The sequence below is a fragment of the Enterobacter sp. 302C9 genome, from assembly GCF_034106085.1.
Taxonomy (GTDB): Bacteria; Pseudomonadota; Gammaproteobacteria; order Enterobacterales; family Enterobacteriaceae; genus Enterobacter; species Enterobacter asburiae_B.
The window spans coordinates 173,015-347,141 of the sequence record NZ_JAWNBW010000005.1 but is presented as its reverse complement, the minus strand read 5'-3'; the positions used below and the strand labels follow the sequence as shown (position 1 = coordinate 347,141).

The window sequence follows — 174,127 nt, the reverse complement described above, 5'->3', positions numbered from 1 at the left end:
ACGTATGTTCACTCAGAGACTTGGTATTCATTTATTGTCCGAAGACATTAAGAATCCATGTCACTTTGAGTGCCCACACAGATTGTCTGATAAATTGTTAAAGAGCAGTGCAACGCGGCTTTCGCTCACCGTTGCGAGGTGGCGTATATTACGCTTTCCTCTTTCAGAGTCAACCCGTTATTTCAGAATTTTTCTCTTCAACCGAACCGGCTGTTGTGTGAAGTGATTCACATCCGCCGTGTCGATGGAGGCGCATTATAGGGGGCCGCCGAGGAATGACAAGCGGAAAAATGCATTTTTATTTCAACCGCTCATCTTTTCACCAAAAAGGCTATTTTTGGTGCTTTTTAATCTCTTTTGGCAGATCGGCCAGACTATTAATCACCCAATCCGCTGCATTTTCTGCTTCTGGCGTCACTGGCTTACCGGTGCGAACTAATATTTTGGTTCCTACACCCGCTGCGGCGGCTGCCTGCATATCTTCCAGTTTATCGCCCACCATATAAGAAGCAGACATATCAATGTGCAGGAACTCCTGTGCAGAGATGAACATCCCGGGATGCGGCTTACGGCAGTCACAGGTCTGACGATACGCTTCAACGGTTCCCTGCGGGTGGTGCGGACAATAGTAGATGCCGTCGAGATCCACACCGCGGTCGGCTAGCGACCAGTCCATCCATTCCGTCAGCGTCTCGAACTGCGCCTCGGTGAATTTACCGCGTGCAATACCGGACTGGTTCGTCACAACCACCAGCGCATAACCCATCTCTTTCAGCTGGCGCATGGCATCTATTACGCCCTCGATAAACTCGAACTCATCAATCTCATGAACATAACCGTGATCCACATTAATAGTGCCGTCACGATCGAGAAAAATTGCGGGTACTGATTTTGCCACCGGTTTGCTCCTGAAAAAGGCATGTTCGACTAGTATCTCATGAATCGCAGCGCAATAAAGTGCTCATCGTACAGAGTTGGATTGATTTAGACGTCTGGATGCCTTAACATCCGTTTTGTTTACGGTCATCACCCGTATCTGGCAGAAGAAAATGCCACGGCTAACTTACATACGATAAAAATAATCTAATGATTAAACTTTCCAATATCACCAAAGTGTTCCAGCAGGGGAACCGAACCATTCAGGCGCTGAACAACGTCAGCCTGCATGTTCCTGCTGGTCAAATTTATGGCGTCATTGGCGCATCGGGTGCAGGTAAAAGCACGCTGATTCGTTGTGTTAACTTGCTTGAGCGCCCAACCCAGGGCAGCGTAGAAGTTGGCGGCCAGGAACTTACCGCCCTCTCAGAGAAAGAACTCACCAAAGCGCGTCGTCAGATTGGCATGATCTTCCAGCACTTTAACCTGCTGGCTTCCCGCACCGTGTTCGGCAACGTTGCCCTGCCGCTTGAGCTTGATAACACGCCAAAAGAAGAAGTGAAGCGTCGCGTCACCGAACTGCTCGACCTCGTGGGTCTGGGCGACAAGCATGATAGCTACCCGACAAATCTGTCCGGTGGGCAAAAGCAGCGTGTGGCCATTGCCCGCGCGCTGGCAAGCAATCCTAAGGTTCTGCTGTGTGATGAAGCCACCAGCGCACTGGATCCGGCAACCACGCGTTCGATTCTGGAACTGCTGAAAGACATTAACCGTCGCCTGGGCCTGACGATCCTCCTTATTACACATGAGATGGATGTGGTGAAACGCATCTGCGACTGCGTGGCGGTCATCAGCAACGGTGAACTGATCGAGCAGGACACGGTAAGTGAAGTCTTCTCGCATCCGAAGACGCCGCTGGCACAGCAGTTCATCCAGTCCACGCTGCATCTGGATATTCCGGAAGATTATCTGGAGCGTTTGAAAACCGAACCCGCAGCAGACAGCGTCCCGATGCTGCGCATGGAGTTCACCGGTCAGTCCGTTGACGCTCCCCTGCTTTCCGAAACCGCGCGTCGCTTTAACGTAAACAACAACATCATCAGCGCGCAGATGGATTACGCCGGTGGCGTGAAGTTCGGCATCATGCTGACAGAAATGCACGGCACACAAGAAGAAACCCAGGCCGCGATTGCCTGGCTGCAAGAACACCACGTAAAAGTAGAGGTACTGGGTTATGTCTGAGCCGATGATGTGGCTGCTGGTTCGCGGCGTTTGGGAAACGCTGGCAATGACCTTTGTCTCTGGCTTCTTTGGTTTTGTGATTGGCCTGCCGGTCGGCGTACTGCTGTACGTGACGCGTCCGGGTCAAATCATTGAGAACGCGAAACTGTACCGTACGCTCTCTGCGCTGGTGAACATCTTCCGTTCTATTCCCTTCATTATTCTGCTGGTGTGGATGATTCCGTTTACCCGCGTGATCGTCGGAACGTCTATCGGTCTGCAGGCGGCCATTGTTCCGCTAACCGTGGGGGCTGCGCCGTTTATCGCCCGTATGGTGGAAAACGCCCTGCTGGAGATCCCAACCGGTTTGATCGAAGCCTCACGCGCGATGGGCGCAACGCCGATGCAGATCGTCCGCAAAGTCCTGCTCCCGGAAGCACTGCCAGGCCTGGTGAACGCGGCAACCATCACGCTCATCACGCTGGTCGGTTATTCCGCAATGGGTGGCGCAGTTGGCGCTGGCGGTTTAGGCCAGATTGGTTACCAGTACGGCTATATTGGATATAACGCTACCGTGATGAATACCGTTCTGGTATTGCTGGTTGTTCTGGTTTATTTAATCCAGTTCTCCGGCGATCGCATCGTCCGGACCGTTACTCACAAATAACGTTACACACAACACAAACTCTACGAGTTAAGGATAAAACATGGCGTTTAAATTAAAGACCTTTGCAGCAGTAGGCGCGCTGATCGGCTCTCTGGCACTGGTGGGTTGCGGTCAGGACGAAAAAGATCCAAACCACATTAAAGTGGGCGTTATCGTGGGTGCAGAACAACAGGTTGCTGAAGTTGCTCAGAAAGTGGCGAAAGAGAAGTATGGCCTGGACGTTGAGCTGGTGACCTTCAACGATTACGTTCTGCCGAACGAAGCGCTGAGCAAAGGCGATATCGACGCTAACGCCTTCCAGCATAAGCCATACCTGGATCAGCAGATCAAAGATCGTGGCTATAAACTGGTGGGTGTTGGTAACACCTTCGTTTATCCAATTGCCGGTTACTCTAAGAAAATTAAATCGCTGGACGAGCTGCAGCCGGGCTCTCAGGTTGCCGTGCCTAACGACCCAACCAACCTTGGCCGTTCCCTGCTGCTGCTGCAGAAAGTGGGCCTGATTAAACTGAAAGACGGTGTTGGCCTGCTGCCAACCGTTCTGGATGTCACCGAGAACCCGAAAAATCTGAAAATTGTTGAACTGGAAGCACCGCAGCTGCCACGTTCTTTGGACGATGCGCAGATTGCCCTGGCCGTGATCAACACCACCTATGCCAGCCAGATTGGCCTGACGCCAGCTAAAGACGGTATCTTCGTTGAAGATAAAGACTCCCCGTACGTTAACCTGATCGTGACTCGCGAAGACAACAAGGACGCGGAAAACGTGAAGAAATTCGTTCAGGCTTATCAGTCTGATGAAGTTTACCAGGAAGCCAACAAAGTGTTTAACGGCGGCGCTGTTAAAGGCTGGTAATCTCACCTCAGTGTAATATCATCAGGACGGGCTTATGCCCGTCTTGTCATTTGTGCAGTCAACTGATTCAATATCTGACGTTTTGATTATCCATTGAGGAACTATTATGCGTGCTTTACCGATCTGTCTTTTAGCACTCATGCTGAGCGGCTGTTCTATGCTAAGCAGATCTCCCGTTGAACCTGTTCAAAGCACGGCAACCCCGCCAAAAACCGAGCCTGCAAAACCGAAAGTGGTTCGCCCTGCGCCGGTTCGCATTATCACGAAAGCAGACGAACTCGTCGGTAAACCGTTCCGTGAACTGGGCGAAGTGAGCGGCGAATCCTGTCAGGCGACCAATCAGGACTCACCACCAAATATTCCGACAGCGCGTAAACGTATGCAGATTAATGCCGCAAAAATGAAAGCCAACGCGGTTCTGCTGCACAGCTGCGAAGTCACCAGCGGCACGCCGGGCTGCTACCGTCAGGCGGTTTGCATCGGTTCTGCGCTGAACATCACGGCGAAATGAGTGCATTTCAGTTCGAGCAGATAGGCGTTATCCACTCTCCTTATAAAGAGAAGTTCGCCGTCCCCCGCCAGCCCGGTCTGGTCACCAGCGGAAGCGGTGAGCTTCACCTGATTGCGCCTTACAATCAGGCCGATGCGGTACGCGGGCTCGAGGCTTTCAGCCATTTATGGGTGGTGTTCGTGTTTCACCAGACGATGGAAGGCGGCTGGCGTCCTACCGTGCGCCCTCCTCGTCTTGGCGGAAATGCGAGAATGGGCGTGTTTGCAACTCGCTCGACCTTCCGCCCAAACCCGGTTGGAATGTCGCTGGTTGAACTGAAAGGCATACGCTGCCAGAAAGATCGGGTGATACTGGAGTTAGGTAGCCTGGACCTGGTGGACGGCACGCCGGTAATCGACATCAAACCCTATTTGCCCTTCGCCGAAGCGCTCCCGGACGCGCGTGCAAGTTATGCTCAGGACGCGCCGCAGGCGGATATGCCTGTTTATTTTACGCCAGAGATAACCGCGCAGCTCGGTCAGCTGGAGAAACGCTATCCTCGCTTACGGGATTTCATCACTGAAGTTCTGGCACAGGACCCGCGTCCGGCCTACCGTAAAGAAGAGGAAGAAGGAAAAACGTACGCCGTCTGGCTGCTCGATTTCAACGTTCGCTGGCGCGTCACCGGGGCAGGTTTTGAAGTGTTTGCCCTTGAACCCAGGTAATTTTGTTCTCCTCTCTTTTGGCATCTTTGCCACACTGGTAAACTAAACCACTTTTTTTGTGTCAGGCTGGTGTTTCAGCCTGTTCCAATCGTCGAAATGGAACCGTAACAACATGCGTACTAGCCAATATCTGCTCTCCACTCTGAAGGAGACGCCTGCCGACGCCGAAGTGATCAGCCATCAGCTGATGCTGCGCGCCGGGATGATCCGCAAGCTGGCCTCCGGGTTATACACCTGGCTGCCGACCGGCGTGCGCGTCCTGAAAAAAGTCGAAAACATCGTGCGTGAAGAGATGAACAACGCCGGTGCTATCGAGGTGTCCATGCCTGTGGTTCAGCCCGCTGACCTGTGGCAGGAGAGCGGCCGTTGGGAGCAATATGGTCCTGAACTGCTGCGCTTTGTCGATCGCGGCGAGCGTCCGTTCGTTCTCGGCCCAACGCATGAAGAAGTCATTACCGACCTGATTCGTAATGAGCTGAGCTCTTACAAACAGCTGCCGCTGAACTTCTTCCAGATCCAGACCAAGTTCCGTGACGAAGTTCGCCCACGTTTCGGCGTCATGCGCTCTCGCGAATTCCTGATGAAAGATGCTTACTCATTCCATACCTCTCAGGAATCACTCCAAGAGACCTACGACGCAATGTACGCGGCGTACAGCAAAATCTTCTCCCGCATGGGTCTGGATTTCCGTGCTGTGCAGGCTGATACCGGCTCCATCGGCGGTAGCGCATCCCATGAGTTCCAGGTACTGGCGCAGAGCGGTGAAGACGATGTGATCTTCTCTGACTCTTCAGATTACGCGGCGAATATCGAATTTGCAGAAGCGCTGGCGCCAAAAGAACCACGCGGGGCGGCAACGCAAGAGATGACGCTGGTTGATACGCCAAACGCTAAAACCATTGCCGAGCTGGTTGAGCAGTTCAATCTGCCTGTCGAAAAAACCGTGAAAACGCTGCTGGTGAAATCCACCGAAGGCAGCGCTTACCCGCTGGTTGCCCTACTGGTGCGTGGCGATCACGAGCTGAACGAAGTGAAAGCCGAGAAGCTGCCGCAGGTAGCCAGCCCGCTGACCTTCGCAACGGAAGCGGAAATCCGCGCCGTGGTGAATGCGGGTCCAGGTTCACTGGGTCCAGTCAATCTGCCGGTGCCGGTTGTCATTGACCGCACGGTTGCTGCAATGAGCGACTTCTCTGCAGGTGCGAACATCGACGGTAAACATTACTTCGGCATCAACTGGGATCGCGACGTGGCGACGCCGGAAGTGGCTGACATCCGTAACGTGGTTGCAGGCGATCCAAGCCCGGACGGTCAGGGTACCCTGATGATTAAGCGCGGCATCGAAGTGGGTCACATCTTCCAGCTGGGCGATAAATACTCTCGCGCGCTGAACGCGGCCGTTCAGGGTGAAGATGGCCGTAACCAGATCCTGACCATGGGTTGCTACGGTATCGGGGTGACGCGCGTGGTGGCTGCGGCGATTGAGCAGAACTACGACGAACGCGGCATCGTCTGGCCGGACAATATTGCGCCGTTCCAGGTGGCCATTCTGCCAATGAACATGCACAAGTCTTACCGCGTGCAGGAGCTGGCCGAGAAGCTGTATGCCGAGCTGCGCGCTCAGGGTATCGAAGTGCTGATGGATGACCGTAAAGAGCGTCCAGGCGTGATGTTTGCCGATATGGAACTGATCGGTATCCCGCACACCGTCGTCATCGGCGACCGTAACCTCGACAGCGATGAGATTGAATACAAATACCGTCGCAGCGGCGAGAAACAGATGATCAAGACCGGCGACATTCTTGATTACCTGGTGAAAGCCATCAAAGGCTAAACAAAAACCCCGCTCAGGCGGGGTTTTTTAATGGCTCAGCGTCGGCTTATTTACTGTTACAGTCTTTACCCGCAACAAACTTCGCGTCTTTATCTGCCACCAGCGTTTTCACCATCTCCCCGCTATCCGGGTTTGGCTCCAGCGTAAAGTGACCGTCAACCGTCAGCAGTACCGGCTTACTGTCATTGCCGCGTGCCACAGCGTAATCACGTTCAAGCTGCGCATTGTTTGCCACGCTGACCTTCCTGCCGGTTGCGCAGTCGGTAAAGATCGCCGCATCCGCCATATAGAAGTACATCCCCCGCATTGCCATCGGCGTGGCAGGCAGAGCCGCTTTTACCGGCGCCAGCGTGTAGTTGAGCTGGGATTCAATCGGGTTGCCTTCGCGGTCGAGCATCTCCATCCCCTCGCCTTTGGCGCGGAAAAAGGTTTTCTCACCGGAGGTATCCGTCAGGACCAGCTTCTCTGCCGTACGCGCCCATGTTCCATAAGTGGCAAAAGAAGAAGGCTCTTTAGCGCCCTGATAGCGCTGATTCATCACCCAGGTGCCATCTTTTTGCAGGAACAGAGACGTTTCAATGCCTTCGCAGTCCGCGCAAGGCAATACGCCGCGCCAGCTTTGCTGCATCGGTTTTAATTCTTCCGTTTGCGTGGGTTGTAAAACCTGCGTTTCGGAGCGGTTGTTACACCCAAAAAGCGCAAACAGCGTACTCACTGCCAGCGCTGACCATAATGCTTTTTTCACAATGAATTCCTTATGAAAAGTGTGTTCCCTTTCGTCACTCTGTCGGGCGACGAACTTTACCGCGTAGTGCTTTCACTGTGGATTTTTGGGCCTTCGAGGACAACCGACGCTCTTTCGATGCGCGGGTCGGCCGCGTTGCCCGGCGGCTTTTTTGTACTGCCGTTAGCTCTTTGATTACCGCCACCAGCCTGGCTATCGCCGCTTCCCGGTTGAGCTCCTGGCTGCGGTACTCCTGGGCTTTGATCACAATCACGCCATCGCTGGTGATCAGGTGATGGCTGGCGGCAAGCAGGCTTTCTTTATAATACTCTGGCAGGCTTGAGGACCGAATGTCAAAACGCAAATGGATAGCCGTCGACGCCTTGTTGACGTGCTGCCCGCCAGCCCCCTGCGCACGAATGGCGGTGATCTCCAGCTCGCTGTCAGGGATGCTGACGTTTCGGGACAAGACGATCATGACGCGGGTTGCCACGCCGTCAAATGAATTTCCAGATTATTCTGAGAATCAGAGAGCCAGATGGCGCCATCCTGAATCGTCGCCTGCAAAACCATGGTCCGGCTGGCGAACTCGCTCAACTGCGCCAGCTGCTCATCATCCAGATACCAGACCGTGAGATTTTTAAACTGTCCGCACTTGCTCTTGTTTTGCTGCCACCAGATCTCCGCCGCGCGCTGATTATACGCGAATAAGGCCACTTCAGCGGACTGGGTGCAGGCCTTCTTAATTCTGCGCTCGTCAGGCAGGCCGAGTTCGATCCACAAATCGATACCCAGATGATCGTTGCGCAGCCAGGCTTCAGGCTCGTCTTCTGCGCTTAACCCACGGGAAAACTGCAGACGCTCGTCGGCATACTTAATCCACGCCAGCAGGCGCAGCATCATGCGCTCCTGGGTTTCGGAGGGGTGGCGTGCCAGCGTAAGCGACGCATCGAGGAACTGGTTGCGATCCAGATCGGCCACATTGACCACTGCTTTATAAATTGTCGCTTTCAGCGCCATGAGAGAACTCCATTCGAATCAGGCGCACATTGTAGCGAAAACCGCGGCAAAAGGCTGTTACAGGGTGTTAAATACACCGCTATCAAGGCTCTGATATTGCTTAAATGAGTATGGTATAGTCACCTTGCTAAACCGAGTTTATCTTCGTAGGCTTAATGATATCTCACAGTAAGTCAGTGCGCTGGCGGGAGGGGATGTGAATAATTATTGTGAGTTAATTCGCAAACGGTATGCGGAAATCGCCAGCGGAGATCTGGGGTATATCCCGGACGCGTTGGGTTGTGTATTGAAGGTGCTTAATGAAGTGGCCTCTGATGAGAGCCTTTCAGAGTCGGTCAGGGAAAAAGCAGCGTATGCTGCGGCGAATTTACTGGTGAGCGATTATGTCGATGAATGATACTTATCAACCCATCAATTGTGATGACTATGACAACCTCGAACTCGCCTGCCAGCATCATTTATTACTGACGCTGGAGCTAAAAGATGGCGAAGTGTTGAAGGCGAAAGCCAGCGATCTGGTTTCACGAAAGAATGTGGAATACCTGATAGTGGAAGACGCCGGGGCGACGCGTGAGCTGCGTCTGGACAAAATAGCCAGCTTCAGCCACCCGCAAATCGGCACCGTCGTGGTGAGCGAATCCTGATGACACTAACGGGCAGCCTGGCTGCCCGTTACGCTTTCTGCCACTCAAAACGAACGCCCTCTTCTGACCACCCCTCTTCCGTGATGAACACCCCTGCCGCAGCGATAAGCGTTTCACCGTAGAACAGTAGCGGCGTGGTGTCGCGCAGCCACGGCGGCACGTTACACTCCTGCCATATTTTCTTCAGCTTCCGTCCCCCGTTGCGCCCGACGATATGCAGCAGGCCGCCAGCCTTAAAGCGCACGGTGACAGGTTCATCGGGCTTAGGCAGCCGCACATGACCAGACGACAGAAGAGAAACGCGTCCTGCCTCACAGGGCAATATCAGGGGCGCGTCAGGAGAAAGCCAGTCGAGCACCACATCGGTCAGCGAGGGCATGGATTTTATCCACCAGAGCTCCCCTTTATAACGTCTCACCTCAAAACCGTTCAGGTGGACGCACGGAGAAGCATCATCCCGCGCCAGTGCGACTTCGTCCCAGAGACGGCTCAGCATTGTCCTCGACGGCATCGCGGCGCGATGTAAGGCCAGCCAGCGCCGTAACAGCGCGGCGCGACGTACCGGGCTCATCGCTTTCATCGGTGCGATCGCCAACGCCCCGTCGGCAGAAATGAGTGCAGCCAGCTCGTCGCTCAACAGTTCATCCAGCAACGATTCCTGTTCGGCGCACAGCATGGCGCTTCTTGCCGTCGCGTCGGCGAAATGCGGCCAGCGCTCGCCTAAAAGCGGGAGGACGCGCAGACGCAGGAAGTTACGGTCATAGCCGTCATCCTGGTTACTCTCATCTTCGATCCAGTTCAGCTGATGTTCTCGCGCCCAGGCTTCCAGTGAGGCACGCGTCTCGCCAAGCAGCGGACGCAGTAACGTTGTGCCGGCAAATTCAGAACGCGTCGGCATGGCAGAAAGTCCCGCCGGGCCGCTGCCCCGCTTAAGGGCCAGCAGAAAGGTTTCACACTGATCGTCCAGATGCTGGGCCGTGACCAGCGCTTCTCCAGGACGTAACGCCCCGGCAAATGCGGCATAGCGGGCTTTCCGCGCCTGCGCTTCGATGCCCAGCCCCTCCTCCGCAAGCGTGACGCGCTCAACGATGAGCGGGATCGCCCAGGCCGCACACAAGGCTTCACAGTGCACCACCCACGCCTCTGCGTGAGGACTTAATCCGTGGTGAATATGCATAGCCCGAAGCTGGACGTCAGGTTCCCGATCGCGCCAAAGCTTAAGGCGATGCAGCAACACGGTAGAATCCAGGCCACCGCTAAACCCCACCAGCAGCTGGCGGTACGGTGAAACGGCTTGTGCGATAGCGGGTGAGGTCATAGGAGATTACACATAAAAAATGCCCGAACTGAGCGGGCATTATCACACAGGACAACCATTACTGCTGATAAAGCTCCAGCGGCAGGCCGTCCGGATCGTTGAAAAAGGTAAATCGCTTGTCGGTGAACGGATCGACGCGTATCGCTTCGCACGTCACGCCGTGCGCTTCCAGATGTTTTACCGCGCTATCCAGGTCATCAACGCTGAAGGCAAGATGACGCAGGCCGCAGGCTTCCGGGCGGGACGGACGCGCAGGCGGAAAAGGAAAAGAGAACAGCTCAATCACATATTGCCCGTTTAACGCCAGATCGCCCTTCCATGAATCGCGCTCCTCGCGGTAGGCCTCGCTCATGAGCGTAAAGCCCAGGATGTCGCAGTAGAAGGCCTTACTTTTCGCGTAATCGGTCGCAATGATCGCAATATGATGAACAGCTTTTAAACCCAGCATAGCTTCTCCTTTTTATGATGCCTGAACGTTACAACCGAAAACCCGCGCCTGGCAAGCGGTCACCCTTATTTTAGGACTCGCACCCAGTAAACGCCGCTCTCGTCGCGCTTCGCACCGTGGATATCCGTCTCAAAACCGGGATAGTGCCGCCCTACCGAACAGAGCATCAGCAGGAAATCAAGCACCGCCCGACTCTCTTCGGTAATCATCTCTCCCGGCATCAGGAGCGGAACGCCCGGCGGGTAAGGCAGGATCATGTTAGCCGATACGCGGCCGACCAGGTTTTCCAGCTCGACGGTTTCGACCTCCCCTTTCACCTGGCGCTGCCATGCCTTGTGCGGGGTAAACTTCATCTCCGGTAAGACATCGAACGCCTGAAGCATCAGACGCGGCAGATCGTGCTGACGGATCAGCCTGTGGATCCCCTGGGCCAGATCCTGAATGCGCATATTTCGATAGAAGTCAGGATCCTCCGCGTAGAGATCCGGCAGCATGTTCTTCACCCGCAGGTTGAGATCGTAGGCGCGCTTAAACTCCATCAGGCCGCGCAACAACCCCATCGCGCGGGTTTTGTCGATCCCGATGCTGAACAGGAACAGCAGGTTATAGGGGCCGGTTTTCTCTACCACCACGCCACGTTCATCAAGGAATTTCGCGACCAGCGCGGCCGGAATACCTTCATCGCTCATCTTGCCCTGCTCATCCATGCCCGGCGTCAGGATCGTCACTTTTACCGGGTCGAGGAACATATGGTCGCTATCGGCATCCCGGAAGCCATGCCAGTCTTCGCCGGGCGAGACGGGCCAGCATTCTGCTTCATCAATCTCTTCCGGCTGCCAGATATCAAAGAACCAGCCGTCGGCTTCGTCTTTCAGCCGCTGCACCTCTTTACGGAAATGCAGCGCGCGTTCCACCGAACGATTGATGAGACGCTTACCGGGATTGCCGCGCAGCATCGCCGCGGCCGTTTCAATAGAGGCCACCAGCGGGTAGCTCGGCGAGGTGGTGGTGTGCATCATAAAGGCTTCGTTGAACGTGTCTTCGTCGTACTCGCCTTTGATGTGGATAAGCGAAGCCTGGGAAAACGCCGCCAGCATTTTATGCGTCGACTGCGTTTCGAAGAACACTTTCCCCGGCACCCGTTCACCGCTCATGCCGCTTTTGCCTGCGTAAATCGGATGGAAATTAGTGTAAGGCACCCATGCGGAATCGAAGTGGATCGACGGCACGTCCAGCGTCTGTTTGATCCAGTTTGTGTTGTACAGCAAACCGTCGTAGGTGGAGTTGGTGATGACCGCATGGACAGGCCAGCTTGCGCCAGGAATTGCCGCGACCTTACTTTCGATGGCTTCGTGGGTGAACTCCCGGCGCGGAATGCCGCCAAGAATACCGAGCGCGTTACGCGTGGGCGACAGCCAGAGCGGTACGACGTCGCTCATCATCAGCAGGTGTGCCAGCGATTTATGGCAGTTACGGTCAATCAGCAAGGTGCTGCCAGCAGGCGCAGCGTACATCCCGACAATTTTGTTCGAGGTCGACGTGCCGTTGGTCACCATATAGCTCTGCTCGGCGCCAAAGGTGCGGGCGATATACTCTTCGGCTTCAAGATGCGGGCCGGTGTGATCCAGCAGGGAGCCTAGTTCGGTGACTGAAATCGACACGTCCGCTTTCAGCGTGTTGCCACCGAAGAAATCATAGAACAGGCAGCCCACCGGGCTTTTTTGATAGGCCGTTCCCGCCATATGACCTGGCGTACAGAAGGTATATTTGCCCTCCTTCACGTAGGTGAAGAGCGCGCGGGTAAAGGGCGGAGTGATGTTATCGAGATATTCATTCGTGTATTGCTGAATGCGGGTCGCAATATCTTCCGCCACGCCGAGGGAATATTCAAAGAACCACAGCGCCATACGCATATCATTGGCGCTGACGTCCATGGTTGAGTGGGTATTGATAAACGCGTACAGCGGGAGATATTCGTTCAGCTTGTTGATGTCGCTGCACAGTTCGAGATCGTATTCGTCCCAGTCGAAGATCACGCCGCAGATACGCGGGTTATGCTCGATAAACTTCAGCAGGTCAGCGCTGTTGTGCGGCCAGATTAGCTGATACCCGCGCGACTGCAGGGATTGCTCCAGCTCCTTAATCGGCTCATCTTTATAAAAGACGCCGTGTGGCCCCATAATGGCAATGATATTCATGGGCTTCCTCCTTAAAAAACATTAGCTAAGCATAGTCCGGCTAAACCGCAGGTATAAAAAAAGCCGCAACATTGTGCGGCTTTTCAGATAATTGTGAAGCTTACGCGTAACCGTAGGTCATCAGACGCTGGTAGCGGCGGTTGAGCAGATCGTCTTTGCTCAGCACGTCCAGATCTGCCAGGTCAGCCAGCAGCTGCGCTTTCAGAGAAGCCGCCATTACTTCCGGCTTACGATGCGCACCACCCAGCGGTTCCGGAATGATGGAGTCGATCAGCTTCAGCTCTTTCAGGCGTGGCGCAATGATGCCCATTGCTTCTGCAGCCAGCGGCGCTTTGTCGGCGCTTTTCCACAGAATGGACGCACAGCCTTCCGGGGAGATAACGGAATAGGTGCTGTACTGCAGCATATTCACTTTATCGCCCACGCCAATCGCCAGCGCACCGCCGGAACCACCCTCACCGATAACGGTACAGATGACCGGCACCTTCAGACGAGACATCTCGCGCAGGTTGCGCGCGATAGCTTCAGACTGACCGCGCTCTTCCGCGCCCACGCCAGGGTATGCACCCGGGGTGTCGATGAAGGTGATGATTGGCATGTTGAAACGCTCAGCCATCTCCATCAGACGCAGGGCTTTACGGTAGCCTTCTGGTGCTGGCATACCGAAATTACGACGGATTTTCTCTTTGGTTTCACGACCTTTCTGATGACCAATGATCATCACCGGGCGTCCGTCCAGACGCGCGATACCACCAACGATAGCTTTATCGTCAGCGTATGCGCGATCGCCTGCCAGTTCGTCAAATTCGTCAAACGCCAGGCGGACATAATCCAGGGTGTACGGACGCTGTGGATGGCGAGCCAGCTGGGCCACCTGCCATGCGCCGAGATCGGCAAAGATTTTGCGCGTCAGCTCTACGCTTTTCTCGCGCAGACGATGCACTTCTTCGTCGATGTTAATATCCAGTTTTTCATCCTGACGGCTTACCGCTGTCAGAGAATCGATTTTCGCTTCCAGCTCAGCAATCGGCTGTTCGAAATCAAGGAAATTCAGACTCATAGTATTCCTGTATTAGTCAAACTCCAGTTCCACCTGCTCCGAACCAATGAGGCCACGGAGATCGTTCAGTAAACGATCGCTCGGAGAGACACGCCACGTTGCACCAAAGCGCAACCGCGCACGTGCATCCGCCCTCTGATAGTAGAGATGTACTGGAATTGTCCCCGAGCGGTGGGGTTCCAGAGACTGACGGAGTCGGTTTAAAAGCTGGTCATCAATTTGCCTGTCCGTCAGCGAGATAGCAAGCCCGCGAGCATATTTTTCCCGGGCTTCGTCAATGTCCATCACTTCGCGGGCGGTCATTTTAAGCCCCCCACTGAAGTCATCAAAGCTGACCTGTCCGCTGACGATAAGTATGCGGTCTTTTTCCAGCAATTGCTGGTATTTATCCAGCGCGTCGGTGAACAACATCACCTCCAGACGCCCGGAACGGTCATCCAACGTACAGATGCCGATACGATTGCCGCGCTTGGTGACCATAACCCTTGCGGCAATCACGAGCCCCGCAGCAGTGGTGATTTTACCACGTTCTGTCGGATGCATGTCTTTAAGCCTGTGGCCGCCGACATAGCGCTCAATTTCTTTGATGTACTGGTTGATCGGGTGCCCCGTCAGGTACAAGCCTAACGTCTCACGCTCCCCATCCAGTACCACCTGTTCTGGCCACGGCTGGCAGTTGGAATAAGATTGCTCGATCTGCTCTGGCTCTTCCGCCAGCACGCCGAACATATCCGCCTGACCAATGGCTTCCGCTTTTGCGTGCTGATCCGCCGCTTTCAGGGCGTCGCCGAGGGAATTCATCAGCGCGGCACGGTGCGGCCCCAGCCTGTCAAACGCGCCGGACATGATCAGTTTTTCCAGCACGCGACGGTTCAGTTTTTTGGTGTCGGTACGGGCGCAAAGATCGAACAGCTCGCGGAAATACCCGCCGTTGTTACGCGCTTCGATGATCGCCTCGATCGGACCTTCGCCCACGCCTTTGATCGCGCCGATCCCGTAAACGATCTCTCCGTCGTCGTTGACGTGGAAGTGGTAGAGCCCTGAGTTAATATCCGGCGGCAGGATCTTAAGCCCCATGCGCCAGCACTCGTCCACCAGGCCAACCACCTTCTCGGTGTTGTCCATATCGGCCGTCATTACCGCCGCCATAAATTCAGCAGGATAGTGCGCTTTCAGCCACAGCGTTTGATACGATACCAAAGCATAGGCGGCGGAGTGGGATTTGTTAAATCCGTACCCGGCGAATTTCTCCACCAGGTCGAAGATTTTCATCGCCAGCTCGCCGTCAACGCCGTTTTTCTTCGCCCCGTCTTCAAAGATGGAGCGCTGCTTGGCCATCTCTTCCGGCTTTTTCTTACCCATCGCACGACGCAGCATGTCCGCGCCGCCGAGCGTATAGCCGGAAAGCACCTGAGCAATCTGCATGACCTGTTCCTGATACAGGATAATGCCGTAGGTTGGCTCCAGCACCGGCTTCAGGCTTTCATGCTGCCACTGAACGTCCGGGTAAGAAATCTCTTCGCGACCGTGCTTACGGTCGATAAAGTTATCTACCATCCCTGACTGCAGTGGGCCCGGACGGAACAGGGCGACCAGTGCGATCATATCTTCGAAGCAGTCGGGCTGCAGGCGTTTAATCAGATCTTTCATGCCGCGGGATTCAAGCTGGAAGACGGCCGTCGTCTCCGAGCGCTGCAGCATGTCGAAACTTTTCTTGTCATCCAGCGGAATGGCGGCAATGTCTATCGGCTCAAGGCCCTGCTTTTCCCGGCGCGGGTTGATCATCTTCAGCGCCCAGTCGATGATCGTCAGCGTACGCAGGCCGAGGAAGTCAAACTTCACCAGCCCGGCGTATTCTACGTCGTTCTTATCAAACTGAGTAACCGGGTGCTCACCCGCTTCATCGCAGTAGAGCGGCGCGAAGTCGGTAATTTTGGTCGGGGCGATAACCACGCCCCCCGCATGCTTGCCGGCGTTACGCGTGACGCCTTCCAGCTTGCGCGCCATGTCGATCAGCGCTTTCACTTCTTCGTCAGCTTCGTAGATTTCCGGCAGCTGAGGTTCGGCTTCAAACGCTTTTGCCAGCGTCATGCCCGGATCGGGCGGCACCAGCTTCGAAATACGATCGACAAACCCGTACGGGTGGCCCAGCACGCGGCCGACGTCACGAATAACCGCCTTCGCCGCCATCGTACCGAACGTAATAATCTGCGATACCGCATCACGGCCGTACATATCGGCAACGTGCTCGATCACCTGGTCGCGTTTCTCCATGCAGAAGTCGACGTCAAAGTCGGGCATGGAAACACGTTCCGGGTTAAGGAAACGTTCGAACAGCAGGTCGAATTCCAGCGGATCGAGGTCGGTAATTTTAAGCGCATAGGCCACAAGCGATCCCGCACCGGAGCCACGTCCCGGTCCAACCGGTACGCCGTTATCCTTCGACCACTGGATAAACTCCATTACGATCAGGAAGTAGCCCGGGAAGCCCATCTGGTTGATTACCTGGAGTTCAATATCCAGGCGCTCATCGTACGGCGGCCGCTTCTCTTTGCGAACGGCCTCATCCGGGAACAGGAATTCCAGACGCTCTTCCAGACCTTCCTTTGATTTCACGACCAGAAAATCTTCCGTGGTCATGTCACCCGTCGGGAACTGCGGCAGGAAGTATTCACCGAGGCGGACGGTAACGTTACAGCGCCTGGCGATCTCTACGCTGTTTTCCAGCGCTTCGGGGATATCAGAGAAGAGTTCACACATCTCCTCCTCGCTGCGCATGTACTGTTGAGCGGAGTAATTACGCGGCCGTTTCGGATCGTCGAGCGTGAAGCCATCGTGGATCGCCACGCGAATTTCGTGAGCGTCAAAATCTCCCGGCTCGAGGAAGCGTACATCGTTTGTCGCGACGACGGGCAGCCCGCGTTCTTCCGCAAGTGCGACCGCCGCATGGAGATAGCTCTCTTCGTCCTGGCGACCGGTGCGGATCAACTCCAGATAATAACGATCCGGGAAATACTCCTCATAGAACGAGACGCATTGATCCACCAGCGCGCTATTGCCGCGCAGCAGACATTTACCGACATCGCCCATACGGCCGCCAGAGATCAGCAGCAGCCCTTCGTTCAGCTCAGCCAGCCAGTCCCTGTCGATCCACGGGCCCAGCGCACCATATCCGCGCTGATAAGCTTTTGAGATAAGCAGAGTGAGGTTTTGATAGCCCGTGTTGTTCATCGCCAGCACGGAGATTTGCGTCATTTCATCGCCGACGAGATCGCTCTGGACATGAAAATCTGCGCCGACGATAGGCTTCATTCCCGCACCGTGCGCCGTTCCGTAGAACTTCACCAGGCCACACAGGTTGGTAAAATCGGTGATCGCCAGCGCGGGCATGCCAAGGGAGGCCGCCTTTTTTACCAGCGGCCCGGTCTTCGCCAGCCCATCGATCATGGAGTAGTCGCTATGCACCCGCAGGTGTACGAAACGTGGTTCAGCCATCTTCAGATTCCGCGTTACTTAATTGCTTGCGTATTGATTCAGGACACCCGTCCCAGCGCGCGTTTCACCGGGCCAAAACTACGCCGGTGATGTTCGGTTGCGCCATGTTCAGCCAGCCTTTCCAGATGGAAAGGTGTGGGATAACCCTTATGCTGGGCGAAACCATACTGAGGATAAGTGAGGTCCAGCGCGGCCATTTCGGCGTCGCGCGTCACTTTGGCAATGATAGAAGCGGCGCTAATTTCTGCGACCCGACTATCGCCTTTGACGACCGCCATTGAAGGCATGGGCAATGCCGGACAGCGGTTGCCGTCAATCAGGACATATTCCGGGGAAATTTTCAGACCTGCTACCGCACGCTGCATCGCCAGCATCGTGGCATGCAAAATATTCAGCTCGTCTATTTCATGCGGTTCAGCGCGCCCCAGGCTCCAGGCCAGCGCCTTCTCCTGAATCTCACTGAACAGCGCCAGACGGCGTTTTTCAGACAATTTTTTTGAGTCGTTCAGCCCGATAATCGGGCGAGCCGGATCGAGGATCACCGCGGCAGTCACCACAGCCCCGACCAACGGGCCACGACCCACTTCGTCCACGCCCGCCACAAGGCGAGTGTGAGGATAAACAAATTCCATCATTTTGCTAACTCCAGCACCGCATCAGCCGCTTGCTCATCAGCATTACAGCGGATCAGTTGATGCAGTTCGCGGAAGGTATCGTGCATCTGGTGGCTGGTCTTGCCGTTCGCGAGCAGCGGCAGTAGTGCATCGGCAAGCGCCTGCGGCTGGCACTCATCCTGCAGCAGCTCTTTCACCAGCTCGCGCCCGGCAAGCAGGTTTGGCAGGGAGACATAATCCGTTTTAACCAGACGTTTTGCCAGCCAGAAAGTGAACGGCTTCATGCGATAACCGACCACCATCGGGCATTTCGCCAGCATGCATTCCAGCGCCGCCGTGCCGGAGGCCAGCAGCGCGGCATCGCTCGCATACATCGCTTCCCGCCCTTTCCCGTCCAGAAGACGGACGTGAAGATCCGGGGCGACTTCCGCTTTGATGCGCTCAAACTGCTCACGGCGTTTCGCATTTACCAGCGGAACAACCACTTCAAGATCCGGATAGGTCTGGCGAAGAATTTGCGCAGTTTTGAGGAAATCGGCGCTCAGCATCTCAACTTCTGCGCCACGGCTGCCCGGTAGCAGTGCCAGACAGTGCACATCGTGCGGGATGCCCAGCGCGTCGCGCGCCGCGTTTTTATCCGGATCCAATGGCATCGCATCCGCCATGGTATGACCGATAAAACGGCACGGAACATTAAATCTGTCGTAAAACGCTTTTTCGAAAGGCAGGAAAGCCAGCACCAGGTTGGTGGACCGTCCGATTTTGAAAACGCGTTTCTGTCGCCACGCCCAGACGGACGGACTGACGTAGTGAATGGTTTTGATACCCTGCTTTTTCAGATTCCCTTCGAGGGTAATGTTGAAATCAGGCGCATCGATACCGACAAACACATCGGGTTTGAGTTCGGTAAAACGGCGGGTGAGATCGGCGCGGATGTGCAGCAAACGGCGTAGCCGTCCCAGCACCTCAACGATGCCCATCACGGCGAGTTCTTCCATTTCATACCAGGCTTCACAGCCTTCGGCCTGCATCAGCGGGCCAGCAACGCCGACAAAGCGAGCATTGGGTACACGCGCCTTAAGCGCGCGGATGAGACCGGCACCAAGAATATCGCCGGAGGTTTCTCCGGCGACCAGGGCTATCGTAAGCGGACGACTGTCGACCATTAACGAATCAGACCCCTTGTTGAACGGTCAAAGAATTCCATGAACGCGTTCACTTCCGGGTGCTTATTCGCCAGCTCGGCAATTTCCGGCTTCGCCTCTTCCAGCGTTTTACCGCTACGGTACAGCAGTTTGTACGCGTTGCGGATGGCAGTAATCGCTTCGCGGCTAAAACCACGACGCTTGAGGCCTTCGATGTTCACGCCAAACGGCGTGGCATGGTTGCCCTGCGCAATCACATACGGTGGGACGTCCTGCGCCACACCGGAGCATCCGCCAACCATCACGTGCGCACCAATGATGCAGAACTGATGGACTGCGGTCATGCCGCCAATAATTGCGAAGTCATCAACCGATACGTGTCCTGCCAGCGTTGCGTTGTTGGCAAGAATACAGCGGTCACCCACGGTACAGTCGTGCGCGATGTGTGCATTAACCATAAACAGGTTATCGCTGCCCACCTTCGTCAACCCACCACCCTGTACTGTTCCACGATGAATAGTGACGCTTTCGCGAATACGGTTACGATCGCCAATTTCCAGACGGGTCGACTCACCAGCATATTTCAGATCCTGGTTAACTTCGCCGATGGAAGCGAACTGATAGATCTCGTTATTGCAGCCAATGGTCGTGTGACCATTCACGACAACGTGAGATTTCAGTACTGTACCCTCACCAATTTCGACATGGGGTCCAACAATACAAAACGGGCCAATGTGGACGTTAGCGCCAATGATGGCACCGGTTTCCACAATAGCGGTAGGATGAATAAAGGCGGATTTATCAATCACGTATCAGGACTCCCGGCTACGAGCACACATCATCGTCGCTTCGCAAACAACTTTGCCGTCAACCAGCGCTACGCCTTTGAAGCGAGTCAGGCCACGACGCGTTTTTTCAAAAGTGACTTCCATGATCATCTGATCACCAGGCACGACAGGGCGCTTAAAGCGCGCTTCATCAATACCCGCGAAGTAATACAGCTCACCTGGCTCCAGTTTGCCAACGCTTTTAAACGCCAGAATACCGGTAGCCTGAGCCATCGCTTCCAGAATCAACACACCCGGGAAGATAGGCTTACCAGGGAAGTGCCCCTGGAAGAACGGCTCGTTCACGGAAACATTTTTCACTGCGCGCAGAAAACGACCTTCTTCAAAATCCAGCACACGGTCTACCAGCAGAAACGGGTAGCGGTGCGGCAGAAGTTCTAAAATCTCTTCAATATGCAGAGTATGAGTGTCAGTAGTCAAAATACTCTTCCTGTCAAAATGTACTGATAACAATAATAACACGGCCTGCCGGTTTATTAGAAAGCCGACAGGCCGGGAAAAATAGCGTTCAACGGATGACGCTTAATCTTGTTGATCGATCTTACGCTCAAGAGACTTGAGGCGCTTGCTCATATCATCAATGTTCATCACCAGAGCTGCTGTTTTACGCCATACCTTGTTGGGTTGTAGCGGAATACCTGAGGAATAGACGCCAGGTTCAGTGATAGGACGCATTACCATGCCCATTCCCGTCACAGTCACCTTGTCGCATATTTCCATATGGCCATTAATCACGCTCGCGCCGCCAATCATGCAATAACGGCCAATTTTCAGGCTGCCTGCCATGATGACGCCACCCGCAACCGCGGTATTGTCGCCAATCACAACGTTATGCGCAATCTGGCACTGGTTATCGATGATAACACCATTGCCAATGATCGTGTCGTCAAGCGCGCCACGGTCAATGGTGGTACAGGCGCCGATCTCTACGCGATCGCCAATAATAACGCGACCAAGCTGCGGGATCTTAACCCAGTTACCACGATCGTTAGCGTAACCAAAGCCATCAGAACCAATAACGGTGCTGGACTGGACGAGGCAATTTTCGCCAATTTCAACATCATGATAAACGGACACATTGGCCCATAAACGGGTTCCGGCGCCGATTTTCGTATTTTTCCCAACGAAGCAGCCCGGGCCAATGACGACGTTATCGCCCAGCACAACGCCGGATTCGATAACTGCATTCGCGCCAACGGCGACGTTGTTACCAAGCCTGGCCGTCGCATCAATCGCTGCACTGGCCGCAATGTTCTGGGCCGGCTGCGGCGTGGTATCAAGAATTTGAGCCATGCGTGCATACGTCAGGTAGGGGTTTTTCACTACCAGCGCGCTTACAGTGGCAAATGGAAGATCGTCCTGCGTCAGTACAACAGCTGACGCCTGGCATTGAGCCAGTTGCTCACGGTACTTAGGGCTTACCATGAAGGTAATCGTGCCAGCTTTAGCAGATTGCATGGACGCAACAGCGGTGATGACGATATCGCCATCACCGTGTAATTCTGCATCCAACTGCTGAGCTAAATCAGCCAGTCGAATTGAAGGCATTACTTATTTAACCTGTTTCAGAACATCAGCAGTGATGTCTTTAACATCTTTGCTGTTATAAGCAACGGCGTTCGCATCTACAACCAGATCGATACTCTGATCGGCAGCCACTGCTTTAACAGCAGTCTGAATGCGAGTTACCAGCTTGCCGCGTTCTTCGTTAGAACGACGCTGACGATCCTGCTCGAAAGCCTGCGCTTTCTGGGAGAACGTCTGGCGCTGAGCCATTACGTCTTTTTCCAGCTTGCTGCGGTCGCTTGCTTTCATGGTAGAACCATCACGCTGCAGACGCTGCATTTTGGACTGAAGATCGTTTTCCATACCCTGCAGTTCGCTTGCACGGCCTTTGAATTCGTTTTCCAGAGTCGCAGAAACACCCGTTTTCTGTGCAACCTGCTGGAACAAATTACCCATGTTGACGATTGCAATTTTGTCTGCTGCCTGAGCAGAAGTTGCCATCGCTAAACCGAGACCTGCAGCTAATAACCACTTTTTCACAATTAACTCCTTACCATCCCATTGGCACCAGAAGGTACCGTTCTTTGCGTGGCAAGGCGACCGTGTTACCGATCGCCAGTTGTCAGCGCTACACTGCCAACGCATTCCTTTGCAGCGGATTATTACCAGGTTTTACCAATGTTAAACTGGAATTGCTCCGCTTTGTCTCCATCATATTTCTTAAACGGCTGGGCGTAGGAGAAGACCAACGGCCCCAGCGGTGACATCCATTGTAATGCGATACCGGCAGACATGCGAATATTGCTCGGATCGCTGTAGTCAGGAATGCCTTCTGCGCGCATCTGGGCAGTATTCTGCCAGTTGGTATCCCACACGGTACCGGCATCCCAGAAGAAGGACGTACGGACCGAGTTCGCGTATTTATCACTGATAAACGGCGTTGGCGTGATGAACTCCAGGCTGGCAACGGCCATGGCGTTACCGCCCACCGCGTCATTGGAGCTACAGACTTCTGACGAGGAAGACTTATCACAGTTATCTTTGTCGTTTCCGCCGTAGTAAACCGCTTTCGGACCAATGTTATTGGACTGGAAACCACGAACGGTGCTGGAGCCACCCGCATAGAAGTTTTCATAGAACGGCAGTTCTTTGCTACCCAGACCATCGCCATAGCCCCAACGGGTACGACCCAGAACCACCCACTTATGATCGTCATCGATCGGGAAGTAGGACGCGGTATCCAGCGTGACCTTATAGAACTCGTTATCGGAACCCGGCACGGTAACTTTACCGTTCAGGTTGACGCGAGAACCTTCCGTTGGGAAGTAACCACGGTCGAGACGGTTATAGGTCCAGCCGTAGTTAAAGGTGAAGTCATCCGCCGCGAAGCCATTGTCATTACCATTTTTACTGGTTGACTGGCCGATAGAGTCCAGATAACGCCACATCGCCACCTGCGGTTGCATGTTGGAGAGGTCGTTATGCACGTAACCCAAGCCCGCACGCAGGGTGTTGTATTCGTTAACCGGGAAGCCAAGCGTACCGTCGACACCGTAACTCTTGTTGGTGTAAGAAGACAGGTCCGCGTCATCTGCTTTAAAGTCGTTATAGAAGATACGACCGCCCAGGCTTACACCGTCAACGGTGAAGTATGGGTTAGTCACAGAGAACTCAGAGTAGGTCTGGTAGTCGTTTTTGGTGCCGTTAATACCGACAGAGTAACCCGTACCCAGCCAGTTATCCTGCTGTACGCCGACCTGGAAGCTGACGCCGCTTTCAGTACCGTAACCCACACCGAAGTTGAAGCTACCGGTGTTGCGCTCTTTCACTTTATAAACGACATCAACCTGATCCGGGCTGCCCGGTACGCGCTGGGTATCGGTATCCACCGTTTCAAAATAGCCCAGACGGTTCAGACGCTCTTTACCCTGATCAACGAGGTCGCTTCCCAACCATGCGCCTTCCATCTGACGCATTTCGCGACGCAGAACGGAATCTTTGGAGGTATCGTTACCGACGAAGCGGATCTTACGCACGTAGAAACGGTTGCCCGCATCAACATTCACGTGCAGCTTAACGGTTTTATCCGCGTCATTGATTTCCGGCTGAGTCTGTACGCGCGGATAGGCATAACCGTAGCGGCCGAGCAGCTTCTTAATGCTGTCTTCCATTTTGGTTACCTTGGAACCGCTATACAGATCGCCCGGCTGAATTTTGGTCAGCGATTCGATTTCAGCAGAATGCCCCGCCAGGTTACCACTCACTTCAACACCAGAAAGCTTGTACTGCTCGCCTTCAGTGATGTTAACCGTAATGTAGATACCTTTCTTGTCCGGAGTCAGACTGACCTGAGTCGAGTCGATGTTGAAACGCGCATAGCCACGATCGAGATAGTAGCTGCGCAGGGTTTCGAGGTCGCCCGCCAGTTTCTGTTTCTGGTATTTGCGATCGCCCACCACGTTCCACCATGGCACTTCATCGCGCAGCTGGAAGGTGGAGATCAGTTCGTCGGTGCTGAACGCGTGGTTGCCGACAATGTTGATCTGCTGGATCTTCGCAGAAACACCTTCCTGGAAGACCAGCTTCAGGTCAACACGGTTACGTGGCAGCGGAGTGACAACCGCTTTCACGCTGGCGCTGTATTTACCGACGCTGTAGTAGAAGTCTTCCAGACCTTTTTCAATGTCTGAAAGGGTTGTGCGGTCCAGGGACTCACCCACACGAACACCAGATGCTTCAAGGTTCTGCTTGAGCATGTCATCTTTCACCGACTTGTTACCGGAGAAAGTGATACTGGCGATCGTCGGACGTTCTTTTACCTGTACCAGCAGCGTATCACCATCGCGCAGGACGCGGACGTCCTCAAAGTTGCCGGTGGCAAACAGAGCACGGATGGTGTTACTGATATCATCATCATTAACCGTATCGCCGGGGCGTACAGGCATACTGAGGAGGGCCGCACCAACGGCGACACGCTGGAGGCCTTCGAAATGAATGTCTTTCACTACGAACCCGTCAGCACCGTATACGGTGGCGCTGCTAAACAGCAGCGACGCTATGAGCAACTTTTTCATCGCCATCGTTATTATGCGTTCTTCCTAACACTCTCTTACAACCGAGAGAAATCATTGAAAAGTGCAAGCCCCATTAACAGCACCAGCAAAATCGAGCCAATGCGATAACTAAAGTCTTGAACTCGCTCGGATACCGGTCCGCCTTTTAGCTTTTCAATCGCCAAAAACAGCAGATGACCCCCGTCTAAAACGGGAAGCGGGAACAGGTTGATTATCCCAAGGTTCACGCTAATGAGCGCGAGGAACATGAGATAGTAAATCACCCCGAATTCCGCTGACATCCCAGCCCCCTGAGCAATCGAAATTGGCCCACTGAGGTTGTTCAGTTTCACATCACCGGTTATCAATTTCCCCAACATGTTGACCGTCAGCTTCATCAGTTGCCATGTTTTATCCGTGGCTTCAAGGATGGCGCTGAACGGCCCATACTGGCGTATTGTCTTGTACTCATCTGGCAGCGGGATCACTTTTGGCACAACGCCTGCAAACCCTTCTGCCTTTTTGCCGACCGACTTCGTATCCGGGATCAGCGTCAGCGAAAGCGGACTGCCCTGCCTTTCAACTTCCAGCGCGAGAGACGTTCCCGGATTATCGCGCACCAGAGTAACAAAGGTCATCCACTCTGTTAATGGTTGACCATCGACTTTAACGATCCTGTCGCCCGCTTGCAAACCCGCTTTGCTCGCCGCCGAATTTGCCTGTACTTCGGCTAATACCGGCTCGATCTGCGCGCCGCGTGGACGAATGCCCAGCGCAGCGACGGGATCCTCTTTGTCTGGCTCGAAACGCCAGTGACGTAAATCGAGTACTTTGTCCTGACGCGTATCTGAACCAAACGGCGATACGCTGATGGTGGTCTGCGGATCGCCAATTTTGGCTACCAGCTGCAGTCGCACGGCATCCCAATCAGGGGTTTCGATGCCATCAATCGCTTTAAGTTCCATCCCGGATGTAATTTGCGCACTCGCCGCGATGGAATTGGGGGCAATTTCACCCACCACCGGACGTACGCCAGGGACGCCGATGATAAACACCAGCCAGTAAGCGAAAATCGCAAAGATGAAGTTGGCTACCGGTCCGGCAGCAATGATGGCGGCGCGTTGTCCAACGGTTTTATTGTTGAATGCGCTGTGTCGCAGCTCAGGAGCAACAGGCTCGACGCGTTCGTCGAGCATTTTGACGTAGCCGCCCAGCGGGATAAGGGCGATGACAAATTCCGTGCCGTGGCGGTCGGTGCGCGTCCAGAGTGATTTACCAAAACCGATGGAAAATCGCTCTACGCGCACGCCACAGCGGCGAGCAACCCAGAAATGGCCAAATTCATGCACGGTAATCAGTACACCCAGTGCAACAATGAACGCCGCCAGATTCCAGAGAATGCTCAGCATAAAACCTTCCGTTAAATCGTCCCGAATACCAGTAAAAGCAAACACGCAAACACTGGAACAGCCGCTGTCAGGCTATCAATGCGATCCAGTATACCGCCATGCCCTGGAATCAGGTGTCCGCTGTCCTTAATCCCTGCTTCACGCTTAAACATACTTTCGGTTAAATCACCGAGCACGGAGGCAAGCGCAGCAAAAATCGAGCACACCAGCAGTATTGACGGTGCCACTTCAAGATTCGCCCAGACGCCGTAGCCCCAGGAGATGATCGCTGCCGTAAACAGGCCGCCGATGAATCCTTGCCAGGTTTTGCCCGGAGAAACCTTCGGTGCCAGCTTATGTTTGCCAAACAGTTTACCAAACATATAGGCCCCGGAGTCAGCCCCCCAGACCAGAATCATCACATAAAGCAGCCAGATCGCACCGCTGTAGTGGTTTTCGTCGTAGTGCCAGGCTCGCAGCGCAACCATACCCCAGAAAAAAGGAATAATTGTGAGCAAGCCAAAAATCAGTCGCAGCACTTTTGAATTACGCCACAATGCCGCGGAACCCGGATAAAAAAGAACCAGCAACAGCGCGGCAACCCACCAGGCCAGCGATATCCACAAAGATCCGGCAACCAGGGGCTGATGAATATCATGGTGATATTCAGGCAACGTAAACAGCATTATGGCCAGGATAAAGCCACAAAGTACCGCAAGCCATACTCGCTGAGTGCGCGAGGTAAAGCCGCTAAACTGTCCCCATTCCCACGCGGCGAGCATGCACACCACCAGCGTGACAATAGCGAATCCCACCGGGGGCAGTAAAAACAGCGCCGCAATGACAATGGGTATTAATACAAAAGCGGAAATCAGGCGATACTTCAGCAAAAGCTACCCCCATCAGGCTTTGTCGCCACCAGGCTCGGTGCCGCCGAAACGACGCTCTCGATTGGCAAAGGCATGCAGCGCACCTTCAAAGTCTTGTTCATCAAAATCGGGCCAAAGAACATCCGTAAAGTAAAGTTCGGCATAGGCAATTTGCCATATCAAAAAGTTACTTATGCGATGTTCCCCCCCTGTCCTAATTACCAAATCCACAGGTGCCTGTTCATTCATGCAGATTTGCTTGCTCAGCGCCTCTTCATCAATTTGGTCGGGTCTCAACAGCCCTTCCTGAACCTGTTCGGCCAGATGCCGAACGCCCTGGATAATATCCCAGCGTCCGCCGTAATTCGCCGCAATATTCAGCGTCAAACCGGTATTATTTTCCGTCAGCGCTTCAGCTTTGCGAATCCGTTCCTGCAAACGTGAGTTAAAACGACTGGTATCGCCAATGATACGCAGGCGGACGTTGTGGCGGTGCAGGCTTTTTACTTCGCTGTCTAGCGCCCACACAAACAATTCCATCAACGCAGTCACTTCCTGCAGAGGTCGATTCCAGTTTTCACTGCTAAAAGCATAGAGCGTTAACGCATCAATGCCGTTGTTGGCGGCAAAAGAAACGGCGCGACGAACGGATTTCGCCCCCGCTTTATGCCCAAAGGCTCGTATCTTCCCTTGTCTTTTCGCCCAGCGGCCATTGCCATCCATAATGATTGCTACATGACGGCAGCCATGAGCTGGCAAATTTTCGCTTATTGGTTGATTCGCAGACAACATAACGCGTTTTTTGTCCCTGAAAAGGATTTAACGGTACTCAGGAATACTGAAGCCTATACATAAAAAAGCCGTGTCAAACCACGGCTCACCTGACCACATTAAGTCAAATACCTGCGATCAGGTGGCGCAGACTATATCACTGAAGCCCAACGCTAACAAATAGCACGACGACTAGTGCTTGCTTTATCACCAGCTTGCGAGACGTGTCACCTGTTGGCGCGCAATATTACGCGCAGCTGCATCCACCGCCAGCACCTCTTCCACGCTTTGTGGTTCGCGCAAATCCATCATCTCCAGTACCGATAAATTTAACGACGCGATATCGGTAAAACGAATTTGCTGATTCAGAAATGCCTCAACGGTAATTTCATTAGCTGCATTAAGTGCCGTCGTCGCCGCCTGCCCCTGGTCAAAAGCATTCATCGCAAGCTTCAGACAAGGATAGCGGTCGTAGTCTGGTTCACTGAACGTCAGGGAACTTAGCTTGCAGAAATCAAGCGGCTTCACGCCGGATTTCACTCGATTTGGCCACGCCATTGAATGGGCAATCGGCGTACGCATGTCCGGCTCGCCCAGCTGTGCCAGCACGCTGCCATCCTGATAACGCACCATCGAGTGAATCACCGATTGCGGGTGAATCAGTACTTCCATCTGTTTCGCTGACGCATTAAACAGCCAGCGCGCTTCAATGTATTCCAGACCTTTGTTCATCATGGTGGCAGAATCAACGGAGATTTTACGCCCCATCGACCAGTTCGGATGACGGCACGCCTGATCCGGTGTCATCGCACGCAGTTCAGACAGTGGCGTTTCACGGAACGGGCCACCAGACCCGGTAAGCAGAATAGACACCACGCCATTCTGCTCCAGGTCAGCGTACCCCAGGTTCTGTTGAAAAGGTTGCGGTAAACTCTGAAAAATCGCGTTGTGTTCGCTGTCGACCGGCAGAAGACGCGCGCCGCGCTGCTTCACCGCATCCATAAACAGGCGTCCACAGGTGACCAGCGACTCTTTATTGGCCAGCAAAACATCCTTACCGGCATCAATCGCAGCAAGCGTGGGCAGCAGCCCTGCCGCGCCGACAATGGCCGCCATGACCTGATCCACCTCATCCAGCGCCGCCATCTCGCAGGCCGCCTGCTGGCCGCTCAGCACCTCGGTTCGACTGCCCTTTTCACGCAGCTGTGCTTTCAGCAGACGCGCGCTCTCTTCGTCATCCATCACCGCATAGCGGGGCGCAAACTCCAGGCACTGTTCGACCATTCGCTGCACATTCTTACCGGCCACCAGCGCTGTCACGGTGTAAAGTTCAGGATTATGGCGAACGACGTCGAGAGTGCTGCAACCGATAGAGCCGGTTGAGCCGAGGAGTGTTAAATGCTTCATGAGATGCCCGAAAAAAGTTAGACCAGATAAAAGCAAAACGCCGCCAGCAAGACCCAAAGTCCTTCTGAACGGCGTTTATCAGTGTACGACAGAAATCAGAACTGCATCAGTTCCGCTTCTTTTTCTGCCAGCGCCGCATCAATTTTCTTGATGGCCGCGTCGGTCATTTTCTGAATGTCGTCCTGAGAACGACGATCGTCATCTTCGCTGATCTCTTTTTCTTTCAGCAGTGCTTTCACTTTATCGTTCGCGTCGCGACGGACGTTACGCACGGATACACGACCCTGCTCAGCTTCGCCACGAACCACTTTGATAAGATCTTTACGACGTTCTTCCGTCAGCGGAGGCAGTGGAACGCGGATGTCTGCGCCCGCAGAGCTTGGGTTCAGTCCGAGGTCAGAGGCCATAATCGCTTTCTCAACGGCCGGGCTCATAGAGCGGTCGAAGACGTTGATTTTCAGCGTACGGGTATCTTCAACCGTCACGCTCGCCAGCTGGCGCAGAGGGGTTGGCGTACCGTAATATTCTACGATGATGCCATCCAGCAGGCTTGGGGAAGCACGGCCAGTACGGATTTTGCTGATTTGGTTTTTGAACGCTTCTACGCATTTGTCCATGCGTACTTCAGCATCTTTTCTGATGTCGTTAATCACGTTACGAATCCTTGAAAACTTGTCTCAGGCAGACTATCCGCCAGCACAGCGCTACAGGTGTGCTAAGTATAGTCGCGTTTAATTCATGACAACGCCAAAGGCGCGTCCGGGTAAGATACCACTACAAAATAAAGCGGAATCTTACCTGTATTTATCGTCAACGGAAATTATTCCGTGATCAAAGTGCCTTCTTTTTCGCCCATGACCACGCGACGCAGTGCGCCAGGCTTGTTCATGTTGAAGACACGGATCGGCAGTTTGTGGTCGCGAGCCAGCGTGAAGGCGGCAAGATCCATCACTTTCAGCTCTTTATCCAGCACTTCGCTGTAGCTCAGCTGATCGTACATGGTGGCAGAAGGATCTTTTGCCGGGTCGGCAGTAAACACGCCGTCTACTTTGGTCGCTTTCAGTACCACATCGGCTTCGATCTCGATACCGCGCAGGCAGGCAGCGGAATCGGTCGTAAAGAACGGGTTACCCGTACCGGCGGAGAGGATCACCACGCGGTTATTGCGCAGCAGGCTGATGGCTTCTGCCCAGCTGTAATTATCGCAAACGCCATTCAGGGGAATCGCGGACATCAGGCGGGCATTCACATAGGCGCGATGCAGTGCATCACGCATTGCCAGGCCATTCATGACGGTTGCCAGCATACCCATGTGGTCGCCCACAACTCGGTTCATCCCCGCTTTCGCCAGACCAGCACCACGGAAAAGGTTGCCACCGCCAATGACCACGCCAACCTGGATACCCAGTTCGACCAGTTCTTTGATTTCCTGTGCCATGCGATCAAGGATGCTTGCGTCAATACCGAAGCCTTCCGATCCCTGCAGCGCTTCGCCACTCAGCTTAAGCAGAATGCGTTTGTACACGGGTTTTGCATTGGTAGCCATGTTTCTTTCCTGAGACTGTCAACGATTAAGATGGGGGTTAATTCTGGCGACATGATATGCCGCAAATCAGCACAGCGATACTGGAGCCTGTCTGATTTCCTGTGACGGGTGACAAAAAGAAGCCGCCCTCAGGCGGCTCCTTTTCAATCATTAAGACTGCTTGGACATTGCAGCAACTTCTGCTGCGAAGTCAGTCTCAACTTTCTCGATGCCTTCGCCCACTTCGAAGCGGATGAAGCCAGTTACGTCAGCGTTGTGCTCTTTCAGCAGCTGCGCAACAGACTTGCTTGGGTCCATTACGAATGGCTGGCCAGTCAGAGAAACTTCGCCGGTGAATTTCTTCATGCGGCCTTCAACCATTTTCTCTGCGATTTCTTTTGGCTTACCAGACTGCATCGCGATGTCCAGCTGAACCTGGTACTCTTTCTCTACCACTTCAGCAGACACGTCTTCTGGCTTAACGAATTCTGGTTTGCTTGCAGCGATGTGCATTGCCAGCTGTTTAACCAGCTCTTCGTCAGCGCCTTTAGCCGCAACCAGAACACCGATACGTGCACCGTGCTGATAAGAGCCCAGAACGTCGCCTTCCAGAGAAGATACGCGACGGATGTTGATGTTCTCACCGATTTTAGCAACCAGCGCAACACGTTCTTCTTCGAACTGTGCTTTCAGAACTTCAACGTCAGTGATTTTACCCGCAACAGCTGCGTCCAGAACTTTGTTAGCAAATGCCTGGAAACCACCATCTTTAGCAACGAAGTCAGTCTGGCAGTTAACTTCCAGAATGATGCCGTAGTTGCCGTCGATCTTAGTGATGATCACGCCGTCAGCAGCAACGTTGCCTGCTTTTTTAGCTGCTTTGATCGCACCGGATTTACGCATGTTTTCGATTGCCAGCTCGATGTCGCCGTTCGCTTCAGTCAGCGCTTTTTTGCAATCCATCATGCCTGCGCCAGTACGCTCGCGCAGCTCTTTTACCAGGGATGCGGTAATTTCAGCCATTCTTAAATCCTCGGGAGATGTGAACTGCCCGGCCGGGGGCCAAACAGTGTAAATTGAAAAAAGGGGCCGGTAATGGGCCCCTATTCATACACGGTACTAATAAGGGGTAAAACCTTATTATTCAGCTTCTACGAAGCTTTCTTCCGCCTGAGAAGCCAGATCCTGGGAACGGCCTTCACGAACGGTAGCAGCTACAGCGCTCAGGTACAGGCTAACAGCACGGATTGCGTCGTCGTTACCCGGGATAACGAAGTCAACACCGTCCGGATCGGAGTTGGTATCAACGATAGCGAATACCGGGATACCCAGGTTGTTAGCTTCTTTGATTGCGATGTGCTCGTGGTCTGCATCGATTACGAACAGCGCGTCTGGCAGGCCGCCCATATCTTTGATACCGCCCAGGCTGTTTTCCAGCTTGTCCAGTTCACGAGTGCGCATCAGCGCTTCTTTCTTAGTCAGCTTGTCGAAAGTACCGTCCTGAGACTGGGTTTCCAGATCTTTCAGGCGTTTGATGGACTGACGAACAGTTTTCCAGTTGGTCAGCATGCCGCCCAACCAGCGATGGTTCACGAAGAACTGGTCGCAGCTGTTAGCAGCATCTTTCACAGCTTCGCTTGCAGCGCGCTTAGTACCAACGAACAGAATCTTACCTTTACGGGAAGAGATCTTGTTCAGCTCAGCCAGGGCTTCGTTGAACATTGGTACAGTTTTCTCAAGGTTGATGATGTGAACTTTGTTACGCGCGCCGAAGATGAAAGGCTTCATTTTCGGGTTCCAGTAACGGGTCTGGTGACCAAAGTGAACACCAGCCTTGAGCATGTCGCGCATGGAAACAGTTGCCATGTTTAAAACCTCTATATTGAAAGTTGGGGTTATGCCTCCACGTATCCCATATTACCGACCCCGAAGGGCACCCCGGAATATGTGCCGATACGTGTGTGTTGTTACACAAAGTGAGATTTGTCGCTTCCGTCCAGCCTGTGTATCTGAGATGGATCGGAAGTCCGGCGCGCTTTATACCACAAAACACGACCAGAAACCAACAGTTGTTGGCGGAGTGTGCTGTTAATGATTCTCAATTTGGCACGGAGCGTGCCTGACTGATACCATTGACGACACTTAGACTAGTATTGTCGAAAAAATCGACACCGATGGACAGATTACATGGCTATCTCTATTAAGACACCTGAAGAAATTGAAAAGATGCGCGTCGCCGGTCGTCTGGCCGCGGAAGTGCTGGAAATGATCGAGCCGTTCGTGAAGCCGGGCGTCAGCACCGGTGAACTGGACCGTATCTGTAACGACTATATCGTGAACGAGCAGCACGCGGTTTCCGCCTGCCTCGGCTACCACGGTTTCCCGAAATCCGTCTGTATCTCTATTAATGAAGTGGTGTGCCACGGCATCCCGGACGATGAAAAACTGCTGAAAGATGGCGACATCGTCAACATCGACGTAACCGTCATTAAAGACGAGTACCACGGTGACACCTCAAAAATGTTCATCGTTGGCAAGCCGACTATTCTTGGCGAGCGTCTGTGCAAAGTGACGCAAGAGAGCCTCTACCTGGCGCTGAAAATGGTTAAACCGGGTATTCGCCTGCGTACCCTCGGTGCGGCAATCCAGAAGTTTGTGGAAGCAGAAAGTTTCTCCGTGGTGCGCGAGTACTGCGGTCACGGCATTGGTCGCGTCTTCCATGAAGAACCGCAGGTCCTGCACTATGATGCAGATGACGGCGGCGTGGTGCTGCAAAAAGGCATGACCTTTACCATTGAGCCGATGGTCAACGCGGGTGATTACCGCATCCGCACCATGAAAGACGGCTGGACGGTGAAAACCAAAGACAGAAGCTTGTCTGCGCAGTACGAGCATACTATTGTGGTAACAGACAACGGCTGCGAAATTATGACGTTGCGCAAGGATGACACCATCCCGGCGATACTGACGCACGATGAATGATAAAAAAGCCGGCAAATGCCGGCTTTTTTAATGGCTATAGCTTTTTCTTATGGGTGGCGCACGATGAGTAATCTTTTACCCGAACAGTATGCTAACACAGCACTTCCCACCCTCCCCGACCAGCCCGATAACCCGGGCGTCTGGCCGTCGCACGAGCTGACCTGCGCGCATATTAAAGCCCATATGGATGTTTTCCATCGCTGGCTGGGCAGCGCGTTTGACGCAGGCGTGTCGGCCGAGCAGCTCATTGAAGCGCGCACCGAATTTATCGACCAGCTGCTGCAGCGCCTGTGGATCGATTACGGGTTTGGGCAAATCAGTGATGTTGCGCTGGTTGCCGTCGGGGGCTATGGCCGCGGTGAGCTGCATCCGCTTTCCGATATCGATCTGCTGATCTTAAGCCGCAAAAAGCTGCCGGACGAACAGGCGCAAAAAATTGGCGAACTGCTGACGCTGCTCTGGGACGTAAAGCTGGAAGTCGGCCACAGCGTGCGTACCCTGGAAGAGTGTCTGCTGGAAGGGTTATCGGACCTGACCGTCGCCACCAACCTGATTGAAACCCGCCTGCTGATTGGTGACGTCGCCCTGTTCCTGGAGCTGCAAAAGCACATCTTCAGCGACGGCTTCTGGCCGTCAGAAAAGTTCTTCGCCGCGAAGGTCGAGGAGCAAAACCAGCGCCACCAGCGCTACCACGGCACCAGCTATAATCTTGAACCCGATATTAAAAGCAGCCCCGGCGGCCTGCGCGACATCCACACCCTGCAGTGGGTCGCCCGCCGCCATTTTGGTGCCACCTCGATGGACGAGATGGTCGGCTTCGGCTTTTTAACCGAGGCCGAGCGTAACGAGCTGAACGAGTGCCTGCACCTGCTGTGGCGCATCCGGTTTGCCCTGCATTTGGAAGTCACCCGCTACGATAACCGCCTGCTGTTTGACCGCCAGCTCAGCGTGGCTCAGCGTCTGAATTATCAGGGCGAAGGCAACGAGCCGGTTGAGCACATGATGAAGGATTTCTTCCGCGTCACCCGCCGGGTGACCGAACTGAACCAGATGCTGTTGCAGCTGTTCGACGAGGCCATTCTGGCCCTGACGGCGGACGAAAAACCGCGCCCGATTGATGACGAATTCCAGCTGCGCGGCACGCTTATCGATCTGCGCGACGAAACGCTGTTCATCCGCGAGCCGGAAGCGATTCTGCGGATGTTCTATACCATGGTGCGCAACAGCACCATCACCGGGATCTACTCCACCACTCTGCGCCATCTGCGCCATGCGCGCCGTCATCTGACGCAGCCGCTGTGCTATATCCCGGAAGCGCGTTCGCTGTTCCTGAGCATGCTCCGCCACCCGGGCGCCGTCAGCCGCGGCCTGCTGCCGATGCACCGCCACAGCGTGCTGTGGGCCTATATGCCGCAGTGGTCGCACATTGTCGGGCAAATGCAGTTCGATCTGTTCCACGCCTACACGGTGGATGAACACACGATCCGCGTGATGCTAAAGCTGGAAAGCTTTGCGAGAGAAGAGACGCGCTCCCGCCACCCGCTCTGCGTCGAACTGTGGCCGCGCCTGACCCATCCGGAACTGATCCTGATTGCCGCCCTGTTCCACGATATCGCCAAAGGTCGCGGCGGTGACCATTCGGTGCTGGGCGCGCAGGACGTGCTGAAATTTGCCGAACTGCACGGCCTGAACTCGCGTGAAACGCAGCTGGTGGCCTGGCTGGTGCGCCATCACCTGCTGATGTCGGTCACCGCGCAGCGTCGTGACATTCAGGATCCGGAAGTGATCAAGCAGTTCGCGGAAGAGGTTCAGACGGAAAATCGTCTGCGCTATCTGGTCTGCCTGACGGTGGCCGATATCTGCGCCACCAACGAGACCCTGTGGAACAGCTGGAAGCAGAGCCTGCTGCGCGAGCTGTACTTCGCCACCGAAAAACAGCTGCGTCGCGGGATGCAAAACACCCCGGACATGCGCGAGCGCGTGCGCCATCACCAGCTGCAGGCGCTCGCGCTGCTGCGGATGGATAACATTGATGAAGAGGCACTGCATCAGATTTGGGCCCGCTGCCGCGCCAACTATTTTGTCCGCCATAGCCCAAACCAGCTTGCGTGGCACGCGCGGCATCTGCTCAAGCACGATCTGTCCCAGCCGATGATCCTGCTGAGCCCGCAGGCCACCCGCGGCGGGACGGAGATTTTCATCTGGAGCCCGGACCGACCTTACCTGTTTGCTGCGGTCTGCGCCGAGCTGGACAGGCGTAACCTGAGCGTTCACGACGCGCAGATTTTCACCACCCGCGACGGCATGGCGATGGACACCTTTATCGTGCTTGAGCCGGACGGCAGCCCGCTCTCGTCGGACAGGCATGAAGGGATACGTTTTGGTCTGGAACAGGCGATTACCCAGCGCAGCTGGCAGCCCCCGCAGCCGCGTCGCCAGCCGGCGAAATTGCGCCACTTTACCGTCGATACCGAGGTCAATTTCCTGCCGACCCACACCGACCGTAAATCGTTCCTGGAGCTGATCGCGCTCGACCAGCCAGGGCTGCTTGCCCGCGTCGGCCAGGTTTTTGCCGATCTGGGAATTTCGCTCCATGGGGCCCGAATTACAACGATTGGCGAGCGAGTAGAAGATTTATTTATAATCGCGACAGCGGACCGGCGTGCCCTTAATAATGACCTGCAGCTTGAAGTGCAACAACGGTTGACAGCAGCCCTCAATCCAAACGATAAAGGGTGATATGTTTTTTAGTGAAATGGAAAGAGTAAACAATGCAGCAGTTACAGAACGTTATTGAGTCCGCTTTTGAGCGTCGCGCCGAGATTACCCCGGCAAATGTGGATACCGTGACCCGTGAAGCGGTAAACCAGGTGATTTCCCTTCTGGATTCCGGCGCGCTGCGCGTGGCAGAAAAAATCGACGGTCAGTGGGTCACTCATCAATGGCTGAAGAAAGCCGTGCTGCTCTCTTTCCGTATCAACGATAACCAGGTTATCGACGGAGCAGAAAGCCGCTACTTCGATAAAGTGCCAATGAAATTCGCTGACTACGACGAAGCGCGTTTCCAGAAGGAAGGCTTCCGTGTGGTACCGCCTGCGGCAGTGCGTCAGGGCGCATTCATCGCACGCAACACCGTGCTGATGCCATCCTACGTGAACATCGGTGCCTACGTTGACGAAGGCACCATGGTTGACACATGGGCGACCGTCGGTTCCTGCGCGCAGATCGGTAAAAACGTTCACCTGTCCGGCGGCGTGGGCATCGGTGGTGTTCTGGAGCCACTGCAGGCTAACCCGACCATCATCGAAGACAACTGCTTCATCGGCGCGCGCTCTGAAGTGGTTGAAGGCGTGATCGTTGAAGAAGGCTCCGTGATCTCCATGGGCGTTTACATCGGTCAGAGCACTCGTATTTACGACCGTGAAACCGGTGAAGTTCACTACGGTCGCGTTCCGGCGGGCTCCGTGGTGGTTTCCGGCAACCTGCCGTCAAAAGATGGCAAATACAGCCTGTACTGTGCGGTTATCGTGAAGAAAGTGGATGCGAAAACGCGCGGTAAAGTGGGCATCAACGAATTGCTGCGCACCATCGATTAATCGGGTATAACAAAAAGCGGGGGCAACCCCGCTTTTTTTATATCTGAGGGTGGCGAAAATAGATTTTTTCGTTAATTATTCAAAGGTTATGTTGAGATCAAGGGTACCGCTATGTACGATAATCTGAAAAGTCTGGGCATTACCAATCCTGATGAAATTGATCGTTACAGCCTCCGTCAGGAAGCCAATAACGATATTCTGAAAATCTATTTTCACAAGGACAAAGGAGAGTTTTTCGCCAAAAGCGTGAAGTTTAAATATCCACGCCAGCGTAAGACCGTTGTGGCTGACGGTGTAGGACAGGGCTACAAAGAAGTACAGGAAATCAGCCCTAACCTGCGCTATGTGATCGATGAACTCGATCAGATCTGCCAGCGCGACCGCACCGAAGTCGATCTTAAGCGTAAGATCCTTGACGATCTGCGTCACCTTGAAAGCGTTGTAACAAATAAGATCAGCGAGATTGAAGCGGATCTTGAGAAATTAACGCGGAAATAAAAGCAAAACGGCAATCCTTGATTGCCGTTTTTAGTGTTTGCGCCCTCTCCCCGTGGGAGAGGGATGGGGTGAGGGCACCAGACCGCATACAGCATCATCTCTGTTCGTCCAGCTGCAGCGCCACATACAGCAGCAGCCTGTCGTCAAAGTTTCCCAGATCCAGCCCCGTCAGCTCCGAAATCCGGTTTAACCGATACTCAAGCGTATTACGGTGAATAAACAGCGCCTTCGAGGTCGCCAGCGGCTGCACGTTATGGCGGAACCACGCCTGCAGCGTCCGGCGCAGCAGGCCGTTGTTGTCCATGGCTTTCAGACGCGCCAATGGCCGCGCCAGCTCATTGGCCTGCCAGCCCCCACGCAGGCTGTCGAGCAGCACCGGCAGCATCAGATCCTGATAGAAATAGCTGCGGCTCTCCGGCATCCGCTGCTTGCCCACCATCATGGTGGTGCGCGCGGTACGCCAGGAGCGGGCGATACTGCCCGGCCCGGTAAAGTAGTTGCCCAGCGCAACGCGAAAACGCAGCTGGCCGTTCTCCTCCATCCGGGAGATCAGCTGCTCCACGCGACGACGATGATCGTCGGCATCCCAGCGGCCGAACGCATTGAGCGCCGGTTTGAGGACCACCATTTCCGTCAGAGAAACGATCGCCACCAGGTTATCGCGCTCCGGCGTCGCCAGCGCATTTTGCAGCTGCTGCAGCTCTGCCATCGCGCTGTCCACGCCAAGCTGGCCGCTATCGACCTCAATGACCGCCACCACGCGCGGCTGATTTAAATCGATCCCCAGACGCTGCGCCCATTCGCTGAGCGCAGGCGTATGCTCTTCCGCCTGAATAAGGTTCATCACCAGCTCTTCACGCAGGCGGCTGTCCTGGGCAAGCAGGTGCATCAGGCGCGACTGCTCCAGCATCATCTCTGCCGTCATACAGACCAGCTCACCGTATTTTCGCAGTGACTCGGGCTCGCCGGTGAGGCCGATTACCCCCACAATTTCGCCTTCAAGACGCAGCGGTAAATTGATGCCCTGACGTACGCCGTGCAGGTGTTTCGCTACCGCATCGTCGATATCCACGACCCGCCCCTGAGAAAGCACCAGCAGCGCACCTTCGTGCAATTCCCCAATACGCTCGCGATCGCCGCTGCCAATAATGCGCCCGCGGGCATCCATTACGTTGATATTGGTATCAATAATGCGCATGGTGCGCGCCACGATATCCTGCGCCATTTTGGTATCAAGATGCCAGCCAGCCATGTAACCCTCCCGTGAGCAGAGCTCAAGCATAGGGAAGTTCAGCGACGGCTGCATTGTGCGAATGCACAAAGAGAGAGGGAGAAGTATGGAGTTGTGGCAAGAATCACAAAAACGAGAAAGCCCCTGCGAACAGGGGCTTCAGAGGATTACTGCATCAGCAGATAAAGAGAGGTATCACCACGCTGGATATTCAGCGCCAGCACGGAAGGCTTGCTGTCGAGAATTTTGCGCAGTTCAGCGATGTTTTTCACAGGCTGCTGGTTAGCACCCATGATCACATCGCCTTTTTTCAGGCCGATACGGGCTGCCGGTGAATTCGCTTTCACGTTGTTCACCACCACGCCTTTGTCTGCGCCTTTATTGCTCATCTCGGCACCTTCAATACCGCTGAAGATGGTGCTGGAATCCACCTGATTCTGGCTGCTCTGCTGCAGCTCCAGGCTCACGTTAACCGGCTTACCGTCGCGCAGCAGGCCGAGGGTCACTTTACTGCCAATCGGCATCGAGCCCACTTCGGCACGCAGGGCGGCAAAGCTGCTGATCGGTTTACCGTTCAGGGAGGTGATCACATCCCCCGCTTTAATGCCCGCTTTCGCCGCAGAAGAATTCGGCATCACCTGGCTGACGAATGCCCCGCGCTGAGCGTCAACTTTCATCGCCTTAGCCAGTTCGGAGTTCAGCTCCGTACCGAGGATACCCAGCTCGCCGCGTTTCACCTGGCCATACTGCACCATCTGCGCGGTCAGGTTTTTCACCATGTTACTCGGGATAGCAAAACCGATGCCGATGTTGCCGCCGTCCGGTGCCAGGATAGCGGTGTTGATACCGATCAGCTCACCGTTCAGGTTCACCAGCGCACCGCCGGAGTTACCGCGGTTGATCGCCGCATCCGTCTGGATGAAGTTTTCGTAGTTTTCCGCGTTCAGGCCGCTACGACCCAGCGCTGAGACGATACCGGATGTCACGGTTTCACCCAGACCGAACGGGTTACCGATCGCCACGGTATAGTCGCCCACGCGCAGCGCATCGGAGTCGGCAATTTTAATCGCCGTCAGGTTTTTCGGATCCTGAATCTGGATCAGCGCGATGTCGGAACGCGGGTCTTTACCCACCACTTTGGCATCGAACTTGCGGCCATCGCTCAGCTGAACCTTAATGCTGTTCGCGTTATCGACAACGTGGTTGTTAGTGACGACGTAGCCTTTCGCCGCATCAATAATTACCCCCGAGCCAAGCGCCATGAATTTCTGCTGCTGGCCGCCGCCCTGGCTGTCATCCCCGGCACCGCCGCCCTGACAGAACGGAGAGCTCTGGAATGGCGAACCGTCCTGGCAGAATGGCGAGTTGTCGCCGAAGAACTGCTGGAAGTTACGCGGCATACGCGGCGTATTGACGGTCGTGCTGCCCTCAACGTTAATACTCACCACCGATGGCATCACTTTTTCGAGCATCGGTGCCAGGCTTGGCATCTGCTGCGCGGTTGCTGCCGACGACGCGGTCTCGGCTGCAGTAGCAGTCAGAGGAGACAGCGCTAAACCTAAACTCAGAGCCAGTGCACTCATTGCTAATGTGGTTTTTTTCATGTTTCTCAATCTCGATTTACAGGTAACGCAAAATTGCTGTGTAACTCAGATTCGTTTTATACCGCTTAGTTCCGGCGATAAGTTTATGGAAAAGGTAAAAATTTATTGGCCGTCTTTACAAAACTCCGGAATTATTCCACCGCCATGAGCTTGCGGTATTCATCCCAGGCATACAAATCCGTCATGCCGCTGATATAGTCCTGGATAAGACGGCAGCGATAATAATATTCCATCACCGGCCATTGGGGAGAGTTGCGTTCCAGCTTGCCAATCGCTTCGACATACGCCAGACGATGCCGGGTAGAAAGTTTCTGATAAAGCCGCGATTCGATGGGTATTCTGCGCACGCGCTCGTGTTCCACCAGTTCGCTGAATTCATCGACCGACAGCTGAAGCAACGGGGAATAAATTTCCAGTAACCCACTGATTACCCGATAGCCCTGCAGTTCCAGCTGCTCGACATCCGGATGGCTGAATACATGCCGCATCGCCACATGTTTATAAAGCTCAAGGAGTTGACTGAAACTGCTGTCATCTTCCAGCAGCGCGTGGTTGAATTCCCCGCTGAAAATGAGCGGCAAATTATCAATAAAACGCGACGCCGCATACGGCACCAGTTTATTTAATGTATTGACCCGCAAATACATAAAGAACTGGTCTTCCGTACTGCGGCTTAATGTATTTGAGCGCGATTTTTCCCAGGCATTTTCGACAACCTGCGCAAACAGCGAACCTTTTTCATGGGTACCCCAGGACGCATAAAGATGTTGATAAAGCTCCTCGACGCTGAAGATTCTTTTCTCCACGGCATCTTCCAGATCGGCCACGCAATAGGAAATATCATCGGCGGCTTCCATAATCCACGTCAATGGAAAGCGGCCGTTTGGCGTCAATGAAAGTTCTTTACGTAACCGTTCAATATAGACCTCTTCGGAAAGGTAATAGCCCGGTTTTTTCATTAAATAGCTGTGGGACGCGGGCGTATCCCCCATCCACCACGCGGGACGCGTGTATTTCAGAATGCAGCCGACCTGTGCCCAGGTCAGGTTCATGCGCATCAGGGAATGAACCAGCCGGATCCCCTGCGCGTTGCCCTCGAAGTGACACAAATCCTGGCGCACTTTGCGGCGCAGATCGTTCAGCCCCTCTTCACCTTCACGCAGGCGTAAATCGCGTACGATGCAGCGATCATCGCTGAGGGGCTGGCTTACCGCATCCGAAGGATAAAGCCGCTGCTTAAACCAGTCATTGATAGCCGCCTCACCAAAGTGGCCGAAAGGCGGGTTGCCGATGTCATGCATCAGGCAGGCCATCTCAACGATGCTCTCGAAGGGCCCCGTCAGCTCGTCCAGACCATAGGTTTCCAGTAAACGCTGCTCTTTGAGACGGCTCAAAATCTCTTTGGCAATATAGCGCCCGACCTGCTGCACTTCCATCGAGTGGGTTAAGCGCGTGCGCACCGCGGCGTTACGCTCCAGCGGAAACACCTGAGTTTTTTGCTGCAGACGGCGGATGGCAGGCGAGTTAACGATCCGCCCGCGATCGCTTTCGAAGATACGCAGGATCTCATGTTCGCTCTTGTCGCCCTGCGGCGAACGGAAACGTCGGTGCCAGTTTATTTTGGTGCGAAAATCGATTGGTGACATGTGCTCCCCCGCGTGAGAATGCGTTTCCCCTTAACCGCATGATAGACTATGCATCTTAACAAGGCACATCGCGAGTAAATCTATGAAAATCGGCATTATTGGTGCAATGGAAGAAGAAGTTACGCTGCTGCGTGACAAAATTGAGAACCGTCAGACCCTCTCTCTGGGAGGTTGTGAGATCTACACCGGCCAGCTGAACGGTGTTGACGTGGCTCTGCTGAAATCAGGCATCGGTAAAGTGGCTGCTGCGCTGGGTGCAACCCTGCTGCTTGAGCGCTGCAAGCCGGACGTGATCGTGAATACCGGCTCTGCGGGCGGCCTGGCGCCGACGCTGAAAGTGGGCGATATCGTTGTTTCCGACGAAGCGCGTTACCACGATGCCGACGTCACCGCGTTCGGTTACGAGTACGGCCAGCTCCCGGGCTGCCCTGCTGGTTTTAAAGCTGACGACAAACTGATTGCGGCGGCAGAGACCTGCATCGCAGAACTCAACCTCAACGCGGTGCGCGGTCTGATTGTCAGCGGTGATGCCTTCATCAACGGCTCCGTTGGGCTGGCGAAAATCCGTCATAACTTCCCTCAGGCGGTTGCCGTTGAGATGGAAGCGACCGCGATCGCTCACGTTTGCCATAACTTCAGCGTACCGTTCGTGGTGGTTCGCGCCATCTCTGACGTGGCAGACCAGCAGTCCCACATCAGCTTCGACGAGTTCCTGACCGTTGCGGCAAAACAGTCCACCGTGATGGTGGAGCGCCTGGTGCAGAATCTGGCACGTGGCTAAACATACCGTCAGGGCGCTGGCCGCCCTGCTTCTTCTCGCACCGCTGTGGCTCTATGCGTTACCGCGCGTGATTACTCTCTCTCCCGCAAATACGGAACTGGCGTTTGCCGCCGGGATCACGCCCGTTGGCGTGAGTAGCTTTTCGGATTACCCACCGCAAGCCGCGGGTATTGAACAGGTGGCAACCTGGCAGGGGATGAACCTTGAGCGCATCGTGGCGCTTAAACCGGATCTCGTGCTGGCCTGGCGCGGCGGCAACGCCGAGCGGCAGGTCAACCAGCTCACCTCGCTTGGCATAAAGGTCATGTGGATTGATGCCGTCAGCATTGAGCAGGTCGCTCAGGCGCTACGCGCCCTGGCACCCTACAGCCCTACGCCCAAAAAAGCTGAGGCTGCGGCGAAACAGATGCTGAGCGACTATGCCGCGCTGAAATCCCGATACGATACCCCTGTTAAAAAACGCATCTTCCTGCAGTTTGGCAGCCATCCGCTGTTCACCACCGGAAAAGGGTCGATTCAGAACCAGGTGCTGGAAGTCTGTGGCGGTGAAAATATCTTTGCTGCCAGCCGGGTGCCGTGGCCTCAGGTGAGCCGCGAACAGGTGCTGGCGCGCCAGCCGCAGGCCATCGTCGTGGTCGGAAATGCGAGCGAGATTCCTAAAATTGAACAATTCTGGCAAAAGCAGCTAAAAATTCCGGTGATCCCGCTCAACAGCGACTGGTTTGAACGCGCCAGCCCGCGTATTATCCTCGCCGCAAAACAGCTCTGTGCCGCGCTGGCAGAGAGTCACTAACATAAGACCCTTTTCGAGGATTTAACGATGCTCGTTTATTGGCTGGATATTCTTGGCACAGCCGTTTTTGCTATCTCCGGCGTTCTGCTCGCCGGAAAACTACGCATGGATCCGTTTGGCGTGCTGGTGCTGGGCGTCGTGACCGCCGTCGGCGGCGGGACTATCCGCGATATGGCGCTGGCAAATGGCCCGGTGTTTTGGGTGAAAGATCCTACCGATCTGGTGGTCGCGATGGTCACCTGCCTGTTGACCATTGTGCTGGTTCGCCAGCCCCGCCGCTTACCCAAGTGGATATTGCCGGTACTGGATGCCGTGGGTCTGGCCGTGTTTGTCGGTATTGGCGTCAACAAGGCGTTTAATGCCGGTACCGGTCCGATGGTGGCAATCTGCATGGGCGTATTAACCGGCGTGGGCGGTGGGATCATACGCGACATTTTGGCGCGTGAAGTGCCGATGATCCTGCGTACTGAAATTTACGCAACGGCCTGCATTGTGGGCGGGATTGTTCACGCTACCGCGTACTATACCTTCGCCCTCCCGCTGGAAAATGCCGCGATGCTGGGGATGGTCGTGACGCTGGTGATACGCTTAGCGGCGATACGCTGGCACCTGAAGCTGCCGACGTTTGCGCTGGATGATAATGGCAGGTAAAAGCAAAACGGTAACCGCAAGGTTACCGTTTTTAGTCTTTTCTCCCTCTCCCTGTGAGAGAGGGACGGAGTAACGGCATCAGCCCGCACTCTCTTAGATGCTGAACGAAGATCCACATCCGCAGGTGCTTGTCGCATTCGGGTTCGTGACCACAAAGCGCGAACCTTCCAGACCCTCGGTGTAATCCACCGAACCACCCACCAGATATTGCAGGCTCATCGGGTCAACCACCAGCGCGACGCCCTGTTTCTCGATAGTCATATCGCCATCGTTAACCTGATCGTCAAAGGTAAAACCATACTGGAAGCCGCTGCAGCCGCCACCGGTAATATAAACACGCAGTTTCAGATCCGGATTGTCTTCGTCGGCAATCAGGACTTTCACTTTGTTGGCTGCTGCTTCGGTAAATTCGAGCGGTACAGCTACTACGTCATCACTCATCTTATGCTCCCATGAATACTGCCATTGGGTAAAATTCACCCAATTCTTTGTCTCATTATCTAATACCCTGGTAATTCATTCAAGTATTCTGCGTGGCGGCCCGTTCAGCCTCTTGTTTCGCCAGGGTACGCGCGAGGATGGTGGAGTATAGCGGTTTTCCACCCAGGAACTGGGCTAATAGTGTCGCGCCGAGACAGGTAATGATCATTGGCAAAATGAGCTGGTAATTGTCCGTCATCTCCAGCACCAGCACGATCCCGGTCAAGGGCGCGCGCAGGGACGCGGCCAGCAGCGCCCCCATTCCGGCCACCGCAAAGGTCCCAGCTTCAAGATGATAGGCGGGAAAGCCCACTTCAGCCGCCATACCAAACGCGGTGCCGAGCAGCGTACCCAGCGCCAGCATCGGGGCAAAAATCCCCCCGGGCGCGCCGGAAGAGAAGCACAGTACCGTCGTGATAACCCGGGAGATAAACATAAACAGCAGCAGACCCACGCTGAAATTCCCTGCCGCCGCAATGGGAATCAGCCCGAACCCGCCGCCTGCGGCATTCGGCTCGATAAACCCGAGTACGCCACACATTCCACCCAGCAGACCGCCCATCAGCACCCATTTCGTGGTGTTCCCGCCGTGAATGCGCTGGAACATATCCTGAGCGCGCAGGATAAAGGTGTTAAACAGCGGCCCCACCACGCCAAAAATCATGCCGAGGATCAGGTAAAGCCACAGGGTGTTGACCGGCGCGTTGGTCAGTTTACCCACCTCAATGACCGCGCCCTCGCCATTAAAGATGCGAAACACGATGCTCGACATAATGACGCCGGTGAATACCGCTTTAATTGAGATCAGGTTGTAGCGGAACTGCGCGCGCATCTCTTCGATAATGAACAAAATGCCTGCCAGCGGCGCGTTAAACGCGGCGGAAAGCCCCGCCGCCGCGCCGGTTGCCAGCAGCGTATGGCGCGCTTCGGCGCTTCGCATCCGAAACAGATCGCCCACCATGCGGCCGACGTTCCCCCCCAGCTGTACCGTGGGTCCTTCCCGTCCAAGCACCATTCCCGCACCCAGAGTCCCCATGCCGCCGATGAACTTAACCGGAATCACCCGCCACCAGCGCACCGGACGCAGCTCCTCAAGCGCGCCTTCAATTTCCGGGATCCCCGATCCCCCCGCTTCCGGCGCGAATTTACGCACCAGAAAATACCCCACCATGGCAAACAGCGCGGACAGCCCGAATGCCCACACCCAGACCAGCCATTCGCTGTCGGCGAAACCGGCCACGGTGCCCACTCGCCAGTTGAGTACGGCATTAACCGCTTTTTCAAACGCTACGCCAACCAGGCCCGCGAGAGTGCCCACCACGGCAGCGGCCAGCAGGATCGCCAGCGGCGTTTTATCGCGATTGAGCAGCCGCCGAATGCTGATTCGGTGCTGGGCGCGCGTAAACTGTTGTTCTTCAAAAGACGGAGAATCTGATTTCATGTCCTGTTCTTATTTGTCACACAAAAAGCCGCGAGGATTTTACCAGAGACGGCCCTACCGTCTCCTGAAAATTACTTAACAAATCTTAAAGCATTGCCCGGCTAAAAATTTCATAACCTTCCCCGAATCACATAGAATAGTGGGCTTAACCATTTTATTCGAACCAGGAACGACGCCATGAGCAAGTCTGAAAACCTCTACAGTGCAGCCCGCGAGCTTATTCCGGGTGGCGTGAACTCACCTGTGCGCGCCTTCACCGGCGTGGGCGGTACGCCGCTGTTTATCGAACGTGCTGACGGCGCGTATCTGTATGATGTCGATGGCAAAGCCTATATCGATTATGTGGGTTCCTGGGGGCCGATGGTGCTGGGGCACAACCATCCGGCCATTCGTAACGCGGTAATTGAAGCCGCCCAGCGCGGCCTGAGCTTCGGTGCGCCAACCGAAATGGAAGTGAAAATGGCGGAGCTGGTGACCGAACTGGTGCCTACCATGGACATGGTGCGTATGGTGAACTCCGGTACCGAAGCGACCATGAGCGCCATCCGCCTGGCGCGCGGTTTTACCGGTCGCGATAAAATCATCAAGTTTGAAGGCTGTTACCACGGCCATGCGGACTGCCTGCTGGTGAAGGCCGGTTCCGGCGCGCTGACGCTCGGCCAGCCGAACTCCCCGGGCGTACCGGCAGATTTCGCGAAGCACACCCTGACCTGCACCTACAACGATCTTGCTACCGTTCGCGCGGCGTTCGAGCAGTATCCGCAGGAGATCGCCTGCATCATCGTTGAGCCGGTTGCCGGCAACATGAACTGTATCCCACCGCAGCCTGACTTCCTGCCGGGCCTGCGTGCCCTGTGCGACGAGTTCGGCGCGCTGCTGATCATCGATGAAGTCATGACCGGCTTCCGCGTGGCGCTGGCGGGTGCCCAGTCTTACTACGACGTCGTGCCGGACCTGACCTGCCTCGGCAAAATCATCGGCGGCGGCATGCCGGTCGGCGCATTCGGTGGACGCAAAGACGTGATGGAAGCCCTGGCGCCAACCGGCCCGGTTTACCAGGCGGGCACGCTTTCCGGTAACCCTATCGCCATGGCGGCGGGCTTTGCCTGCCTGACCGAAGTGGCTCAGCCGGGTATTCACGAAACCCTGACCGACCTGACCTCGCAGCTGGCAAACGGTCTGCTGGAAGCGGCAGAAGAAGCGGGTATTCCGCTGGTGGTAAACCACGTGGGCGGCATGTTCGGGATTTTCTTCACCGATGCGAAAACCGTGACCTGCTATCAGGACGTGGTGAAGTGCGACGTTGAACGCTTCAAGCGCTTCTTCCACCTGATGCTGGAAGAAGGCGTGTACCTGGCGCCGTCCGCGTTCGAAGCGGGCTTTATGTCCGTGGCGCACAGCGAAGATGATATCAACAACACCATCGACGCGGCGCGCAAGGTGTTTGCGAAGCTCTAAGGGCATTGCCGGGTGGCGCTAAAGCTTACCCGGCCTACGATGTTCTCCCTCTCCCCGTGGGAGAGGGTCGGGGTGAGGGCAACAGGCCGCACCTGACTACCGACTCTGCTTTCTCAACAGATAAATAAAGTACGGCGCACCGATAAAGGTCGACAGCAGACCCGCCGGGATCTGATACGGGAACAGCACCATTCTTCCGCACCAGTCCGCGAACACCAGCATCACCCCGCCCGTCAGGGCCGACATGACGATATGCGGCATCGTCCGGCGGAATCCCATCATTCTGGCAATGTGCGGCGCCATTAATCCGACAAAACTCAGCGGTCCAATCGTCAGGGTTGCCACAGCCGTCAGGCACGCCGCCAGCAGCAGCAGGGCCACGCGCGCTGGCGTCAGCGCCATTCCCACCGCACGCGCGGTATCGCCGCCGAGCGGCAGAATGGTCATCCAGCGGCGGCACAGCGGCACCATCGCCAGCAGCACGAGCATCACGATCCCGGACCAGACCACCTGGCTGCCGGTGGCGTTGTAGGTTGAGCCGGAAATCCAGGTCAGGATCTTCGCCATACGCGGATCGCCGCTGGCCTGCAGCATCATCAGCAGCATGGTAAATGCGGTGCTGAGCGCCATCCCGGCCAGCAGCATGCGGTGCGGCGAAAATCCGCCGCGACCGGCGGCTATCAGGATAATCATCAGCGTGACTGCCGCACCGATACTGCCGGCTGGCATCAGCCAGCCAAACGCATTCCCCGGCACAAAGAACAGCATCAACACCACGCCAAAGGCGGCGCCAGAGCTGATCCCGAGCACTTCAGGGCTTGCCATCGGGTTGCCGGTCAGACGCTGAATAATGCACCCCGCCACCGCCAGCATCACCCCTGCGATCAGCGCGGAGAAGATACGCGGCCAGCGCCATTGCACCAGTTCATTGAGTAAATCACCCGTTGCCCAGTGCCAGCCCATGGCATCGCGTCCGAATGAGAGCGCCGCGAACGAGGCGATAATCAGCACCGCCAGACCGGCAAGGCTAAACCACAGCACCGACTGACGTTCAGCGTAGACTTTATCGCCCGCGTCCATCGCCGGTGCGCTCATGCTGCGCAGGCGCGGCAGCAGCCACAGCAGCAGCGGCGCCCCGATAAGCGCGGTCACAGAGCCGGTGGACACTTCCCTCCAGACCTGCGCCAGCCAGAGAATAAGCTGATCGGAAAGCCAGAGGATCAGCGCTCCAATCAGCGGCGCCAGCATCAGACGCGCCAGCAGGCGACGCGCCCCGAGCATTTTCGCCAGCAGCGGCGCAAACAGGCCGATAAACCCGATGATGCCGACCGCGTTGACCAGCAGGGCACTCAATACAATCGCCAGCGTCAGCGCCGCCAGACGAGCCAGCGACAGCGCCAGCCCCAGGTTACGCGCCACGCCATCATCCAGCCCCATGAGCGTCAGAGGGCGCAGGAGCAGCAGCGTCAGCACGACGCCGCCAGCCAGCTGCGGCCAGAGGTGCTCTACAACGCTCCAGTCGGTCTGGGTGAGCGTGCCGGTACTCCACAGGAACATGCTTTGCAGCCGATCGTGATGGAACAGCACCAGCAGCTGGTTAATCGCCCCGCAGTACAGGCTCACCACCAGCCCGGCCAGAATAAGCGTCACAGGAGAAAGGCGCTTGCCCCAGGCCACGCCAAAGACCAGCGCGCCCACCACGCACGCCCCCGCGAGTGCCGCAAACTGCGAGGTTAACGCTCCCGGCAGCGCCCACAGCGTGGTGATGGTGATCCCAAGCTGCGCGCCGGTCGCGACGCCGAGCGTGGTTGGCTCTGCCAGCGGGTTACGTAACACCTGCTGGAACAATACGCCCACCAGCCCTAAGCCGGCCCCGACCAAAAGGGAGATCGCCAGACGCGGCAGAAGGCTGTAGTGGAACAGCATCTGCTGAATATTGTCGATATCCGGCGAGGCCAGAGCGGCCCCCCACTGCGCGCGCGGTAAGGCCGTGGAGAGGTTGAACCCGGTTAATACCAGCGCAACCAGAAAAAGCAGGGATAACAGCAGCGCCGGGAAGCGGGCGATACGCGTACTCATGCTTTACCTCCCAGGGCGTTATCCAGCACGCAGGCAAAATGCATGGCCGACAGCGTCGCGCCGTAGAACCAGACAGCCGGGGCGCGCTGGAAGCGCTTCTCGCGCACAAACGGCATCGCCTGCCAGAGCGGGGTCGCCATCAGGGTTTGCATGTCGCGTTCGTTACCGTGGTCGAAACAGAGCACGTCCACATCGCGAAACGCCGCCAGGCGGTCGATACCCACGGCGGTACTGCCCCAGAAGGTCATCTCCCCTTCCCAGGCATTGCGAATGCCGAAGCTGTCCAGCACCTCCTGGAACAGACAGTTTTTACCGAAGACCAGCATATGGCGGGCATCCAGCAGCGTCACCATCAGCAGCGGACGATCGCCCCGGTGAGCAAAGCGCGGCTTCAGGGAGTCGATCAGGGCATCAAATTCGCCGAGATGCTTTTTGGCCTCCGCTTCGCGGTTGAGAAAGTGCGCCATCTCGTTAATCGAGTTTTTCGCCACGGCCAGCGGTTTTTTACCGTCGCTGAAAGCAAATCCACGTCCCGGCGCAATGCGCGCCATGGTCTCCTCTGACGGGCCGTAGCCCGCGGACCAGAACAGGAACGAGGGTTTCATCTGGGTGAGCAGCTCAAGGTTTGGCTCCGTTCGCAGGCCGACGTCGATCACCGAGTCCGACAGCTTTGGCTCGTTCACCCAGAGGTTATAGTTAGGAATGTCCGCCACGCCATAGGGCGTGACGCCGAGCGCCATCATCAGTTCGACCGGCAGCCACTCCAGGGCCACAATACGGTGCGGATCGACGGCGGCGGCACGCGCCGTATTCATTTTTAACAGCAGCGGCGAGAGCGCCATCGCCGTCAGCAGGCGACGGCGGCTAATGCGTGTGTTATTCAGCATCAGTAGACAAAGCTCACCGGTGCAGCCCCGGCCGGGTGAGGCAGAATACCCATCGGAATACCGTAAATATGTTCCAGCGTTTCGCTGCGCATCAGCTCTGCCGGTGTCCCCTGGGCAATCATCTCGCCCCCGCGCAGCGCGACGAGGTAGTCACAATAGCGCGCGGCCATGTTGATATCGTGCAGGACCGCAATGACCGTCAGGCCACGCTGCTGGCTCAGGCGATGCACCAGCGCCAGGACGTCGACCTGATGGGCGATATCCAGCGCAGAGGTCGGTTCATCCAGCAGCAGACAGCGGCTGTCCTGCGCCACCAGCATCGCGATCCACGCGCGCTGACGTTCGCCGCCGGACAGGCTATCCACCAGACGGTGCGCCAGCGGTTTTAGCCCGACCAGCGCAATCGCCTCTTCCACCTTCTCTCGGTCGGCGACGCCGAAGCGCCCAAGCGCACCGTGCCACGGATAACGCCCAATCGCCACCAGCTCGCGCACCGTCATCCCTTCCGCCTGCGGCAGCTGCTGCGGCAGATAGGCCACTTTGCGGGCAAAGGCTTTACTGCTCCAGCTCTCCAGAGGTTGGTCATCCAGCAGAATATCGCCTTCTGAAGGCGGCTGATGGCGCCCCAGCATCTTGAGAAGCGTGGATTTACCGGAACCGTTGTGACCAATCAGGCCCGTCACTTTACCGGCAGGGAACGTCAGAGAGAGCGGATGCAGCAGCGTGCGCCCGGGTACGCGAAAGGAGAGATGGTTGAGCGTAAAGGTGGTGTCGGGTTGCGTTTGAATATCCTGCATATCAGCCAACTTAAATAAAAAGGGCACGGCGAACCGTGCCCGAAGAGAGATTAGAAGCGGAAGGTCGCGGTGGCAACAACCTGACGTTCAGCACCCCAGAAGCAGCCGTAGGTATTGAAGCAGCTGGCAACGTACTCACGATCGAACAGGTTGTTCACGTGCAGCGCCACGTTTGAGCCCGCCATGCCAACGCGTGCCAGATCGTATCTGACCAGCGCATCGACAACGGTATAGCTGCCCACCTTGAAGGAGTTCGCCGGATCGCCATAGCTTGAGCCCGTGTAACGCACGCCGGTACCCAGCGTCAGACCAGACAGCGCACCGTCAAACAGGGTGTAATCACCCCACAACGATGCCATGTGTTTTGGCACCTGAGCAGGCGTGTTGCCTTTGTAGGTGGTGTCCGTGGTGTATTCCGCATCGGTGTAGGTATAAGAACCCACCAGGTTGACGCTTGCAGACAGGGCCGCTTTCGCTTCCAGTTCTACGCCACGCGCGCGGATTTCACCGCCCTGAACCGAGAAGAAGGAGCCCGCCGGGTCCGCCATCAGGTTGTTGGTTTTGGTCAGCTGGTACAACGCACCGGTGACGACGATCGGACGATCGTTCGGCACGTATTTCACGCCCGCTTCGTACTGTTTGCCTTTAGACGGCGAGAACAGCTTGCCCTGGGCATCGGTCTGCGAAGCCGGTTCAAACGATTCGCTGTAGCTAAAGTACGGAGTTACGCCGTTATCAAACAGATAGTTAACGCCACCGCGCCAGGTGAACTGGGTATCATCACGTTTGGAGGTGGTGTTCGTCACGCGGTTGTAGGATTCCTGATCGGCCCAGTCATAACGGCCGCCCAGGGTTACCAGCACTTTATCCCACTGCGCCTGATCCTGAACGTACAGACCCGTCTGTTTTTGACGGTTGAGGATCTGATATGGGCCGGAGGTCGCGGGATCTTTTGAGCCGAAATCAAAATCGCTGTTCACCGGGTTGTAGAGATCCAGCAGCGGAACAGAGTCGTCGTAACCGAACCAGGAGTTGATGTCATTCCGCATGCGCATAAAGTCAACGCCGGTCAGCAGGACGTGGTCCACCTCGACGGTTGAGAATTTGCTCTGCAGCTGGGTATCAACGGTAAAGTTCTGCAGCTTTTCGTTATCGACAACGTATTTACGCGCCAGATAATGGCCTTTGTCCGATGGCGCTAACGCGGCACACTGTTTGTTGCCGCTGTTTGCCGGATCGGTACAGACGCCATAACCATATACGCTGTTTTGCGAGGTTTTGTTCTCGGCAAAGCGCAGGTTCTGACGCACGGTAAAGGTATCGTTGAACTCGTGGTCGAAGCTATATCCCACCATTTTCTGGTTACGGGAATAGGTATTGTTCTTCGCGCCTTCGTTGAAGTTCGTCGGCAGACGATCCCCATTCGGCAGCGGCTCCACCGTTCCCTCTTTTGGCAGCCAGCCGTAGTAGCCCGTTTCAGGCTCGTTCTGGAAGTAGGAGAGGAACGTGAAGGTGGTTTTATCATCCGGACGCCAGGAGAACGATGGCGCGATGGCGTAACGCTGCTCTTCCGCACGCTCCTGCTGAGCGTTATTAGAACGCGCAACGCCCGTTAAGCGATAAGAGTAAACGCCGTCGTCGTCGATCGCATCGCTAAAGTCGAACCCGGTCTGGAACAGGCTATCCGTGCCGACTTTGAACTGGATCTCTTTCAGCGGCTCGGTTGTTGGGCGCTTACTGACCATGTTCAGCAAACCGCCCGGGCTGCTTTTGCCGTACAGAACGGAAACCGGACCGCGCATGATTTCGGCGCGCTCCAGCATGTAAGGATCAATTACCGCGTCGTTATAGAAGTTCCCCTGCATTTTCATGCCGTCGAGGTAGTTATTCTGCGTCTGGCCATCGGCCGCGAAGCCGCGGATGATCAAATAGTCATAGGTGTTAGACGCGCCGCGCGTGCCTACCGCAACGCCCGGCGTGTAGCTCAGGGCTTCTTTCACCGAGCGCGGCTGATGCAGCGCCATCTCTTCGGCCGTGACCACAGAAATAGACTGTGGAACCTTTTGAATAGGGGTATCCGTTTTGGTTCCGGTCGCGGATTGCCGTGCGGCGATGGTCGCAGCAGGCCCCCAGGCACTTTCCTGTGCCGCAGGTGCTGCGGTTACCGTAATGGTTTCTTCTTTTTTCGGGGTTTCGGCCGCGTGAGCATAAGCAGACATGCCGGCAACCGCTGTGGCGACGACGACCGCGAGCTTACGCAGCGACGTATTCATTGGCTGAGCAGTATTGGAAAGCGCCATGTTGAATCTCTGATGTGAAAGTGAATGATAACGTAAACGAGAATTATTATTATGAGCGCCAGAATAATATGCGAAACGCTGGTTGCATAGCAAGCAGTAAGCGGCCCTATGAGAATTAAGGGTTTAAGAAATCATCAAGAGAAAACGAAGGGTTAATCAGAGTTAAAGAGAGGGTTAACGAAATGAGGTTTACGGGTAAAAAAAGCCCCCTTCCAGGGAAGAGGGCTTTAAAAGCTTAGTTACCGCCGAACATGTCTTTAATCCAGCCCGCGACACCGTCGCTGTCTTTCTTCTCATTCTGCTGCTGCGGCTGTTGCTGCTGCGGCTGCTGTGGCTGAGAAGACTGGTCGAACGGGTTACCCGTTGGCTGTTCTGGCTGGCTTTGCTGGCACAGCGAGTCCGGGTTTGCGGTCCAGACAGGCAGCGTACGCATCCCGCCGCCGCAGACGAAGTTACCGGAGCTGTCCACGCCCATATCGACGATATCTTCCGGCGCAACCAGATTCAGCGGCACAGGAGACTGATTCGCCAGATAGCGCTGGTAAATCGACATCGCCCCGCTCGCGCCGTACAGCTTGGTCGGCTGGTTGTTGTCGCGGCCTACCCAGGTGATCACCACTTCACGGCCATCAATACCGGCGAACCAGGTATCGACGTTGTTGTTGGTGGTCCCGGTTTTACCCGCCAGATGCAGACCCGGATACTTCGCGCCCAGCTGACGGCCGGTACCGCGCTGCACGACCTGCTGCATCGTCCACAGCGTCATATAGGCGGCCTGAGCAGGAACGGCACGCTCCGCCTGCGGGAAGCTCTGATACAGCACGGAACCATCTTCGGCAATCACTGAGCGCAGGGCAGACAGCGGCGCGCGGTTGCCCCCGCTGGCAATGGTCTGGAACGCCTGCGCCACTTCGATCGGCGTCAGGTTAAGCGCACCGAGGATCATCGCCGGCACCGGATGCAGCTGATCTTTCGCCACGCCCAGCTTTTGCCAGGTATCGACAATCGCCGGCAGTCCCAGCGACATGCCCAGGTTCACCGTTGGCACGTTCATGGAACGGGTCAACGCATCCACCAGCATGACCTGGCCGCTGAACTGTTTATCATCGTTCTGCGGTGACCAGACCTGGCCGTTAGGCTGGCGCAGGGAGATCGGCGCATCCGCAATCCAGGTATTCAGGCGATACTGATTTGGCTGGCTCAGGGCTGTGAGGTAGGTTGCCGGTTTTGCCAGAGAGCCGATTGAGCGACGCGCCTGCATCGCACGGTTGTAGCCCGCAAACTGCGGCTCGGCCCCGCCCACCATCGCGCGCACTTCGCCGGTGTTACGGTCAACCACCACCATCGCGGTTTCCAGATCGCTCAGCTTACGCTGTTTCTTCAGCGCCGGAATGCCTTCCACAGCCGCTTTTTCGGCCGCATCCTGCGCCACGGAGTCAAAGGTGGTGAAGATCTTCACGCCGGAGAGATCTTTGACCTTATCGCCGAGCTTGCTTTGCAGCTCCTGACGCACCAGCTGCATAAACGCAGGCTGAGGCGAAATCACGCCGCCGCGCGGCTGAACGCCGAGTGGACGCGCGCTCAGCATGTCGTACAGCTCCTGGTCAATCACCTGCTGCTGTTGCAGCAGACGCAGAACGAGGTTACGACGCTCCAGCGCCAGTTTCGGGTTACGCCACGGGTTATAAATGGACGCCCCTTTCACCATGCCCACCAGCAGCGCCTGCTGGTCCAGGCTCAGCTCTTCCACCGGACGGCCAAAGTAGTACAGGCTCGCCAGCGGGAAGCCGCGGATTTCGTTATCGCCGCTCTGACCGAGGTACACCTCGTTCATGTACAGCTCAAGGATACGATCCTTGCTGTAGCGCGCATCCATCAGCACGGCCATGTAGGCTTCGTTCGCTTTACGCCAGTAAGAGCGTTCGCTGGAGAGGAACAGGTTTTTCACCAGCTGCTGGGTCAGCGTACTCGCTCCCTGCACGGTGCGACCGGCAGTCAGGTTAGCCAGTACCGCACGGCCAATCGAGTAGAGGCTGATGCCATCGTGCTCGTAGAAGTGACGGTCTTCGGTTGCCAGCAGGGTATCTACCAGCAGATCCGGGAAGCCGTTACGCGCCACGAACAGGCGCTGCTCGCCGTTTGCTGACGAAAGCATGGTGATCAGACGCGGATCGAGACGGAAGAAACCGAACTGACGGTTGTTATCCATGTTCTCGATGGTGTCCAGACGATCGCCGTCAAAGGTCAGACGCGCGCGCACCTGCCCCTCTTTGCTGTCCGGGAAATCAAACGGACGACGAATCATCTCAATGCTGTTGGACTGCACGGTAAATTCGCCAGGCCGCGTCATTTTTGACACCTGACGATACTGGGTGGCTTCCAGCAGTTTAACCATCTCGTTTTTGGTGATGGACATATCTGGCTCAAGGTTCACCATACGGCCATACACTGCCGCAGGGAGCTGCCAGACTTTTCCGTCGATACGGCTACGGATCTTCTGATCCAGATACACGCCGTAAATCGCCATCAGGACAACAAAAACAATAAACAGCTTCAGCAGCAGCCAGAACCAGCCGCGTTTGCCCCGAGGCTTACGCCCTTTGCCTTTTCCATTACGCGGCATCGGTTCTTCATCCTCATAATCGTCTTCATAGTCATCGTCATAGTCCTCATCTCTGAGGCGACGACGGCTTACCTTTTCTTTCGCCGGACGCGTTGGTTTTCCCTTACGTCCTATTGGCTCGCGGTCATTCCCCGCCATGCTTTTTCTCCGCAACTTTCAGGCGCAAAGGCCAGATTTTCTTTTCTTTCACAGGCCTGTGAAAGAAGAAATCTCTCAAAATAAACAGCAAGACTTTCCTGTCAGGAAAGTCTTTAGTGTTTTCTCCCTCTCCCCGTGGGAGAGGGCCGGGGTGAGGGCATCAGGCCGCACTCCCCTTCTACGAATATTTCTTCGTTCGCCGCGTCGGCGCCGTATTCGCCGGATCGTCCGGCCAGACATGTTTGGGATATCGCCCCTTCATCTCTTTCTGCACTTCACGGTAGCTTCCCGCCCAGAACGCTCCCAAATCTCGGGTGATTTGTAATGGACGATGCGCAGGCGACAGCAGCTCAAGCACTAACGGCACACGCCCTTCCGCAATGGACGGCGTTGTGGCTTCACCAAACATCTCCTGCATTCGAACCGCCAGCGCCGGCGGATTATCCTCATGATAACGGATGGCAATCCGGCTTCCGGTCGGCACAGTGTAATGCCCTGGCAGTTCACTATCCAGACGTTGACGTAATGACCAGTCCAGTAAATTCTGTAACGCGGTCTTAACATCAAGCGCCTTAAGGGCTCGCAGAGAGTGTACGCCGCTCATTTGCGGCAGTAGCCAGCGCTCAAGCGTAGCGAGCAGCGTCTCGTCATCCACCGCAGGCCAACCGTATTCCGGTAGCCACTTCGCGGCGCAGTGCAGACGAATGCGGTACTGCTCCGCTTCCGGCGTCCAGTTCAGGGCGCTCAGCCCTTTTTCCCGAATACCGTTCAGCATCGCCTGATGAAGCTCGTCTTCCGACGGCTTCGCCAGCGGCTTCGTCCCAAGCGTCAACTTGCCAATCTGGCTGCGACGAAAGGCCTTCAGCGTGCCCTGGGCGTCATCCCATTCCACGGTATCAGATTGCTGAAGCAGCTGCGGACAGGCACGCGTCAGGGCGTCAATATCTACGGCTATCGCCAGCAGGATACGCGCATCCGGAGAATGGCTGCCCTGCAGCAACAGCGGGGCGATCAGCCATTCGTGACGCGTCAGCGCATCATCGCTGTCCAGCATCGCTCCCATGCCGTTTGCCAGCTGGTAGCGACCGTCCAGCCCGCGCCGACGCGCGATCCTGTCCGGGAAAGCCTGGGCCAGCAGGAAGGCAATCTTATCGCTGTCAGGCGCACCTCCCCGGCTATTCAGGCGTTTACCCAGCTGCTGCCACCGCTGCTGCCAGTTACCCTGGCTGCGCGAAAACGCCTGCCCCAGATCGCTGCTGCCACCGCGAGGCGGCTCCTCAAGAATAGCCGCCAGTTTTGCCGCTGTGGCAATTTCATCATCCCCTTGCGCGGCCACCAGCATCGCGGCCAGACGCGGATCGTTGCCCAGCGCCGCCATTTTCTGGCCGCGCGCCGTCAGACGCTCGCCTTCCAGCGCGCCAAGCTGCGTCAGCAACGTGCGTGCAGCGGTGAGGTTTACGACAGGAGGAGGATTAAGCCAGGTGAGCTGCTCAGGGTTCGGGCAGCCCCACTGGAGCAGATCCATCACCAGACCAGACAAATCGCTTTGTAAAATTTCCGGCGTGCTTTGCTGTGCGGCGCGTTCAGCCTGCTCCGCGCTGGTCAAATGCAGGCAGATGCCCGGCTCAAGACGCCCCGCACGGCCCGCGCGCTGCACCATCGACGCCTGGCTGATGCGCTGCGTCAGGAGTTTAGTCAGGCCGGTACGCGGGTCAAAGCTTGCCACCCGCTCCTGCGCGCTATCCACCACCAGGCGAATCCCTTCAATGGTCAAACTGGTTTCAGCAATGTTGGTTGCCAGCACCACCTTGCGCTGCCCCGCCGGTGCGGGAACAATCGCTTTACGCTGATCCTGTAGCGACAACGCGCCGTAGAGCGGACAAAGCAGCACGTCGCCGCCTACGCGGGTAGAAAGCTGCTCCTGCACTCGCTGGATTTCGCCCACGCCCGGCAAAAACAGCAGCAGGGAACCGGCTTCCTGGCGCAGCAGCTCAGCGGTGGCAATGGCGACGGCCTCGTCAAAACGCTGGTGGGAGGGAAGCGGCTGATAGCGGCGTTCAACCGGAAACGCCCGCCCTTCCGAGCTGATGACCGGCGCATCGGGTAATGCCTGTCGTAGCCGCTCGTTATCCAGCGTGGCCGACATAATAAGCAGCCTGAGATCGTCGCGTAGCCCCTGCTGCACGTCCAGCAACAGCGCGAGGGCCAGATCCGCCTGCAGGCTGCGCTCGTGGAATTCATCGAGGATCACCAGCCCAACGCCGTTCAGCTCCGGATCGTTTTGCAGCATGCGGGTGAGAATACCCTCGGTGACTACTTCAAGACGCGTGTTCGGACCAACGCAGGCCTCGGCACGCATCCTGTAACCTACCGTTTCGCCCGGTTTTTCATTCAGCAGTTCCGCCAGACGCTGCGCCACGTTGCGCGCGGCCAGCCTGCGCGGCTCCAGCAGGATAATTTTCCCGCGGATATTTCCGTCTTTCAGAATCTGCAGCGGCAGCCAGGTGGACTTGCCCGCGCCCGTAGGGGCATTCAGCAAAACCTGTGGGGAATGGCGTAAGGCAGCGAGAAGCTCAGGAAGAATGACGGCGACCGGCAATGAGGACACTAACAGCTCCAGAGGGTTAACATTAGTCGGCGTACATTGTAGCATCGGCGCATATCATTACCGAGTCCTCCGTATGCCTGAGTCGAAACGGCTGTTTTTTGCCATTGAATTGCCCACCACCATACAGCGTCAAATTGTTCGCTGGCGCGCCGATTGCTTTTCGCCGGAAGCGGGCCGCCCTGTCGCGGCGGCCAACCTGCACATGACGCTGGCCTTTTTGGGCGACGTTAGTGCCGAAAAACAGCGGGCGTTAGCCGCAATGGCCGGGCGTATTGCCCAGCCGGAATTTACGCTGCATCTCGACGACGCGGGTCAGTGGCCGCGTTCGCGCGTGGTCTGGCTGGGAACGCGCCAGCCGCCGCGCGGATTATTGCAGCTGGCGAATATGCTGCGCGCCCAGGCGGCGCGCAGCGGCTGTTATCAGAGCCCACAGCCGTTTCATCCACATATCACGCTGCTGCGCGATGCCGGTCAGGCCGTTGCCATCCCGCCGCCGGGTTTTCACTGGGCCTTTCCGGTCAACGCATTCGCGCTTTACGAATCCGTCTTTGCACAGGGACGCACCCGCTATACGCCGCTACAGCGCTGGACGCTGGGCAATACTGAAAGGAATTCTGATGAAGTTTAGTCCTCCCCTGCAGCACGCTACGCTTATCCAGCGATACAAACGCTTCCTCGCCGACGTGATCACCCCCGAAGGGGTTCAGCTCACCCTGCACTGCCCCAATACCGGCGCCATGACGGGGTGTGCGACGCCGGGTGACAGGGTCTGGTATTCCACTTCAGAAAATAGTAAACGCAAATATGCCCATACCTGGGAAGTGACCGAAACCCAAAACGGGGCATTTATTTGCGTTAATACCCAGCGCGCAAATCAGCTGGTTAAGGAAGCGCTGACCCTTGGCGCCATTCCCGAACTGGTGGGATATGGCACGCATAAAAGTGAAGTGAAATATGGCGATGAAGGCAGCAGAATTGACTTCATGTTACAGGCGGAAGACAGGCCCGAGTGCTATATTGAAGTAAAATCAGTGACGTTAGCGGAACAGGAAAATGGCTACTTCCCGGATGCGGTAACGCTGCGTGGCCAGAAGCATCTGCGAGAGCTAATGAGTGTTGCGGCGGCGGGCAAACGCGCCGTATTGCTGTTTGCGGTGTTGCATTCAGCCATTGAACGTTTCTCCCCTGCCCGCCATATTGATCCTAAATACGCGCAATTGTTGCATGAGGCACAAAAGCAGGGGGTAGAGGTTTTCGCTTATAAAGCGGAACTTTCTGCCGATAATATGACTCTGAGATCCTCTCTTCCCATTGTCTTGTAAGGGATTAGACGATTGTCGAATAAGTGTTCTGGCCGCGTGCGCAAATACGCTTTTCCTCACAGGCTTGTCAAGTGTTACGTTTAGATAATTGCCTTACGGAAAAGCATCTGCTATTTATAGCGACCTGATTTTTCCCCCAACACGGGGATCGATAGTGCGTGTTAAGGAGAAGCAACATGCAAGAAGGGCAAAACCGTAAAACATCGTCCCTGAGTATTCTCGCCATCGCTGGGGTGGAGCCGTATCAAGAGAAGCCGGGCGAAGAGTATATGAACGAAGCCCAGCTGTCGCACTTCAAGCGTATTCTTGAAGCATGGCGTAATCAACTCAGGGATGAAGTCGATCGCACCGTTACTCATATGCAGGATGAAGCTGCCAACTTCCCGGATCCGGTAGACCGTGCCGCTCAGGAAGAAGAGTTCAGCCTCGAACTGCGTAACCGTGACCGCGAACGCAAACTGATCAAAAAGATCGAGAAAACGCTGAAAAAAGTCGAAGACGAAGATTTTGGCTACTGCGAATCCTGCGGTGTTGAAATCGGTATTCGTCGCCTGGAAGCGCGTCCAACCGCCGATCTGTGCATCGACTGTAAAACGCTGGCCGAAATCCGCGAAAAACAGATGGCCGGTTAATACCAGCGCTGTTTACACACTCCAAAGGCGGGAGTCTCTCCCGCCTTGTTACTGTTGATATGTCTGAATCACACTATATTGGGCGCTTCGCGCCATCTCCTTCCGGTGAATTACACTTCGGCTCATTGATTGCCGCGCTCGGCAGCTACCTGCAGGCTCGCGCCCGCCTGGGAAAATGGCTCGTACGCATTGAAGATATTGACCCCCCGCGTGAAGTTCCCGGTGCTGCAGACACTATTCTGCGTCAGCTGGAACATTACGGTCTTCACTGGGATGACGAGGTGCTCTGGCAGTCAAAACGTCACGATGCCTATCGGGAACGTCTGGCCTGGCTTCGCGATCGGGGGCTTGCCTATAACTGCACCTGCACCCGCGCGCGTATCCAGAGCGTGGGTGGCGTCTATGACGGCCACTGCCGCACGCTTAATCTTCCCCCGGAAAATGCCGCCGTACGTATAAAGCAGCGCTCCCCGGTGACGCACTTTAACGATCTCCTCTCCGGTGAGATTCATGCCGATGAACGTCTGGCGCGTGAGGATTTTATTATTCACCGCCGTGACGGCCTTTTCGCCTATAACCTGGCGGTGGTCGTCGACGATCGTTTTCAGGGCGTGACGGAAATTGTGCGCGGGGCGGATCTGGTCGAGCCGACCGTGCGACAAATATCGCTGTATCACCAGTTTGGCTGGACGGCCCCGGACTACATTCATCTGCCGCTGGCGGTCAATGCGCAGGGCTTTAAATTGTCAAAGCAGAACCACGCCCCGGCCCTGCCAGACGGCGATCCGCGTCCTGTTTTGATCGACGCGCTGCGATTTCTCAACCAGAATGTAACCAACGAATGGCAGGATCTGCGTATTGACGAACTGCTGAAAATGGCCGTTGCCAACTGGACGCTCGCGGCAGTGCCAAAAATCCAGCATTCTCAAATGCGTTGCGCTGAGCTATGATTAGCCGCTTTTTTCATAACAAAACACACTACGAGGTGTACCATTTTTACCCGAGTCGCTAATTTTTGCCGTAAAGTGCTAAGCCGCGAAGAGAGCATGGCGAACGATGCTATTGCACAGCCACACATGTCGGTTATTCCGCGTGAGCAGCACACTATTTCCCGCAAAGATATCAGTGAAAATGCCCTCAAGGTGCTCTATCGTCTGAATAAAGCGGGCTACGAGGCCTATCTCGTGGGCGGTGGAGTACGTGATTTACTGCTGGGCAAAAAACCAAAAGATTTCGACGTGACGACCAGCGCCACGCCTGAGCAGGTGCGCAAATTATTCCGCAACTGCCGTCTCGTTGGCCGCCGTTTCCGTCTGGCTCACGTGATGTTTGGCCCGGAAATTATCGAAGTGGCGACCTTCCGCGGCCACCACGAAGCGGGCGCATCCGATCGCACCACGTCACAGCGCGGCCAGAACGGCATGCTGCTGCGCGACAATATCTTCGGCTCTATCGAAGAAGATGCCCAGCGTCGCGACTTCACCATCAACAGCCTTTATTACAGCGTGGCGGATTTCACCGTGCGTGATTACGTCGGCGGCATGCAGGACCTGAAAGAAGGTCTGATCCGTCTGATCGGCACGCCGGAAACGCGCTATCGCGAAGATCCCGTGCGTATGCTGCGCGCCGTGCGTTTCGCCGCCAAGCTCAATATGCGCATCAGCCCGGAAACGGCAGAGCCGATTCCGCGTCTGGCGACGTTGATTAACGACGTGCCGCCTGCCCGCCTGTTTGAAGAGGCGCTGAAGCTGCTGCAGGCTGGCCACGGCTTTGAAACCTACAACCTGCTGCGCGAATACAACCTGTTCCAGCCCCTCTTCCCGACCATTACCCGCTACTTCACCGAAAGCGGTGACAGCCCAATGGAGCGGATGATTGCGCAGGTGCTGAAAAATACCGATACCCGTATTCGCAACGACATGCGCGTCAATCCGGCGTTCCTGTTTGCGGCGATGTTCTGGTATCCGCTGCTGGAAACGGCCCAGCGAATTACCCAGGAGAGCGGGCTTGCCTATTATGACGCCTTCGCGCTGGCCGCAAACGACGTGCTGGACGAAGGGTGCCGTACGCTCGCTATTCCAAAACGTATTACCACGCTGGTGCGCGATATCTGGCAGCTTCAGCTGCGCATGTCCCGTCGTCAGGGCAAACGCGCCTGGAAGCTGATGGAGCATCCAAAATTCCGCGCCGCCTTCGATCTGCTGTCGCTGCGTGCTGAAATTGAACGCAATCAGGAACTGCAGCGCCTGGCGCAGTGGTGGGCCGAATTCCAGGTTTCCGCCCCGCCGGAGCAAAAAGATATGCTCACCGGGCTGGATGAAGAGCCGGAACCGCGTCGCCGCCATCGCCGTCCGCGCAAACGCGCGCCGCGTCGTGAAGGGACAGCATGACCCTCGCGTATATCGCCATCGGCAGCAATTTAGCCTCTCCGCTGGAGCAGGTGAACGCTGCCGTACAGGCGCTGGGGGAGATCCCGCAAAGCAAGATCGTGGCGGTCTCCTCTTTCTACCGCACGCCGCCGCTGGGCCCGCAGGATCAGCCTGATTATCTCAATGCCGCCGTGGTGCTGGAAACTGCCCTTGATGCCGAAACGCTGCTGGATAACACCCAGCGCATCGAACTGCAGCAGGGCCGCGTACGCAAAGAAGAGCGCTGGGGACCGCGCACGCTGGACCTCGACATTATGCTGTTTGGTCACGAAACCATTAACACTGAACGTCTCACCGTTCCGCATTACGACATGAAAAACCGCGGGTTTATGCTCTGGCCGCTGTTTGAAGTCGCCCCCGATCTCATCTTCCCGGATGGCATCCCACTCCGGACCATTCTGGACAACCTCAGCGCGGAAAGACCCGCCCGCTGGTGATCCGGTTCCCCTGCCGATTAACCTCAAAATAATTGTGGCTAATCGGTTACCTAAAATCATTGTTCCCCCGAATGTTACTGTTAGAATGCGCAAAGATTCGCTTTTGGGCTATCAGGAAACAGTATGAAACCAACCACCATCTCCTTACTGCAGAAATGCAAACAGGAAAAAAAACGCTTCGCCACCATCACCGCGTATGACTACAGCTTCGCCAAACTCTTTGCCGAAGAGGGTATCAACGTCATGCTGGTCGGAGATTCGTTAGGGATGACGGTACAAGGACATGATTCCACCCTGCCGGTCACGGTTGAGGATATCGCTTACCACACGCGTGCGGTGCGCCGCGGGGCTCCAGCCTGCCTGCTGCTTTCCGATCTGCCGTTTATGGCCTATGCCACGCCGGAGCAGGCATTCGAAAACGCGGCAGTAGTCATGCGTGCTGGCGCTAACATGGTCAAAATTGAAGGCGGCGCCTGGCTGGTGGATACGGTGAAGATGCTCACCGAGCGCGCCGTGCCGGTGTGCGGCCATTTGGGCTTGACGCCGCAGTCCGTCAACATCTTTGGTGGATATAAAGTGCAGGGCCGCGGTGACGCCGCCCAGACGCTGTTTGATGATGCCCTGGCGCTGGAAGCAGCAGGCGCCCAGCTGCTGGTGCTGGAGTGCGTGCCGGTTGAGCTGGCGAAGCGTATTACTGAAGCCCTGTCGATTCCGGTGATTGGTATTGGCGCAGGCAACGTGACCGACGGTCAGATCCTGGTGATGCACGACGCCTTTGGCATCACCGGCGGGCATATTCCGAAGTTTGCCAAAAATTTCCTCACCGAAGCGGGCGACATGCGCGCTGCGGTCAGGCAGTATATTGCCGACGTTGAATCCGGTGTTTACCCGGGTGAAGAACACAGTTTCCATTAAGGAGTCTCGTTGTGCTAATCATTGAAACCCTGCCGCTGCTGCGCCAGCATATCCGTCGTGCGCGTCAGGAAGGTAAACGTATCGCACTGGTCCCGACCATGGGCAACCTGCATGACGGCCATATGAAGCTGGTTGACGAAGCAAGAGCCCGTGCAGATATCGTGGTGGTCAGTATCTTCGTTAACCCAATGCAGTTTGACCGCGCCGACGATCTGGCACGCTATCCGCGCACCCTGCAGGAAGATTGCGAGAAGCTCAAAAAACGCCATGCGGATATTGTCTTCTCTCCGGCACCGGCGGATGTCTATCCTCAGGGTACCGATGAGGCCACTTACGTTGACGTACCGGGCATTTCCACCATGCTGGAAGGCGCAAGCCGCCCGGGTCATTTCCGCGGCGTATCGACCATCGTCAGCAAGCTGTTCAACCTGGTGCAGCCGGACGTTGCCTGCTTCGGTGAGAAAGATTTCCAGCAGCTGGCGCTGATCCGCAAGATGGTTGCGGACATGGGTTACGATATCGAGATTGTTGGCGTACCGATTGTACGCGCGAAAGACGGTCTGGCGCTCAGCTCGCGAAATGGCTACCTGACCGCGGACCAGCGTAAAATCGCGCCGGGCTTAAGCAAGGTCATGAACACCATGGCAGAACAGCTGCTGGCGAAAGAGTTAACGGCCGAAGAGATTATTGCTCTGGCTGAACAGGCGCTGAACGATAAAGGCTTCCGCGCTGATGATATTCAAATTCGCGATGCCGATACGCTTCTGGAGCTTACACAGACCAGCAAACGTGCGGTCATTCTGGTGGCGGCATGGCTCGGTCAGGCCCGCCTAATCGACAACAAAGTGGTTGAACTGGCGTAGGTTTCTCTACCCGGAAGATGAAAGGTAAACGTAATGATTCGCAAAATGCTGCAAGGTAAGCTTCACCGTGTGAAAGTCACCCAGGCCGACCTGCACTATGAAGGCTCCTGCGCCATCGACCAGGATTTCCTTGATGCTGCGGGCATCCTTGAAAACGAAGCGATTGATATCTGGAACGTTAACAACGGCAAACGTTTCTCAACCTACGCCATCGCCGCCGAGCGCGGGTCTAAAATCATCTCCGTTAACGGCGCGGCAGCGCACTGCGCGGACGTGGGCGATATTGTGATTATCGCCAGCTTCGTGATGATGTCTGATGAAGAAGCGCGCCGCTGGCAGCCGAAAGTTGCCTACTTTGAAGGCGACAACGACATGAAACGTACCGCGAAAGCGATTCCGGTTCAGGTTGCTTAAGCACTATCCCTGCGGCTGATTGCTGATCAGCCGCGACATGGTCTCCAGCGAATCCGTTCTTAAGATGTACAGGCGTTTCAGTAAGAACGGATTATCCCCCGGCTTCACCTTCCCTTTCACCGTCGTCACCGCCAGATGGAAACCGGCATCATTCGCCGCCTTTATCGCTTTATTGTCGTAGCCGCCAAACGGATAGGAAAGATAGAGCACGCGTGGATTAAACTGCGCCAGCGCGCGACGCGAGCGTTCAAAATCAAACAAAATCACGTGATAGCTGCGGCTCAGTAAAATCGGGTGCTTATACCCATCCACGCGGTGCAGGAAGTGGGTGTGGGACTGAATATCGAACACATCCTGAATCCCCTTAATCTCCTGCACGCTCATAAACTGCAGCGATTTTGGATCCCACTTCTGCGGATGGCCTTTTATACGGGAAGAGATAATAAACGCGGTAGCCTTGAAGCCGTACTCTTTCAGCACAGGATAGGCATAGCGGCTGACGGATTTCAGGCCGTCGTCAAAGGTAATCACCACCGATTTTGCAGGCAGGTTCATTTTGTTACGCACGTACCCTTCAAGCTGGTACATCGTCAGGGTGGTATAGCCCTGATCGCGTAGCCAGGCCATCTGGTTGTTGAACGCACGTACGCTGGTCGTTGTGGACGTATGTCTAAAGCGCGTGTTTTCTTCATCACGCAAAATATGGTGGTAGGTCAGAACCGGAAGCCCGTTATCTTCCTGCGCGTCCAGGCTGCTGATCCACGCCAGACGATTGCCGATGCGGATCTCGAACCAGGTCTGATTCAGACGGTCTTTCAGTTTATTCAGTATGGGGTAGCGCAGATTGGCGCTTAACGTGCCGAAAGGCGCGCTGCCGCTCGACGGCGCGTTATACACCGGCGTGTCTTTCCAGGTAATGAGGTTCTGATTGCTCAGGGGCTTATTGAGATCCCCGAGGCTGTCCTCGACGCGCTGTTTCCCCTGAACCGGCTCCAGGTGGCCCTTGTCGATAAACCCCGTGCCAAAACCGAAGCGAAATTCGTAGTAGTCCGCCGCCGCGGGCACAACGGCCAGGATCTGCCCGGCGCGCACGTTACCGACGTTGATCACGCTGTTCCCCACCTGCGCCCAGATCGCCGCGTCTTCGGTGGTTTGCATGTACTGGGCAGGCAGCGTGTGCTGACTGAGTAAACTGGCTGAGCTGACGCCGGAAATGAGCATCAATAGCAAGAAAAGAATGCGCGGTAGCATGGTGTCTTAATCGGTGCGGAAAACTGCCGCTATTGTAACAAATGAGACATCAATACCCACGTTTAATTCTTATACAAATCGTGGAGCAGGACGAAGGGAGGATTTTTTTGCTGCTGATGCCACAAGCTGCTGACGCCCGGAACGCCCTGCGCCACGATGGCCTGGCGAAACTCTGCGCTGCTTAAGGATCCACGCTGCGGATACATTAACGCCAGCAGGGAGAGGTTAATACCCGAGATCACTTCACAGCACGCGTGCTTATGGCTCAGCAACGCGGCTGCGCGATAAGGCGCCGCGCCCGATTTATCGGTAAGAAAAATCACGCCATCCCCGGTGTCCGTTTCATGCAGGGCATCGCACATCATGCGGCTCAGCATATTGGTGCTCAACCCGCGCCAGTAGTTTACCGCCCGGCATTGCACCAGCGGGCCAAATCTGGCTTCAAGCTTATCCAGCATTTCCTGCGCCTGTTCATCGTGGCAGGTGATAACCCATCCCAGCATAACTCCCTCCTTAGCAGGCAAGTAGTTTAGCGGAGTGAAGGTTAGCTTACGGTGATAACTGTCAAAGAAAGTGCCCGGCAAACAGAGCGTCGCCGGGCAAAAGATTAGCTGCGCAGCCCGCGTCCGCGCTGGATCAGCGACCAGCAGAGCAGGTAGAAGGCGATGATGAACACCACCAGTACCGCCACCGTGGTAAACAGCGGCACATCGGTGATGCCGAGGAAGCCAAAGCGGAACCCGCTGATCATGTAGACAATCGGGTTCAGGTGCGACAGCGCCTGCCAGAACGGTGGCAGCAGCGTCAGGGAGTAGAACACCCCGCCGAGATAGGTCAGCGGCGTCAGCACGAAGGTCGGGATCAGGCTGATGTCGTCAAACGTTTTGGCGAACACGGCGTTCAGCAGACCGGCCAGCGAGAAGAGGATCGCCGTCAGAAGCAGCGTCAGCGCGACAAACAGCCACGAGTGGACCTGGAACGGCACGAAGAACAGCGAAATCGCCGTGACCAGGATCCCCACGCACAGCCCGCGCGCCACGCCGCCGCCGACATAGCCCGCGATAATGACGTGCGTCGGCACCGGCGCGACCAGCAGCTCTTCAATATTGCGCTGGAACTTGGCGCTGAAAAACGACGACGCCACGTTGGCGTAGGCATTGGTGATCACCGCCATCATGATCAGGCCCGGCACGATAAACTGCATATAGGTAAAGCCGTGCATCTCACCAATCCGGGAGCCAATCAGGTTACCGAAGATGATGAAATAGAGCGTCATCGTGATGACCGGCGGCACCAGGGTTTGCACCCAGATACGCATAAAGCGGTTGATCTCTTTCGCCCAGATACTTTTCAGCGCGACCCAGTAAAGATGCGTCATGCCTTGTCTCCTTGTTTGTCATGTACCAGAGAGACAAACAGCTCTTCCAGTCGGTTCGCTTTGTTACGCATACTTAAAACCTGAATCCCCTGCGCGCTCAGCTGTGAGAACACGCTGTTAATCCCCTGCTCGCGCAGCACTTCCACTTCCAGCGTTGAGGTATCTACCAGACGATAGTTGTAACCTTCAAGTTTTGGCAGCGCGCTTTTCGCCGCCAGATCGAGAATGAAGGTTTCGGATTTCAGCTTGGAGAGCAGATTCTTCATCGAGGTGTTTTCCACCAGCTCGCCGTTCTGAATGATGCCGATATTGCGGCACAGCATTTCAGCCTCTTCCAGATAGTGGGTGGTCAGAATAATGGTGGTGCCTTTGTCGTTGAGATCTTTCAGGAAGCCCCACATGGAGCGACGAAGTTCGATATCAACACCCGCTGTCGGTTCATCGAGGATCAGCAGCTTTGGCTCGTGCATCAGCGCACGGGCGATCATCAGGCGGCGCTTCATCCCGCCGGACAACATGCGCGCGCGTTCGTTACGCTTTTCCCACAGATCGAGCTGCTTAAGGTATTTTTCGCTACGCTCGAGGGCCTCTTTACGCTCAACGCCGTAATAGCCCGCCTGGTTAACGACAATTTGCTGCACCGTCTCGAACGGGTTGAAGTTGAACTCCTGCGGAACCAGCCCCAGCTGGCGCTTGGCGTTCACCACGTCTTTTTGCAGGTCGTACCCAAAGACGCTCACCCGGCCGGACGTTTTATTGACCAGCGAGCTGATAATCCCAATGGTGGTCGATTTCCCGGCCCCGTTCGGCCCCAGAAGCGCGTAAAAATCGCCGGCCTCTACTTTCAGATCTATTCCGCGTAGCGCCTGAACGCCACCCGAATAGGTTTTTTTAAGCTGCTCAAGCTCCAGTGCAATTGCCATGAAATTAACTTACCTTCAGTTCTTACACACGTTGTGTGGTTTCATTAAAAGTCGGGTTACCCTATAGTAGCGCAACGCAATAACTCGGTTACAGGTCGCTAACCTCCATGAACAACATAGATACACTCATCAGCAACAATGCACTATGGTCAAAAATGCTGGTGGAGGAAGACCCCGGATTTTTTGGAAAACTCGCGCAGGCTCAGAACCCACGCTTTCTCTGGATTGGATGTTCCGACAGCCGCGTACCGGCGGAGCGCCTGACCGGCCTTGAACCCGGCGAACTGTTTGTTCACCGCAATGTCGCCAATCTCGTGATTCACACCGATCTCAACTGTCTTTCTGTTGTTCAGTATGCCGTGGACGTTCTGCAAGTCGAGCACATCATCATTTGCGGCCATTATGGCTGCGGCGGCGTGCAGGCGGCGGTTGAAAACACGGAACTGGGGCTCATTGATAACTGGCTACTGCACATCCGCGATATCTGGTTCAAACATAGCTCACTGCTGGGCGAAATGCCGCAGGAGCGTCGTATGGATACCCTTTGCGAACTCAACGTGATGGAGCAGGTGTATAACCTGGGCCACTCAACGATCATGCAATCAGCGTGGAAACGCGGGCAGAAGGTCTCTATCCACGGCTGGGCGTACGGGATTCACGATGGCCTGCTGCGCAATCTGGAAGTGACCGCCACCAACCGCGAAACGCTGGAGCAGCGTTACCGTTCGGGGATTGCCAACCTTCAGCTTAAGCATGTAAATCATAAATAAAGCCGGGGATTTTCTCCCTCTCCCTGTGGGAGAGGGCCGGGGTGAAGGCATCAGCCCTCGATTACTCGTCCAGCAGTACCACTTTCCCCACATACGGCAGATGACGATAGCGCTGCGCGTAGTCAATGCCGTAACCGACGACGAATTCGTCCGGAATCGAGAAGCCCACGAACTCTACCGGCACCTGCACTTCACGACGGTCGGGTTTATCCAGCAGCGTACAAATCGCCAGAGATTTTGGCTCGCGCAGGCTCAGGATCTCGCGCACTTTTGACAGCGTGTTGCCGGAGTCGATGATGTCCTCAACGATCAACACATCTTTGCCACGAATATCTTCATCCAGATCTTTCAGGATTTTCACATCACGGGTAGTGGACATGCCGCTGCCGTAGCTGGAGGCGGTCATAAAATCGACCTCATGGGGCACATGCACCTCACGGCACAGGTCTGCCATGAACATGAAAGAGCCGCGCAACAGACCGACCAGCACCATTTCGCTGCCGCTGTCCTTGTAATGTTCGGTGATTTGACGACCCAGTTCGGCGATACGCGCTTTGATCTCGGCTTCCGGGATCATCACTTCAACAGTATGTTTCATATTACTAACCAAATGATTTTAGTGAAAATCTCTCAATACGGATGAGTTAATATCCAGCACTGATACGCAAGCCAGCCATTATATCAGCAAATGGATAAGCCTGGCGTATGAGTTATAAAAAGCAAATATTGTGATTCCGATCACACTTGTTAATACCTATAATTAGTTGCTAGCAAATTATTAACAAAAACTGACGAGTACACTTTCTATGGCTGAAACAAACTCTAAACAGCCGCGTCTACTGGTGACATTAACAGCCGCATTCGCAGCCTTCTGCGCGCTGTATCTGTTAATCGGTGGCGTCTGGCTGGTCGCTTTAGGCGGCTCCTGGTACTACCCGATTGCGGGTCTGGTTATGGTTGGCGTAACCGTCCTGCTGTTGCGTAGAAAACAATCTGCACTGTGGCTGTATGCCGCCCTCCTCCTTGCCACCATGATCTGGGGCGTCTGGGAAGTTGGTTTTGACTTCTGGGCACTGACGCCGCGCAGCGACATCCTGGTCTTCTTCGGTATCTGGCTGATCCTGCCGTTCGTCTGGCGTCGCCTGATTGTGCCTTCCAGCGGCGCGGTGGCGGGCCTGGTTGTTGCCCTGCTGATTACCGGCGGCATTCTGACCTGGGCCGGCTTTAATGACCCGCAGGAGATCAACGGTACGCTGAACGCAGAATCCACGCCTGCTGCGGCTATCTCGCAGGTCGCTGACGGCGACTGGCCAGCGTATGGTCGTAACCAGGAAGGTCAACGTTACTCCCCGCTGAAGCAGATCAACGCGGACAACGTTAAAAACCTGAAGGAAGCCTGGGTATTCCGTACCGGCGACCTGAAGATGCCGAACGATCCGGGCGAGCTGACCAACGAAGTCACGCCGATTAAAGTCGGCAATATGCTCTACCTGTGTACGGCGCACCAGCGTCTGTTCGCGCTCGACGCGGCCACCGGTAAAGAGAAATGGCACTTCGATCCGCAGCTGAATTCCAACCCGTCCTTCCAGCACGTCACCTGCCGCGGCGTCTCTTACCACGAAGCGCGCGCCGATAATGCGAGCCCGGAAGTCATTGCTGACTGTCCTCGCCGCATCATGCTGCCGGTGAACGATGGCCGTCTGTTCGCCATCAATGCCGAAACGGGCAAGCTGTGTGAAACCTTTGCCAACAAAGGTATCCTGAACCTGCAGACCAACATGCCGGACACCACGCCGGGTCTGTATGAGCCAACCTCACCGCCAATCATCACCGATAAAACCATCGTGATTGCCGGTTCGGTAACGGATAACTTCTCCACGCGTGAAACCTCCGGCGTAATCCGTGGTTTCGACGTGAACACCGGTAAACTGCTGTGGGCCTTCGACCCGGGCGCGAAAGATCCAAACGCGATCCCGTCGGACGAGCACACCTTTACCTTTAACTCGCCAAACTCCTGGGCACCCGCGGCGTATGACGCGAAGCTGGACCTGGTCTATCTGCCAATGGGTGTGACCACGCCAGATATCTGGGGCGGTAACCGCACGCCGGAGCAGGAGCGTTATGCGAGCGCTATCGTGGCGCTGAACGCGACCACCGGTAAGCTGGCATGGAGCTACCAGACCGTTCACCACGATCTGTGGGATATGGATATGCCGTCCCAGCCGACGCTGGCGGACATTACCGTTGATGGCAAAACCGTTCCGGTGATTTACGCGCCGGCCAAGACGGGCAACATCTTCGTGCTGGATCGCAGCAACGGTAAGCTGGTTGTGCCAGCACCGGAAAAACCGGTTCCGCAGGGCGCGGCGAAAGGCGATTACGTCAGCAAAACCCAGCCGTTCTCTGACCTGAGCTTCCGTCCGAAGAAAGACCTCAGCGGTGCGGACATGTGGGGCGCCACCATGTTTGACCAGCTGGTGTGCCGCGTGATGTTCCACCAGCTGCGCTATGAAGGCATCTTCACGCCGCCGTCTGAGCAGGGCACGCTGGTCTTCCCGGGTAACCTGGGGATGTTCGAGTGGGGCGGGATCTCCGTTGACCCTAACCGTCAGGTGGCAATTGCCAACCCGATGGCGCTGCCGTTCGTTTCCCGCCTGATCCCACGCGGTCCGGGCAACCCAATGGAGCAACCGAAAGACGCGAAAGGCAGCGGTACCGAAGCCGGCATTCAGCCGCAGTACGGCGTACCGTTTGGCGTAACGCTGAACCCGTTCCTGTCGCCGTTTGGTCTGCCGTGTAAACAGCCTGCCTGGGGTTATATCTCCGGTCTGGATCTGAAAACCAACCAGATCGTATGGAAAAAACGTATTGGTACGCCACAGGACAGCATGCCGTTCCCGATGCCGGTTCCGGTGCCGTTCAATATGGGTATGCCAATGCTGGGTGGCCCAATTTCCACCGCCGGTAACGTGCTGTTCATCGCGGCAACCGCAGATAACTACCTGCGCGCGTACAACATGACCAACGGTGAAAAACTGTGGCAGGGCCGTCTGCCGGCGGGTGGACAGGCCACGCCGATGACCTATGAAGTGAATGGCAAGCAGTACGTTGTCATCTCAGCGGGTGGTCACGGTTCGTTTGGCACGAAGATGGGCGACTATATCGTCGCGTATGCGTTGCCTGACGAAGGCAAATAAAAGCAAAACGGCAACTTCGGTTGCCGTTTTTGTGTTTGTTCCCTCTCCCCGTGGGAGAGGGTCAGTGTGAGGGCATCAGGCCGCACCTGCGACCACCCGGATTTTTTTATACCGTGAACCCCAGCATCATCCCCGTATCCTCATGCTCCAGCAGGTGGCAGTGCGCCATATAGGCAAACTCCTTCGGCGCGTCGTGGTCAAACTTCACAAGGACCTCGCTGACGCCGCCCTCCACTCTCACCGTATCTTTCCAGCCCGCGCGATGCGCATCCGGCGCTTTGCCGTTCTCTGTGAGAATGCGGAACTGGGTGCCGTGGATATGGAACGGGTGCAGCATCATGTCCCCTTCGCCTGAAATCACCCAGCGCTCAAGCTGACCCTTTGTCGCAGCAAACATCGGCGTGTTCATGTCGAACGCTTTGCCGTTGATCATGTTGGCGTTGTGGAAATCAAAGCCATGGTCGCCGTGATTCATATTCCCCATGCCGCCCATTTTGCCGTGGTCCATATTCATGTGGCCCATCATCTGGCCGTGCTGCATCCCCGCCATCGCCTTATCGCCATATTTCGCCATCAGCGCCTGCATGCCCATCATATCGAGCATCGGGTTCATGGAGAGCTGCAGCTTGCGCTGCGTAAGCCCCTCCAGCGACGGGAGGGCTGGCAGGGTGGTTAACGTATCAGGCAGCGTGCCGGATGCGGCCACCAGCAATGGCTGAATACGCAGCACCGGATGCGGCTTATCAAACGGTGCGACCGCCATCCCCATCTGGCTCACCGGCAGGGTTACGAGGTCAAACGGCTTGCCGTCGCTGATATCCACCAGCACCTCAAAGCGTTCGCCCATGAGCATCGGCAGCTCGCTCACCTTCACCGGCTCCGGCAGCAGGCCGCCGTCGCTGGCGACCACATACAGCGGGCGTTTATCGCTGGCGGCAAAATTGAGCGAGCGCGCGTTACAGCCGTTGAGCAGGCGCAGGCGCAGCCAGCCTTTCGGCGCGGCGTGCTGAGGGTAAATGGCGCCGTTGGTCAGCAGCGTGTCGCCAAACCAGCCTACCGCCGCGCTCATCACGTCCAGCTGGTAGTCAATTTGCCCGTCAGCGTTGAATTTCTTGTCCTGCACAATCACCGGTACGTCGTCGATGCCCCACTGTTTCGGCAGGCGCAGCAGGCGGCTTTCGTCGTCTTCAATCAGCACCAGCCCCGCCAGCCCCATCGCCACCTGATGGCCCGTTTTGCCATGCTGATGCGGATGGAACCAGCAGGTCGCCGCGCGCTGATCGGGCGTAAAGGTCACGCTGCGCGTACCGCCCGCTTTGATGATGCCCTGCGGCCCGCCGTCCACTTCGCCCGGCACTTCAAGCCCGTGCCAGTGCAGCGTCGTCTCTTCGACGAGCGTGTTGTGGATATCCACCGTCACCGCTTTCCCTTTACGTAGCTGAAGCGCCGGACCGAGCAAATTGCCGTTATAGCCCCACGTCGTGGCGTTGTGCTCGCCGAACGTCGTTTTACCGGCCTGAACCACAAGCTGGATACGGCTGCGGGCGTCAGCGGTCAGTAAGTCAGGAATGGGTAAGGCAGGCCTGTCGGCCGCTAAAACCGCGCGGCTCCAGAGAGGTAATGCGCTGGCAGCCCCCAGCACAGCGGAATATTTTAAAAAATCACGACGTTGCATGTTCATTTCCTTATTTCCAGCAGGCGATCTTTTGAGCATAAACCCTCCCCTTACCGGAAGGTCAAGTAAAGCGGCAATAATAAAGATCGTCGCACCGGCATCAAGTATGCTAACGTTAATTTTCCGTGAAGAAGTGGTAGAAGCAATGAAGACGTTTTTCAGGACAATTTTGTTCGGAAGCCTGATGGCAATGTGTGCGAACAGCTATGCGCTAAGTGAAAATGAAGCGGAAGATATGGCCGATTTAACGGCGGTTTTTGTATTCCTGAAAAATGATTGTGGCTACCAGAATTTACCCAACGGGCAGATTCGCCGCGCGCTGGTCTTTTTTGCCCAGCAAAACCAGTGGGATCTCAGCAACTACGACAGCTTCGACATGAAGGCGCTCGGCGAAGACAGCTACCGTGACTTGAGCGGTATTGGTATTCCCACTGCCAAAAAATGTAAAGCGCTGGCTCGCGACTCACTCAGCCTGCTCGCCTACGTCAAATAACCTTCCCGACGCCCCCTGTTGAACCTATAGCCGTGCAACCACGGTTATAGTTAGCTATCATGTTTCGCTCATTTTTTGTGAGCGTAACGGATGTTAACAAAGGAGGAGTCCGCGTATGGCCGACCACACGTTGTGGCATGAAACACTGCATGACCAGTTTGGTCAGTACTTTGCCGTTGATAACGTGCTCTATCATGAGAAAACCGATCACCAGGATCTCATCATCTTCGAAAACGCCGCCTTTGGCCGCGTGATGGCGCTGGACGGCGTCGTGCAAACGACCGAGCGCGACGAGTTTATCTATCACGAAATGATGACCCACGTTCCGCTGCTGGCGCACGGACACGCGAAGCATGTCCTGATTATCGGCGGCGGCGACGGCGCAATGCTGCGTGAAGTGTCCCGCCATCGTTCCATTGAAACCATCACCATGGTGGAAATCGATGCGGGCGTCGTCTCTTTCTGCCGCCAGTATCTGCCCAACCACAATGCCGGTAGCTATGACGATCCGCGCTTTAGCCTGGTGATTGACGACGGCGTTAACTTTGTTAACCAGACCTCGCAGACCTTTGACGTCATTATCTCCGACTGCACCGACCCAATCGGCCCCGGCGCGTCGCTGTTTACCTCCTCCTTCTACGAAGGCTGCAAGCGCTGCCTGAACCCGGGCGGGATCTTCGTCGCACAAAATGGCGTCTGCTTCCTGCAGCAGGATGAAGCGCTCGACAGCCATCGTAAGCTCAGCACCTATTTCGATGACGTCAGCTTCTATCAGGCCGCTATTCCGACGTACTACGGCGGGATCATGACCTTTGCCTGGGCGACCGATAACGACGTATTACGCCATCTCTCCACCGAAATTATTCAGGCCCGCTTCCATCAGGCCGGTCTTCAGTGCCGATACTACAATCCGGCTATCCATACCGCAGCGTTTGCTCTGCCGCAGTACCTGCAAGACGCATTATCCACTAAGGGGGTGAGCTAATTGAAAAAGCTTAAACTGCATGGCTTTAACAACCTGACGAAAAGCCTGAGTTTTTGTATTTACGATATCTGCTATGCCAAAACAGCGGAAGAACGCGATGGTTACATCGCCTATATCGACGAACTCTACAACGCCAACCGTCTGACCGAGATCCTGTCAGAAACCTGTTCCATTATTGGCGCAAACATCCTGAACATCGCCCGACAGGATTATGAACCTCAGGGCGCCAGCGTGACTATTCTGGTCAGCGAAGAGCCGGTCGACCCGAAGCTTATCGACAAAACTGAACATCCGGGCCCGCTGCCGGAAGTGGTCGTGGCCCACCTGGATAAAAGCCATATCTGCGTGCACACCTACCCGGAGAGTCACCCGGAAGGCGGGCTGTGCACGTTCCGCGCCGATATTGAAGTGTCGACCTGCGGCGTGATTTCACCGCTGAACGCGCTGAACTATTTAATCCACCAGCTGGAATCGGACATCGTCACCATTGACTATCGCGTGCGTGGTTTTACCCGCGATATCAACGGCATGAAGCATTTCATCGACCACGAAATCAACTCCATCCAGAACTTTATGTCCGAGGACATGAAATCGCTGTACGACATGATGGACGTGAACGTGTATCAGGAAAATATCTTCCATACCAAGATGTTACTTAAGGAATTCGACCTTAAGCACTATATGTTCCACACGAAGCCGGAAGATTTGAGCGAAGAAGAGCGTAAGGCGATTACTGACCTGCTCTGGAAAGAGATGCGCGAGATTTACTACGGCCGCAATATTCCGGCCGTGTAAGAGCAAGCCGGAGCAGGGATGCTCCGGGCTGTTATTTCTGTTTCATAAAGTCGCGGTAGGCATTTACCACCTGAAGGAAATCCTCTACGCCGCACATCGACAGGCTTTCTTCGTCATAGTAGCTCATCCCCTCTTCCATCTCGTCACCTGAAAACTCGAGCTGGTTGGCACGCACCATGACCTCTTCACCGTCCATCCACAGCGTATATTCATGCCCGGCGCGCTGCCAGGATCGTTCACTGCCTTTCACCGTATTTGCCGCCTGTTCAACCTCATCAAGAAGTGCGAGATTTTCTTTCACCTCTTCGTTAAACCAGTGTCCAACGGCTTCGTGGCCCATCGACATACGCACTTTCACCACTCCGGTGATGTCGCGCAGAAATTCGTAATCCATAGTGTTTTCCTCTGCAAAGCCATTACGGTAATTATCGCAGCAGCGAGGAAGAAAAAAAGCGTGATTCACAAAAAAAAGAAAAATATCTTACGTCCTAAATCGAACTAAAAAAAGCAATTAATAGTAATCATATACTTGCAGTAAATTCCTAAAGAATCAAAAAATTAGCTAACCCTTATTTTAGAATGAAACTTATTAACACCTAACTTCTCTCATAACTTTTGCCAAACGCAATTTTATCAATCATTCAAAATGTATTTTCGAAACCCAAGATTTGACGAAAATACAAAACAAAAATATAATAACAATTAACCACTCAAAAAAATCATTTTTTAATTTGTTATCTACAACAAGGAAAAAACATGCCTATAACACTAGAATTAAAAAAGCCCTCACAGCTATTAGAATTGGCACCTAATACAATAATCACAAAAAGAAATCTTTTTGATCTCATACAGTTTTCCAAACAAACTGAGTCTAAATATTTTGAAGAAGATGAATGGAAGATTAACAATACTCCGCAGCAAGGAATAAATTGGATTGGAAATAATCCTGAATTAAAAGCAGTAATTATCAAAACCAGAAAGGGAAGCTATGCTGAAGATGGATGGCAGGATAATGAGAAATCTGTTTTTAGCTATTCATTTAAATCTCATAAAAGCATCATCAATTACAATGACAAAGCCAACAAATCTCTTATTAATCAACCTACAGGCGGATATCCTATTCTTCTCTTCATCGAAAAATCGAGTAATTGGATCTTTGAAGGATTTTTTACGATAGTGCAAATGGATAAAACATCTGTAGTATTAAAGCGGATAAAAACCTTACTCGAATTAACAAAAAACAATGATATTGAACCAATTACCCCAACAAAAAAAAACAAAAGTTATATGGAAGGTGAAAGAAAATTCGTCACACATCTACTGGCAGAACGTAACATACAAGTAATTAAAGATTTAAAAAAAGAAATTCCTTGGGTATGCGATATATGCAATTTAGAATTCATACATTCTTATTCTAAAAAATATATAGAAGCGCATCATAAAAAACCTTTACACACATATAAAAATTCACACACTGTTACAACTGATGATTTTGTTTTGCTCTGCCCAAATTGCCATAAAGCAGTTCATATCTTATTACGCGAAGATAACTTAGAGTATGATTGCGCTAAAAATAAAATTTTATCCTTCTTGAAAAATGCTTAAGATATGCTCTTTATTCAGTAATAAAAAAGGGGAGGCAATACGCCTCCCCTTGACTATTTTATACCGCCGTCTGGAAGATAACCCCGTCGGCCTTCTCGGTGTACTGAGAAAGCTGGTCGAAGTTCAGATAGCGATAGGTATCCACCGCGGTCTTATCCACCTGAGCCACAAAGATCTGGTACTCTTCCGGCGTTGGCAGTTTGCCAATCAGCGCCGCAACCGCCGCCAGCTCCGCAGAGGCCAGGAAGACGTTCGCACCGGTACCTAAACGGTTCGGGAAGTTACGGGTAGAGGTGGAAACCACCGTCGCACCGTCGGCTACGCGCGCCTGGTTGCCCATACACAGGGAACAGCCAGGGATTTCGATACGCGCCCCGCTCTTACCAAACACGCTGTAGTAGCCCTCTTCGGTCAGCTGAGCCGCGTCCATACGGGTTGGCGGCGCTACCCACAGACGGGTTGGCAGCTGGCCTTTGTGGGTATCCAGCAGCTTACCGGCAGCACGGAAGTGACCGATGTTGGTCATACAGGATCCGATGAACACTTCGTCGATCTTCTCGCCCTGAACCTCAGACAGCGGACGCGCGTCGTCCGGATCGTTCGGCGCACACAGGATTGGCTCTTTGATATCCGCCAGATCGATGTCGATCACCGCCGCGTACTCTGCGTCAGCATCGGCTTCCAGCAGCTGCGGATCGGCCAGCCATTTTTCCATGCCCTGGATACGACGCTCCAGCGTACGACGGTCGCCGTAGCCTTCTGCAATCATCCACTTCAGCAGCACGATGTTGGAGGTCAGATACTCGATAATCGGCTCTTTGTTCAGCTTGATGGTACAGCCAGCCGCAGAGCGCTCGGCGGAAGCATCGGTCAGCTCGAACGCCTGCTCCACTTTCAGATCCGGCAGACCTTCAATTTCCAGAATGCGGCCAGAGAAGATGTTTTTCTTCCCTTTCTTCTCAACGGTCAGCAGACCCTGTTTAATCGCATACAGCGGAATCGCGTGAACCAGGTCGCGCAGGGTAATACCCGGCTGCATTTTACCTTTGAAGCGCACCAGCACCGATTCCGGCATATCCAGCGGCATCACGCCGGTCGCAGCAGCAAACGCCACCAGACCGGAGCCCGCAGGGAAGGAGATACCGATTGGGAAACGGGTATGGGAGTCACCGCCGGTACCGACGGTATCCGGCAGCAGCATGCGGTTCAGCCAGGAGTGGATTACGCCGTCACCCGGACGCAGGGAAACGCCGCCGCGGTTCATGATGAAGTCTGGCAGCGTGTGGTGCGTGGTCACGTCAACCGGCTTCGGATAGGCCGCCGTGTGGCAGAAGGACTGCATCACCAGATCAGAAGAGAAGCCCAGGCACGCCAGGTCTTTCAGTTCGTCACGGGTCATTGGGCCAGTGGTGTCCTGAGAGCCCACGGAGGTCATCTTAGGCTCGCAGTACGCGCCAGGACGAATACCGGCTACGCCGCACGCGCGCCCCACCATTTTCTGCGCCAGCGAATAACCGCGGTTGCTTTCAGCAACGTCTTTCGCCTGACGGAACACGTCTGAGTGCGGCAGCCCCAGCGCTTCGCGCGCTTTGGTGGTCAGGCCACGGCCGATGATCAGCGGGATACGGCCACCGGCGCGCACTTCGTCGATCAGCACGTCGGTTTTCAGCTCGAAGCTTGCCAGCAGCTCGTTGGTCTCGTGGTTGCGTACTTCGCCTTTGTACGGGTAAACGTCAATCACGTCGCCCATGTTCAGGTTAGAAACGTCCACTTCGATCGGCAGTGCGCCCGCATCTTCCATGGTGTTGAAGAAGATTGGCGCAATTTTGCCGCCGAGGCACAGGCCGCCGCCGCGCTTGTTCGGCACGTGCGGAATGTCGTCGCCCATGAACCACAGCACGGAGTTGGTTGCGGACTTACGGGAAGAACCGGTACCCACAACGTCACCCACATAGGCCAGCGGGAACCCTTTTTTCTGCAGGGCTTCGATCTGTTTGATCGGCCCGACGCTGCCCGGCTGATCCGGCTCAATACCTTCACGGGCGTTTTTCAGCATCGCCAGGGCGTGCAGAGGGATATCCGGGCGAGACCACGCGTCCGGCGCCGGAGAGAGGTCATCGGTGTTGGTTTCACCGGTCACTTTAAAGACGGTAACGGTGATTTTTTCAGCCAGCGCTGGGCGGTTCAGGAACCATTCGGCATCAGCCCAGGACTGCATCACCTGCTTCGCATAGACGTTGCCCGCTTTGGCTTTTTCTTCCACATCGTAGAAGTTATCAAACATCAGCAGCGTGGAAGAGAGCGCTTTAGCGGCAATCGGTGCCAGCTTGTCGTTATCCAGCGCGTCAATCAGCGGATGAATGTTGTAACCACCCTGCATGGTGCCGAGCAGTTCAATGGCTTTTTCAGGAGTAACCAGTGGGGAGGTGGCTTCGCCTTTGGCGATAGCAGCAAGGAATCCGGCTTTTACGTAGGCAGCTTCATCTACGCCAGGCGGTACGCGGTTGATCAGCAGATCTAACAGGAATTCTTCTTCGCCCTTAGGCGGGTTCTTCAGCAGCTCGACGAGCGCGGCCATTTGGGTTGCATCTAAAGGTTTGGGTACAATTCCCTCGGCGGCACGTTCTGCTACGTGCTTACGGTATTCTTCTAGCACGACGGTTCTCCTCGCTCTCATTGTCATATGCGGCGGGCGTTCTCTTCACGCTCCTGTGAGACAGCAGTTTGTAGGGTAAATGCCCGATACCGCGTCGGGCAGCATAGCAGGATTTCTGCACAGTGTTAATCCGTTTACAAAAAAGCAACATTAAAAAATTTGCTGAATCGTTAAGCATGGTGTAGCGAGGATTCAGGGCATCTTTTTGCGGTATCTTCTGCACCGTGACGCTTCAGTTTTTTCTTCATCAGATATAATTGTGTAATAAATACTCACACTCTTTATCCGGACGTCCCGGACGCTTCCCAATAAAAGTCAAAACAGTAAAAGGCGGGTGAATAATACTCACGCCAACCGTAACGCCTCACGGCACAGCGCTTGTCTCGTTGGAGTCATTTTATGAAGTTGCCCTTTAAGCCACATCTGCTCGTCCTTTTGTGCAGTGCCGGGCTGTTTGCCGCCTCGGGCGTCATGTTTGTCAAAGGCCGCGTCACGGAGCCCGCCGCGCCGGCCCCCGTCGCACAACAACCGGCTGCACCTGCGCCTGCCGCAGCCCAGCCCGCACCGGTTGTCGCGCCAGCCTACACTGCCGCGCAAATCGATCAATGGGTTGCTCCCATCGCGCTCTACCCGGATGCTCTGCTGTCGCAAATTTTAATGGCGTCGACCTATCCGGCCAACGTGATCCAGGCGGCGCAGTGGTCCAAAGACAACCCTAAAATGGAAGGGGACGTCGCGATTCAGGCCGTTGCCAGCCAGCCCTGGGATCCCAGCGTAAAATCGCTGGTCGCGTTTCCTCAGCTTATGTCCCTGATGGGTGAAAACCCGCCGTGGGTACAAAATCTGGGTGATGCGTTTCTCGCGCAGCCGAAGGACATGATGGATTCCGTTCAGCGCCTGCGCGCGCTGGCCCAGAAGACCGGCGCTTTACAATCCACGCCCCAGCAGACGGTCACCACCGTGACAAAACCGGCGCCAGCGAAAACCAGCGCCACCGAGGCAACAACAACCACGACGTCCGCGCCCGCCCCAACGGTAATCAAAATTGAATCTGCCGATCCGCAGGTTGTTTACGTCCCGACCTATAACCCCAATACGGTTTACGGGACCTGGCCAAACGCCGCCTATCCGCCCACCTATCTCCCGCCTACACCCGGGGAGCAGTTTGGCAACAGCTTCGTAAACGGTTTAGGCTTCAGCCTGGGCGTCGCCACAACCTATGCCATCTTCAGCAACATCGACTGGGATGATGACGATGACTGGGATCATCACCATGGCAACTGGGATAATCACGGCGGCTATAACCGCAACGGCGATAACAATATCAATATCAACGTTGAGAACTTCAATAAAATCAGCGGACAGCGTCTGACGGACGCCAACCGCACCTGGCAGCACAACCCGGCCTATCGGGAAGGCGTGCCCTATCCGACTAACCAGCTCAACACTCGCTTCCACTCCACCAACGCGGCGACAGGGCTCAGTTCAACGCAGCAAAAACCGGTTAACCGCGATAGCCAGCGTCAGGCCGCGCTAAGCCAGATGGAGAAATCCACGGGCAAAACCTTCCCCCAAAAGGCGCGCACCGGAACGAAAGACGTGCAGCGTCAGGCCTCAGGTGAACAGCTGAAGCAGATTTCGCAGCGCAATAACTACCGCGGCTACGACACTAAACCGCAGACGGCGAAGCGGAGCACCGCGCAGCAGCGAGAAAACCGCCAGACCACCGCGCAGAGACAAGAGAAGCGGGCTTCGCAGCCCGCGCAGCAACGCACGCTCCAGCAGCGAAGCAGCCAGCCGCGGGCCAATGCGCTGAGCGGTAACGACAGCCGCTCGGCGAACTGGCAGGCGCAGCAGCAGCGCGGTGCGCAAAGCCGGCAGCTCGCGGCGCGCCAGCAGCAGCCACGTCAGGCGTCTGGTGGACGTGCTGAACGCCGTGAAATTCGACATCGCTAAGGGAACCGACATGAAAAGTAAACTACTCAGCGGAATGGTGTTATTCATGCTTTCGGCCCCGGTGATGGCGCAGCAGTCTTTTAGCACGCCCGCTCAGGCAACCGATGCGCTGACCAAAGCCATCAGTGAGCAAAATGAGAGCGCGATGACCAACCTGCTTGGAGAGAACTGGCGCGATTTTCTCCCGCCTGAAGGCGTTGATCCGGATGCTGTCGATCGCTTCCTGCGCGACTGGAACGTCCGTCATACCACGGTTGTCGAAGGGGATACGGCGCATCTGGTTGTCGGAGACAGCGGCTGGCAGCTTCCCATCCCGGTGATCAAAACCTCTGCAGGCTGGCAGTTCGACATCAAAGAAGGCGCTGAAGAGATCCTGACCCGCGAAATCGGGCGTAACGAACTCGCCGCCATTGAAGCCTTACATGCCTATGTTGATGCGCAGCAAAGCTATTTTGCGATGAACCAGAAATATGCGCAGAAGATTGTCAGCTCGAAAGGCAAAAAAGACGGTTTGTACTGGCCAGCCTCGCCCGGCGAAGCGCCCAGCCCGCTCGGCCCGGCATTTAGCCCGAAAGAGCCGGGTACCGGCTATCACGGCTATCGCTTCCGCATCCTGCCGGACAATCACGGTTTCGCGATGGTGGCCTGGCCGGTCAGCTATGGTCAGACGGGCGTAATGAGCTTTGTGATAAACCAGGACGACAAGGTGTATCAGTCCGATCTCGGCAGCGATTCAGAGCAGAAAGCCCGGGCGCTAGCCGCCTATAGCCCTGATAAAACCTGGCAGCCTGTGGCCCCCTGAACGCAGCGCATAAAAAAAGCGGCCATTGGCCGCTTTTTTTCATCTGAAGAAACTTATTTCTTCTTCGCTTTCGCGTTTGGCAGGTCGGTGATGCTGCCTTCAAACACTTCTGCCGCCAGGCCCACGGACTCGTGCAGAGTCGGGTGAGCGTGGATGGTCAGCGCGATGTCTTCAGCGTCACAGCCCATTTCGATAGCCAGACCGATTTCACCCAGCAGCTCGCCGCCGTTGGTACCGACAATCGCACCACCGATGACGCGGTGAGTCTCTTTGTCGAAGATCAGTTTGGTCATACCGTCAGCGCAGTCGGAAGCGATAGCACGGCCAGAAGCAGCCCACGGGAAGGTGGCGGTTTCGTAGCTGATGCCTTTCTCTTTCGCTTCTTTCTCGGTCAGACCGACCCATGCAACTTCTGGCTCGGTGTACGCGATAGATGGAATAACTTTCGGATCGAAGTAGTGCTTCATGCCGGCGATAACTTCAGCGGCAACGTGACCTTCGTGAACACCTTTGTGCGCCAGCATTGGCTGACCGACGATATCGCCGATAGCAAAGATGTGCGGCACGTTAGTGCGCAGCTGCTTGTCAACGCGGATAAAGCCACGGTCGTCCACTTCCACGCCAGCTTTGCCCGCGTCGAGGTTTTTACCGTTCGGCACACGGCCGATAGCCACCAGCACGGCGTCGTAACGCTGTGGTTCGGATGGGGCTTTTTTGCCTTCCATGGAAACGTAAATACCGTCTTCTTTCGCTTCAACGGCAGTCACTTTGGTTTCCAGCATCAGGTTGAATTTCTTGCTGATGCGTTTGGTGAAGACTTTAACGATGTCTTTGTCGGCAGCCGGGATAACCTGGTCGAACATTTCAACCACGTCGATCTCTGAACCCAGCGCATGGTACACGGTACCCATTTCCAGACCGATGATACCGCCGCCCATGACCAGCAGACGCTTAGGAACGGTTTTCAGCTCCAGCGCATCGGTAGAATCCCACACGCGTGGATCTTCATGCGGAATGAATGGCAGTTCGATTGGGCGAGAGCCTGCCGCGATGATCGCGTTGTCGAAGTTGATCACGGTTTTGCCGTTTTCGCCTTCCACTTCCAGGGTGTTCGCACCGGTGAATTTACCCAGACCGTTTACCACTTTCACTTTACGGCCTTTGGCCATACCCGCCAGACCGCCGGTCAGCTGAGTGATAACTTTCTCTTTCCAGGTACGAATTTTGTCGATATCGGTTTTCGGCTCGCCGAAGACGATACCGTGTTCAGCCAGCGCTTTGGCTTCTTCGATAACTTTCGCTACGTGCAGCAGCGCTTTAGAAGGGATACAGCCGACGTTCAGACAAACACCGCCGAGGGTGCTGTAACGTTCTACGATGACGGTTTCCAGACCTAAATCCGCTGCACGGAATGCTGCGGAGTAACCTGCCGGGCCTGCCCCAAGTACTACGACCTGAGTTTTGATTTCTGTGCTCATCATGACCTCTTAATTTATACCCGTCGTCCACCGGGTCGTTCTATCCGCCCGCAGTTTACAAAATTGTTAACAATTTTGAAACAACAAACGGCTCACGAATTGTCGCTTTCGCCAATAACCTCACAAACACCATGAGATTATCAGAAAAAAGCCGGCCGACTGGCCGGCTTTTCGATTACATCACCAGGCGGCGAATGTCGCTCAGCATGTTGTTGATGATGGTGATGAAGCGCGCACCATCAGCACCGTCGATCACGCGGTGGTCGAAGGACAGAGAGATTGGCATCATCAGACGCGGCACGAACTCTTTGCCATTCCACACCGGCTCCATCGCGGACTTGGACACACCGAGGATAGCCACTTCCGGCGCGTTAACAATCGGCGCGAAGTGGGTGGTACCCAGGCCGCCGATGCTGGAGATAGTGAAGCAGCCGCCCTGCATTTCGCCGGCAGTCAGCTTACCATCACGCGCTTTCTTGGAGATCACGGTCAGTTCACGGGACAGCTCAGTGATGCTCTTCTTGTTCACGTCTTTGAAGACCGGAACAACCAGACCATTTGGCGTATCAACCGCAACACCGATGTTGATGTATTTCTTCAGCGTCAGCTTCTGGCCGTCTTCGGACAGGGAGCTGTTGAAGCGTGGCATCTGCTCAAGGGCAGCGGCAACGGCTTTCATGATGAAGACTACTGGGGTGAATTTCACGTCCAGTTTGCGCTTCTCAGCTTCAGCGTTCTGCTGTTTACGGAACGCTTCCAGATCGGTGATATCGGTTTTGTCGAAGTGCGTAACGTGCGGGATCATCACCCAGTTACGGCTCAGGTTAGCACCAGAGATTTTCTGGATGCGGCCCAGCTCCACTTCTTCGATTTCGCCGAACTTGCTGAAGTCCACTTTCGGCCATGGCAGCATGCCCGGGATACCGCCGCCAGCGGCTGCAGCAGGTGCAGCTTCGGCGCGTTTCACCGCGTCTTTCACGTAGGTCTGAACGTCTTCGCGCAGGATACGACCCTTACGGCCGGTTCCTTTCACTTTCGCCAGGTTCACACCGAACTCGCGCGCCAGGCGACGAATCAGCGGGGTCGCGTGGACGTAAGCGTCGTTTTCAGCGAACTCAGATTTTTCTGCTTTAGCAGCAGGGGCAGCGGCTGGTTTAGCAGCCTGAGCCGGTGCAGCAGCCGGGGCAGGAGCAGCCGCGGCAGCCGGAGCTGCGGCAGGCGCAGCGCCTTCCACTTCGAAGACCATGATCAGAGAGCCGGTAGACACTTTGTCGCCGGTGCTGATCTTAATCTCTTTAACGGTACCCGCGAACGGCGCTGGCACTTCCATAGAAGCTTTGTCGCCTTCAACGGTGATCAGTGACTGTTCAGCGGCAACTTTGTCGCCCACTTTCACCATCACTTCGGTCACTTCAACTTCGTCACCGCCGATGTCCGGTACGTTAACGTCTTTCGCGCCGCCAGCAGCTGCTGGTGCAGCAGCCGGAGCCGGAGCAGCGGCCTGCGCAGGCGCGGCGGCAGGTGCAGCACCCGCCACTTCGAAGACCATGATCAGGGAGCCGGTAGACACTTTGTCGCCGGTGTTGATCTTGATCTCTTTAACGGTACCCGCGAACGGAGCCGGCACTTCCATAGAGGCTTTGTCGCCTTCTACGGTGATCAGTGACTGCTCAGCCGCAACGGTGTCGCCCACTTTCACCAGGATTTCAGTGACTTCAACTTCGTCACCGCCGATGTCAGGCACGTTCACTTCTTTCGCGCTCGCGGCAGCTGCTGGAGCAGCGGCGGCCGGAGCGGCTTTCTTCTCTTCCTGCGCAGGTGCAGCAGCTGCTGCACCGTCGGCGGAATCGAAAATCATGATCAGTTTGCCAGTCTCGGTTTTATCGCCAACAGAGACTTTGATCTCTTTAACGATGCCAGCCTGAGGAGACGGGACTTCCATAGAGGCTTTGTCGCCTTCTACGGTGATCAGCGACTGTTCAGCTTCAACTTTGTCGCCTACTTTGACCAGGATCTCGGTGATTTCAACTTCATCAGCCCCGATGTCCGGTACATTGATTTCGATAGCCATTATTCTTTTACCTCTTACGCCAGACGCGGGTTAACTTTTTCTGCATCGATGTTGAATTTGGTGATTGCGTCCGCAACCACTTTCTTATCGATTTCGCCACGTTTAGCCAGTTCGCCCAGTGCTGCTACAACCACGTAAGAAGCATCAACTTCGAAGTGGTGACGCAGGTTTTCGCGGCTGTCAGAACGACCGAAGCCGTCAGTACCCAGAACGCGATAATCATCAGCTGGAACGTAAGTACGAACCTGCTCAGCGAACAGTTTCATATAGTCAGTAGACGCCACCGCTGGCGCGTCGTTCATCACCTGAGCGATGTACGGAACGCGTGGAGTTTCCAGTGGGTGCAGCATGTTCCAGCGCTCACAATCCTGGCCATCACGCGCCAGTTCAGTGAAGGAGGTCACAGAGTACACGTCGGAACCCACGCCGTAGTCTTTCGCCAGGATCTGCGCTGCTTCACGTACGTGACGCAGGATAGAGCCGGAGCCCAGCAGCTGAACTTTACCTTTGCTACCTTCGATGGTTTCGAGTTTGTAGATACCTTTACGGATACCTTCCTCGGCACCTGCTGGCATTGCCGGCATGTGGTAGTTTTCGTTCAGGGTGGTGATGTAGTAGTAAATGTTCTCTTGCGCTTCACCGTACATGCGCTGCAGACCGTCATGCATGATGACTGCCACTTCGTACGCGTAAGACGGGTCGTAAGAGATACAGTTAGGGATAGTCAGAGACTGAATGTGGCTGTGGCCATCTTCGTGCTGCAGACCTTCACCGTTCAGAGTCGTACGACCGGACGTACCGCCTACCAGGAAGCCGCGAGCCTGCTGGTCGCCTGCCTGCCAGCACAGGTCACCGATACGCTGGAACCCGAACATGGAGTAGTAGATGTAGAACGGGATCATCGGCAGGTTGTTGGTGCTGTAAGAAGTCGCAGCAGCCAGCCAGGATGCGCCTGCGCCCAGCTCGTTGATACCTTCCTGCAGGATCTGACCTTTCTCGTCTTCTTTGTAGTATGCAACCTGCTCACGGTCCTGCGGGGTGTACTGCTGGCCGTTCGGGCTGTAGATACCGATCTGACGGAACAGACCTTCCATACCGAAAGTACGCGCTTCGTCGGCGATGATTGGAACCAGACGATCTTTGATCGATTTGTTCTTCAGCATCACGTTCAGGGCACGAACGAAAGCGATAGTGGTAGAGATCTCTTTGTTCTGCTCTTCCAGCAGCTGAGAGAAGTCTTCCAGCGCTGGCAGTTCCAGCTTCTCGGTGAAGTTAGGCTGACGAGCTGGCAGGTAGCCTTTCAGCGCCTGACGACGTTCGTGCAGGTACTTGTGCTCTTCAGAACCTTCCGGGAAGGTGATGTAAGACAGGTTTTCTACCTGCTCATCGGTCACTGGAACGTTGAAACGGTCGCGGATATAACGCACGCCGTCCATGTTCATTTTCTTAACCTGGTGAGCGATGTTTTTACCTTCTGCGGTATCACCCATGCCGTAACCTTTGATGGTATGGGCCAGGATTACAGTCGCTTTACCTTTGGTTTCGCGCGCTTTTTTCAGTGCAGCGTAGACTTTCTTCGGATCGTGACCACCGCGGTTCAGAGCCCAGATCTGCTCATCAGTCCAGTCTGCAACCAGTGCTGCGGTTTCAGGATATTTGCCGAAGAAGTGCTCACGCACGTAGGCACCGTCTTTGGATTTGAAGGTCTGGTAGTCACCGTCAACGGTTTCGTTCATCAGCTGGATCAGCTTACCGCTGGTGTCTTTACGCAGCAGCTCATCCCAACGACCGCCCCACATGACCTTGATCACGTTCCAGCCAGCACCTGCGAAGATGCCTTCCAGTTCGTTGATGATCTTGCCGTTACCGGTTACCGGACCATCCAGACGCTGCAGGTTACAGTTGATGATGAAGCACAGGTTGTCCAGCTTCTCACGGGTTGCGATGGTGATCGCACCTTTGGATTCTGGCTCATCCATTTCGCCGTCGCCCAGGAAGGCGTAAACGGTCTGCTCAGAAGTGTCTTTCAGACCACGGTGTTCCAGGTATTTCAGGAATTTAGCCTGATAGATCGCACCGATTGGGCCCAGACCCATAGATACGGTCGGGAACTGCCAGAATTCAGGCATCAGTTTAGGGTGCGGGTAAGAAGACAGACCTTTACCGTGTACTTCCTGACGGAAGTTGTTCATCTGCTCTTCAGTCAGACGACCTTCCAGGAATGCACGTGCATAGATGCCCGGAGAGATGTGGCCCTGGAAGTACACCAGATCGCCGCCGTCTTTCTCGTTCGCTGCACGGAAGAAGTGGTTGAAGCACACTTCGTAAACGGTCGCAGAAGACTGGAAGGACGCCATGTGGCCACCCAGTTCCAGGTCTTTCTTGGATGCGCGCAGAACGGTCATGATGGCGTTCCAGCGGATTGCAGAACGGATACGACGTTCCAGATCCAGATTGCCCGGGTATTCCGGTTCGTCTTCGACGGCAATCGTGTTTACGTAGTTGCTAGCCCCTGCACCTGAAGCAACCTTCACACCGCCTTTGCGGGCTTCAGAAAGCAGCTGATCAATCAGATACTGAGCGCGCTCAACACCTTCTTCACGGATGACCGATTCGATCGCCTGTAGCCAGTCGCGAGTTTCGATCGGATCCACGTCATTTTGGAGACGTTCTGACATGGGGGTATTCCTTATCTATCTAATACGTTGATTTGTCTGGAACCTGTCCCATTGTGCTCTTTGTTCTTAATATTTCGGGTTATCTCTTTGTTGGCTGCGCTTTCTCACCCCGGTCACATAGTTCGCTATGCTCCCGGGGATTCGCGCGCTTGCCGCCGCGATATAACCCGAACTATTTGAACAACCAAAAGCACAATAAGACAGGTTCTGCGTTTAGTTGCCGCGCTCTAAAAGTACCTGGCGCTTAATCCTTTCGTTGCTGTATGCGGCGTAATGAACGTTCGCGACGCGATTGTTCACGGCTGCGGTCCAGCAAGATTTCCTCAATGAAAGCCAGATGTCGGTGCGACGCTTCGCGCGCCTGCTCCGGTTCCCCGGCCATTATCGCCTCGAATACTCGGGTGCGATGGTTGCTTACCAGTGGGAGCATGTCCCGACGGGCATACAACAATTCAAAATTCTGACGAACGTTCTGGGCCAGCATCGGCTCCATGCAGCGTAGCAGATGGAGGAGCACCACGTTGTGGGCCGCTTCGGTGACGGCGATTTGATACTGGACGACGGCGCTGGACTCGGCGTCTAGATCGCCGGACTGCTGTGCCCGTTCAATGGCCTGATGCAGTTCGCGGATACGCACGCGATCTTCATCAGTGCTGCGAAGGGCGGCGTAATAGGCCGCAATACCTTCAAGCGCGTGACGGGTCTCAAGCAGGTCAAACTGGGATTCTGGGTGGTCAGAGAGAAGTTCTACCAGCGGATCGCTGAAGCTCTGCCACAGGCTGTTTTGCACAAAGGTTCCGCCGCCCTGGCGACGAAGCAGCAAGCCCTTTGCTTCGAGACGTTGAATCGCCTCACGCAGAGAGGGACGTGAAACGTCGAACTGTTTTGCCAGCTCGCGTTCTGGCGGAAGTTTCTCACCCGGGCGCAGAGTCCCTTCGAGGATTAAAAACTCCAGCTGCTGCTCAATCACATCAGATAGTTTTGGTTGGCGAATTTTGCTGTAGGCCATATTCCCTGTCTTACGCCTTTTTGCCCGGAGTCAATTGGTCTTACCAATTTCTATTTCGTATCGCTAAAGTAACAAAGTATTCACCTTCTGTCCATATTGGTTTTGATTGAAATCAGTAAACCCTGCACATTTTAACAACCTTACAGAAATAACGTTTCAGAAATGTAACTTTGCACAAATGAGTTGATTACTCCTTAAGAGGGAGTTTTAACCATAATGAAACGAGGGCTTTTGCAATCTGAAGCGATTCAACAAGGCAAATAATGAAAATTCGCCCACTTACGGAGCATTTCTATTCTATAGGTTGGGTTAGGAAGAATGAGCGGGCCGATTTACAAATGCTTTCTTTTTATTCAAGTCGTCATCACCCCTTCATAAAGCAGGTGCATTCGCAGGCGCTTACCACTATTCTTGCGCTTACGGAAGTCATGTCCGCTTTTTTCGGTCTCGTTAACCGTAAAGAAATAAATACAGAATATGGATTTTCATAATTACACACGCACAGCGTGAACATAACAACCACACACGAGGTTTCAAATGGAAGCTCAACAGCACGGCGATCAGCTAAAGCGCGGGCTTAAAAACCGCCATATACAGCTCATCGCACTGGGCGGTGCGATTGGTACCGGCCTGTTTCTGGGCAGCGCATCCGTTATCCAGTCAGCCGGTCCCGGCATTATTTTGGGTTACGCGATTGCCGGCTTTATTGCCTTTCTGATTATGCGCCAGCTGGGTGAAATGGTCGTTGAAGAGCCGGTCGCAGGCTCCTTCAGCCACTTTGCCTATAAATACTGGGGCAGCTTTGCCGGTTTCGCCTCGGGCTGGAACTACTGGGTGCTGTACGTTCTGGTTGCCATGGCCGAGCTTACCGCCGTCGGGAAATACATTCAGTTCTGGTATCCCGAGATCCCAACCTGGGCCTCCGCAGCGGCTTTCTTCGTCATTATTAACGCCATTAACCTGACCAACGTAAAAGTGTTCGGTGAGATGGAGTTCTGGTTCGCTATCATCAAGGTCATTGCCGTTGTGGCGATGATCATCTTCGGCGGCTGGCTGCTGTTCAGCGGCAACGGCGGCCCGCAGGCAACCGTGCGCAACCTCTGGGAACAGGGCGGCTTCCTGCCTCACGGCATGACGGGCCTCGTGATGATGATGGCCATCATCATGTTCTCCTTCGGCGGACTCGAGCTGGTGGGCATCACCGCCGCTGAAGCCGACAACCCGGAGCAGAGCATTCCAAAAGCCACTAACCAGGTTATCTACCGCATTCTGATCTTCTATGTGGGCTCGCTGGCCGTGCTGCTCTCCCTGCTGCCGTGGACGCGCGTGACCGCCGACACCAGCCCGTTTGTGCTGATCTTCCACGAGCTGGGCGATACCTTTGTAGCAAACGCACTCAACGTGGTTGTTCTGACAGCAGCGCTCTCCGTTTACAACAGCTGCGTATACTGCAACAGCCGTATGCTGTTCGGCCTGGCCCAGCAGGGCAACGCGCCTAAAGCGCTGCTCAACGTCGATAAACGCGGCGTGCCGGTAAACACAATTCTGGTTTCGGCGGTTGTGACCGCGCTGTGCGTGCTCATTAACTATATGGCACCGGAATCGGCGTTTGGCCTGCTGATGGCACTGGTGGTCTCTGCCCTGGTCATCAACTGGGCGATGATCAGCCTGGCGCACATGAAGTTCCGCCGCGCCAAGCAGCAGCAGGGCGTCACCACCCGCTTCCCTGCCCTGCTCTATCCGCTGGGCAACTGGGTGTGCCTGGTGTTCATGGCGGCCGTACTGGTGATCATGCTGATCACCCCGGGTATGGCGATTTCCGTCTACCTGATCCCGGTCTGGATTGCGATCCTTGGCGTGGGCTATCTCTTCAGCCAGAAAAGCCGTAATGCCATGAAAGCACACTAAGCCTCTCTCCGCGGCGCCTGCTTTTGCGGGTGCCGCGCGTTGTTACCTCCCTCACACTTTCACGCCCACAGCGCATTTATCCATATCACCGCCCTGATACTGCAACGCATATATTCCTTTGCCAGCAAATAATTCTCTCCATACCGTAAACCGGAGAGCTGTCGATGGATAACAACACACTGTCAGTAAAAGAAAAGATCGGCTATGGGATGGGCGACGCGGGATGCAACATCATCTTCGGCGCCATCATGCTGTTTGTTAACTATTTTTATACGGATATTTTTGGCCTCGCCCCTGCGCTGGTCGGCGTGCTGCTGCTTTCCGTGCGCGTGATTGACGCCGTAACGGACCCGATCATGGGCGCGATTGCTGACCGTACCCGCAGCAAATATGGTCGGTTTCGTCCATGGCTGCTGTGGATCGCTTTCCCCTACGCGCTGTTCAGCATTCTGATGTTCACCACGCCGGAGTGGAGCTATAACAGCAAAGTTATCTATGCGTTTGTCACCTACTTCCTGCTCTCTTTAACCTATACGGCCATCAACATTCCCTACTGCTCGCTGGGCGGGGTGATCACCAACGATCCAAAGGAGCGCGTGGCCTGCCAGTCGTATCGCTTCGTGCTGGTCGGCATCGCCACGCTGCTGCTCTCATTAACGCTGCTGCCGATGGCCGACTGGTTTGGCGGGGATAACAAAGCCAAAGGCTATCAAATGGCGATGACCGTTCTGGCGCTGATTGGAACCTGCATGTTCCTGTTCTGCTTCGCCACCGTGCGCGAGCGCGTGCGCCCGGCGGTACAGACCAACGACGAGCTGAAAAACGATCTGAAAGACGTGTGGAAGAACGACCAGTGGGTACGCATTCTGCTCCTGACCCTGTGCAACGTCTGCCCGGGCTTTATCCGCATGGCGGCCACCATGTATTACGTCACCTGGGTGATGGGCCAGAGCACCCATTTCGCCACGCTGTTTATCAGCCTGGGCGTGGTCGGCATGATGCTCGGCAGCGTGCTGGCAAAAGTGCTGACCGACCGCTGGTGTAAGCTCAAGGTCTTCTTCTGGACCAATATCGTTCTGGCGATTTTCTCAACCGCCTTTTATTTCTTCGACCCGAAAGCCACCGCCACCATCGTGGTGCTCTACTTCCTGCTGAACATCTTGCACCAGATCCCGTCTCCGCTGCACTGGTCGCTGATGGCCGACGTGGACGACTACGGCGAGTGGAAGACCGGTAAGCGCATCACCGGGATCAGCTTCTCCGGCAACATCTTCTTCCTGAAGCTGGGGCTGGCGATTGCCGGGGCGATGGTCGGCTTCCTGCTCTCCTGGTACGGCTATGACGCGGGCGCAAAAGCGCAGAGCGCGGACGCCATTAATGGGATCGTGCTGCTCTTTACCGTCATTCCCGGCATTGGATACTTAGTTACCGCGGGCGTGGTGCGCCTGCTGAAAGTGGACCGCGAAACCATGAAGCAGATCCAGTCCGATCTGGAAAAGCGTCGCAATAACTACCGCGAGCTGAATGATTATCAGGAACTCAAAGCCGCAGAGACAAAATAAGGAGAGCCAAATGCATCAGTGGCCAAACCCGTTTATTGAACAACGCGCCGATCCGTACATTTTACGCCACGAGGGGCAGTACTATTTTATCGCCTCCGTGCCGGAGTACGACAGGCTGGCGATCCGCCGCGAAGAGTCTCTGGAAGGCTTACGTAATGCCGAAGAAGTGGTGGTCTGGCGCAAGCCCAACACCGGCCCGATGAGCCAGCTGATCTGGGCGCCGGAACTGCACCACATCGACGGGAAGTGGTACATCTATTTTGCTGCGACGCACACCCAGGCGCTCGACGCGCTCGGAATGTTCCAGCACCGTATGTTCGCCATTGAATGTGCCGACGGCGATCCGCTCACCGGCACGTGGGTGGAGAAAGGGCAAATCAAAACGCCTTTCGATACCTTCGCTCTGGACGCCACCACCTTTGTTCATCAGGGGAAACGCTGGTATCTGTGGGCGCAAAAAGCGCCGGACATCACCGGTAACTCCAATCTTTATCTGTGTGAAATGGAGAACCCGTGGACGCTGAAAGGCGAGCCGGTGATGCTCAGCAAGCCTGACCACGACTGGGAGCGTCGCGGGTTTTGGGTCAACGAAGGCCCGGCGGTACTGGTTCACGGCGATAAGCTGTTTATCAGCTATTCCGCCAGCGCTACCGACGAGAACTACTGCATGGGTTTACTGTGGATAGACCTGAATGCCGATCCGCAAAACCCGGCAAACTGGCACAAATCCCCGCGTCCTGTGTTCGTTACTAGCTACGAAAATCGTCAGTACGGCCCGGGCCACAACAGTTTTACGCAAACGCCGGAAGGGGAAGATGTGCTGGTGTATCACGCGCGGAATTACACCGAAATTGAGGGCGACCCGCTGTACGATCCGAATCGCCATACCCGACTGAAGCTTGTCCGCTGGAATGAAAGCGGGATGCCTGATTTCGGCATCCCGCCCGCGGATACGCTTTAGCCTTTGCGGCGCGCTGGCCTACACCAGCGTGCCGTAAATCGTCAGTAGCGCCACGATCACCACCACCACAAACGACGTTTTCTTCGCCATGGAGACAGCGGCTTTCGGCGTTTCAATCTTGTCGGTATGCGGCTCACGCGCCAGCGAGAACTGCGCCAGACGCGTTAGCACCTGGTACTGCGACGTATGGCGATCGGCAAGAGAAGCGAACCATGCGGGCAGCGCTTTTTCACCGTGACCAATTAACGCGTACACCACGCCGACCAGACGCACCGGGAGCCAGTCGATCACGTGCAGGATGGCGTCAATACCGGACTGCAGGCGTTCATGCGGCGTCAGATAACGGGCAAGCCAGGTCTGCCAGGCGCGCAGGAACGCATATCCCATCAGCAGTACCGGCCCCAGCGGACCACCCACTACAAACCAGAACAGCGGCGCAAGGTAGTAACGGAAGTTAATCCACAGCAGCGCGTTTTGCAGCTCGCGCAGGAATTCGCGCTCGTCACAGTCCGGCGGCACGCCGTGGATCATCGTCAGCTCGCTCGCCATGGCACCGCGCGCATGGGCATCGTCACGGGAGGCGGCTTTCAGGTATGCGTGATAGTGTAAACGCACCTTGCCTGCGCCAATGCACAGCACCCCAAGCAGGATCCACACCACCAGCAGCGGCACGTTGAAAAAGAGTCCGTACAGCGAACGCAGGAGCAGGAACGTAATGACCATCACCCCAGCCATCATCAGCAGCGTGCGCAGCATGGAAAAATGTTTGATACGGCGGAATAATACCTCCAGCCGGTGATCCAGATGCCAGTGCTCGCCGAGCTTGAACAGGCGTTCAGCGATGATAACCAGCAGCATGGTAAACAACGTCATGGTATCTCCTTATTCTGACGACGCGGTGAGCATGGCGCGAAACCGGGGCCAGTCAAAGGCCGGGCCGGGATCGGTTTTTCTCTCCGGGGCTATATCACTGTGTCCCGTGATATTGTCGGCGATAGCCGGGTAGAGTCCGATAAGCGTGCGGGTCACTGCCGCTAGCTGTTGATACTGTGAATCGGTGTAGGGCGTCGTATCCGTGCCTTCCAGTTCGATCCCGATAGAAAAATCGTTGCACCGTTCGCGCCCGTGATACATCGACACGCCGGCATGCCAGGCGCGCTTATCAAAGGGAACATACTGAACCACTTCACCATCGCGACGAATCAGGCAGTGAGCCGATACGCGCAGATGTGCAATTTCAGCAAAGAAGGGATGAGCATCGGGATCAATCGTTCCCGTGAATAACGCATCGATCCACGGGCCGCCAAATTCACCCGGCGGGAGACTAATATTATGAACCACCAGCAGTGTGGGCTTTTCATCCTCCGGGCGGCAATCGTGGTGCGGCGAGGGCACGTGCCGCGCATCCACCAGCCATCCGTTTTCTAACAACATGCTGGAACTCCTTCTGTATGGTGCAATGACTCGGTTCAGAGTAGCATGTTTCAATATTATGATTCGTTACCAATTTGGAGTTTTATCATGCCGCCTCGCCGCTACAACCCCGACCACCGACGTGAAGCGCTTCTGGAACGTATTAATATGGATATTCCGGCAAGCGTCTCCCATGCTTTGAAAGAAGATCTGGGCGGTGACGTTAACGCTGATAAGGATATTACCGCACAATTGTTGCCAAAAGAGACGCGCTCGCACGCGGTCATTATCACCCGTGAAGACGGCGTTTTTTGCGGCAAGCGTTGGGTTGAAGAGGTCTTTACCCAGCTGGCGGGTGATGATGTGCAGATTATCTGGCACGTTGAGGACGGCGATGCAATTACGGCAAACCAGCCGCTGTTTGAACTGGACGGTCCTTCCCGCGTCTTGCTGACCGGCGAACGTACCGCGCTCAATTTTGTACAAACGCTCTCTGGCGTGGCCAGTGAAGTGCGTCGCTACGTTGACCTGCTGGCCGGTACCCGCACCCAGCTGCTGGATACCCGCAAAACGCTGCCGGGCCTGCGCACCGCGCTGAAGTATGCGGTGCTCTGCGGCGGCGGCGCAAACCATCGCCTGGGCTTATCCGACGCCTTCCTGATTAAAGAGAACCACATTATTGCCTCTGGCTCCGTGCGTCAGGCGGTGGAAAAAGCCTTCTGGCTGCACCCGGATGTGCCTGTCGAGGTAGAGGTCGAAAGCCTGGAAGAGCTGGAGCAGGCGATCAAGGCCGGGGCCGATATCATCATGCTCGATAACTTCGAAACAGAGCAGATGCGCGAGGCGGTAAAACTGACTAACGGCCGGGCCCAGCTTGAAGTATCCGGGAACGTCACTTTCGAAACGATCCGTGAATTCGCCGAAACCGGCGTGGATTACATCTCCGTCGGCGCGCTGACCAAACACGTTCGCGCCCTCGACCTCTCAATGCGCTTCAAATAACGCATTCTCCCCTCTCCACCCGGAGAGGGGAATTTCAGCCCCGCTCGCAGATCCGCTGTTCTTCCCTGCAACACTGAATAAATTCTCTGAAGCCTCATTCCCGTTCCCTTTTTTGCCTCTCGTTTCTGCTCTTTCTCGCTGACAAAGTAGCGCCACTTTGCATAAGGAGCAGATATGGACAGACAACAAGGCTTCACCCTCATTGAGCTGATGGTGGTCATTGGCATCATTGCGATTCTGAGCGCCATCGGCGTTCCCGCCTATCAGAACTACCTGCGCAAGGCGGCGCTGACCGATATGCTGCAAACCTTCGTTCCCTACCGCACGGCCATTGAGCTTTGCGCGCTGGATCACGGTGGCGTGGAGAGCTGCGACGCCGGCAGTAACGGTATCCCTTCCCCCACCACAACACGCTACGTTTCAGGAATGAGCGTGGCGAAAGGGACCGTGACCTTAACAGGACAAGAGAGTCTTAACGGGCTGACGGTAACCATGACGCCACGGTGGAGCGACGGCAACGGTATGACGGGCTGGACGCGCGACTGCAACATCAGTGCTGACAGCGCCCTGAAACAGGCCTGCGAAGACGTTTTCCGCTTCGACAATAACTGAGGAGCGGATAATGAATACCGATCAACTCGTGGCGCTTTGTCAGCGCCATCACGCACTGCTGCTCACCAGCGACAGTGACATGGTCAGCATCGCCGTCGTGGGCAGCCCCGCGGCTGAACTCATGGAGGCGCTGCGCTTCGCGACCCAGAAACGGATTGATATTGAGTGCTGGAGCGCTGAGCGCATGGAAAAACACCAGCAGCTAACGTCACAATCGCATCTGCCCGTCGTTTCGCAAACACACTCGACGGTGGATATCCTCAACCACACGCTGCAGCAGGCAATCAACCAGCGCGCCTCCGACATTCATATCGAACCGATGGAGCATGCATGCCAGATTCGGTTACGCATCGACGGGGTTCTTTGCCCCCAGCCTCCGCTTTCCGCCTCGCTGGCCATCCTGTTCAGCGCACGTTTAAAGGTGCTGGGTAACCTGGATATTGCTGAACGTCGTTTACCTCAGGACGGTCAGTTTACGATTGAGCTGGCAAACGAGCCGGTCTCGTTTCGGATCGCGACGCTTCCCTGCAGCGGTGGCGAGAAAATTGTGCTGCGTCTCCTGCATCAGGTTCAACAGGCTCTTGAGCCGAAAGCGCTTGGCATGAGCGCAGAACAACTGGCCTGTTTCAATGAGGTTCTCCACCAGCCGCAGGGGCTGATTCTGGTCACCGGCCCTACCGGCAGCGGCAAAACCGTGACGCTGTACAGCGCGCTGCAGGCGCGTAATACCCCTGACGTCAACATCTGTAGCGTGGAGGATCCGATTGAGATCCCCCTTGCGGGATTAAACCAGACGCAGATTAATCCCCGGGCGGGTTTAACATTCCAGAGCGTGCTGAGGGCGCTGCTGCGTCAGGATCCAGACATCATTATGGTCGGCGAAATCCGTGACGGTGAAACGGCAGAAATTGCCGTTAATGCCGCTCAGACCGGTCATCTGGTGCTGTCAACGCTGCACACCAACTCGACGACGGAAACCCTGATTCGCCTGGAGCAGATGGGCGTCGCGCGCTGGATGATATCTTCCGCGCTGTCGATGGTGATTGCCCAGCGGCTGGTCCGGCGTTTGTGTCCGCACTGTCGCCGGGAAGCCAGCGAGCATGCTGAATTACCGCGCGCCGTATGGTCAAGACCGCTTCCACGCTGGCAGCCCACCGGCTGCGATCGCTGTTATCACGGTTTTTATGGCCGCGTGGCCATTTTTGAAGTACTGGCGATCGACAATGCCCTGCGCCAGGCCATTGCCAGCAGGGCGGGAATCGAAGTGATAGAGGCGAGCGCCCGGCAGGCGGGAATGATTTCTCTTTTTGAGCACGGCTGCATGGCCGTCGAAAAAGGGCTGACCACGATCGAAGAGCTGGTGCGCGTGCTGGGAATGCCGGATGGCTGCTAATCAGCTCTGGCGCTGGCGAGCACTCACCAAAGAAGGTGAGCCCCGAAGCGGGACACTCTGGGCCACAGACCGCAATGCCGCCTTCACCAGGCTGATGCGTAGCGATCTCCATCCTCTGGCGCTGACCCGATGCGCTCAGCGGCACCGCTGGCGGCCGCATCACTGCTACGAGATGTTTCGCCAGCTCGCGACGCTTCTGCAGGCGGGGCTGACGTTGTCCCACAGCCTGCAGATGCTGGCAGAGCAACATCCGTTAAAACCGTGGCAGGCGCTGCTGCAAAGCATTGCCGATGAGCTCAGTGAGGGATCCCCCTTTTCTGAGTCGCTAAAAAAGTGGCCAGCGGTGTTTAGCCCACTGCATGTCTCGATGGTGAAAACCGGTGAGCTCACAGGGAAACTGGAGGAGTGCTGCCGCCAGCTCGCGCAGCAGCAAAAAGCGCAGCAGCAGCTCAGAGAGAAGGTGAAAAAGGCCCTGCGCTATCCGGCGATCGTCCTGACGCTGGCCGTACTCGTGGTGCTGGCGATGGTCATTCTGGTCTTGCCCGAGTTTGCCGCGATCTACAAAACGTTTAACACGCCGCTTCCGATGCTGACACAAATGGTCATGGGGATGGCCGCATTTATCCAGTCCTATGCCCTCGCGTTGTTCGCCGCGTTATTAGCGCCCTTAGCCGCCGCCTGGGCTCTGAGGCAGAACCCTCGCTGGCAGCGCATACTGATCCATACGCCCGTGATGGGCGCGCTGGCAAAAGGCCAAAAGCTGGGACACATCTTTACCGTGCTATCACTCACGCAGCAGGCAGGTATCCCCTTTTTACAGGGACTGGAGAGCGCAGAGGAGACCGTTGAAAGTTGTTACTGGCGGGGGATACTCCACAGCGTTCGGGAGGACATTGAAAAAGGTCTCCCCGTCTGGTCATCCTTTCAGAAAGCGGCCATCTTTACCCCGCTGTGTATTCAGCTTTTACGAACCGGTGAAATGTCAGGTGCGCTGGACATCATGCTGGAAAATCTCGCCCGGCACCACACGGAACAGACCTTTCAACGGGCAGATAATCTGGCGGCACTTCTCGAGCCAGTGCTTCTGATTGTGACAGGGGTCATCATCGGCACGCTGGTAGTGGCAATGTACCTACCGATTTTCCATCTGGGAGATGCGATGAGCGCGGGTTAGGGCTAAACAGTGCTGGCGCACGGGCATGCGCCAGCAGAAGCCATTACAGGCTATTGAATACGCGGTTTTCCTGTTCCTGAACGCGAATAAACGTCGTACGTTTCGTCAGCTCTTTCAGGCGGGATGCCCCAACGTAGGTGCAGGCCGAGCGCAGGCCGCCGAGGATATCGCGCGCGGTGTATTCAACCGGGCCGCGCAGAGGCAGCTTCACGGTTTTACCTTCTGCCGCACGGTATTTTGCCACGCCACCGACGTGACGGGTCATCGCGGATTCAGAGCTCATACCGTAGAAGAGCATAAATTTCTCGCCGTTCTCTTCAACAACGGTACCACCGCTCTCTTCGTGGCCTGCCAGCATACCGCCGAGCATTACGAAGTCTGCGCCGCCGCCGAAGGCTTTCGCAACATCACCCGGCATGGTACAGCCGCCATCACTGATGATCTGACCGCCCAGACCGTGCGCCGCATCGGCGCATTCAATGACGGCGGAAAGCTGCGGATAACCGACGCCGGTTTTGACGCGGGTCGTGCACACGGAGCCCGGGCCAATACCCACTTTCACGATATCTGCACCGGAAAGGATCAGCTCTTCACACATTTCACCGGTCACCACGTTACCCGCGATGATGGTTTTCGTCGGCCAGGCTTCACGCGCCTTGCTGACGAACTGCACGAAGTGCTCGGAGTAACCGTTCGCCACGTCAATACAAACGAAGTTGAGCGCCGGGTTAGCGTTCAGGATCTGTTTGGTCTTCTCGAAATCCGCATCGGAGGTCCCGGTAGAAACCATCACATGCTTGACCACGTCAGCAGGCGCGGACGCAACAAACGCATTCCACTCTTCAGGGCTGTAATGTTTGTGCACGGCGGTGAGAATGTCGAACTGTGCCAGGGCGGTTGCCATCTCAAAGGTTCCCACAGTATCCATGTTGGCGGCGATGATCGGCACGCCAGACCAGGTCTGACCGGAATGCTTAAAGGTGAATTGACGTTCGAGTTCAACGTCTGAGCGACTTTTCAGTGTAGAGCGTTTTGGGCGGATAAGAACGTCTTTGAAACCTAACTTCAGATCTTCTTCGATACGCATGTGCGGATTCCTGGGGTTAGAGGCAAATATGTTAAAAGCACAACTCCAGTGACGTTATCATACGCACTAATACCTGCTCCGCAAGACTGCGAAATTCTCTTTTTTTACGCTACAATCCTATAAATTTACCTGGTAAAAAGCCGGTAAACAGGGCCAAACAGTTGCCAGCGCACCTAATAGTTTTAAACAACTGATTTTAATAATGAATAATTCCCAGGATTTGAATTAATGGGGTATATCGTCGCATTAACCGGCGGCATCGGTAGTGGCAAAAGTACCGTTGCGGACGCGTTCTCTCGTTTGGGTATCACGATTATTGATGCCGATATCATTGCCCGCCAGGTGGTAGAGCCCAATACACCCGCGCTAAAGGCCATCGCAGAACATTTTGGTCAGGCAGTCATCAGTGCCGATGGCACACTGAATCGCCGTCAGCTTCGAGAATGTATTTTTTCTGATTCTGCGGAAAAAGCCTGGCTTAATGCCCTGCTCCACCCCATCATCCACCAGGAAACTCAACGTCAGATAGCCGCAGCCCGCTCGCCCTATGTCCTGTGGGTGGTTCCGCTACTGGTTGAAAATCAGCTGCAGAAGAAAGCCGATCGTGTGCTGGTGATTGATGTCGCACCCGAAACGCAAATCCAGAGAACCATGACGCGCGATCTCGTCTCTCGGGAGCATGCTGAACAAATTCTTGCCGCTCAGGCTACGCGCGCTCAGCGCCTTGCCGTGGCGGATGATGTTATTGATAATAACGGCGCACCAGATGCCATTGCATCGGATGTTGCCCGTCTGCACGCGCAGTATCTGACGTTCGCCGCGCAGGCCGTTGCACAGGAAAAACCATAATGTCGACACACATCCTTTTTGAGCATCCGCTCAACGAAAAAATGCGCACCTGGCTGCGCATCGAATTCCTTATTCAACAACTTTCACAACATCTGCCTGTTAACGATCATGCCACCGCGCTGCACTTCTTCCGCAACGTAGGCGATCTGCTGGATGTGATTGAACGCGGCGATGTCCGCACAGAATTACTCAAAGAGCTGGAGCGCCAGCAGCGTAAATTGCAGGCATGGACAGAGGTCCCCGGCGTAGATCAGAGCCGTATCGACGCGCTCCGCCAGCAGTTGAAAAGCAGCAGCGCCGTCCTGATGGCCGCGCCGCGCGTCGGGCAGTTTTTGCGTGAAGACCGCCTGATTGGCCTGGTGCGCCAGCGTCTGAGCATTCCTGGCGGCTGCTGTAGCTTCGACCTGCCGACGCTACATATGTGGCTACATATGCCACAGGCGCAGCGTGACGCACAGGTGAACAGCTGGCTGGCAAGCCTGGAGCCAATGAACCAGACGCTGTCGCTGATCCTCGATCTGATCCGTAACTCTGCGCCGTTCCGCAAGCAAACCAGCCTGAATGGTTTCTTCCAGGATAACGGTGATGATGCCGATCTTCTGCGTCTCAATCTGTCTCTCGGCGAACAGCTTTACCCACAGATTTCCGGGCATAAGAGCCGCTTTGCGATTCGCTTTATGCCGCTGGACAGTGAAAATGGCACCGTGCCGGAACGTCTCGATTTTGAACTGGCCTGTTGTTAAGGAGTGCCGATGTCTGATGTCACCACCGTAAGCTGCCCAACCTGTGGCAAAACCGTTGTCTGGGGCGAAGTCAGTCCGTTCCGCCCATTCTGCTGTAAGCGCTGTCAGCTCATTGACCTGGGCGAATGGGCGGCGGAAGAGAAACGCATTCCAAGCGAAGGCGATCTCTCGGACAGCGATGACTGGAGCGAAACCCAGCAGTAATCTGTAAAGCCTGCTGGCGCTTCGCTCAGCAGGCCTACGGTTGTGCGACTAACCGCAGGATCACGGGTTCATTAGCTGGCGGGAATTTTTCGGCATCACTTGCCTGAAGTTCCACCCAGTTACCCGGCTGTCCCTCTTTTCCCCAGGGTTCACCTTCCCAGTTTTCCACCAGCCAGAACCACAGCGTGATGTGCCTGTCAGGAAACTGGTACTCAAGCTTATCAAACAGCGTTGCGCCAAGCGGAGTAATCCCCACCTCTTCCTGAAGCTCCCGAACCAGCGCCTCTTCCGGCGTTTCACCTGACTCGATTTTACCGCCTGGAAACTCCCACTTGTTTGCCATATGGGCGTCGGCAGCGCGCTGGGTGATAAAGATTTGGTTTTGCGGGTTGCGAATAATCCCGACGGCAATTTGCAGTATTTTCATATTGTCACTTCCATAAAAAAGGCGCAGAAATCTGCGCCTTTTTGTTTTTTTATGTACTTAGCTCAGACGGCCGTGGCACGCCTTGTACTTTTTACCGGAACCACACGGGCACGGATCGTTACGGCCCACTTTACGATCGCCGGTCTGCGCGGCGATCGCCGCTGCGGCTTCGCTGTCGTCGGTCTGATGACTCAGCTGCTGCATCTGTGCCAGACGCTCGGCCTCTTCACGACGCTGCTGCTCCATCGCTTCCACTTCTTCCGGCATACGCACCTGAACCTTGCTCAGGGTGCTGATCACTTCGTACTTCAGTGATTCCAGCATCGAGGCAAACATGGAGAAGGATTCACGCTTGTATTCCTGCTTCGGATCTTTCTGCGCATAGCCACGCAGGTGAATACCCTGACGCAGGTAGTCCATCGCCGCCAGGTGCTCTTTCCACAGGGAGTCGAGCGTCTGCAGCATCACGCCTTTTTCGAAATGACGCATCATTTCAGCGCCAACTACCTCTTCCTTACGCTTGTAGACGTCCAGCGCGGTTTCAAAGATACGTTCGCGCAGGGTCTCTTCGTGCAGCTCAGGCTCTTTATCCAGCCACTCTTTGATTGGCAAATCGAGGTCAAAGTCATTTTTCAGACGTTCCTGCAGGCCTTCGATATCCCACATCTCTTCCAGAGACTGCGGTGGAATATGCGCGTCGATGGTGGCTTTAAACACATCTTCACGAATGCTGTTGATGGTTTCGCTCACGTCGGACACGTCCAGCAGTTCGTTACGCTGAGTATAGATTGCGCGACGCTGATCGTTAGCCACATCATCATATTCCAGCAGCTGCTTACGAATATCAAAGTTGCGGCTTTCCACTTTACGCTGTGCGTTAGCGATCGCTTTAGTCACCCACGGGTGCTCGATGGCTTCGCCAGGTTTCATCCCCAGCTTACGCATCATGCCGGACACGCGGTCGGAGGCGAAAATACGCATCAGCGCATCTTCCATAGACAGGTAGAAGCGAGATGAACCGGCATCACCCTGACGACCCGCACGGCCACGCAGCTGGTTATCGATACGACGAGACTCGTGACGCTCTGTACCGATGATGTGCAGACCGCCGGACGCCAGAACGGCGTCATGACGAACCTGCCAGTCGGCTTTGATCTGCGCAATCTGTTCTGGCGTTGGGTTTTCAAGCTCCGCCACTTCAGCCTGCCAGCTACCGCCCAGCATAATATCGGTACCACGACCCGCCATGTTGGTGGCAATGGTTACGGCAGCCGGATAACCCGCCTGCGCAACAATGTCCGCTTCTTTGGCGTGGAATTTGGCGTTCAGAACGTTATGTTTGATACCCGCTTTAGTCAGCTCGTGAGAAACCACTTCAGATTTCTCGATGGAGATGGTCCCCACCAGAACCGGCTGGCCATTGGCAGTGCGGTCGCGAATATCTTCGATGATCGCCTGAATTTTTTCCGCTTCGGTCATGTACACCAGATCCGGCATATCCTTACGGATCATCGGACGGTTGGTTGGAACGACCACGGTATCCAGCTTGTAGATGGAGCTGAATTCAAACGCTTCGGTATCAGCAGTACCGGTCATCCCCGCCAGCTTCTCGTACAGACGGAAGTAGTTCTGGAAGGTGATAGACGCCAGCGTCTGGTTTTCATTCTGAATATCCACACCTTCTTTGGCTTCCACAGCCTGATGCAGACCGTCAGACCAGCGACGTCCCTGCATGGTACGGCCGGTGTGTTCATCGACGATGATCACTTCGCCGTCTTTAACGATGTAATCGACGTCGCGGGTGAACAGCGCGTGGGCGCGCAGTGCAGCGGTCACGTGGTGCATCAGCATAATGTTGCTCGGAGAGTACAGGGACTCGCCCTCTTCCATGATGCCTTCAGCTACCAGCAGCTCTTCAATTTTCACCAGACCGCGTTCGGTCAGGTTCACCTGGCGCGCTTTTTCATCTACGGAGAAATGGCCTTCACCCTGGAAGGTATCCGAGTCCTCTTTCTCCTGGCGCAGCAGGTGTGGAATGATTTTGTCGACCTTACGGTACATCTCTGAGCTGTCTTCAGCCGGGCCGGAGATGATCAGCGGAGTACGCGCTTCATCGATCAGGATGGAGTCAACCTCATCCACCAGCGCATAGTGCAGCTTACGCTGTACGCGCTCTTCCGGGCTGAACGCCATGTTGTCACGCAGGTAGTCGAAGCCGTATTCGTTGTTGGTGCCGTAGGTGATGTCCGCGTTATACGCTTCGCGCTTGGCTGGCGCAGGCAGGCCGGACATGTTGATGCCGACGGTCATACCGAGGAATTCGAACAGTGGACGGTTGTTTTCGGCGTCACGCTGCGCCAGATAGTCGTTGACGGTAACCACGTGAACGCCTTTACCGGTCAGCGCGTTCAGGTAAGCCGGCAGCGTTGCGGTCAGGGTTTTACCTTCACCGGTACGCATTTCCGCGATGCAGCGCTCGTTGAGCACCATACCACCCAGCAGCTGAACGTCGAAGTGACGCATGCCGAATACACGCTTACTCGCTTCGCGCACGACAGCAAACGCTTCCGGGATCAGGCTTTCTAAGGTTTCACCTTTTTCCAGACGCGCACGGAATTCCGCAGTTTTCGCTTTCAGCTCGTCATCAGAGAGCTTCTCCATCGCTGGTTCCATACCGTTGATGACGGCAACAGCTTTGCGCATACGGCGCAGGGTACGATCGTTACGACTACCAAAAACTTTAGTTAACAATTTGATTAGCATAATAAATTCTCAAACGCCCCATTGTGGGCAGATAAATTAAGGTATTGAAAAAGTTAATTTAGCTGAGGCGTTGCGGCCCGGCGCGAATGCCGTGAGCCTGGCTAATCCAGGTTGAAACAGAGAATGAAGCTGGTGAAACAAACGCACGCTGCGTTGTCTGACGAACCATGACCGGCGGCTGGCTGTCCTGCGTGAGCAGCGCGTTGAGCGTGTCCAGCAGGGCAAGATGCTGAGCCTGCACCGGCAGCGCCTCTTCCGCAACAGGCATGGCCTGCGGTGCCATCGCAAAGGACAGATGGCGGATAACGGTGCGGATAGCGTGCTGGTGCCAGTAATCGACGGTGAAGTTTGGGCGGCGACTGGCTTCAAGCCACGCGAGGTTAGTGAAGTTAACCCGCGTGCTGAGATCGTGTTTAGTGGTGGAGGTTTTTGCGGGCGTCGCCGCTTCGGCACTGTTGCTGAGCGCAGGCAAGCCGAAACTCGCCGCGACCATCCCTAATAAGAGATGCGGCCAGAAGTAACGTCTGCCAAATTGTCGCCAGCGCGTCAGTATTCCGCTCACCTGCTCCACCCAATAAGCCAGCCTTGCAGAGGCTGAGTTCAGTTATTCATTTTAGCGCCCAGATAGTACCACTAAAGCCAATATACATCAGCAGGAATGAGGTGCCGCCGCGGAGAAAAACGGTCAAGAATGCAGCTAACGCACATATTTTCTGAGTAAGACAAACGAGAGATAGCGCTGGGGTAAACGAAGAAGGGTAAAAATAAAAACGACTGGTCTTCCTGGTCGGAGAGAGTACCAGGTTAACCAGTCGATTTTTTTACGAAACGGTTTGAACCGTTACGCCAGAACCATGCTTGGTGCTTTGAAAGCCAGCGGCAGTTCAGCTTCGTCTTCGAAGGTCACATATTCCCAGGCTTCCTGTTTTGCCAGGACGGCCTGCAACAGTTTGTTGTTCAGCGCATGACCGGATTTGAACGCGGTAAATGCACCAATGATGTTGTGACCACACATGAACAGGTCGCCGATAGCATCCAGCATTTTGTGACGAACGAATTCATCTTCGAAACGCAGGCCGTCTTCGTTCAGTACGCGATAATCGTCAACAACGATGGCACAATCGAAGCTGCCGCCCAGGCACAGGCCGCGGGACTGCAGATATTCGATATCACGCATGAAGCCAAATGTACGGGCTCGGCTGATCTGGCGCATAAACGCATCGGCAGAGAAGTTCATCGCATAGCGCTGGGTGCTGGAGTCAATCGCCGGATGGTTAAAGTCGATGGTAAAGTCCAACGAGAAACCATTGTACGGTTTGAATTCAGCCCACTTGTCGCCATCTTCGACGCGAACGGTCTCTTTGATGCGTACAAATTTCTTCGCGCAGTTCAGTTCTTCGATGCCGGCATCCAGCAACAGATAGACGAACGGTGCAGCACTGCCATCCATAATCGGGATTTCTGGCGCATCGACTTCAACAATAATGTTGTCGATACCCAGACCCGCCAGGGCGGCGTTCAGGTGCTCTACGGTAGAAATCCGCACGTCATGCTCGTTCACCAGACAAGTACAGAGCATAGTATCACGCACAGATTTGGCATCGGCCGGAAAATCTACCGGTGGATTCAAGTCGGTGCGACGATAGATGACCCCGGTATTGGCCGGCGCAGGGCGTAACGTCAGCGTGACTTTCTTGCCGGTATGTAAACCGACACCAGTCGCCTGAACGATACGTTTAAGTGTCCTTTGTTTGATCATCGTATAATCTCGCCAAATTAACTATCCAACCGAGAGTGTATATCACTAACGGTGGGCCAGTTTAGCACAAAGAGCGCAAATCCCCTAATTCCAGCCAATTCTTAGTCAGCTTGCTTACGCAGGAACGCCGGGATATCCAGATAATCTGGCTCTTTCGCCGTTTGCGGCGTTGGGTCGTTCACCACTTTCGCGGCCGGTTTCTGCTCCTGAGTCAGAGGAGACATACCGTGCTGCTGGTAACGATCCATTACCGGTTGCTGAGTCTGCTTGTTGGTCACTAAGGTGATCTCAGGACGCTTGTCCATACCGATACCGGTCGCAACAACGGTAACACGCAGCTCGTCGTTCATTTCAGGGTCAAGGGAAGTACCGATTACCACGGTAGCGTTGTCAGAGGCGAACGCACGGATGGTGTTACCCACGGTTTCGAACTCATCCAGACGCAGGTCAAAGCCAGCGGTAATGTTGACCAGCACGCCGCGCGCACCAGACAGATCGATATCTTCCAGCAGTGGAGAAGAGATAGCCATTTCAGCCGCTTCTTCAGCACGGTCTTCACCGCTCGCCACGCCAGAGCCCATCATCGCGTAGCCCATTTCGGACATCACGGTGCGAACGTCTGCAAAGTCAACGTTCATCAGGCCAGGACGGGTAATCAGTTCAGCGATACCCTGAACCGCGCCTTTCAGCACGTCGTTTGCTGCACCGAATGCGTCCAGCAGGGAAATACCGCGACCCAGAACTTTCAACAGTTTGTCGTTCGGGATGGTGATCAGCGAGTCCACATGCTTGGACAGCTCGGTGATACCCTGCTCCGCGAAGGCCATACGCTTCTTGCCTTCAAAATTGAAAGGCTTGGTCACGACAGCAACGGTCAGGATACCTAAATCTTTTGCCACTTCAGCCACAACAGGTGCTGCGCCGGTACCGGTACCGCCACCCATACCTGCTGCGATGAAGACCATGTCAGCACCTTCCAGTGCAGCGCGCAGCGCTTCACGATCTTCTTCAGCCGCATTACGACCGACTTCCGGGTTAGCCCCTGCTCCCAGCCCTTTGGTGATACCACCGCCGATCTGGATAGTCTGGCCTACAGCCGTCTTACGCAGTGCCTGCGCATCGGTGTTAACTGCGAAGAATTCAACACCTTCAATGCGTTCACGCACCATATGCTCTACGGCGTTACCGCCGCCGCCACCGACGCCGATGACTTTAATCACCGCGTCGTTGGTCAATTCCATAGGTTCAAACATAATTTCTCTCTCCGTTGTGCCTGTCGCCCGAGACCGCTAATTCTCTCCGGTCTCTTAAAAAAATTAAAACTCTTTTCGCAACCAGTTGTTCAGTCGTTTGACCCACGACCCCACTGAGACGCGTTTTTCCACTTCTGCTTCACCACTGAGATGAGATTCCTTCCCGTAGTGGAGCAGGCCCACAGCCGTTGAATAATACGGCTCCTGAGCATAATCCGTTAAACCGGTGATATTCAGCGGCGCACCAATACGCACCTGCGTATGGAATACGCGCTGAGCACAGGCCGCAAGACCTTCAATTTGCGCTGCACCGCCGGTTAATACAATCCCCGCCGCAAGATGATGTTTAACGCCCTGCTGACGAAGCTGTTCCTGTAACTGTAAAATCTCTTCGTTGACCAGGTTGAGCAGCTCGGTATAGCGCGGCTCAATGACCTCTGCCAACGTCTGGCGCTGCAGGCTACGCGGTGGACGACCACCGACGCTCGGCACTTCAACGCTCTCATCTTTGCCAACGATAGACCCCAGCGCACAGCCGTGGCGCACTTTGATCGCTTCTGCATCGCTCGGCGGCGTACCAAAAGCGTAAGCAATATCGCTGGTCACAACGTTCCCTGCATAAGGGATCACTTTCGTGTGGCGCAACGCACCGCCGGTATACACGGCGATATCCATTGTACCACCACCAATATCGACCACACAGACACCCAGTTCACGTTCATCTTCGGTCAGTACGGAATAACTTGCCGCCAGACCCGCGAAAATAAGTTGGTCAACTTTCAGGCCACAACGTTCAACGGCTTTTACAATGTTCTTCGCCATATCGTTGTGACATGTGATCAGGTGCACTTTAGCCTGCATACGTACGCCAGAAAGACCGACCGGGTTCTTGATCCCTTCCTGGTAGTCAATTGCATATTCCTGCGGAATGACATGCAGCACGCGATGTTCGTCGCGGACACGGACGGATTTCGCCGTGTGCACAACGTTTTCAACGTCTTCCTGCGTCACTTCTTCTTCGGAAATCGGCACCATACCGATTTCGTTCTGGCAGCTAATGTGCTTACCAGAAAGGGCCAGATAGACAGAAGAAATCTGGCAATCTGCCATCAATTCAGCCTGATCGATGGCGCGCTGAACGCATTTCACCACCGATTCAAGATCGTTTACCCCACCTTTATCCATACCACGGGACGGGCAACTGCCTACGCCAATGATATTGACCATACCGTCGGGCAGAACTTCCCCTACTAAAGCGGCAACCTTCGCGGTGCCAATCTCCAGTCCAACTACCAGTTTTCTGTCCGTCGCCTTGATCATTGTTGTTCTGCCTGTACCTGTGCCTGATTCTGTTGCTGATTAGGTTCCTCGACCGGAGCCGGTACCCAACCGACTGCTGCGCCTGAGTCATAGCGCAAATCAACGTAGCTTATCCGTTTGCCGTCAGTCTGTGCCTGCTGCTGTAAAACCGGGTAAAGTTCGACAAAACGCGCCAGACGCTTCATTGTGTCGCCGCGTCCCAGGTTGAGCTTAATGCCGTTCGTTAACGTCAGCTGCCAGGAACGGCGCGCCGTCATGGCAGCATCTTTTAACGTAAACCTGTCCTTCGCCAGCACCTGACCCATTTCGCGAAAACCTTGTAACACCTCGTTTTCGCTACCTTCCGGGCCATACAACATCGGTAAATTTTGCTTGTTGACACGATCGGCCGGGACGCTGAAGGAATTTCCGTCTGCGTCAACCATGTGCTGATCATTCCAACGCGCAATGGGCACATATTCAACCAGATGAATCTTCAATTCATCAGGCCATTGCTTTCTTACGCTCGCCTGTTTTATCCATGGCAGACGTTCTATCTGGCTCTGGATAATATTGACGTCCTGCGTCATAAAGGTGCCAGGTGAGCCCAGCGCCAGTATTGACTGGCGAATATCGTCGTTACGCGTGTAGTGACGCTCACCGGTGACCACCAGCTTAGAAAGCGGCAACCGCTGCGCATCTTCCATCCAGCCCAGGACCATCCAGCCGCTGATAAACACGGTGCACAGCACCCCGAGCAGGAAAATGATGCCTGCAAGACGCGTTCCATTACTGCGGCGTGAAGAGGCGTATTCGTCCTCGTCATCGCGGTTGCGCGTGTTCAATGCAGCCTGAGACATATCAGCCCGCCTGGTCCAGAATGCGTACGACTAACTGCGAGAAGCTCATCCCCGCCTGACGCGCGGCCATCGGCACAAGGCTGTGGCTGGTCATTCCCGGAGAGGTGTTCGCTTCCAGCAGATAAAATTGTCCGTCACTGTCCTGCATCACGTCGATGCGACCCCAGCCCTGACAACCGAGAACATGCCAGGCTTTAAGCACCAGGGACTGTAAATCTGCTTCACGCTCAGCTTCAAGACCACAAGGGCAGAAATATTGCGTCTCATCAGAGAGATACTTCGCCTCATAATCATAGAAGGTTCCGGCCGGTTGGATACGGATTGACGGTAAAATTTCTTCGCCAAGCATCGCGACGGTAAATTCCGGCCCGCTGAGCCATTTTTCAATCAGAACTTCTTCATCATGTTGAAATGCCAGTGCTAAAGCGGACGAAAGATCATCAGCTTTGTCGACTTTGGACATTCCCACGCTGGAGCCTTCCCGGCTGGGCTTTACAATAACCGGTAAGCCCAGTTCAGCAATGCGTGTATTAACGCTATCCGGCAGGCCCAATTCAAATTCGCGACGCGTCAGTGCTACCCATGGCGCAACGGGTAACCCCGCGCCCTGCCACAGAAGCTTGCTGCGCAGTTTATCCATAGAGATAGCGGAGGCCATCACGCCGCTGCCGGTGTACGGCATGCCGATCAAATCCAGAAGCCCCTGCAGGGTGCCGTCTTCGCCGCCGCGACCATGCAAAGCGATAAAGACTTTATCGAAGCCCATGGCTTTTAATTGCGTCACGTCGACCTCTTTTGGGTCGACCAGGTGCGCATTGACGCCACCTTCGCGCAGTCCCGCCAGCACAGCCGCGCCGGAATTCAGGGAAACCTCGCGCTCGGCGGAGGTACCGCCAGACAGGACAGCAATCTTATCAGCCATGATGCTCATCCTCCTGGGTTTGCGGCTTCAGTTTGATTTCAGCTAAGGTACGGGCGATTTTGCCAATATTTCCCGCGCCCTGAATCAGAATCAAATCGTTACCTGTCAGGACCGGTGCCAGAATTTCCGCCACCTGTGCAGGGTCAGAAACCAGAATAGGGTCAACTTTACCGCGTCCACGGATGGTACGACACAGAGAGCGGCTGTCGGCCCCCGGAATCGGCGTCTCGCCTGCGGCGTACACGTCCAGCATTAACAGGGTGTCTACCTGTGACAGGACGCTGGCGAAATCGTCGTACAGATCGCGCGTACGCGTGAAGCGGTGCGGCTGGAAGACCATCACCAGATTTTTGTCCGGCCAGCCTGCGCGTGCGGCTTTAATGGTGGCGTCGACTTCGGTCGGATGGTGGCCATAGTCGTCCACCAGCATCGCAGTGCCGGCTTTACCGTTCACGGCGTCCAGCGGGAATTCACCGAGGAAGTCGAAGCGACGACCGGTGCCCTGGAAGCTTTCCAGCGCGCGCAGAATCGCATCATCATCAATGCCTTCTTCCGTCGCGACGGCCACAGCCGCTGCGGCATTGAGGGCGTTATGGCGACCTGGCGCATTCAGCGTGACGTGCAGCAGTTCTTTGTCCTGACGCGCCAGCGTGAAATGCCCCTGCGCACCAATCTGTTTGTACTCTTCCACGCGGACGTCAGCGTCTTCGCTGAAGCCGTAAGTGGTGATTTGACGACCCACGCGCGGCAGCAGCTCGCGGATCACCGGATCGTCTACGCACATAACCGCGCGTCCATAGAACGGCAGGTTGTGCAGGAAGTTGATGAAGGTCTGCTTTAAGTTCTCGAAGTCGCCCTGGTAGGTATCCATATGGTCAGCTTCGATGTTAGTGACAATCGCCACCATCGGCTGCAGGTGCAGGAACGACGCGTCGCTCTCATCCGCTTCGGCAATCAGATAACGACTGTGGCCCAGACGCGCATGTACGCCCGCTGCTTTGACCAGACCGCCGTTGACGAACGTCGGGTCGAGACCCGCTTCCGCATAAATACTGGAGACCATCGCCGTGGTCGTGGTTTTACCGTGAGTCCCGGCAATGGCGATGCCGTGACGGAAACGCATCAGTTCCGCCAGCATTTCTGCACGGCGGATCACCGGAATGCGCGCTTCATGCGCTGCAACGATTTCCGGATTGTCAGAGGAGATGGCGCTTGAGACCACCACCACGCTCGCATCGCGCACGTTTTCCGGACGATGGTTGAAATAGATAGTCGCCCCAAGCGACGCCAGCTGCTGCGTAACAGGGTTTGGCGCCAGGTCAGACCCGCTGATCTGATAACCTTCGTTAGCTAACACTTCGGCAATACCGCCCATGCCAGCACCACCGATGCCAACAAAGTGAATGTGCCGGACGCGACGCATCTCGGGCACGATTGAACGCAGTTTTGCCAGTTGTTGTGTATTCATTCTCTAAACGCCATCGACTACTTAAAATTCGTGCAGCGCAACACGCGCTGCGAGGGTTAAGCCTGGGCTGCCAGGCTCACTTCTTTTGCCACCCGTTCCGTCGCATCAGGGATAGCGGCCGCGCGTGCGCGTTGCGCCATCTCCAGCAGTGCGTCTCTGTTCCAGCCCGCCAGGGTGGTGGCGACCGCGTCGGCGGTAAATTGTGGCTGTTCAAAAATCTTCGCGGCACCGGCTTTCTCAAGCGTCAGCGCATTCCAGTACTGCTGTCGGTCTTTGTGCTGGAACGGCACAAACAGGGCCGGCAGACCCGCGGCGGCGATCTCGCTCACCGTCAGCGCGCCTGAACGACAAACCACGACATCGGCCCAGGCATACGCCGCCGCCATGTCGTCGATAAATTCTGTGACTTTATGCTGCGGCTGCCCCGCCTCGGCGTAAGCTTGCTCAACGGTCTGCTGAGCGCCTTTTCCGCTCTGGTGCCAAATGGTCACGGTATCCCCCAGCTTTGCGGCAACCTGCGGCATCGTCTGGTTTAAAATGCGTGCCCCCTGAGAGCCGCCGACGACCAGTACACGAACCGGCCCTTCACGGCCCGTCAGGCGAGCGTCCGGCAGCGGCAGCGCCAGCACGTCGACACGCACCGGGTTACCCACCACGTCCGCTTTCGGGAACGCGCCGGGAAACGCCTGCATAACTTTGGTAGCGATTTTCGCCAGCCACTTGTTGGTCAGACCGGCAATACCGTTCTGTTCATGCAGCACAACGGGAATGCCTAACGACCATGCCGCCAGCCCGCCAGGACCCGAGACATAGCCGCCCATGCCCAGCACCACATCAGGCTTAAAACGCTTCATGATGGTGCGCGCCTGACGCCAGGCGTTAAAAATACGCACCGGTGCCAGCAGCATTGCCTTGAGGCCTTTGCCCCGAAGGCCGGAAATACGAATAAAGTCGATCTCGATACCGTGCTTCGGTACCAGATCGGCTTCCATGCGGTCTGCGGTTCCCAGCCAGCGTACCTGCCAGCCCTGATCCATTAAATGGTGCGCAACCGCCAGCCCCGGGAACACGTGTCCACCGGTACCGCCTGCCATCACCATTAACCGCTTCGGTTGATTCATCGTGAACCTCGTGTAAACGCCTGGGCTTTTTCCAGACGCGTTTCATAATCTATACGCAACAAAAACATGATGGCCGTCGACATAATCAACAGACTCGAACCACCATAACTGATCAACGGCAGCGTCAGACCTTTGGTCGGCAGCATACCCGCTGCGGCCCCGACGTTAACCAATGCCTGGAAGCTAAACCAGATACCAATTGAACAGGCTAAGAATCCTGAGAAGCGGTGATCGATCTCCAGCGCTTTCCGGCCGATGGACATGGCGCGGAAAGCGACGAAGAATACCATTAAAAGCGCTAGTACCACACCGATATAACCCAGTTCTTCCGCAATAATGGAGAAGATGAAGTCAGTATGCGCTTCCGGTAAATACTCCAGTTTCTGTACCGAATTACCCAGCCCTTGCCCCCAGACTTCACCGCGACCAAAGGCCATCAGCGACTGCGTCAGCTGATAGCCGCTGCCGAACGGATCTTCCCACGGGTTCCAGAACGAGGTCACACGGCGAATACGGTAAGGCTCGGCGAGGATCAGCAGCACAACCGCCGAAATCCCCATCCCGATGATAGCGATGAACTGCCACAGCTTCGCGCCCGCCAGGAACAGCATGGCCAGGGTGGTAACGAACAGCACGACAACGGTACCGAGGTCAGGCTGCGCCAGCAGTAATACCGCCAGCACCAGAATCACGCCCATCGGTTTTAAGAAGCCGCGGAGGTTGTTACGCACTTCATCTACCTTACGCACCAGGTAGTTAGCCAAGTAGCAGAACAGGGAGAGCTTGGTAAATTCCGCAGGCTGAATGCGCAGCGGGCCAAAGGCGATCCAGCGTGAAGCCCCGTTAACAGAGCTCCCCACCACCAGTACGATCAGCAGCATAATAATCGAGGCGATCAGCATCGCCGTACTGTGCCGCTGCCAGAACTCCATCGGCAGGCGCAAGGTCACCAGCGCCAGGCAGAACGCCAGGATGATGTAAAGACCATCTCGCTTGGCAAACAGGAAAGGATCGTTCGCCAGACGCTGCCCGACGGGCATTGAGGCTGACGTCACCATAATGAAGCCGACCGCCGCCAGCCCCATCGTGAGCCAGAACAGCGTGCGATCGTACATGACCAGGCTGTCGTTATCTTTTTGACGAGAGCCCATCACCCAGCCTTTGAGCGCCGCAAACACCCATGCCAGGATCCCAAATCCTGGCAGGCGCGGCATTTTCAGGCGAGGGAGAGATAAACGCATTAGCCTAACTCCTTCGCCAGGCGGGTAAAGACATCACCACGCTGTTCGAAATTCTTGAATTGATCGAGGCTGGCACAGGCTGGAGAGAGCAGCACCATATCGCCTGGCTTCACGCGAGGGGCAATCAGCCGCATCGCCTGTTCCATGGTTTCAGTTTGCTCGGCAACCTCAGGGCGCAGTTCAGCCAGCTCGCTGCCGTCACGGCCGAAGCAGTACAGACGGACGTTATCACCGGCGAGATACGGCTTCAGGGAGGAAAAATCAGCTGATTTACCGTCTCCGCCCAGCAGCAAATGCAGCGTACCCTCAACGTGCAGGCCGTTCAGCGCGGCCTCCGTGCTTCCCACGTTGGTGGCTTTGGAGTCGTTGATCCAGCGCACGCCGTTGTGCTCCAGCGCCAGCTGGAAACGGTGCGCCAGACCAGAAAACGTGGTTAACGCTTTCAGGCTGGAGGAGCGCGGCAGCCCTACTGCATCCGCTAGCGCCAGCGCCGCCAGGGCATTGGTATAGTTGTGCTGACCAGTGAGCTTCATCTCTTTCACGTTCAGCACTTTCTCACCCTTCGCGCGCAGCCAGGTTTCGCCCAGCTGACGGTTCAGGTGGTAATCCCCCATCGTGATACCGAAGCTGATACAGCGATCGTCTGCACCGCGTACGGGCATGGTCAGCGCGTCATCGGCGTTTACAACGCAGACTTTGGCATTTTCATAAACGCGCAGCTTGGCGGCACGGTACTGCTGCAGACCAAATGGATACCGATCCATATGATCTTCAGTCACGTTGAGGATCGTCGCGGCCGCAGCGTGCAGGCTGGAGGTGGTTTCCAGCTGGAAGCTGGAAAGCTCGAGAACATACAGCTCGCAGCCTTTGTCCAGCAGCATCAGAGCGGGTAAACCAATGTTACCGCCAACGCCGACATTCATGCCCGCCGCTTTCGCCATTTCACCCACCAGGGTGGTGACGGTGCTTTTACCGTTAGAACCGGTAATGGCGATAACAGGCGCCTGCGCTTCGCGGCAGAACAGCTCGATATCGCCGACAATCTCAACGCCCGCATCCGCAGCAGCGCTCAGCGAAGGATGCGCCAGCGCCATACCTGGGCTTGCGACAATCAGATCGGCTGCCAGCAGCCAGTCATCATTCAGACCACCAAGGTGGCGTTCAACCTGTTCCGGCAGTTTGTCCAGACCCGGCGGAGAGACACGCGTATCCATCACGCGTGGCGTCACGCCGCGTGCGAGGAAAAAGTCCACGCAGGAGAGCCCCGTGAGGCCCAACCCGATGATAACGACTTTTTTGCCCTGGTAATCTGCCATGATTAACGTACCTTCAGCGTTGCCAGGCCAATCAGCACCAGCATCAGCGAAATAATCCAGAAGCGCACAATCACGCGCGGCTCCGGCCAGCCTTTCAGTTCATAGTGGTGGTGAATCGGCGCCATACGGAAGATGCGCTGACCGCGCAGCTTGAAAGAACCGACCTGCAAAATCACCGACAGGGTTTCAACCACAAACACGCCGCCCATGATCACCAGCAGGAACTCCTGACGCAGCAGTACGGCGATAATGCCGAGCGCACCGCCCAAAGCCAGAGAACCGACGTCACCCATAAAGACCTGCGCCGGATAGGTGTTGAACCACAGGAAGCCCAGCCCCGCGCCGACAATCGCCGTACAGACGATCACCAGCTCACCCGCATGGCGCAGATAAGGGATGTGCAGGTAGTTCGCAAAGTTCATGTTACCGGTCGCCCACGCCACCAGCGCAAAACCGGCGGCCACAAAGACGGTTGGCATAATGGCCAGGCCATCCAGACCGTCGGTCAGGTTAACGGCGTTACCGGTACCGACAATCACAAAGTAGGCCAGCAGGATGTAGAACAGCCCCAGCTGCGGCATCACGTCTTTAAAGAACGGCACGACCAGCTCGGTAGCTGGCGTGTCTTTGCCTGCCAGATACAGCGCAAAGGCCACGCCCAGCGCGATCACCGACATCCAGAAATACTTCCAGCGCGCGATCAGGCCTTTGGTATCTTTGCGGACGACTTTGCGGTAATCATCCACAAAACCGATGATCCCGTAACCCACCAGTACCGTCAGAACGCACCAGACGTACGGGTTAGAGGGATAGGCCCACAGCAACACGGAAACGACGATGGCGGTCAGGATCATGATCCCGCCCATGGTCGGCGTGCCGCGCTTGCTGAAGTGCGATTCCGGACCGTCGTTACGCACAACCTGGCCGAAAGAGAGTTTTTGCAGACGGGCAATCATGCGCGGGCCCATCCACAACGAGATGAACAGCGCAGTCAGCAGGCTGACGATGGCGCGAAACGTCAGATACGAAAAGACGTTAAAGCCTGAATAATATTTGACCAAATGTTCGGCCAGCCAAACTAACATGTCCCGTTCTCCTGTAATGCGTGCACAACCTCTTCCATGGCGGCACTACGTGAACCTTTCACTAACACAGTCACAATTTGTTTTTCTGTAATCAACGCCTTGAGGCGCGCTATCAACGCGGTTTTATCAGCAAAATGCTCGCCAACGCCGCTGGCTTGGCTAATCGCCTGGCTCAGTTTTCCTGCGCTCAGCACGCAGTCCAGCCCTGCCGCTTTCGCCGCTTCACCGACCTGGGTATGGCAGGCTTCGCTTTCGTCGCCCAGCTCTGCCATATCGCCCACCACCATGATGCGGTAGCCCGGCATTTCAGATAACACCTGCACCGCCGCTGTCATCGAGCCCACGTTCGCGTTGTAGGAGTCATCAAGCAGCAGCTTGTTTTCCGAAAGCTGAATCGGGAACAGACGCCCCGGCACGGCTTTCAGGTTCGCCAGCCCGGTTTTAATCGCTTCATGCGACGCGCCCACTGCCGTCGACAACGCCGCCGCCGCAAGCGCATTGGCGATATTATGGCGACCCGGCAGCGGCAGCAGTACATCTACGCCACCCGTTGGGGTGGTGAGGGTGAACTCCGTACCGTGCGACGTCACATGGATATTGGTCGCGGTAAAATCACTGTTGGCCGCATTCGGCGAGAAGCGCCAGGTTTTACGCGAACCAATAATGCTTTGCCAGTTCAGCCAGTCGTTGTTGTCGGCGTTCAGAATGGCGATACCGTCATCCGGCAGACCGGTGTAAATCTCACCTTTGGCTTTCGCTACGCCTTCCAGCGAGCCAAAGCCTTCCAGATGCGCCGCCGCGAGGTTATTCACCAGCGCGGCTTCCGGGCGAGTCAGGCTCACGGTCCAGGCGATTTCGCCCTGGTGGTTTGCCCCTAACTCGATTACCGCAAATTCATGTTCTTTGGTCAGGCGGAGTAATGTCATCGGCACGCCGATGTCATTATTGAGGTTGCCCGCGGTATAAAGCGTATTCCCGCACTGGCTGAGGATCGCCGCCGTCATCTCTTTCACCGACGTCTTGCCTGATGAACCGGTCAAGGCGACAACGCGCGTAGGGACCTGCTGGCGAACCCAGGCGGCCAGCTCACCGAACGCGAGACGCGTATCTTTCACCACAATTTGTGGCAGATCGATATCGAGCTTGCGGCTGACGAGCAGCGCACCGGCGCCGTTCTCTTTGGCCTGTTCCGCAAAATCATGCGCGTCAAAACGCTCGCCTTTCAGCGCCACAAACAGACAGCCTGCGGTGATTTTGCGGGTGTCCGTCGTTACGGCATCAATGGTCAGGTCCAGCCCGTGCAGGTCGCCCTTAAGAATGGCAGCTGCCTGGCTTAACGTGATGCTAATCATGCCACGACTCCCAGCAGACGAGCTGCCGTTACGCGGTCCGAGTAGTCCAGACGGCGATTGCCAACGATCTGATAATCTTCATGGCCTTTGCCCGCCAGCAGGACAACATCATTCTCCTGCGCCTGCATGATGGTGTTGGTCACGGCTTCCGCACGCCCTTCCACCACGCGAGCGCGGCCCGCGTCCAGCATGCCCGCCAGAATGTCATTAATGATGGCGCGCGGCTCTTCGGTACGCGGGTTGTCATCGGTCACAACCGGAATATCTGCGAACTGCTCGGCAATAGCCCCCATCAGCGGGCGTTTGCCTTTATCGCGATCGCCGCCGCAGCCAAACACGCACCAGAGCTTACCGGCGCAGTGCAGGCGCGCCGCTTCCAGCGCTTTTTCCAGCGCATCCGGCGTGTGGGCATAATCAACCACAACGGTCGGTTTCCCCGGCGCGCTGAACACTTCCATACGGCCGCAAACCGGCTGCAGACGCGCTGAGGTTTTCAGCAGTTCAGCCATCGGATAACCCAGCGCCAGCAGCGTTGCCAGCGCCAGCAGCAGGTTGCTGACGTTAAACGCGCCCATCAGGCGGCTTTCAATTTCGCCTTCACCCCAGGAAGAGGCAAAGCGGATTGTCGCCCCGCTGTCGTGATAATTCACCTCAACCGCCTTCAGCCAGCGGCCGTGGCAGTTCGGATTAATATGGTCTTCCATCGACACCGCAACCGCATCCGGCAGCTTCGCCAGCCAGCGGCGGCCCACTTCGTCGTCGGCGTTGATGATGGCTTGTCCGTAATGGTGAGTAGAGAACAGCAGCCATTTCGCGGCTTCGTAATGCTCCATATCACCGTGATAATCAAGATGATCGCGGCTCAGGTTGGTAAACACGGAAGCGGCAAATTTCAGCGCCGCGACGCGGTGCTGAACCAGACCGTGCGAAGAGACTTCCATCGCAGCAAAGGTTGCCCCCTGCCCTGCCAGACCGGCAAGCACATGCTGTACGTCTACGGCCGAGCCGGTGGTGTTTTCCGTCGGGCTCACTTTGCCCAGCAGGCCGTTACCCACGGTACCCATCACCGCACCGGTTTCACCCAGCAGCTGGGCCCACTGCGCCATCAGCTGCGTGGTAGTGGTTTTACCGTTCGTACCCGTGACGCCTACCAGGCGCAGCTGGTCGGAAGGTTCGTGATAAAAACGTCCCGCCAGCGCGGAAAGACGCTCGTTTAACTGGCTGAGATAGATGACCGGCACCCCGTGCATTTCACGGATCTCACCGTCGGTTGCCTCATTTTTCGCCTCAGCAATAATGGCAGCCACACCTTGCGCAATCGCCTGCGGGATATAACGACGCCCGTCCGCCTGATGACCGACCACCGCCACAAAAAGATCGCCAGAAGCAGCCACGCGGCTGTCCAGTACCATCTCTCGCAGTGCTCGCTCCGGTGCATTTGGCACCCACGGAGCGAGAAGGTCGCGCAAATTACGATCTGCCACCTGTACCCTCGCCTTGATTAATTACAAATTCACTTTTTTCGCCCGTCGCCAGCGCATCCGGTTCGATGTTCATGGTGCGTAACACGCCGCCCATGATAGCCCCGAACACAGGCGCGGAGACGGCGCCGCCGTAGTATTTACCCGCCTGTGGATCGTTTATCACGACCACCAGCGCAAAACGCGGATTGCTTGCAGGCGCAACGCCTGCGGTATAGGCAATGTATTTGTTGATATAGCGGCCGTCCGGCCCTACTTTTTTCGCCGTACCGGTCTTGATGGCGATGCGATAACCTTTGATTGCCGCCTTAACGCCGCCGCCGCCGGGCAGCGCCACGCTTTCCATCATATGAACAACTGTACGGACGGTTGATTCCGGGAAGATACGCTCGCCGGGAACCGGTGGATCAACTTTGGTAATCGACAGCGGACGATAAACGCCATAGCTGCCGATCGTTGCGTAGACTCGCGCTAACTGTAACGGTGTCACCATTAGCCCGTAGCCGAAAGAGAAGGTGGCCCTCTCTATGTCAGACCACCGTTGTTTTTGAGGATATAAGCCACTGCGTTCTCCGACCAACCCCAAATTGGTCGCCTTTCCAAGTCCAAAACGTGAGTAAGTCTCTACTAACGCTGAGGACGGCATCGCTAACGCCAGCTTTGAAACACCGACGTTACTCGACTTCTGTAACACCCCGGTCAGGGTCAATTCGCTGTAGCGCGCCACGTCTTTGATCTCGTGGCCGTTAATTCGGTATGGGATGGTATTCAGGACGGTGTTTTCATTGACGATACCGCGCTGAAGGGCAGTCATGACCACCATCGGCTTAACGGTCGAACCCGGTTCGAACACGTCGGTGATGGTACGGTTACGCATAATATCCTTCTGCGTACCGGTAAGATTGTTAGGGTTGTAGGACGGGCTATTGGCCATCGCCAGCACTTCACCCGTGTTGACATCGACTAACACGGCACTGCCCGATTCCGCTTTGTTGAAGGCCACGGCATTGTTCAGCTCGCGGTAAACCAGCGCCTGTAACCGCTCATCAATACTCAGGGCCAGATTGTGTGCGGCCTGGCTGTCCGTAGAGGAAATATCCTCGATCACGCGACCATAGCGGTCCTTACGCACAATGCGCTCGCCGGGCTGGCCGGTGAGCCATTTATCAAAGCTTTTTTCAACGCCTTCAATCCCCTGGCTATCAACGTTAGTAAAGCCAATGAGGTGAGCAGTCACTTCGCCGGATGGATAGTAACGACGGGATTCTTCACGCAGATGGATCCCCGGCAGCTTCAATTTTTTGATGTAGTCCGCCATGTCAGGGTTCACCTGACGCGCCAGATAGATAAAGCGCCCTCGCGGGTTCGTATTTACGCGTGAAGCTAACTGGTCCAGCGGCATCTTCAGCGCATCCGCAAGGGCCTTCCAGCGGTTATCAAGCGTGATCCCGCCAGCATCATGCAGTTCTTTAGGATCGGCCCAGATCGCCTTCACCGGCACGCTCACCGCCAGCGGACGACCCGAGCGGTCGGTGATCATCCCGCGGGATGTCGACACTTCCTGGACGCGCAGGGAGCGCATGTCGCCCTGACGCACCAGCATGTCAGGGGCGATGATTTGCAGCCAGGCCACGCGTCCCAGCAGAAAACCCAGAGCGAGTAAAATGCAGCCGCAAAGCAACGCAAAACGCCAACTGACAAAGTTGGCCTGTTCTTCCTGACGTTTTGGTTTTAGCGTTTTTGCCGCTGCTTTCATGCGTCGCGTTTTCCCTTATTTTTGTACTACGATATTTTCCTGCGAAGGATCAACATGCTGCAGCTGCAGCTTTTCCGTTGCGATCCGTTCAACCCGGCTGTGATCGCCGAGCGCGTTTTCTTCAAGGATCAGATTTCGCCATTCAATATCCAGCGCATCGCGTTCCAGTACCATCTGCTCGCGTTGCGCAGTCAATAAACGTGTATGGTGGGCGGTGGTCACCACCGTAACTGCCGTGACAATGATGCAAATGAACAGACAGAGTGGCAGTTTCCCAAACCGCAAAAGATCGTCGCCGATCACGCCAGGCAAGGCATGGCGCTCGTTGCTTCCTAACGAATCCTTAACTTTGCTTAGGGTCTCTGTCACTCTGCCGATCATGCGTTCGTCCTCTCTGCAACACGCAGCACTGAACTACGGGCGCGTGGATTCTCTGCCACTTCTTCTTCGCCCGGCATCAACTTGCCTAATGCTCGCAACTGACGGCCACCCAGCTTCCTGAGTTGTTCTTCCGTCATCGGCAGCCCCGCTGGCACCTGTGGACCGCGGCTTTGCTCGCGCATAAAGCGTTTCACAATACGGTCTTCCAGCGAATGGAAGCTGATGATGGATAACCGCCCACCCGGGGCTAGCACGTCGAGCGAGCTTTTTAGCGCCAGCTCTATTTCCTCCAGTTCACTGTTTACCCAGATGCGAACCGCCTGGAAGGTACGGGTCGCGGGATGTTTGTGCTTATCCTTCACCGGTGTCGCCGCCGCGATCACTTCGGCCAACTCTTTGGTGCGGGTCATGGGCTCAATGCGATTGCGCTCAACGATGGCGCGCGCAATACGTTTGCCAAAGCGCTCTTCGCCAAACGTTTTGATGACCCATGCAATATCGGCTTCGTCAGCGGTCTGTAACCACTCAGCGGCAGACTGACCGCGCGTCGGGTCCATACGCATATCCAGCGGACCATCACGCATAAAGGAGAAACCACGTTCAGCATCATCAAGTTGGGGTGAAGAGACGCCAAGATCGAGAAGAATCCCGTCGATCTTGCCCGTCAGGCCACGCTCGGCAACATAATCCGCGAGCGCAGAGAAAGGTCCATGCACGATGGAAAAGCGTGGGTCATTGATGGTTTGTGCAACGGCAATTGCCTGCGGATCGCGATCGATTGCCAGCAGACGTCCTTCCTCTCCAAGCTGGGAGAGAATCAAACGCGAGTGACCACCGCGACCAAACGTGCCATCAATGTAGATGCCATCCGGACGAATATTCAGACCGTTTACGGCCTCGTCCAGTAACACCGTTTTGTGTTTATAATTTTCCATCATATTTATAGAGACAAGTCCTGCAGCCGTTCCGATAATGTCGCGGAATCAGACTGCTCAGCGTCGATATCTTCCTTGACCTGTTGATACCAGGTCGTTTCATCCCACAGTTCAAACTTGTTGAACTGCCCGACCAGCATCACTTCTTTGGTCAGACCGGCATGTTGCCGCAACACAGGGGCAATCAGTAACCGCCCTGCGTTATCCATCTGACATTCACTGGCATGTCCCAATAACAGCCGCTGCACGCGGCGTTCCTGCGGGTTCATGCTCGACAGTCGCGACAGCTTTTGCTCAATAATTTCCCATTCAGGCAAGGGGTAAAGCAGCAGGCAGGGGGAGTTAATGTCAATAGTGCAAACCATTTGACCCGCAGCGTTCTCAATCAGCTGGTCGCGGTATCGGGTTGGTACCGATAAACGCCCTTTGCTGTCGAGATTGACTAACGTAGCTCCACGGAACATGCCAGTCTCACCCCTCCTCACCACTTTAACCCACAAATTCCCACCTAAAGGAGTTTACGGAGCGAGGGAAAAGCTTGTCAAGCCAGGACTCTCCCTATAAGGACCCGAAAGCCCTCTATTTACAGAGATAAACAGTCCTGGTTAATAACTGCACAACTGGCGAGGCAAAATTAACGTTATGAATATTTGTAAGAAAAAAACCGAATATGCACACTAGCGTTAAAGCTCACTCAATATCATCGCAGATAAATATAAAGTGTCAGTTTGCGACGCGGGCAGCATTTTATGACAGATTCTCAGGGGATAACAGCGCCAGATTCATCCAGGTGCCCGGTAAGCGTGGAGGTTGCCACGTAAGCTGAAGCAGTAAGAGGAAAAACGTCTGAATATTCATCGACCGAAGAGGGTTTGTAACAAAATAATACAAAGATAGCTGTTTAAAATCGCCCGCATGTTCTTTAAAAGGACAATTTAAAAGCCAGAATGAATTAAAAAAATAGGCGATTACGATCCCGCAAGAATTATCCTAATTTCTCTCCGGGAATTATCTGCACGAATAATCACAGCAAAATGGGGCAGATTTCTCCGCCCCGGTCATTTCATTTTTGGCGGCTTAAAATTCCGCGATGGTAGAGATTACGTTTGATACGCGTCAGACCCGGCTTCGGTTTGCGCGGCTCATCCAGGCTTGCCAGCACAATCTCAAGCACGCGTTCAGCCACATCGCGGTGACGCTGTGCTACCGCCAGCACCGGGCACTGCAGGAAGTCGAGCAGCTCATTATCCCCGAACGTGGCAATCGCCAGGTCGGAGGGCAGTTTACCTTCACGACGTAAGGTCACATCCATGACACCCTGCAACAGCGCAAATGACGTGGTAAACAACGCCTGAGGCATCGGATGCGTTTCCAGCCATTTCTCAAACAGCTGCGCTGCGGCTTCACGTTCGTAGCTGTTGGCATAGAGGTAGTGAACCTCGCGCGGATCGTCTTTCCAGGCGGTTCTGAATCCCTGCTCACGCAGGAAGCTCACGGAAAGCTCGGGCAACGCGCCAAGATACAGCACTGTTTCAGCGGGGAACGTTCTCAGCTCTGCGGCCAGCATTTCGGCATCATCCTGATCCGCACCCACGACGCTGGTGAAATGCTCGCGATCGAGCGCGCGGTCCAGCGCAACGATTGGGAACGGGTCGTTCGCCCAGCGCTGGTAGAACGGATGCTCTGGCGGCAAGGAGGTCGACACGATGATGGCATCCACCTGGCGCTGGAGCAGATGCTCAATGCAACGCATTTCGTTGTCGGGCTGGTCTTCCGAGCAGGCAATCAGCAATTGATAGCCGCGCTGGCGCGCCTGACGTTCAAGATAGTTGGCGATACGGGTATAGCTGGTGTTTTCCAGGTCTGGGATCACCAGACCAATAGAGCGGGTACGCCCGGCACGCAGACCGGCTGCGACAGCATTCGGATGGTAGTTATGCTCACGAACCACCGCCATAACTTTTTCAACGGTCTTGTCGCTGACACGGTACTGCTTTGCTTTACCGTTAATCACATAGCTGGCCGTTGTTCGTGACACGCCGGCTAGCCGGGCGATTTCATCCAGTTTCACAATTGCCCCTTAAAAAAAGAAAAGAGTCCATGGCCCTGTCAAGGTTATGGTTAAATCTTTTAACATCTAAACGCAGAAAAGACTTCGCGGCAACCGCTTTTATCTGCGTTGTCGGCTGATTACGCAAAAAAAAGCCCGGCTTTGGTGACCGGGCAGAAAGAGGCGAACCTTTTTGGCAACTAACGCATGATTTTCTCGCCGCGTGACAGACCTACGACACCCGATCTCGCCACCTCGACAATTTTTGCGACGTCCCGCACGGACGCGAGGAAAGCATCCAGCTTGTCGCTTGTCCCGACCAGCTGCACAGTATAAAGAGAAGGCGTGACGTCGATAATTTGTCCGCGGAAAATATCCGCATTGCGTTTGACTTCATCACGCCCGTAGCCGCTGGCCTGGATTTTCACCAGCATGACCTCACGCTCAACGTAGGCCCCCTGCCCCAGCTCGCTCACGCGCAGTACGTCGACCAGCTTATGCAGCTGTTTTTCAATTTGCTCAAGCACTTTGGCATCGCCGACGGTTTGGATCGTCATGCGCGACAGCGTCGGGTCTTCCGTTGGGGCAACGGTCAGGCTTTCAATGTTATAACCGCGCTGCGCAAAAAGGCCAATGACGCGCGACAGTGCGCCAGACTCGTTTTCCAGTAAAACAGATAATATCCGGCGCATATCAGGTTCTCTCCGTTTTGCTTAACCACATTTCATCCATACCACCACCACGAATATGCATCGGATAAACGTGCTCGGTCCCATCAACAATCACATCCATAAAGACGAGGCGGTTGTTTTTAACGTGCTCAAGCGCTTGCGCGAGCTTCGTCTCCAGCTCAGCCGGATCGGTCACCCGCATGCCTACATGGCCGTAAGCTTCAGCAAGACGAACAAAATCCGGCAGCGATTTCATGTATGACTGAGAGTGGCGGCCAGAGTAGATCATATCCTGCCACTGCTTCACCATACCGAGATACCCGTTATTCAGGTTCAGCACCAGTACCGGCAGTTCATATTGCAGCGCGGTAGACAGCTCCTGAATGTTCATCTGAATACTGCCGTCCCCCGTCACGCAGACGACGGTTTCATTCGGCAGCGCCAGCTTCACGCCCAGCGCAGCAGGCAGACCAAAGCCCATGGTTCCTAAACCACCGGAGTTGATCCAGTGTCGCGGTTTATCAAACGGGTAATACAGGGCGGCAAACATCTGATGCTGCCCCACGTCTGAGGTCACGTACGCCTCACCTTTCGTCAGTCGCCACACCGCTTCAATGACCGCCTGCGGCTTAATATTTTCACTTTGCGTGTCATATTTCAGGCACTGACGCGCGCGCCACTGTTCAATCTGCTGCCACCAGTCGCGGATCTCATCCAGCGGCTGGGTTGCACTCTCCTGGGTCAGCAGATCCAGCATTTGCTCCAGAACCTGCCGGGCATCACCGACGATCGGCACATCAGCCGACACCGTTTTTGAAATTGACGTTGGATCGATATCAATGTGCAGCACGGTAGCGTTCGGGCAATACTTCGCCAGGTTGTTGGTGGTGCGGTCGTCAAAGCGCACGCCCACGGCAAAGATCACATCGGAATGATGCATCGTCATGTTGGCTTCATAGGTACCGTGCATACCCAGCATTCCCAGCGCCTGACGATGGGTGGCAGGGAACGCCCCCAGCCCCATCAGCGACGACGCAACGGGAAGGTTAAGCTTTTCAATCAGTTCACGAAGCTGGGCTTCACAGGCAGAGTTGATCGCCCCGCCACCGACATAGACCACCGGTTTTTTGGCTGCCAGAAGCGTTTGCAACGCTCGCTTGATCTGACCTTTATGCCCCTGCGTTGTGGGATTATAAGAGCGCATGCTGACCGATTCCGGCCAGACATAAGGCAGCTTGTTTGCCGGGTTGAGAATATCTTTAGGCAGATCGACCACCACCGGTCCCGGGCGTCCGCTCGCCGCCAGCCAGAAGGCTTTTTTCAGTACGCCGGGAATGTCTTCTGTTTGCTTGACCAGGAAGCTGTGCTTCACAACGGGACGCGAAATCCCAACCATGTCGCACTCCTGAAACGCATCGTAGCCAATCAGTGAGGTTGCCACCTGCCCGGAGAGGATCACCAGCGGGATAGAGTCCATATAGGCCGTCGCAATCCCGGTAATGGCGTTTGTCGCGCCGGGGCCAGACGTGACTAACACCACGCCCACTTCACCCGTCGCACGTGCCAGGCCGTCAGCCATGTGTACCGCCGCCTGCTCGTGACGTACCAGAACATGGTCAATGCCCCCAACCGTATGCAGCGCATCATAAATATCGAGAACCGCACCGCCAGGGTAGCCGAACACTTGCTTTACGCCCTGATCGATCAGCGATCGAACGACCATTTCCGCGCCAGACAACATCTCCATGCTTTGCCTCCAGGCATTTTGTTATAGACGGACTGCCGAATTCATTTCCGCACCGTCTTACGATTGGGATGAACCAATCTTATATTTTGCAGAGTGTTCTTTACCTTAACCGCTCGTTATGAGGCAGGCAATTAGCAAACCCGGGGAGATAAACGGTGCGTAAAGCAGAAAAAGCAGCCGTTCACAGAAGATATGGTTAATTCCTCTGGGAATAGAGAGTGAGGTGATAAATCATCGCTGAAAAGCGCGACAATGCAGGAAATCATCTATTTTTGCGTGCCGTAGAGCAGCCAAAAAAAAATCATCACAGAAGAAAATAGCAGTTATCTAAAAAAACTCAGGATAAATCACATAAACCGATGCGATTTATCCTGATGCGTTTATCGGCGACAGATGCCAACCAGCAACTCTTCCATCCACTGATGTCCTTTATCCCGGCCCGCTGCTTCATGCCAGGAAAGATAACAGGTACGGCTATTTAGCTTGAGCGGCAGAGGCAAAATTTGCAGATTTAAAGGGTCAGAAAACTCTTCTGCCAGCCAGCGCGGCGCAATTGCCACCAGCTGTGTCTGGGAAACCACGTTTAATACGCTGACCATGGCCATGCCCTGATAAGCCACGCTCGCCTGTTTATCCGCAGTGTCATACCACGGCAGGCTAAAGGAAGCATATCTGTCGAGCGCAACAACGGCGTGCTGCTCGTTATAAACATCGTTTTCTCGCAGCGGAGAATTCAGGCGCGGGTGTTTTTTACTGGCGACCAAAACCATTTCATCTTTAAACAGCGGCACGCAGGAAAATTCCGGACGACGGAACTCTTCATACCCCAGAACGAATTCGATCTCCTGATAGCGTAACTGATGTTCTGTGTTTTGATTCAGGGATGATTTAAAAACAAGATTGATATTGGGTGCGATCTCTTCAACTTTATTATAGATAATCGACGTTAAATAATTATCTAAAGGGCTACAGACACAAAGATGGAATACGCGCTCGCTGCTTAAGGGTTCAAAGCCCGATCCCGGCAGCTCATTTTGGACCAGTTGCAACGCCTGACGAATGGAGCCAAACAGCTGGAATGCGCGCGCAGTAGGCTGGATCCCCCTCCCGTAGCGAACAAATAATTCGTCGTTAAACATAAGCTTAAGCCTGGCAACGGCATTACTCACGGCAGGTTGTGACATCCCCAAGGTTTGGGCAGCGCGGGTGATATTCTGTTCCTGCATGACAGCATCAAACACCGTCAGAAGATTCAGATCCACCGTGCGTAACTGCGGTTTAATCCCATCAGTAGCTTGAGGTTGTTTAATATTATTTTCTGGCACTTCTGACTCCACTGTCACGCTACACCCCTTTGCCAACGTACGGTAATAATCCTGAAAAATATCATTTATCATGCAAATACGATCAGCGAAAGAGAATTATTTAAAATTCGGAATAAATAAAGACTTTATATTAACGAAAATTAATGAACAAAACTGATAAGTTTGACTTTAGGATTTAAATGAAACCATAAATCAAACCAATATACAATTGCCGTCAGGTTAATGATGACTTAAGCATTATTAAACTATTATTACTATCGCCCTACAGTTAGTTAACAACCTGTTATCTCTGTTCGCTTTTCAGCGTTTCGAAATAGATTCACTGCATTTATAACTTTATGATATCAAAACCCTTTAAGCACCAGGCATCCTCTTCAAAACATTTCACTCATTTTTAAACATTTATATTTATTGGTATCTGCAACTCTTTTCTCAAGTCCAAAATTAGACAATTAATCGGGTCAAAAAAGCTAAAACCAGCACAATTAGCTAAAGTGAACACCCTGTTGATTCCGTCTGTCGGGCCCGTTTTCATCCTCAGGGGTTGACATGAACAACCGTATCCAGTACCACTAAAAGCATATTGAATTTAACGGAGCACGATTCATGACACGCACCATTCGTTTCACCGGTCTACTACTACTAAACGCATCCACTGTGCGCGGTAGACTGGCGGGCGAAATTCAGCGTTGAATCGTCACCAGTAAGACTAAAAACCCGCGCCACTGCGCGGGTTTTTTTATGCTCGTAGCAAGGCGCCCTAAGACTGACAAGGACCTAACCCATGAGCCAGCAAGTCATTATTTTCGATACCACTTTACGTGACGGTGAACAGGCATTACAGGCGAGCCTGAGTGTAAAAGAGAAACTGCAGATCGCGCTGGCTCTCGAACGTATGGGTGTTGACGTGATGGAGGTCGGTTTCCCTGTCTCTTCCCCAGGTGATTTCGAATCCGTACAGACCATTGCGCGCACCATTAAAAACAGCCGCGTCTGTGCCCTGGCGCGCTGCGTAGAGAAAGACATCGACGTCGCCGCCGAGTCGCTGAAGGTCGCCGAAGCGTTCCGTATCCACACCTTTATTGCTACCTCGCCTATGCACATCGCAACCAAGCTGCGCAGCACGCTGGATGAGGTGATTGAGCGCGCGGTCTACATGGTTAAACGCGCACGCAACTATACCGATGACGTTGAGTTCTCCTGTGAAGATGCGGGCCGTACGCCAATCGAAGACCTGGCGCGCGTTGTGGAAGCCGCCATCAACGCGGGCGCGAAAACCATCAACATCCCGGACACCGTCGGCTACACCATGCCGTTTGAGTTCTCCAACATCATCACCGGCCTGTATGACCGCGTGCCGAATATTGATAAAGCAATTATCTCCGTCCACACCCATGATGATTTGGGTCTGGCCGTAGGCAATGCCATCGTCGCCGTCCACGCTGGCGCGCGTCAGGTAGAAGGCGCGATGAACGGTATCGGCGAACGCGCGGGCAACTGTTCGCTGGAAGAAGTGATCATGGCGATCAAAGTGCGCAAAGACATCATGGACGTGCACACGCGCATCAATCACAACGAAATCTGGCGCACCAGCCAGACCGTCAGCCAGATTTGCAACATGCCCATTCCGGCTAACAAAGCAATTGTCGGTACCGGCGCCTTCGCGCACTCCTCCGGTATTCACCAGGATGGCGTCCTGAAGAATCGTGAAAACTACGAAATCATGACCCCGGAATCCATCGGCCTGAATCAGGTGCAGTTGAACCTGACCTCCCGTTCCGGTCGCGCGGCGGTTAAACACCGTATGGAAGAGATGGGTTATAAGGACAGCGATTACAACATGGATCAGCTGTACGACGCGTTCCTGAAGCTGGCCGACAAAAAAGGTCAGGTGTTCGACTATGACCTGGAAGCGCTGGCCTTTATTAACAAGCAGCAGGAAGAGCCGGAGCACTTCCGTCTGGATTACTTCAACGTGCAGTCCGGCTCCAGCGACATCGCCACCGCCTCGGTCAAACTGGCCTGCGGCGATGAAATTAAAGCAGAGGCCGCTAACGGTAACGGCCCTGTCGATGCCATTTACCAGGCGATTAATCGCGTCACCGAGTACGACGTTGAGCTGGTGAAATATGACCTGACGGCCAAGGGCCACGGCAAAGATGCACTGGGTCAGGTCGACATTGTTGTTACCCACAATGGCCGCCGCTTCCACGGCGTGGGCCTGGCGACCGATATCGTTGAATCCTCCGCGAAAGCGATGGTGCATGTTCTGAACAACATCTGGCGCGCCGCCGAAGTCGAAAAAGAGTTGCAACGCAAAGCTCAGAATAAAGAGAACAACAAGGAAACCGTGTAATGTCGAAGAATTACCATATTGCTGTGTTGCCGGGCGACGGTATTGGTCCGGAAGTGATGGCACAGGCGCTGAAAGTACTGGAAGCCGTTCGCGCGCGTTTTGCGATGAAAATCACCACCAGCCACTACGACGTGGGCGGTATTGCGATTGATAACCACGGTACGCCGCTGCCAAAAGCGACCGTGGAAGGCTGCGAAAATGCTGATGCCGTGCTGTTTGGTTCCGTCGGTGGCCCGAAATGGGAACACCTGCCGCCGGCAGAGCAGCCAGAACGCGGCGCGCTGCTGCCGCTGCGTAAACATTTCAAACTGTTCAGCAACCTGCGTCCGGCGAAGCTGTATCAGGGTCTGGAAGAGTTCTGCCCGCTGCGCGCGGATATCGCCGCCAACGGTTTCGACATTCTGTGCGTGCGTGAACTGACCGGCGGGATCTATTTCGGTCAGCCAAAAGGACGCGAAGGCAGCGGACAACACGAGAAAGCGTTCGACACCGAGGTGTATCACCGTTTCGAAATCGAACGTATCGCCCACATCGCGTTCGAGTCGGCGCGCAAACGCCGCCATAAAGTGACCTCCATTGATAAAGCGAACGTGCTGCAGTCTTCCATTTTGTGGCGCGAGATCGTCAGTGAAGTCGCTAAGCAGTACCCGGACGTCGCGCTGTCGCACATGTACATCGACAACGCGACCATGCAGCTGATTAAAGATCCGTCCCAGTTTGACGTGCTGCTGTGCTCCAACCTGTTCGGCGATATCCTCTCTGACGAATGCGCGATGATCACCGGCTCGATGGGCATGCTGCCCTCTGCAAGCCTGAATGAAGAAGGCTTTGGCCTGTACGAGCCTGCGGGCGGCTCCGCGCCGGATATTGCCGGCAAAAATATTGCCAACCCGATTGCGCAGATCCTCTCCCTGGCCCTGCTGCTGCGCTACAGCCTGGATGCAGGCGAGGCGGCAACCGCAATTGAAAACGCCATTAACCGGGCGTTAGAAGAAGGCGTCCGTACCGGCGATTTAGCACGCGGCACGGCGGCAGTCAGTACCGATGAAATGGGCGACATCATTGCCCGCTATGTCGCTGAAGGGGTGTAATCATGGCTAAGACGTTATATGAAAAGTTGTTTGATGCGCACGTTGTTTACGAGGCACCAAACGAAACCCCGCTGCTGTACATTGACCGTCATCTGGTACACGAAGTGACTTCTCCTCAGGCATTTGACGGCCTGCGCGCGCACAAGCGTCCGGTACGTCAGCCGGGTAAAACCTTCGCGACGATGGATCACAACGTTTCCACCCAGACCAAAGACATCAATGCCTCGGGTGAGATGGCGCGTATCCAGATGCAGGAGCTGATTAAGAACTGCAATGAATTTGGCGTTGAGCTGTACGACCTGAACCATCCGTATCAGGGTATCGTCCACGTGATGGGGCCAGAGCAAGGGATCACCCTGCCGGGCATGACCATCGTCTGCGGTGACTCCCATACCGCGACCCACGGCGCGTTTGGCGCTCTGGCGTTCGGGATTGGCACTTCCGAGGTGGAACATGTGCTGGCAACGCAGACCCTGAAACAGGGCCGCGCCAAAACCATGAAGATTGAAGTGAAGGGTAAAGCCGCACCGGGTATTACCGCAAAAGACATCGTGCTGGCCATCATCGGTAAAACCGGCAGCGCAGGCGGCACCGGTCACGTTGTTGAGTTCTGCGGGGAAGCCATCCAGGCGCTGAGCATGGAGGGACGCATGACCCTGTGCAATATGGCGATTGAGATGGGCGCAAAAGCCGGTCTGGTCGCGCCGGACGAAACCACCTTCAACTACGTGAAGGGTCGTCTGCACGCGCCGAAAGGTCAGAATTTTGACGACGCGGTAGCGTACTGGAAAACCCTGAAAACCGACGATGGCGCAGCCTTTGACACCGTCGTCACTCTTCAGGCAGAAGAGATTGCGCCGCAGGTGACCTGGGGCACCAATCCGGGCCAGGTGATTTCCGTTAACGACAATATCCCTGACCCGGCATCCTTTACCGATCCGGTCGAGCGCGCCAGTGCGGAAAAAGCGCTGGCCTACATGGGGCTGAAGCCCGGCGTGCCGTTGACCGATGTCGCCATTGATAAAGTATTTATCGGTTCCTGCACCAACTCCCGTATCGAAGATTTGCGTGCCGCAGCCGAGATTGCCAAAGGCCGCAAAGTGGCGCCAGGCGTTCAGGCGCTGGTGGTACCTGGCTCCGGTCCGGTGAAAGCCCAGGCGGAAGCCGAAGGTCTGGATAAGATCTTTATCGAAGCGGGCTTCGAATGGCGCCTGCCCGGCTGCTCCATGTGTCTGGCCATGAACAACGATCGCCTGAATCCGGGCGAGCGCTGCGCCTCCACCAGCAACCGTAACTTTGAAGGCCGTCAGGGCCGCGGTGGGCGCACCCATCTGGTCAGCCCGGCAATGGCCGCCGCTGCGGCAGTCACCGGCCATTTCGCCGATATTCGCAGCCTGAAATAAGGAGACAATCATGGCAGAGAAATTTACCCAACATACGGGCCGGGTTGTCCCGCTGGACGCCGCTAACGTCGATACTGACGCTATTATTCCAAAACAGTTTCTGCAGAAAGTGACGCGTACCGGTTTCGGCGCACATCTGTTTAACGACTGGCGTTTCCTGGACGATAAGGGCGAAGTGCCTAATCCGGAATTCGTTCTGAACTTCCCGGAATACAAAGGCGCCTCCATTTTGCTGGCACGCGAAAACTTTGGCTGCGGCTCATCCCGTGAGCACGCGCCGTGGGCGCTCACCGACTACGGTTTTAAAGTGGTCATTGCCCCAAGCTTCGCGGATATTTTTTACGGTAACAGCTTCAACAACCAGCTGCTGCCCGTCACGCTGAGCGATGAACAGGTCGATGAGTTGTTCGCGCTGGTTAAGGCGAATCCGGGCATTTCGTTTGAAGTGGATCTGGAAGCAGAAGTGGTGAAAGCCGGGGATAAGACCTACAGCTTCAGCATTGATGCGTTCCGCCGTCACTGCATGCTGAACGGTCTGGACAGCATTGGTTTAACTCTCCAGCACGACGCGGCGATTGCCACTTACGAAAACAAACAACCTGCATTTATGAAATAACCCTCCGGCCTGCAGTCCATTCTGCAGGCCGCGTTTTATCCCGATCCCCCCTCCTTCTGTAAATACTTCCCAAACCCAGCCAATAATGACGTTATATTTAATGTCAATTTAATGTTTCCTGCGCAGAATAACCGCTCAATCAGCTGGCAGCGGAAATAATCATGGAAAAGAAAAATGGCAATGAGTCTCATATCCGTTCTCGGGAAATACATAAATGCACATTAGTGAGCGTAATAATAAATAGTTTACTCACCGCCTTTCAGATACTTGCAGGGATATTCTCCGGTTCACAAGGTTTAATTGCTGATGGGATTCATTCTCTTTCCGATTTATCCTCCGACTTTGTCGTTCTGGTTGCGAATAAAAAGAGCCAGAAAGCCTCTGATATCGATCATCATTACGGTCATCTGCGTTTCGAAAACGGTGCAAAGCTCATTATTGGCGCTATTCTGCTGCTTGTGGGGGTCGGGATGCTCTGGTCCGCAGGCAATAAACTGCTTCACCCCGAGACGCATCAGCTGGTTAAAGGGGCCGCGCTGTGGGTGGCGATTCTGGCGCTGTTGGTAAAGGAAAGCCTGTTCAGATACATGTTTGCCACGGGAAAACGTATTCAGTCCTCGCTGCTGATAGCCAATGCCTGGCATGCCCGTTCTGACGCAGCGTCGTCAGTGGTTGTCGCCATCGGCATTGCCGGGAATTTAGTGGGTTTTCACGCGATGGACCTCATTGCGGCCCTGATTGTCGGAGTGTTCATCGCCCATATGGGTTACACATTCTCTGCCGATGCCCTGCACGATCTGATGGACCGTTCGCTTGAGCCCGAGCTGGAGCACGACATCAAAACGTGTCTTCTCGCAACCGAGGGCGTCACCGGACTCCATGATTTAAAAACCCGCAAGATGGGCGATTTAGCCCTTGTCGATGTCCATCTGGAAGTGAACGGCGAATTAAGCGTAAAAGAAGGACATCAGATTGCCGTGAATGCCAGAAATAACGTGATGCAAAAATTCAATGTGCTGAACGTGATGACGCATATTGATCCTGCCCACTAACCGGAACGCATAAATACAGCGTGACGCACCCGACCGTTAAGGTTTCGTTAATTAATCTGCGTCACACTGCATCGCATCAGCTCTCTCATTATTGAGGTAAAAAGCGATGAAACCAACATTACGCGATACGCTTCCCCATAAAGAAACACCTTTTCTTCGCATACTGCACATTCTTGTGGCCGTACTGGTCCTCGCCCAGATTATCAATTCTAATTTCACCGAAAGTGAAGCCCTCCACGAATCCGGGCTGAACGGAATTGTCACCTGGATCCATGTTATCTCCGGGTTTGGTTTAATTTTTTGTGGCATTGCCATGATGGCATGGATGTTAACCCAGCGCGGATTTAAGTATTACTTCGCCTGGCTGGCGCTGGATTTTCGCGGAATTGTTGACGATATTCGCACCCTCGCGCAGCGTCAGCTTCCTGACGCGCATGCCGGCGGTATGGCAGCAACGGTGCAAGGTCTGGGCGTGCTGGCGCTGCTGGGCGTTGCACTCTGCGGCGCGGCCTGGTTCGTGCTGAACGCCACGCTCGGGCCGGTTTCGTCCGTCACGGAATCCGTCTTAGATTTGCATAAATTCCTGACGGTCTTTATTGAGACATATTTCTGGGCACACGGCTTCATGGGCCTCGTTCATATGTACCTGACGCTACGCGCGCAGCGTAAATACCAGTATTCAGAATAAAACGGTTCACAGAGCCCGGCGTTCCCGGGCTCCGTTTCGTTCATCCGATCACACGTCTTTTACGCGGCAGGTCAGCAGAAGCGTCACGATGGATAGCGCCGCAATCATCCAGTAGACAGACGCATGCCCGTAGCTTTGCGCCAGCGCCCCCTGAATCACGCCCGCCAGAATCACCCCGGTTGAAATGCTGTTGGTAAAAAGCGTGGTCGCCGAGCCGGCACGACCGGGCATGAGATCCTGAAACCAGAGCATGCCGATCCCGGCAACAATCCCAATAAACACGGCGTTAAACAGCTGCAGCGCCAGCAACGCTTCCCGCGAATGGAAAAGGATCAGCCCCGCGTAGAACAGCACCCCGGCCGCCACGGCGACAATCATCATCCTGCGCTTTCCAAAGCGCTTAACGTAGTAACCCGCCAGAATCATTGCCGGAATTTCCAGCCCGGCGGCAGTTCCCATTAAGATCCCCGCGAGCTTGTCCGGCAGGCCCAGATCGCTGCTGATCCACAGCGGCATATCGATGATGTACATGGTGTTGCAGGTCCACATCAGCGTGGAGGCAATAAACAGCATGCGGACGTTTTTGTCCTGCCAGCCGCTCACCTCGGTGACAGGTTTATCCGTCGTCTGTTCGACGCGCGCCACGGACGGCAGCGCGAAGGCAATCAGCGCCAGGCTGATGACAAAAATCCCGGCGGCGATGGAAAACATGGTGGTAAAGCCGTAGTTCAACGCCAGCATGAAGGCCAGCGGCGGACCAATGACCCACGCCAGCGAAAGCTGGGCGCGCATCACCGAGCTGAACATCACCACTTCACGCGCCGAGTTATCCGCGTATTCACGGGCCAGCGCGAACAGCTGCGGCATGGCGGTGTTCGCCAGCGACGCCAGCAGCACGCCGCAGGTAATAAGCGTCAGATAATGACGGTTGAAGGCAAAGAGCAGCGCGTTGCCCACGGCCATGGCGCAGCAAAAGAGGATCAGCCTGCGGCGATCGCCCTGGCTGTCCGATCGTTTCGCCAGCGCGAGGCTGACCAGGATCCCGGCAATGGCGTTAACGGTGTAAAACAGGCCGACCCAAAACGGCTGCGCCCCCACCTCACGGCTGAGAAACAGGCTCAGCGTCGGCGCCTGCAGCGCCCCCGCCACGCCCATCATAAAGGCCACCAGCATAAAAGCGGCATACACGCCGTTAAGGCGTCGCCCCATCGTCATCAACCAGAGCATGCGCAAGTCCTTGTGAAAGCGAATCGAAATTGGGTGAATAGTAAACGAAAAAAGCCAGCAAAAACATTTTGCTGGCGGGTGATAAGCACCAATACTCAGTCACACATGATCGAGGCGAGTTAGCGGGAAGAGGTCGGTGTTGTAACGTCCCACTGCATCAATTCTTCTAACGTTTTCAGCCGTTGCTCTGCACACCGGCGGGCCAGCCAGGACGATCCTTTTGTCGCTGAAAAGTACTGCTGATAGAACTGACGTGCGGTAGACCTCTTCATAATTTACCTCCTCGCTTCATCGGGGAGAATTATTGGCCTAATATAGGGATAAATAAATTGCTGGTTTTTTGTCAGGAGTTCCCCTTTTATGCCTTCCGGTCGTCTGCAACAACAGTTTATCCGCCTCTGGCAGTGCTGCGAGGGGCAATCGCAGGAGACTACGCTCAACGAGCTGGCTGACCTGCTTAGCTGCTCCCGTCGCCATATGCGCACGCTGCTCAACACCATGCAGCAGCAGGGCTGGTTAAGCTGGGAAGCGGAGGCGGGACGCGGCAAACGTTCGCGGCTGACCTTCCTCTATACCGGGCTGGCGCTGCAGCAGCCGCGCGCGGAAGATCTGCTCGAGCAGGACCGCATCGATCAGCTGGTCCAGCTGGTGGGCGACAAAGCCGCCGTGCGCCAGATGCTGGTTTCCCATCTCGGGCGCAGCTTTCGTCAGGGCCGCCACATTCTGCGGGTGCTCTACTACCGTCCGATGAAAAATCTGTTGCCCGGCACGGCCTTACGCCGCTCAGAAACGCATATGGCCCGGCAAATCTTCAGCGGTCTGACGCGGATAAATGAGGAAAACGGGGAACTGGAGGCGGATATCGCGCATCACTGGCAGCAACTTTCCCCGCGCCACTGGCGCTTCTTTTTACGCCCCGGCATCCACTTTCACCACGGCCGCGAGCTGGAAATGCACGACGTCATCACCTCCCTGGAACGTGCCCGCAGGCTACCGCTCTACTCGCATATCTCCCGCATCCACTCCCCCACGGCCTGGACGCTGGATATTGAGCTGTCGCAGCAGGATAAGTGGCTTCCCTGGCTGCTGGGCTACGTGCCGTCGATGATTTTGCCCGGCGAGTGGGAATCAATGAACAATTTTGCCAGCCTGCCGATTGGCACCGGGCCCTACTCCGTGTCCCGCAATAACAGCAATCAGCTGAAAATCCGCGCGTTCGACGACTACTTTGGCTATCGGGCGCTGATCGACGAAGTGAACGTCTGGGTATTGCCGGATCTCAATGAAGATCTGAGCTGCGGGCTGACGCTGGAAGGCCCCACCACGGGAGAAAAAGCCGTGGAGAGTCGCCTCGAGGAAGGGTGTTACTATCTCCTGTTTGACCGCCGCACCCACCGTGGGGCAAACCAGGCCGTCCGCAAGTGGGTTAGCCACGTTTTGTCCCCTTCCAATCTGATTTACCATGCGGAAGAGCAGTACCAGACATACTGGTTCCCGGCGTACGGCCTGCTTCCGCGCTGGCACCACGCCCGCCCGGTGCACTGCGACAAACCCGCAGGGCTGGAGTCCATCACCCTGACCTACTACCGCGAGCACGTGGAGCATCGTTTTATCGCCAGAATCATGACCCGGCTGCTGGCAGCCGAGGGGGTCACGTTAGAGGTCAGGGAAGTGGACTATGACGAATGGCATCAGGGGGAGATCGCCAGTGATATCTGGCTCAACAGCGCCAACTTTACCCTGCCGCTCGATTTTTCCCTTTTCTCGCATCTGTATGAAGTCCCGCTGATCCAGCACTGCATCGACCGTGACTGGCAGCAGGATGCCGCCCTGTGGCGCGCGGGAGAAATGAATCTTGCAGCGTGGTGCCAGCAGCTGCTGGCCGAGCAGGCGATCGTACCCTTGATCCACCACTGGCTGATGATCCAGGGCCAGCGCAGCATGCGCGGCCTGCGGATGAACACCCTGGGCTGGTTTGATTTTAAATCCGCCTGGTTTGCGCCGCCGGAGCCATAACGCTTTCGTAATATTCACCAAATCATTACAATAGCGCCGTTCTCAACGGGGTGCTGCATCACAGATGTGCGCTGAGATAATACCCGTCGAACCTGATCCGGATAACGCCGGCGAAGGGATTTGAGGCTGTCTCTCAAAATCCTTTGCCACTCAACTTTGAGGTGCAAAGTGTTAAAAAAAGTTCTCCCCCTGCTGGCGCTGTTTGCGCTGCCTGCTTTTGCGAAGCCCGTCCTGACGGTCTACACCTATGACTCCTTCTCTGCCGACTGGGGCCCTGGCCCGGTGGTTAAAAAAACCTTTGAAGCGGACTGTAACTGCGAGCTGAAGTTCGTGGCGCTGGAAGATGGCGTGTCGCTGCTCAACCGTCTGCGCATGGAAGGGAAAAACAGCAAGGCCGACGTGGTGCTCGGGCTGGATAACAACCTGTTGGAAGCCGCCTCGCAAACCAAACTGTTTGCCAAAAGCGGCGTAGCGGCAGAGGCCGTTAACGTGCCGGGCGGCTGGAAAAACGACACCTTTGTGCCGTTCGACTATGGCTACTTTGCTTTTGTTTACGACAAAAATAAGCTGAAAAACCCGCCGAAGAGCCTGAAAGAGCTGGTTGAGAGTGACCAGAAATGGCGCGTGATTTATGAAGATCCGCGCACCAGTACGCCAGGCCTGGGCCTGCTGCTGTGGATGCAAAAGGTTTACGGGGATAAAGCGCCGGAGGCGTGGCAGAAACTGGCCGCCAAAACCGTCACCGTCACCAAAGGCTGGAGCGAAGCCTATGGCCTGTTCCTGAAAGGTGAAAGCGATCTGGTGCTGAGCTACACCACCTCTCCGGCCTACCACATCATCGCCGAGAAGAAAGATAACTATGCTGCCGCTGATTTTGCTGAAGGGCACTATCTGCAGGTGGAAGTCGCCGCGCGTACCGCCGCCAGCAAGCAGCCGGAGCTGGCCGAGAAGTTCCTGAAGTTTATGGTTGCACCGGCGTTCCAGAATGCGATTCCCGCAGGCAACTGGATGTATCCGGTCACGAACGTTGCGCTGCCCGCAGGTTTCGAGCAGCTGACCAAACCAAACACCTCGCTGGAGTTTACGCCGCAGCAGGTCGCCGTGCAGCGTGCAGCATGGGTAAGTAAATGGCAACGCGCCGTCAGCCGTTGATTCCCGGCTGGTTACTTCCCGGGCTGCTCGCCGCTATATTGATGGTGGCGGTCAGCCTGGGGGCTTTTCTTGCACTGTGGTTCAACGCGCCAGAGAGCGACCTGCTCGCCCTCTGGCACGACAGCTACCTCTGGCACGTTATCCGGTTCTCCTTCTGGCAGGCGTCTCTCTCTGCCCTGCTGTCGGTGCTCCCGGCTATTTTCCTTGCGCGCGCCCTGTATCGGCGCCGTTTTCCCGGCAGGCTGGCACTGTTGCGCCTGTGCGCCATGACGCTGATCCTGCCCGTGCTGGTGGCGGTATTTGGCATCCTCAGCGTTTACGGTCGCCAGGGCTGGCTGGCTTCGCTGTTCGGCCAGCTTGGTCTGGAATGGTCATTCTCTCCTTACGGATTGCAGGGCATTCTGCTCGCGCACGTGTTTTTCAATATGCCGATGGCAACGCGCCTCTTCTTGCAGGCGCTGGAGAACATTCCCGGCGAGCAGCGCCAGATTGCCGCCCAGCTCGGCATGCGCGGCGTTTCATTCTTCCGCTTTGTCGAATGGCCGTGGCTGCGCCGCCAGATCCCGCCCGTCGCGGCGTTAATCTTTATGCTCTGCTTTGCCAGCTTTGCCACCGTGCTGTCGCTCGGCGGCGGGCCGCAGGCCACCACCATTGAGCTGGCGATTTACCAGGCGCTGAGTTACGACTACGATCCCGGTCGCGCCGCGCTGCTGGCGATGGTGCAGATGGCGTGCTGCCTTGTGCTGGTGCTGTTGAGCCAGCGGCTGAGTAAAGCCATTCCCCCTGGCAGCAATCAAATAACCGGCTGGCGCGATCCGCAGGACAGCCTGCACAGCCGCGTTACCGATTTTATCCTGATCGCGCTGGCGCTCCTGCTTCTGCTGCCGCCGCTGATGGCCGTTATCGTTGACGGACTGAACCTCAATCTCATGTCCGTCCTGCAACAGCCCATCCTCTGGCAGGCGACATGGACCTCGCTGCGTATCGCGCTGGCGGCAGGGTTACTGTGCGTCGTGCTAACCATGATGCTGCTGTGGAGCAGCCGTGAACTCTATGCCCGGCAGGCCCAAAAGGCCGGGCAGACGCTGGAGCTGACAGGGATGCTGATTCTGGCGATGCCGGGCATCGTGCTGGCGACGGGCTTCTTTTTACTGTTCAACAGCACCATCGGCCTGCCGGAAAGGGCCGACGGCATTGTGATTTTCACCAACGCCCTGATGGCCATCCCTTACGCGCTCAAAGTGCTGGAAAACCCGATGCGCGACGTCAACAGCCGCTACGGTTTGCTGTGCCAGTCGCTGGGCATGCAGGGCTGGCAGCGGCTGAAGGTGGTGGAACTGCGCGCGCTAAAACGTCCGCTGGCGCAGGCGCTGGCGTTTGCCTGCGTGCTGTCGATTGGGGATTTTGGCGTGGTGGCTCTCTTTGGCAATGACGATTTCCGCACGCTGCCATACTGGCTCTACCAGCAGATCGGCTCTTATCGCAGTCAGGACGGCGCGGTCACCGCGCTGTTACTGCTGCTGCTGTGCTTTGCCTTATTTACCGTTATCGAAAAACTTCCGGGGCGTGATGTTAAAACTGACTGATGTAACCTGGCTTTACCAGCATCTGCCGATGCGCTTCACGCTCTCCGTGCGCCAGGGGGAGATGATCGCCGTGCTTGGCCCAAGCGGCGCGGGAAAAAGCACGCTGCTTAATCTGATTGCGGGTTTTCTGCAGCCGGCAAGCGGCGCGATCGTCATTAACAATCACGATCATACCCACACGCCGCCCGCGAAACGTCCGGTCTCAATGCTGTTTCAGGAAAACAACCTGTTTACCCATCTGACGGTGCGGCAAAACATCGCGCTGGGGATGCATCCGGGACTCAGGCTGAACGATGCCCAGCGCCAGAAGCTGGAGATCATTGCCGCCCAGATGGGGATCAACGAGTTCATCGACAGGCTGCCGGGTGAGCTTTCCGGCGGCCAGCGTCAGCGCGTGGCGCTGGCGCGATGCCTGGTGCGCGAGCAGCCGATACTGCTGCTGGATGAGCCGTTCTCGGCGCTCGATCCCGCGCTGCGCCAGGAGATGCTCGCCCTGGTTCAGGACGTCTGCCAGCGCCAGCAGCTGACGATGCTGATGGTTTCACACAGTATTGAGGATGCCGCCCGCATCGCCCCGCGATCGGTGGTGATTGCCGAAGGGCGTATTTTGTGGGATGGAAAAACAGAAGAACTGCTGAGCGGTAAGGCGGGGGCGTCTTCACTGTTGGGCATTCGTGCGGTCTGATGCCCTCTCCCACAGGGAGAGGGAAAAGTCCTTAACGGCTGACCACTTTTAATAAAATCTCACCGTATACCGGCATCAGCGGGTGACGAATCAGCGCAACCAGGGCTACCACAGCCACGCCAAGCGTCAGCGGGGCCAGCCACAAAAGGCGAGAGCGCGGAAGATAGCGCGTCAGGCGATCGACGCTGGCTTTCGCGCTGCGCCACAGCCGCCAGCAGAGCCATGCCGCCAGCCACAGCAGCACAGCCGTGCCCAGCAGCAGCCACTTAAACTCACCGCTTTGCATACCGTCGGGGATATCGATGGCCGCGCCGGCCAGGATCCCCGGCAGGAAGTAGAACGGCGGCCAGAAGACGCAGCCGATAATGTTCGGCACCACGAATTTCGCGACGGGCAGATCCAGCATCCCCGCCACCATCGGCACCAGCGGACGCGTTGGCCCGACAAAGCGGCCGACGAGGATGGTAAACATGCTGTGCTGATGCAGCGCATGTTCGGTTTTATCCAGCAGGGCTTTGTTCTTTTTCATGAACGACCAGCGGTGCAGCGGCTTCTTAAAGCGCCAGCCCAGCCAGAAGGAGATCCAGTCGCCGAGCAGGCAGCCGATAATCCCGGCCAGCCACGCCTGCCAGAAATTGACCTCGCCGCTGCCAATCAGCGCCCCAAGCCCTGCCATCATCACGGTGCCGGGCAGGATCAGCCCAACCAGCGCCAGCGATTCCAGAAACGCCACCAGCGCCACGGCGATGAGCGAGTACATAACGGACTGGGTAATAAAGTGTTCCAGCAATGCCTGCATAACTATTCCGGTCAGAAAACGAATCAGCGATTCTGCTTAGCGCCCCGCACCGCGTCAAGGCAACAATTGTCTGAATAGTTTACAGGTTGCTTTCTGCATTCACCTGTTTGTTTATCTTTTTTTACCGTTTATTCACATCCCGCGCGGAATTCGCTCGGGCTGGCACCGGTGCACTTCTTAAACACGCGAGAAAAATAGAGCTGATCCTCAAAGCCCACGTTGCGTCCGACGGTGGCAATCGGCATCCGGGTGGTGCTGAGCAGCAGCTTTGCCTGGCTGATGCGCTGATCCTCGCGCCAGCTCAATACGCTGACGCCCAGCTGCTGGCGGAACAGATGCGACAGCCGCGACGGCGACAGGCAGACGTGCTGAGCAACGCTGGCGATATCAAACTGGCTATCGGCCAGGTGGTCGCTGATGTACTGGCAGGCGTCGCGCACGCGGTTGTCCAGCGGGGGATTAAGCGACTCGTTAATCGCCTCCATCCGTCGCAGCAGCAGCTGTTCAAGCAGGTTAATCGCCAGCAGTTCGGCGTAACGCCCACCGGCCTGTCCCGCCTCGATAATCTGCGCAAAAAGCTCGCGAAACTGTGCCAGATGAACCTCATCCGGGCGATAAAAACCGGTATGCGCAAAAATGGCGGGCCACGAAAGCCACTCCTGCCAGTAGGCGCGCGGACGGAAATAGACCCACTGGTGATACCACTCTTTGGCATCCGGATGACGGCCATAGTGGTGGATCTCCCCCGGCGGGAACAGCAGGATATCGCCGGGGCGGCAGACAAACTGCTGGTCACCGTTCTTGATGATCCCTTCTCCTCGCACGGTCAGGTTGAGGATATACCCTTTCATGCCGAGCGGTCGGTCGACGTAAAAGTCGAGGTATCCCTCAGCCTCGATAGGGGTCAGTCCCGCCACAAGGTGCGCGTTAAACGAGTATCCCGGCAGCAGGGGATCGTTTTGCGTTTCGGCCATAGATTCAGTTCTCCCAAGGGTCCTGAAGGAAACCAATTGTCCATATCACTAAAAGCAGCTTTAAAATGGCCCGCGAAAAAATCCAAAAAGCATCACGCCGCTTTTACGTCCGCCATGTTTCAGCCTTTCCCCCTGATTTCTCCGCCAGAGCAGGCAGATAACCAGTAACAAAAGTGTCTATAAGTGCGGCAGAAATGTCCACATTGAATATTTGCACGGCGTCACACTTTCCGTTGTAACAGCAATTTAGTCCATAAGATTAGCGGATCCTGCCTGACGACTTTTTTCCCCAGTCTCTAATGTTCTTCCATACCTGTTTTTTCGATGGAGCAACACCATGGCAATTGCGATTGGCCTCGATTTTGGCAGCGATTCGGTTCGCGCGCTGGCAGTGGACTGTACGTCCGGCCAGGAGATAGCAACCAGCGTTGAGTGGTACCCGCGCTGGCAAGAGGGGCGCTACTGTGATGCGCCGAACAACCAGTTCCGTCACCACCCGCGTGACTATATCGAGTCGATGGAAGCGGCGATCAAAACCGTCCTTGCCGAACTGACTGACGCCCAGCGGGCTGAGATTGTCGGAATTGGCGTCGACAGCACCGGCTCCACGCCTGCCCCGGTGGATGCCGAAGGCCGCGTGCTGGCGCTGCGCCCGGAGTTTGCCGACAACCCGAACGCCATGTTCGTGCTGTGGAAAGACCACACCGCCGTAGAAGAGGCTGAAGCCATTACGCGCCTGTGCCATCAGCCGGGCAAGACAGACTACTCGCGCTACATCGGCGGGATTTATTCCAGCGAATGGTTCTGGGCCAAGATCCTCCACGTCACCCGTGCCGACGCAGCCGTTGCGCAGGCTGCGGCGTCATGGGTTGAGCTGTGCGACTGGGTGCCTGCCCTGCTCTCCGGCACCACCCGCCCGCAGGATATCCGCCGCGGCCGCTGCAGCGCCGGGCATAAATCCCTGTGGCACGAAAGCTGGGGCGGCCTGCCTCCGGCCGCGTTCTTTGATGAACTCGACCCGATCCTCAACAAGAGCCTGACGTACCCGCTCTTTACCGACACCTTTACCGCCGATATTCCCGTCGGCACCCTCTGCGAAGAGTGGGCGACGCGCCTCGGCCTGCCGCAGAACGTGGCCATCTCCGGCGGCGCCTTTGACTGCCATATGGGCGCCGTGGGCGCGGGCGCACAGCCAAACACGCTGGTCAAAGTCATCGGGACCTCCACCTGCGACATCCTGACGGCAGATAAAGCCACCGTCGGCGACCGGGCGGTGAAAGGCATCTGCGGCCAGGTTGACGGCAGCGTGGTGCCGGACTTCATCGGTCTTGAAGCCGGTCAGTCCGCGTTTGGCGATATCTACGCCTGGTTTGGTCGCGTGCTCGGCTGGCCGCTGGACCAGCTGGCGGCGGCACATCCTGAACTAAAAACCCAGATAGCCGACAGCAAAAAGCAGCTTCTGCCGCAGCTCACCGAAGCCTGGGCAAAAAATCCGTCTCTCGATCACCTGCCGGTGGTGCTGGACTGGTTTAACGGCCGCCGCACGCCGTTTGCCAACCAGCGTCTGAAAGGGGTGATCACCGATCTCAACCTGGCGACCGACGCCCCTGCGCTGTTCGGCGGTCTGATTGCCGCAACGGCCTTCGGTGCCCGCGCCATTATGGAGTGCTTCACCGGGCAGGGTATCGACGTCAACAACGTGATGGCGCTGGGCGGTATCGCCCGTAAAAACCCGGTGATCATGCAGGCCTGCTGCGACGTGCTGAACCGTCCGCTGCAGATTGTGGCCTCCGATCAGTGCTGCGCGCTGGGCGCGGCGATTTTCGCTGCCGTGGCTGCGGGCGTGCATGTCGACATCCCGACCGCGCAGCAGCATATGGCGAGCGCCGTCGAAAACACGCTCCAGCCGCGTGCCCAGCAGGCGCAACGCTTTGAACAGCTTTATCAGCGCTACCAGCAATGGGCAAAAAGCGCCGAACTTCACTATCTCCCTGTCGCCGCCCCGGCCAAAAGCACCGCGGACACTACGGCAACCCTGACCCATTAAGGACACGATGATGACCATTTTTAATAACTATGAAGTGTGGTTTGTGATTGGCAGCCAGCATCTGTACGGACCGGAAGCGCTGCAGCAGGTGACGAAACACGCGGAGCACGTCGTTAACGCGCTGAACGCGGAAGCTAAACTGCCGTGCAAACTGGTGCTGAAACCGCTGGGCACGACGCCGGATGAAATTACCCACATCTGCCGCGATGCCAACTACGACGATAAATGTGCCGGTCTGGTGGTGTGGCTGCACACCTTCTCACCCGCCAAAATGTGGATCAACGGCCTGTCTATCCTCAACAAACCGCTGCTGCAGTTCCATACCCAGTTCAACGCCTCCCTGCCGTGGGACAGCATCGACATGGACTTTATGAACCTGAACCAGACCGCGCACGGCGGCCGCGAGTTCGGCTTCATCGGCGCGCGTATGCGCCAGCAGCACGCGGTGGTCACCGGCCACTGGCAGGATGGCAAGGCGCAACAGCGTATCGGCTCATGGATGCGTCAGGCGGTCTCTAAGCAGGATACCCGCCATCTGAAAGTGGTGCGTTTCGGCGACAACATGCGTGAAGTGGCGGTCACCGACGGCGACAAAGTGGCCGCGCAGATCAAGTTCGGCTTCTCCGTGAACACCTGGGCCGTGGGCGACCTGGTGCAGGTGGTGAATGAAATCAGCGACGGCGACGTGAGCGCGCTGGTGGACGAGTACGAAAGCAGCTACCGCCTGACGCCTGCGGCACAAATCAACGGCGACAAGCGTCAGAACGTGCTGGACGCGGCGCGCATCGAGCTGGGCATGAAGCGCTTCCTGGAACAGGGAGGCTTCCACGCCTTTACCACTACCTTTGAAGACCTCCACGGCCTGAAACAGCTGCCGGGTCTGGCGGTACAACGTCTGATGCAGCAGGGCTACGGCTTTGCGGGCGAAGGCGACTGGAAAACTGCCGCTCTGCTTCGCATCATGAAGGTGATGTCGACCGGTCTGCAGGGCGGCACCTCCTTTATGGAGGACTACACCTATCACTTCGAAAACGGCAACGACCTGGTGCTCGGCTCGCACATGCTGGAAGTGTGCCCGACGATCGCCGTGGAAGAGAAACCGATTCTCGACGTGCAGTACCTCGGCATCGGCGGCAAAGCCGATCCGGCGCGTCTGATCTTCAACACCCGTACGGGCCCGGCCATCAACGCCAGCCTGATCGACCTGGGCGATCGCTTCCGCCTGCTGGTGAACTGCGTCGATGCGGTTGAAACGCCGCACTCTCTGCCGAAACTGCCGGTCGCCAACGCCCTGTGGAAAGCACAGCCTGACCTGCCAACCGCCTCAGAGGCCTGGATCCTGGCCGGCGGCGCGCACCACACGGTGTTCAGCCACGCGCTGGATCTGAACGACATGCGTCAGTTCGCCGAGCTGCACGACATTGAGCTGACCGTGATTGATAACGATACCCGCCTGCCCGCCTTCAAAGACGCGCTGCGCTGGAACGAAGTCTATTACGGTTCAAAACGCTAAGTACGGAATGCCCGGTGACGCTACGCTCACCGGGCAGGGAGATAACGATGTTAGACGATCTCAAACGTCAGGTGCTCGAAGCCAACCTGGCGCTGCCGAAACATAATCTGGTCACCCTGACATGGGGCAACGTCAGCGCCGTTGACCGCGAAAAAGGCGTGTTCGTGATTAAGCCTTCCGGCGTGGATTACACGGTGATGACCGCAGACGATATGGTCGTTGTCAGCCTCGAGACCGGCGAAGTGGTCGAAGGTAAGAAAAAACCGTCCTCCGATACGCCGACTCACCGCCTGCTGTATCGGTCATTCCCGACCATCGGCGGCATCGTGCATACCCATTCGCGCCACGCCACCATCTGGGCGCAGGCGGGCCAGTCCATCCCGGCGACCGGCACCACGCACGCGGACTACTTTTACGGCACCATTCCCTGCACGCGTCTGATGACCGACGCCGAGATTAACGGCGAATATGAGTGGGAAACGGGGAACGTGATTGTCGAAACCTTCGAAAAACAGGGGATCGACGCCGCGCAGATGCCCGGCGTGCTGGTGCACTCCCACGGCCCGTTTGCCTGGGGTAAAAACGCGGAAGACGCGGTGCATAACGCCATCGTGCTCGAAGAGGTCGCCTATATGGGGATCTTCTGTCGCCAGCTGGCGCCGCAGCTGCCGGATATGCAGCAAACCCTGCTGGATAAGCATTACCTGCGCAAGCACGGCGCGAAGGCCTATTACGGGCAGTAAACTGTATATAAACCCAGCATTAAAATCTTAACCAGGCTATAATCAGGCCTGGTTTTGTTTTCTGGGATAACGGCGTGGCGCAGGCGCAAGAAGGCTTTTTACTGACCCGACACTGGCGGGATACCCCTCAGGGCACCGAGGTCGCGTTCTGGCTGGCAACCGACAGCGGTCCGCTGCACGTTACGCTGCCCCCGCAGGAATCCGTGGCCTTTATTCCTGAAGCCCACGTCGAAAAGGTAAAGCAGCTGCTGCGCGGCGAAAACGGCTGGCGCATCACCCCGCTTGAGCTGAAGGATTTCCACCGCCAGCCGGTTTATGGCCTCTACTGTCGCGCCCATCGTCAGCTGATGCGCTATGAAAAACTGCTCCGCGAGGCTGGCGTGACGCTCTATGAGGCGGATATCCGCCCACCGGAACGCTTTCTGATGGAGCGGTTTATTACCGCCCCCGTCTGGGTCGACGGCACCGCGCATTGCGGCAGCCTCGTTAACGCGCGCCTGAAGCCGAATCCGCACTACCGCCCGCCGCTGAAGTGGGTCTCACTGGATATCGAAACCACCCGTCACGGCGAACTGTACTGCATCGGTCTGGAAGGCTGCGGCGATCGGGTTGTTTATATGCTCGGGCCGCCGAATGGCGATGCGTCCGCGCTGGATTTCCGGCTTGAGTACGTCAACAGCCGCCCGCAGCTGCTGGAGAAGCTTAACCAGTGGTTTGCCGACAACGACCCCGACGTCCTGATCGGCTGGAACGTGGTGCAGTTCGACCTGCGCGTGCTGCAAAAGCACGCCGAGCGCTACCGCATCCCGCTGATGCTGGGGCGCGGAAACAGCGAGCTGGAATGGCGCGAACACGGTTTTAAGAACGGTGTTTTCTTCGCGCAGGCCAACGGTCGCCTGATTATCGACGGCATCGAGGCGCTTAAGTCCGCCTTCTGGAACTTCTCTTCATTCTCCCTCGAAGCGGTCGCACAGGAGCTGCTTGGCGAAGGCAAATCCATCGACAACCCCTGGGACAGAATGGACGAGATCGACCGGCGCTTTAATGAAGATAAACCGGCGCTTGCCACCTACAACCTGAAAGACTGCGAGCTGGTCACGCAGATTTTCCACAAAACCGAGATTATGCCGTTCCTGCTGGAGCGCGCGACGGTAAACGGCCTGGCGGCAGACAGGCACGGCGGCTCCGTGGCGGCCTTTAGCCACCTCTATTTTCCGCGCATGCACCGGGCGGGATACGTCGCCCCCAACCTCGGGGACGTACCGCCGCAGGCAAGCCCCGGCGGGTACGTGATGGACTCCCGGCCAGGTTTGTATGACTCGGTGCTGGTGCTGGACTACAAAAGCCTGTACCCGTCGATTATCCGTACCTTCCTGATCGATCCCGTCGGGCTGGTTGAGGGCATGGCCCAGCCGGACGATGAGCACAGCACCGAAGGTTTCCTCGGCGCACGCTTCTCGCGAGAAAAACACTGCCTGCCTGAAATCGTGGGAAACATCTGGCACGGCCGCGATGAGGCCAAGCGCCACGGCAACAAGCCGCTATCACAGGCGCTGAAAATCATTATGAATGCCTTTTACGGCGTGCTGGGCACCAGCGCCTGCCGCTTCTTTGACCCGCGTCTGGCCTCCTCGATCACCATGCGCGGGCACGAGATCATGCGCCAGACCAAAGCGCTGATTGAGTCCCGGGGCTATGACGTCATCTACGGCGACACGGACTCCACCTTTGTGTGGCTTAAGGGCGCGCATTCAGAAGACGACGCCGCGCAAATCGGCAACGCGCTGGTCGCCTTCGTGAACGACTGGTGGCAGGAACATTTGCAGAAAGAGCGGTTAACCAGCGCGCTGGAGCTGGAATTTGAAACCCATTTCGCCCGCTTTTTAATGCCCACCATTCGCGGCACCGATCAGGGCAGCAAGAAGCGCTACGCCGGGCTGATTCAGGAAGGCGACGCGCAGCGGATGGTTTTTAAAGGACTGGAGACGGTACGTACCGACTGGACGCCGCTGGCGCAGCAGTTCCAGCAGACGCTCTATCTGCGGGTGTTTCGCAATGAGCCCTATCAGGACTACGTGCGCGAGACGATAGCCAGCCTGATGGCGGGCGAACTTGACGCGCAGCTGGTATACCGCAAGCGCCTGCGCCGCCCGCTGGCGGAGTACCAGCGCAACGTTCCTCCGCACGTACGCGCCGCGCGCCTGGCGGATGAGGAAAACGTACGCCGTGGCCGCGCGCCGCAGTATCAAAACCGGGGAACCATCAAATACGTCTGGACCATTAGCGGCCCGGAACCCGTGGATTATCAGCACTCTCCTCTCGATTACGAACACTATCTGACGCGCCAGCTTCAGCCGGTTGCCGACGGAATTTTGCCCTTCATCGACGATGATTTTGCTACACTGGTTACAGGGCAACTTGGCCTATTTTGACGCGTGACGAAATGGCTGCCATCCAGTACCATAGCGCCCTTTCCATTCCTGGACCCATTTTTCGTTGACCGTCTTTTTTGACGGTAGTCGAACTATTGCCTGCAATTAAAGATTAGAGCCGAACAACTATGCCTTTTACACTTGGTCAACGCTGGATCAGCGATACAGAAAGCGAACTTGGACTAGGAACCGTCGTAGCAATCGATACGCGTATGGTTACCCTCCTCTTCCCTGCCACCGGTGAAAACCGTCTGTACGCTCGCAATGACTCCCCTGTAACCCGCGTGATGTTTAATCCGGGTGACACCGTGACCAGCCATGACGGCTGGCAGCTCAAGATTGAAGACGTAAAAGAAGAGAATGGACTGCTCGCCTACATTGGTACTCGTCTTGATACGGATGAAGCCAATGTCATCCTGCGTGAAGTGCTGCTCGACAGCAAACTGGTGTTCAGCAAGCCGCAGGACCGCCTGTTTGCCGGGCAAATCGACCGTATGGATCGCTTCTCCCTGCGCTATCGCGCGCGTAAGTTCCAGAGTGAACAGTACCGCATGCCGTGGAGCGGCCTGCGCGGCCAGCGCACCAGCCTGATCCCCCACCAGCTGAACATCGCCCACGACGTAGGCCGTCGTCACGCGCCGCGCGTGCTGCTGGCAGATGAAGTGGGCCTGGGTAAAACCATCGAAGCGGGCATGATCCTCCATCAACAGCTGCTTTCCGGCGCAGCCGAACGCGTGCTGATCGTGGTGCCAGAAACCCTGCAGCACCAGTGGCTGGTTGAGATGCTGCGCCGCTTTAACCTGCGTTTCTCTCTGTTCGACGATGAACGCTATGCCGAAGCGCAGCACGACGCCGACAACCCGTTTGAAACCGAACAGCTGGTCATTTGCTCCCTGGACTTCGTGCGCCGCAGCAAGCAGCGTCTTGAGCATCTGTGCGATGCCGAGTGGGACATTATGGTTGTTGACGAAGCGCACCACCTGGTCTGGAGCGAAGACGCGCCGAGCCGCGAATACATGGCTATCGAGCAGCTTGCGGAACGCGTTCCTGGCGTCCTGCTGCTGACCGCAACGCCGGAGCAGCTGGGTCTGGAAAGCCACTTCGCCCGTCTGCGCCTGCTCGATCCAAACCGTTTCCACGACTTTGCGCAGTTCGTGGAAGAACAGAATAACTACCGCCCGGTTGCCGATGCCGTCGCCATGCTGCTGGCGGGCAAGCGTCTTTCTGATGACGAGCTCAACACCCTGAGCGATCTGATTGGCGAGCAGGATATCGAGCCGCTTTTGCAGGCTGCGAACAGCGACAGCGACAACGCGGAATCCGCGCGTAAAGAGCTGATCGACATGCTGATGGACCGCCACGGCACCAGCCGCGTGCTGTTCCGTAACACCCGTAACGGCGTCAAAGGCTTCCCGAAACGCGAGCTGCATACGATTAAGCTGCCGCTGCCGACGCAGTATCAGACGGCGATTAAAGTCTCCGGCATTATGGGTGCGCGCAAAACCCAGGAAGAGCGCGCCCGCGACATGCTTTATCCGGAACAAATCTACCAGGAGTTTGAAGGCGATACCGGCACCTGGTGGAACTTCGATCCGCGCGTGGAGTGGCTGATGGGCTACCTGACCGCGCACCGCTCCCAGAAGGTGCTGGTGATCTGCGCCAAAGCGGCCACCGCGCTGCAGCTGGAGCAGGTTCTGCGCGAGCGTGAAGGCATTCGCGCCGCCGTGTTCCACGAAGGCATGTCCATCGTCGAGCGCGACCGCGCCGCGGCGTGGTTCGGAGAAGAGGACAGCGGCGCACAGGTTCTGCTGTGCTCGGAAATCGGCTCTGAAGGCCGTAACTTCCAGTTCGCCAGCAACCTGGTGATGTTCGATCTGCCGTTTAACCCGGATCTGCTGGAGCAGCGTATCGGCCGTCTGGATCGTATCGGCCAGGCGCATGATATTCAGATCCACGTGCCGTATCTGGAAAAAACCGCGCAGTCCGTGCTGGTACGCTGGTTCCACGAAGGTCTGGACGCGTTTGAACATACCTGCCCGACGGGCCGCACCATTTATGATCAAGTGCATGGCGATCTGATCGGCTACCTGGCCACGCCGGAAAACGCGGAAGGGTTTGATGAGCTGATCAAGTCCTGCCGTGAGAAGCACGATGCGCTGAAAGCGCAGCTGGAGCAGGGCCGCGACCGCCTGCTGGAGATCCACTCCAACGGCGGTGAAAAAGCGCAGGCGCTGGCTGAGAGCATTGAAGAACAGGATGATGACACCAGCCTGATCAGCTTCTCCATGAACCTGTTCGATATCGTCGGCATCAACCAGGACGATCGCGGCGAGAACCTGATTGTCCTGACCCCGTCCGATCACATGCTGGTTCCGGATTTCCCGGGCCTGCCGGAAGATGGCTGTACCATCACCTTTGAGCGTGATGTGGCGCTGTCCCGCGAAGATGCCCAGTTTATCACCTGGGAACACCCGCTGATCCGCAACGGGCTGGACCTGATCCTCTCCGGCGATACCGGCAGCAGCACCATCTCCCTGTTGAAAAACAAGGCGCTGCCGGTGGGCACACTGCTGGTGGAGCTGATCTACGTTGTGGAAGCGCAGGCGCCGAAACAGCTGCAGCTCACCCGCTTCCTGCCGCCAACGCCCGTCCGCCTGCTGCTGGACAAAAACGGCACGAACCTGGCGGGACAGGTTGAATTCGAGAGTTTCAACCGACAGCTGAGCGCGGTAAACCGCCACACGGGCAGCAAGCTGGTGAACGCGGTACAGCAGGATGTGCACGCTATTCTGCAACTGGGCGAAACCCAGATTGAAAAAGCGGCCAGAGCGCTGATTGACGCCGCGCGCAGTGAAGCCGACGAGAAACTGTCTGCGGAGCTGTCCCGTCTGGAAGCGTTAAAAGCGGTCAACCCGAACATCCGCGACGACGAGCTGGCGGCGATTGAAAACAACCGTCAGCAGGTGCTGGAAAGCCTGAATCAGGCTGGCTGGCGTCTGGATGCCCTGCGTCTTATCGTTGTGACGCATCAGTAAACGGAGCGCAAGATGGTGATGGAGCCTTACAATCCGCCTCAGGATCCCTGGCTGGTCATTCTGTATCAGGATGAACACATTATGGTGGTCAACAAGCCCAGCGGCCTGTTGTCCGTGCCGGGGCGTCTGGACGAGCACAAAGACAGCGTGATGACGCGCATTCAGCGCGATTATCCGCAGGCGGAGTCTGTCCATCGCCTGGATATGGCCACCAGCGGCGTGATTGTGGTGGCGCTGAACAAAGCGGCGGAACGCGAGTTAAAGCGCCAGTTCCGCGAGCGCGAGCCGAAAAAGCAGTATGTCGCCCGCGTCTGGGGCCACCCCGCGCAGGCGGAAGGGCTGGTAGATTTACCGCTGATCTGCGACTGGCCAAACCGGCCTAAGCAGAAGGTGTGTTACGAAACCGGCAAGGCCGCGCAGACCGAGTACGAAGTGCTGGAGTACGCGCCGGATAATACCGCGCGCGTCCTGCTTAAGCCGATTACCGGACGTTCGCACCAGCTGCGCGTGCATATGCTCGCCCTGGGTCATCCGATTCTGGGCGACCGCTTCTACGCGCCGCCTGAAGCGCTGGCCTTAGCGCCACGTCTGCAGCTGCACGCGCAGACGCTCACCATCACCCATCCGGCCTTCGGTAACGCGATGACGTTTAAAGCCCCGGTGGACTTCTAAAAAAAAAGCCCGACATCGTCGGGCTTTTTCTTATTTGAAACCTTTCTTCTCTTTAATGAGCTCGTACGCCTTCTGGATTTCCTGCGCTTTTTGCTTCGCCATCTCCATCATTTCTGGCGGTAAGCCTTTCGCGACCAGTTTGTCCGGATGGTGTTCGCTCATGAGCTTACGATAGGCACGTTTAATCGTGGTCTGATCGTCAGAGGGCTTAACGCCAAGCACGTTGCAGGCGTCTTCCAGCGTCGGACCACGCTGCGCCTGCTGCCAGGCACCGCCGGACGACTGCTGGTGATAGCCGCCGCCAAACTGCGCCCCGCCCTGCATCATGCGCAGGAACTGGTCGAACTGCATGCGGGAGATGCCCAGCTCTTCCGCAATGACGTACAGCACGTCACGTTCATTAGGGTGAAGTGAACCGTCTGCGAAAGCCGCCTGGATTTGAATTTCCAGAAACATCCGAATTAAATCAAAACGTCCGAAGCAGATGCTGCGGAACTGACGCATTTTTTCGCGAAGCGGATAATTATCCGACTTACCGATGCGAAACGCATTTTGCGCTTCCAGACGGGAGTCGCCGTGCAGGTTCATGCGATCCATAAAGACGCTGGCAATCTGAATATCGGCTTCTGTGACACGCCCTTTGGATTTGGTTAAGTGCCCCATGACCTCAAAGGTGGTGGAGAAAAAGAGTGACTGACGCTCGCGCTGATTGGCAAACCAGGCCATTTTGCGGCTGCGCGCCTTATCAAACATATGGCCGATAATAAGCCCAAGCACAATCCCCCAGAACCCGGCACCCATGATGATGGCGAACGCAACGCCGATTATTTTACCCCAATACTGCATATACTCCCCGGATAGTCATATTCCTGGCCGACGCAACGTCATCATCACTGTGTTCAAGTCACGGTCAATTGAAGGACATCGCCTATAATTTGCTTTATCATACTCGTCATTCGATAGCGAGCCTAACACTCTGGCACGCAAACGGGCAGGATTAACGCTGGTACTGCGCAGATGAGTAAGATAGTCTCTGAGCGTTTGTAAGCCGTAGCCACTGATGACGGAACAATAAAATACAACGTATGAAAAAACGTATCCCCACCCTCCTGGCCACAATGATTGGCTCCGCCCTGTACAGTCAACAGGGGCTGGCGGCCGATCTCGCCTCGCAGTGTATGCTTGGCGTTCCAAGTTATAATCGCCCACTGGTGAGTGGCGATACAAATAGCTTGCCGGTAACCATTACTGCCGACAGTTCGAAAGGGACTTACCCTGACAATGCCACCTTTACGGGCAATGTCGATATTAACCAGGGCAATAGCCGCCTGCAGGCAGATGAAGTGCAATTGCACCAGAAACAGCCGGAAGGTGCGGCCGAGCCGGTACGAACGGTGGATGCGCTGGGTAATGTGCACTATGACGACAATCAGGTCATCCTGAAAGGTCCGAAAGCCTGGTCAAACCTGAATACGAAAGATACTAACGTCTGGAAAGGTGATTACCAGATGGTGGGTCGCCAGGGGCGCGGCGACGCTGACCTGATGAAACAGCGCGGTGAAAACCGCTATACGATCCTGGAAAACGGTACGTTCACGTCATGTCTGCCGGGTTCCAATACCTGGAGCGTGGTCGGTAGCGAAGTTATCCATGACCGCGAAGAACAGGTCGCAGAGATCTGGAACGCCCGCTTTAAGCTGGGGCCTGTTCCCATATTCTACAGCCCTTATCTGCAGCTTCCCGTGGGTGACAAACGTCGCTCCGGTTTCCTGATCCCGAATGCCAAATACAGCACCACGAACTACTTTGAGTTCTACCTGCCGTATTACTGGAACATCGCGCCAAACATGGATGCGACGATCACGCCGCACTATATTCACAAGCGCGGCAACATCATGTGGGAGAACGAGTTCCGCTATCTGACCCACGCCGGTGCGGGTCTGATGGAGCTGGATTATCTGCCGTCGGATAAAGTCTTCCAGGACGAGCATCCGACCGAAGGCGATAAACACCGTTGGATGTATTTCTGGCAGCATTCCGGGGTAATGGATCAGGTCTGGCGTTTTAACGTTAACTACACCAAGGTCAGTGACCCGAACTACTTCAACGATTTCTCGTCAAAATACGGTTCGAGTACCGACGGTTATGCCACGCAGATCTTCAGCGTTGGCTATGCGGTGCAGAACTTCGATGCGACGGTAACCAACAAGCAGTTCCAGGTGTTCTCCAGCCAGACCGCGAGTACCTATGGTGCCGAGCCGCAGCTGGACGTTAACTGGTACCAGAATGACGTGGGTCCGTTCGACACCCGTATTTATGGTCAGGCGGTGCATTTTGTAAACACCAATTCCAATATGCCGGAAGCCACCCGAGTTCACCTGGAGCCCGTCATCAACTTGCCATGGTCGAATGACTGGGCAAGCCTGAACACGGAAGCCAAGCTGATGGCGACACACTATCAGCAAAAAAATATTGATGATTACAACACCAGCAACAACGCTCATCTTGAGGAAAGCGTAAACCGTACGCTTCCACAGTTCAAAATGGACGGTAAGCTGATCTTCGAACGCAATATGGGACTTCTGGCGGATGGCTATACCCAGACGCTGGAGCCACGTATGCAGTACCTGTATGTGCCTTATCGCGATCAGAGCAACATCAATAACTATGACTCCTCTTTACTGCAATCTGATTACAGCGGCCTGTTCCGCGACCGTACCTACGGTGGCCTTGACCGCATCGCCTCAGCGAACCAGTTAACGACCGGGGTCACATCACGCGTTTATGATGACGCTGCCGTTGAACGTTTTAACGTTTCTGTTGGTCAAATCTACTATTTCACCGAGTCTCGCACCGGCGATGACAATATTAAGTGGGAGAAAGATAACAAGACAGGTTCGCTGATTTGGGCTGGTGATACCTACTGGCGTATGACCGATCGTTGGGGTCTTCGCGGTGGCGTGCAATATGACACCCGTCTCGACAATATCGCCAACAGTACGGCGGCGATTGAGTACCGCCGGGATGAAGATCGTATGGTGCAGTTGACCTATCGTTATGCCAGCCCGGAATATATTCAGGCGACGTTACCAAACTATGGTACTGCAGAGCAGTATAAAGACGGTATTTCGCAGGTGGGTGGCGCAGCGAGTTGGCCAATCGCCGACCGCTGGTCAATCGTAGGCGCTTACTACTTTGACACTAACGCCAATAAACCTGCTGACCAGATGGTGGGTCTGCAATATAACTCCTGCTGTTACGCGCTGCGTGTCGGCTACGAACGCAAGCTTAACGGCTGGAACAGTGAAAACAATCAGAGCAAATACGATAACGTGATTGGCTTTAACTTCGAGTTACGCGGCCTGAGTTCCAACTACGGTCTGGGTACGCAGAAAATGCTGCGCTCGAATATTCTGCCGTACAGTAGCGCCTTGTAATGTGCTTGATTTGCAACGTAATCCGCTTTGCGGTTAATTGAAATGGAAAAAGTATGAAGAACTGGAAAACGCTGCTGCTCGGTGTCGCTATGGTTGCGAATACCAGCTTCGCCGCCCCCCAGGTTGTTGATAAAGTCGCTGCTGTGGTTAACAACGGCGTCGTGCTTGAAAGTGACGTTGACGGTCTGATGAAATCGGTGAAGCTCAATTCGGGCGAAGCCGGTCAACAGCTTCCTGATGACGCCACGCTGCGCCACCAGATCCTGGAGCGTCTGATCATGGATCAGATCGTTCTGCAGATGGGGCAGAAAATGGGTGTGAAGATCACTGACGAGCAGCTCGATCAGGCGATCGCTAACATCGCGAAGCAGAACAATATGTCTTTAGACCAGATGCGCAGCCGTCTGGCCTATGACGGCATCAGCTACGCCACCTACCGTAACCAGATCCGTAAAGAGATGCTGATTTCGGAAGTGCGTAACAACGAAGTGCGTCGCCGCGTCACCATCCTGCCTCAGGAAGTGGACGCGCTGGCAAAACAGGTGGGCAACCAGAACGATGCGAGCACAGAGCTGAACCTGAGCCACATTCTGATCCCACTGCCAGAGAACCCAACGTCCGATCAGGCTGCGGAAGCAGAAAGCCAGGCGCGTTCTATTGTTGAACAGGCGCGTAACGGCGGCGACTTTGGCAAGCTGGCAATCACCTACTCCGCTGACCAACAGGCGCTGAAAGGCGGCCAGATGGGCTGGGGACGTATTCAGGAGCTGCCATCTATCTTTGCCCAGGCGCTGAGCACGGCGAAGAAAGGGGATATCGTTGGTCCTATTCGTTCAGGCGTGGGCTTCCACATTCTGAAGGTGAACGATCTGCGCGGCCAGAGCCAAAATATCTCCGTCACCGAAGTTCACGCTCGCCACATACTTCTGAAACCGTCACCGATCATGACTGACGATCAGGCGCGTGTGAAGCTGGAACAGATCGCAGCTGACATTAAGAGCGGTAAAACCTCATTTGCGAAGGCAGCAAAAGAGTTCTCTCAGGATCCAGGCTCTGCTAACCAGGGCGGCGATCTGGGCTGGGCGGCTGTGGATATTTACGATCCTGCCTTCCGCGACGCGTTGATGAAGCTGAACAAAGGCCAGATCAGCGCGCCGGTCCACTCTTCATTTGGCTGGCATCTGATCGAGCTGATGGACACCCGTAACGTTGATAAAACGGATGCGGCACAGAAAGACAGAGCCTACCGTATGCTGTTTAACCGTAAGTTCTCTGAAGAAGCCGCAACCTGGATGCAAGAACAACGCGCCAGCGCTTACGTGAAAGTTCTGAGCAACTAATGAAACAGCATCGTGTTGTTATCACGCCCGGCGAACCCGCCGGGATTGGACCTGACCTCGTTGTTCAGCTCGCCCAGCGCAGCTGGCCGGTAGAGCTGGTTGTCTGCGCCGATGCAACACTGTTACAAGACCGGGCAACGCTGCTCGGTCTGCCTTTAACGCTCATCCCTTACGTTGAAGGCCAACAGCCTGCACCGCAGCAAGCCGGTACGCTCACCCTTCTTTCCATCCCCCTTCGTACGCCGGTCATACCGGGCCAGCTCAGCACGGAAAACGGCCACTATGTCGTTGAAACCCTGGCGCGCGCCTGCGACGGTTGCCTGAAGGGCGAATTTGCCGCCCTGATCACCGGCCCCGTCCACAAAGGCGTCATCAACGAAGCGGGTATACCCTTTACCGGGCATACGGAGTTCTTCGAAGAGCGCTCGCACAGCCCGAAAGTGGTGATGATGCTGGCGACGGAGGAAATGCGCGTTGCGCTGGTGACCACCCATCTGCCGATCAAGGCCATTCCTGATGCGATCACCCCTGAACTCCTGCGCGAGATCATCGGGATTTTGCACCACGATCTGCAGACAAAGTTTGGGATCCCGCAGCCGCACGTGCTGGTCTGCGGCCTGAATCCGCACGCCGGTGAAGGCGGGCACATGGGCACCGAAGAGATCGACACCATCATTCCGGTACTCAACGAAATGCGGGCGAAGGGGATGAACCTCAGCGGGCCGCTGCCTGCAGATACCCTTTTCCAGCCGAAATACCTGGATAATGCCGACGCCGTGCTCGCGATGTACCACGATCAGGGCCTGCCCGTGCTAAAATACCAGGGCTTTGGCCGCGGGGTGAATATCACCCTCGGTTTACCCTTTATTCGAACGTCCGTTGACCACGGTACTGCGCTGGATCTGGCAGGCCAGGGGAAAGCGGATGTCGGCAGTTTTATTACGGCGCTTAATCTCGCCATCAAAATGATTGTTAATACTCAATGACTAATCGAGTCCATCAGGGCCACTTAGCCCGTAAACGTTTCGGGCAAAACTTCCTTAACGATCAGTTCGTGATCGAAAGCATTGTCTCGGCTATTAATCCGCAAAAAGGCCAGGCGATGGTCGAAATCGGCCCGGGCCTTGCCGCGCTGACCGAGCCGGTAGGCGAACGCCTCGACGAGCTGACCGTCATCGAACTGGACCGCGATCTGGCCGCACGCCTGCAAACGCATCCGTTCCTCGGGCCGAAGCTGACCATCTATCAGCAGGACGCCATGACTATGAACTTTGGCGAACTGTCAGAAAAAATGGGCCAGCCGCTGCGCGTGTTCGGCAACCTGCCGTACAACATCTCCACGCCGCTCATGTTCCACCTCTTTAGCTATACTGATGCCATTGCCGACATGCACTTCATGTTGCAAAAAGAGGTTGTTAACCGTCTGGTTGCAGGCCCGAACAGTAAAGCGTATGGTCGTTTAAGCGTGATGGCACAGTATTACTGCAACGTGATCCCGGTACTCGAAGTACCGCCGTCAGCGTTCACACCACCACCGAAAGTGGATTCAGCGGTTGTGCGCCTTGTGCCGCACAAGACGAAACCGTATCCGGTTAAAGATCTGCGCGTACTGAGCCGCATTACCACAGAAGCCTTTAACCAGCGCCGTAAAACGATCCGTAACAGCCTGAGCAATTCGTTTACCGTTGAGGTGTTAGCCGAGCTGGGGATCGACCCGGCAATGCGTGCGGAGAACATTTCCGTAGAGCAGTACTGCAAGCTGGCTAATTACATCAGCGATAATGCGCCGCCGAAGGAGAGTTAAGCCATGATTGATTCGCCCCGCGTATGTGTCCATGTACAAAGCGTCTATGTTGAATCACAGTCCTCACCGGACGAAGAACGTTTTGTTTTTGCTTACACCGTGACCATTCGCAATCTGGGGCGGATGCCCGTGCAGCTGCGCGGGCGCTACTGGCTTATCACTAACGGCAATGGCCGCGAAATCGAAGTTCAAGGCGAAGGTGTGGTCGGTGAACAGCCCCACATCGCCCCTGGCGAAGAGTACCAGTACACCAGCGGCGCGGTGATTGAAACGCCGATGGGTACCATGCAAGGCCATTATGAAATGGTCGACGTCGATGGCAATGATTTCCGCGTTGCCATTCCTGTGTTCCGTCTCGCCGTAACCACACTCATTCATTAATCTAATGTCTACATATCTGATTGGCGACGTTCACGGTTGCTACGATGAACTGATCGCATTATTAAAACAGGTCGACTTTACGCCAGGACAGGACACGCTCTGGCTGACGGGCGATTTAGTCGCGCGTGGCCCCGGCTCCCTTGAAGTATTACGTTTCGTCAAATCGCTGGGCGATAGCGTGCGCATGGTGCTGGGCAATCACGATCTGCATCTGCTGGCGGTTTTCGCCGGGATCAGCCGCAACAAACCTAAAGATCGCCTCACCCCACTGCTGGATGCGCCGGACGCGGACGATCTGATTAACTGGCTGCGCCGTCAGCCCCTGCTGCAGATCGACGAAGAGAAAAAGCTGGTCATGGCGCATGCCGGGATCACCCCGCAATGGGATCTTGAGACGGCGAAAACCTGCGCGCGTGACGTTGAGGCGGTGCTGGCAAGCGACTCGTATCCTTTCTTCCTCGATGCCATGTACGGCGATATGCCGAACCACTGGAGCGAGGATCTCAGCGGTCTGGCCCGTCTGCGCTTTATCACCAACGCGTTCACCCGCATGCGCTTCTGCTTCCCGAACGGACAGCTGGATATGTATTCCAAAGAAACGCCGGAAAGCGCGCCCGCGCCGCTGAAACCGTGGTTTGCCATTCCGGGGCCGGTGACAAGCGAGTACAGCGTGGTATTTGGCCACTGGGCTGCGCTGGAAGGAAAAGGAACACCGGAAGGGATTTACGGTCTGGATACCGGATGCTGCTGGGGCGGAGAGTTAACCTGCTTGCGCTGGGAAGATAAAGCTTACTTTGTGCAGCCGTCCAACCGACAGCTGGACCTGGGGGAAAGCGAGGCCGTTGCCTCCTGATACGTAATTCCCTCTCCCGGCCGGGAGAGGGAAAATCACTTAACGACGTTCCAGAATCTCGAAGCAGTAGCTGTGGGAGTTCTGTGCATCCGCGTCGTGGAATTCGCTGAATACCGATTCCCACTCGTCCGGATCGTAGTCCGGGAAATGAGTATCCCCTTCCACTTCTGCATCAATGTGGGTCAGATACAGCTTCTGCGCTTTTGGCAGGAACTGCTCGTACACGCGCCCACCGCCAATCACCATGATCTCTTCGGCATTGCCGCATGCAGCAATCGCCTCGTCTACTGATTTTACCCATTCGACGCGATCGTCAGTGCCCGGCTGGCTGCTGATAACGATATTCTTACGGCCCGGCAATGGACGACCAATCGACTCCCAGGTCAGGCGGCCCATCACTACCGGCTTGTTTAACGTAGTACGTTTAAACCATGCGAGATCGGCAGGCAGGTTCCACGGCATGGCATTTTCCATACCGATAACGCGGTCCACCGCCAGCGCTGCAATCAGACTGATCATTGAAAATTTCCCGGATGCAAAAAATTGCCGCCACTATACGGAAAGCTTAATCTTTCGTCGACTGGCGGCAGGGTAAAGATAAAGAAATTTTTTAATATTGCTGGCAACTCCACTTCACGCGGAAGGTTTACTCTCGGGCTCGTCAGCCGGATCGCCGGTATGCTTGCCCTCTTCCGTGCCCTGCCAGCCATGGCGCTGGATCAGCGACAGGTGGTTACGGTCCTCGTTAATGATTTCCGTCAGCATCGCGCTGGTGCGTTTGAACACCGCCGCACGCTCGGTGGCCGTACTGCCGGCCATCGCCGCCATCTCTTCGACCATCTCGGTATTAAAGCGGCGGAACAGGTCTGCCCGTTCGCGTGCTTCATACGCGCCGAGCCCCAGGTTTTCCAGCGCCATGCGGCCAGACTTCAGCGCACCTTCGAACGTTTCACGTTCCGGCGCCTCTACGCCCGCCTGTCGCAGCCGGATGTAGTGATCCACATCGCGCGCGCGGGAAATAATGGTCAGCGCCGGGAAATGCTCTTTTACCAGCTCCACCATCTGCATGCTGGTTTCCGGATCGTCAATGGCGTTAATCAACACCTCGGCTTTTGCCGCCCCGGCAGATTCCAGCAGATCGACGCGGGTCGCATCCCCGTAAAACACCTTCATATCAAATTTACGCAGGGTATCGACATGGTCGGGGTCGTGATCGAGGATGACCATTTTCACCCCGCTCGACAGCAGTAAACGACCCACGATCTGCCCGTAGCGGCCAAATCCGGCGATGATGACGCGCGGCTGCTCCTCGTCGATCTCATCGGCCTCGCGCTCCTGACCGCTGTCCGATTTCTCCAGGCGCGTCAGCACCACCAGCAGCACAGGCGTCGCCGCCATCGACAGGGCGACCGCCAGCGTCAGCGCCTTCGCCCACTCGGGATCGAGCACGTTTGCCATCTGCGCGGCGCCAAAGACCACGAATGCAAATTCACTCCCCTGCCCCAGCAGCACGGCGAACCAGCGGCGCTGCCTGCCCGGCACGTTCAGTGGTCGAGCAATCAGCCACAGCATCACCATTTTAATGACCAGGAAGCCGACGAGCAGGATGACGATCCGCAGCGGATGCGTCACCAGCGTGCCGAAGTCGACGGACATCCCGACGCCGATGAAAAACAGTCCCAGCAGCAGTCCTTTGAACGGCTCGATATCGCTTTCCAGCGCGTGACGGTATTCAGAGCTCGCCAGCAGAACGCCTGCGAGGAACGCCCCCATCGCCATCGACAGCCCGGCCTCCTCCAGCAGCAGACCGAAGCCAAACACCAGGAACAGCGCCACGGCGCTGAACACTTCGCGCAGGCCAGAACGGGCGACAAACCGCAGCAGCGGGCGGGTCACGTAGCGGCCAAGCAGCACCACCAGCGCCAGCGCGCCCGCCACCTTCAGCGCCGACAGCGCGAAAGCGCCCAGCGTGGTAGAGGAACCGCTGGCCGCCAGAAGCGGGATCATCGCTACCAGCGGGATAGCGGCAATGTCCTGGAACAGCAGCACCGAGAACGCGCTGCGTCCCATCTGGGAGACCGTCAGATTTCGCTCGTTCATCGCCTGCATGGCAATCGCCGTGGAGGAGAGCGCCAGCGTCATGCCAATGAGCTCTGCCACTTTCCAGTCCATACCCAACAGGATGCAGAACCCACCCAGCAGCAGCCCGCAGGCCACCATCTGCAGTGCCCCGCCGCCAAATACCGAGGCGCGAAGCTTCCACAGCCGCTGCGGGTCGAGCTCCAGGCCAATCACAAACAGCATCAGCACCACGCCAATCTCAGCGAAATGGAGAATCGCCTCGGCATCCGTGACCAGTCTAAAGCCCCACGGCCCAATGACGCAGCCTGCAATCAGGTAGCCGAGCACCGACCCCAGCCCCAGGCGTACCGCCACGGGCACAATCAGCGCCGCCGCGCCGAGGTAAATCAGCGCCTGTATCAGCGTATGGCTATCCATGGTGCGTCTCCTGCCACTCAAGTAAGCGTTGTTTATAATGACGAGCCTGCGCCTGCAGCGTTTCATCGTCGCAAACAAACGTGCAGTGCATCGCAAACGGCGGGAGCCAGTTCAGACCGCAATAGAGCGCAGTCGCCTGCAGCGGCTGCGCCAGGACGTCAAAACCCGGGAAGGAACCGATATCAAAATGGCTTTCCCCACCGCCGGTGGTGACCGCCCACATCAGGCTTTTTCCTTTTAGCGCATTGCCGTTGTGGCCATACGCCCAGCCGTGGGAGAAGACTTTATCAATCCACAGCTTCAGGAGCGAGGGCGTACTGTACCACTGCATTGGATGCTGCCAGATAATCAGATCGGCACGGGAGAGCGCCTCCTGTTCGGCGGCGATATCGATATTAAAATCGGGATAGAGTTGATAGAGGGAACGTATCTCTACGTTATCAAGCGTCCTTACCTGCTCAAGCATCCGCTTATTCGCATGCGAGTGCTGCGGATAAGGATGGGCATAAATTATCAGAATCATTGATTAGCCTGTTGTTACTGCTTTCTTTTAACAAAAGAGTGTAGTCAGTAATTCAACAGGCTAATAGTGAATATTATTGACGGGCTTACGTCAGAATTCTGAATTAGTTATCCAGCTCGCCCATGGATTTCACCTGGTCACGGTTAATCTGCTCGGTTTGACCGGTTTCGGCGTTTTTATATGACACCAGACCGGTATCGTCATCTACCTGCGGTTTGCCGTCGGTGACAATGGTTTTGCCATCGGTGGTTTTTACGGCCTGATTAGACGAACAGCCCGCAACGGTGAACATTGTCGTGGCAGCCAGAACGGAAGCGATCAGTAATTTATTTTGCATGGTGTTTTCCCCTGCTCTCAGTTGAATTTCGTTATCGACCTAACCATTTTAGGCTAACTGACTGAAAGCGGATGAAAAACCAGAAGGTTCTGAAGATGGGAGAATGCCCGGCAACCGAACGGCACCGGGCATTTTTACTTATTTGCTAATCTGCGCGTGCATTTCCTGCACTGAAATCACCTTCTCGGTGGCATCCGCGTTCAGCGCCATGGCCGTTGCGAAACCGCCGTTCAGGGTGGTGTCGTAGTGCACTTTGTACTGCAGCGCGCTGCGGCGAATCAGCTTGGAGTCTTCAATCGCCTGGCGGCCTGCGGTGGTGTTGATGATGTAGGTGTATTCGCCATTCTTGATACGGTCCTGAATGTGCGGACGACCTTCATGCACCTTGTTCACCAGACGCGGGTTGATGCCGGCTTCGCCCAGCACAATCGCGGTACCGTGGGTCGCGTCCAGCTCGAAGCCCTGTTTCAGCAGCTTGGCGGCCAGGTCAACCACGCGCTCTTTGTCGCCTTCGCGAACGGAGAGCAGCGCACGGCCTGATTTTCTCATGGTGGAGCTACTGCCCAGCTGCGCCTTCGCGAACGCTTCTGCGAAGGTGCGTCCCACGCCCATCACTTCCCCGGTAGAGCGCATTTCTGGCCCTAACAGCGGGTCAACGCCCGGGAATTTGTTGAACGGCAGCACCACTTCTTTCACCGAGTAGTACGGTGGAATGATCTCTTTGGTCACGCCCTGCTGCGCCAGCGTCTGACCCGCCATCACGCGCGCCGCCACTTTCGCCAGCGGAACGCCGGTGGCTTTGGAGACGAACGGTACGGTACGTGCCGCACGCGGGTTGACTTCAATCAGGTAGACTTCGTTGTCTTTCACCGCGAACTGGACGTTCATCAGACCGCGAACCTGCAGCTCAAAGGCCAGCTTCTGCACCTGCTGGCGCATCACGTCCTGAATCTCCTGGCTCAGCGTGTAGGCTGGCAGAGAACAGGCGGAGTCGCCGGAGTGCACGCCCGCCTGCTCGATGTGCTCCATGATGCCGCCAATCAGCACCATTTCGCCGTCGCAGATGGCGTCAACGTCCACTTCTACCGCGTCGTCGAGGAAGCGGTCGAGCAGCACAGGCGCATCGTTGGAAACGCTCACCGCAGTCTGGAAGTAGCGACGCAGGTCGGCTTCGTCATACACGATTTCCATCGCGCGGCCGCCCAGCACGTAGGAAGGACGCACCACCAGCGGGTAGCCAATCTCTTTCGCCTTCTCAACGGCCATTTCAATGGCGGTGACGGTGGCGTTCGCCGGCTGTTTCAGCTTCAGACGGTCAACCGCCTGCTGGAAACGCTCGCGGTCTTCCGCACGGTCAATCGCGTCCGGGCTGGTGCCGATAACCGGCACGCCTGCTGCTTCCAGCGCGCGCGCCAGCTTCAGCGGGGTCTGGCCGCCGTACTGCACGATAACGCCTTTTGGCTTCTCGATGCGCACGATTTCCAGCACGTCTTCCAGGGTAACCGGCTCGAAGTAGAGGCGGTCAGAGGTGTCGTAGTCGGTCGATACGGTTTCCGGGTTACAGTTGACCATGATGGTCTCGTAACCGTCTTCGCGCAGCGCCAGCGAGGCGTGTACGCAGCAGTAGTCGAACTCGATGCCCTGGCCGATACGGTTTGGACCGCCGCCCAGCACCATAATCTTGTCGCGGTCGACGGACGGGTTCGCTTCGCACTCGTCTTCATAGGTGGAGTACATGTAGGCGGTGTCGGTCGAGAATTCAGCCGCACAGGTGTCCACGCGCTTGTAGACCGGGTGCAGGTCGTACTGGTCGCGCAGCTTGCGGATTTCCGCTTCACGCACGCCCGCCAGCTTAGCCAGACGCGCATCGGCGAAGCCTTTGCGCTTCAGCACGCGCAGGAAGTCAGCGTCCAGGCCGTTGATGCCCAGCTCCGCGACCTGCTCTTCCAGACGCACCAGCTCTTCAATCTGCACCAGGAACCAGCGGTCGATGTTGGTCAGGTTGAACACGCCGTCGACGGACAGGCCCGCACGGAAGGCATCGGCGATATACCAGATACGCTCTGCGCCCGCGTCTTTCAGCTCGCGGCGGATTTTGGTCAGCGCTTCCGGGTCGTCCAGGCTCACTTTCGGGTCAAAGCCGGTCGCGCCCACTTCGAGGCCGCGCAGCGCTTTCTGCAGGGATTCCTGCTGCGTGCGGCCAATCGCCATCACTTCACCGACAGATTTCATCTGGGTGGTCAGACGGTCGTTCGCGCCCGCGAATTTCTCGAAGTTGAAGCGTGGAATTTTGGTCACAACGTAGTCGATGGACGGCTCGAAGGACGCTGGGGTGCGGCCACCGGTGATGTCGTTCATCAGCTCGTCGAGGGTGTAACCCACCGCCAGCTTCGCCGCCACTTTCGCAATCGGGAAGCCGGTCGCTTTAGAGGCCAGCGCGGAGGAACGGGACACGCGCGGGTTCATTTCGATAACAATCAGACGGCCTGTTTTCGGGTTCACCGAGAACTGCACGTTAGAGCCGCCGGTTTCCACGCCGATTTCACGCAGTACCGCCATCGAGGCGTTACGCATGATTTGATACTCTTTGTCGGTCAGGGTCTGGGCTGGCGCAACGGTGATGGAGTCGCCGGTGTGGATACCCATCGCATCGAAGTTTTCGATGGAGCAGACGATGATGCAGTTGTCGTTTTTATCACGCACCACTTCCATCTCGTACTCTTTCCAGCCAATCAGCGATTCATCAATCAGCAGCTCTTTGGTTGGGGAGAGATCCAGACCGCGTTCGCAAATCTCTTCGAACTCTTCGCGGTTGTAGGCGATACCGCCGCCGGTGCCGCCCATGGTGAACGATGGACGGATGATGCACGGATAGCCCACGTCAGCCGCGACGGCCAGCGCTTCTTCCATGTTGTGTGCGATACCGGAACGCGCGGTGTCGAGGCCGATTTTCTTCATCGCCACGTCGAAGCGGCGACGGTCTTCTGCTTTATCAATCGCGTCGGCGGTCGCACCAATCATGGTCACGCCGAACTCTTCCAGCACGCCCTGACGCTCCAGCTCCAGCGCACAGTTCAGCGCCGTCTGGCCGCCCATGGTTGGCAGCACCGCGTCCGGACGCTCTTTCTCGATGATTTTACGTACCACTTCCCAGTGAATCGGCTCGATGTAGGTTGCATCAGCCATTTCCGGGTCGGTCATGATGGTTGCCGGGTTAGAGTTTACCAGGATTACGCGGTAACCCTCTTCACGCAGGGCTTTACACGCCTGCGCGCCGGAGTAGTCGAATTCGCAGGCCTGGCCGATGACGATCGGGCCAGCGCCAAGGATCAGGATGCTTTTTATGTCTGTACGTTTTGGCATTGTCTTCTCGGCTCCTGATTATTTAGCGGTCTTACGGTATTGCTCGATAAGTTCGATGAAGTGATCGAACAGCGGCGCGGCGTCGTGTGGGCCCGGGCTGGCTTCCGGGTGACCCTGGAAGCTGAATGCTGGCTTATCGGTGCGATGAATCCCCTGCAGGGTGCCATCAAACAGCGACTTATGGGTCACGCGCAGGTTAGCCGGCATCGAGGCTTCATCGACGGCAAAGCCGTGGTTCTGCGCGGTGATCATCACCGTGTTGTTATCGATGTCTTTCACCGGGTGGTTACCACCGTGGTGGCCGAACTTCATCTTAACGGTGTTCGCACCGCTCGCCAGCGCCAGCAGCTGATGGCCGAGGCAGATGCCGAATACCGGGATGTCGGTTTCCAGGAAGGACTTGATGGCGGCGATGGCGTAATCGCACGGCGCCGGGTCGCCAGGGCCGTTGGACAGGAAAATACCGTCCGGATTCATCTTCAGCACGTCTTCGGCAGACGTTTGTGCCGGAACTACCGTCAGGCGGCAGCCGCGGTCAACCAGCATGCGCAGGATGTTGCGCTTGGCGCCGAAATCGTAGGCCACCACGTGGAACGGCAGCTCGCTCTCTTTTTTCGCTTCCGGCAGGTCGCCTTCCAGCGTCCAGCTACCCTGAGTCCAGCTGTAGGCTTCAGCGGTCGTCACTTCTTTCGCCAGGTCCATGCCGTTCAGGCCCGGGAAGGCTTTCGCTTTTTCCAGCGCCAGCGTCGCATCGAGGTTATCACCCGCGATAATGCAGCCGTTCTGTGCACCCTTCTCGCGCAGCAGACGCGTTAACTTACGGGTATCGATATCGGCAATCGCCACGATGTTATGGCGCTTAAGGTGAGAAGAGAGGTCTTCGGTATTGCGGAAGTTGCTGGCAATCAGCGGCAGGTCGCGGATGACCAGACCTTGCGCATGTACCTGAGAAGATTCTTCGTCAGCCGCATTGGTGCCGACATTGCCGATATGAGGATAAGTAAGAGTAACGATTTGGCGAGAATAGGAAGGATCAGTGAGGATTTCTTGATAACCGGTCATTGAAGTATTGAAAACGACTTCCCCAACCGCCGAACCCGTTGCCCCTATGGCCCGACCGATAAACTGGGTTCCGTCTTCCAGAACCAATAGCGCTGACTTAATCAAAACACCCTCCAGAGAATATTCACTCACTTTATTTGCATATTAATTCATAGCATGTCATGGATCAATGCAAATGTGTTGCCAGCGGATTTTTGGCAAACGGCGGCATTCTGGGGATTTGGTGGGTAAAAGTCAACTTAAAACGGATATTTTGTTTACTCTTTTGCAAGTCTGGCGAGTGGAATGCGGCTTA

151 protein-coding genes and 1 riboswitch are annotated in these 174,127 nt (G+C 55.8%); of the genes, 67 read left to right on the top strand and 84 right to left on the bottom strand.

Features of this window, described 5'->3' with window-relative positions:
• Positions 1-331: 331 nt before the first annotated feature.
• Positions 332-898: a D-glycero-beta-D-manno-heptose 1,7-bisphosphate 7-phosphatase gene (gene gmhB / locus UR289_RS13115; RefSeq protein WP_029741186.1), complete on the bottom strand. Its 567-nt coding sequence runs from the start codon at positions 896-898 to the stop codon at positions 332-334.
• 188 nt (positions 899-1,086) lie between these two features.
• Here gmhB and metN point away from each other — a divergent pair, with 188 nt between their 5' ends.
• The 6 genes from metN to proS all read left to right on the top strand — a co-directional run bounded on the left by metN (position 1,087) and on the right by proS (position 6,666).
• A complete protein-coding gene (metN, locus tag UR289_RS13110; RefSeq protein ID WP_320710367.1) occupies positions 1,087-2,118 on the top strand; it encodes a methionine ABC transporter ATP-binding protein MetN in 1,032 nt (343 codons plus the stop codon).
• Complete coding sequence (locus UR289_RS13105) at positions 2,111-2,764, top strand: methionine ABC transporter permease MetI (protein WP_014168730.1); 654 nt, start codon at positions 2,111-2,113, stop codon at positions 2,762-2,764. Before metN ends, UR289_RS13105 begins: the two co-directional genes overlap by 8 nt.
• A 40-nt stretch (positions 2,765-2,804) precedes the next feature.
• Positions 2,805-3,620, top strand: a complete 816-nt coding sequence (gene metQ / locus UR289_RS13100; protein ID WP_014168729.1) for a methionine ABC transporter substrate-binding lipoprotein MetQ — start codon at positions 2,805-2,807, stop codon at positions 3,618-3,620.
• 106 nt (positions 3,621-3,726) lie between these two features.
• On the top strand, positions 3,727-4,131 hold the full coding sequence (gene rcsF / locus UR289_RS13095; protein ID WP_008501883.1) for an Rcs stress response system protein RcsF: 405 nt from the start codon (positions 3,727-3,729) through the stop codon (positions 4,129-4,131).
• Positions 4,128-4,835 carry a tRNA (N6-threonylcarbamoyladenosine(37)-N6)-methyltransferase TrmO gene (tsaA, locus tag UR289_RS13090; protein ID WP_023310474.1) on the top strand — a complete coding sequence of 236 codons (708 nt, stop codon included), beginning with the start codon at positions 4,128-4,130 and terminating at the stop codon, positions 4,833-4,835. The genes rcsF and tsaA overlap by 4 nt, the downstream gene beginning before the upstream one ends.
• A 112-nt stretch (positions 4,836-4,947) precedes the next feature.
• Positions 4,948-6,666: a proline--tRNA ligase gene (gene proS / locus UR289_RS13085; RefSeq protein WP_033144681.1), complete on the top strand. Its 1,719-nt coding sequence runs from the start codon at positions 4,948-4,950 to the stop codon at positions 6,664-6,666.
• 46 nt (positions 6,667-6,712) lie between these two features.
• On the opposite strand, the gene nlpE is transcribed toward proS, so the two are convergent.
• Genes nlpE through UR289_RS13070 form a run of 3 tightly spaced genes read right to left on the bottom strand, consistent with a single transcriptional unit; the run spans position 6,713 to position 8,410 of the window.
• Positions 6,713-7,411, bottom strand: coding sequence for an envelope stress response activation lipoprotein NlpE (gene nlpE, locus UR289_RS13080; RefSeq protein ID WP_039260572.1), 699 nt, complete (start codon positions 7,409-7,411; stop codon positions 6,713-6,715).
• Between the two features lie 34 nt (positions 7,412-7,445).
• Complete coding sequence (gene arfB, locus UR289_RS13075) at positions 7,446-7,868, bottom strand: alternative ribosome rescue aminoacyl-tRNA hydrolase ArfB (protein ID WP_033144679.1); 423 nt, start codon at positions 7,866-7,868, stop codon at positions 7,446-7,448.
• Positions 7,865-8,410, bottom strand: coding sequence for a YaeQ family protein (locus UR289_RS13070; RefSeq protein ID WP_033144678.1), 546 nt, complete (start codon positions 8,408-8,410; stop codon positions 7,865-7,867). The genes arfB and UR289_RS13070 overlap by 4 nt, the downstream gene beginning before the upstream one ends.
• A gap of 196 nt (positions 8,411-8,606) precedes the next feature.
• Between UR289_RS13070 and UR289_RS13065 the strand changes: the two genes are divergently transcribed.
• Positions 8,607-8,807: a YaeP family protein gene (locus tag UR289_RS13065; RefSeq protein WP_006173580.1), complete on the top strand. Its 201-nt coding sequence runs from the start codon at positions 8,607-8,609 to the stop codon at positions 8,805-8,807.
• A complete protein-coding gene (gene rof / locus UR289_RS13060; protein WP_008501890.1) occupies positions 8,794-9,054 on the top strand; it encodes a Rho-binding antiterminator in 261 nt (86 codons plus the stop codon). The genes UR289_RS13065 and rof overlap by 14 nt, the downstream gene beginning before the upstream one ends.
• Positions 9,055-9,082: 28 nt before the next feature.
• Here rof and tilS read toward each other — a convergent pair whose 3' ends face one another.
• The 20 genes from tilS to rpsB form a co-directional block, all read right to left on the bottom strand.
• Positions 9,083-10,372 (bottom strand): tRNA lysidine(34) synthetase TilS, encoded by a 1,290-nt coding sequence (tilS, locus tag UR289_RS13055; protein WP_320710363.1) that lies wholly within the window; start codon positions 10,370-10,372, stop codon positions 9,083-9,085.
• Positions 10,373-10,430: 58 nt separating this feature from the next.
• Positions 10,431-10,820: a VOC family protein gene (locus tag UR289_RS13050; RefSeq protein ID WP_023334583.1), complete on the bottom strand. Its 390-nt coding sequence runs from the start codon at positions 10,818-10,820 to the stop codon at positions 10,431-10,433.
• A gap of 65 nt (positions 10,821-10,885) precedes the next feature.
• Entirely contained in the window at positions 10,886-13,018 is a 2,133-nt protein-coding gene (locus tag UR289_RS13045; protein ID WP_087823348.1) for a lysine decarboxylase LdcC, read from the bottom strand.
• 100 nt (positions 13,019-13,118) lie between these two features.
• Positions 13,119-14,078 carry an acetyl-CoA carboxylase carboxyl transferase subunit alpha gene (gene accA / locus UR289_RS13040; RefSeq protein WP_023310466.1) on the bottom strand — a complete coding sequence of 320 codons (960 nt, stop codon included), beginning with the start codon at positions 14,076-14,078 and terminating at the stop codon, positions 13,119-13,121.
• A gap of 12 nt (positions 14,079-14,090) precedes the next feature.
• Positions 14,091-17,573: a DNA polymerase III subunit alpha gene (dnaE, locus tag UR289_RS13035; RefSeq protein ID WP_033144674.1), complete on the bottom strand. Its 3,483-nt coding sequence runs from the start codon at positions 17,571-17,573 to the stop codon at positions 14,091-14,093.
• A 38-nt stretch (positions 17,574-17,611) separates the two neighbouring features.
• Positions 17,612-18,208 (bottom strand): ribonuclease HII, encoded by a 597-nt coding sequence (gene rnhB, locus UR289_RS13030; protein WP_024907528.1) that lies wholly within the window; start codon positions 18,206-18,208, stop codon positions 17,612-17,614.
• Entirely contained in the window at positions 18,205-19,353 is a 1,149-nt protein-coding gene (lpxB, locus tag UR289_RS13025) for a lipid-A-disaccharide synthase (RefSeq protein ID WP_023334578.1), read from the bottom strand. The genes rnhB and lpxB overlap by 4 nt, the downstream gene beginning before the upstream one ends.
• Positions 19,353-20,141: an acyl-ACP--UDP-N-acetylglucosamine O-acyltransferase gene (lpxA, locus tag UR289_RS13020; RefSeq protein WP_023310462.1), complete on the bottom strand. Its 789-nt coding sequence runs from the start codon at positions 20,139-20,141 to the stop codon at positions 19,353-19,355. Before lpxA ends, lpxB begins: the two co-directional genes overlap by 1 nt.
• A gap of 3 nt (positions 20,142-20,144) precedes the next feature.
• Positions 20,145-20,600: a 3-hydroxyacyl-ACP dehydratase FabZ gene (gene fabZ, locus UR289_RS13015; protein WP_010426706.1), complete on the bottom strand. Its 456-nt coding sequence runs from the start codon at positions 20,598-20,600 to the stop codon at positions 20,145-20,147.
• Between the two features lie 102 nt (positions 20,601-20,702).
• Positions 20,703-21,728, bottom strand: a complete 1,026-nt coding sequence (lpxD, locus tag UR289_RS13010) for a UDP-3-O-(3-hydroxymyristoyl)glucosamine N-acyltransferase (RefSeq protein WP_032644136.1) — start codon at positions 21,726-21,728, stop codon at positions 20,703-20,705.
• A 3-nt stretch (positions 21,729-21,731) separates the two neighbouring features.
• Entirely contained in the window at positions 21,732-22,226 is a 495-nt protein-coding gene (gene skp, locus UR289_RS13005; RefSeq protein ID WP_032644135.1) for a molecular chaperone Skp, read from the bottom strand.
• Between the two features lie 122 nt (positions 22,227-22,348).
• Positions 22,349-24,766 (bottom strand): outer membrane protein assembly factor BamA, encoded by a 2,418-nt coding sequence (gene bamA, locus UR289_RS13000; RefSeq protein WP_033144673.1) that lies wholly within the window; start codon positions 24,764-24,766, stop codon positions 22,349-22,351.
• Between the two features lie 29 nt (positions 24,767-24,795).
• A complete protein-coding gene (rseP, locus tag UR289_RS12995) occupies positions 24,796-26,148 on the bottom strand; it encodes a sigma E protease regulator RseP (RefSeq protein ID WP_023310458.1) in 1,353 nt (450 codons plus the stop codon).
• 11 nt (positions 26,149-26,159) lie between these two features.
• On the bottom strand, positions 26,160-27,017 hold the full coding sequence (gene cdsA, locus UR289_RS12990) for a phosphatidate cytidylyltransferase (RefSeq protein WP_023310457.1): 858 nt from the start codon (positions 27,015-27,017) through the stop codon (positions 26,160-26,162).
• 12 nt (positions 27,018-27,029) lie between these two features.
• Positions 27,030-27,788, bottom strand: a complete 759-nt coding sequence (gene ispU, locus UR289_RS12985; RefSeq protein WP_024907522.1) for a (2E,6E)-farnesyl-diphosphate-specific ditrans,polycis-undecaprenyl-diphosphate synthase — start codon at positions 27,786-27,788, stop codon at positions 27,030-27,032.
• Between the two features lie 186 nt (positions 27,789-27,974).
• A complete protein-coding gene (ispC, locus tag UR289_RS12980) occupies positions 27,975-29,174 on the bottom strand; it encodes a 1-deoxy-D-xylulose-5-phosphate reductoisomerase (RefSeq protein ID WP_069303680.1) in 1,200 nt (399 codons plus the stop codon).
• Between the two features lie 95 nt (positions 29,175-29,269).
• The gene (frr, locus tag UR289_RS12975) at positions 29,270-29,827 is read right to left on the bottom strand and encodes a ribosome recycling factor (protein WP_003856180.1); all 558 of its coding nucleotides are present in this window, start codon (positions 29,825-29,827) and stop codon (positions 29,270-29,272) included.
• 167 nt (positions 29,828-29,994) lie between these two features.
• Positions 29,995-30,720 carry a UMP kinase gene (pyrH, locus tag UR289_RS12970; RefSeq protein WP_008501910.1) on the bottom strand — a complete coding sequence of 242 codons (726 nt, stop codon included), beginning with the start codon at positions 30,718-30,720 and terminating at the stop codon, positions 29,995-29,997.
• 150 nt (positions 30,721-30,870) lie between these two features.
• Complete coding sequence (gene tsf, locus UR289_RS12965) at positions 30,871-31,722, bottom strand: translation elongation factor Ts (protein ID WP_014882627.1); 852 nt, start codon at positions 31,720-31,722, stop codon at positions 30,871-30,873.
• A 117-nt stretch (positions 31,723-31,839) separates the two neighbouring features.
• Entirely contained in the window at positions 31,840-32,565 is a 726-nt protein-coding gene (rpsB, locus tag UR289_RS12960; protein ID WP_003856207.1) for a 30S ribosomal protein S2, read from the bottom strand.
• Between the two features lie 321 nt (positions 32,566-32,886).
• Between rpsB and map the strand changes: the two genes are divergently transcribed.
• The 4 genes from map (at position 32,887) to UR289_RS12940 (ending at position 37,775) form a co-directional block, all read left to right on the top strand.
• Positions 32,887-33,681 (top strand): type I methionyl aminopeptidase, encoded by a 795-nt coding sequence (gene map / locus UR289_RS12955; RefSeq protein ID WP_320710353.1) that lies wholly within the window; start codon positions 32,887-32,889, stop codon positions 33,679-33,681.
• A gap of 63 nt (positions 33,682-33,744) precedes the next feature.
• On the top strand, positions 33,745-36,420 hold the full coding sequence (glnD, locus tag UR289_RS12950; RefSeq protein WP_039260604.1) for a bifunctional uridylyltransferase/uridylyl-removing protein GlnD: 2,676 nt from the start codon (positions 33,745-33,747) through the stop codon (positions 36,418-36,420).
• Positions 36,421-36,452: 32 nt separating this feature from the next.
• Entirely contained in the window at positions 36,453-37,277 is an 825-nt protein-coding gene (dapD, locus tag UR289_RS12945) for a 2,3,4,5-tetrahydropyridine-2,6-dicarboxylate N-succinyltransferase (RefSeq protein WP_008501915.1), read from the top strand.
• Positions 37,278-37,388: 111 nt separating this feature from the next.
• On the top strand, positions 37,389-37,775 hold the full coding sequence (locus UR289_RS12940; protein ID WP_014168696.1) for a DUF3461 family protein: 387 nt from the start codon (positions 37,389-37,391) through the stop codon (positions 37,773-37,775).
• A gap of 94 nt (positions 37,776-37,869) precedes the next feature.
• Here UR289_RS12940 and cdaR read toward each other — a convergent pair whose 3' ends face one another.
• From cdaR to dgt, 3 genes are all read right to left on the bottom strand, one after another.
• Positions 37,870-39,027: a DNA-binding transcriptional regulator CdaR gene (gene cdaR, locus UR289_RS12935; protein WP_023310452.1), complete on the bottom strand. Its 1,158-nt coding sequence runs from the start codon at positions 39,025-39,027 to the stop codon at positions 37,870-37,872.
• Between the two features lie 146 nt (positions 39,028-39,173).
• On the bottom strand, positions 39,174-40,610 hold the full coding sequence (gene degP / locus UR289_RS12930) for a serine endoprotease DegP (RefSeq protein WP_024907518.1): 1,437 nt from the start codon (positions 40,608-40,610) through the stop codon (positions 39,174-39,176).
• 131 nt (positions 40,611-40,741) lie between these two features.
• A complete protein-coding gene (dgt, locus tag UR289_RS12925; RefSeq protein ID WP_320710348.1) occupies positions 40,742-42,256 on the bottom strand; it encodes a dGTPase in 1,515 nt (504 codons plus the stop codon).
• Positions 42,257-42,338: 82 nt separating this feature from the next.
• Between dgt and mtnN the strand changes: the two genes are divergently transcribed.
• The 3 genes from mtnN to UR289_RS12910 are packed head-to-tail and all read left to right on the top strand — an operon-like array spanning position 42,339 to position 44,481.
• Positions 42,339-43,037 (top strand): 5'-methylthioadenosine/S-adenosylhomocysteine nucleosidase, encoded by a 699-nt coding sequence (gene mtnN, locus UR289_RS12920; protein WP_014882620.1) that lies wholly within the window; start codon positions 42,339-42,341, stop codon positions 43,035-43,037.
• The gene (gene btuF, locus UR289_RS12915) at positions 43,030-43,830 is read left to right on the top strand and encodes a vitamin B12 ABC transporter substrate-binding protein BtuF (protein ID WP_320710346.1); all 801 of its coding nucleotides are present in this window, start codon (positions 43,030-43,032) and stop codon (positions 43,828-43,830) included. Before mtnN ends, btuF begins: the two co-directional genes overlap by 8 nt.
• Before the next feature lie 27 nt (positions 43,831-43,857).
• A complete protein-coding gene (locus UR289_RS12910; RefSeq protein WP_023310447.1) occupies positions 43,858-44,481 on the top strand; it encodes a TRIC cation channel family protein in 624 nt (207 codons plus the stop codon).
• Between the two features lie 93 nt (positions 44,482-44,574).
• Here the strand turns inward: UR289_RS12910 and erpA are convergent, their stop codons facing one another.
• Positions 44,575-44,922, bottom strand: coding sequence for an iron-sulfur cluster insertion protein ErpA (gene erpA / locus UR289_RS12905; RefSeq protein WP_023310446.1), 348 nt, complete (start codon positions 44,920-44,922; stop codon positions 44,575-44,577).
• A 79-nt stretch (positions 44,923-45,001) separates the two neighbouring features.
• On the bottom strand, positions 45,002-46,402 hold the full coding sequence (gene clcA / locus UR289_RS12900) for a H(+)/Cl(-) exchange transporter ClcA (protein ID WP_039260615.1): 1,401 nt from the start codon (positions 46,400-46,402) through the stop codon (positions 45,002-45,004).
• Positions 46,403-46,579: 177 nt separating this feature from the next.
• On the opposite strand from clcA, the gene hemL reads away from it, so the two are divergent.
• Positions 46,580-47,860 carry a glutamate-1-semialdehyde 2,1-aminomutase gene (gene hemL, locus UR289_RS12895; protein WP_048974989.1) on the top strand — a complete coding sequence of 427 codons (1,281 nt, stop codon included), beginning with the start codon at positions 46,580-46,582 and terminating at the stop codon, positions 47,858-47,860.
• 96 nt (positions 47,861-47,956) lie between these two features.
• Here hemL and fhuB read toward each other — a convergent pair whose 3' ends face one another.
• The 6 genes from fhuB to hrpB all read right to left on the bottom strand — a co-directional run bounded on the left by fhuB (position 47,957) and on the right by hrpB (position 59,292).
• Positions 47,957-49,939: a Fe(3+)-hydroxamate ABC transporter permease FhuB gene (gene fhuB / locus UR289_RS12890; protein WP_320710345.1), complete on the bottom strand. Its 1,983-nt coding sequence runs from the start codon at positions 49,937-49,939 to the stop codon at positions 47,957-47,959.
• Positions 49,936-50,826 (bottom strand): Fe(3+)-hydroxamate ABC transporter substrate-binding protein FhuD, encoded by an 891-nt coding sequence (fhuD, locus tag UR289_RS12885; RefSeq protein ID WP_320710344.1) that lies wholly within the window; start codon positions 50,824-50,826, stop codon positions 49,936-49,938. The genes fhuB and fhuD overlap by 4 nt, the downstream gene beginning before the upstream one ends.
• Positions 50,826-51,623: a Fe3+-hydroxamate ABC transporter ATP-binding protein FhuC gene (gene fhuC / locus UR289_RS12880; RefSeq protein ID WP_033144663.1), complete on the bottom strand. Its 798-nt coding sequence runs from the start codon at positions 51,621-51,623 to the stop codon at positions 50,826-50,828. Before fhuC ends, fhuD begins: the two co-directional genes overlap by 1 nt.
• Before the next feature lie 50 nt (positions 51,624-51,673).
• A complete protein-coding gene (gene fhuA / locus UR289_RS12875; RefSeq protein ID WP_320710343.1) occupies positions 51,674-53,923 on the bottom strand; it encodes a ferrichrome porin FhuA in 2,250 nt (749 codons plus the stop codon).
• Between the two features lie 235 nt (positions 53,924-54,158).
• Positions 54,159-56,684: a bifunctional glycosyl transferase/transpeptidase gene (mrcB, locus tag UR289_RS12870; RefSeq protein ID WP_033144661.1), complete on the bottom strand. Its 2,526-nt coding sequence runs from the start codon at positions 56,682-56,684 to the stop codon at positions 54,159-54,161.
• Between the two features lie 178 nt (positions 56,685-56,862).
• Positions 56,863-59,292, bottom strand: coding sequence for an ATP-dependent helicase HrpB (gene hrpB, locus UR289_RS12865; protein WP_320710340.1), 2,430 nt, complete (start codon positions 59,290-59,292; stop codon positions 56,863-56,865).
• A gap of 73 nt (positions 59,293-59,365) precedes the next feature.
• Here hrpB and thpR point away from each other — a divergent pair, with 73 nt between their 5' ends.
• The 9 genes from thpR to panD all read left to right on the top strand — a co-directional run bounded on the left by thpR (position 59,366) and on the right by panD (position 66,304).
• A complete protein-coding gene (gene thpR / locus UR289_RS12860; protein WP_069303673.1) occupies positions 59,366-59,920 on the top strand; it encodes an RNA 2',3'-cyclic phosphodiesterase in 555 nt (184 codons plus the stop codon).
• Positions 59,910-60,614 carry a DNA/RNA nuclease SfsA gene (gene sfsA, locus UR289_RS12855; protein WP_033144658.1) on the top strand — a complete coding sequence of 235 codons (705 nt, stop codon included), beginning with the start codon at positions 59,910-59,912 and terminating at the stop codon, positions 60,612-60,614. The genes thpR and sfsA overlap by 11 nt, the downstream gene beginning before the upstream one ends.
• 176 nt (positions 60,615-60,790) lie before the next feature.
• Positions 60,791-61,246 carry an RNA polymerase-binding protein DksA gene (gene dksA, locus UR289_RS12850; protein ID WP_001155232.1) on the top strand — a complete coding sequence of 152 codons (456 nt, stop codon included), beginning with the start codon at positions 60,791-60,793 and terminating at the stop codon, positions 61,244-61,246.
• A 59-nt stretch (positions 61,247-61,305) separates the two neighbouring features.
• Positions 61,306-62,196 carry a tRNA glutamyl-Q(34) synthetase GluQRS gene (gene gluQRS / locus UR289_RS12845; protein ID WP_182383052.1) on the top strand — a complete coding sequence of 297 codons (891 nt, stop codon included), beginning with the start codon at positions 61,306-61,308 and terminating at the stop codon, positions 62,194-62,196.
• A gap of 42 nt (positions 62,197-62,238) precedes the next feature.
• Positions 62,239-63,636, top strand: coding sequence for a polynucleotide adenylyltransferase PcnB (pcnB, locus tag UR289_RS12840; RefSeq protein WP_072162357.1), 1,398 nt, complete (start codon positions 62,239-62,241; stop codon positions 63,634-63,636).
• The gene (gene folK, locus UR289_RS12835; RefSeq protein WP_320710332.1) at positions 63,633-64,112 is read left to right on the top strand and encodes a 2-amino-4-hydroxy-6-hydroxymethyldihydropteridine diphosphokinase; all 480 of its coding nucleotides are present in this window, start codon (positions 63,633-63,635) and stop codon (positions 64,110-64,112) included. The genes pcnB and folK overlap by 4 nt, the downstream gene beginning before the upstream one ends.
• 123 nt (positions 64,113-64,235) lie before the next feature.
• Positions 64,236-65,027 (top strand): 3-methyl-2-oxobutanoate hydroxymethyltransferase, encoded by a 792-nt coding sequence (panB, locus tag UR289_RS12830; RefSeq protein ID WP_047060107.1) that lies wholly within the window; start codon positions 64,236-64,238, stop codon positions 65,025-65,027.
• Positions 65,028-65,038: 11 nt separating this feature from the next.
• Positions 65,039-65,890, top strand: a complete 852-nt coding sequence (gene panC / locus UR289_RS12825; protein ID WP_023310431.1) for a pantoate--beta-alanine ligase — start codon at positions 65,039-65,041, stop codon at positions 65,888-65,890.
• 33 nt (positions 65,891-65,923) lie between these two features.
• On the top strand, positions 65,924-66,304 hold the full coding sequence (panD, locus tag UR289_RS12820) for an aspartate 1-decarboxylase (protein WP_006810068.1): 381 nt from the start codon (positions 65,924-65,926) through the stop codon (positions 66,302-66,304).
• 3 nt (positions 66,305-66,307) lie between these two features.
• On the opposite strand, the gene UR289_RS12815 is transcribed toward panD, so the two are convergent.
• The 4 genes from UR289_RS12815 to UR289_RS12800 form a co-directional block, all read right to left on the bottom strand.
• Entirely contained in the window at positions 66,308-67,555 is a 1,248-nt protein-coding gene (locus UR289_RS12815; RefSeq protein WP_320710328.1) for a polysaccharide deacetylase family protein, read from the bottom strand.
• Positions 67,556-67,617: 62 nt separating this feature from the next.
• Positions 67,618-68,058: a PTS sugar transporter subunit IIA gene (locus UR289_RS12810; protein ID WP_023310429.1), complete on the bottom strand. Its 441-nt coding sequence runs from the start codon at positions 68,056-68,058 to the stop codon at positions 67,618-67,620.
• A 104-nt stretch (positions 68,059-68,162) separates the two neighbouring features.
• Complete coding sequence (locus UR289_RS12805; protein ID WP_023310428.1) at positions 68,163-68,933, bottom strand: ABC transporter permease; 771 nt, start codon at positions 68,931-68,933, stop codon at positions 68,163-68,165.
• Positions 68,930-69,856, bottom strand: a complete 927-nt coding sequence (locus UR289_RS12800; protein ID WP_193138851.1) for an ABC transporter ATP-binding protein — start codon at positions 69,854-69,856, stop codon at positions 68,930-68,932. Before UR289_RS12800 ends, UR289_RS12805 begins: the two co-directional genes overlap by 4 nt.
• 107 nt (positions 69,857-69,963) lie before the next feature.
• On the opposite strand from UR289_RS12800, the gene can reads away from it, so the two are divergent.
• Positions 69,964-70,626, top strand: coding sequence for a carbonate dehydratase (can, locus tag UR289_RS12795; protein WP_008501947.1), 663 nt, complete (start codon positions 69,964-69,966; stop codon positions 70,624-70,626).
• A 61-nt stretch (positions 70,627-70,687) separates the two neighbouring features.
• On the opposite strand, the gene hpt is transcribed toward can, so the two are convergent.
• Positions 70,688-71,224, bottom strand: coding sequence for a hypoxanthine phosphoribosyltransferase (hpt, locus tag UR289_RS12790; protein WP_008501948.1), 537 nt, complete (start codon positions 71,222-71,224; stop codon positions 70,688-70,690).
• A 208-nt stretch (positions 71,225-71,432) separates the two neighbouring features.
• Here hpt and UR289_RS12785 point away from each other — a divergent pair, with 208 nt between their 5' ends.
• The gene (locus UR289_RS12785; RefSeq protein WP_033144652.1) at positions 71,433-73,823 is read left to right on the top strand and encodes a glucose/quinate/shikimate family membrane-bound PQQ-dependent dehydrogenase; all 2,391 of its coding nucleotides are present in this window, start codon (positions 71,433-71,435) and stop codon (positions 73,821-73,823) included.
• A 106-nt stretch (positions 73,824-73,929) separates the two neighbouring features.
• Here the strand turns inward: UR289_RS12785 and cueO are convergent, their stop codons facing one another.
• Positions 73,930-75,498, bottom strand: coding sequence for a multicopper oxidase CueO (cueO, locus tag UR289_RS12780; protein ID WP_087823371.1), 1,569 nt, complete (start codon positions 75,496-75,498; stop codon positions 73,930-73,932).
• A gap of 145 nt (positions 75,499-75,643) precedes the next feature.
• Here cueO and UR289_RS12775 point away from each other — a divergent pair, with 145 nt between their 5' ends.
• From UR289_RS12775 to speD, 3 genes are all read left to right on the top strand, one after another.
• Positions 75,644-75,991 (top strand): YacC family pilotin-like protein, encoded by a 348-nt coding sequence (locus tag UR289_RS12775; protein ID WP_014882582.1) that lies wholly within the window; start codon positions 75,644-75,646, stop codon positions 75,989-75,991.
• Between the two features lie 115 nt (positions 75,992-76,106).
• Positions 76,107-76,976: a polyamine aminopropyltransferase gene (gene speE, locus UR289_RS12770; RefSeq protein ID WP_023310424.1), complete on the top strand. Its 870-nt coding sequence runs from the start codon at positions 76,107-76,109 to the stop codon at positions 76,974-76,976.
• The gene (gene speD / locus UR289_RS12765) at positions 76,977-77,771 is read left to right on the top strand and encodes an adenosylmethionine decarboxylase (protein ID WP_032649781.1); all 795 of its coding nucleotides are present in this window, start codon (positions 76,977-76,979) and stop codon (positions 77,769-77,771) included.
• Positions 77,772-77,802: 31 nt separating this feature from the next.
• Here speD and yacL read toward each other — a convergent pair whose 3' ends face one another.
• Complete coding sequence (gene yacL / locus UR289_RS12760) at positions 77,803-78,165, bottom strand: protein YacL (RefSeq protein ID WP_023310423.1); 363 nt, start codon at positions 78,163-78,165, stop codon at positions 77,803-77,805.
• Positions 78,166-78,527: 362 nt separating this feature from the next.
• On the opposite strand from yacL, the gene UR289_RS12755 reads away from it, so the two are divergent.
• Entirely contained in the window at positions 78,528-79,376 is an 849-nt protein-coding gene (locus UR289_RS12755) for an HNH endonuclease (protein ID WP_320710322.1), read from the top strand.
• 58 nt (positions 79,377-79,434) lie between these two features.
• On the opposite strand, the gene acnB is transcribed toward UR289_RS12755, so the two are convergent.
• Complete coding sequence (gene acnB, locus UR289_RS12750; protein ID WP_320710319.1) at positions 79,435-82,032, bottom strand: bifunctional aconitate hydratase 2/2-methylisocitrate dehydratase; 2,598 nt, start codon at positions 82,030-82,032, stop codon at positions 79,435-79,437.
• 399 nt (positions 82,033-82,431) lie between these two features.
• Between acnB and UR289_RS12745 the strand changes: the two genes are divergently transcribed.
• Together UR289_RS12745 and UR289_RS12740 are read left to right on the top strand one after the other, a co-directional pair.
• Positions 82,432-83,988 (top strand): DUF3300 domain-containing protein, encoded by a 1,557-nt coding sequence (locus tag UR289_RS12745; protein ID WP_320710317.1) that lies wholly within the window; start codon positions 82,432-82,434, stop codon positions 83,986-83,988.
• A gap of 10 nt (positions 83,989-83,998) precedes the next feature.
• The gene (locus UR289_RS12740) at positions 83,999-84,790 is read left to right on the top strand and encodes a DUF2950 family protein (RefSeq protein ID WP_047651672.1); all 792 of its coding nucleotides are present in this window, start codon (positions 83,999-84,001) and stop codon (positions 84,788-84,790) included.
• A 53-nt stretch (positions 84,791-84,843) separates the two neighbouring features.
• On the opposite strand, the gene lpdA is transcribed toward UR289_RS12740, so the two are convergent.
• The 4 genes from lpdA to pdhR all read right to left on the bottom strand — a co-directional run bounded on the left by lpdA (position 84,844) and on the right by pdhR (position 92,026).
• Complete coding sequence (gene lpdA / locus UR289_RS12735) at positions 84,844-86,268, bottom strand: dihydrolipoyl dehydrogenase (RefSeq protein WP_003856313.1); 1,425 nt, start codon at positions 86,266-86,268, stop codon at positions 84,844-84,846.
• Positions 86,269-86,443: 175 nt separating this feature from the next.
• Entirely contained in the window at positions 86,444-88,339 is a 1,896-nt protein-coding gene (gene aceF / locus UR289_RS12730; RefSeq protein WP_039260787.1) for a pyruvate dehydrogenase complex dihydrolipoyllysine-residue acetyltransferase, read from the bottom strand.
• 14 nt (positions 88,340-88,353) lie between these two features.
• Complete coding sequence (gene aceE / locus UR289_RS12725; protein WP_023310418.1) at positions 88,354-91,017, bottom strand: pyruvate dehydrogenase (acetyl-transferring), homodimeric type; 2,664 nt, start codon at positions 91,015-91,017, stop codon at positions 88,354-88,356.
• 244 nt (positions 91,018-91,261) lie between these two features.
• Positions 91,262-92,026, bottom strand: a complete 765-nt coding sequence (pdhR, locus tag UR289_RS12720) for a pyruvate dehydrogenase complex transcriptional repressor PdhR (protein ID WP_008501960.1) — start codon at positions 92,024-92,026, stop codon at positions 91,262-91,264.
• A 263-nt stretch (positions 92,027-92,289) separates the two neighbouring features.
• Between pdhR and UR289_RS12715 the strand changes: the two genes are divergently transcribed.
• From UR289_RS12715 to UR289_RS12700, 4 genes are all read left to right on the top strand, one after another.
• Positions 92,290-92,517: a hypothetical protein gene (locus UR289_RS12715; RefSeq protein ID WP_080934400.1), complete on the top strand. Its 228-nt coding sequence runs from the start codon at positions 92,290-92,292 to the stop codon at positions 92,515-92,517.
• A 46-nt stretch (positions 92,518-92,563) separates the two neighbouring features.
• On the top strand, positions 92,564-93,934 hold the full coding sequence (aroP, locus tag UR289_RS12710) for an aromatic amino acid transporter AroP (protein WP_029739677.1): 1,371 nt from the start codon (positions 92,564-92,566) through the stop codon (positions 93,932-93,934).
• A 164-nt stretch (positions 93,935-94,098) separates the two neighbouring features.
• Positions 94,099-95,496 (top strand): glycoside-pentoside-hexuronide (GPH):cation symporter, encoded by a 1,398-nt coding sequence (locus tag UR289_RS12705; protein WP_033144647.1) that lies wholly within the window; start codon positions 94,099-94,101, stop codon positions 95,494-95,496.
• A gap of 10 nt (positions 95,497-95,506) precedes the next feature.
• Positions 95,507-96,457 (top strand): family 43 glycosylhydrolase, encoded by a 951-nt coding sequence (locus UR289_RS12700; RefSeq protein ID WP_087823379.1) that lies wholly within the window; start codon positions 95,507-95,509, stop codon positions 96,455-96,457.
• Positions 96,458-96,475: 18 nt separating this feature from the next.
• On the opposite strand, the gene ampE is transcribed toward UR289_RS12700, so the two are convergent.
• Positions 96,476-97,330: a beta-lactamase regulator AmpE gene (gene ampE, locus UR289_RS12695; RefSeq protein ID WP_033144645.1), complete on the bottom strand. Its 855-nt coding sequence runs from the start codon at positions 97,328-97,330 to the stop codon at positions 96,476-96,478.
• Between the two features lie 9 nt (positions 97,331-97,339).
• Positions 97,340-97,891: a 1,6-anhydro-N-acetylmuramyl-L-alanine amidase AmpD gene (gene ampD / locus UR289_RS12690; RefSeq protein ID WP_024907473.1), complete on the bottom strand. Its 552-nt coding sequence runs from the start codon at positions 97,889-97,891 to the stop codon at positions 97,340-97,342.
• Positions 97,892-97,978: 87 nt separating this feature from the next.
• Between ampD and nadC the strand changes: the two genes are divergently transcribed.
• From nadC to hofC, 4 genes are all read left to right on the top strand, one after another.
• On the top strand, positions 97,979-98,872 hold the full coding sequence (nadC, locus tag UR289_RS12685; protein ID WP_033144643.1) for a carboxylating nicotinate-nucleotide diphosphorylase: 894 nt from the start codon (positions 97,979-97,981) through the stop codon (positions 98,870-98,872).
• 174 nt (positions 98,873-99,046) lie between these two features.
• Positions 99,047-99,484, top strand: coding sequence for a prepilin peptidase-dependent pilin (gene ppdD / locus UR289_RS12680; RefSeq protein WP_058840541.1), 438 nt, complete (start codon positions 99,047-99,049; stop codon positions 99,482-99,484).
• A 10-nt stretch (positions 99,485-99,494) separates the two neighbouring features.
• Positions 99,495-100,877, top strand: a complete 1,383-nt coding sequence (gene gspE / locus UR289_RS12675) for a type II secretion system protein GspE (protein ID WP_320710310.1) — start codon at positions 99,495-99,497, stop codon at positions 100,875-100,877.
• On the top strand, positions 100,867-102,051 hold the full coding sequence (gene hofC / locus UR289_RS12670; RefSeq protein WP_320710309.1) for a protein transport protein HofC: 1,185 nt from the start codon (positions 100,867-100,869) through the stop codon (positions 102,049-102,051). Before gspE ends, hofC begins: the two co-directional genes overlap by 11 nt.
• A 43-nt stretch (positions 102,052-102,094) precedes the next feature.
• Here the strand turns inward: hofC and UR289_RS12665 are convergent, their stop codons facing one another.
• On the bottom strand, positions 102,095-103,138 hold the full coding sequence (locus UR289_RS12665) for a GMP reductase (protein WP_033144634.1): 1,044 nt from the start codon (positions 103,136-103,138) through the stop codon (positions 102,095-102,097).
• A gap of 228 nt (positions 103,139-103,366) precedes the next feature.
• Here UR289_RS12665 and coaE point away from each other — a divergent pair, with 228 nt between their 5' ends.
• The 3 genes from coaE to yacG are packed head-to-tail and all read left to right on the top strand — an operon-like array spanning position 103,367 to position 104,934.
• Positions 103,367-103,987: a dephospho-CoA kinase gene (gene coaE / locus UR289_RS12660; protein WP_320710307.1), complete on the top strand. Its 621-nt coding sequence runs from the start codon at positions 103,367-103,369 to the stop codon at positions 103,985-103,987.
• Positions 103,987-104,730, top strand: a complete 744-nt coding sequence (gene zapD / locus UR289_RS12655) for a cell division protein ZapD (RefSeq protein WP_058840538.1) — start codon at positions 103,987-103,989, stop codon at positions 104,728-104,730. Before coaE ends, zapD begins: the two co-directional genes overlap by 1 nt.
• A gap of 9 nt (positions 104,731-104,739) precedes the next feature.
• Positions 104,740-104,934: a DNA gyrase inhibitor YacG gene (gene yacG / locus UR289_RS12650; RefSeq protein ID WP_023310404.1), complete on the top strand. Its 195-nt coding sequence runs from the start codon at positions 104,740-104,742 to the stop codon at positions 104,932-104,934.
• Positions 104,935-104,968: 34 nt separating this feature from the next.
• On the opposite strand, the gene mutT is transcribed toward yacG, so the two are convergent.
• The 23 genes from mutT to leuO all read right to left on the bottom strand — a co-directional run bounded on the left by mutT (position 104,969) and on the right by leuO (position 132,146).
• On the bottom strand, positions 104,969-105,361 hold the full coding sequence (gene mutT, locus UR289_RS12645; RefSeq protein WP_023310403.1) for an 8-oxo-dGTP diphosphatase MutT: 393 nt from the start codon (positions 105,359-105,361) through the stop codon (positions 104,969-104,971).
• Between the two features lie 57 nt (positions 105,362-105,418).
• Complete coding sequence (secA, locus tag UR289_RS12640; RefSeq protein WP_023310402.1) at positions 105,419-108,124, bottom strand: preprotein translocase subunit SecA; 2,706 nt, start codon at positions 108,122-108,124, stop codon at positions 105,419-105,421.
• Between the two features lie 58 nt (positions 108,125-108,182).
• Complete coding sequence (gene secM, locus UR289_RS12635; protein ID WP_033146485.1) at positions 108,183-108,686, bottom strand: secA translation cis-regulator SecM; 504 nt, start codon at positions 108,684-108,686, stop codon at positions 108,183-108,185.
• Between the two features lie 279 nt (positions 108,687-108,965).
• Positions 108,966-109,883 (bottom strand): UDP-3-O-acyl-N-acetylglucosamine deacetylase, encoded by a 918-nt coding sequence (gene lpxC / locus UR289_RS12630; protein ID WP_008501977.1) that lies wholly within the window; start codon positions 109,881-109,883, stop codon positions 108,966-108,968.
• Positions 109,884-109,984: 101 nt separating this feature from the next.
• On the bottom strand, positions 109,985-111,136 hold the full coding sequence (gene ftsZ, locus UR289_RS12625) for a cell division protein FtsZ (RefSeq protein WP_008501978.1): 1,152 nt from the start codon (positions 111,134-111,136) through the stop codon (positions 109,985-109,987).
• Between the two features lie 63 nt (positions 111,137-111,199).
• The gene (gene ftsA, locus UR289_RS12620) at positions 111,200-112,456 is read right to left on the bottom strand and encodes a cell division protein FtsA (protein WP_023334508.1); all 1,257 of its coding nucleotides are present in this window, start codon (positions 112,454-112,456) and stop codon (positions 111,200-111,202) included.
• Positions 112,453-113,295 carry a cell division protein FtsQ gene (ftsQ, locus tag UR289_RS12615; protein ID WP_023310399.1) on the bottom strand — a complete coding sequence of 281 codons (843 nt, stop codon included), beginning with the start codon at positions 113,293-113,295 and terminating at the stop codon, positions 112,453-112,455. Before ftsQ ends, ftsA begins: the two co-directional genes overlap by 4 nt.
• Position 113,296: 1 nt before the next feature.
• Entirely contained in the window at positions 113,297-114,217 is a 921-nt protein-coding gene (locus UR289_RS12610; protein WP_047060134.1) for a D-alanine--D-alanine ligase, read from the bottom strand.
• Positions 114,210-115,685: a UDP-N-acetylmuramate--L-alanine ligase gene (gene murC, locus UR289_RS12605; protein ID WP_033144631.1), complete on the bottom strand. Its 1,476-nt coding sequence runs from the start codon at positions 115,683-115,685 to the stop codon at positions 114,210-114,212. Before murC ends, UR289_RS12610 begins: the two co-directional genes overlap by 8 nt.
• A gap of 56 nt (positions 115,686-115,741) precedes the next feature.
• Positions 115,742-116,806 (bottom strand): undecaprenyldiphospho-muramoylpentapeptide beta-N-acetylglucosaminyltransferase, encoded by a 1,065-nt coding sequence (gene murG, locus UR289_RS12600; protein WP_320710303.1) that lies wholly within the window; start codon positions 116,804-116,806, stop codon positions 115,742-115,744.
• On the bottom strand, positions 116,803-118,047 hold the full coding sequence (gene ftsW / locus UR289_RS12595; protein ID WP_023310395.1) for a cell division protein FtsW: 1,245 nt from the start codon (positions 118,045-118,047) through the stop codon (positions 116,803-116,805). The genes murG and ftsW overlap by 4 nt, the downstream gene beginning before the upstream one ends.
• Entirely contained in the window at positions 118,047-119,363 is a 1,317-nt protein-coding gene (murD, locus tag UR289_RS12590; RefSeq protein WP_320710300.1) for a UDP-N-acetylmuramoyl-L-alanine--D-glutamate ligase, read from the bottom strand. The genes ftsW and murD overlap by 1 nt, the downstream gene beginning before the upstream one ends.
• A gap of 2 nt (positions 119,364-119,365) precedes the next feature.
• Complete coding sequence (gene mraY, locus UR289_RS12585) at positions 119,366-120,448, bottom strand: phospho-N-acetylmuramoyl-pentapeptide-transferase (protein WP_008501985.1); 1,083 nt, start codon at positions 120,446-120,448, stop codon at positions 119,366-119,368.
• Complete coding sequence (gene murF / locus UR289_RS12580) at positions 120,442-121,800, bottom strand: UDP-N-acetylmuramoyl-tripeptide--D-alanyl-D-alanine ligase (RefSeq protein WP_048979010.1); 1,359 nt, start codon at positions 121,798-121,800, stop codon at positions 120,442-120,444. Before murF ends, mraY begins: the two co-directional genes overlap by 7 nt.
• Positions 121,797-123,284, bottom strand: coding sequence for a UDP-N-acetylmuramoyl-L-alanyl-D-glutamate--2,6-diaminopimelate ligase (murE, locus tag UR289_RS12575; RefSeq protein WP_320710297.1), 1,488 nt, complete (start codon positions 123,282-123,284; stop codon positions 121,797-121,799). Before murE ends, murF begins: the two co-directional genes overlap by 4 nt.
• Positions 123,271-125,037 (bottom strand): peptidoglycan glycosyltransferase FtsI, encoded by a 1,767-nt coding sequence (locus UR289_RS12570; protein ID WP_033144627.1) that lies wholly within the window; start codon positions 125,035-125,037, stop codon positions 123,271-123,273. The genes murE and UR289_RS12570 overlap by 14 nt, the downstream gene beginning before the upstream one ends.
• Positions 125,038-125,052: 15 nt before the next feature.
• Positions 125,053-125,418 carry a cell division protein FtsL gene (ftsL, locus tag UR289_RS12565; protein ID WP_008501989.1) on the bottom strand — a complete coding sequence of 122 codons (366 nt, stop codon included), beginning with the start codon at positions 125,416-125,418 and terminating at the stop codon, positions 125,053-125,055.
• Complete coding sequence (rsmH, locus tag UR289_RS12560) at positions 125,415-126,356, bottom strand: 16S rRNA (cytosine(1402)-N(4))-methyltransferase RsmH (RefSeq protein ID WP_021240527.1); 942 nt, start codon at positions 126,354-126,356, stop codon at positions 125,415-125,417. Before rsmH ends, ftsL begins: the two co-directional genes overlap by 4 nt.
• Positions 126,357-126,358: 2 nt before the next feature.
• Positions 126,359-126,817 carry a division/cell wall cluster transcriptional repressor MraZ gene (gene mraZ, locus UR289_RS12555; protein WP_021240528.1) on the bottom strand — a complete coding sequence of 153 codons (459 nt, stop codon included), beginning with the start codon at positions 126,815-126,817 and terminating at the stop codon, positions 126,359-126,361.
• 599 nt (positions 126,818-127,416) lie between these two features.
• The gene (gene cra / locus UR289_RS12550; RefSeq protein ID WP_008501993.1) at positions 127,417-128,424 is read right to left on the bottom strand and encodes a catabolite repressor/activator; all 1,008 of its coding nucleotides are present in this window, start codon (positions 128,422-128,424) and stop codon (positions 127,417-127,419) included.
• A gap of 179 nt (positions 128,425-128,603) precedes the next feature.
• On the bottom strand, positions 128,604-129,095 hold the full coding sequence (ilvN, locus tag UR289_RS12545) for an acetolactate synthase small subunit (protein WP_023310389.1): 492 nt from the start codon (positions 129,093-129,095) through the stop codon (positions 128,604-128,606).
• A 1-nt stretch (position 129,096) separates the two neighbouring features.
• Positions 129,097-130,821 carry an acetolactate synthase 3 large subunit gene (ilvI, locus tag UR289_RS12540; protein ID WP_033144626.1) on the bottom strand — a complete coding sequence of 575 codons (1,725 nt, stop codon included), beginning with the start codon at positions 130,819-130,821 and terminating at the stop codon, positions 129,097-129,099.
• 380 nt (positions 130,822-131,201) lie between these two features.
• On the bottom strand, positions 131,202-132,146 hold the full coding sequence (gene leuO / locus UR289_RS12535; protein WP_047060143.1) for a transcriptional regulator LeuO: 945 nt from the start codon (positions 132,144-132,146) through the stop codon (positions 131,202-131,204).
• 606 nt (positions 132,147-132,752) lie between these two features.
• On the opposite strand from leuO, the gene leuL reads away from it, so the two are divergent.
• The 7 genes from leuL (at position 132,753) to UR289_RS12505 (ending at position 139,352) form a co-directional block, all read left to right on the top strand.
• Positions 132,753-132,839 carry a leu operon leader peptide gene (gene leuL / locus UR289_RS21880; protein ID WP_071786497.1) on the top strand — a complete coding sequence of 29 codons (87 nt, stop codon included), beginning with the start codon at positions 132,753-132,755 and terminating at the stop codon, positions 132,837-132,839.
• Positions 132,840-132,930: 91 nt separating this feature from the next.
• Positions 132,931-134,502: a 2-isopropylmalate synthase gene (leuA, locus tag UR289_RS12530; RefSeq protein WP_320710293.1), complete on the top strand. Its 1,572-nt coding sequence runs from the start codon at positions 132,931-132,933 to the stop codon at positions 134,500-134,502.
• Complete coding sequence (leuB, locus tag UR289_RS12525) at positions 134,502-135,593, top strand: 3-isopropylmalate dehydrogenase (RefSeq protein ID WP_047060144.1); 1,092 nt, start codon at positions 134,502-134,504, stop codon at positions 135,591-135,593. Before leuA ends, leuB begins: the two co-directional genes overlap by 1 nt.
• 2 nt (positions 135,594-135,595) lie before the next feature.
• The gene (gene leuC, locus UR289_RS12520) at positions 135,596-136,996 is read left to right on the top strand and encodes a 3-isopropylmalate dehydratase large subunit (protein ID WP_033144624.1); all 1,401 of its coding nucleotides are present in this window, start codon (positions 135,596-135,598) and stop codon (positions 136,994-136,996) included.
• A gap of 10 nt (positions 136,997-137,006) precedes the next feature.
• Entirely contained in the window at positions 137,007-137,612 is a 606-nt protein-coding gene (gene leuD / locus UR289_RS12515) for a 3-isopropylmalate dehydratase small subunit (protein ID WP_032642569.1), read from the top strand.
• A gap of 161 nt (positions 137,613-137,773) precedes the next feature.
• Positions 137,774-138,664 carry a cation diffusion facilitator family transporter gene (locus UR289_RS12510; RefSeq protein ID WP_320710290.1) on the top strand — a complete coding sequence of 297 codons (891 nt, stop codon included), beginning with the start codon at positions 137,774-137,776 and terminating at the stop codon, positions 138,662-138,664.
• A 106-nt stretch (positions 138,665-138,770) separates the two neighbouring features.
• The gene (locus UR289_RS12505) at positions 138,771-139,352 is read left to right on the top strand and encodes a cytochrome b/b6 domain-containing protein (RefSeq protein WP_045400998.1); all 582 of its coding nucleotides are present in this window, start codon (positions 138,771-138,773) and stop codon (positions 139,350-139,352) included.
• A gap of 48 nt (positions 139,353-139,400) precedes the next feature.
• Here UR289_RS12505 and UR289_RS12500 read toward each other — a convergent pair whose 3' ends face one another.
• Together UR289_RS12500 and sgrT are read right to left on the bottom strand one after the other, a co-directional pair.
• Positions 139,401-140,579, bottom strand: coding sequence for a sugar efflux transporter (locus UR289_RS12500; RefSeq protein WP_213787686.1), 1,179 nt, complete (start codon positions 140,577-140,579; stop codon positions 139,401-139,403).
• A 119-nt stretch (positions 140,580-140,698) separates the two neighbouring features.
• Positions 140,699-140,851 (bottom strand): glucose uptake inhibitor SgrT, encoded by a 153-nt coding sequence (gene sgrT, locus UR289_RS12495; protein ID WP_023334488.1) that lies wholly within the window; start codon positions 140,849-140,851, stop codon positions 140,699-140,701.
• A gap of 88 nt (positions 140,852-140,939) precedes the next feature.
• On the opposite strand from sgrT, the gene sgrR reads away from it, so the two are divergent.
• The 4 genes from sgrR to thiQ all read left to right on the top strand — a co-directional run bounded on the left by sgrR (position 140,940) and on the right by thiQ (position 146,018).
• Positions 140,940-142,595, top strand: a complete 1,656-nt coding sequence (gene sgrR, locus UR289_RS12490) for an HTH-type transcriptional regulator SgrR (RefSeq protein WP_320710287.1) — start codon at positions 140,940-140,942, stop codon at positions 142,593-142,595.
• 36 nt (positions 142,596-142,631) lie between these two features.
• A riboswitch (TPP riboswitch) is annotated at positions 142,632-142,732 on the top strand.
• Positions 142,733-142,763: 31 nt separating this feature from the next.
• Positions 142,764-143,747 (top strand): thiamine ABC transporter substrate binding subunit, encoded by a 984-nt coding sequence (gene thiB, locus UR289_RS12485; RefSeq protein WP_320710286.1) that lies wholly within the window; start codon positions 142,764-142,766, stop codon positions 143,745-143,747.
• Positions 143,723-145,333, top strand: coding sequence for a thiamine/thiamine pyrophosphate ABC transporter permease ThiP (gene thiP, locus UR289_RS12480; RefSeq protein WP_320710284.1), 1,611 nt, complete (start codon positions 143,723-143,725; stop codon positions 145,331-145,333). Before thiB ends, thiP begins: the two co-directional genes overlap by 25 nt.
• Positions 145,317-146,018 (top strand): thiamine ABC transporter ATP-binding protein ThiQ, encoded by a 702-nt coding sequence (gene thiQ / locus UR289_RS12475; protein WP_320710282.1) that lies wholly within the window; start codon positions 145,317-145,319, stop codon positions 146,016-146,018. The genes thiP and thiQ overlap by 17 nt, the downstream gene beginning before the upstream one ends.
• A 31-nt stretch (positions 146,019-146,049) precedes the next feature.
• Here thiQ and UR289_RS12470 read toward each other — a convergent pair whose 3' ends face one another.
• Both UR289_RS12470 and araC read right to left on the bottom strand, forming a co-directional pair.
• Positions 146,050-146,817: a DedA family protein gene (locus UR289_RS12470; protein ID WP_023334483.1), complete on the bottom strand. Its 768-nt coding sequence runs from the start codon at positions 146,815-146,817 to the stop codon at positions 146,050-146,052.
• Positions 146,818-146,945: 128 nt separating this feature from the next.
• Positions 146,946-147,791 carry an arabinose operon transcriptional regulator AraC gene (gene araC, locus UR289_RS12465; RefSeq protein WP_023310373.1) on the bottom strand — a complete coding sequence of 282 codons (846 nt, stop codon included), beginning with the start codon at positions 147,789-147,791 and terminating at the stop codon, positions 146,946-146,948.
• A 337-nt stretch (positions 147,792-148,128) separates the two neighbouring features.
• On the opposite strand from araC, the gene araB reads away from it, so the two are divergent.
• The 6 genes from araB (at position 148,129) to rluA (ending at position 158,233) form a co-directional block, all read left to right on the top strand.
• Entirely contained in the window at positions 148,129-149,838 is a 1,710-nt protein-coding gene (gene araB, locus UR289_RS12460) for a ribulokinase (protein ID WP_087823395.1), read from the top strand.
• Between the two features lie 10 nt (positions 149,839-149,848).
• Positions 149,849-151,351 (top strand): L-arabinose isomerase, encoded by a 1,503-nt coding sequence (gene araA, locus UR289_RS12455; RefSeq protein WP_023310371.1) that lies wholly within the window; start codon positions 149,849-149,851, stop codon positions 151,349-151,351.
• A gap of 47 nt (positions 151,352-151,398) precedes the next feature.
• Entirely contained in the window at positions 151,399-152,094 is a 696-nt protein-coding gene (gene araD, locus UR289_RS12450; protein ID WP_039260840.1) for an L-ribulose-5-phosphate 4-epimerase, read from the top strand.
• 74 nt (positions 152,095-152,168) lie between these two features.
• Positions 152,169-154,526 (top strand): DNA polymerase II, encoded by a 2,358-nt coding sequence (polB, locus tag UR289_RS12445; RefSeq protein ID WP_236903088.1) that lies wholly within the window; start codon positions 152,169-152,171, stop codon positions 154,524-154,526.
• Between the two features lie 128 nt (positions 154,527-154,654).
• A complete protein-coding gene (rapA, locus tag UR289_RS12440) occupies positions 154,655-157,561 on the top strand; it encodes an RNA polymerase-associated protein RapA (protein ID WP_320710276.1) in 2,907 nt (968 codons plus the stop codon).
• A gap of 12 nt (positions 157,562-157,573) precedes the next feature.
• On the top strand, positions 157,574-158,233 hold the full coding sequence (gene rluA / locus UR289_RS12435) for a bifunctional tRNA pseudouridine(32) synthase/23S rRNA pseudouridine(746) synthase RluA (RefSeq protein WP_008502014.1): 660 nt from the start codon (positions 157,574-157,576) through the stop codon (positions 158,231-158,233).
• A gap of 30 nt (positions 158,234-158,263) precedes the next feature.
• Here the strand turns inward: rluA and djlA are convergent, their stop codons facing one another.
• Positions 158,264-159,079 carry a co-chaperone DjlA gene (djlA, locus tag UR289_RS12430; protein WP_008502016.1) on the bottom strand — a complete coding sequence of 272 codons (816 nt, stop codon included), beginning with the start codon at positions 159,077-159,079 and terminating at the stop codon, positions 158,264-158,266.
• Between the two features lie 239 nt (positions 159,080-159,318).
• Here djlA and lptD point away from each other — a divergent pair, with 239 nt between their 5' ends.
• From lptD to apaH, 6 genes are read left to right on the top strand one after another with little or no spacing between them, the layout of a single operon-like run.
• Entirely contained in the window at positions 159,319-161,670 is a 2,352-nt protein-coding gene (lptD, locus tag UR289_RS12425; protein WP_033144609.1) for an LPS assembly protein LptD, read from the top strand.
• A gap of 53 nt (positions 161,671-161,723) precedes the next feature.
• Positions 161,724-163,010, top strand: a complete 1,287-nt coding sequence (gene surA / locus UR289_RS12420) for a peptidylprolyl isomerase SurA (RefSeq protein WP_167818869.1) — start codon at positions 161,724-161,726, stop codon at positions 163,008-163,010.
• Positions 163,010-163,996: a 4-hydroxythreonine-4-phosphate dehydrogenase PdxA gene (gene pdxA / locus UR289_RS12415; RefSeq protein WP_063408265.1), complete on the top strand. Its 987-nt coding sequence runs from the start codon at positions 163,010-163,012 to the stop codon at positions 163,994-163,996. Before surA ends, pdxA begins: the two co-directional genes overlap by 1 nt.
• Entirely contained in the window at positions 163,993-164,814 is an 822-nt protein-coding gene (rsmA, locus tag UR289_RS12410) for a 16S rRNA (adenine(1518)-N(6)/adenine(1519)-N(6))-dimethyltransferase RsmA (RefSeq protein ID WP_023310362.1), read from the top strand. The genes pdxA and rsmA overlap by 4 nt, the downstream gene beginning before the upstream one ends.
• A gap of 3 nt (positions 164,815-164,817) precedes the next feature.
• Entirely contained in the window at positions 164,818-165,195 is a 378-nt protein-coding gene (apaG, locus tag UR289_RS12405) for a Co2+/Mg2+ efflux protein ApaG (RefSeq protein WP_023310361.1), read from the top strand.
• Between the two features lie 4 nt (positions 165,196-165,199).
• Entirely contained in the window at positions 165,200-166,048 is an 849-nt protein-coding gene (apaH, locus tag UR289_RS12400) for a bis(5'-nucleosyl)-tetraphosphatase (symmetrical) ApaH (protein WP_023310360.1), read from the top strand.
• Positions 166,049-166,087: 39 nt separating this feature from the next.
• Here apaH and folA read toward each other — a convergent pair whose 3' ends face one another.
• The 6 genes from folA to carA all read right to left on the bottom strand — a co-directional run bounded on the left by folA (position 166,088) and on the right by carA (position 173,937).
• Positions 166,088-166,567, bottom strand: coding sequence for a type 3 dihydrofolate reductase (gene folA / locus UR289_RS12395; RefSeq protein ID WP_008502023.1), 480 nt, complete (start codon positions 166,565-166,567; stop codon positions 166,088-166,090).
• 114 nt (positions 166,568-166,681) lie between these two features.
• Positions 166,682-168,547, bottom strand: coding sequence for a glutathione-regulated potassium-efflux system protein KefC (gene kefC, locus UR289_RS12390; RefSeq protein ID WP_047060178.1), 1,866 nt, complete (start codon positions 168,545-168,547; stop codon positions 166,682-166,684).
• Positions 168,540-169,070, bottom strand: a complete 531-nt coding sequence (gene kefF, locus UR289_RS12385) for a glutathione-regulated potassium-efflux system oxidoreductase KefF (RefSeq protein WP_320710270.1) — start codon at positions 169,068-169,070, stop codon at positions 168,540-168,542. The genes kefC and kefF overlap by 8 nt, the downstream gene beginning before the upstream one ends.
• A 103-nt stretch (positions 169,071-169,173) precedes the next feature.
• Positions 169,174-169,407, bottom strand: a complete 234-nt coding sequence (locus UR289_RS12380) for a YgdI/YgdR family lipoprotein (RefSeq protein ID WP_023310357.1) — start codon at positions 169,405-169,407, stop codon at positions 169,174-169,176.
• A gap of 138 nt (positions 169,408-169,545) precedes the next feature.
• Complete coding sequence (gene carB, locus UR289_RS12375) at positions 169,546-172,770, bottom strand: carbamoyl-phosphate synthase large subunit (RefSeq protein WP_039260850.1); 3,225 nt, start codon at positions 172,768-172,770, stop codon at positions 169,546-169,548.
• Between the two features lie 18 nt (positions 172,771-172,788).
• Positions 172,789-173,937 (bottom strand): glutamine-hydrolyzing carbamoyl-phosphate synthase small subunit, encoded by a 1,149-nt coding sequence (gene carA / locus UR289_RS12370; RefSeq protein ID WP_320710267.1) that lies wholly within the window; start codon positions 173,935-173,937, stop codon positions 172,789-172,791.
• Positions 173,938-174,127 lie beyond the last annotated feature (190 nt).

Coding starts and splice junctions, on each gene's coding strand:
- leuA (WP_320710293.1), top strand. CDS start 132,931: ATGAGCCAGCAAGTCATTATTTTCGATACCACTTTACGTGACGGTGAA.
- UR289_RS12940 (WP_014168696.1), top strand. CDS start 37,389: ATGTACGATAATCTGAAAAGTCTGGGCATTACCAATCCTGATGAAATT.
- UR289_RS12510 (WP_320710290.1), top strand. CDS start 137,774: ATGGAAAAGAAAAATGGCAATGAGTCTCATATCCGTTCTCGGGAAATA.
- lpxB (WP_023334578.1), bottom strand. CDS start 19,353: ATGGTCGACAGTCGTCCGCTTACGATAGCCCTGGTCGCCGGAGAAACC.
- hpt (WP_008501948.1), bottom strand. CDS start 71,224: ATGAAACATACTGTTGAAGTGATGATCCCGGAAGCCGAGATCAAAGCG.
- leuB (WP_047060144.1), top strand. CDS start 134,502: ATGTCGAAGAATTACCATATTGCTGTGTTGCCGGGCGACGGTATTGGT.
- UR289_RS12705 (WP_033144647.1), top strand. CDS start 94,099: ATGGATAACAACACACTGTCAGTAAAAGAAAAGATCGGCTATGGGATG.
- UR289_RS12610 (WP_047060134.1), bottom strand. CDS start 114,217: ATGGCTGATAAGATTGCTGTCCTGTCTGGCGGTACCTCCGCCGAGCGC.
- fhuC (WP_033144663.1), bottom strand. CDS start 51,623: ATGCAGGATATTCAAACGCAACCCGACACCACCTTTACGCTCAACCAT.
- thiP (WP_320710284.1), top strand. CDS start 143,723: ATGGCAACGCGCCGTCAGCCGTTGATTCCCGGCTGGTTACTTCCCGGG.
- UR289_RS12740 (WP_047651672.1), top strand. CDS start 83,999: ATGAAAAGTAAACTACTCAGCGGAATGGTGTTATTCATGCTTTCGGCC.
- UR289_RS12715 (WP_080934400.1), top strand. CDS start 92,290: ATGAAAATTCGCCCACTTACGGAGCATTTCTATTCTATAGGTTGGGTT.
- UR289_RS12665 (WP_033144634.1), bottom strand. CDS start 103,138: ATGCGTATCGAAGAAGATCTGAAGTTAGGTTTCAAAGACGTTCTTATC.
- dgt (WP_320710348.1), bottom strand. CDS start 42,256: ATGTCACCAATCGATTTTCGCACCAAAATAAACTGGCACCGACGTTTC.
- mtnN (WP_014882620.1), top strand. CDS start 42,339: ATGAAAATCGGCATTATTGGTGCAATGGAAGAAGAAGTTACGCTGCTG.
- UR289_RS13070 (WP_033144678.1), bottom strand. CDS start 8,410: ATGGCGCTGAAAGCGACAATTTATAAAGCAGTGGTCAATGTGGCCGAT.
- aroP (WP_029739677.1), top strand. CDS start 92,564: ATGGAAGCTCAACAGCACGGCGATCAGCTAAAGCGCGGGCTTAAAAAC.
- folA (WP_008502023.1), bottom strand. CDS start 166,567: ATGATCAGTCTGATTGCAGCGCTGGCGGTGGACCGCGTTATCGGTATG.
- araB (WP_087823395.1), top strand. CDS start 148,129: ATGGCAATTGCGATTGGCCTCGATTTTGGCAGCGATTCGGTTCGCGCG.
- UR289_RS12380 (WP_023310357.1), bottom strand. CDS start 169,407: ATGCAAAATAAATTACTGATCGCTTCCGTTCTGGCTGCCACGACAATG.
- UR289_RS12505 (WP_045400998.1), top strand. CDS start 138,771: ATGAAACCAACATTACGCGATACGCTTCCCCATAAAGAAACACCTTTT.
- rluA (WP_008502014.1), top strand. CDS start 157,574: ATGGTGATGGAGCCTTACAATCCGCCTCAGGATCCCTGGCTGGTCATT.
- thpR (WP_069303673.1), top strand. CDS start 59,366: ATGCCTGAGTCGAAACGGCTGTTTTTTGCCATTGAATTGCCCACCACC.
- clcA (WP_039260615.1), bottom strand. CDS start 46,402: ATGAAATCAGATTCTCCGTCTTTTGAAGAACAACAGTTTACGCGCGCC.
- cueO (WP_087823371.1), bottom strand. CDS start 75,498: ATGCAACGTCGTGATTTTTTAAAATATTCCGCTGTGCTGGGGGCTGCC.
- fhuB (WP_320710345.1), bottom strand. CDS start 49,939: ATGAGTACGCGTATCGCCCGCTTCCCGGCGCTGCTGTTATCCCTGCTT.
- sfsA (WP_033144658.1), top strand. CDS start 59,910: ATGAAGTTTAGTCCTCCCCTGCAGCACGCTACGCTTATCCAGCGATAC.
- sgrR (WP_320710287.1), top strand. CDS start 140,940: ATGCCTTCCGGTCGTCTGCAACAACAGTTTATCCGCCTCTGGCAGTGC.
- yacL (WP_023310423.1), bottom strand. CDS start 78,165: ATGGATTACGAATTTCTGCGCGACATCACCGGAGTGGTGAAAGTGCGT.
- ispC (WP_069303680.1), bottom strand. CDS start 29,174: ATGAAGCATTTAACACTCCTCGGCTCAACCGGCTCTATCGGTTGCAGC.
- tsf (WP_014882627.1), bottom strand. CDS start 31,722: ATGGCTGAAATTACCGCATCCCTGGTAAAAGAGCTGCGCGAGCGTACT.
- rseP (WP_023310458.1), bottom strand. CDS start 26,148: ATGCTGAGCATTCTCTGGAATCTGGCGGCGTTCATTGTTGCACTGGGT.
- thiQ (WP_320710282.1), top strand. CDS start 145,317: ATGTTAAAACTGACTGATGTAACCTGGCTTTACCAGCATCTGCCGATG.
- rnhB (WP_024907528.1), bottom strand. CDS start 18,208: ATGATGGAATTTGTTTATCCTCACACTCGCCTTGTGGCGGGCGTGGAC.
- pyrH (WP_008501910.1), bottom strand. CDS start 30,720: ATGGCTACCAATGCAAAACCCGTGTACAAACGCATTCTGCTTAAGCTG.
- yacG (WP_023310404.1), top strand. CDS start 104,740: ATGTCTGATGTCACCACCGTAAGCTGCCCAACCTGTGGCAAAACCGTT.
- arfB (WP_033144679.1), bottom strand. CDS start 7,868: ATGATCGTCTTGTCCCGAAACGTCAGCATCCCTGACAGCGAGCTGGAG.
- rpsB (WP_003856207.1), bottom strand. CDS start 32,565: ATGGCAACTGTTTCCATGCGCGACATGCTCAAGGCTGGTGTTCACTTT.
- UR289_RS12570 (WP_033144627.1), bottom strand. CDS start 125,037: ATGAAAGCAGCGGCAAAAACGCTAAAACCAAAACGTCAGGAAGAACAG.
- speE (WP_023310424.1), top strand. CDS start 76,107: ATGGCCGACCACACGTTGTGGCATGAAACACTGCATGACCAGTTTGGT.
- UR289_RS12800 (WP_193138851.1), bottom strand. CDS start 69,856: ATGGCAATTGCACTGGAGCTTGAGCAGCTTAAAAAAACCTATTCGGGT.
- UR289_RS12815 (WP_320710328.1), bottom strand. CDS start 67,555: ATGCTACCGCGCATTCTTTTCTTGCTATTGATGCTCATTTCCGGCGTC.
- folK (WP_320710332.1), top strand. CDS start 63,633: ATGACCCTCGCGTATATCGCCATCGGCAGCAATTTAGCCTCTCCGCTG.
- UR289_RS12775 (WP_014882582.1), top strand. CDS start 75,644: ATGAAGACGTTTTTCAGGACAATTTTGTTCGGAAGCCTGATGGCAATG.
- ftsZ (WP_008501978.1), bottom strand. CDS start 111,136: ATGTTTGAACCTATGGAATTGACCAACGACGCGGTGATTAAAGTCATC.
- mrcB (WP_033144661.1), bottom strand. CDS start 56,684: ATGGCGGGGAATGACCGCGAGCCAATAGGACGTAAGGGAAAACCAACG.
- fhuA (WP_320710343.1), bottom strand. CDS start 53,923: ATGGCGCTTTCCAATACTGCTCAGCCAATGAATACGTCGCTGCGTAAG.
- glnD (WP_039260604.1), top strand. CDS start 33,745: ATGAGTAATCTTTTACCCGAACAGTATGCTAACACAGCACTTCCCACC.
- UR289_RS12700 (WP_087823379.1), top strand. CDS start 95,507: ATGCATCAGTGGCCAAACCCGTTTATTGAACAACGCGCCGATCCGTAC.
- UR289_RS12500 (WP_213787686.1), bottom strand. CDS start 140,579: ATGCTCTGGTTGATGACGATGGGGCGACGCCTTAACGGCGTGTATGCC.
- pdxA (WP_063408265.1), top strand. CDS start 163,010: ATGAAACAGCATCGTGTTGTTATCACGCCCGGCGAACCCGCCGGGATT.
- dksA (WP_001155232.1), top strand. CDS start 60,791: ATGCAAGAAGGGCAAAACCGTAAAACATCGTCCCTGAGTATTCTCGCC.
- secA (WP_023310402.1), bottom strand. CDS start 108,124: ATGCTAATCAAATTGTTAACTAAAGTTTTTGGTAGTCGTAACGATCGT.
- can (WP_008501947.1), top strand. CDS start 69,964: ATGAACAACATAGATACACTCATCAGCAACAATGCACTATGGTCAAAA.
- UR289_RS12745 (WP_320710317.1), top strand. CDS start 82,432: ATGAAGTTGCCCTTTAAGCCACATCTGCTCGTCCTTTTGTGCAGTGCC.
- ilvN (WP_023310389.1), bottom strand. CDS start 129,095: ATGCGCCGGATATTATCTGTTTTACTGGAAAACGAGTCTGGCGCACTG.
- rsmA (WP_023310362.1), top strand. CDS start 163,993: ATGACTAATCGAGTCCATCAGGGCCACTTAGCCCGTAAACGTTTCGGG.
- hofC (WP_320710309.1), top strand. CDS start 100,867: ATGGCTGCTAATCAGCTCTGGCGCTGGCGAGCACTCACCAAAGAAGGT.
- ampD (WP_024907473.1), bottom strand. CDS start 97,891: ATGTTGTTAGAAAACGGATGGCTGGTGGATGCGCGGCACGTGCCCTCG.
- UR289_RS12785 (WP_033144652.1), top strand. CDS start 71,433: ATGGCTGAAACAAACTCTAAACAGCCGCGTCTACTGGTGACATTAACA.
- rof (WP_008501890.1), top strand. CDS start 8,794: ATGTCGATGAATGATACTTATCAACCCATCAATTGTGATGACTATGAC.
- UR289_RS13105 (WP_014168730.1), top strand. CDS start 2,111: ATGTCTGAGCCGATGATGTGGCTGCTGGTTCGCGGCGTTTGGGAAACG.
- ampE (WP_033144645.1), bottom strand. CDS start 97,330: ATGACGTTGTTTACCATGCTGCTGGTTATCATCGCTGAACGCCTGTTC.
- proS (WP_033144681.1), top strand. CDS start 4,948: ATGCGTACTAGCCAATATCTGCTCTCCACTCTGAAGGAGACGCCTGCC.
- UR289_RS13050 (WP_023334583.1), bottom strand. CDS start 10,820: ATGCTGGGTTTAAAAGCTGTTCATCATATTGCGATCATTGCGACCGAT.
- map (WP_320710353.1), top strand. CDS start 32,887: ATGGCTATCTCTATTAAGACACCTGAAGAAATTGAAAAGATGCGCGTC.
- gluQRS (WP_182383052.1), top strand. CDS start 61,306: ATGTCTGAATCACACTATATTGGGCGCTTCGCGCCATCTCCTTCCGGT.
- surA (WP_167818869.1), top strand. CDS start 161,724: ATGAAGAACTGGAAAACGCTGCTGCTCGGTGTCGCTATGGTTGCGAAT.
- erpA (WP_023310446.1), bottom strand. CDS start 44,922: ATGAGTGATGACGTAGTAGCTGTACCGCTCGAATTTACCGAAGCAGCA.
- panD (WP_006810068.1), top strand. CDS start 65,924: ATGATTCGCAAAATGCTGCAAGGTAAGCTTCACCGTGTGAAAGTCACC.
- lpxC (WP_008501977.1), bottom strand. CDS start 109,883: ATGATCAAACAAAGGACACTTAAACGTATCGTTCAGGCGACTGGTGTC.
- gspE (WP_320710310.1), top strand. CDS start 99,495: ATGAATACCGATCAACTCGTGGCGCTTTGTCAGCGCCATCACGCACTG.
- tilS (WP_320710363.1), bottom strand. CDS start 10,372: ATGACCTCACCCGCTATCGCACAAGCCGTTTCACCGTACCGCCAGCTG.
- ppdD (WP_058840541.1), top strand. CDS start 99,047: ATGGACAGACAACAAGGCTTCACCCTCATTGAGCTGATGGTGGTCATT.
- fhuD (WP_320710344.1), bottom strand. CDS start 50,826: ATGCTGAATAACACACGCATTAGCCGCCGTCGCCTGCTGACGGCGATG.
- coaE (WP_320710307.1), top strand. CDS start 103,367: ATGGGGTATATCGTCGCATTAACCGGCGGCATCGGTAGTGGCAAAAGT.
- rsmH (WP_021240527.1), bottom strand. CDS start 126,356: ATGATGGAAAATTATAAACACAAAACGGTGTTACTGGACGAGGCCGTA.
- araD (WP_039260840.1), top strand. CDS start 151,399: ATGTTAGACGATCTCAAACGTCAGGTGCTCGAAGCCAACCTGGCGCTG.
- pdhR (WP_008501960.1), bottom strand. CDS start 92,026: ATGGCCTACAGCAAAATTCGCCAACCAAAACTATCTGATGTGATTGAG.
- sgrT (WP_023334488.1), bottom strand. CDS start 140,851: ATGAAGAGGTCTACCGCACGTCAGTTCTATCAGCAGTACTTTTCAGCG.
- lpdA (WP_003856313.1), bottom strand. CDS start 86,268: ATGAGCACAGAAATCAAAACTCAGGTCGTAGTACTTGGGGCAGGCCCG.
- accA (WP_023310466.1), bottom strand. CDS start 14,078: ATGAGTCTGAATTTCCTTGATTTCGAACAGCCGATTGCTGAGCTGGAA.
- apaG (WP_023310361.1), top strand. CDS start 164,818: ATGATTGATTCGCCCCGCGTATGTGTCCATGTACAAAGCGTCTATGTT.
- leuL (WP_071786497.1), top strand. CDS start 132,753: ATGACACGCACCATTCGTTTCACCGGTCTACTACTACTAAACGCATCC.
- mutT (WP_023310403.1), bottom strand. CDS start 105,361: ATGAAAATACTGCAAATTGCCGTCGGGATTATTCGCAACCCGCAAAAC.
- lpxD (WP_032644136.1), bottom strand. CDS start 21,728: ATGCCTTCAATTCGACTGGCTGATTTAGCTCAGCAGTTGGATGCAGAA.
- araA (WP_023310371.1), top strand. CDS start 149,849: ATGACCATTTTTAATAACTATGAAGTGTGGTTTGTGATTGGCAGCCAG.
- djlA (WP_008502016.1), bottom strand. CDS start 159,079: ATGCAGTATTGGGGTAAAATAATCGGCGTTGCGTTCGCCATCATCATG.
- metQ (WP_014168729.1), top strand. CDS start 2,805: ATGGCGTTTAAATTAAAGACCTTTGCAGCAGTAGGCGCGCTGATCGGC.
- dnaE (WP_033144674.1), bottom strand. CDS start 17,573: ATGGCTGAACCACGTTTCGTACACCTGCGGGTGCATAGCGACTACTCC.
- UR289_RS12470 (WP_023334483.1), bottom strand. CDS start 146,817: ATGCAGGCATTGCTGGAACACTTTATTACCCAGTCCGTTATGTACTCG.
- tsaA (WP_023310474.1), top strand. CDS start 4,128: ATGAGTGCATTTCAGTTCGAGCAGATAGGCGTTATCCACTCTCCTTAT.
- murG (WP_320710303.1), bottom strand. CDS start 116,806: ATGAATCAACCGAAGCGGTTAATGGTGATGGCAGGCGGTACCGGTGGA.
- hemL (WP_048974989.1), top strand. CDS start 46,580: ATGAGCAAGTCTGAAAACCTCTACAGTGCAGCCCGCGAGCTTATTCCG.
- ftsA (WP_023334508.1), bottom strand. CDS start 112,456: ATGATCAAGGCGACGGACAGAAAACTGGTAGTTGGACTGGAGATTGGC.
- ispU (WP_024907522.1), bottom strand. CDS start 27,788: ATGTTGTCTGCGAATCAACCAATAAGCGAAAATTTGCCAGCTCATGGC.
- murD (WP_320710300.1), bottom strand. CDS start 119,363: ATGGCAGATTACCAGGGCAAAAAAGTCGTTATCATCGGGTTGGGCCTC.
- ftsW (WP_023310395.1), bottom strand. CDS start 118,047: ATGCGTTTATCTCTCCCTCGCCTGAAAATGCCGCGCCTGCCAGGATTT.
- UR289_RS13045 (WP_087823348.1), bottom strand. CDS start 13,018: ATGAATATCATTGCCATTATGGGGCCACACGGCGTCTTTTATAAAGAT.
- lptD (WP_033144609.1), top strand. CDS start 159,319: ATGAAAAAACGTATCCCCACCCTCCTGGCCACAATGATTGGCTCCGCC.
- aceE (WP_023310418.1), bottom strand. CDS start 91,017: ATGTCAGAACGTCTCCAAAATGACGTGGATCCGATCGAAACTCGCGAC.
- kefC (WP_047060178.1), bottom strand. CDS start 168,547: ATGGATAGCCATACGCTGATACAGGCGCTGATTTACCTCGGCGCGGCG.
- zapD (WP_058840538.1), top strand. CDS start 103,987: ATGTCGACACACATCCTTTTTGAGCATCCGCTCAACGAAAAAATGCGC.
- rapA (WP_320710276.1), top strand. CDS start 154,655: ATGCCTTTTACACTTGGTCAACGCTGGATCAGCGATACAGAAAGCGAA.
- aceF (WP_039260787.1), bottom strand. CDS start 88,339: ATGGCTATCGAAATCAATGTACCGGACATCGGGGCTGATGAAGTTGAA.
- UR289_RS12810 (WP_023310429.1), bottom strand. CDS start 68,058: ATGCTGGGATGGGTTATCACCTGCCACGATGAACAGGCGCAGGAAATG.
- panB (WP_047060107.1), top strand. CDS start 64,236: ATGAAACCAACCACCATCTCCTTACTGCAGAAATGCAAACAGGAAAAA.
- araC (WP_023310373.1), bottom strand. CDS start 147,791: ATGGCCGAAACGCAAAACGATCCCCTGCTGCCGGGATACTCGTTTAAC.
- metN (WP_320710367.1), top strand. CDS start 1,087: ATGATTAAACTTTCCAATATCACCAAAGTGTTCCAGCAGGGGAACCGA.
- rcsF (WP_008501883.1), top strand. CDS start 3,727: ATGCGTGCTTTACCGATCTGTCTTTTAGCACTCATGCTGAGCGGCTGT.
- dapD (WP_008501915.1), top strand. CDS start 36,453: ATGCAGCAGTTACAGAACGTTATTGAGTCCGCTTTTGAGCGTCGCGCC.
- leuD (WP_032642569.1), top strand. CDS start 137,007: ATGGCAGAGAAATTTACCCAACATACGGGCCGGGTTGTCCCGCTGGAC.
- nadC (WP_033144643.1), top strand. CDS start 97,979: ATGCCGCCTCGCCGCTACAACCCCGACCACCGACGTGAAGCGCTTCTG.
- kefF (WP_320710270.1), bottom strand. CDS start 169,070: ATGATTCTGATAATTTATGCCCATCCTTATCCGCAGCACTCGCATGCG.
- mraY (WP_008501985.1), bottom strand. CDS start 120,448: ATGTTAGTTTGGCTGGCCGAACATTTGGTCAAATATTATTCAGGCTTT.
- UR289_RS12910 (WP_023310447.1), top strand. CDS start 43,858: ATGCTCGTTTATTGGCTGGATATTCTTGGCACAGCCGTTTTTGCTATC.
- carB (WP_039260850.1), bottom strand. CDS start 172,770: ATGCCAAAACGTACAGACATAAAAAGCATCCTGATCCTTGGCGCTGGC.
- apaH (WP_023310360.1), top strand. CDS start 165,200: ATGTCTACATATCTGATTGGCGACGTTCACGGTTGCTACGATGAACTG.
- UR289_RS12805 (WP_023310428.1), bottom strand. CDS start 68,933: ATGACGCATCTTTACTGGGTCGCGCTGAAAAGTATCTGGGCGAAAGAG.
- cdaR (WP_023310452.1), bottom strand. CDS start 39,027: ATGGCTGGCTGGCATCTTGATACCAAAATGGCGCAGGATATCGTGGCG.
- degP (WP_024907518.1), bottom strand. CDS start 40,610: ATGAAAAAAACCACATTAGCAATGAGTGCACTGGCTCTGAGTTTAGGT.
- murF (WP_048979010.1), bottom strand. CDS start 121,800: ATGATTAGCATCACGTTAAGCCAGGCAGCTGCCATTCTTAAGGGCGAC.
- UR289_RS12755 (WP_320710322.1), top strand. CDS start 78,528: ATGCCTATAACACTAGAATTAAAAAAGCCCTCACAGCTATTAGAATTG.
- ilvI (WP_033144626.1), bottom strand. CDS start 130,821: ATGGAGATGTTGTCTGGCGCGGAAATGGTCGTTCGATCGCTGATCGAT.
- bamA (WP_033144673.1), bottom strand. CDS start 24,766: ATGGCGATGAAAAAGTTGCTCATAGCGTCGCTGCTGTTTAGCAGCGCC.
- mraZ (WP_021240528.1), bottom strand. CDS start 126,817: ATGTTCCGTGGAGCTACGTTAGTCAATCTCGACAGCAAAGGGCGTTTA.
- leuC (WP_033144624.1), top strand. CDS start 135,596: ATGGCTAAGACGTTATATGAAAAGTTGTTTGATGCGCACGTTGTTTAC.
- murC (WP_033144631.1), bottom strand. CDS start 115,685: ATGAATACACAACAACTGGCAAAACTGCGTTCAATCGTGCCCGAGATG.
- ftsQ (WP_023310399.1), bottom strand. CDS start 113,295: ATGTCTCAGGCTGCATTGAACACGCGCAACCGCGATGACGAGGACGAA.
- ftsL (WP_008501989.1), bottom strand. CDS start 125,418: ATGATCGGCAGAGTGACAGAGACCCTAAGCAAAGTTAAGGATTCGTTA.